The organism is Bacteroides celer (assembly GCF_002632415.2).
Lineage (GTDB): Bacteria > Bacteroidota > Bacteroidia > Bacteroidales > Bacteroidaceae > Bacteroides.
Genome location: NZ_CP178209.1, coordinates 5767151 through 5997836, shown reverse-complemented (window position 1 = coordinate 5997836; position 230686 = coordinate 5767151). Strand labels below are relative to the sequence as shown.

Sequence of the window (230686 nt, the reverse complement as noted above, 5' to 3'; positions counted from 1 at the left end):
TCTAACGTCATATTTCTTGTAGATATTGGCGAAGACCAGAGAAACCGATGCCAGCAGTATACATATAGATAAGATGGATCGTTTCATAATTTCCTTTATTTCACGTCGTCCCACGTATCCGTGCGGAACGGGAAAGCACTCAATCCGAAAGTATTCCGCAGCGTGATATTTCCCACATAATTACGGAAAGCATAGCGCACGGCAACCGGTTGGGTTACCTTTTCACTCCACACTTCTACTGTGTTGGTACGTCCTACAATCTTTGCTTTCGCCGGATAGAACTTCTTGTCCGCTCCCGCAATCTCGAATCCTTCCAGTTCGGAGAAAGTAGGAAACAACCCCGCAGGTGCATTATCAAATGTCACTATAGCCTTTTTGTCCGCATAGTCCACTTTGGTCATCATCGGACCGTTGGATGGCAATCGGCCGATGCTGTATGTTTTAGTCAACGCAAGCGTAGCCAGCCGGAGTCCTACCACATCCTTTGGCGATGGGTGGATACAAAACTCATCACCAATATCCGTAGTGGGTATCATGCCCGAATTAGGAATCGTTTTCAATGCTTCCATCTGTGCTTCACGCAATAAAGCGGCCCCCGTATTGCTGCTGTTTTCATATTTGTAAGGAGCAATCTGCACATAATAGAAAGGCATATCGGGAGCCTCCCATACGTTTCTCCATAGCTGCACCATGGCAGTCATCATCGGAGCATAGAACTGATAGTTGGATATGTTCGATTCTCCCTGATACCAGAGGAAACCCTTTGCCGTGAAGTTCTTAACAGGCCATAACATCGAGTTGTACAGACATTCCAGACGCTGATGCACCCCTCTTTTAGGATCTTTGGCAGCTTCTACGTCCATACCTTCGACGGTTTTCAATGTCGGTTCATCTATCCATGCTTCGATAGCCGAACCTCCCCAACTGTTGATAACCAGCCCTACCGGAAGATGAAGACTTTCAGTCAGTTGTTTGGCAAAGAAATAGGCGGCGGCACTGCAATCAATGGTCGTTTCAGGTGACGAAACTTCCCATTTTCTTTTTTCAAAATCCGTGCGGCGCTCTGTATCATTGGTTCTCGGTACGGTAATAAAGCGAATACGGTCGCGGTAATTTCCCGAGTTTAGAAGCGTTTCAAGTGAGTTGTCAATGGGCTGTGCGGCATTTCCCATCATGCGCATTTCCATGTTCGACTGTCCGGAGCAGATCCACACCTCCCCTATCAGTATATCCGAGAGAGTGACCGGAGTCCCATCGCTGATTGTAATAGAATAAGGTGTATAACCTCCTTTGGGAGTGTCCACTTTCACCAGCCAGGCCCCGTCTTTGTCGGTAGATGCCTGATAAGTCCGGTTGTTCCATGAAGTAGTGACGGTTACTTTTTTGCCGTCTGCCCAACCCCATAATTTAACGGAACTGTTCTGTTGAAGCACCATGTGATCTCCCATCATTGCGGGGAGTTTTACTTTGCCTTGTGCAAGCGGTAGGAATAAAAGTGATAGAATCAGAAGTAGAAAATGTTTTTTCATACTGTTTTTTATTAGATATTCGACGAATAGTTATTAGGTATCCGACAAAAATACAATCAATTTTTAAATATGGAATAAAATTATCTAGTCATTTTCTGATAAAAACTAGTCGAATTCTTAAAAGATTGTTTTTCCTTTCCATTCTCCTCCGAATTTTATTAATTAGTGGCATCAATCGCCTAAACAGTATTATTAGATTGGCTAAATATCCCATTTCTTTGCAGGGTGAGTATTTAACAACCTAATTGTTTCATTAAATCTAATAAAATGAAAAAGAAGCATTATCTATTATTTTTATTGGCTTTGCTCTTTTTACTGACAGATGTGGTGTGGGCACAAACATCTGCCACGGTAAGTGGAGTAGTGATCGATGAGAATGGAGAAACCCTGCCGGGTGTTTCCGTCGTCGAAGTAGGTACAACAAACGGTGTCCTGACAGACCTGAACGGACACTACACCTTAAAAACAACTTCTGCCAAACCTTCCGTTTCTTTCAGTTACATTGGTTATCAGACCACCACGCTTCTCCTGAACGGGCGTACGAAACTTGATGTACAGATGAAAGTGGAAACGAAAGTGCTGGATGAAGTAGTGGTAGTGGGCTACGGTGTACAGAAGAAAGTGAACCTGACCGGTTCTGTGACTTCCATCAACTTTGCCGACCAGACGGAAGGACGACCCATCATGAGTGTTTCTTCCGCCCTTTCGGGACTTGCCGCCGGTATGAACGTCACGCAGGCTTCGGGACAACCCGGTTCGGACGGTGCCACCATCCGCGTCCGCGGTAACGGTACGTTCAATACCAACTCCCCATTGGTCCTGGTGGACGGTATCGAATGGAGCATGGACAATGTGAACCCCAACGACATCGAAAGCATCTCCGTACTGAAAGACGCTGCCTCCACAGCTATTTATGGTACGCGAGCCGCCAACGGAGTCATCCTTATCACCACCAAAAACGGGAAAGGCAAACCGCAAATCTCCTATTCTTATTCGGGAGTCGTGCAGATGCCCTACAACAACCTCTCTTTCGTAAGCGACTATGCCCGTTATATGGGACTGGTGAACGAGGCTTGCGACAATGTGAATACCAAAGGCATCTTCTCGCAGGAAAGCATCGACCGCTGGAGGGCTGCTTCTGCCGATCCGAACGGGTTGAACGAGTACGGAGTACCCAATTACGTGGCTTATCCCAACACCGATTGGTTCGACGAAGTATTCGACACCGGATATTCGCAAGAGCACAACCTGTCTGTCTCCGGCAGTTCGGAGAAAGTGAAATACATGCTTTCCTTAGGCTATCTCGACAATCAGGGAGTCATGAACCGCTGGAACCTCGACTCAAGTACGCAGAAAATCAATTTCCGTACCAACCTGGAAGCCAAGATAGTGAAATGGATGACCGTCGGCACCCGTCTCTACGGACAAAAGCAAGATTACGGGATGGCTAATATCAGCAACGGATTCAAGTATCTCTATCAGACCACTCCGGGTGTATATCCCGGCGAACCGAACTACTGGGGACGTGCCGCGCTAGCCAGCGAAGAATCTTCCAATGCCAATAATATCTTCGGTCAGATGGCAGGAGCCACCGGTTTCAATACCGTATGGCGTCTCAATGCATCAGTCTACGGAATTATCACTCCCTATAAAGGGCTCAACATTGAAGGTACTTTCAACTATTCGCCGACATTCACCGACAAGTCTTCTTATAGCCGCCAAAATGGTTATTGGGACTACGTCACCGACCAGCGTGTCAGCGAAAGCGCGTTGGAGAACGCTTCCATCACCAATACGAGCGCACGCACCTGGCGTCAGAGTGCCGAAATACTGGTACGCTACAATACAACCATCAAGAAAGACCACGATCTGGGCGCACTGCTCGGATATTCTGCACAGGAATATTACAGCAAGAGCTTTGCCGTTTCCCGTAAAGGCGCTACGGACTGGACGCTGAACGAACTAAGCACTTACGAGACGCTCGTCAGCTCTTCCAGCTCGGCACCTGCCAAATGGGGATTGCTCTCTTATTTCGGCCGTGTCAACTACGGATATAAAGGGCGTTATCTCTTCGAAGCCAACCTTCGTGCCGATGCCTCCTCCCGTTTCGGTGTGAACCAGCGTTGGGGATATTTCCCCTCGTTCTCCGGTGGATGGCGTATTTCGGAAGAATCGTTCATGCAGGGAGCATCGGACTATCTCTCTAACCTGAAACTCCGTGTTTCCTGGGGAAAGACAGGTAACAACTCAACGGGCAACTACGACTGGCAGGCAAACTACGCCACAGGCAATGTTGTAATCGACGGTGAAGGAACCAAAGGATTGGTACGCAAGAAACTAAGCAACGACAAGCTGCATTGGGAAAGTACCGCCACCACCGACATCGGACTTGATTTCGGCTTCTTCAACCACCGCCTGACGGGTGAGATAGACTATTATAATAAGTATACTTCGGACATTCTCTACCATCCCGAACTCTATCTTTCGATGGGTGTTGTAGGCTCTGCTCCCGAGAATTTGGGTGAAGTGCGCAACCGTGGTGTTGAATTTACCCTCAACTGGAACGACCGTATCGGAAAAGATTTCGAATACCGAGTGGGTATGAACTTCTCTTTCAACGCCAACAAAGTGATGAAGTTCAAAGGCGAACTCCAGAAATACTGGACGTATGATGCACAGGGAAACAAAGTGAGCTATGTCAACAACTTCAGTGATGTGTCTGAATCTGGTTTCGGAGGCTACATCTGCGAAGGCCGCCAACTGGGAGAAACCTATATGTATAAGGTGTACAGAGGTTCCGGCGAAGGCTATACCGGAGGTGCGGTGGATATCCATGCGGGACCGAAGGACGGAATGATACGTACGAAAGAAGATATGGTATGGGTGCAGGCCATGATTGACTCCGGTTATTCGTTCGGAGGAATGAAGACGGTTGCCAAAGACCAGCTTTGGTATGGTGACATACTCTATGCCGACAGCAACGGTGATATGAACTACGGTGATACGAACGACCGGGATTTCTCCGGACACACCAGTGTCCCGAAATTCAATCTGGGCTTCAACTGTGCCTTCTCTTACAAGAACATTGATTTCTCCATGTTATGGTCGGGAGCTTTCGGGCATTACCTCAACTGGAATACGGATTACTACAACTCGACACTGGTCAGCCACGGATATGGCATTATCGAGCATATCGCCGATAACCATTACTTCTTCGATCCTTCCAACCCGGACGATCCGCGCACCAACCAGTGGGGCAAATATCCCCGCCTGACATACGGTACTACCTATAATAACAGAATCCAGAGCGACTGGAACGAATATAAGGGCGACTACTTCAAGTTGAAGAATATCCAAATCGGCTATACGTTGCCGCAACGGATTTCCAGCAAGTTCTTTGTTAATAAGCTCCGTGCTTTCGTGTCGATGGATAACATCCTGACGATTACCAGTTACCCGGGACTTGATCCGGAAATAGGAACTGAAATCGGCTACCCATTGATGCGTCAGATCTCTTTTGGCGGACAGATTACCTTTTAATGATGTAGAACTAAAAAACAGAATCTGATATGAAAAAGATATTAATGATTTTAACGATGGCTCTGGCTGCTACCTCCTGCATGGATATTCTCGATGTGGCCCCGGAAGACCAGATCGCAAGTGAAAACATGTGGACTACGGAGGAGCTTGCCGACAAGGGAATGGCAGGACTCTACTATCCGTTCTATGCCACACAACTCTCGTCTACCCAGCTCCGGCGTGCCGACGGTTTGAACCGCCAGGGAATCGAAGCCATGAGCTTCGCAACCGATTATTATTCCAACAACTATCCGGTGGAACTGCTTTCGCTGGCTACCAAACCTGCCAATGACTTTCAGGTGTGGTATGAATGGAAGTTCTGTTACACCATCATCCATGCGTGTAACGATGCGATTGCCAATCTGCATAAAGCGGATATGAGTACTGATAAACTGGCACGTTATCAATGCGAAGCCCGTTTCCTCCGTGCGTGGGCCTATAACCGTCTGAATATGCTTTATCAGGGTGTTCCCGTTTATCTGGAACCCATCAATAATGAAGACTGTACGCGTGGTCAATCTTCGGTAGATGAAGTCTGGCAAGTGATTCTGGACGATTTGACGTATTGCATCAATAATCCTGATTTCCCCCATAACACGCTGAACGAAAACTACGGACGCCCCTCCAAGGGAGCTGCCTATGCGCTTCGTGGCATGGTGTATATGTGGAAGAAGCAATACAAGGAAGCAGGCAACGATTTCAAAGAAGTGGAAACCTGCGGCTACGGCTTGTGGACAGGCGAATATGCCGACTTCTTCAAATATGAAAACGAGAAAGACAAAGAAATGATTTTCTCGCTCCAGTTTAGCGAAGAAACCGGTTACTGTGACAACATTCAGCAAATGACCGGTGCGCGTGATACGTATGACGGATGGACGGAAATAAAACCTTCCGCAGACTTTGTAGACTATTATAAGAATGCCGACGGATCGGACTTCAAATGGTCGGAAGTAGACGGTTTGGAAGATTGGGACTTATTGACTCCGCAACAACGTGAAATCTTCTTCTGCCGTGACGGGTTGGAATCCATGTCCTCACAAAAGAATGCCCTTATCAAACGCGTAGGTGAAGATATTTATCAGAAATACTACCTGAACAGCGGTAACGAAGCCCGCATTAAAAAGGCGTATGACAACCGCGACCCACGTTTGCAACAGACAGTCGTTACCCCTTATATCCCGGTAGATTGCTACAAGCCTAACTATGCCGGAGATGCCAACCAAATCGGTAAACAACTTCGCTGGCCCTTGAAGGAACAAGGCACGAATGGCGGAGACTTCTGGCTGGATAAACGTACTTCCGCTTTCTACTGCTATCGTAAATACAATGAGTTTGAGAAAGGCCGCTTGATTAGCCGGAGCCGTTGCCATACCGACTGGCCGTTGATTCGCTATACCGATGTATTGTTGCAGTATGCGGAAGCATTGGCACAGACCGACCAGATAGGAGAAGCCATCCGCCTGGTGAATAAAGTACGTACCCGCGCCCACATGCCTGCGTTGACAGAGGGCGGAAGCGGTCCGTGCGCAGTGAACGGAAAAGAAGACATGCTCGAAAGAGTGCGCTATGAACGTCGCGTGGAATTCTGTCTGGAGGGAATTAACTTCTTCGACGAAGTACGTTGGGGAACCTATAAAGAAACCAAGTTCCAGGGGAAAGACGTGAATGGCGGCAAGTCCTGGTGGGGCGATATGGTAGAGTATAACTGGTATTACACCGATTATATGTGGCCGTGGACTGCTCCTATCGTTGAAACGCAAAAGAACCCGAACCTGACTAAACGAAGCGGTTGGGCGTATTAATCATAAAGATTTGAATAAGGATGAAGAAAATACTTTTACTATTACTCATTTTTGTATCCGGTTGCACAGGTGTATTTGCGCAACAGTTTGACTATGGCAAGATAGCGCCTCATCCCCGACTGTTATTGCCGGAGGGCGGAGAAGAAGCTATTAAGAAAGCTATTGCGGAGTATCCCCCGTTGGCAGCAGTTCACCAACGGATCATGGAACTTTGCGACCGGACACTTACGGAACCACCTGTGGAACGTATCAAGGAGGGCAAACGCCTGTTGGCGATTTCGCGCATCGCATTGAAGCGTATCTATTACCTCTCATACGCTTACCGTATGACGGGAGATAAGAAATACGCTCACCGTGCGGAACAGGAGATGCTCGCTGTCAGCCGTTTCACCGACTGGAATCCCACTCATTTCCTGGATGTGGGTGAGATGGTAATGGCATTGGCTATCGGTTATGACTGGCTGTACGATTCTTTGCAGCCCGACACCCGCCGGGTAGTGCGCGAAGCAATCATCGAAAAAGGATTTGATGCGGCAAAGAATACCCGTCATGCCTGGTTCTACACTGCCAAGAATAACTGGAATTCCGTATGTAATAGTGGATTGGCGTATGGTGCACTGGCTCTTTTCGAAGAGATTCCGGAGATTTCGAAAGGTATTATCGAGAAATGCATGGAGACAAATCCGAAAGCGATGGTAGGCTATGGTCCTGATGGAGGTTATCCCGAAGGATTCGGATATTGGGGGTACGGGACGAGTTTTCAGGTAATGCTCATTGCTGCGCTCGAAAGTGCTTTCGGCACAGACAATGGGCTCTCCCAAGCCCCCGGATTTAAGGAGTCTGCCCGTTTCATGCAGTATATGACGGCTCCGAGTGGAGACTGCTTCTGTTTCTCGGATTCTCCGGTAGAGGCGGAATGTAACATGATGATGTTCTGGTTTGCAGGCAAGGAGAAAGACCTTTCCCTGTTGTGGATTGAACGTCAGTATCTCGACCGCCCGGATATGCAGTTTGCCGAAGACCGTTTACTGCCCAGCCTGATGGTGTTCTGTTCACAGCTCGACCTGAACCGGATCGGAAAGCCGAAGAAAAACTTCTGGTTTAACCGTGGAGATACGCCTGTGTTTATCTACCGTGGCGGATGGGACAGCAAGAAAGATACCTATCTGGGAGTGAAAGGAGGTTCGCCCTCTACCTCTCATGCACACATGGATGCCGGGTCGTTTATCTTCGAGAGAGACGGAGTGCGTTGGGCGATGGACTTGGGGATGCAGAGTTATATCACACTCGAAAGTAAGGGAGTGGACCTGTGGAATATGTCGCAGAACGGACAACGCTGGGAAGTATTCCGGCTAAGCAATATCGCTCACAATACGTTGACGATTAACGGAGAACGCCATTTGGTAGAGAGCAATGCCCCGATCACCCGTACTTTCGAGTCGAAGAAACAGAAAGGGGCGGAAGTAGACCTGTCGACTGTGTTTGCCAATAGTGTGAAGAAAGCTGTCCGCACCGTGATATTGGATCAGAAAGACCATCTGGAAGTAATAGACCGCTTGGAGACGCGCGATAAGGAAGCTACCGTATCCTGGATTATGGTCACTCCGGCAGAAGCCAAGATTACAGGCAAGAACCGCATAGAATTGACTAAAGACGGACAACGGATGCTCCTGACAGCAGATACCGGTACGGAAGTAGAAATGAAAATCTGGTCCAACGTGCCCCCGCATGAATATGATTTCCGCAATCCGGGAACCATCCGCGTTGGCTTTGAAACGGTGATTCCTGCCAATCGTGCCTCGCAACTGAAAGTACGACTTATTCCTTTGAAGTAATACAAATAAATTCATTGAACCATGAAAACGATTCTTTTTAAAACAATCATCATAGCTTTCTTCGTAGGAACAGCCGTAAGTTGTTCCGATGAGGACGAGAACAGATTCCGTCCGGGATCTACCCATGAGAAACCGAATCCTACGGAGCCGGAGGGTGGACTGGATTATTCCAAACTGACTGCGGATAACCATCCTCGTCTGTTGATGAACGCCGAGGCTTTCACTGCATTGAAAGCCAAAGTGGATGCAAATGCGAGTGCCAATCTGACCTTGCTGCATAACACCATTATGGGAGTGTGCAACAGCAAAGGGATGAACGCAACGGCACTGACTTATAAGCTGGATGCCAGCAACAAACGTATTCTCGACGTTTCCCGTGATGCTTTATTGCGTATTTTCACCTGCGCTTATGCCTACCGGATGACTGGCGATGCCAAATATCTGACTAAAGCGGAAACCGATATCAATGCCGTATGCAACTTTCCCGACTGGAACTCGAAACGTCACTTTCTCGATGTGGGCGAAATGGCTACGGCCGTTGCTTTCGGCTACGACTGGCTCTATAACGAACTAAGTGCCTCCACCCGTACGAAAGCAGCCAACGCATTGCTGAAGTTTGCTTTCCAACAGGCACAGAACAAGAACTGGAACCTAAACTTCTATGAAGCTACCAACAACTGGAACCAGGTTTGTAATGGCGGACTGGTCTGTGCGGCACTGGCCTCTTATGAAAACAATCCTTCCGAAGCAAAGGACATGATTGAAAAGGCTTTAGAATCCAATAAACCTGCATTGGAAGTGATGTACTCTCCCGATGGCAACTATCCGGAGGGCAGCGGTTACTGGTGTTACGGCACGCTTTATCAGGTGTTGATGCTTGCCGCCCTCAACAGTACGCTTGGCACGGATAACGGACTTTCCGATACACCGGGATTCTCCAAGACGGCAGAATATATGTTGTATATGACAGGGTTGAACAGCAAGTTCTTTAATTATTCGGACTGTGCTCCCTCTTCTACCGCAGCACTTGCTTCATGGTGGTTTGCCGATAAATACAGTAACCCGTCATTGCTCTATAATGAACTGAAAATGCTGAAGAACGGTGAATACGCTTCCTGTGCCGAAAACCGCTTACTGCCAATGATTATGGCTTTTGCCAATAATCTGAATCTGGATGCGATCTCCGCCCCTTCCAATAAGCTATGGAGTGGAAAAGGGGAAACGCCTGTGGTGATGGTGCATACCGACTGGACATACACGGATACGGATAAATACCTCGGTATCAAAGGGGGCAAGGCCGGTTCTAGTCATGGGCACATGGATGCCGGTTCATTTGTATACGATGCGTATGGAGTGCGTTGGTCGATGGATTTCGGTCTGCAAAGTTATACAACTCTTGAGTCGGTACTGGCCGGTTTGGGTGGTAATCTTTGGGATATGGGACAGAATTCGATGCGTTGGGATGTATTCCGCCTGAATAATCTCAATCATAGCACGATCTCAATCAATGATGCCCGTCACCGGGTGGACGGTGCGGCTACCCTGACCACTACCATCAACACTGCTACGGAATTGGGAGCCACTTTCGATCTGACAGAAGTAGTGTCCGATCAGGCTGCATCCGCTACCCGTACCGTGAAAATCGTGAACGATAAAGATTTAGTAGTCATGGATGAGATAAAGGCAAGAACGGATAAATCCGCCAAAGTACGCTGGTGCATGGTGACGCCTGCCGTCCCGACGGTGGAAAGTAACCGCATCGTACTAACTAATGGAAGCAAAGTGATGTATCTCACAGCCAGCGGAACCGTGAAGCCTACCTACAAAACATGGAGTACCACTAGTGAAAACTCTTATGACCAGGCTAATCCGGGCACTTATATGGTCGGCTTTGAAGCAACGGTCACAGCCAACCAGACTGCCACATTTACTACAACCCTGTCCCCCAAATAAAATGAATTGAACGTATGAGAATCTTATTATTATCTATACTAGGACTTCTAACATTGGCATCCTGCTCCAGGCAGGAGCCAATGGAGGCGCTGATTGACCGTGTGTTTACCGTTGCAGAGCAACAATACACGAATATGGATACCCGCCTGACGGAAAAGACACTTCCCCGCACGCTCTCTGCCGAGGGTGAGTTTGTCCCTTCGAATATCTATTGGTGGTGCAGCGGGTTCTATCCCGGCTCCCTCTGGTATATCTATGAATATACCCGGAACGATGCTGTGAAGGCGCTGGCCGAGAAGAATACGCTGAAACTCGACTCTATACAGTACGTGACCAGAGATCACGATGTAGGTTTCCAGTTGAACTGCAGTTATGGGAATGCTTTCCGGCTGACGGGCAATGAGGCTTATAAACAGGTGCTCTATCAGGGAGCTAAATCCTTGTCAACCCGCTTCAAACCTACCACCGGTGTAATCCGTAGCTGGGACTTTGTGCGCAAAGGTTGTGACTGGAAGTTTCCGGTGATTATTGACAATATGATGAATCTGGAATTACTGTTATCCATGTCGAAAGCCTATGCCGATGATTCTTTGCAGAACATAGCCTGCACACATGCCAACACCACTATCCTGAATCATTTCCGCGATGATTACTCTACGTATCATCTGGTGGATTACGATCCTGAAACCGGAGCGGTGCGCGGCAAGCAGACAGTGCAGGGCTTCTCGGACGATTCTTCCTGGAGCCGTGGACAGGCATGGGCCTTGTATAGCTATACGATGATGTTCCGCCTGACGGGTTATCAGAATTATCTGTTGCAAGCCGGACATATTGCCGATATGCTGCTCCGCCGTCTACCTGCCGACGGTATTCCTTACTGGGACTTTGACGCTCCGGTGGAAGAACACTCCTATCGGGATGCTTCTGCTGCCGCTATCATGGCCTCTGCTTTTATCGAGCTAAGCCGCTATATCCCCGGAACGGAAGCCAAGGAATCTTATCTTACCATGGCGGAAAAGCAACTTCGCACGCTTGCCTCGAAAGAGTATCTGGCCGAACCGGATACGAACGGGAACTTCCTCCTGAAGCATAGCGTAGGCGCACTTCCAGATAAAAGCGAAGTAGATGTCCCCCTGACGTATGCCGATTATTACTTTTTAGAAGCATTGCTACGGTATAAGAATCTACAAAAATAAAACTAATACAATATGATTATGAAGAACTTACATATAAGCATGGCATTTATCTTCGTATTACTGCTGATAACTGCCTCCTGTTCGGACAAGGATGATTCGGCTCCACGTGTCATCCCCACCATGAACCTGACAGTTTCGGAGATTGCAGACAATACGGCTCTGATTACTTCCGAACAGCAAACAGGTACTACATTCGGAGCGAAAGTCATTGATTTCTATCCGGTGGCCGACATCGGCTTTGACTATAACATTGAAGTGAAGCTGGTGAAATTCGTAGAAGAAAACGGAGAACCGGTATCTCTGCCCTATACCCGTAAAGTCACCGAAGGATTGCGTCCGGGAGTGAATTACATTAGTGCTATCATTGCCTATAATGCCGAGGGGCGTGCCGTGTGTTCCGCTTTTCAGACTTGGAAAGCGGCAGGAACAGAAGGCGCATGGAGTGATGGCGGTTCTGCCGGTGATCTGGAAGAGAATGAATGGTAAACGAGGATGTAACTCAAAAGAATGAATGGTATGAAAAATAAATTATATGCAATAGGTGTAACGATTCTGATGATGACAAGTTGCACACAGGACGAGCTTATTTCGTCCGATAACGGCCGGGAACCGGTAACGGCAGGTTCATGTCTGACGCTGGTAGGACTCTCGTCTCCGCAGACGCGTGTTTCTATCGGTGATAAAACAGGCGATGTTTATCCGGTGCTTTGGAGTGAGGGTGATGCCTTGGGAGTTTTCTCCCGTACGGCAGGGACTGATATTCACAATGTGCAGTCTTTATTAAGTGATGAATCGATCGGGCAGAATTCCGGTGTCTTTACTTCAGACGATGTGAAGATGGCGGAAGCAGGAGCTACGGAACTTCTTATCTATTACCCGTACCGGGCAAGTACGGAACTAGCCGAAGACGGGAACAAGATAACTTCTTCCTTGTCTGTAGAGCAGGAGCAAAGTCGTCCGGGTGATAGTCATCATATTGGAAAGTATGGGTTTGCATTTGCCAAAGCAACAGTCAGCGGTCCGGATATGCTTGCCAAATTTACGTTGAATCATGCGATGGCTTATGTGAAGTTCAGCATCTCGTCCCAGGAACTTTCTACGTACAGGCTAAAGAGTGTTTCCCTGTATGACAAGGAGACGAAAACGCCTCTTTCCGGTACGTTTACCGCGAATCTGGATACGGACGAGTTGACATACGGTACGGATGCCAAACCGTATGCCACTGTTTCACTGACTACTCCCGAGTTGCTTGCTTCCGCACAGGATATATATCTGACTACGTATCCTGCTGATTTAAGCGGCAAACAGGTGTACATTGTGGTCACTCTGGAGAATGACCGGCAGACGGTTACAATTCCTATTCTAAAGGAAGGAAAGCAGCTGAAAGCCAATGCAGTCAATGCGATTGCTATTAATAACTTGAAACTTTCGGATAATTCCTGTGAATGGTACGAGCCTGTAGAGACACGTCTGCTGGCAGGTGGATGGGCTTATGGTGAATCCAACTGTTTGATGACGAATATTTCGACCAGTGGTGTGAGCAATACGATTAGTGTGAAAGCACGTGGTAACTTCATGGAAGTGGAAGAACCTAAGTATGCAAAGACTATTCTCGGGTGCGATTTGAATGTTAATCATAAGATGATTGCTGTGAATGGTTCTACTACGGACATCATTCCTGTTGGCAGTGATTACAATATTACGATTAATACCTATAAGGTAAGTGGAGGCTACGACGGCGGTTGCGGTCAGGTGGCTATCTATGGAGAGGATCAGACTACTGTTATCTGGAGTTTTATTATCTGGATGACCCCTACTCCGGCAGAACACCCTTATGGTAATACGGGATATGTAGTGTTAGATCGTAATTTGGGTACTTACATGACATGCGAAGGAGACAACTGGAAACAAAACGGTGTTTACTTCCAGTGGGGACGTCCTACGCCGGTGGGCTGGTCGGGAACCGTGGGTACTAACATACCTACTCAAGCCACCAATGTCCGCTTCTCTATAGAAAATCCCCGTGCATTGCTTTATACCAATAATGTAGAGAATACAAAATCCGACTGGTATCTGGGCGCATGGACCGGTGCACGTACTGATCGTAAAGATGACTTCTGGGGTAACCCGAACGAATCGAGCACTTATCTCAATCCTTCTGACGGTCATAAATCTATTTATGATCCTTGTCCGAAAGGTTACCGGGTTGTATCTCCTCGCGTATTGGATGAGATAGAACAGAAAGGTGAATTTGTGAAACAGAGCGCAACTGCGGTATTTAAATATTGCTATGACGGTACGAACTATGCTTATTGGCCGTTGGCAGGTTGTAAGTGGGGTTCCAACGGCGGTAATAATGGTAATAATACAGGATTGGATACCGCTAAGGGTGCCGCTTGCTATTGGTCTAACTCATCGGCAAGCAGTTATGGAAATGACAAGGATCAGGGAGCTACTTCTCTGTATTATAAAGTTTCCGATAAGACCTGGACACATTCCTCCGGTCGTTCCCATGCATTCTCCGTGCGTTGTATGAAGGATGCCGAGAATCGTTGATTATCTTCGTTGATTCTCTTCATTGAGAATATGAAATAGAATTCCCCGCTATATGAAATTTCTGCCTGTCTCCGGATACAAGGTACTTTCATATAACGGGGAATCTGTTCTGTTTTTAAGATATTCACGAAAAAAGGAAAGAAAGAAAAGAGCCAAACAGAAAATAAACTGCATGAACAATTGCAAGAATATACATTATCTCTCTCTATTTTGTATTTATTTCCTTGAAATATGCACGATATGGTGTAATTAAACGCTCTGTTTGCCGTAATCAAACGCTCTGTTTGCCGTAATCAAACCCTCTGTTTGGTTTAAACAAACCGTCCGTTTGCTATAATCAAACCCTTCGTTTCTTTTAAAGGAAGCTAAACTTGGTTTTTGAAGAGGATGTATTGAGCTACTTTGTCTTTTTCTACTGTTGATTTATAAATAGCAATCTGATGCATCTCTTGTGAAATGATAGCTGTTTGTGTTTTTGAATGGCTACTTTTATTGCAACTTGTTTGCTTATAGTACCTATCTGGTGTTATTTGCGAAATCTGTAACTCTAAATGGAGGGCGTTTTTCATGAAGTGCAAGGAAACGGCTCGAATGATGAAGAGCAGGACAGATAAAATATACAATTCTTCATGTTGGCACTTTTTTCAGCGATCAATGTCTTTCCTCTATAAGTATGTATCTCTCTTAAATCACCATATATGGTGAAAAGCATGATAGTATGCTTTTATACTATGCTATTTATGCGTAAATTCACTGTATATGGTGAATTAGCTTGTTTTTCTACTAAAAAGATTCTATCTTTGTGAGAAAGTCACTATATATGGTGAATTATGGATTTAATAGAGATAGGAAAACATATTCGCGAAAGGCGTAAAGAGTTGGGCTTGGATCAGGCTACGTTGGCAACTCTTGCAGGAATAGGGATTAACGCTTTGGTCCGCTTGGAACGTGGAAGTGGTAATCCCCGCTTCGATGTCCTTTTTAATGTCCTGAAAACTTTAGGACTTAGTATTCATATTCAATAATAGACACGCATATGAGTCGATTTGCCAAAGTCTATATAAAAGGTATTTATGCCGGTCTGTTAACAGAAATAGATCGTGAACACTATTCATTCTGTTATGATACGGACTATTATAATAATCCACAACTCCCAGCTGTCTCACTGACCATGCCCAAGACACAGCAGGAATATACCTCTTCCTATCTTTTCCCTGTTTTTTTTAATATGACATCTGAAGGGGATAATCGTATTATTCAAGCTAGAAACCTGCATATTGATGAAGAGGATGATTTTGGTATTCTTCTGGCTACTGCCCATACAGATACAATCGGAGCAATAACAGTTAAACAAGTGTGATAATGGAAACAGATACTCATATTTGTCCCTCACTTTTACGGGAGACTGGCGGAGAAAGCGGATACTCACCCAAAGCCTTGAAACAGCTTTTTGACGGAGAAAATATATCTTGTGAATTACCTTACAGGCATTTTGACGATAATGTCGGTATTGATCTCTTCAATAACAATAGCAAACGCATATCTGTTTCTGGAGTCCAGATTAAGTATTCTTTAGTTGCCGATGACGGGATATTGCGATTAACCAAAGAGGGAGAACAAGGCGAATTCATATTAAAGCCTGTTCCCAATAATCTTCGTAACAAGGAGTTTTGTCCTGCTAACGAACATTTGACAATGCAGATAGCTGCGCAAGTATATGGGATTCCGACAGCTCCTAATGGATTATGCTTTTTTCAGGACGGAACCCCTGCTTATTTTGTACGACGTTTTGATTTGTCGGAGAAAGGAAAGTTACAAAAGGAGGATTTTGCTTCTTTAGCCGGGCTTACCAGGAAAAATGGAGGTTCCGATTATAAATATGATAATCTGGCTTATGAAGAGTTCGCAGGAATTATAGATAAATACAGTTCTGTGCCACAAGTAGATAAACTACGTTTCTTTGAGCTTGTTTTATTCAATTTTGTCTATTCTAACGGCGACGCTCATTTAAAGAACTTTTCTTTATTGGAAGAGAAAAAAGGAAGATTCCGCCTATCTCCTGCATACGATTTATTGAATACTCATCTCCATATAAACGATGGTATCTTTGCCATGAGCAAAGGTCTGTTTGTTAATCCTGAATCGGATTATTTCGGTGCTGCATCGGCGGTTACAGGAAAAACATTCTATTATTTTGGTTTGAAAATAGGCCTACCCGAACGTTTGGTAAACTCTTGTCTGGAGAAATATACTAAGGTATATGAATTAACAGATAAACTGATTGAACATTCTTTCCTTTCTAAAGAACTGAAACAGCAATATAGACTTATGTATAAGTCAAGAATCGGGAGTTATCTTAGTGTTATTGAGTAATAATGTGCACATTATTACTCATTTTTTATAGTAAGATGAGCAAGACTCCCAAAAAGATTTTTCTAACATAAGAATCTATTCTTTTTGTCATTCTTCTTTTCTGTTCCGATAATTGGCCGGTGATGTTCCCAAATGCGCTTTTACGTATTTCCCGAAAAAGGACTGATTGGGGAAGTTGAACTCTTCTGCAATTTCCTTGATAGACTTTTCCGAACGTTTTAATCGGTATTTGATATGCTCCACGGCAGTTTCATTAATCAAATCCAACGGAGTCCTGCCACACGCCTGCTTGATGACTTTCGAGAAATGCTTCGGAGTGTAGCAAAGCTCGTTGGCAAAATAGCTCACCGAACGGTGCATCCCCTTGTCCTTCGATAACAGTTCCATGAACTTCCGCAAAATGTAATTCACCTGTTTGATGCCTTCTTTCGAACCTTCCGTATTGCCGGCGGCTTCCATTTCCTTGTGAAGCTGTCCCAGCATTTCGCAAAAGATAGCGGAAAAGAGATATTGCATCACTTCTTTGTGGTAGCAATGAGGCTCATCGTTTATCTTGGCTATAATTAAATCCCGGTAGAATCCGAAGGAAGTTTTATCCTCCCCGTTGCCAACCGACTTCACCGGATTGTTATGGATATGAATGGCAGTATTCCACGTTTCCTTTTCCATTTTAATAATACGTTGCAGGAAACGGGTAGAGAATCCGGCAAGCCTGACTTTATATTTAGGACTAAGCATCGTATGACTGATAATCGTGTTGGGCAGACCGAGCAGCAGCTCGCCCGCCTGCAACTTGTAGGTCCGGTAGTTGACGTCCAGCTGGATGCACCCTTCTATGCAAACCGCGATGAGAAAACAATTCAGTTTGATTGTATCATTACTATAAGGAGTTCCCTCCAGACTGTTGACTATCGCAAAGTCATCATCTATATAATCAAGGACGTGCTGACTGTCCTTAAAATCCTCTATATCCACCGTAATAATGTTCTCTTTTTCCATGTTCTTTCCTTTTTTACTTTTTGCAAAGTTGGTGAATAATCGGGAAAACAGAATGTCCCATACTTCTTCAGATTTGTTTGATATGTCGTTTATTGACAAATAGTTAGCTATAATAAACGTAAATGGCGAGAATGGGACATTTATGGAGGGAAATTGGTCACTGTTGCTTTGTTCTTTTCTCCTACTTTTGTCCAGGATTTAACAAAAGACCAAAAGAGAAAGTATGATTACAGTAAGCAAAAAATGGATACGGCTGATAGGGATTGTCGGTTGTACAGTGTGGATGGCATCTTGCAAGCAAGCATCGGATGCGGGAGTGAAATCTTCTTCTTATGCAGTAATGCAGATAGAAGCGGTGGATAAGGAATTTTCTTCTTCCTATTCGGCGAGCATACGTGGGCGGCAGGATATTGATATCTATCCGCAGGTGTCGGGAACGATTGAGAAACTCTGTGTGACCGAAGGGCAAAAAGTACGCCGCGGGCAATCGCTTTTCATTATCGACCAAGTGCCTTACAAGGCCGCACTCAAAACTGCCATTGCCAATGTGGAAGCAGCACGTGCCGCGCTGGGTACTGCCGAACTGACCTACAAGAGCAACAAAGAACTGTATGCGCAGAAAGTAGTTTCGGAATTCAGCCTGAAAACGGCCGAAAATTCTTATCTCACCGCCAAAGCTCAACTGTCGCAGGCCGAAGCACAAGAGATCAGTGCCCGCAACAATCTCTCTTATACCGAGGTGAAAAGTCCCAGTGACGGAGTCGTAGGCGCATTGCCTTATCGTGCAGGCGCATTGGTAAGTGCCAATATGCCCTATCCGCTTACTACGGTCAGCGACAATTCGGATATGTATGTCTATTTCTCCATGACCGAGAATCAGTTGCTTGCCCTCACCCGCCAGTATGGCGACATGGACGAAGCGTTGAAGAACATGCCGGAAGTGGAATTACGCCTGAATGATAATTCGGTTTATAATAAGAAAGGTGTCATCGAATCCATCAGCGGCGTCATCGACCGGCAAACGGGTACTGTGGTGGCGCGCGTGGTGTTTCCCAACGAATCGCGGTTGCTTCATAGCGGAGCCTCGGGCACGGTGGTAGTGCCGAGCATTTATAAAGATTGTATCGCCATCCCGCAGACGGCCACCGTGAAGATGCAGGATAAGACGATTGTATATAAGGTAGTGGATGGGAAGGCTGTCTCTACCCTGATAACAGTGGCCGAAAACAATGACGGGCGCGAATATGTGGTGCTGGACGGACTGAAAGCAGGTGATGAAATCGTATCGGAAGGCGCCGGACTGGTGCGTGAAGGCACGCAAGTTAAATAAGAAGGAGATTGATTATGAAAGGAAATGTGTTTATAAAACGGCCGGTGATGGCTATCTCCATCTCTGTCCTGATTCTGGCCATAGGGCTTATTTCGCTCTTCACGCTGCCGGTGGAGCAATATCCTGACATTGCGCCTCCAACGGTATATGTAACTGCCAGTTATACGGGTGCCGATGCCGAGGCAGTGATGAACAGTGTCATCATGCCACTGGAGGAGAGTATCAACGGTGTGGAAGACATGATGTATATCAGTTCCAGTGCTTCCAATGCAGGTTTGGCTATTATACAGGTTTATTTCAAGCAGGGCACAGACCCCGATATGGCGGCAGTCAACGTGCAAAACCGTGTGGCTAAAGCACAGGGATTGCTTCCGGCTGAAGTAACGAAAGTCGGTGTCAGCACAATGAAGCGGCAGACCAGCTTCTTGCAGATTGGTGCTTTGGTCTGCACGGACGGTCGATACGACCAGACGTTCCTAGCCAATTACCTGGACATCAATGTCATTCCCCAGATTAAACGTATCGAGGGAGTGGGAGACGTGATGGAGCTGGGCGATACATACAGTATGCGTATCTGGCTGAAACCGGAACGGATGGCGCAATACGGACTGGTTCCGTCGGACATTACCGCCATATTGGGTGAGCAGAACATCGAAGCTCCTACCGGTTCACTGGGCGAGAGTTCGAAGAATGTTTTCCAGTTTACAATGAAATATCGCGGACGCCTCAAAAGCGTGGAAGAATTCCGGAACACGGTTGTCCGTTCGCGGGAAGACGGTTCCATACTTCGCCTGCAAGATGTGGCAGAGGTGGAGTTGGGTACGATGACGTATAGTTTCCGCAGTGAAATGGACAGTCAGCCGGCCGTTCTTTATATGATATTCCAGACAGCCGGTTCCAATGCTACCGCTGTCAACAAAGAAATCACTACGCAGATAGAGCGGATGGAGAAGAATCTGCCGGAAGGAACGGAGTTCGTTACGATGATGAGTTCCAATGACTTCCTTTTCGCTTCCATACACAATGTGGTGGAGACGCTGATTATTGCCATCATTCTGGTCATCCTCGTGGTCTATTTCTTCTTGCAGGATCTGAAGAGTACGCTGATTCCCTCCATCTCTATCATTGTGTCGTTGGTGGGTACGTTTGCCTGTCTGGTGGCTGCGGGTTTCAGTCTGAACATCCTGACACTGTTTGCGCTGGTGCTTGCCATCGGTACGGTGGTGGATGATGCCATTGTGGTGGTGGAAGCCGTGCAATCCAAGTTCGATGCCGGATATAAGTCTGCCTATCTTGCCACGAAAGACGCAATGGGCGACGTGACGATGGCTATTGTCTCCTGTACCTGTGTATTTATGGCTGTGTTTATTCCTGTAACCTTCATGGGAGGTACTTCGGGCGTGTTCTATACACAATTCGGTATCACGATGGCAACTGCCGTAGGTATTTCGATGATTTCGGCTTTGACGCTCTGTCCCGCTTTGTGCGCCATCATGATGCGTCCGTCGGACGGAACCAAGAGTGCCAAGAGCATCAACGGACGGGTACGTGCAGCTTACAATGCTTCGTTCAATGCCGTATTGGGTAAATATAAGAGAGGTGTGATGTTCTTCATCCGCCATCGCTGGATGGTGTGGACTTCACTGGCTGTTGCCGTTGCCTTGCTGGTTTACCTGATGAGTACCACTAAAACGGGACTTGTGCCGCAGGAAGACCAAGGTGTCATTATGGTGAATGTCAGCATTTCACCGGGAAGTACGCTCGAAGAAACCACGAAAGTGATGGACCGCTTGGAAAATATCCTGAAAGATACGCCCGAAATAGAACACTATGCCCGCGTAGCAGGATACGGACTGATATCCGGTCAGGGAACTTCGTACGGTACGATTATTATCCGTCTGAAAGACTGGAGCGAACGAAAGGGCAAGGAGCATAGCTCGGATGCTGTGGTGTCCCGCCTCAACGGACAATTCCAGGCGATAAAGGAAGCGCAGGTATTCAGCTTCCAGCCTGCCATGATTCCGGGTTACGGTATGGGTAACTCCCTCGAACTGAACCTTCAGGACATGACGGGTGGAGAACTGGCTACGTTCTATGAAGCGGCTATACAGTTCCTCGGTGCTTTGAACGAGCGTCCGGAGGTAGCAATGGCTTATACATCGTATGCTATCAACTTCCCGCAGATATCGGTGGAAGTGGACGCTGCCAAATGTAAGCGTGCAGGAATTTCGCCGAGTGCAGTGCTCGATGCGGTGGGCAGTTATTGTGGTGGCGCGTATATTTCCAACTATAACCAGTATGGTAAAGTATATCGTGTGATGATGCAGGCTTCGCCTGAATATCGCCTCGACGAGCAGGCACTGAATAATATGTTTGTACGCAATGGTACGCAGATGGCTCCGGTGAGCCAGTTCGTGACGCTGAAACAAGTGCTGGGACCGGAAACGGCCAACCGTTTCAATCTTTACAGCACCATCACCGCCAATGTGAATCCTGCCGACGGTTACTCCTCCGGCGAGGTGCAGAAAGTGATTGAAGAAGTGGCTGCGCAATCTTTGCCGGCAGGCTACGGATATGAATATGGTGGTATGGCACGTGAAGAAGCAAGTAGCGGTGGTGCGCAGACGGTTTTCATTTACGCCATCTGTATCTTCCTTGTCTATCTGATTCTGGCTTGCCTCTACGAGAGTTTCCTCATACCGTTTGCCGTTATCTTCTCCGTGCCGTTCGGGCTGATGGGGTCGTTCCTTTTCGCCAAAATACTCGGGTTGGAGAATAATATCTATCTGCAGACGGGTGTGATTATGTTGATCGGTTTGCTGGCTAAGACGGCCATTCTGATTACGGAGTACGCCATAGAACGTCGCCGCAAGGGAATGGGCATCGTGGAGTCTGCTTACTCTGCCGCACAAGTCCGCTTACGTCCTATCCTGATGACGGTGTTGACGATGATCTTCGGTATGCTTCCGCTGATGTTCTCCTCCGGTGCGGGTGCCAATGGCAACAGTTCGCTGGGTACGGGTGTTGTGGGCGGTATGGCTGTCGGGACACTGGCATTGCTCTTTGTCGTTCCGGTTTTCTACATCATCTTTGAGTTTTTGCAGGAGAAAATCCGTAAACCGATGGAAGAGGAACCAGATGTGCAGGTGCTTTTAGAGAAAGAAAAGAGTGAAGTTGAACGCGAACGTAAATAAATGAAAGAAAGAATGAAGAAGAATATCATCACATTAGTTGCCATCAGTCTGTCGTTGAGCGGTTGTGGCATCTATACCAAATATGAACCTGCCACTGTCGTTCCCGACGATCTTTACGGCGGGAAAGTGGTGACCGAAGACACTACCGGTCTGGGTAATATGGACTGGCGGGAACTCTTCACCGACCCTTATCTGCAATCCCTCATTGAAGTGGGATTGCAGACCAATACCGATTATCAGTCTGCCCAGCTCCGTGTGGAAGAAGCACAGGCCGTACTGATGTCCGCCAAACTTGCTTTTCTGCCCGCTTTTGCTCTTGCTCCGCAGGGAACAGTGAGCAGTTTCGATACGCAGAAGGCTACGCAGACTTATTCGTTGCCCGTTACTGCCAGTTGGGAGTTGGACGTTTTCGGGCGTATGCGCAACTCCAAGAAACAGGCGAAAGCGCTTTATGCTCAAAGCGAGGATTACCGTCAGGCAGTCCGTACGCAGTTGATAGCAGGTATCGCCAATACCTATTACACCCTGTTGATGCTGGACGAACAACTCGACATCTCCCGTCAGACGGAAGAGGCATGGAAAGAAACCGTTGCGTCCACCCGTGCATTAATGAATGCGGGACTGGCAAACGAATCGGCTGTGTCGCAGATGGAGGCGGCCTATTATCAGGTGCAGGGTTCGGTTCTCGATTTGCAGCAGCAGATCAATCAGGTGGAGAACAGTCTTGCCTTATTATTGGCGGAGACGCCACGCAACTATGAGCGTGGTGTATTGGCAAAGCAACAGTTTCCTGCCGACTTCTCGATAGGGATTCCTGTCCAAATGCTTTCTTCCCGTCCGGATGTCCGTTCGGCAGAGCGGACGCTGGAAGCGGCGTTCTATGGCACCAATGCGGCACGTTCGGCTTTCTATCCTTCCATCACTTTGAGCGGGAGTGCCGGATGGACAAACTCTGCCGGGGCGATGATTATCAATCCGGGCAAGTTTCTCGCGTCGGCGGTAGGTTCGCTTACGCAGCCGCTCTTTAACAGAGGACAGGTGGTGGCACAATACCGCATTGCCCGTGCGCAACAGGAAGAAGCAGCGCTCGGTTTTCAGCAAACGTTGCTCAATGCCGGTAGTGAGGTGAATGATGCTTTGATTGCCTATCAAACCAGTCAGGGAAAAAGAATCTTGCTGGATAAACAGATCACTTCCCTGCAAACGGCTCTGCGAAGCACTTCTCTGTTGATGGAGCATGGTAATACGACCTATCTGGAAGTGCTTACCTCCCGGCAGTCATTGCTTAGTGCGCAACTCTCGCAGACGGCCAATCATTTTACTGAAATACAAAGTTTAATTAACCTATACCGTGCTTTAGGGGGAGGTCAGGAATAAACTGTATCATACTCTCTGTTTTCTAATTTAATGAAAGAAGGGCTGCCGGAGAAGTGATTCTGTGGCAGCCCGTTTGTTTAATCGGTTAATATACGGTGAATTGGCTTGCAGCCGATAAGCTTTTAAAAATCACCAACAGTGCTTTCTTGCGGGTCTGGCAAGATGTCTCAAATGAAGAACCGGGGCTGGTTTACATTCAGTATATCCAACTTTCAAAAAAAACAATCCGACGGATGATGTCCGGTCTGGAGATAAATGCTACCTTTGTCTCCTGTAAAAAAACAAGTATGTATCTGACAAGTATGAGCCGGGAGGAACTATATGCCGAAGCACATAAGGACCTCATTGCAATATCGACCAAAGCGAACATGTTTATAGATAAGGTTCGTAAGAAAGCAACGATGATGAGTCCATTTCCTATGGCGCCCCAACGTATGACTATCACCACCACCCGAAGAAATGTATGGACGATAGAGGGGAGATACAATTCGTATATGCATGCTTTGGCATTTCAAGCTTATGCTCCCGTTATCGGTACTTCAAGCAATGGCTATATCCAAATAACAGGTTTCAAGTCTTCCAATATAGTAATGCATTACACGGCACACTTCATGCAACGATACAAGGAGCGCTACATTGACCATTATCAAATAGACCTCAAAGGGAAAAGTCTGTTCGATTACTTTGTGTATAATAATCCGGATGTCTTGTATACTCGCAGGGACAATGGCGGTTATTTCATTGTTTCCGACCATGGCATCGCTGTAGCCGAGTTCAGTGACGAACGACGACTCATGACCCATGTCACTTTTCTGGGAGATGATGAACTGACGTTGAGGAAACAGCTCATCTATGATGAAGAAATCAAAATCTACAAGGGAGTACTTGAATTGAAACGGTTAAAATTAAGAAAAGGACAAGATGACATCATCACCATCTGGAATATCGCAAAGAAGCACCATGCAGGTTTTGAAATGGTGAAGCGTTGGTACAAATGGAATGGGGTGGAAGTGCCCGAAGATTATCTTCATCAATGCATTGAGGTTATTGAGAAGTATCATGTGCAATCGCTTGAAAAGCTTGTGGAACTTATGTCATAGATTTAATAAAGGTAGGGAAAACTGATTCTCCTACTTCTCTTCCCTGCTCCGGTAATTAGCCGGTGATGTTTCTTTTTGATATACATGTATCTACAATAGAAGCCTTGAAAATAAAAGAGACGAACAAGCCTTTATTTAAACTCCAAATCTTATCTATCACTTCTTGCAGTACTCATTATGAATTCCTGTTGGAAGAGTATCAGGGCAGAGAACATTTTTAAAATCATTTGTTTGTGAAAGTAGCGGAAAGAGGGTATCTTTGTTTGCACTGATAAAAAGTGAACTCATAAATACACCGGATTATGGAATATTAGTTTCAAAAAGTGTTTCACTGCTTGAAACGAAATAGGGCTTCGTGTGCCCCTTAGGGCATATGGAGCCTTTGTTGTACGTTTTCTATTTTTTATGGGGGTTACTTCTGTATCTGTATTTTTTTTCAGCAGTTTCCTAATGTCCTGTGCTTGCTTTTATACTTGTTTTTTCAGCCTTTCTTGATTCCAATCTCCCTTTTTTCCTCCTTTTTCTTTCTATCCGGTGTTTTTACCGTGTTTTCCGTTATGTATATCCACAGAGCCTCTCTCCCAGGACTTCATTCTTCCTGTGAATATATTTTCTTCTTCAAAAAGTACCGTTCAGCGGTTTGGAACTTCCTCTTCCGGGTGGCGACCTGGCTGGTCTGAAAACTTCAATTGTAATCATCTGCGCCCCTCCGCAATGCTTGCATAAGTTATACTCCCTCCATTTGTCTTGGCAGAGTTCTTTCCACTTGGCTCTTTTCCTTTTAAGTGGTGCCGGTGGTACTTTCATCCTTATCTGTATGCTTGTCAACTTCCTTCTGTTGCATGCTGCCAGGAATCCGTAATGCCTGATACGTACAAATCCTGCCGGCAATATATGCCTACTGAACCTGTGTACGAACTCTTCTCCCGTGAGTGTCATCATCTTATGTTTTCCCCCATCCCTGTAATCCTTATAGTCAAACATGACGGCTGTATCTGTAATTCCCTTAATCCTGGCATTACTGATGGCTGCCCTGTGTGAGTAACGCCCTAAGTATTCTATGACCCTTTCCACGCCTTTGAACGGTGCTTTGCTATATACCACCCATTCTTTTTCAAACAGCTTCTTTCTTGTTGCCTGGGGTACTTTCACATGTTTGCTCCACTCTTGCATGAACTTGGCTCTGAACACCCTGCCCATGGCCCTGACCGGGAATAGAAAAGGACTGTCCTGATTTGCCCCTGAGATCTTCCTCCATTCCCCCTTGTCATCTATCCCTCCTTCGGGCACTACACAGTGCAGGTGGGGTGGTAGTGCAGGTTACTTCCCCATGTATGCAGGATGGCTACCATTCCCGCCTGGGCGCCTTTATTGGCAGCGAAGGCTGCGAGTGTCTTCCAGGCAGCGGCAAACAGGCATGAACAGGTGTGTCTCATATTACCCAGTGCCAGTGAATGCAAGTCGGCCGGCAAGGTAAATACCACATGGAAGTATTTCACGGGCAACATATCCTCTTTGCGTGCCTGTATCCATACCTCACGTTCGGCTCCCTGGCATTTGGGACAATGCCGGTCCCGGCAGCTGTTGTAACTAACACGTACGACTCCACACTGGGGACAGGCATCCACATGCCCTCCCAAAGCGGAGGTACGGCACTGTTCCAGGCGTGAGAGGACCTGGAGAACCCTGCCGCAGGGATGATGTTGGCTGATAAAGGATGATTTGAAGCGGGAAATAATCTGACCGACCTCAAACTCCGTCCTCATGGCTGCGTATTGTTATATCCCACTCCCTCAAGACGGTCCAGTGGACTGAAGGCGTAACCTCCGGCAGGAAGATTGACAAGGTGAAGATAAACCAGGGTTGTCTTTATATCGGCATGTCCCAGAAGGTCACGGATGCGAAGTATATTTTCGCCCATCTCCAGCAGGTGCGTGGCGTAACTGTGACGAAGGGTATGAAGCGTGCAGGGTTTAAGGATGCAGGACGAATGAACCGCTTGTTTAAAAAGATAGCGGATCTCGGAATCTTCGATTTGTCCGCCGAAACAATTGTTGAAAAGATATACCGCGGGTCTGTACTGGATGAAATACTCCCTGAGAAGAAGCAACAGGTTGCCGGAAAGGGGGACGTACCTGTCTTTTCTACCTTTGCCCTGGCGGATGAAAACCTGCATGCGCTTGCTGTCAATATCACAAATTTGCATATTGACCAGTTCACGTAAACGCAGCCCGCAAGAATAAATCAGAGACAGCAGGGATTGGCTGCGGATATTCCCGCAGTGCCGCAAAAGGCTGATCACTTCGGACTGGGAAAGAACAACCGGAAGTTTCTTCGTGCTACGGATACGGGGGAGAGAAAAATTAAGTTCGCTAAGATGCATCGTCTTGCGATAACAGCGGAGACTGTAAACCGTGTGCTTGAAATAGCTCAAACCCGGTGAAGGAGTGCGAGAGAGCAACATGCTGAAATAATCGCGGCAATCATCTTCGCTTAAGTGTTCAGGAAGTTTTTTGAAGTGAAAGCTGATAGCAGCCAACTTATGGCCATAACTTTTTATACTACCAGGAGAATACTGCTCAATAAGAAGTTGTTTGGAAAATTTTTCATAACTTTGACCAAACCCCGAGATGGAGTCACTGGCACGCTGAATAAAATTTGCCATAGTGGAGAATGTTTATTGGTTGAACATTGGAAATATCACCACTAAAATCAGCAAAAAAAAAGGAATCCCGCATACAGATAGCAAACTTTAGCTATTACGTATGCGGGATTTAGTACAACAATCCGTTTCTCGGTGTGAAACACTTTGTTTCCCGGTGTGAAACTTTTAGTTTCAAATAGGGTTTTGTTCAGCCCACGTGATAAATCTATATACCCCGCTTGTTGGGCATATAGATTCAGCGTATTGGATATATAGATCCTACACGTAGGCCATATATGCCGCACACATTGGATCTATATGTCCAATATGTACGGCATATATGGATTGCAAGTAGCTGATAAACAGTGCTATTCTACCAGGCTCTTTGCTCTTTCCAATGCTACATTGATATTCGGACAGATATTCTCTTTTCCCAGCAACTCGTAGAATCCGGCTTTTTCCAGTACATTATGCACGTTCTTGTTGACTCCCGAAAGAATAATGGTAGTCTTTTCCTTCTGCGACATTTCGCAGAGAGCAGTCAGGTTATGAATACCTGTGGAGTCGATGAACGGAACCTTGCGCATACGGATGATACGTACTTTGGGGCGGTCTCCCAGTTGTGTCATTGTCTCTTCAAACTTGGTAGCGATACCGAAGAAATAAGGGCCGTTGATTTCGTATACCTCAATGCCTTTGGGAATCATCAGGTTTTCTTCATGTACGGCAATATCCGATTCTTTGTTCGGGTCAATCTCGTCGGTAATCACCGAGATTTCGGTAGTCTCCATGACACGCTTCATAAAGAGAACGCAGGCAATGACCAATCCTACCTCAATAGCGACAGTCAGGTCGAAGATAACGGTCAGGAAGAAGGTGATAAGCAGTACGGTAACGTCCGATTTCGGATTCTTCAGTAAAGCTCTGAATACACGCCATCCGCTCATGTTGTAAGATACGATGACCAGTACGCCGGCAAGGCATGCCATCGGAATATATTGTGCGAGTGGCATCAGGAAGAGCAGAATCAACAGCAATACTACTGCATGAATGATTCCGGCTATCGGTGTCTTACCCCCGTTGTTGATATTCGTCATGGTACGGGCGATAGCACCTGTGGCGGGAATACCTCCGAACAAAGGGGCTATGATATTGGCTGCTCCCTGTGCGATCAGTTCTGTATTGGAATCGTGGCGGTCGCCTATCACACCGTCGGCTACAGTGGCCGACAGCAAAGATTCGATAGCTCCCAATACGGCAATGGTGATAGCCACCGGAAACAATTCCCTGATAGCTTCCCAATCCAGCGCAGGCACAACGGCATCGGGCAACTCTGATTTAATGGTGAAGCGGTCACCGATGGTCTGGATGCAGTCGATTCCTCCGAAGGTTTTCATCAGGTAAACGGCTACCGTGACTACGATGATGGCAATCAGCGAGCCGGGAATTTTCTTTGAGAACTTCGGAGTGATAGCGATGATAATAATGCTGACAATACTAACGATGGTATTCCACCAGTTGATTGTATCGAAGTGACGGAAATAAATCATCCACTTCCCGACGAAGTCTCCCGGCACTTTCTCGTCTCCGAAAGATAAACCGAAAATATCGGCGATTTGGGTCGTGAAAATAGTGACGGCGATACCGCTGGTAAATCCAACGATGATAGGGTAAGGAATGAATTTGATGACCGCTCCCAGCTTGAACACTCCTAATAATACAAGGAGTACGCCCGCCATCAGCGTGGCTACAATCAGTCCGGCCTCGCCGTATTGCTGTATGATGCCGTAGATAATGACGATAAATGCTCCTGTCGGACCACCGATCTGGACTTTGCTGCCGCCCAATAAAGAAATGATAAATCCGGCAATGATAGCGGTGATAATACCTTTTTCGGGTGAGACTCCCGAAGCGATACCGAAGGCGATGGCCAATGGGAGTGCCACGATACCTACGATGATACCGGCCATCAGGTCCGCCATAAACGTTTCTTTCGAATAATTCTTTAGACAAGAAACCAGTTTGGGTTTAAATTCAAATAGCTTCATTTTTATATGTTGTTATACGTGTACTTCATTCTTTTTTGCAAAGTGGAGGTTGCAAAGTTATATAAAATAATCGAAAGAAGTATGTTTTTGAACATACTATTTATCTATTGATAGATTTCATCGATGAGCCGATAGTTTTTATTCATCAAGAAAAGGTGGCTTGTTATGAACAAATCTCTTATATTTGCGTTATAAATAGTACGACAAGTTACGTTTGGTAATCAACCAATTTAAAATATAAATAGAATTATGGCTAAGAGTATTAAAGGAACTCAAACAGAGAAAAATCTGTTGACTTCATTCGCAGGAGAATCACAAGCTAGAATGCGTTACACTTATTTTGCAAGTGTCGCTAAAAAAGAAGGTTACGAACAAATTGCAGCTATCTTTACAGAAACAGCCGATCAGGAAAAAGAACATGCAAAACGTATGTTTAAGTTCCTCGAAGGTGGTATGGTAGAAATCACAGCTAGCTATCCGGCTGGCGTAATCGGTACTACACTTGAAAATCTTCGCGCTGCTGCAGCAGGTGAACATGAAGAATGGTCACTGGATTATCCTCACTTTGCTGATGTGGCAGAACAGGAAGGTTTCCCGATGATTGCTGCTATGTACCGCAATATCTCCATCGCAGAAAAAGGTCACGAAGAAAGATACCTTGCTTTCGTGAACAACATCGAAAATATGACTGTATTCGCTAAAGAAGGCGAAGTGGTGTGGCAATGTCGTAACTGCGGTTACATCACTGTAGGTAAGGAAGCTCCTGAAGTTTGCCCGGCATGTTTGCATCCGCAGGCTTATTTCGAGGTGAAGAAAGAAAACTATTAATCAATAGATTAAGTAGAATAAAGAAATGCCGCTTACAAATTACTGCAAGCGGCATTTTCTGTTTTTATAGGATATATTGCCTTTGTAAATAGCAATTGCTCTCTTTCTTGTTATTTCTTCACGTGCGGATAATCAATCGTATAATGTAACCCGCGACTCTCCTTACGTTCCATTGCCTGACGCATAATCAGATAGCCCACATTCACCATATTACGCAATTCGCAAATCTCTCTGGACGCTACACTGCGTTTGAACAGGCTTTCAGTCTCTTCGTAGATAATATCGAGTCTGTCCCAGGCACGTTTCAGACGGAGGTCGCTGCGGACAATACCTACATACGTACTCATAATCTGGTTCACTTCCTTCATACTTTGCGTAATGAGCACCATTTCTTCCGGCGAACGGGTTCCTTCATCGTTCCATTCGGGAATATCTTCATTATAAGAATATTGATCGACCACTTGTAGACTGTGCTTGGCGGCAGCGTCGGCATATACGACTGCTTCTATCAGTGAGTTGGAAGCCAGACGATTGCCTCCATGCAATCCTGTGCAGGAACATTCTCCCACGGCATAAAGACGTTCGATGGAAGATTGTCCGTCCAGGTCGACAAGGATACCTCCGCAGAGATAATGGGCGGCCGGGGCTACCGGGATATAATCTTTCGTGATGTCGATGCCCAGGCTAAGACATTTCTCGTAGATATTGGGGAAATGTTTCTTTGTTTCTTCGGGATCTTTGTGGGTAACATCCAGATATACATGGTCGTCTCCACGATTCTTCATCTCGTTGTCGATAGCGCGTGCCACGATGTCACGGGGAGCGAGTGAAAGACGGGGATCATATTTCTGCATGAACTCTTTGCCGTCCATTGTACGCAGTACACCTCCGTAACCACGCATTGCTTCCGTTATCAGGAAAGAAGGGCGGTCTCCCGGATGATACAGGGCGGTAGGGTGGAATTGTACAAACTCCATATCCTTCACCGTACCTTTGGCACGGTAAACCATGGCGATACCGTCTCCGGTAGCGACTAGTGGGTTAGTGGTCGTTTTATAAACGGCTCCTACTCCACCGGTAGCCATTAGCGTCACTTTAGCAAGATAGGTATCTACTTTTCCCGTTTTCGGATCGAGGATATAAGCACCATAACATTTGATGTCCGGTGTCTGACGGGTTACGGTTACACCCAAATGATGCTGTGTCAGGATTTCAATGGCAAACTGGTTTTCGATGACCGTGATATTCGGATGGCGTTGTACGGCTTTAATCAGGCTGTCCTGAATTTCCGCTCCCGTATTATCTTTATGGTGAAGAATACGGAACTCCGAGTGTCCGCCTTCGCGGTGCAAGTCAAATTCGCCTTTCTCGTTTTTGTCAAAGTCCACTCCCCACTTAATCAGTTCTTCAATTTGTGCGGGAGCTTCGCGCACTACCTTTTCTACTGCGGCACGGTTGCTGATCCAATCGCCTGCAATCATCGTATCTTCAATGTGCTTGTCGAAATTATCCACCAGAAGGTTGGTGACGGAGGCTACCCCTCCCTGGGCGAAGTACGTATTGGCTTCTTCCAGCCCACTTTTACAGATAAGAGCAACTTTACCTTTGTGCGCCACTTTCAGCGCAAAACTCATACCGGCAATTCCGGAACCGATAACGAGGAAATCGAATTTTCTTACCATAATCTTGTTATTTCTCACCGCAAAGCTACAAAATAAGTTACTTCGTTGTACTTTTCGTTGTCACTAATTCATAAAATTGCTACCTTGCAGGCAAAAATCTGACAAAATGAATCGAATTTTTCATGCCCGCATCGCCTGGTACCAATATTTCCTGTTGGTGGTGCTTACTGTGAATGCCGTCGGCGCATTGTGGTGTAAGTATATCTTGGTGGCAGTACTATTTATGTTGATGCTGATTGTAGTGATCGAACAAATTATACACACTACTTATACATTAACAACAAATGGTGATCTGGAAGTCTCACGTGGTCGTTTTATTCGCAAGAAGATCATCCCGCTTTCCGAAATTACTGCAGTCAGGAAATACCATTCCATGAAATTCGGCCGCTTCTCGGTGACGGATTATACCCTGATAGAATACGGAAAAGGGAAGTTTGTTTCGGTGATGCCTGTCAAGGAACAGGAATTTGCAGAACTACTCGAAAAGAGAATGTTCGCAAAGAAAATAAAGGCCACGGAGGCAATAGACCCTGTAGGTTCTCAAGCGGATGAATCGTAGCGTGTTTTGATAATAATGAAAAGATTAACTGATTATATACTATGAAATATCAAGTAATTATCATTGGTGGCGGTCCTGCGGGATATACGGCTGCCGAAACTGCCGGTAAAGGTGGTTTGAGCGTATTGCTTATCGAAAAGAATAGTCTGGGTGGCGTCTGTCTGAATGAAGGCTGTATTCCTACGAAAACATTGTTGTATTCGGCAAAGACTTATGACAGTGCAAAACATGCATCGAAGTATGCAGTCAATATCCCGGAAGTCTCTTTCGATTTGCCTAAGATAATAGCACGTAAAAGTAAGGTAGTGCGTAAACTGGTGCTGGGAGTGAAAGCGAAGCTGACTGCCAACAATGTTACAATTGTATCAGGAGAAGCGCAGATCATTGATAAAAATACGGTTCGCTGCGGGGAAGAAACTTACGAAGGAGAGAATCTGATATTATGTACGGGTTCGGAAACCTTTATTCCTCCTATTCCGGGAGTGGACGCGGTGAACTACTGGACGCATAGGGATGCTTTGGACAGTAAAGAATTGCCGGCTTCTTTGGCTATTGTTGGTGGCGGGGTAATCGGTATGGAGTTTGCGTCGTTCTTCAATAGTTTGGGAGTACAAGTGACGGTGGTTGAGATGATGGACGAAATCCTGGGTGGAATGGATAAGGAGCTTTCCGCTTTGCTCCGTGCGGAATATGCCAAACGTGGTATTAAATTCCTGCTTAGTACGAAAGTGGTCGGCTTGTCGCAAACGGAAGAAGGGGCTGTTGTTTCTTATGAGAACGCGGAGGGAAACGGCAGTGTCATTGCAGAGAAGCTGTTGATGAGTGTCGGCCGTCGCCCGGTGGCGAAAGGTTTCGGGCTCGAAAACCTGAATTTGGAGAAGACAGAGCGTGGCGCTATCAGAATTAATGAAAAGATGCAGACTTCTGTGCCGGGCGTGTATGTTTGTGGTGACCTGACAGGATTCTCTTTGCTCGCCCATACGGCTGTTCGTGAGGCAGAAGTTGCCGTACATTCCATTTTGGGGAAAGAAGACACCATGAGTTACCGGGCTATTCCGGGCGTAGTCTATACCAATCCGGAGATTGCCGGAGTGGGTGAAACGGAGGAATCGGCTTCAACGAAAGGAATCAATTATCAGGTTATCAAACTACCGATGGCTTACTCCGGCCGTTTTGTGGCGGAGAATGAAGGCGTGAACGGAGTTTGCAAAGTACTGCTGGATGAACAGCAGCGGGTGATTGGCGCTCACGTATTGGGAAATCCCGCTTCGGAGATTATCACTCTTGCGGGGACTGCCATTGAACTCGGACTGACGGCAGCGCAATGGAAAAAGATTGTTTTCCCGCATCCCACGGTAGGAGAAATCTTCCGGGAAGCTCTATAAACGGATTCCGATATCTGACATCGTTCATTGATGCGGGTATCTTACTTATAAAATCGAATATATGATGAGAAAATATATAATCACTCCGGTCTTATTGGCAATAGTTTGTATGGTGATGTGTCATTGTACATTTAATCGTAAAGCGTCAGTTGCTGCCAATGAATATTTGATTCAGGGCGAACTGGCCAATCTTCCTGACAGCATTGTGATCGGCCTGTACGAGGAAGACGGAAATATTCTCAACTGTGTCTTGAGAGATACGCTTATGAATGGGCAGTTCTCTTTCCGCGACACGGTTTCTACCACACGGAAAATGCTGATTATGTCTGATAACCGGGGCTTCCCGGGTACATGGCTGGAGGTGTGGATCGCACCGGGGGAATACATCGAAATCAAGGGGCAGGATAAACTAGTGAAAACATGGGAAGTAGTAAGCGATGTGCCGGAACAGCAGGAAGAAAATCACTTTACGGCTTGCGCGATGGCCCAACAGAAAGAATTGATGCAATACATGGCAGCGGAATATGACTGGCAACGGATGATGTTCATTGACCATCCGGGCGACCGGGAGTTTGAAAGTCAGGCGTGGGCCAAGATAGATTCTATCCGGAAACTGTCAATGCCGTTGCAGCAGGAAATCTGGAAAAAGGAAATGGAATACATGGAAGAAGCTCCCGTCTCCCCGGTGTGGATGGACAGGTTACTGTTTTTTGCTTCCATGATGAAATATAAAACCATCATGCCTTATGAAGAAGAGGTGAAAAAACTCTATGCCCGAATGTCCGAAGCTGATAAACAAACAGGTGACGGACAGGAGATTACAGCCTATGTTTATCCTCCCGCTACCGTAGGAGTTGAAGATATGATGGTGGATGGAGACCTATATGATGCGAATGATTCTCTCCGTCATATTTCCGAGTTCAAAGGAAAATTCATCTTACTCGATTTCTGGAGTAGCGGGTGTGGTCCTTGCGTGGAGTCGATACCCGAAATGGAGAAGGTGATGGATCTGTACAAGGATAAAATGACTGTGATTAGTATTAGTGAGGACCCGAAAGCACGTTGGAAAGAGTATATCAAGACGAAAGGAATGGGCGGTAACCAGTGGAACGAACTTCGTAAAGGACGTACCGGTCTTGCCCTAAATTATCAGGTACGGGGAATCCCTCATTATGTATTGATTGCCCCTGATGGAAAAATCCAGGATGTATGGTCCGGCTATGGCGCCGGTTCGCTTCTTGGACAGGTAGAGAAAAACTTGAAATAGATAGAGGTAAGATACGATCATTTGTTGATGTTATAAACAGTGTTATATGAAAAAAAGTCTTTTGTTAGTCGCCCTTTCAGTTTGTTTGTTGCCACTTTGGGGACAACAGAATTTCTCCCGGATAGATTCGCTTATCAAGAAGATGCTCCCCGAAGCATCCGAAATCGGCATATCCGTCTACGATCTGACGGCTAAGAAATCACTTTATAACTATCGTGCGGAGAAACTTTCACGTCCTGCCTCTACCATGAAGCTGTTGACGGCTATTACTGCACTTTCCCGCCCCGGAGCCAACGAGCCTTTCCGCACCGAAGTATGGCACGATGGCGTGATAGAGCATGATACCTTGCAAGGCAACCTGTATGTGGTAGGCGGATTCGATCCGGAATTTGACAGCCAGTCGATGGATTCATTGATAGAAGAGGTAATCACTTTCCCTTTTTCGGTTATTAACGGGCAGGTCTATGGTGACGTTTCAATGAAAGACTCCCTTTATTGGGGCAGCGGATGGGCCTGGGACGATACGCCTGCGGGCTATCAGCCGTATCTCTCTCCATTGATGTTCTGCAAAGGGACTGTCCAGGTTTCCGTAGTTCCCTCCACCGTGCAGGGCGATGCGGCAAGTGTTTCCTGCCAACCTGTATCTTCCTATTATACAGTAACGAATCAGACGAAAACACGTACCTCTTCTGCTGGGAAATTCTCTTTCACGAGAGACTGGCTGACGAATGGAAACAATCTCCTTGTTTCGGGCAATGTCACTTCGATCCGGAAAGATGATGTCAACATCTACGATTCCCCCCGTTTCTTTATGCACACTTTCCTGGAACGCCTTCGTGGGAAAGGAATCACGACTCCCCAGTCGTATGGCTTTGCCGAATTACCTCGCGACAGTGTGAGAGTAGAGCGTATGGCTTGCTGGAACACTTCTGTGCAGAAAGTGCTGAACCAACTGATGAAAGAGAGTGATAACCTCAATGCGGAAGCATTTCTCTGTCGCCTGGGAGCGCAGGCTACGGGAAAGAAGCAAGTAGCTGCCGAAGATGGTATTGTCGAAATAATGAAACTGATCCGCCGCCTGGGGCATGACCCGAAAGACTATAAGATTGCCGACGGTTGCGGACTGTCCAATTATAATTACCTCTCTCCTGCCCTGCTGGTGGATTTTCTAAAATATGCGTACTCGCAAACAGAAGTGTTTCAGATGTTGTATAAATCACTTCCCGTTGGTGGGGTGGACGGAACTTTGAAATTCCGGATGAAAGGTACTCCTGCTTTTCGGAATGTTCATGCCAAAACAGGCTCGTTTACGGCAATAAATGCGCTTGCAGGCTATCTGAAGATGAAGAACGGACATGAAGTGGCATTTGCCATTATGAACCAGAATGTACTTTCGGCGGCTAAAGCGAGAGCATTTCAGGATAAGGTGTGTGAGGTGATTATTGGGAAATAGGCTGATATGAATACATTAGCCCGTACAACCAAAGTGGAATTCCGTTGTTGAATCCGATTTCTATGTTGTCAAGGAGCAGGTACTATTCTCCATGGAGGGCTCTTTATTGATTCTTCTACAAAAAGACAATTGTATTCTCTAATAAGCAAAAATCGTAGGATTTTGTTTACCAGAGAATACAATTATACTTGTTTTGAATCGAATACTGTAAATTCTATACTCTATATTATATTTACTTTAAGTATTCAGCCCAATTAGTATTCTTCATATCGCCACTCTTAGCCAACTCTGCGTGCATACCCAGTGCAGCGTGTATAGCGTGCGGAGTCTGCGCTCTGTTACCTGCCAGTTTGAGGTAATCCCAAAGAAGCTCTTTGTAGTCGGGATGTGCACAGTTTTCGATGATGGCTTGTGCGCGTTCTTTCGGGCTCTTGCCACGAAGATCGGCAACACCTTGCTCGGTGATAACGATGTTTACAGAGTGCTCGCTGTGGTCGAGGTGAGAAACCATCGGTACGATTGCACTGATCTTACCTTCTTTTGCCACAGACGGACAAGTGAAGATAGAGATGTAAGCGTTGCGGGTAAAGTCGCCCGAACCACCGATACCGTTCATCATTTTAGTTCCGGAGATATGAGTTGAGTTTACGTTTCCGTACAGGTCAACTTCGATGGCTGTATTGATAGAAATGATACCGAGACGGCGAACCACTTCCGGGTTGTTGGAAATTTCCGACGGACGGAGAACCAGTTTATCGCGGAAGAAATCCATATCGTTGTAAATGCCTTCCAGACAGTCGTTTGTAACAGTCAGTGAGCAGGCGCTACCAAATTTGATACGTCCTTCGCGAATCAATCCGATCACGGAATTCTGGATAACCTCTGTATACATCTCAAATGCAGGAATCGTTTTGTCACGTCCCAATGCACCGAGTACAGCGTTGGCGATGTTTCCTACACCCGATTGCAAAGGTAAGAAACTAGACGGGATGATACCGCGTTTCATGTCGGCAGCAAGGAAGTCGGCAACATTCTGACCGATTTTGTCGGTCAACGGATCAGCAGCAGCGAAAGAACGCGCTTCATCCGGCCAGTTGGTTTCCACTACGCCTATAATCTTTTTCGGGTCTACCTGAACGTAAGGCAGTCCGATACGGTCACTCGGTTTGTAGATCGGTATTTCGCGGCGGTAAGGCGGGTCGAGCGGTTCGTATACGTCGTGCATACCCATACCGGATTTGCTGTGTGCGCTGTTCAACTCCACGATAATCTGGTCGGCAAGACGGCAGATAGTCGGTGAAATACCACCGGCGGCAGTCAGATAAATCTTTCCGTCGGGAGTCACTTCGCAGGCTTCGATGATGGCTACGTTTACTTTGCCCATGAACCCGTAGCGCACTTCCTGTGCCATTTGTGAGAGGTGTATGTCGTTGTAGGCAATCTCTCCGTTGTTCACAGCTTTGCGGAAGTCGGCGTTGGTAGTATAAGGAGCGCGGTAGCGGATGGCTTTGGCACGTGACAGTACGCCGTCACAGGATTCCCCTGTTGATGCGCCTGTGAAAATTCCTACTTGAAACGGGTTTCCTTTCGCATGTTCTGCTTCAGCAATTTTTGCGAGTTCGGCTGTTACAGCCTTGGCCGTTCCGGCGGGAGTAAATCCGCTTAGGCCGATGTTATAGCCATGTTTAATCAGGCTTGCAGCTTCCGCTACCGAAATACGATTGAATGACATAAAATAGTAAATTTCGTGTTAAAAAACAGTTGATAAATTATGGTTAGTTATTGCTCAATGCTCTTAGCTCAATGTTCTTATAACCAATGTGTAATATTTAATCTTCTCTGATATATTTAGTGCATTTGGCAATGCTTTCATTTCTCCTTTTCTAATACTTTCGTTGAAGTATTTCTCCCCAGATAATAGCGCGTCGGGCTTCTTCTGCCGAATGAATCGTGAAGTCTTGTTCGTTGGGTGATTCGTGAGGAGTGTTATAGTGAGAGCCTTGCCTGGTATTTCGCTCATCCTGTGCGGCACTGTTTGCCAAGGATGCAGCGACGGATACTTCTTCTTTTTTCTTTTTGGATTTCGACGCCGGTTGTGCAACCGGTTTCGATATTGGTTTCGCAGCCGGTTTGGCTACGGTTGGCTCGTAAGAAGATGCGGGTGGGAACAATTCGTCGAGCGATTTGCCTCTGCCCCATGCTTCGGGCATAGGAACAACATCCGGATCTATTTCTGTGGGAGATGACATTGGGGGAACAGGGCGTTTATTTTGAGCCTTTTTCGACTTGCTATTTTTATTCACCTCTTTGAATATTCCCACAAGAATGACACCTGCTATCAAGAGAAATTTCAAAAAATCTTCCATTGTGCTTCACTTCTAAATAGTTATCCGCCAAAGGTAGGCATTTTATCTGGTTTGAACTAACATTTGGGTATGAAAAAAGGGCAGCTTCACAGCTCCCCTTAATTTTTTTAACCTAAACCTTAACTATGAAAAAATCTAATGTTTCTTTCATTGCACAAATGTGAAGAATAAATTTAAATTTGCCAAGCATATCGCCTAAAAATATTTATTCTCTTAACATAAATTACAAATTTGCTTGCCAAATCATAAGTTTTTGCGTTATTTTGATATCAATTCACTACTTATTGAAAGCGAAGCCGTATCTTTGCATCCGAATTTTTAAACTAAGATTTGAGTATGAACGAATTAACGGGAGCGGACTTTAAATCCGCAACTGAAATGAAGGATGACAACAAAAAGTTGTTTATCGAAACCTATGGCTGCCAGATGAACGTAGCCGACAGTGAGGTGATTGCCTCGGTGATGCAAATGGCGGGTTATTCCGTAGCCGAAACGCTGGAGGAAGCCGATGCCGTGTTTATGAATACCTGTTCCATCCGCGACAATGCGGAGCAGAAGATTCTGAATCGCCTGGAGTTTTTCCACTCGCTGAAGAAAAAGAAAAAGCACCTGATTGTAGGTGTATTGGGTTGTATGGCCGAGCGGGTAAAGGATGATCTGATAACGAATCATCATGTCGACCTCGTTGTGGGGCCGGATGCTTACCTGACGTTGCCCGACCTGATTGCTGCCGTAGAAACCGGTGAAAAAGCAATCAATGTGGAACTTTCTACTACCGAGACTTATCGGGATGTGATTCCGTCGCGTATCTGCGGCAATCATATTTCGGGTTTTGTATCCATCATGCGTGGCTGCAATAACTTCTGCACCTATTGCATCGTGCCCTATACTCGTGGACGTGAGCGTAGCCGTGACGTAGAAAGTATCCTGAATGAAGTGGCAGACCTCGTGGCGAAAGGCTATAAGGAAGTCACCTTGTTGGGGCAGAACGTCAACTCTTACCGTTTTGAAAGACCGACAGGCGAAGTGGTTACTTTCCCGATGTTGCTCCGAACAGTGGCCGAAGCTGCTCCGGGAGTGCGTATTCGTTTCACAACTTCCCATCCGAAAGACATGAGCGATGAGACGTTGGAAGTAATTGCGCAAGTCCCCAATGTGTGTAAACATATCCATCTGCCTGTGCAGAGCGGCAGTTCGCGTATTCTGAAACTGATGAACCGTAAATATACCCGTGAGTGGTATCTGGACCGGGTGGCAGCTATCAAACGTATCATCCCCGATTGCGGATTGACTACCGATATTTTCTCCGGTTTTCATTCTGAAACGGAAGAGGATCATGCCTTGTCACTTTCGCTGATGGAAGAATGTGGATACGATGCTGCTTTCATGTTTAAATACTCCGAACGTCCGGGAACGTATGCATCGAAGCATCTCGAAGATAATGTGTCCGAAGAGGTGAAAGTACGCCGCCTGAACGAAATTATCGCTTTGCAGAACCGTCTGTCTGCCGAATCCAACCAGCGTTGCATCGGTAAAACGTATGAAGTGCTTGTAGAAGGAGTTTCCAAGCGTTCGCGCGACCAGCTGTTCGGCCGTACGGAGCAGAACCGTGTGGTGGTGTTCGACAGAGGTACGCATCGTGTCGGTGATTTCGTCAATGTGCGTGTCACGGAAGCCAGTTCGGCTACGCTGAAAGGGGAAGAGGTTGCTGCGGATTAGTTTGTTGCAGAATTTTAGGACCGAACAAGTGTTGCGTGGATTAGCATAGACTATTCCATTTTATATACTTTTCACTGTTTAAGATACCTCTCGCTGTAGAGGATACGAAGGGCGCAGAGCTTAGAGAAAAATAATAGCTCTGTGTCCTTCGTGTTTTCTGCACTCTCCATATTCTTCATATCTTGCGTGCTCTCTCTATGGTGAGACTTACATCATCATGTGCCTTCTGATGGAGAATTTCACAATTGCCATTGCGTTGATAGACGCGAATGGAATATCCATCGGCTCATGGTGTGTGTTGTAACTCACCAGTTTGAGATAACCTTCCTTGTCCGAACGGTTTACGTATTTTACTGCCAGATACTCGTCTCCGTCAATCATAAACGAAACCAGGTATATTTCCCCGTAAATGACATTGTCGAAGCTGCTGATTTCCTTGTATCCGATAATGTCTCCCGATTTCAATATAGGGTACATGCTGTCTCCGTTGACGTAGACCGCCCCGTCGCAGACGGATATATTGGGAATCAATATCTTCCCCAGTGCATACTGCTGCTTGTTGGTGAATAATGTTTTCAGATTGGCTGCCGCTGTGATATCGTACAACATGACGCTGCGGTCATCTATTGGTTCCGCTGTTTTCGGATTGTGTATAATCTCCACTTCTCCTTTTACCAGCTCGCTTTCGCACAATCTCGGCTGGTGTTTCGGGTTGCCTTTTCCTAATAATAGCCAGTTGTAGTCTACCTTGTCCCCAAACTTGTCGAGCAGCAGACGGAAATCAATACTGTTCCGCGCCCCCCAGTTGGATACTGTGGCACGTGATACGCCTAAATATTCAGCTAATTCGCTGTCGTTCTTGAAGTTTAGCACCTGTTTGGCACGCTTCACGATTCCTGTAACATCCAAAAATGTATCCATTCTATGATCGTTTATTTTTGATGTAAAAATTCATAAACTCGTTAATTGCTCATTGATAATCTGTTATCTACTTTTTGAAAGTTAATTTCCAAAATCTTTTGTTTTCTTTGTGAAAACTGTTTTATATTTGTAGCAACGAAATCACAAATATGTTTCAAAAATATAAATATTAAATAGAAAAACCATGAGAAATAGCAAAAAGTTTACGAAAGGTTGCAAAATACCTCATTCACCGCCTTTTTAAGGAAACCGTACCGGACGGGCGGAAGTAATAGTAAGCCTGCTTGCAGCGTCTATATATCTTGCATATAAGATCTATATATCCTGCGTGTAGCATCTATATACCCAATGTGCAGCCAATATATCTCCAATATACAGCAACTATATGTCCTGCGCGCCAGCGATATATCTTCAATATACAAACAAATATTTAAATATGAAAACTCTAAAAACGGAAAAGCAATATGGAAACCATTATGAACAAATCTCTATGCATCTGCGGATGTTGCAAGCGGGAGCTTCCACAGGAAGCCTTTTATATGAATCAGCGTACCCGTACTACGGATAGCTACTGCAAAGAATGTCGTAAGGCAAACGCACGCAGACATCGCAATCAGGATAAAAGTACATTATTTGAAAACAAATCTGTTTCCTATCCGGTGATAACCGAGGTGAAGGACTACGCTTTGCGAATGTTCCTTATCCGTCATGCCCGGCAAGTGGTGTCGGACAGTATCCGCCGGAAGCAGGAAAAGGAAAAACTACGCGCACTATGGGAAGAATAAAACAGGGGTTGGATTATTTCCCCATGAGCACCAGTTTCATGCACGACCGTATAGTGCGTCGTGTCATGAAACGGGAAGGTGATGCCGCTTTTGCCACATTGGTAGAAACGCTATCGTACATCTATGCCGGAAAAGGATATTATATCCCTGCCAGTGATGAGTTTTACGACGAACTGACGGACAGCCTTTACAATACGGATCTTGATGACGTGAAACGTATCATCGCCCTGGCCGTGGAGTGTGGACTGTTTGATGCCGGGCTTTTCCGGCAATACGGCATCCTGACTTCCGCCGATATCCAACGACAGTATCTCTTTATCACCAAGCGGCGCAGCAGCTCGTTGATAGACCCCGCCTACTGCCTGTTGGAAGCGGAAGAGCTTGCATCGTACCACACTTCTCCAAACAGCAAAAATAGTGCGGAGGATGCTGATAACAAAACCGCCTGTGATGTAACACCAACTGCTGATACTGTAACATCAACCACCGATTCTGCAACATCGGAAGCCGAAATGTCGACATTGGGTACACAAAACAAAGAAAAACAAATTAAAACAAATCAAAACAAATTAAACCACCTCTCTGACTCTCCTCAAGGAGAGAACGGAGGAGGAAAAATTTTGAAAAGTAGGAAGGTGATGACACAGGAGGATATCAACAATCTGCAACCACCGTCCGACGGCATGCAGCGTAACTTCGAGGGACTGCTGGAAAACCTTCACTCTTACAAGATTCCGCCTTCCGAGCAATACGCCATTATCCTGAAAAGCAACTTCGGAGCTATCGGACACCCGGTGTGGAAGGGATTCAGCAGCATCCGCGGGAGCAATGGGAAGATCAAATTGCCGGGGCATTATCTTTTGAGCGTAATTAATTAATTGATGAACGCACTTTGAAAAAATGATTGGGTCAGTCTGAATAATACCCGTATCTTTACAGTGTCATTAAGCTTAAGGACAAAACTAAACTAATTTATTAACACGTAAAAACTATTACAATTATGCCAGTATTGTACAAACCCTTCCAGTCCATTCTGGAAGACAAAAACAAAAAGAAATTATTTCATCCCCGTGTGATCTACACGGCCAATGTGTCAACCACCCAACTCGCCAAAGAGATAGCCGCTTACTCGTCTCTCTCCACGGGTGACGTGAAGAACACGCTTGATAACCTGGTGACAGTGGCTGCACAGCATCTGCAAGCATCGGAAAGTGTAACGCTCGACGGCTTCGGGACTTTCCGTATGGTGATGAAGTCCAACGGTAAAGGTGTGGAACTGCCAGAGAAAGTATCGGCTGCCCAAGCTTCCCTTACCGTCCGCTTCCTGCCCAACTACACCAAGAATCCCGACCGTACCACCGCTACCCGTTCTTTGGTGACGGGTGCCAAGTGTGTCCGTTTCGACCTTGCCGATACTTCGGCTTCCGGTGGCGGAGATAGTGGTAAACCTGATGGTGGTGGCTCCGGCAGCGGTGGTTCCGGCGATGGCGGTGGAGAAGCACCGGATCCGGCAGCATAGTCTGCACATAGGTCGCAACACAAACACGAATGGCTGACTAAACGACTAAACGGAGCTTTTTAACTAGACTAGTAAACTAAACTAATTATCCACTAACATGCGAATTATTAACTTAATCGTGGTGCACTGTAGTGCCACGCGGGGGGATTGTACGCTCTCTCCGGAAGATTTGGACAGGTTGCACCGGCGCCGTGGATTCAACGGAACAGGCTATCACTACTACATCCGCAAGGATGGAACAGTGCACCTCACCCGCCCCATCGAACGCATCGGAGCACATGCAAAAGGTTTCAACGCTCACTCGATAGGTATCTGCTATGAAGGTGGTCTGGACTGCCGGGGACGCCCGGCAGACACCCGGACTCCGGCACAGCGAGCCACGCTCCGGCAACTCGTCGGGCAACTACAAGAGAAATTTCCCGGTTGCCGGGTATGCGGACATCGGGATCTTTCGCCGGATCTCAATGGAAACGGTGAGATAGAACCGGAAGAGTGGATTAAACAGTGCCCGTGTTTTGAGGTGGCAAAGGAATTCAAACACTTCGGAGAATTCATTGCTGGAATTGAAAATACGGAAGAACACAGAGTAACACAACACATTAAAGAACAGAAAGGAGGTAAATGATGGCAATGAAGAAATCAGTATGGGATATGATCCTGAAAGTGGTTATCGCAGTGGCTTCGGCTGTGGCAGGCGTTTTGGGCGCTAATGCGATGAATTTGTAAAAACAAGAAACTCCGTAAGTTGGTAATTATTGGGATAGATAGGCGGCTTACGGAGTTTTATATAAAAAGTAATTAAAGAATAATGAATATAAATGGAAAGTAATTGTATGAAAAAAATATTTTGTTTATTGGGCGGATTGTTTATAGCCCTTATTTCTAATGCTCAGGAAGATTTATGGTCAACACCGCTGACTGCCCCTCAAGTATGTTCCCCTCAGGTGGCAGAGATGCTTCGTTTTGACAAAACTGTTTCCTGCCTTAATTCGGGGAAGGTAGATTTGAGCATTCCTGTGATTGATTTTCAAGATCCGGATTTTGATTTAGATATGTCTCTCAGTTATAATTCGGGAGGTTTCAAACCATCCGAACCGGATAACTTTGTGGGAAGAGACTGGAGTTTGGTGACAGGCGGCGTTATATATCGAGAGGTGAAAGGAATTCCAGACGATATTGCTGTTGAAAACGGAGATATGCAATCTCATCCTTTATTGAAAGGTTTTTTGTTCCATTCTGGTTTGAACACATCCAATGAAAATTTTATTTCTACATTAGAGAAACAGCCGGAAAAATTGTTATGGAGAACTATTGACGGAAAGTCGACACTTTTTGCTTCTGACTATTATTCTTTTCCTTCATTTGCAGGAACAGGCGTCGAAGCATCCTCGGACATCTATCATTATCGTTTTGGAAAATATTCGGGACAATTCATTATTAATTTCGACCGAAGTGTCAGCGTATTGGCTCATAATGGTGGGCATATAAGTGTCGATTTGAGTGATTATCATGCCGACATGGATACAGGCTACCGTTATTCGGTATTGAAGATTACCACAGATGATGGATATGTCTATTGTTTTGGTGGTACGTATGCTGCAATGGAGTATACAGCACTATCGTGGGAAAATGTTTTCGGACAGTCGAACGTACAAGCCTCCAATTCGATTTCCTCTTCGGCATTTTTGCAGGATAGAACCCCCGAAGTTTCCGCCTTTTGTCTTTCACGTATTGTTGCCCCCAATGGCAGGGAGCTGATTGTTAGATATGTAGACAGGGTTCCTTCTGAATATCACGACGATCCGAAAGCGTTGATTCTGTCTCCTTTTCGATATGAAGAACTGTTGAAATATCGCATCAACGAATGTTACCAACTTAGTGCTTCACCGATTGCGCGTGCTCCTAAGAGGGAAGCCGACAGGAGCTACACCCTGACAAAAATCGCATTAATAGAATCTATAGAAACGGATGACAAAATCGTGAAATTTTATTATTCGTATCCAGGAATGAATGAATTGTTTCCACTTGCAGAAGCCGGGAAGTTTGGGCTGTCTTGTCGCACAAGACTCGACTCGCTGTCACTCTTTGCCGCAGACAGCAGTCTTGTGGAAAGTTGTCGGCTGACCTACTTTCAGAATCATAAATATTCTTTCCTTTCCGAAGTCTTTCATTCCCGTCTCGGAAAGTATTCGTTTGAATATTCATCTGTCGAATTACCCAATCCGCTGACTATCAATGTAGATTATTGGAAGTATTGGAGAGGTAATGAGGTCAATGAATATTTGATGCCCGAGCTGGAACATATATGGCCGACCAATGATATATGTGTAATAACAAAAGATCGTGAACCAACCGGCAAGCAATATGAGGCAGGGTTATTACAGGCTGTTTATTTTCCAACTGGTGGAAAAGCGGGTTTCGAATATGAGCCACATACTTATGGCAGCTATGTAGACAGACAGAACGGTTGCAACTATCAACCGGATCTTTGCCTGATGAGTAAGGATGAGATGGCAGGAGGTGCCCGTATTAAGAAGATTTCACTTTATGACGGCAAAGCATTGGTGAAAGAAACGCGCTACTTGTATTGGCAAGACAGAAATCAAAAGAAAAGCAGTGGTATTTTGATGTATAAGCCTCATTATGGTGTTCCTCGGCATAGCAAAGTATTGGGAGAAGAAGATAGCTACATAACGACTTTTAAGTATTTTAGCGAAGGATTTAATATTGTAGACCGGACATCGGAACACATCGCTTATTCTACTGTCATTGAATGCGAATCTGGACAATACACAAAGTGGGATTCTGTTTTTTATCTATGTGTGGCTCCTCTTGATGGACTCAGAAAACGGCAATTTCAACTGAATGTAGGTTGTTTGGAAGAGAAAGAAAAAGGGGCTACTTATACTATTCGAGGATATTCGGGCACTGAAATTATTATCAGTCGGGGAGGTCGTGTTTTTAAAGAGTACTGTTTTGATGACGAGTCGTCAAATAAAGACATTACATTCGACCTGTCCGAGTTGCCTATAGGGAATTATCATGTGCAGCTTAAAGCGGAGCCGATGAAGTATGTCGGTATACGGGTGAATTATCCAGAGGTTATAGAAATCACTGGTGCCTGTAAGATTACCCATTTTACTGATTATGCCTCACATCCTGATGTGCCCAGAGAGATCACTTTCGCCAACAACAGTATGTTGGAAAGTTTTGTCATAAAAGTGTTGGACGAACAATACGTGAGGAACTATCAGACAGATCCCATACGGTATGCGTACGCCCGTGGGAAAATATTGACAGAATATGATTATAATTCATCGGGAAGGCTGGTCAAAACGGTCCGCAATAAATATGATTTCTCAAATTCGGATTTCGCGACTTACGTGATGCAGTCTGCTTCTTATGTAGGGACCCAGTTTGGCGTATATTATCAGATAGCTCGTATGCCTCTTGGTGCTTGTGTTCTGACGGAGCAAACAATCAGCGAATGGGATGGAAACACACAACTGGAAACTAGTCAAACAAATACGTACGATGCCATGGGATACTTGAAGGAAACGAAAACTACTACTTCCGAAGGTGGAATTAATATAAAGAAATATTTATATGCTTTTGAGCAGACAGATGATGAAGTCTATGAAGAGATGCGAAAAAGAAATATGTATGGATATGTTATTAGTGAATCCGTAAGTACGTTTACTCCGGAAGGTATGGAAAGAGACCGCGAAGCAGTTTTCCGTATGTTTTCTCTCTCCAGTAACAAACAAGGTGAAGCCAATATCCCTGTAGTTTCTTCCATCTATTGCTCGACTGGGAGCTTGACACCCGAGTTACGCAGAGAATACCTCCGCTACGACGGTTATGGAAATCCAGTTTATCTCTGTAATGACCGTTCACGTCATACGGTTTATATTTGGGGATATCGGGGCAAGCATTTGATAGCGCAAATAGATAATGCCACTTATGAGGAGGTTAAACAAGCATTGGGAAATATTCTGCCGGAGTCGTTCTCTCTGCAGGAAGCACCGGATATGACGTCCATAGACAACCTTAGGAGCAGCCTTTCCGAAGCGCACGTGTCTACCTATACTTATACACCACTCATTGGCATGATTTCGGCAACTACACCGGATGGTCGTACTACATACTACGAATATGATGCAGCTGGACGATTGCAGGAGCAATATTTATTGGAAGGTGGAGAGAGGAAAATTCTTGAACACACGGAATACCATTATGTACGCTTTTAAACAAGGAATGAAAAATGAAAAGAATCGTTAGCATATTATTATTTGAACTGTGCTGCTTGTTATGGGCAGGAACAGGATGGAGCCAACAGTTTGATGACAGCTTTCCAGTAGTCGGGCCTCCTAACGAGGGACGCCACAAGGCCGATGCCATTGATTTAGGCAAACCGGACTCGACGTTTTATTTCGTAGATGCACGTGACAGCCGCGAATACTCCAATGACGCGGGAGGAAGGGCGTGTGACATTTATTATAAATTAGAAGTGGAGCGTCCGATGGATATCATTATCCATAATTTCCGTTCGAAGATACAGGCGACACGAACTCATCTTTATAAAATCCGGGAGCTTGAGGACTACGAAATTCCCGAGGGTGAGTTGTGCCCTGAGATAGCTTGTTCGGATGAAGTGAACTTGGATATGGTGGATGAACTTTGTTCACGCTATATCGATGAAATGCCCGAATTTAGGTATGGTGGGAATAACAGGGGACTTTTGTGTATGAAAAGATTGGAAAAGGGTACGTATTATGTCATGTCCGAAGGTGACGAATACTATTGTATTGATTCTGATTGCAATGGAATCATTGTTACTACCATACGTGGATTTGCTGCCGAAGGAAATCATTCCGATTATCCGATTTTTGCCGGAATATATGGGCAGGATTTCAATTATGAAGACGATAGGGATCCTTGGTATTACTATTCGGAACGGGGAAATAAGACGATTGTGCATTATGCTTTTACCTTGCGGCACGCGATGGATATCACCATATCACAGAAATGGAGTGATTCGATTGGGGGAAAAGTCTTTTTGGAAAGCGACAAAATCTCGGTTGAATTTTATGAAGATACACTGTCTCTGCAACTTCTTCCCGGAAATTACCAAATCGAATTGAACAGCAACAGTTTTAGTGCTCCGTGTCTTTGTATTTCCGGTCGTATGTCCGATTATAGTGAACCTTGGGAAAATCTGCCTCCTGGTCTGACCGAAACTTGCAATTATATCTATTCGATACGACCTACTATTGAAACCTCTTCTGTTGCGGAAATGGCGTCTGGACAGGCGATTTATACTGTCCGCTATTTTGATGGTTTAGGACGTCCTTCGCAAGTGGTGGACAGGGGATCTTCTCCTTTACAGAAAGATATACTACGGTTTCAGGAGTATGATCTCCAAGGGAGGGAAGCCCGAAAATGGTTGCCGGTAGTTTCCACTGGTGATGGCGGATACGTAGCGAAGGATTACTTTACCCACTTCTCCCGTTCTTTTTATTCTGGAGATTCCTGTGCCTACAGTTATCCCGTGTATGAAGATTCTCCTTTGAATCGCGTTACGGAGCATTACGGTGAAGGTGGCGAATGGCACGAAAAAGGAAAATCCGTAAAGACAGATTATCGCCTGAATATGTTGGAAGATAGTTTGCTGAATTGTCTCCGTTTTCGGATAACCGAGGTTTCCGATACGCTGTTTGCTATTGATAATTGTGGCAACTATGAACCAGGGGCATTACATGTGGAATGCAAAAGTGATGAAGACGGAAATGTCTCCTGTTTTTTCACTGACCATGCGGGGCAGACGGTATTGCGGCGTGAGCTTCCGGGCAATAGTGTTCCGTCAACTTATTGCGACACTTATTTTATCTACGATGGCAACGGTCATCTTCAGGCGGTACTTCCTCCGGCAGCGATTGACAAAATGCAGGCTACCGGCAGTTATTCAAGTGCTTGCCTTGAGCAGTATGCCTATTTCTATCGATACGATCGTCGTAATCGTTGCATTGCCAAGAAACTTCCCGGTTCCAGATGGGAATATTTCGTCTACGATGATGCCGACCATTTGATTCTTTCACAGGATGGCAACTTGCGTCTGTGTGGCGAATGGAAGTTTTCGCTTTCTGATGCTATGGGACGTGTTGTTTTGACAGGTGTTTGTCGGAACGAAGTGGCTGATGTCTCCACTTTCCTGTGTGGAGTGGTGGCGGAGGCAGTATATTCGCCCTACAATACGGATACAACATTCGGCGGCTATTCCATTCATGGAGTGACATTATCCTCTCCTGTGTTGCATTCGGTTTACTATTATGACGGTTATGCTTTCCTTGGTCAAAACGGTTTTCCGTTTTATGCGTATGATGAAAGCTTAGAGGTGGAAGGATATGGGGCATGGTATGGTGATTCTTGTAGTGTTTACTCCCACAAAGGGTTGCAAACCGGTAGCATCAGTTTCCCGTTGGAAGCCCATGCACCGGCGTTATACTCGGTTTCTTACTATGACAAGTACCGTCGCTGCATACAGACTCATAGCTCACATTTGCTGGACGGATGCGATAGTGAATACCTTTCTTATGATTTTGCAGGCAAACTGTTGAAACGTCTTCATTTGCAGACAGCATCAGGGGCTGCTCCCCAGAGTGAATTGTACACGTATCGTTACGACCATGCGGGACGCCTGCTCGAAACAAGGCACCGCCTGAATGACGGTTTGGAAGTGTCCCTTTCGGAATGTTGCTATGATGCCATCGGCCGTTTGGTGTTCGATAAGAAACATGCGAATGATCTCTTGCAGACTGAATATTTGTATAACGTTCGTTCGTGGCCGAAGTCGGTGAGCAGTCCTTTGTTCAATCAGACACTGTACTACATGGATGGCGCTGGCACTCCTTGTTACAACGGAAACGTCAGCAGCATGACGTGGGGGACGGGCTCTTCTCCTATTCGTGGTTACAAATTTACTTATGATGGCTTATCCCGCATGACAGATGCTGTTTATGGTGAAGGAAATGCTCTGACGCAGCACCCGAACCGTTTCAATGAGCAAGTGTCTGGATATGATAAAATGGGGAATATTTTAGGTTTGTTTCGCTACGGACAAACCTCCACGGGTGGTTACGGGTTGGTTGACAACCTGAATTTTGTATACGATGGTAATCAGTTGCAATCGGTGTATGACAATGCGATTCTATCTGCTGCTGCCACCGGAATGGAGTTTGTGGACGGAATAGATTTACCTATAGAGTATACTTATGATGCAAATGGCAATTTAACTAAAGATTTGAATAAGAAAATAGTTGATATTCAATATAATTGTTTAAATTTGCCTACCTGTGTAATATTTGCGAATGGTAACAGTATTTCTTATCTTTATGATGCGAATGGTACGAAAATCCGTACTACACATGTAATAGGAAATGATACTACCATAACAGATTATTGCGGCAATGTGGTCTATGAAAATGGAGTTCCCAAGACGTTGTTGACAGAAGCTGGGTTCGTCTCCTTGAATGACAGAATATATCATTATTATCTGAAAGACCATCAAGGAAATAATCGTGTGGTCGCAGACCAAAACGGTACTATTGAGGAAGTGAATCATTATTATCCATTTGGCAGTATATTTACTTCTGCGTCATCTGTTCAGTCTTATAAGTACAATGGGAAGGAGTTGGATAGAAACGATGGGCTTGATTGGTATGATTATGGGGCGAGACAGTATGCCCCGGCGATTGGAAGGTGGAATGCGGTGGATCCATCAAGTGAGAAGCATTACAATTGGAGTCCATATAGCTACTGTAAGAATAATCCAGTGTTGAGAGTAGATATTGATGGAAAAGATGATTATACAGTAAACAGTGCAGGTAGGCTTTTCAAAACTGTTGTAGAGGGTTCTACTGATGATAGATTGATGAGCACTAGATCAGGTGTTAAACCGATAACTGTGAATGATAAAAAAATACTTTCTGGAATGTATAATATGCAAGATGGTAAATCAGGAGGCCTTGAAACTTATAATTCAACATCAAACCTTGAGGATGCAGCCACAGTTTTCAAATTTGGAGCTGACAACACTTCTGTTGAATGGAAATTGGATATATATAATGATAAGGGAGATAAAACGGCTATTATCGGAACTTCGGGTAGAGAAGATAGTGTATTCTCTGATAAACAGAGTGAATTGAATGTAAAAGGAGATAAAGTGATAGATATGCATTCACATCCATATAATGCCCATGCTTCTGGCCAGGACATGAAAAATTTGAAAATAAAGACAGGTGCTGTCTATCATAGGGATAGTAAAGTATTATTCTTCTACAATAGTGAAAATCCACGTATTGGTAATAATGAATATAAAATAGATACGAGTAAAACGTTGTTAGATAAGTTAAATGATAAATTTATGAAGTAATGAGAACTACGTTTCTAAATTTGATATTATTATTTGTTATAGTAGGCTGTAAACAGCCTACTATAAACAAAGTTCAGCAAGCGGTGGAAGCGCAAGCCAAATTACTTGTGGATAGTGGCTTGATTGCTAATGAATATGTAGTATTATATGAGTTGGCTATTAATGATTCCAATCATATATACAGTATTCAAGCAGCTGATTGTCCGGCAGATTTAAAATTTGAATATCCTTCAAAGATCATTAAGCACAAGGATAAGTATCTCTGTTTTATAGAATTGGATGAGGCACCGATGTCTGTAAAGGAAATGATAGAGGCGTCTGGTTATTCGGGCAATCTTGTGGTAGAAGGAGGCGGGGGAAAGCGTTGGCTTTTGGTTGTTTCCAAACTTGGAGAAAAGAAAATATTAATAGATACTTCGTTGCTTAGGGGATGGGACACATATTTTAATATTACGGAATTGTGGCCCTATTTTTCGGGATATGTGAAAGGATGCCCAGTACAGATGGGGATTATGTCTCATGATGTTGAGGTGAGCGATTCCTATTTAAGTTGTAATGTGGATAGTATAAAACGGAATTTACTTTGGAATGAAAACCAGAATACTACAATGATAAAGAACGTATATGGACAAATGTATCTGAAAAACAATACAGATTCCATTGTTTACTTGTCGTCAAGTACTAAAAAACATTATGCTGTTGTAGATGGTCAGGATAGCCTTTATTTGTCACTTGGTGATTCTTTGCCCATTATTTTGGGACCGAATGAAAAAAAAAAATTAGAATATAAAAGCCTGCCTCATCAAGATGAGTTCTTTAGAAATCTTACGTTGAAAGAAGATCCTTGGGAATATTTCTATAATCTATTTTGCAGATCAACATACAGCCTTATAAATGTAAATGGGAAAGATTCCCAAACAAAAGTGATGTTTCATGATATTGATAATTATGGATTTAATGTTTCTATGACGTCTCCTAGTCTTCAATTTCAGATATTAAACCATGGTATATACGATAAGAAGTATGGGGAAATGTCGAGATTCAGATTTTGGTCTGATAAATGGGGGGCTATGAATAATGCTGACAAGCAGAGGCTATCAGATGATGCAGATGAAAGATTTCAAAGAAACATGAATCTGGTAAAGGATAATAGTAAGTAAGCGAATCTACATGTCTATGTGTCTTACCCATGGTATAAGTTGACTAGAAAACAGCCAATTTGTATCAGGGTATTTTATATTTTCTGATTTGAATGATTTTTAGGGTTGTATAATATTCTTCGGAATTTAATATTCGAGAGTATGCAATTTGAAGTTTGTTAGTAAAGAAAAATAGGAACTATCTAAAATATAATCTAATATTTTTCTTAAAAAGTCTCATTTCTCTTTTAGTAGAAAGCCTTTTATAGTTGTATTTATAATATGTATAACCCGTTGGCGGAATTAAAAAGATAATATATTGATGTTTAAAAAGTTGTGCATATTATTGATTTATAGTATATTAGAGATGGTCAAACCTTTAATATATCATCAATATATGCACAACTTATATACAATATTCAGTAAAATTCTTAAGATTTGCAAGCAATTTGGCGATAACCTCATAAATGAGAAGGGAAATATTCCTCGTCCAGGTGTTGTTCCCAAGTTTTCAGATATAGAAGTTATAGCTTTGAACCTTACATCCGAAGCCATGGGTATAGATAGTGAAAGTAATCTTTTCATTAGACTTTCTGAGTATAAGGATAAAATGCCCAATCTGATTTCAAGACGCCAGTATAATGACAGGCGTAAAACTACATCAACCTTATGCGACACTATCCGTAAAAGAATAGCTGAGAAGATAGATGGTGGTGAAGAATATTTCTGTATTGATTCAAAACCTATAGAGGTATGCCGGGTAGCTAGAGGGAAACGTTGTAAAATGGGCAGAAACGATTATAGTAAAGCTCCATCATTCGGATATTGTGCCTCTCAGAAGAATTATTACTATGGATATAAATTACACGCTATTTGCGGTTTAAGTGGAGTTATCCATTCCTTTGACCTGACAAAAGCAAGTGTTCACGATATCAATTATCTTAAAAATATCAGATATGAATATCATGACTGCAGCATTTTCGGAGATAGAGGATATATTAGTAAGAATGTGCAACTGGATTTGTTTGAGACTGCAAATATAAGACTTGAAGTTCCATATAGACTGAACCAAAAGGACTGGAGTCCTACATTCATCCCATTTGCTAAAGCCAGGAAAAGAATCGAAACGGATTTCTCACAACTATGCGATCAGTTCATGATAGTGAGAAATTATGCTAAAGATACAGTAGGATTGTTTACCAGAATACTCGGGAAAATAAGTGCATTTACAATCCTTCAATATATAAACCACATTAACAACAAACCTATTGGCAGACTTAAATATGCGCTTATTTAATTCCGCCAACGGGTTCGTTAGTATATTATTATTTGAACTATGCTGCCTGTTATGGGCAGGGGCAGGATGGAGCCAACAGTTTGATGACAGCTTTCCGATAGTCGGCCCTCCTAATGAGGGACGCCACAAGGCTGATGCCATTGATTTAGGCAAACCGGACTCGACGTTTTATTTCGTAGACGCACGTGACAGCCGTGAATACTCCAATGATGCGGGAGGAAAGGCGCGTGACATTTATTATAAATTTGAAGTGGAGCGTCCGATGGATATCATTATCCATAATTTCCGTTCGAAGGTACAGGCAACAAGGACTCATCTTTATAAAATCCGGGAACTTGAGGATCACGAAGTTCCCGAAGGTGAGATGTGTCCCGAGATAGCCTGTTCGGATGAAGTGAACTGGGATATGGTGGATGAACTTTGTTCGCACTATATCGATAAAATGTCTGAATTCGGGTATGGCGGGAATAACAGAGGGCTTTTGTGTATGAAAAGATTGGAAAAGGGTACATATTATGTCATGTCCGAAGGGGACGAATACTATTGTACTGATTCTGATTACAATGGAATCATCGTTACTACCATACGTGGATTTGCTGCTGAAGGAAATCATCCCGATTATCCGATTTTTGCCGGAATATATGGGCAGGATTTCAATTATGAAGACGATAGGGATCCTTGGTATTACTATTCGGAACGAGGAAATACGACGATTGTGTATTATGTTTTTACCTTGCGGCACGCGATGGATGTCACCATATCACAGAAATGGAGTGATTCAATAGGAGGAAAAGTCTTTCTGGAAAGCGACAAGACCTCGATTGAATTTTATGAAGATATACTGTCTCTGCAACTTCTCCCCGGAAATTATCAAGTCGAATTGAACAGCAACAGTTTCAGTGCTCCGTGTCTTTGTATTTCCGGTCGTATGTCCGATTATAGTGATCCTTGGGAAAATCTACCTCCTGGTTTGACCGAAACTTGCAATTATATCTATTCAATACGGCCTACTATTGAGACCTCCTCTGTTGCGGAAATAGCGTCTGGACAGGCGATTCATACTATCCAATATTTCGATGGTTTAGGACGTCCTTCGCAAGTGGTGGACAGGGGGTCTTCTCCTTTACATAAAGATGTACTATGGTTTCAGGAATATGACCTTCAAGGGAGGGAGGGCCGAAAATGGTTGCCGGTGGTTTCCACTGGTGATGGCGGATACGTAGCGAAGGATTACTTTACTTTTTTCTCCCGTTCTTTTTATTCTGGAGATTCCTGTGCCTACAGTTATCCTGTGTATGAGGATTCTCCTTTGAATCGCGTTATGGAACATTACGGCGAAGGTAGCGAGTGGCACGAAAAAGGAAAATCAGTAAAGACAGGTTATCACCTGAATACGTTGGAAGATAGTTTGCTGAATTGTCTCCGTTTTCGGATAACCGAGGTTTCCGATACGCTGTTTACTATTGATAATTGTGGCAACTACGAATCGGGGGCATTGCATGTGGTATGTAAAAGTGATGAAGACGGAAATGTCTCCTGTTTTTTCACTGACCATGCAGGACGGACAGTGTTGCGGCGTGAGCTTCCGGGCGATAGTGTTCCGTCAGCTTATTGCGACACTTATTTTATCTACGATGGCAATGGTCATCTTCAGGCAGTACTTCCCCCGGCAGCGATTGACAAAATGCAGGTTACCGGCAGTTATTCAAGTGCGTCATCTGCTTGCCTTGAGCAGTATGCCTATTTCTATCGATACGACCGTCGTAACCGTTGCATTGCCAAGAAACTTCCCGGTTCCAGATGGGAATGTTTCGTTTATGATGATGCCGACCATTTGATTCTTTCACAGGATGGTAACTTGCGTCTGCGTGGTGAATGGAAGTTTTCGCTTTCTGATGCCATGGGACGTGTTGTTCTGACGGGTATTTGTCGGAACGAAGTGGTTGATGTCTCCACTTTCCTGTGTGGAGTGGTGGCAGAGGCAGTATACTCGCCCTACAATACCGATACGATATTCGGCGGCTATTCCATTCATGGAGTGACATTATCCTCTCCTGTGTTGCATTCGGTTTCCTATTATGATAGTTATGCTTTCCTTGGTCAAAACGGTTTTCCGTCTTATGCGTATGATGAAAGTCTAGAGATGGAAGGATATGGGGCGTGGTATGGTGATTCTTGTAGCGTTTACTCCCACAAGGGGTTACAGACCGGTAGCATCAGTTTCCCGTTGCAAGCCCATGCACCGGCGTTATACTCGGTTTCTTATTATGACAAGTACCGCCGCTGCATACAGACTCATACCTCCCATTTGCTAGACGGACGCGATAGTGAATACTTTTCTTATGATTTTGCGGGCAAACTGTTGAAACGTCTTCATGTACAGACAACATCAGGGATTGCTCCCCAAAATGAATTGTATACATATCGTTACGATCATGCGGGACGCCTGCTCGAAATAAGGCATCGCCTGAATGACAGTTTGGAAGTGTCCCTTTCGGAATGTGGCTATGATGCTATCGGTCGTTTGGTGTTCGATAAGAAACATGCGAATGATCTCTTGCAGACTGAATATTCATATAACGTTCGTTCGTGGTTGAAGTCAGTTAGTGGTCCTTTGTTCAATCAGACATTGTGCTACACGGATGGTGTTGGTACTCCTTGTTACAACGGAAATGTCAGTAGCATGACGTGGGGAGCGCACTCTTTTCCTGTTCGTGGTTACAAATTTACTTATGATGGTTTATCTCGCATGACAGATGCCGTTTATGGCGAAGGAAATGTCCTGACGCAGCACCCGAACCGTTTCAATGAGCAAGTGGCTGGATATGACAAAATGGGGAATATTCTAGGTTTGTTTCGCTACGGACAAACCTCGACGGGCGATTACGGGTTGGTTGACAATCTGAATCTTGTATACGATGGTAACCAGTTACAATCGGTGTATGACAATGCGACCCTATCTGCTATTGTCTCCGGAATGGAGTTTGTGGATGGAATTGATTTACCTATAGAGTATACTTATGATGCAAATGGCAATTTAACTAAAGATTTGAATAAGAAAATAGTTGATATTCAATATAATTGTTTAAATTTGCCTACTTGTGTAATGTTTGCGAATGGTAACAGTATTTCTTATCTTTATGATGCGAATGGTACGAAACTCCGTACTACACATGTAATAGGAAATGATACTACCATAACAGATTATTGCGGCAATGTGGTCTATGAAAATGGTGCTCCCAAGACGTTGTTGACGGAAGCTGGGTTCATTTCTTTGAATGACAGGAAATATCATTATTATCTGAAAGACCATCAAGGAAACAATCGTGTGGTCGCAGACCAAAACGGTACTATTGAGGAAATGAATCATTATTATCCTTTTGGTGGTCCATTTGCTTCGACTTCATCTGTTCAGCCTTACAAGTATAATGGGAAGGAGCTGGATAGAAAAGGTGGATTGAATCTGTATGATTATGGGGCGAGACATTATGATCCGGTGTTAGGACGGTTTATGACTGTGGATCCGATGGCGGAGAAATACTATAGTTGGTCGCCTTATGCGTATTGCTTGAATAATCCAATAAAATACATAGATCCGGATGGTCGAGATCCAAAGAAGTTGAGTCATTGGATACGATTTGGAAAAGAAGCCGCTAAGGCTGTCAGTGTTGTAGCAAGTGTAGGACTTCAGGTAGCTGGCGAGGTGGAATTGGGCAGCAAGAAGGTTGGAGGTGATATGAACCTTATTTCACAAGATGTTGCGGGTGTCAAAGATGGCGTTTTTTTCCATCCAGGTGGTAATTTTGATAAAACGGAAACAAAACAAGGAATAGAACTTGGAGTTGGTTTCATAGGTGTTTCAGCACAGAAAAAGATAAAAGAGGAGTCTGGTAAACAAATATTAGAAGAACAACAAAGTATTTCTTTGGGACTTTTAGAACATACCAATACAGAAACTACTCTTATTGATCAAAATTATCATACGGTAGGTAAAACACAAAAAATATCAGAAACAAAAACTGCAGATTTAGGCATTAAAGCAAAGGCTATAGTTGGGCTTGAATTAAGCCTCGATTTGAACAAATTATGGGATGCATTAGGTAAATTATTATTAGACAAGTAATTAAAATAAATCATTAATATGTTTAACAGATTCGTACCTCTTTTCATTGTCATTGGAATTTTTCTTATTATTTACGCATTTGCGTTAATGTTTATAGGAGATTGGGAAAATGGTATTGGATATTTTTTTTCTGGGATCGCAGGTCTGATATTATGTAGAATAGTGCTCAAGATTAGAAAATGGTGGAGAGATTGATCATGTCAAATATGTGTGTTATATAAAAAATAGATATTATGAATATAATGAATAAAAGGATTGAAGCTTTTGTTATAGATGTTATTGTTTTAATGATAGTGAGTTCTCCTTTTTTCCTAATAAGTGTTTGGCTTAATAATAGTATGCTTTGGATGAGTTTTGCCCTAGCTCTAATCTATAGTTTTCTGTTTTGTAAAGATGTGAGTGGTGGAAGAAGTTTTGGAAAGCAAAAGGCTGGATTATGTATTCTTTCGGAGAAAAGTGAGTTAATTCCTTCTACAACAAGATTGATATTACGAAATATATTCTATATTTTGTGGCCTATAGAAATAATTTTGTTTTTTTGTAACTCAGGAAAAAGGCTTGGCGATTTAATAATGCGAACTAAAGTTGTAGTATGTAATAAAGAACCAGATGTAACCTTTCGATTTACATTTAAATATATCTGTTCTATTTTTGTAATGACTATTATTTTGTTTATTTTATTTTTTTCTATTGGTAGATTAATATATGAATTTAGCCCGTTAATGCGTTTGTTGTATTCTTGACGCACATCCTTCCGCATAATATATGCGGAAGATTAGGTATGAAGATTATTAATCCTGTTAATCTGCGAATGATTAACGGGATTTTTTATGCGAGAACTATAGATGGATTTTGACTAAATCATTGGAATCAATGCATTCTATTCTTAAATCTACATTTTGAAGAACAACTAACTACTATCCTGATATGAATTGACTAAAATCGATTTATATCAGGGTAGTTCATGATTGAGGAGGGTCCGTTATAAATACTACCCCTATACAGAGAGGAAACAATGTATTGGGTGGTGAGGAGGAAGAATATGCAGCCTACAACTTTATGGAAGAACCCCTGAACCGACAACATGTTCATACAGCCATAGGAAACAGCACACAAACGGAAGTCTGTACATACAAGTAGACCACACGGGACGTCTTTCAAAGACAAAGCATAAGTTGAATACACCTATGACAAGAATGACAACATGGCCAAAGATTTAAACAAGAATATTACTGGGATTCAATATAATTATTTAAATTAGCCAAATAAAGTCACGTTCAAGGATGGCAGTACCATTACTTATACGTATGCAGTGAACGGAACGAAGCTCCGCACAGTGCACAAGATAGGAAGCACTACCACCACAACGGACTATTGCGGAAATGTGATCTATGAGAATAGAGTACAGAAATTGTTACCCACTGAGGCCGGACATGTTGCGCTGTCCGACAAGAAGTATCACTTTTACTTGCAGGATCATCAGGGAAACAATCGCGTAGTTGTGATCAGACGAGGCAAAAGGAAGAGGTAAACCATTACTATCCGTTCGGAGGCACGTTTGCTTCAGCAGAGAAAAGTATTCAGCCTTATAAGCATAATGGAAAAGAACTTGATACAAAAAATGGATTGAATTGGTATGACTATGGGGCAAGACAGTATGATGCAGCGTTGGGAAGATGGAATGCGGTGGATCCGATGGCGGAGAAATATTATTCATGGTCGCCTTATACGTATTGCCTGAATAATCCAATGAATCGTATAGATCCTACTGGAATGGATTCGTTTTACAATTGGGAGAGAGAATCTTATAAAGATGAAGGAAGAGATGAGGTATCTTGGATGATTTTGCGGCTAAGTTTTAATAGGATAGGACACAGTGAAAGTCATGATGTTCCCCCCTACTAGTAAAGATGTAGACGCAGTGACAGGAGCAACACCTAAAGTTGATCCTTCGTTGTACCTACTGAAAAGGCAAATGTAGCTCCGTCAATCCCATTAAGTGGTATAATTGGATTTACTATAAGCAAGACTGCAGCAAGTGTTTTAGGTCTTTTCGCTGCTATTCCAATCATTTTGCAGGGGGATACTAATCCTGATGATGTAAGAGAGGTGATAAAGAAAAAGAAATTCACTACTACCACTGATGAATTTGCACATGAGAAAACAAATAAAGGAGGTAAATTGAAAGGAGCAAAAGGCGATAACCATGATAAACAGTACACACATGGTGGGAAAAACAGACCAAAGAATCCCAACCAGAAGAAAGGGGCTGAAGAAAGAAGAAATAAAGGTAGAAATATAATTGATTATAAGATATGTTACAAAAATTACTTATTGATGCATATAAGCATAAAAAAATAGCGGATATTAATATGTATGGTGAAGAAGACTCAATAATTGGATATATTACACATATTGACAAAGAGTTCTTTACTATAGAAGAGATAGATAAGTTTGGAAATGCAATTGGAAGTACTACTTACGCAATAGCAAAAATTGCAAATCTCTCTCTGGATAATTGGTATTTGCGCAGTCTGCAGATTATAATATGCAATCGTGACAAATTGAATGAAGAGAAGAGGATTACTATTCACAAGGATGGAAAAGAACTTCTGCCTGAAATAGAGTATTTAAAAGTAAATGAAATAATAGTAATGCTGTTTTTCGAAGAAGACCAGTATGAACTAGGATTTATATTAGATTATGACGAGAATTTTATCCTGCTCAAAGATGTTGGACAAGATGGTTGTGTATTAGGTATTACTTGCTACCAATTAAATGAAGTTGTGGGGTTGAGATATAATGGCCTAGGTGAACAGAAAACTAGAATACTATATGATTCTAAAAATGGTTCCCCCGCTTTTTAGAGGCAATAGTAAGCACAAAAGTTGGGGCGGGGTTATACTTTAGCGGTATGATTGACGAAAATGGTTTTTGAAACATGCTCTGGTAGATGGTGGATACATCGCAGGTGGACAATACTATTTCTATATTCAGAATCATTTGGAAAATAACTCGTCTTTCCGAATTTGTAATGCGGTAGTTGTGAATATTAGCATTTGTAATGCGAACATCTGCAAATCCCGTTGTTCATTGGTAGCGAACAGCGGGATTTCTTTATATTCTATGCCTATATACAAAGCTTAGCCTCTGAACCGAGTATTTGAACAGTATGACCCAGACACAGATTGGCAAACTAACATAAAATCCGTCAAGACTACCTGCCAGACCAACACAGCCAACAACGTTAAGTTTTAGACGGATGCTATTGATGTTGCCAATAAATCAGTCAAAGGAGTATATTCCGCTACAGGTAGCTATAAAGGTTATTCTATCCAAATAGATTAAGATAATATATAAATTCGTGTTAGGTGCTAAAGATGATTTCGATGAAGTCATTAAAGATATCATATTGTCGACAAAGGGTAAATGGAAAATATCCAATGAAGCGCTTCAGTCAAAATGGTATTTTGCCATTGGACGTTTTGTTGTTAGGTCCTAAGCCCTGTCTTACCCTGATATAAGTTTGGCTAGAAAACAGCCAATTTGTATCAGGGTATTTGGTATTCTCTAATTTGAAGTTTGTTAGTAAAGAAAATAACAGCTATCTAAAATATAATCTAAGATTTTTCTTAAAAAGTTTCATTTTTCTTTTAGTAGAAAGCCTCTTATGGTTGTATTTATATTATATATAGTTTCCCTATATACTTTGATATACAAATAGTTTGTAATAACCAAAATCTAAATATTTTATGTCTATGAAAGCATTTACTCTCAAAACATTGCTTAATTGTGGTTTCTCACAATCTTTCTGCATTTCTTTGATGAAAAAAAGTGGTACCGCTTTCTTTTTGGCCTTATTGCCCATTTCTGTGACTTATGCGGATAATGGAACTGTTTTAAAGGATACGATGAAATTGCCGTGCAGTTCACAACAGATTGATGGTACCGATCTAATGAAAGTGAAAGATGCCAATTTTGTAAATTCATTGATAGGAAGATTGGCTGGAGCTACGATTAATCCCAGTGCTTCCGGTGTGGGTGGTTCGGTAAGGATGGTGCTACGTGGTTACCGTTCCATATTAAAATCCAACAATGTGCTTTTTACTTTGGATGGTGTACCTTTGCCACGACTGGAGTCAGAGCAACTTTCTAATGTATATGCCTCTAACTGGCAGACTGGTGACGGTATAGCAGCTTTCTCTCCTGACGATATAGAAAGCATTTCGGTGTTGAGTACTGCAGCAGCTTCCACTTTGTATGGTAGCCGTTCTGCTAGTGGTGTAGTAATGGTCAATACAAAGAGGGCGCGTTCAGGGAAGCTTAGAGTAGAGTTGGGGAATAGTACTACTTTCAGTTTGCCACTTGTTATGCCTGAATTCCAACAGACTTACGGGGCGCAATGGGGAGACAAGATAAATCATCCCCAGTCGTGGGATCCGACGGATTTTTTCCGTACCGGACATACTATCAATAATTCCCTTAGCCTTTCTCTTGGAAATGAGTATAATCAGACGCGGGTTTCGGCTGTCACGATGAATGGCACTGGCATCATTCCCAATAACGATGTAGATCGTTACAATTTCTCACTCCGGAATACATCTTCTTTATTACATCATAGACTAAAGCTTGACTTTACTTTGAAATATATTCATACCGCAGAACAGAATATGTTATCGCAAGGTATGTATGGCAATCCGCTGGTTCCTGTCTATTTGGTACCTGATGTGTTGCAAGAACGTATTAATGTCAATCCCGATTATAACTACAAGAATCATTTTGAAGTTTACGATCCGAGGCTTGGAGCTAATGCGCAATATTGGCCTTTAGGAGATATGGGGATGGGTATGCAAAATCCTTATTGGATAATCAACCGGAATTTGTACAATCAGAAAAAGAAACGTTTACTAGGCGGGATAGGAGCGAAATTCGACTTAACCTCCTGGCTTAATGTGTCAGGACGTATTCATTACGATCGTGATAAAGAAGCCGCAACCAAAAAACTTTATGCGTCTTCTCTTCAAGCCGGTCCTTTGGGCTCGTATTATGAGTCTGAAGATAAGAATATGCAGGTTTATTCCGATCTCCTGTTTAATGTCAATAAAAAGCTAGGGGATTTTTCAATTGATGCCACTTTAGGTTCTTCTATTTGTGATACGAAGTTTGATAGCTCTTGCGCTGGTGGTATGCTGGGAGCACTGAACCAGTTTAATTTATCAGGACTGGATAAACATGGGGGCTATCACTATATAGATCAAGACTTTAATTATCATGACCGGGTTACGTCATTGTTTATACTTGCACAATTGGGTTATAAGAACCGATTATTTCTCGATTTGGGTGGACGAATGGAATGGCTTAAATTCTGGGATGATGATTCAAGTTATTCTACTGATGTTATCTATCCTTCGATAGGAGCATCTGTAGTCCCAACTGGATGGTTGCCTGATAATCCTAACCGATTCCTTTCGTTTCTAAAACTCAATTATACCTACAGTGAAACCGGTAATAGTTTTACCGATTATATCTTTTTGAATAAAAAAAGGGTAGGTTTGAAACCTAGATTGGAGGATAATATGTTGGATCCCGAGCATACCAAGTCTCACGAAATAGGGCTCAATGCAGGTTTTCTTAATGATAAAATCAATTTGGCGTTTACGATGTATAAGACATCTACTTCCGATTTACCGTTTGGGGGATATCTTCCTATTCCTTTTCAGGGGGATATTTATTTCATGTATAATGGGTGTAGGATTGATAATAAAGGTTTCGAGCTAACCTTGAGTGCAAATATGAATATCGGGCAGGTTAAGTGGGATGGACGTTTCACTTATTCTATCAATAAGAATGAAGTAAAGCAGCTTACAGAACCTCAGAAAAATCCTATAACAGATACCGATTCTAATTTAGAAGAAATTCAGATGGCCAAAGGTAGTGGTTGGTATACTCCATTGAAGAAAGGTGGCTCGATAGGTGATATATATGTTACAGATTTGCAGAGGGATGAGCAGGGAAATGTTGTTATTGATAAAACTTCACAAAATGTCGTTCCTGTAAACGAATATATATATGCGGGTAATGCTGACCCTAAATATACGATGGGGCTGGCAAATAGCTTTTCCTGGAAAGGTTTTGAACTTGATTTTGTAATTCACGCCCGCTTTGGCGGCGTAGGCCTATCAATGACTCAAGCAGTTATGGATCATTGGTGTATCACAGGCCACAGCCATAGCCCGTGACAATGGTGGTGTTTGGGTGAGTGGTGAAAAGATTCCGGCAGAGAACTACTATAGGCTGGTAGGCTGGACACGTACAGGAACGGTGTATACATATGATGCCACTAATATTCGTCTTGCTGAAATGTCGATCGCTTATCATATTCCCGTCAACCGATGGGCGAAGTGGATACAGGATGTACGGGTGGCATTAGTGGGACGTAACTTGCTTATGTTGTACAATAAAGCTCCATTTGATCCGGAATCTACGGCAAGCACCGGAACCTGGGGGCAGGGCATAGACAACTTCCGTCAACCCAGCTACAGAAACATGGGCTTTTCCGTTAATCTGACTTTTTAATCTTTCTTCAAAAAGATATCTTGTCCCGATATGAGCTGTCAAAACTACTCTCATCTTGTATCGGGGCAACTCTTCTATTAAAAGTCCTTAACGAAAGCCTATTACATCACTTTTTATTTGTTTCTTTGCACCAAATTCGGGTATAGTGTTGTCTTGTCATTCGAGGCAGCACTTAATTTTGCTTAGAAATTAATGGAGAAACTCAGTATAAATGCTTGTCCGGTGTGTGGCGGTACGCACTTGAAACGCGTCATGACTTGTACGGATTTTTATGCTTCGGGCGAACAGTTTGAACTGCATTCGTGTGAGGACTGTGGATTTACATTCACACAAGGAGTTCCCGTGGAAGCAGAGATAGGTAAGTATTATGAGACTCCCGACTACATCTCCCACACTGATACGCGCAAGGGCGCGATGAATAATATCTACCATTACGTACGTTCTTATATGCTGGGCCGCAAAGCGCGTCTGGTAGCTAAGGAAGCGCATCGCAAGACGGGGCGTTTGCTTGATATAGGTACGGGAACCGGCTATTTTTCCGATACAATGGTTCGTCGGGGATGGAAAGTAGAGGCAGTGGAGAAAAGTCCGCAGGCACGTGAGTTTGCGAAGTTGCATTTCGATCTGGACGTAAAGCCCGAATCGGCTTTGAAAGAGTTTGCTCCCGGCAGCTTTGATGTTATCACTCTTTGGCATGTGATGGAACATTTGGAACACCTTGATGAGGTGTGGCAGCGACTTCATGAGTTGCTGACAGAAAAAGGAGTATTGATTGTAGCTGTACCCAACTGCTCTTCTTATGATGCTCAACGTTATGGCGAGTATTGGGCGGCATACGACGTTCCCCGTCATCTCTGGCATTTTACTCCGGGCACTATACAACAATTGGCTTCCCGTCATGGCTTTATTATGGCGGCGCGTCATCCGATGCCGTTCGATGCGTTCTACGTATCCATGTTGAGCGAAAAACATCGTGGCAGTTCGTGCAGTTTCCTGAAAGGGATGTTTGTCGGAACGTTAGCATGGTTTAATGCTTTAGGACGGAAAGAGCGCAGTAGTTCCATGATTTATGTATTCCGAAAAAAGAGATAACGCATGGGAGATCAAAACAAATATAAGTCAGGTTCAATCTTCGACATGCAGTTCATTACGTCGAGTATCAGTACGACATTAGTGTTGCTGTTGCTGGGACTGGTTGTCTTCTTCGTATTGACAGCACACAATCTTTCCGTATATGTCCGCGAGAATATCAGTTTCTCCGTTCTTATCAGTGACGACATGAAAGAAGCGGATATACTGAAACTTCAGAAGAAGCTGAATCAGGAACCTTTCGTGAAACAATCCGAATATATCTCTAAAAAACAAGCACTGAAAGAACAGACGGAAGCAATGGGAACCGATCCGGAAGAATTCTTGGGCTATAACCCTTTTACCGCTTCCATTGAAATCAAACTCCATTCCGACTATGCAAACTCCGACAGCATTGCGAAGATAGAGAAAATGATTAAAAAGAACACCAACATACAAGATGTGCTCTATCGAAAGGAGTTAATTGACGCCGTGAATGATAACATACGAAATATCAGTCTGGTACTGCTTGCCTTGGCGGTAGTGCTTACTTTTATCTCTTTTGCCCTGATAAACAATACCATAAGACTGGCTATTTACTCCAAACGCTTCCTCATTCACACCATGAAGTTGGTAGGAGCGAGTTGGGGATTCATCCGGGGGCCATTCCTTCGAAAGAATGTATGGAGCGGGATATTGGCAGCCATCGTTGCCGATTCCATATTGATGGGGACCGCTTATTGGGCCGTGACGTACGAACAGGAATTGCTTCAGGTCATCACGCCTGAAGTCATGTTGATAGTCTGTGCAAGCGTATTGGCGTTTGGAATTGTAATAACGTGGCTATGCGCCTATTTCTCCATGAATAAATACTTGAGAATGAAAGCAAACAGCCTGTACTATATTTAGCGGATGGCGAATGGCTGACGGCAAACCTGTGTTTGCGTGTGATTAGCATCCGTAACAACCGACTGATAGATTAAGGGAATGATTGAAATTAGTAATTTGTAATTAAATAAACTATGTCTGACAAGCAGAAATTTGCCTTTGATAAAGTGAACTTTATCTTGCTCGCAATAGGGATGGCGATTGTTATTATCGGCTTTCTATTGATGACGGGACCTACATCGTCCGAAACGCTTTTTGAACCCGATATTTTCAGTGTACGCAGAATCAAGGTAGCGCCAGTCGTTTGCCTGTTTGGCTTCTTGTCTATGATTTACGCTGTATTACGCAAACCTAAAACACAAAAAACAGAAGAATAAAGATGGGGGATTTAACGACATTTGAGACGATTATTATTGCTATTGTAGAAGGATTGACAGAGTTTCTTCCGGTTTCTTCTACGGGACACATGATTATTACGCAAAACATTTTAGGAGTAGAAAGTACTGAATTTGTAAAAGCGTTTACTGTTATTATCCAGTTTGGCGCGATTCTTTCAGTGGTTTGTCTTTATTGGAAACGTTTTTTCCGGTTGAACCATACACAGGCTCCTGTGGGTGCTTCCGCTTTGAAGTGTTTTCTGCATAAATTCGATTTTTACTGGAAACTGCTGGTAGCTTTTATTCCTGCCGCCATTTTGGGATTCCTGTTCAGCGATAAGATAGACGAGATGCTGGAGAGTGTAGCAATAGTGGCAGTGATGTTGGTGATCGGCGGTATATTCATGTTGTTCTGCGATAAGATCTTTTCGAAAGGAAGCGAAGATACAGTGCTGACAGAAAGAAAGGCATTCAATATCGGTTTGTTTCAGTGCATTGCCATGATACCGGGAGTATCCCGTTCGATGGCTACCATCGTTGGAGGTATGGCCCAGAAGCTGACTCGCAAAGATGCTGCCGAGTTTTCATTCTTCCTTGCCGTGCCAACCATGTTTGCGGCAACCGGTTACAAGGTGTTGAAACTATTCTTAGATGGTGGTACGGAGATTCTTCTCAACAATATGCCGGCACTTATTATAGGTAATGTAGTAGCTTTTATTGTCGCTTTGCTGGCTATCAAGTTCTTTATTAGCTTTGTTACGAAATATGGCTTTAAGGCGTTTGGCTGGTATAGAATTATTGTTGGCGGAACCATTCTGGTAATGCTGCTGCTTGGATACAACTTAGAAATTGGCTGATGAATTTTAAAAAGGGAGAAGTACTGTTTTTCAATAAACCTTTCGGATGGACTTCATTTAAAGTAGTAGGGCACGCCCGCTATCATATTTGCCGTCGGATCGGAGTGAAAAAACTAAAAGTCGGGCATGCCGGAACACTGGACCCTCTTGCAACAGGGGTGATGATTGTATGTACAGGCAAGGCAACCAAACGAATAGAAGAGTTTCAATATCATACGAAGGAGTACGTAGCAACGTTGCGCTTGGGCGCTACTACCCCGTCATACGATTTGGAACATGAAATAGATGCCACCTACCCTACCGAGCATATCACAAGGGAACTGGTGGAAGAAGTGCTGACGCACTTTATCGGTGCCATCGATCAGGTCCCCCCTGCCTTCTCTGCCTGTATGGTAGACGGCAAGCGTGCTTATGAACTGGCCCGGAAAGGAGAAGAAGTCGAACTAAAAGCAAAACAGCTTGTTATCGACGAGATTGAATTGCTGGAATGTCGCCTGGATGATCCGGAACCGATGATTCAAATCCGTGTTGTATGCAGCAAAGGGACTTATATCCGTGCCCTGGCCCGCGACATCGGCGAAGCACTCCATAGCGGAGCTCACCTGACAGGATTGATCCGTACCCGTGTAGGTGATGTCCGGTTGGAAGACTGTCTGAATCCCGAACACTTTAAAGAGTGGATCGACGGACAGGAGATAGAAAATGAGGAAGAAAATAATTAACGTAATAAGGAATAGATATGAAATTATCACAATTCAAATTTAAGTTACCCGAGGATAAGATCGCTCTACATCCTATGAAATATAGAGATGAGTCGCGTTTGATGGTATTGCATCGTAATACAGGTAAGATTGAGCACAAGATGTTCAAAGATGTGTTGGACTACTTTGATGATAAAGATGTGTTTATATTCAATGATACGAAGGTGTTTCCTGCCCGCTTGTACGGTAACAAGGAGAAGACAGGTGCTCGTATCGAGGTATTCTTGTTGCGTGAGTTGAATGAAGAACTTCGTTTGTGGGACGTATTGGTTGATCCGGCACGTAAGATACGTATCGGTAACAAGCTGTATTTCGGTCCGGACGATTCAATGGTGGCTGAAGTGATTGATAACACCACTTCTCGCGGACGTACGCTCCGTTTTCTTTATGACGGACCTCATGACGAGTTCAAAAAGGCACTGTATTCTCTGGGTGAAACTCCACTCCCCCACTCTATTATCAACCGTCCCGTAGAACCGGAAGATGCTGAACGCTTCCAGTCTATTTTTGCAAAGAACGAGGGTGCGGTGACTGCTCCGACTGCTAGTTTGCACTTCAGCCGTGAGTTGATGAAACGTCTGGAAATCAAAGGTGTGGACTTTGCATATATCACTTTGCACGCTGGTCTGGGTAACTTCCGCGACATCGACGTAGAGGACTTGACGAAGCATAAGATGGATTCGGAACAAATGTTTGTAAACGAAATGGCGGTGAAAACCGTGAATCGTGCCAAAGATAACGGTAGAAATGTATGTGCGGTAGGTACGACAGTGATGCGTGCTATTGAAAGCGCAGTCAGCACTGACGGACATCTCAAGGAATTTGAAGGATGGACGAACAAGTTTATCTTCCCTCCGTATGAATTTACCGTAGCCAATTCAATGATTTCCAATTTCCACATGCCGCTTTCTACCTTACTGATGATTGTAGCTGCTTTTGGTGGTTATGACCAGGTGATGGATGCTTATCATGTAGCATTGAAAGAAGGTTACCGTTTCGGCACGTATGGAGATGCAATGCTGATTTTGGACAAATAATGGCAAAAGTTTATCTGGGACTCGGCACTAACCTTGGGGATAAAGAACAAAATCTTCGGGATGCCGTGCAGAAAATAGAAGAGCAGGTAGGGAAAATCGTTTCCCTGTCTGCTTTTTACATAACTGCCCCTTGGGGATTTTCTTCCGATAACAGTTTCCTGAATGCAGCGGTTTGTGTAGATACCGAATTGGCTCCCATAGACGTTTTACAGAGAACGCAGGCGATTGAACAGGAATTGGGACGTACGAAGAAATCCGTCAACGGCATATATAGCGACCGCCTGATTGATATTGATCTGTTGCTTTATGATGATTTGATACTTTCCACCACTTCTCCTTCAGGAGCAAAGTTAATCCTCCCCCATCCGTTGATGGCAGAACGTGACTTCGTCATGAAACCACTGGCGGAAATTGCTCCCGGATTAGTGCATCCGGTACTTGGAAAAACGATAAAGGAGCTTACTTCTTCTTTTTCTCCGCAATAAAGACCGGTAAATAGGCAATGCATCCTATCAATACTGCATACAGCAAATGAATCTCCTGAAACGGCTTATCGATGAAATGGCAGACAATGGCATAGATGGCAATCGTGAAGCCTATATAAAGAGCCAGCACCAAAAGCGTTTTTAATTTCTTATTTAGAATCATTATAAATCTATTTATGTGTTAAATATAGGGCAAAGATACTCATTATCTCCGAAATCTCTTTATCTTTGTACCCGAAATGAAAGTGTGGACAGATTTGAGTAGCTTGCAACCACGGAAAAAAATGCTAAAACACGTCTGATTGACGCCTTTCGGTTTATCCTTTGCAGCACTCGCCTCTCCTACTCTCTCTCATTTTTTAATTTTCAATTTTTAATTCTTAATTTAAAAAGATGGGATACTTATTTACATCCGAATCGGTGTCAGAAGGACACCCCGACAAGGTAGCCGATCAAATATCGGATGCCGTGCTTGACAAACTGTTGGCTTACGACCCCAGTTCGAAAGTAGCTTGCGAAACACTAGTGACTACCGGACAAGTGGTGCTAGCGGGTGAAGTGAAAACTAAAGCGTACGTTGACCTCCAGCTCATCGCGCGCGAAGTGATTAAGAAAATCGGTTATACCAAAGGAGAGTACATGTTCGAAAGTAACTCTTGTGGCGTACTTTCCGCTATTCATGAGCAAAGTCCCGATATCAACCGTGGTGTAGAGCGTCAGGACCCGATGGAACAGGGTGCAGGCGACCAGGGTATGATGTTTGGCTACGCTACCAATGAAACGGAAAACTACATGCCGCTTTCTCTTGATCTGGCACACCGCATTCTGCAAGTGCTGGCCGACATTCGTCGTGAAGGAAAGGTGATGACTTACCTCCGCCCCGATGCCAAAAGCCAGGTTACTATTGAATATGATGACAACGGAACTCCTGTTCGCATCGATACAATCGTTGTTTCTACGCAGCATGATGACTTTATCCAACCGGAAGATGATTCTCAAGCTGCCCAGCTGAAAGCTGACGAAGAAATGCTGTCTATCATCCGCCGTGATGTGATCGAGATTCTGATGCCTCGTGTCATTGCTTCTATCCATCACGATAAAGTGTTGGCGCTGTTCAATGATAAAATCATTTATCATGTGAATCCTACGGGCAAGTTCGTAATTGGTGGTCCTCACGGAGATACCGGTTTGACAGGTCGTAAGATTATCGTTGATACTTATGGTGGTAAAGGTGCTCACGGTGGTGGTGCTTTTTCCGGAAAAGATCCTAGCAAGGTAGACCGTAGCGCAGCTTATGCAGCACGCCATATCGCTAAGAATATGGTAGCGGCAGGCGTAGCAGATGAAATGCTTGTGCAGGTGAGCTATGCTATCGGTGTGGCTCGTCCGATCAATATCTTTGTAGATACTTATGGCCGTTCCCACGTCAACATGACGGATGGTGAGATTGCCCGCGTTATCGATCAGTTGTTCGATCTACGCCCGAAAGCAATCGAAGAACGTCTGAAGCTTCGTAATCCTATTTATCAGGAAACAGCTGCTTACGGTCACATGGGACGTGAACCGCAAGTGATAACGAAGAAATTCTTCTCTCGCTACGAAGGGGACAAAACTGTGGAAGTGGAACTCTTTACATGGGAGAAACTCGACTACGTAGATAAAATCAAGGCTGCTTTTGGTCTGTAAAATAGCCTGAAAGCGAGCTTAGCTCATTAGGTAAGAGCCACAATCTCAACTCCTTTTAGTAGGATATGAGGTTGTGGCTCTTGATTTTAAATAAGTTATATTTAAATAAATGTCTTTTGGATATTAATCTTCTTTTGCCGGAATTTGCTACTTTTGGCCCGTAAATAAACAGACTGCCTAATGAAAACAAGATGTTGTTGTTCTAAACGCTATTTATTGGCGTTCTTTAGTTTGCTTGTCAGCGTAGGTAGCATTCTGATGCCTGTCTCTCTATCTTCTTGCTCTTCTTCGGTGAAGAGTCCATTGCTACTATCTGCTGACTCATTGATGGAAATATATCCTGATAGTGCATTATCTATTTTGGAATCAATTTCCTCCCCACAGAAATTGTCACGTGCTGACAGAGCACTTTATGCGCTATTGCTTACGCAAGCAAGGCATAAAAATTATATTGCTTTAGGAGATGATTCGCTGATAAAAACGGCTGTTGAATACTATGGCGATAAGAAGAAAAGTGTACGTGCTGCAAAAGCTCATTATTATTGGGGAGCTACCTATGGTGAGAAGGGGTATACTTCATTTGCTGTAGACGAGTATTTGACGGCAATTCGGTTGATGCCTGTTAGGGATGAGTTCTTAGCAATGATATATGATAATCTTGCGGACTGTTATGAAAAAGATGAATTGTTTGATATAGCGATTGATGCCTATCGTGAGGCTTATCAGATATTGAAAGGAGGAAGCCAACAGACATATCCATTGAGAGGTATTGCACGTATGTGTTTATTGCAAAATAAGAAGGATAGTGCATTGTTTTATTATCATCAAGCTCTTGATTGCGCATTGGCAGAGCAAGACTCTAGTTTGATAGGGGCTCTTTATCATGATCTTGCTATGGCTTATAATGAAAAGAAGGATTATATTCAAGCAGATAAATATGTATCAAAGGCAATTATGGTACAAGGGCAAGATGCTGTCAATGTCTGTTTATCAAAAGCTCAAATTATGTTGAATTTGAATAAGCTTGATTCTGCCAGCTATTTTTTTAGGAAGAATATAGATCAGCTTGATATTTATGGAAGGGCTGTTTGTTATGATGGAATGTATCAGATAGCAAAGAAAAGGGGTGAATGGAAAGCTGCAACAGAGAATATAGATGCATATAAAGTTCTTTATGATTCTATTCAGTTCATGACTGATAATGAGGAGCTTAATAGACTTATGGATAAGCACCAACTGGAGGAACATAAGAGATTGTTATCAGAACATACTAAAACTTTAATTTTTAGCTTGGTTACTGCATTCTTTTTATTGATGGTTGTGTGTGTTTTCTATTTTATGTGGAATGACAGAAAGAGAAAGAAGCATTATATTGCTTTACAGCACGAGTTGACTCAAAAGCGAGTAGATACTATGTTGCTAAAAGAAGAAGAGGTTTCTGAATCTAATAAAGAAGATTTGAATAAGAAGAGATCGGAGTTGACGGAACGGCAGATTCAATTATGTATATCTGTTCTTAAAACTACTGATTGCTACGACCAATTGGAAGCATTGGAGAGAGCAACTCATAAACAACTATTGATGATGCGTAGTTTGAGGAAAGAAATACGTTCTGAAATTTCCAATGCGTTTGTTGATGTGATGATGAATTTGAAGGAACGTTATCCGGCTTTAACTGGTGATGATATATTTTATTGTGTTCTTTCATTGCTCTGTTGTTCAAAAACTGTCATGATGGAGTTGATGGATGCTACATCAGATGCTCTTAAAACACGCAAAAATCGTATAAAGAACAAAATGGATGCTCAAATTTTCGATCGTGTATTTGGAGTTGATATTCAATGAGATATGTCGATTTTCTTAGGTTAATTTTGCTTCTAAATAAAAGCCTGTTACCATTGTTACCGCATAAAAATCGTTTCTTTTGCTTCATCTGTGTATTTTTGAGGCGAAATTTTAAACCCATTTATTATGAAGACTAAATTTTTACCTCTTTTGTTATTGACTGTCTTACTACAAGTAAGCATGTTTTCTTTTGCTAATGAAATGACAACTGCACGTATAATCAGACTAAAGAATAAAACTGAGGTACAACATCGGTCTATCCCTGTTACTCCTGCTGCTTGTATTGAAAACTCATTGTTATCTATTGACCTTCTTTCTACTGTTCCTACTGTAACTGTTACCATCAAGGATGCAGAGACAGGAGAGGTAGTTTATACATCTACTGATTTAAATGTAGATAAGGTTTATATTGATCTTGCAGGTGAAGAAAAAGGTAAATATACTTTGGAGATACAACTTCCGAAGGAAGCCTTTATCGGAGATTTTGAATTAGATTAAATCTTTGGAATATATATTATTTGCAACTAACATAAGATGATATACCTAAATCATTAACTGTTGAAGCCCCGCTGCTGAAATATATGGCACATTGCTGAAATGACGATTTAGATGACCGAAAGGGGAAAGAATCGGTTAACTTTTATTCGTGGGCTTAATAAGCCTTGTGAAAGGCCCATTAAGGTATATTGAAACGTAAAATTAAAATCACTTTTTAATTGTGTGCTGGATTACTACTGGTAGGGTATTTGAACGATTTTATGGTTCAGATAATGAAGTTTATTCAGCAACAATGTGATACACCTGTTAGTAGATGAGAAATCTGTGATAGATGTATTCTCTGTGAGAAAAGCTCTTGGACTTCTTATTTTTAGAAGTCCAAGATTTTTTTTATGAAGATAGATAAATGTGGAGATAAAAATGATCTCTGATTAAGTTGAATATGAATAACGGAATTTTTTCGTAATTTTGCCTCCTTGATATAATAATGGATAGTGATGAAGATGAATCAGATAAATTCCGTATGCGTATATAGCGCTTCCAGTACCAAGATAGATGCTGTTTACTTTCAAGCAGCCGAGACTCTCGGCCGTCTGCTTGCCGAACACCGTATCCGTTTGATAAACGGAGCCGGGAGTATTGGTCTGATGTGTTCTGTGGCAGATGCTGTGTTGAAAAACGGCGGTGAAGTGACCGGAGTGATTCCCCGCTTCATGGTGGAACAAAACTGGCATCATACTGGACTGACAGAGCTGATCGAGGTAGAATCCATGCATGAACGCAAACAGAAGATGGCCAATTTGAGTGATGGTATCATCGCTTTGCCGGGTGGATGCGGTACCCTTGAAGAATTGCTGGAAATTATCACTTGGAAACAGTTGGGGTTGTATCTCAATCCGATTATAATCCTCAATACAAACGGATTTTTCGATCCATTGCTCGAAATGCTTGAAAAGGCAATCGATGAGAACTTTATGCGACGCCAACACGGTGATATATGGAAAGTGGCACAGACGCCGGAAGAAGCGGTTCAGCTCCTTTATGAGACTCCTGTATGGGATATTTCCATTCGTAAATTTGCAGCGATATGATAGGCGACACACTAAGTTCCCAGAACGCGGATACCTTGTCTCTTCTCCAGCAGAAACAGATTAGTCCGGCAAAGGCAGACATTGATAGCCTGCAGTTGGCCGATCTTCATGCTGTACAAGAGGTTGATTCCGGCTTTGAAGGAACCCCTATCTCCTACTCTCCTCGTACGGACGATGCTATTGCACTGACATTACTGGCTTGCTTCTTTCTTTCCTCCATTGCCTTGGCACGCGGAAAGAAATTTCTCTCCCAACAGGTGAAAGACTTTGTGTTGCATCGCGAACGGACGAGCATTTTTGATAGCTCTACGGCGGCCGATGTGCGTTATCTCCTTGTGCTTGTATTGCAGATCTGTGTCTTGTCGGGCATCACATTTTTTAATTATTTTCATGATACATCTCCCGCTCTGATGGATCATGTATCCTCCCTCCTTTTGCTGGGTATTTACGTTGGTTTTTGCCTCGCTTATTTCTTACTGAAATGGTTGCTTTATATGTTTCTGGGGTGGACTTTTTTTGATAAAAATAAGACAAATATATGGCTGGAATCGTATTCTGCGCTCATATATTATGTCGGATTTGCCCTTTTTCCGTTCGTTCTTTTCTTGGTTTATTTTGATTTGAGTCTAACGAATTTGGTTATAATCGGGTCTATTATTTTAATTTTCACTAAAATATTGATGTTTTATAAGTGGATAAAGCTTTTTTTTCATCAATTTAGCGGGCTTTTCCTATTAATTTTGTACTTTTGCGCTCTTGAAATAGTACCTTGTCTTTTACTGTATCAGGGTATGATTCAAATGAACAATATTCTGCTAATAAAATTTTAGGACGTTGAAAATTAAAAAAGTACTAGTGTCGCAGCCTAAGCCTGCGTCAGAGAAATCTCCCTATTACGACATAGCTGAGAAGTATGGCGTTAAAATAGATTTCCGACCCTTCATTAAGGTTGAAAGTCTTTCGGCGAAAGAATTTCGGCAACAGAAAATTTCGATTCTCGACCACACTGCCGTAATATTCACTTCGCGCCATGCTATTGACCATTTTTTCACTTTGTGTACTGAATTGCGTGTGACAATTCCCGAGACAATGAAGTATTTCTGTGTGACGGAAGCTGTTGCATTGTATATTCAGAAATATGTGCAATATCGTAAGCGTAAGATCTTCTTTGGGGCTACCGGAAAGATTGAAGACCTGATTCCTTCCATCGTGAAGCATAAAACGGAGAAGTATCTCGTTCCGATGTCAGACGTACATAATGACGATGTGAAAAACCTGCTCGACAAGAACGGCATTCAGCATACGGAAGCTGTGATGTATCGCACGGTGAGCAACGACTTTACACCGGACGAGGAGTTTGATTACGATATGTTAGTGTTCTTCAGCCCTGCCGGAGTGACTTCTTTGAAGAAAAACTTCCCGGATTTTAATCAGAAAGAGATTAAGATCGGAACGTTCGGATCTACTACCGCACAGGCTGTACGTGACGCAGGTCTCCGTCTGGATCTTGAGGCTCCTACGGTGCAGGCTCCGTCAATGACTGCCGCACTTGACATGTTTATCAAGGAAAACAATAAATAAACAGAGTGGGTATATATACTTTGTGTAAAGCCGAAAGGCTGAATAGTAAAATTTTGATCGGAAAGATGTTTGAAGGCGGTGCTTCTAAATCGTTTTCCATCTTTCCGATACGCGTTGTATATATGCCTGTCGAGCAGGGAGAGGCTCCTGCTTCTATATTAATCAGTGTATCGAAACGCCGTTTTAAACGGGCGGTGAAACGTAACCGGGTGAAACGCCAGATACGTGAAGCCTACCGGAAGAACAAGTCTCTTCTGGTGGACGAACTGCAACGCCGGGAGCAACGGTTAGCCGTTGCCTTTATCTATCTGTCGGACGAGCTTGTTGCTACTGCCGAGCTGGAAGAGAAAATGAAAATAGCGCTTGCACGCATCTCTGAAAAACTATTCTCATGAAACCTCATAACTCCCGGATATCTACCGCATGGGTATTCGTTACGGGAATTTTGAGAAAGGTATTTTCCTTCTTCCTGCTTGTTCCCATCTATTTTTACCGGATTTGTATTTCACCCCTTACTCCTCCCTCTTGTCGGTTCACGCCTACTTGCTCAGCGTATGCGCTCGAAGCAATTAAGAAACACGGTCCTATAAAGGGGCTTTATCTTGCTGTGCGGCGTATTCTGCGATGCCATCCCTGGGGTGGTTCCGGTTATGATCCCGTGCCTTGAAACAACTGAAATGAGAAATAGGAAATGAAAAAGAATGTGACTGATATTTTAGATATCCATACTCATAAACAGGAAGTTGATTCTCTAGGGAAATCTATCATCAATTATCCGTTATTGGCGGACTCTCCATCGTATATGCCTCTGGCAGAGAATGTGGAAGTGACTGTGGGTAGAGGATCTTATTATTCTATCGGTATTCATCCTTGGGAGGTGAGAGAGAGTAATGTCAGTCAGCAATTGAGCTTTCTTCAACAGCAGTTGCAGGGAAAACAGTTTGTAGCTGTAGGAGAGGCGGGGCTGGATAAATTGGCGGAAGCTTCGATGGAGCTTCAGTTAGCGGTGTTTAAGGAACAGGTAAAGTTGTCGGAAAAGCTCGGTTTGCCGTTGATTATCCACTGCGTGAAAGCAATGGAAGAACTGCTGGCCGTGAAAAAAGAATCTCGTCCCCAACAACCTTGGATATGGCATGGCTTTCGTGGAAAACCGGAGCAGGCAGTACAGTTGTTGAAGAAAGGGTTTTATCTTTCTTTTGGAGAATATTATCCCGATGAAACGATGCAGATAGTCCCCGATGAACGCCTGTTTTTGGAAACGGATGACAGTTTGCTTGATATTGAAGATATCCTGTGTCGGGCAGCCAGGGTGCGTGGGGTAGAAGTGGAAGCGTTGCGTGAGGTGATTCGCCGGAATATCCAAAATGTCTTTTTTAAGGCGTAAGAGTTGTATCTTCCGAGAAAGAGTCGTACTTTTGTCGCACATGGAATTGAAATACAATAAAAACCAAATAATTAAAGAGTAATACGATGAATTTTGTAGAAGAATTGAGATGGCGTGGCATGTTGCAGGACATCATGCCGGGAACAGAAGAGTTGTTAAGCAAAGAGCAGGTGACTGCCTACTTGGGTATCGACCCGACTGCCGATTCGCTACACATTGGTCACCTTTGTGGAGTGATGATCCTTCGTCATTTCCAACGCTGCGGTCATAAGCCGTTGGCACTGATCGGCGGCGCTACAGGTATGATTGGTGACCCTTCCGGTAAATCGGCAGAACGTAACCTGCTGGACGAAGAGACATTGCGTCACAATCAGGCATGTATCAAGAATCAGCTTGCCAAATTCCTCGACTTCGAGTCGGATGTACCTAACCGTGCCGAGCTGGTGAACAATTACGACTGGATGAAAGACTTCACTTTCCTCGATTTTGTTCGCGAAGTAGGTAAGCACATCACTGTAAACTATATGATGGCGAAAGACTCTGTGAAACGTCGTCTGAATGGTGAAGCGCGTGATGGATTGTCATTTACCGAGTTCACTTACCAATTGCTTCAAGGATATGACTTTCTTCATTTGTATGAAACAAAGGGTTGTAAACTCCAAATGGGTGGTTCCGACCAGTGGGGAAACATCACTACCGGTGCCGAATTGATCCGCCGTACCAATGGGGGAGAGGTATTCGCGTTGACTTGCCCGCTGATTACAAAGGCTGATGGTGGTAAGTTTGGTAAAACAGAATCCGGAAATATCTGGCTGGACCCTCGCTATACTTCACCATACAAGTTCTATCAGTTCTGGTTGAATGTAAGCGACTCCGATGCCGAACGTTATATTAAAATCTTCACTTCTATCGAGAAAGAAGAAATTGAATCATTGATTGCCGAACATCAGGAAGCTCCGCACTTGCGTCTCCTCCAGAAACGTCTGGCTAAGGAAGTGACTGTGATGGTTCATTCTGAAGATGATTATAACGCAGCAGTAGACGCATCGAACATTTTATTCGGTAATGCGACTTCGGAAGCTCTGCGCAAACTGGATGAAGATACGCTGCTTGCTGTATTCGAAGGAGTGCCTCAATTTGAGATTTCCCGTGATGCATTGGCAGAAGGAGTGAAGGCTGTTGATCTATTCGTTGATAATGCGGCCGTATTTGCGTCGAAAGGTGAAATGCGTAAGTTGGTTCAGGGCGGTGGCGTTTCGTTGAATAAGGAGAAGCTGGCAGTCTTTGATCAGGTAATTACGACTGCTGACCTGCTCGATGAGAAATATCTGCTTGTTCAGCGTGGTAAAAAGAACTATTATCTGCTGATTGCAAAGTAATAATGCACGATTCACTCGATAGAATATAAAAAAGTGAACGAAATATTTGGAGGTTTGCTTGCAAACCTCTATCTTTGCACCGCTTTTTAACAGAAAGCACATAAGTTTGGACTATGGTGTAATGGTAGCACAACAGGTTTTGGTTCTGTTTGTCCAAGTTCGAATCTTGGTAGTCCAACGAAGAAAAGCCCTGAAAGAGAATATCTTTCGGGGCTTTTTCTTTTTTTTGTGGATGCAAAGTCACTTCTTGAGTCATTAGAACGTTCACATACGGAACAACAACACGATGATTTCTATATTTTGGTTGCCGAAGTCGAGAAAAATGCCTTGAAGAAGTATCTCTTTATTAGGATGTAAGAAATTTATTATAGCTTATTTGTACGTAATATTGACTGTTTCGATGTTTGCCTTACTCATATTTGAATAGACTTCTATATTGTTAGCGATAATATATTTACAGTTCTATAATAAATCCGAATATCGTTTTTAATAAATAGTGGGGGAGTTTATTAAGAACGGTATCTGGGTTTATTAAAAACTATTTTCAGGAAATTATTGGAATGTTTGGGATTTATATATACAAAATGGGAGAAAATCAGTGCTGATTTTCTCCCATTCGGTTCTTCCATATATGGAAATATATGTTTTGATAATGTGTTATTATGTCTTGATTTTTATATAACTCATATTGCTTTTTCTTTTTCTGTTCCTCAAAGATACAAAATAAAAAGAGGAAAGTCAATAGCTGATCTTATTTTAATGGAAGCTTTTGGCTGCATTAAGTAGAAATCTCTCCCAAAACGTATTATAGTTCGTTAAAAAAGTGTACATTGCACAGATTCTGGACATTTTTGGTGGATAATTGGAACAAAATTGCAAGGTAAACCCGTTTTCTTTTGCTATTTTTGCATCGTGTACGTAAACGAAGTGCACGTAGAAAGAGAACTTATTCAATAACTATAAATAAATAAGGTATGAAAACGAACTATGAAATTCGCTATGCTGCGCATCCGGAAGATGCAAAAAGTTATGATACAACAAGAATCCGCAGAGATTTCTTAATCGAAAACATATTTGTCCCCAATGAAGTAAATATGGTATATTCCATGTACGACCGTATGGTGGTAGGTGGTGCGCTTCCGGTAGGAGAGGTGCTGACGCTCGAAGCGATTGATCCGCTGAAAGCTCCGTTCTTCCTCACCCGTCGCGAAATGGGTATCTACAATGTCGGCGGTCCCGGTATTGTGAAAGCTGGTGACGCAGAGTTCGAGCTGGACTATAAAGAAGCTCTTTATCTGGGTTCGGGCGATCGCGAAGTGACTTTCGAAAGCAAAGACGCTGCCCATCCTGCTAAATTCTACTTCAACTCACTGACTGCACACCGCAACTATCCCGACCGTAAGGTGACGAAAGCCGATGCCGTGGTAGCTGAAATGGGCTCTTTGGAAGGTTCCAATCACCGCAACATCAATAAGATGTTGGTGAATCAGGTGTTGCCTACCTGCCAGTTGCAGATGGGTATGACGGAACTCGCTCCGGGAAGTGTGTGGAACACAATGCCGGCACACGTACACAGCCGTCGTATGGAAGCCTACTTCTATTTCGAGATCCCCGAAGATCATGCTATCTGCCACTTCATGGGTGAGGTAGGCGAGACGCGTCACGTATGGATGAAAGGCGATCAGGCCGTTCTTTCGCCCGAATGGTCAATCCACTCGGCTGCTGCTACCCACAACTATACCTTTATCTGGGGAATGGGTGGCGAGAACCTCGACTACGGCGATCAGGACTTCTCGTTGATTACGGATTTGAAATAACAACTACAATAATTTTCCTAATTTAATAACAAAAAGAATTATGAATCAGTTTTTGAATTTTTCTTTGGAAGGTAAAGTAGCTCTCGTTACAGGTGCTTCTTATGGTATCGGATTTGCTATTGCTTCTGCATTTGCAGAACAAGGCGCTAAAATTTGTTTTAACGACATCAATCAAGAGTTGGTAGACAAAGGTATGGCTGCTTATGCTGAAAAAGGTATCAAAGCTCACGGTTACGTATGCGACGTGACAGACGAACCGGCTGTTCAGGCGATGGTTGCTACGATTGCGAAAGAAGTAGGTACAATTGATATCCTTGTAAATAACGCAGGTATTATCCGTCGTGTTCCTATGCACGAGATGGATGCTGCTGATTTCCGTCGTGTAATCGACATCGACTTGAATGCTCCGTTCATCGTTGCTAAGGCTGTTTTGCCGGCTATGATGGAAAAACGTGCAGGTAAGATCATCAACATCTGTTCTATGATGTCCGAACTGGGTCGTGAAACTGTATCTGCTTACGCTGCTGCTAAAGGTGGTTTGAAGATGCTGACTCGCAATATCTGTTCTGAATATGGTGAATACAACATCCAGTGTAATGGTATCGGTCCGGGTTACATCGCTACTCCGCAAACTGCTCCTCTTCGTGAGCCGCAGGCAGACGGAAGCCGTCACCCATTCGATTCATTCATCTGCGCTAAGACTCCTGCCGGTCGTTGGTTGAATCCGGAAGAACTGACAGGTCCTGCCGTGTTCCTTGCTTCTGAAGCTTCTAACGCTGTTAACGGTCACATTCTCTACGTAGATGGTGGTATTCTTGCTTATATCGGAAAACAACCGAAATAATATAAGATAGAAGAGATTCCGGTAAGGTGATAGAATGGCAAAGAGCATCCTCTTTTCATCTGTCACCTTATTTTTTATTATTCCCTTTGCAGGATATAATAGCCTCTAATTTACAAAGTATATGTTATTTATTCAATGTAGACTAATTATGAGAAAGATATTAATTCTGTTTGCTGTAGCCTTGATCGGTTTTGCTTCCTGTGCCGACAGCAAGCAGTCAATGACAGTCACAGTGACCAATCCTTTGGCTCTTGAACGGGCAGGGGAGATGGTTGAAGTGCCGATGAGCGATGTGGTCGCTAAATTGAAACTGGCGGATACGGCACAAATTGTGGTGCTTGACGTCGACGGTCAGCAAGTGCCTTATCAGGTGACGTATGATGAGAAGGTGGTCTTCCCCGTTACGGTAGGGGCAAACAGTGCGGTTACTTATACCATTCAACCGGGCACACCTGCACCTTTTGATGTCATTGCTTGCGGTAAATACTACCCCGAACGTCTGGACGACGTTGCCTGGGAGAATGATCTTGGCGGATTCCGTGCTTATGGTCCTGCTTTGCAGGCTCGTGGAGAACGTGGTTTCGGCTACGATCTTTTTACGAAGTATAACACTACGGAGCCGATTTTGGAATCTCTGTATGCTGAAGAGCTCAATCCTGAAAAGCGTGCCAAGATAGCCGAACTGAAAAAGACAGACCCGAAAGCCGCTTCCGAATTGCAGAATGCCATCTCTTACCATATCGACCATGGATACGGTATGGATTGCTATGCCGTAGGACCCACATTGGGTGCCGGCGTTGCCGCTTTGATGGCAGGTGACACTATTATCTATCCTTACTGCTATCGCACACAGGAAATCCTTGATAATGGTCCGCTGCGTTTCACGGTGAAGCTGGAGTTTAATCCGCTGGTGGTCCGTGGAGATTCTAACGTGGTGGAAACACGCGTCATCTCCTTGGATGCAGGTTCTTATCTCAATAAAACAGTTGTTTCATATACCAATTTGAAAGAAGCAATGCCGGTAACTACGGGACTTGTGTTGCGTGAACCGGACGGTGCGGTGGTGGCAGACGCTGCAAATGGCTATATCACTTACGTAGATCCTACAACTGACCGTAGCGGTGCAAACGGTAAGATATTTGTCGGTGCTGCGTTCCCTGCACAGGTAAAAGAGGCGAAAGTGGTTCTTCTTTCCGAAAAGGAAAAGAAAGATCGTGGCGGAGCCGACGGTCATGTGCTGGCTATCAGCGAATATGAGCCGGGTGCTGAATATACTTATTACTGGGGATCTGCCTGGGATAAGGCGGCTATCAAGACTCCGGATGCCTGGAATAAATACATGGCTGAATATGCGCAGAAATTGCGTACTCCGCTGGCGGTGGCATATTAATGCGCTAAATTGCTTATACGATCACAAAAAGAGGATTGTCGGGGTATGTCGAAATACCTTCTTTAATTTCTTTTTAGTCACGGAGTGAGTGATTTGTTATTGAATATCATGCGTCTTTTTCAATAGATTAGGCAAAAGTTTCTTTGATAAAAAGAAACTTTTGCCTAATCTTGTCTTTCTAAAGAAGAAAGAAATTTTTGTGTTACAATGTTTTTGAGCTATCTCTTAAAAGCGTGTTGTTCGTAATATTCGTATGTCGTTCCGTCTTCTTTCTCTTTTTCACGAAGTTCATAGATTAATTCATTATCAGTCATTGTGGTCACTGTCCACACTTCTGTGTAATTATCTTCTTCAGTGTCGATGAGAGTCAGCTTATTGCCGGAGTAACTCCATGTACCATGATAATAATTAGTACTTCCGGAAGAGTTATAAACGTCTTTCTCGACATAAGTACCATCTTCCTTGAACTCTATGGAGTAACGATTGGTTCCATTTACAAAATCTTCTTTAGAGTCACTTACTTTTTCACCATCTTCCCATTCTTGTGAAAGATAGTACACTCCATTCCATGTTCCTAACAGTAAATCGCGTGAACCGACAGTGTCATCGTCGTCATCGCCACAGGAATAAATGCTGAATGACAGTAATACTGCAACTATGCAAACAGTTGCTTTCCAGATTGTTTTCATAATAAATTGTTTTAATTGTTTGATTTTGAGATGATTTGTTTTATGGGTTTATTTGATAATCGTTTCCACATGTCCATTCTTGAAGAACAGGTAGAACGAGCTGGAATACATCCATTGCACTTCTCCATTTGATTCTTGAATAGTCTGCGGTTTGCCGAAAGCCAGCAGACATTCATCTTCCGTCATGCCTTTCACCGGCTTGTTGATGCTGATTTCATTCCAGTGAGTGATTGGTGAAAGTTGCTTCATTACGATGAAGTCGAACATTTTATTTAATACTTGCGATTCCACCTGTACGAAGTCATCCATGATTTCTTTGTGAGATGCTTTCTTGTCCGGTTGCAACTTCTCCATGGGAGTGATTTTCTTCATTATCACTGCTGATGATTCTATCCGTATATTGGAAAGATAGTAGACCAACTTGCCGTCTTTTACTTGAAACAGGGCTTTGCAATAGTAAGTATTCTTCTGATTTGAATCTGCTTGCGAGGCAAGTATCAGATCGCAACTGAAGTTTTTAGCCGGTACGTTTACCTCTGTGATCCCTTCCCGTAGCTGCGGACAGACATTTTTGATGGTCCATAACAGTGCATTAGCGTAGATGTTCTCGTCTTGCATGCTGCTGAAAGGGGTAAATCCGCTGACCACATATTTATTGCCGTCTGCACTGATGGGATAGCTCTTTTTCTGTTCGGTGAAAGTCTGTGCTATCAGCGGGATAACTCCCGTCAGCAGATACATGATTGCCAGAAATTGTCGTTTGGTCATCATATTCCGTTATTTTTAAGAAAACAGCATCCACGGCCCTTTTTGCGAAGAGAAAAGATCGTGGACGCTGAATAAATAATATGGTTTATTGAGGTTTGGTTGTCCTTAGAAGGCAATACCCAGACGAATCATAAAGTTACTGGTCTTGAATCCGTCGGCATCGCTGAATGTATCTATGAATCCGCGTTGATAGGTGAGATCCAGGTTGAAACGGTCGTACCAGACTCCTACACCGATATTCATACCGGCATCGAAATGATTGTAGTCAACTTCCATGTAATCTGCGTAATCTCCCCAACTGATGCTCTCTCCGTCTGCTTTCATTTTGCTCGTGTAATCGTAGCTGGCAAAGACTCCTACATGCGGGTCGATATGAACATTGTCCGCCACTGCAAATTTCCATCCGAATGTGAACGGAGAGTATTGTATATTATGAGCCATGCACTTCGTGTCTTCCACTTTGAAACCACGGGAGCCGAGTCCAAATTCCATTCCCCAGTATCCTCCTGTGCTGCCTAAAGGCTTCTGGTAGCCAAATGTTGCGTTATATCCGATGTTTGAGTCAGCTCCTTCGGCTCCGTCACCGGAGAAGTTCATGATATTCAAACCTGCACGCAAGAACCATTGTGTGCTGCTGGCTTGCTTCTCTGTTTTGACGATTGCACTTCTGGATGATACGATTTGCGCTTGAGTTCCTACGCACAATAAGAGTGCGGCAATCATTGATAGTACTTTTTTCATTGTTATTTATGTTTTAGTGATTAATTCTTATTCTTAACGACAGGTGCTATCTGGCTTTTTCCATCCGTGGGTGATAACTTCTGCAGACGTATCCATTCATAATCGTCCTGGGTGGCAGGATGCCAGTTGACAAAGATGCCGGGATAACCTACTACTGTAACCGTGTATCCCCCTGTTTTTTCATTATCTTCCACTTGAAAGTGGCTCCCATGATGACATCGCAGTTGTATTTGATGGTGGACAGATACGTCCCCCATGCACGGATGTTGTCAAGTTCTCCTTTCATGGCGATCTCCACTTCCTCTTTGCTTAGTGTCCATTCATCCTTGATTCGTCCCTTATCTTCCAGTATTTTCACCTCGACAACTGTGGGTTTGACACAAACTTCAGTAACTGCATCGCCTGCACGTGCCTGTGCATCACGAAACTTGAAGACCGTCTTTTGCGCATGGGCTCCGACGGCACAACTGACAACCAGAGCAATAATCAGAAATAGTTTTTTCGTTTTCATGTCCTTTTGTGATTATATGTTAATATGCCTGCAAAGGTATGCGAAAGGAGTATACTACCGGGTGAAAGCATAGTTCCAAGAACGATACGGAATTGTATCCTATTTGGATACACTGGGGAAGTTTCCGGTATTGATGCTGTCGGAAAGATCGCGGAAAAAATCATGGCCGAGGATGCAGGAGATGCGCCAGAGCAGGTGGATGTCGATATTCTCTTTCCGGAATATCTTGTAAACATTGGGGCGTGTGCAGCATAATTGGGTAGCGAACCAGGTGACGGTGCGTCCCTGTTCGTGAAGCGTGCGTTCAATAAGTTGTCCCGCATGAATCATGTGCCTATTCTGCTTATGTGTGTCCCCCAGACTCCCGTTGGGCGGACAATTCAATCTATTGTTGACAGGAATATATAGAAAAGGCTCTAAGTTTGCAGTTAATAGATAAGAGGTCGGAAATTTATTTTAAAAAAGTCAAGCGAGACGAATAATTACCTCCGCATCTTATCAGGAAAATATCAGTCTTATTATCTTTGTTGTATTAAGATAAAGACTGATAGGCGGGAAGAGGACACCATAAAAGAGAAAGCACTTGAGGCTAGCCCACGTAACGGCCTCTCTCCGCCAAGCTGCAAAGCTCCGATAGAATATCAAGGTTGCGAGCCTATTTAGAGTTTAGAGTTCAAACAGCTTTTACCAGTCTTAGAAAAGTACAGCAAAAATATGAAAAAATTATTTATTGGAATTGATTTTTCAAAGGAGAAACTTGACGCGACGATAATTCTCGCATGTGGAATGAACGAAATAGGCTCCCGTGAGTATGGGTGTTTCCCAAATAACACTACGGGCTACCGCAAGTTATGTAATTGGGTTAAAACAAACGCTTGGAATACAATTGCTGAGGAATGGCTATTCTGTGGAGAAGACACAGGTTCATGTAGTATAGGACTGAGCAAATGGCTTTACGGAAAAGGCTATGACATATGGATTGAGAACGCTTACGCCATAAAACATAGCAGTGGTATCCAGCGTGTGAAAAACGATAAGGCGGACTCAGCAATCATTGCTGAATACGCATGGAGGCAACAGGACAAGGTTGTACCCTTTGAACCATTGAATGAATCCCTTGCGCAACTAAGGGAGATTTTCCTCTATAGGCATAAGCTAGTTGGGCAAAGAGTGGCAATGGAATTACGAAAAGAGGACAAATCACAATCAAACAAGTCAAAAGCAATATCCTTCATCAACCGCAAGAGCAAACACCTTATTGCGGAGATAAACAAAACAATTGCCGAATGCGATAAGGCCATTGATAGCATAATAGAGGCGGATGAGGAACTGAAAGAAAATTATGCTATTATAACCTCAATAAAAGGCGTAGCCAGGCAAAACGCAACCTGTATGTTGGTCTACACAAACAACTTCAAAAAATTCGGATATGACCCAAGAAAGATTGCATGCTATTATGGAGTTGCCCCCTTTGGTAAACAATCCGGAACGAGTGTAAATACACCTGCTCATACAAGCCATTTCGCCAATAAACTTATTAAATCATTATTAGGACAAGCAGCTCATATAGCCAAAATATATAATCCCGAAATTAGAGATTACTATCAAAGACTGATTAGTAAGGGAAAGAAGCCTCAAGTGGCTTTAAATAATGTCAAGAACAAACTCATAAGAATCATAGTGGCATTAGTCAGGAAGAAAGTACCATATGATCAAAATACATACAAATATTATGAAGAACGAGAAGTTATAGAAAGGAAAAAGAACGAGAAGTTAATTTATTGTTAAACGGAATAAGAGATTAGGATATTAGCATAGAATACGTGGGAATCTCTCACCTTCGTCCGTTCCGTGTTCAAGGCCTTCGCAATGCCAACTATCGGGAACGAACAACGCAGAAAGCCCACGCCGATATGTACAACACCCGTAGCCTCCCTTTGTTTTCCAAAGTGAGGCACGGATGTATATAAATACACATCAGGAGGACGTCTTTGTTGCTGTTAGTCATTCCGATAGGTCAAAGTTTGCGAAGTTCTGAACACAAATGACAAACGCTTGTAAACGTCTTCTCAATATAAACGTCTCTCCCTCGCCACCCGGAGGCTTTCTGCGGAAGAGACCGTTGCAAATGTATAAAAAAATACGGTTGGAAATGGTAATGTGAATCAGAAACTTTTTGAATGCAGGTTGTTTTGCCCTCTTTTTGCCCTTTACCAGGCGAAATGCGGTTGCACTGGCATCTTGTAAGAAAGAGGAGGGATCTTTCAATTTTGGGCACGAAACGGGCTTTAAACTACAAAAGCCGGGGCATAATACCTCGGCTTATATTTTTTTTCTTATCAGGGAGCTTTTTTATTCATCAGAAACCTTTTCTTTCTTATCAGGAAGCTCTGCTCTTTTCGAAGTTTCTGTTTTTTCAAAGATTATAACACCTTGAATTCATAACCTTCCTCTTTCAGGAACTCGATGGCACGGGGAAGTGCGTATTGCAGGTTACCGTTATTCCATGACTTCAGCGAATCGTGGAAAGTGATGATAGAACCGTTTCGTGCATAGCGTTTCACGTTGTTCAGCACTTGTTCCGGGCGCATCCGCTTACTGTAATCGCGGGTCACGAGATCCCACATAATGATGCGGTAATGATAGCGCAACGTATAATACTGCCTGAATCCCATGTGTCCGTGTGGTGGACGGAAGAGATCGGAATGAATAATATCATCTACCTTTCTGGCATTTGCCAGGTAATCCGGATTGGAATATTCAAATCCACGGATGTGGTTGAAAGTATGGTTACCGATGCGGTGTCCGTGCTCTACCACCATCCGGTATTCATCCGGGTGTTTGCGTATATTGTCGCCTACCATGAAAAAGGTAGCTTTAATATGATGCTTTTCCAGTATTTCCAGTACCCAGGGAGTTACTTCGGGGATGGGGCCGTCGTCGAAAGTCAGATAGACTGCCCGCTCATTCGGGTCCATCCGGAAGATAGCTTGTGGATACAACGCCCGGAAAAGCCAAGGTGGTTGTTCTATAAACATGAGAGTCTGTGTTTTGAAGTATTAGGAAATAAGTATTAAGTATTATACCTTACGGAAAACATGCCGGAAGCTACGTTAATACTTAATACTTATTACTTCATACCTAAATTATTTCCCTTTCATTCTCGTCACGTACTCGTTGTATAGCTGATCGAGTTGCGTAGAGTAATGTTTTGCGAGTTCTTCTGATTTGTATTTTTCCATTAGGCGGACTTCGGCGTCAAGCAAACTGGCGTTGTACACGAAGTTTTCGCTGGCAATGGCAAGCTGGTTATCGTTCAGGCTAAGATACCAGATCATGTATTCGAGCGACTTGTTGGCAAGCTCGTCGATAATCTTGTTGGCTTTCTCGTTCTGTCCCAGTTGATAATAAGACTCTGCCATTTGGAAGGCGCCATTTGCCCAGTCATACGGTACGTTGATTGCCGGAATCATCTTTTCGGCGTAATCGAGTGCAGCGAGTGCCTTGTCCTTCTTACCTTCTTTGATAAGCTGTCCTACGAGCTGCGTGAAGATACGGCGGTGCGTGTAGCACATACGCATCACGTTCTCGTCGATGTAGATACCCGGCTTGTCGATACCGCCGAACTTGAACTTGTTCATCAGGTTGTCGTACATCTTTTCACTGTCGATCTTGCTGTCCAGTTTGTCCGTATCGAACGGAGTGAAGCGGTAGGCGAGACCCTCCTGTGTGAAGTGGTTGCCCATGCCCAGATGGTTTTCGCTTCCTACGGTGATTGCCATATAGATAGGACGTTCCCAGTTAGCGTTGGCAAGCATTTCGAGCATCATCAGCTCACTCTTGTAGAGGGCGCGTTTCGGGTTGCCGTTGGCGTCTCTAAGGGTGATTGTCATGTATTCGGGGATAGAGTCGCCCAGAGCTTCCGGTATTTTCATGCCGGAGCGGCGTACGGCTTCCTTATCTATCTTCATGACGATGCTGTCCGTAGGGATGAGCGGAAGTTGTATCTCTTTTCCTGTCTTCTTGAGAAGTTCTTTCAATTGGTCGTTCTTGCCAAGCATCCAGCGGTTGATGATTTCCTTCAGTTCATAAGGATTCTCACCGAAGATGGAGTGAACGAGCGACAATATGGTAGTGTCTCCCTGTGCAGCCAATTCGTTTGCCTGTTTGAAATAGCTGTCGATAAGAGCCTTCATTTCCGGACGGATAGAGATATATTCGTTTTGTCCTTCCACGTATTCCACACGGTCCCAAGTGATAGGGAGTGACGGAGAATCGTAGGCCGGACGTTTCATCTGGTCGATATACCAGTCGGTTTGCAGGTAACTTAAGTTACAGGTACGGGCATCCGTGCGGAAACCTTCCGTTTCCTGATTGTACCACAATGGGAAGGTATCGTTATCACCATTGGTGTAGATAATCGGGTTGCCTTCTTCCTGCAAAGTCATCAGGTAGTTCTGTCCGAAGTCGCGGGCAACGAAGCGTCCGCTGCGGTCGTGGTCATCCCATGTCTGTCCCGCCATCTGGATGGGGACGAACAAACAGAGCACAGAAGCCAGAACGGCTGCCGGAAGTTCCTGCATCTTGGCATAATCCCGCAACATACGGATGATGCCTGCCACTCCCATACCTACCCAGATAGCAAAGGCGTAGAACGAACCGGCATACGCATAGTCTCGTTCACGGGGTTGCGCAGGAGTTTGGTTGAGGTAGAGTACGATAGCGATACCTGTCATAAAGAACAGGAAGAATACCACCCAGAATTGCTGGATGCCTCGCTGGCTATGGTAAGCCTGCCAGAAGAGTCCGATCAAACCGAGAATCAGCGGCAGACAGTAGAATACATTATGACCTTTATTGTTTTTGAGATCTTGCGGAAGCAATTCCTGGTTACCTACCAGCAGGTTGTCGATAAACGGAATACCGGTGATCCAATTGCCGTGCTCGATTTCTCCGCTACCCTGTATGTCATTCTGCCGTCCGGCAAAGTTCCACATGAAGTAACGCCAGTACATGAAGTTCAACTGGTAGGAGAAGAAGAATTTGATATTTTCCCATTGGGTAGGCATGTTTACCATCACCATTTCTCCACACTGGTCATAAGGAACGTCATATCCCTTGATGTCCACCCATTGTTTGTAGAGCGGTGCGTGTGACGAACTGTACATACGCGGGAAAAGCATATTCTGTGCATATTCGTATTCCACACGTCCGGGAAGTTCGATATAAGAGTCTTTTTCGTCGGGCGAAGTCTTTTCCTTGCGGACAAACTTGCTTCCTGCTTCCGACTGGCGCGGGATGCAATATCCGTCTTTTACATCGAGTGCCACTTTCGAAGAGAAGGCAGGACCGTAGAAAAGCGGGCGGGTTCCGTATTGTTCACGACCGAGATATTCGCCCAGTGTGAATATATCTTCCGGTGAGTTCTGGTCCATCGGAGTGTTGGCAGTAGAACGGATAACGATCAGTGCATAAGAAGAATATCCGATTACGATCATCATGGTGCACAGCAAAGCCGTGTTCATGGTGCGGGCGGTGATACGCCATCTCTCTTTGATCTTGGCCTGTACACTCGGAGCGAGGTAAAGTCCCAGTGCGGCGATCACCAAAATACCGATGATGATACTGCTGGCTCCGTGTCCGTAGAACGGGATACCCAGTAGAGCAATCGTCAGGATAAAGGAGATAGCCATGCGTGTTTTGCTCTTTTCGGTATAGCTTTCGTATACGCCCCAGATTAGAGCGGCTGCAAGCAGGATGATGTAAACCACTACACCTGAATTGAACGACATTCCGAGTCCGTTGACAAACAACAGCTCAAACCAGCCGCCTACTTTCACAATACCCGGTACGATGCCGTATAGCACAGCAGCAACGAGCACCATTGAACCGCAGAGAGCGATTAACGAACCTTTGGCAGTAGCGTTTGGAGTTTTCTTGTAGTAGTATACCAATACGATGGCGGGCAGACAAAGCAGGTTCAGCAGGTGGACACCGATACTTAATCCCGTCAGATAGGCGATGAGGATAATCCAGCGGTCGCTATGAGGCTGGTCGGCCACGTCTTCCCATTTCAAAATCAACCAGAAAACGACAGCGGTAAACAGGGAGGAGAAGGCATATACTTCACCTTCTACAGCGGAGAACCAGAATGTGTCACTGAACGTATAGACCAGTGCACCCACCAGTCCGCTACCCATAATCGTGATAAGCTGTCCTTTGGTGATATTGTTTTCGTCAGTGATAATCAATTTGCGTACCAGATGGGTGATGCTCCAGAAAAGGAACAAGATACAGGCACCGCTCATCAGGGCGCTCATGTAGTTCACCATTTTCGCAACGGTTGTTACGTCGGAAGCAAATTGAGTAAACAGGTTCGCCATCAGCATGAAGAAAGGTGCGCCGGGCGGGTGTCCGACTTCCAGTTTATAGCCGGTGGTTATGAACTCCGGGCAATCCCAGAAACTTGCGGTTGGTTCTATTGTCAGGCAGTAGACGGTTGCCGCAATGATGAATGTAAGCCAACCCATAAGGTTGTTTACGGTTCTGTACTGTTTCATTAGCACTATCGTAGTTTATTCGTTAAAAACAAATTATGAGGTCGCAAAGATAGTGATTTGTAAGGATAATGAGGAAGAAAGTAAGAAATATTAAGTAACAAAGGGGTGATTTACTATCTCTTTCACTCTTCCGGGAGGCAGCAGAGAGGGAAGATACATTTTAAAACAAGATAGCCGGATATCTATATAAAGTCTATGTTTAATGATGGTGATGATGCTCTCCTAAAACCCGGTGAGGCAATGTACCGTGTCCCAATAGCTCGATAGGGCAGTTGAAGTTCCTTTCCAGCCATTCGGTAGTGACGCCTGTATCCGGATGGTAATCCAGCGTTTCGTTGACACAAGCGATGGATTTTACTTGTTGTAGCACGGTACCGATATCATGGCTGACAAGGATGATGGCACACCCTTTATTGATTTCAGCCAATAACTCATAAAGACGCGCTTCGAAACGCTTGTCGATATACGTGCTGGGCTCATCGAGAATCAATACCGCAGGGTCGGAGATGATGGCGCGTCCCAACAGGGCACGTTGCAGTTGTCCGCCGCTTAATTGTCCGATAGAACGGTGTTCGAGGCCTTCGAGCCCCATGCGGGAAATAATCTGTCTGCCTTTCTCCTTCTGTTCGGGAGTGAATCGGGAAGTGAGTGACTTTTGTATGCTCAATCCGGATAGAATCACTTCTTCCACGGAAATAGGAAACTTCCGGTCTATGGTGCTGTATTGAGGCAGATAACCGAGGAGGGGAGAGGATTTTGCGGAAGAACTTTGCCGGGAACTTTTGGCAGATGGTTTTGCAGAAGTCTCTTCAGGGGTCTCTTCAGGTGTATGGAATATAATTTCCCCTCCCGTTGGCTTCAACAGACCGAGGATGCACTTTATAAGCGTTGTTTTGCCGCCTCCGTTCGGACCTATAATACCTAGAAAATCCCGTTCGTAGATGCTTAGATTAACATCGTGAAGAACAATGCGGCCGTCATATCCGGCAGAAAGATTCTTTATTTCGATTATTGGTTTCATCGTTGGAAATGGCTTGATGGGTTCTTTCTTTATACGTTTATTTTGTTGCCGCCTGTGGCGCAAGGGCTTTGGCTACATTCAGCATTTCTTCTTCCCAGTCGTAACTTAGCGGATTGATAGGGATCACTTTCGTTCCGGTTTGCTGCGCGATGGTTTCCGCATTGCGTTTGTCAAATTCCGGTTGCACAAAGATAACGCGTACATCTTCTGCCTGACACAGGTCTATCAAGGCTTTCAGATGGGCGGGGGAAGGCTCTTTGCCTCCTTCTTCGATGGAAATCTGATGCAATCCGTAGTCGCGGGCGAAGTAGGAGAGGGCCGGATGATAAATCATGAAGGCTTTGGCTGCTTCGGGAACGGAGAGTTGACGGCGAATCAGGCTGTCGGTGTGCTGGATGCGCTGGCAGAGCGAATCGTAACGGTTTCTGTAGTATACTTCATTTGCCTTATCCAGTTGGCTAAGGGCTTTGTAGGTGTTTCCTGCAATGATTAAAGCATTACCGGTGGAATTCCATACGTGCGGCTCTACGGCGTGGATATGTCCGTCGTGGCTGTTATGTCCGTGGGTGTGGTCGTGATCATCATTGTTGAGTATGAGGTCGATCCCTTTGGAGGTGTCGAACACTTGGATATGGGGGGTATTGTTCATTAAACGATCCATCCAGGTCTGTTCGAAGCCGATGTATCCGATGCGGAAATAAGCTTTGCTGTCTCCCAGAGAAACAAGTTGTTGGGGGACAGGATCATAGGTTTCCGGGCTGGAACCTTTGGGGACCATGCTGACTACTTTAAATTTATCTCCGGCAATAGCTTCCGTGAAATAACGTTGCGGTTCCAGGGTGACGGTAATCACCGGTTTTGCTTCGTCATCGTTGCTTGCTTGGGAAGAGCGTCCTGTGCAGGCTGCCATTAGGAGGCAGGCACTAAGGAGGAAAAGGGTTCTCATATCTTTTAGTTGTTTTTTCATGACTTCTTCTATTTCGGGGGTTCTTTTTTATCTTGTTTCTATTCTTATTTTCGGGCCCGTAATATTTCCCGTTTACCACCCGGAGGTCCGGGCAGACGTTCTACTGTGAATCCGGCTGTCTGTAACATCCGGCGGACGACACCTTTGGCGCAGTAAGTGGTCAGGATGCCGTCTCTATCTAATAAAACGTAGAGGCGGTTGAATAGTTCTTGCGACCACATTTCCGGTTGCTTTTCCGGTGCAAAGGCATCGAAGTAAATGAGGTTAAATGAAGGATTCAAGGCAGGTGATTCGGCGTTGGTTACGCTATCATTGACATTGCTCATTGTTCGTTCTCTGTTCTCAACCCATTTGTTTACGTCTGTCTCTACTTTCCGTAGGGTGAAGTGTGGAGTGAGTTGCACGTCTTTCTCCCAAGGTGATGTATGAAGTTGCTTAAACAATTCGATAGCCGGTTGCTGCCGGGCGGTCGTCGTTAATTGTTCATCATTGGAGATATATCCTAATTGCTCTATCGTCTGCCATTCCAGTGGATAGAGTTCCAATCCTGTATAGTGTATATTCCGTCTGCTTCTTTCTGCTTCTTCGAGGGTGAGCCAGGCGTTTAGCCCTGTCCCGAAGCCGATCTCAAGAATATGCGGAGTAGTGGCGGAAGAGGCTTTAAGTCCCATATCGATGAAAATATGTTGAGACTCCGTGCGTGCCCCTTTCGTTGAATGATAATGTTCATTCAATTCCGGAACAAACAGGGTAGCGCTCCCGTCGTCGGTTTTCTCAATAATCCTTTCCATCATACAATCTCTAATGCTTACTGTCTAACGTCTAATCCTTTTTACCTGATATTTAAAATCCTTACCCTGCTATAGCGTCCCAGGCACTTTCGAGTGCATACAGGAGAAGAATATAACGTATCAGTTTGCCGACAAACATGGAAACTATGGTGAGCCATGTGTTGCTTCGCATAAATCCCAGTGCAATGGCTATCACTTCCCCAATAGCGGGAAGAAAGGTGAAGAAGGCCATCAATGCTCCTTTTCCTTGCAGGAATTTCACCATTTTGTCTACTTTCTCTTTCTTTACCTTGAAATATTTCTCGATCCAACTGATTTTGCCCAAACGCCCCATGTAGTAGCAAGTCATTCCGCCTACTGTGTTGCCCAGAGTGGCGGAGATCAGACAGGCTATCGGGGGCAGACCGAGTTTCACCAGTGCCACCAGTACCAGTTCGGAACTGAAAGGCACGATGCTCCCAGCCAGTAAAGCCGAGATGAATAATCCCGGGAGTCCCCATTCTATGAGGAGTTGTATCGTTGAATCTATAAAAGCGTCCATATATTAAAAGCGAATAAGAGGATGAGACCGACCAATGAAATGATGAAAAACACATTCGAACTTTTACTATTGGTCAGTACAAAGAAATGTCCGATCAGGATGCTGTTGCTTATGATAAGCAAAGGCAATAGGGCACTGCAATATATCGGTTGCAGGGCAATCAGCAGGAACAGGAAAATCGTCAGGTCTATCAGGAATTGGAGATAGGCGCGTGTGCGTATCTTATCCTCAAATCCGGCGGCGATGCAATGGACGGTACTGACGATGAACATCACCAACAGATAGCCGAGTATTGCCAGTTCCCAAGGCTGGAGGATTTGCAGGTTGAAGAATTCCCCGATAGTTAGTAGCTGATTGAAAGGGCGATAGAACAACTCCATCTCGTTGTAGAAGAAGGCGTGTCCGAACAGCATCCAGTATGGCAGCATCCATCCGAGCAGCGCACCGCAGAAACTACGCGGAGTGAGCGACTGGAAACGGTAGGCTTCGAGCAACCAAAGCACTGAGAGGATGGTGAACTGTGGGAACAGAATACTTCCCGCTCCGATAAAGAAGAAGGAGTAGAATAAATAACCCGCAGCTTGAGTTTGCTGATAGCTTTTAAACAGAAAATAAATGGAAATGAGAAAGCCCAGGGCAACAATATCTCCTGTATATAGGAAATGCATTTTCGGGCAGACGGTGACCAGCAGGAAATAGATAGCCGTCTGCATGGAAGCCCTCATACGGATAATGCTGAACTGATTGTTCAGCTCTATCAGAAAGTAACCGATGGTTGCATAAATCAGGAAGCTGACAATCCGGTCTGCCCACCCCGGAAGCAGAAAATCGCGGGCGGGTTGCCAGGCAGAAGGGCTGCCTTCGAGTACGGTTGAGGCTATGGAACCGGGAAATAAAAAGTAAGTCAACACCCAGCACAGGGCGCAGATAAAGATAACGGCAGGCAGGGTCCACCGTCCTGCCGTCACTTGACTTTGTAGTCTTTTATTTCTCATGAGTTTATTACTTGTTATCTCTTGATACTATAGGTACATTCGGTTGATATTCTGGATATTAATATCCTGCATGCTTGATGTTAACAACCATCCTGTCAGCTGTTAATACCTGATTCCTCAAGTATTAACAATTGTCGTCTAAACTATTAATACTTGATAACTCAACTATTAATGCTTGACAAGTCATGGTGTTCAACGCTATGCGGAATAGGGCTACTTGCGTGCGAAACTTGAATTACAAATCGAATCCGATATCGCGGCGGAAATACTTCTTGTCGAAGTCGATCATGTCTGCCACTTTGTAGCTCTGTGCCAGTGCCTCTTCTTTCGTTGCACCGTAAGAGCAAACGGCAATCACACGTCCTCCGTTCGTCACTACTTGTCCGTCTTTCATGGCTGTTCCGGCATGGAAAATGATACTGTCGGTAGCGGCAGCCTGTTCCAGTCCTCTGATAGGGAATCCTTTTTCGTAGGCTTCGGGATAACCGCCGCTGACAAGGATGACACAGCCGGCTGAACGTGGGTCCATAACCAGTGTTTTTTCGTTCAGGTTGCCTGCGGCAGTGCCTTCAAGCAGTTCTACGAAGTCGCTCTGGATACGGAGCATCACGCTTTCTGTTTCCGGGTCGCCCATGCGGACGTTGTATTCGATCACCATCGGTTCACCTTTCACCTTGATAAGACCGAGGAAGATGAAGCCTTTGTAAGTGATGTTTTCTTCTTTCAGGCCGTTGATGGTCGGTTCGATGATGCGTGTGCGTACTTTCTCCATAAATACTTCATCGGCAAACGGAACGGGGGTTACGCTACCCATACCGCCTGTATTTAGTCCTTTATCGCCTTCACCGATGCGTTTGTAGTCTTTGGCTACGGGGAGGACTTTATAGTGTTCTCCGTCTGTCAGTACGAATACAGAGCACTCGATACCGCTTAGGAACTCTTCGATTACAACGGTTGCCGATGCAGAGCCGAACATGCCACCCAGCATTTCTTTCAGTTCTACTTTAGCTTCGTCCAGTGTAGGGAGGATAAGTACTCCTTTTCCGGCACAAAGACCATCAGCCTTCAATACGTATGGAGCTTCCAGCGTTTCGAGGAAAGCGAGACCTTCTTCGAGGTTTGCCGAAGTGATGCTTTTGTAGCGGGCTGTCGGGATGTTGTGGCGCATCATGAAGCCTTTGGCAAACTCCTTGCTTCCTTCCAGTTCTGCTCCTTGAGCCGAAGGACCGATAACGGCAATATGCTTTAGCTCCGGACGGTTCTGGAAGTAGTCGTAGATTCCTTCTACCAACGGATCTTCGGGGCCTACTACTACCATTTGAATGTTCTCTTTCAGAGCGAAAGCGCTGATGGCTTCAAAATCGGTTGCTTTGATGTTGACATTCTCGCCTACGGCAGTTGTTCCGGCATTTCCCGGAGCAATGTACAGTTTTTCAACTTTCGGACTTTGGGCAATTTTCCATGCCAGTGCATGTTCGCGGCCGCCCGAGCCAAGTAATAATATCTTCATCTTTGTGCTATTATAAGTTATACTGTTATATATGATTCGTATAGATGCGGTGGACTTCACAGGTTTTATAAGTTCTGCTCAAAGTACCGGGTGATTTTCTCGTGCAGATGTACACGGTCGCGGCCTGCTACGTTGTGCTTGTGGCACGGGTAGATAAACAGGTCGGGATAAGTGCGGGCATCTACACAGGCTTTCATAAACGAGAGGGTGTGCTGTGGCACGCAGGTATCGTCATGATCGTCGTGAATAATCAACAGGTGACCTTTCAGTTGACCGGCAAGATTCTTCAGGTTACATTCTTTGTAGCCTTCCGGATTGCTTTCCGGTGTGTCCATATAGCGTTCGCCGTACATTATTTCATAGTAACCCCAGTCGATTACCGGACCTCCGGCAACGCCTACTTTGAATATCTCCGGGTAACGGAGCATCAGGGCGGTAGTCATGTGACCTCCAAAACTCCATCCGTGTACGCCGATGCGCTCGCTGTCTACGTAGGGGAGGGATTTCAGGAATTCAACGCCTTTTACCTGGTCTTTGCCTTCTTCGATACCGAGACGGCGGAAGGTGGCATTTTCAAATGTTAGTCCGCGGTTGCTGCTACCGCGATTGTCGATGGTGAACATGATATAGCCTTTGCTTGCCATGTATGTGTCCCATCCGCGTGCGCCGTTCTGCCATCCTCCGGTGACGCATTGCGCGTGAGGGCCTCCGTAGACATATACGATTACGGGATATTTCTTAGCCGGATCGAAGTTTGCCGGCTTCATCAGGCGGTAATGCAGGTCGGTAGTGCCGTCTGCCGCTTTGATTGTTCCGGTTTCGATGCTTGGCATCTGGTATCCGTCGTAAGGATTTTCGGCTGTCAGCAAGTTGGCTGTTTCTTTGAAGTTTTTGGTGTCTACCAGGTTGATGACGCGGGGTTGGTCTTTGGTGGAATAACGGTCGATAAGGTATGTACCAGAGGCGCTAAGTGTTCCGCTATGTTCGCTTTCCTTGCAGTTCTCGAACGGCTGGCTTATCTTTCCATTACTTACGTTTACTGCAAAATGGCCGCTTCTCAAGCCTTCTACGGCAGTGAAGATGACCTCTTTACGCTTTGTGTTGAATCCTAGGATTTCGCTGACCAGCCAGTTGCCTTTGGTTAGCTGTTTTACTTTACCGGCCTGGAAATAACTACCGCCGTTGGCACTATTATAGGTTTCACCTTTCATGTTTGCTGCATTTGTCTCAAAGAGATAAAGGTGATTGTAGCCGTCACGCTGACTTTGATAGATGAACTTGGTAGGGTCCCACGGCAAAAATACGATGGGGTTTTGCGGTTCAACGTATTTAGGGTGCATTTCTTCATAGAGAACTCCCATGGGTTCTCCTGTCTCTGCGTTGTACTGGCAGAGTTTGGCATGATTCTGGTCGCGGTTTACTTCGATCAGGTAGAGGCTCTTTTCATCCGGTGCCCAGCTGATGTTAGTGAAATAACGGTCTGTCGGATCGCCTGCATTCAGATAAATGCTTTTACCGGTAGCAGGGTTGTAAATGCCTACTTTTACCTGATGGCTCGTCATTCCTGCCATCGGATAGCGTACGTTATTTACTTCGCCTACACGTGCAGTGATGTCTACAAGCGGGTATTGTGTCACCATGCTTTCATCCATACGGTAGAAAGCGAGCAGGTTGCCTTTCGGACTCCAGAAAGTTCCTTTGTTGATACCGAATTCATTGCGGTGCACTGTTTGTCCGCAAACGATGCCTTCGGGTTCATTGGTTACTGCTTTCTCATTCACATATAGATTGTTATCTATCGTGTAAGCCACATTTTCACTGGCTGCGCAATAGTCTTCATTATTTGCCCCGTCCTTTGGTTTGAAAGTGCTGACAACCTGATTGTTCTTGAAATCATATACAATGAACTTTCCTGCTATCGTGAATAGCATTTGTGCCTTGTCTGTCCATGGAAAACGGACGGAATACAGGTGTGATAATTTTCCTGCTTTGTTTTCTTCAAGCACTTTGTTGATTTGCTCGCGAGTGATAACCATTGTTTCTTTCCCGGTTTTGGGTTGAATTGAATAAAGGGTATCTACTCCTGGCTTGATACATTCGTCGCCCCACCATTGCAGCCCGTACAGGTTTTCTGCATAGAGGTAACTCTCGCCGCCCGGAATCAGTTCTTCCAGCGTCGGTTTTTTGGTTTCTTGTGCCATAACATTGAATCCGATTGGTAGTGCCAACAATAACAGAATGGCTCTTTTTCCAATTTTACTCATTGCTCTTTTCTTTATTATTTGTTTTTAAATCCTTCTATTTTTACTCTGTCCAAAGGAGTCTGTCTTGATTGGATAATTGCACTTATTTTAGCAAAGGCATTAAATAGGTCGTCAAATTGTTTTTCGTAACTTTCCCTATCAGAAGTAATATCTTCTTCGAGATATTCGATGCGTTGTTTTAATTCTTCCAACTCCTTTTTAGGTATATTGGATAGAAGATATTGGCGCATACGTACAAAAGCACGGATAATATTGATATTTACTTCCACAGCGGTCTTGGACTTGAGGACGCTGGATAACATAACTATACCATATTCAGTAAATGCAAACGGAAGATATTTGATGTTATATCCTTGTCCTGTTTTCAAGGTCGCAATTTGCGACCTTGAAATTGCAACTTCTTCTTTTGTTAGCTCGAACATGAATTCAGCAGGAAAGCGTTCAATATTACGACGTACTTGTTCCTTGAGTCGTTTAGTTTCAACTCCATACATTTCTGCCAAATCAAAGTCAAGCATAACTTTTTGCCCTCTGATTTCGTATATTTTGTTTTCTATAATAGCTATATCATCCATTTTTTTGTTTAGACAGGTTCCAATTTGTGACTGAACATTAGAACTATGATGTAAACTTGAAGTTCCAATTTGGAACTTCAAGTTTTTAATTAATTATTAACTAGTGAATTACAGGGTGAATAAGTTGTTGGGATTATAACCGTTTATTCCTCTTCCTTCTTCGGAATCCTCGGCTCCCGGTTTCCCCTAAATTCTCTTGGCCCTCTTGAATCTCTTCCTCCGCGGAATTCTCCCCGTGGTTTTCTATCTCTTTCATCGCCACCTTTGAAGTCGCCACCTTCTCTGCGTGGCTTGTATTCTCCCTCTCTGCGAGGTCTGGATTCGCCGTCCCGACGCGGCTTGAACTCACCTTCGCGGCGTGGCTTAAATTCTTTTCTTTCTCTGAATCTTGGAGCTTGTTCTCCTTCACCCTCTTTCTTCTCTTCGCCCTCTTCCTGGCTCTTGAACTCTTTATATTTTCCGTCAAAAATCTCATATTTGCGGAATTCACACTCCAACGGTCCATTGAACAAAGGAACCTTCTGGCTTGCCTTCAAGCCAATCTGGTCGAAACACTCTTCCCGATAAGAAAGCACCCATGCTTCGTTTCCTACAAATGCATGTTTCAGACGTTCGCCGATCATCTGGTAAAGACCGAGCAAATCATTCGTAGAGATACGTTCCCCATAAGGAGGATTGGTGATGATGATTGATTTCTCTTTCGGCTGTTCGAACTGCTGGAACGGTTGCAATTTTAGCACGATATCTTTCGATACACCGGCAGCTTTTATATTGTGAGTTGCAATCTCATTCGCTTTCGGATTGTTGTCATACCCATAAATCTTATGAGTAAACTCACGCTCCTGACTGTCGTCATTGTAAATCTCATCAAACATATCCGCATCGAAATCCACCCATTTCTCGAAAGCAAACCCTTTACGGAATACTCCCGGAGCGATATTCTTAGCAATCAGTGCGGCTTCTACAGGGATAGTACCCGAACCACACATCGGATCGATCAGATCACATTCTCCACGCCATCCGGTCATTAAAATCATGCCGGCAGCCAATACCTCATTCAACGGAGCTTCTACCGCTTCCTGGCGATAACCGCGACGGTGAAGTGATTCTCCGGACGAGTCCAACGACAAGGTACAGGTAGTCTGTGCAATATGAATGTTCAGAAGTACATCCGGGTTGTTGATGCGTACCGACGGACGTTTACCCGTTTTCTCGCGGAAGTAGTCCACAATCGCATCTTTCACCTTGTACGAAACGAATTTCGAATGGCGGAACTCCTCACTGAATACTACTGCGTCGATAGCAAATGTCTTGTTCACATCGAGATATTCTTCCCATGGAATAGCCTGTATTTGATTGTAAACCTCGTCAGCATCTTTGGCCGTAAAGTTCTTGATGGGTTTCAGGATACGGATGGCGGTACGTAGACAGAAATTAGCCTTGTACATCATACGTTTATCTCCTGTAAATGAAACCATACGACGTCCTATTTGAATGTCGTTGGCTCCTAATGCTGTCAGTTCTTCTGCAAGTATCTCTTCCAGTCCCTGGAAAGTCTTGGCTATCATCTCGAATTGTTCGCTCATATAGATTCTTTTGATTTTATTTTTTTGCTTTAGTTTGTACGATTCTTGCTCCTGCGGGCACGTTTTCCGTTACCCAGATATTACCGCCTACGGTTGCATCACGCCCGATGGTGATTCTTCCCAGAATAGTGGCGTTGGAATAAACAATTACATTGTCTTCCAGGATCGGATGGCGGGGGATTCCCTTGATAGGTTTTCCGTCGGCATCCAGCGGGAAACTCTTGGCTCCCAGCGTGACACCCTGATATAGTTTGACGTTGTTTCCGATGATACTCGTGGCGCCGATTACGACACCCGTACCATGGTCGATGGTGAAGTGAGTGCCAATCTTTGCGGCCGGATGGATATCAATTCCCGTTTCGCTATGCGCCATCTCCGTGATGATACGGGGAATCAGAGGAACACCCAGTTCCAGCAATTCATGCGCGATACGGTAATTGCTGATCGCTTTAATGGCCGGATAACAGAATATGACCTCTCCATAGCTTTCGGCAGCCGGGTCACCGTTGTAGGCGGCTTCCACATCCGTTGCCAGTATCCTCCTCATGGCGGGTAACTTACTGATGAATTTAGCAGCAAGACGTGCAGCTTCTTCTCGTTTGGAGTCGGAGCAGACGTTGCATTTCCCCTCTATGGAAGTGCTAAAACATAATCCGGCCAGGATTTGCTCACAAAGTAAATCAAACAATTTTTCAATGTTTACACCGATGTGATAATTGATGGTCCGGCTGTTAATAGTAGAATTTCCGTAATATCCGGGGAAAAGAATGGAGCGTGAAAGCTCAATAATTTCATACAAGACTTTTGCAGAGGGCAGTGGTTCGCCATCTTTGTGCTGATGAAACAGTCCTTTATAAGATTCGCTTTCCGATAGCTCATCGACTGCCTGTGTCAAAATGTGGGTGAAGTTCAGTGGACTCATTAGGTCAGTTGCTCATATTTATATGGGCACAAAGGTATTAAAAAAATAATAAAATTCGCTGGGATTCAGGATAAATAATGTATTTTTGTCACATTCAAAACATGACATGAATAAGGGGACTGATGAATCAGAAGACTGCTATGAAACTATTTGGACTGTTGGGGCTGTTGATGTTGTTGAGTTGCGGATATGCTGATAGACACCGCAATAGCTCTTCATGCGAACAGGCGTTGGTTGATTCTTTGGAAGTTCGTGTGCAGGATTCGCTGTTTTCCAATGTGCATTATTCCCGCTCACAACTGCTTGAGGCACTGATGCAGACGCAAGATTCCCTGGTTTATTATCGTCTGCTCGCCCTTTACGGGAAAACATTCTTTGTCTCTTCCGATTTTGATTCTATACTCTATTACAACCGCCGGGTAAAAGAATTTTCCTGCAATGCTTCCCAATCTTCTGAATCTCTCCAATCTCCGCAATGGAATGATGTATTGTCCGATGTCTATAATATCGAAGGCAACGTATGGATGCAACTGAACCGCCCTGATTCTGCAATTATCGACTATAAGAAAGCCTATGGATATCGCCTGAAAGGAAAAAGACTACACCTGCTTCCGGATATTTGTATCAATATCGCTGATGCCTATCTGCATCGCAGTGACTTGGCGCACACTGCTTCGTATTACCGGCGCGCCCTGTTTCTCTGCGATTCTTTGAACTTGTCCGAGCACACGAAATTTCCTGTCTACTACGGATTGGGGCAGACTTACATGGAACTGCGTGATTTCGATTTATCCAATCATTACTATGAATTGGCCGGGCAGTTCTTCGATGAAATGAACGTGAGCGAGCAATGGACCTATCTCAACAATCGCGGCAACCATTATTATTACCGGAAAAACTATCAGGAAGCTTTGAAATATATGCGTAGGGCCAATGCACTCGTATCTTCTTATCCGCAGATGGTGTTTGAACAGAACTTTATCAAAGTAAATCTGGGAGAATTGTACTTGTTGACTGACAAACTGGACTCCGCACAGATCTGCCTGGACGAAAGTTATCGTTTCTTCTCCGATATACAGCATAACTCGGCCATTCATTACATTGAAACCCAGATGATTGAACTGGCATTGAAGAAAGGAAATATAGCCCAAGCGAAAACTATGATCGCCCGGACTGCTCCTGTGGGGCATCTTGACGCCAATATGCTAACTATACGCAATCAGTATCTGCAACATTATTTTGAGCATACCGGTGATTACCGTCGTGCCTATGAATACCTGAAACGTGATTGCCATTTGGACGATTCCATTCGGAGCGAACGGATACAGATGCGTGTTGCCGAATTGGATATGCGTTACCGGCAGGATACGATAGTACTTCGTAAGGAAATGAAGATTCAGCAGCAGGCAGCAGAGATGAGAGTGCTCAAATTGAGCGTATCTATCTGGGTACTTGTCTGCGTGTTGCTTGTGGCAGGGGTAGTGGTAGTTGTCTGGTATATGCGTAAAAAGAGGGAGTTTCTTCGCCAGCGTTTCTTCCAGCAAATCAACCGTGTCCGCATGGAGAATTTGAGAAGCCGGATTTCTCCTCATTTTACTTTTAATGTACTGGGACGTGAGATCAATCAGTTTAACGGCTCGGAAGAGGTGAAACATAATCTGATGGAACTGGTGAAATATCTCCGTCGTAGCCTCGAACTTACCGAGAAATTGAGTGTATCTTTGCAAGACGAACTGGATTTCGTGCATACATACATCGAACTGGAACGTGGGCGTGTCGGAGAAGATTTTGTCGCAACAATCACATTGGAGGAGGGTTTAGATGCAACCCGCATCATGATTCCGTCTATGATTGTGCAAATTCCGGCGGAGAATGCTATTAAACATGGACTGGCGGGAAAGGACGGAAAAAAGGAGCTAATGGTATATGTTTCCCGTGAAACAAATGGGATTCGTATAACGGTTACCGACAACGGACGCGGGTATCTCCCGCAGGTAGTTTCCGCCACACGGGGTACTGGTACAGGATTGAAAGTGTTGTATCAGACCATTCAATTACTGAATACAAAGAATAAGAGTGATAAAATACGTTTTAATATAACCAACAGAAGCGATGGACAAACCGGTACGGAAGTGTCGGTATATATCCCGTTTCGTTTTTCTTATGATTTATGATGGAGACAGAAGAAAAGTATAAGGTAGTCATCGTTGACGATGAACGTACAGCGATTGATGCTTTGCGCCGAGAGTTGGAGCCCTATCGTGAATTTGAAGTAAAAGGAATCGCAGGGAATGGTGCAAAGGGTAAAAAGATGATTATGGAGTTGCATCCGGACTTATTGTTTCTTGATGTGGAACTTCCGGATACGTTGGGACTCAATCTATTAAGTGAAATCAGGGAGGATATTTTGTGGGATATGAAGGTCGTATTTTACACCTCTTATGACAAATACTTGCTTCAGGCGTTGCGTGAGTCGGCTTTCGACTTCCTGCTGAAGCCTTTTGAAGCGGAAGACCTGAAAGTAATTATAGACCGTTACCGGAAGGCTATGACCTCTACTTCGCTTCCTCTTTTGCCTTCTTTTGCTTCTTCCATTAGTGCATTGATGCCCCAGCAAGGCATGTTTATGATTAGCACAGTGACAGGCTTCAAGCTTTTGCGGCTGGAAGAAATCGGTTTTTTTGAATATCTGAAAGACAAACGTCAATGGCAGGTGGTCTTGTTTAATCAAACTTGTCTGAATTTGAAGCGAAATACCAAAGCAGAAGATATTATCAGTTATTCACAAGCTTTTGTACAGATTAGCCAATCTGCTATTGTAAATGTTAATTATCTGGCAATGATTGATGGTAAATGCTGTCAACTTTATCCGCCTTTTCACGATAAGAACGATTTGGTTATTTCCCGAAGTTATCTAAAAGAACTGCAAGAGCGTTTCTTTGTTTTGTAATGTAGACCTCATATTATGAAATACGCCACTTCTTCAGCAGAAGCGGCGTATCCTTTTGTTAGAATATTAGAATGAGAGAGTTTATGTTACATATTTGTATTATCCATCGTAACGGTCATTTCGGGTACCAGTACGTAGGCTTGTTTTTTAGCGTTCCATTTATAATAATTCGTAGTAACGGTCTTGCCTTCATAAGTATAATTGATGCGTAGGTCTTTTTCCCATGCGTCCTTGCTATTGTTCCATTTCAAGGCTTCGCTTTCAATCATACGTTTGTTGTCATCGTACTTGTAATTGTACTTCATGTAGTTGGCAAGTGTATTTCCGTCCATTTTGTAAACGGTTTGTCCCACTGTCATACCATTCTCCTCGATTGGATTATAAATCAATTGATTATCGTAGCTACGTGCAGAAGTAGCAAGCGATACAACAAGAAGAGCTGCAGATAAAACGAACATTTTTAAAGATACTTTTGCTTTCATGGCTATTTAAGTTTTTGGGTTATGCTTTCATTTGTCTACCAAATGCATTGATTTTACGCTGCAAATCTACATATTAATTTGGTATTTATGCGTTTTAGAAGATAAAAGATTGTCAAAATGTCAAGAGTGGGGGTAGGTGGTAACTAGCTTTTTGCCAATATTGGTGACAAAAAAATATCCGGCAGTCAATCTGCCGGATATAGAATGAATCACTTCGTTGAAAAAGGAATCTTTTTTCTAGCTTTCTGGATACAGAGTTAAATAATGTTATTACTCATACTTGCTTTTATTTTGTAAGCGGAGGCCCCGGATAAGGTGGAGTCTCCCAGCGCAATTAGTATCTAAAAGATAGCAATTCCTTATTGAGGTAGTCTTTATTCACTTGATGGTTTAATGTGCCTCAAGCCAGTTTTTGCCCCATCCGCAATCTGCTTTCAAGGGGACGTGCATGCGGTATGCTTTCTCCATTTCTTCGATGACGATTTCTTCTACACGCTCTTTTTCATTGACAGGAACGCTGAAATTTAATTCGTCATGTACTTGCAGGATCATTTTGGCTTGTATTCCTTCGGCCTGAAACCGTTGATAGATACGTGCCATTGCTACTTTTATAATATCTGCCGCACTTCCCTGGATAGGGGCGTTGATGGCATTTCGTTCGGCATATCCGCGTACAACGGCATTCCGGGAATTGATGTCCGGCAAGAAGCGTTTCCGGTGGAAGATTGTTTCCACATAGCCTTTTTCCTGGGCCACCTGGATACTTTTATCCATATATGCTTTTACTCCCGGATAAGTTTCAAAGTAACCGTCGATTAACTCTTTGGCTTCTTTGCGGTCTACATTCATTCGTTCGGCAAGACCAAATACGGATATGCCATAGATGATACCGAAATTGGCAGTCTTAGCTTTACGGCGCATGTCGGAACCTACGTCTTTCAGGTCGGTCTTATAAATTTTGGCAGCAGTGGCCGCATGAATATCGTGATTGCTAAGGAAAGCATCAATCATATTCTTATCCTCGCTAAGGTGTGCCATGATGCGCAACTCAATTTGCGAATAGTCGGCAGAGAAGAAGAGGCAGCCTTCATCGGGGATGAAAGCCTTGCGGATTTCTTTTCCGTTCTCGTCGCGGATAGGGATATTTTGTAAATTCGGATTGCTTGAACTAAGGCGTCCTGTAGCGGTTACAGTCTGGTTGAAAGAGGTGTGTACCCTTCCTGTACGTGGATTGATGAGCTGGGGGAGTGCGTCGATATACGTGCCCAATAGCTTTTTCAGTCCGCGATGTTCCAGAATCTTTTCTACTACCGGATGTTTGTGCCGGAGGCTTTCGAGCACTTCTTCCGAGGTGACGTACTGGCCGGTCTTAGTCTTTTTTGCCTTCTCTACGATTTTCAGTTTGTCAAATAGTACCTCACCGACTTGTTTGGGCGAAGCGATATTGAAAGTCTCACCGGCCAATTCGTAAATCTCTTTTTCGATTTGCTCCATCTGGGCGGTGAAATGGGCGGACGACTGCTTCAATGCTTCCGTATCCAGCAATACCCCGTTCCGTTCTATATTAACCAATACGGGAACTAGCGGCATTTCTATATCATAGAACAAACGTTCTGCGTCATTTTCTTTCAGTTCTTTCTCCAATACATTTTTCAGTTTCAGAGTTACGTCTGCATCTTCGCAGGCATACAGATATACATCTTTCGGATCGAGATCGCGCATGTTCTTCTGATTCTTTCCTTTGGGACCTATCAGTTCGTCAATGTGGATAGTCTGATAGTGCAGGTAAATTTCCGCAAGATAATCCATGCCATGACGAAGTTCCGGTTGAAGAACATAATGAGCGATCATCGTATCGAAAAGCGGACCTTTTACTGTTGCGCCATAATTTTGAAGAACAATCATGTCGTACTTGATATTTTGTCCGACTTTTAATGAATTCTCATTTTCGAAGACCGGACGGAACTCATTTACGATTTTTAACGCTTCGTCTTGGTCCGATGGTACGGGAACATAAAAAGCTTCATTTTCTGCAATCGAAAAGCTCATTCCGACTAATTCGGCATCCATTGGTTCAGTTCCGGTGGTTTCCGTATCTAACGAGAGAATTTTCGATGTAAGTAACTTTTGAATAATTTCCTGTCTTTTCTCCTCTGTATCAACGAGTTGGTAGTTATAAGTGAGCGATTCTAACGTCTCTAGGTTCGATTTTTTTGCTTCACCCGGTTCATCGGGCGTGAAATTCGCAAATAAATCGCCTTGCATTCCGCCTCCTTCTTCGGGAAAAAGTGGAAGAGGAGAGGGGGTGCTTTTCCCAGTGGCAACTTTGCTTCCGGTGGCAGAGGTTATTCCGTTTCCGGAAATATCTTTTTTGAGCACCCGGTCAATGAGTGTTCTAAATTCCAATTCCTCGAAAATGCTACGAAGTGAATTTTCGTCTGCTTCTTCGCGGACAAGAGCATCCATTTCAAGTTGGATGGGGACATCGATTTTAATGGTGGCGAGAAATTTCGAGAACGTAATCATTTCCCGGTTAGTTTCCACTTTTGTTTTCAATGCTCCTTTCAGTTGGTCGGTATGTTCCAATAGGTTCTCGATGCTTCCGAATTCGGAGATTAGTTTTTGAGCAGTCTTTTCTCCTACTCCGGGACATCCGGGGATGTTATCCGAAGAGTCACCCATTAGTCCGAGCATATCGATCACCTGTGCCGGAGACTGAATGTCAAACTTGGCTTTCACTTCCTCAACGCCCATCACTTCGAAACCTCCTGTGTGTTTAGGGCGATACATAAATACTTTGTCACTTACCAGCTGCCCGTAATCTTTGTCGGGAGTCATCATATAGGTAGTGATACCCTGGCGACCGGCTTCAGTAGCGAGCGTACCTATCACATCGTCGGCTTCGTAGCCTGCCACTTCCAGAATGGGGATGCGGTAGGCGCGTATAATATCCTTTATAATAGGTACGGAAAGACGGATTGCTTCCGGAGTTTCTTCGCGTTGCGCTTTATATTGTTCAAAAGCCTCGTGGCGGAAGGTGGGACCTGCGGGGTCGAAGGCTACTCCTATATGAGTGGGATTCTCTTTTTTCAGTACTTCTTCGAGGGTGTTCACAAAACCCAGTATGGCTGAAGTGTTGAATCCTTTGGAATTGATTCTTGGGTTCTTAATAAAGGCGTAATACGCCCGATATATCAATGCATAAGCGTCTAAAAGAAATAATTTATTACCTGAATCCATAGATTTAATTAATTTTTCATGGTAAAAGTACAAAAAAATACGGTATTAAGCGTTTTATTATTACTTTTGTGCTCAAATTGTGTAATAAATGGACAGTATCTCACTTATCAGAACTCCGATTGAAGCGGAACTGGGCGACTTCAAAGAACTTTTTGATAGTTCTCTCTCCAGTTCAAATGCATTGCTCGATAGCGTCGTATCTCACATACGGCAGAGGAATGGTAAGATGATGCGGCCTATTCTTGTTTTACTCGTGGCACGTCTTTATGGCGCAATATGTCCTTCCACTCTTCATGCGGCTGTTTCATTGGAACTCCTTCATACGGCCAGCCTGGTACATGATGACGTAGTGGATGAAAGCTCCGAACGTCGTGGACAGCTCTCGGTAAATGCTATCTTTAATAATAAAGTAGCGGTGCTGACGGGTGACTATTTATTAGCAACCAGCCTCGTACACGCCGAACTGACAAACAGCCATCGTATTATTCAGCTGGTGTCCACTCTTGGACAGGATCTTGCTGACGGTGAGTTGCTTCAGCTTTCAAATGTAAGTAATCACAGTTTTTCCGAGGAAGTCTATTTTGATGTAATCCGCAAGAAAACTGCTGCTCTTTTTGCTGCCTGCACAAAGGCTGCCGCTTTCTCGGTAGGTGTGGGTGAGGGGGAAGCTGAACTTGCCCGTTTGCTGGGCGAATATATTGGTATCTGTTTCCAGATAAAGGATGATATTTTCGATTACTTTGATAATAAGGAGATCGGTAAACCTACGGGTAATGATATGCTTGAAGGTAAACTGACATTACCCGCTTTGTATGTGCTGAATACGACGAAAAACGAGGAAGTGCAAGAAATTGCAATCAAAGTAAAGGAGGGTACGGCTACTCTTGATGAAATAGCTCATTTGATTTCGTTTATTAAAGAAAACGGAGGTATTGAATATGCGGTTCAGACTATGAATGTCTATAAGCAAAAAGCTTTCAATCTATTGGCTTCTTTGCCGGATTCCGATATCTGTGCAGCTCTCCGGGCTTATCTGGATTACGTAGTAGACCGCGAAAAATAGTTACTTCCGGTATTTTGCCAGAAGTGAATAGCACAATAATAACCGGTCCCAATCTTCTATCTTTTCCGATTTCATCGCTTTTCCTAAAAGGAAACTCTTGTCTATTTCTTCCGCTGTATGAAGATCTAAAGAACATAATTTGGCGGCTTGCTCTATGTAGTCCCAGGCTTTCTCTTTGGTGATGTGACCACATGCCTGGGAGGCGCGCGCCAGGCTCACAAGCAGTCCCATATCCCATCCGATAATGCCTTTTTCCAAATCATTTATCCATATAATAGGGTCCCTTCTTTCCTCTGTATATTTTACGAATTTGTATAGATTCTTTCCTTGACGAATAAAACGTTCCACTCCGAAAAAACGCTTTTGAATGACGTTTTCGAACTCGTTGATGTTCTCTGTAGAGAGTAAATAGGGGAGCATAATCTGGTAGGAGACTCTGTCGCCTTCGTTGATAAGGAACTGGAATAGTCCGGTGACGGACTCATTATTGGTGCAGTGAAACTCCTCTGTTAGCAGTTTGGATAGTTTTTGTGGATGGATTCCGGTCTCCATGGAGTTGAGATAGAAGCCTTGCAGTCCGGCTTCCATATAACCGATGCGTAGCCCCTTCTTTTTCTCTGCTCCGAGGATGAGGTTCAGAGGGTTGTGATTGAATCTTAAGGTTCTTGTATATGCGTCCATCCTAATACCTTCAAAGGTTCATGAAAAGCGTGAGAACTGTTGCCATGTATTTTCCTGAGGCTTCGGCAAGCCGTTATGAGTATACAAGCAACAGTCCCACGCTCCATTCGATATATAACAAAAGTATATACATGAAGGTGCGTGAGACCCGTTTGCTTATTACCATTCATAACTTTGAATTTTGCCGAATTCCAGGAATTGGTAATAAATGAAACGTTCTCTAATATAACTAATTAGCTATATTTTCATCGCTAAACCTTTTACAAAGATAAGTATTTTTCTGAATTCTCCTGTAACTATCTTTAGATTTTCTTAAATAAAAAATACCGCGTCGGTTCCCGGAGTACGGGAGCCGCGCGGTAAGGCGTATTTGATTGCTAATGTAGCCTTTAGCTTAGAAGAACTTGATTTCTTCCCCTTTGATGTCAGAAAGAAGGAGATTAGCTAAGCGGCTGGTTCCCAGGCGGAATAGTTGATTATCCAGCCATTCTTCACCCAATAATTCTTTTACAATCGTGTAGTAAATAATCGCATCATTAACGGTATTGATGCCACCTGCCGGTTTGAATCCAATCTTGATTCCGGTCTTCTGGTGGTATTCTTTGATGGCTTCACACATCACGTAAGCGGCTTCCGGAGTAGCGGCAGGCTGTTGCTTACCGGTGGAAGTCTTGATGAAATCTGCGCCCGAATACATGGATAGGATAGAGGCTTTCTTGATGTTGGAAGCGCTCTTTAGTGCACCTGTTTCGAGGATCACTTTGAGGTGGCGTTCCTTGCAAACTTCCTTTAATTCCTGTATTTCTTCACACATTCCTTCGTAGTCTCCGCTTAGGAATTTGCCGATGGAAATGACAATATCTATTTCATCTGCACCTTCTGCGATTGCTAATGCTGTTTCTGCCACTTTTACTTCAATGAATGTCTGCGAAGAGGGAAAACCTCCTGATACACAGGCTATATTGACTCCGTCTACCTCCAGCGTATTCTTAACGATGGCTGCAAAATTGGGGTATACACAGATTGCTGCAACATTTTTAAGATCAGGATATTCGTCGTCAAACTGATTGACTTTTTCGGTAAAGTGCATCACACTTTTGTCACTGTCTGTACTATTCAAAGTAGTCAGATCAATACAGTTGAACAGGAACTTCTTAACGTCTTCCGTGTTGTTTTCCGGCACTTTTTTCTCAATCAATTCAGCTACGCGAGCTTGAATATCTGCATCGCTCAGATTGGTATTATACTTTGCCAATGCGGCATTGTACTTGTTGGGCTGTGATTTATTCTCTTCCATGATCTTTCAGTTTTGGGTTGTTGATATGTCTTTTATTATCTCGTTTCGTTTTCTTTTCCATGCTTTTCTGGAAAGCAGTGGTTATGTCTACACCTGTCTGGTTGGCAATGCAGAGAAGCACCCATAAAATGTCTGCTATCTCTTCATCTATATTATCTTTCTCTCCCTCTTTAAAGGATTGATCTCCATATTTGCGGGCCATGACACGCGCCAGTTCTCCTACTTCTTCCGTCAGAACTGCCATATTGGTCAACTCGCTGAAGTAGCGGACGCCGTATGTTTTCACCCATTGGTCCACTTGTTTCTGTGCTTCTTCCAGAGTCATAATTGTTGATGGTTGGTTATTATTCTTTGTTTTTTGTATCCATGCATATAGTAACGGGGCCGTCGTTTAAAAGTTCAACTTTCATGTCTGCCCCAAAGATGCCTGTGCCTATTTCTTTTCCCAATGCACCGCTTAAATCTTTGCAGAATTGTTCGTAGAGTGGGATAGAGACATCCGGCTTGGCAGCTTTGATATAGGAGGGGCGATTTCCTTTCTTGGTAGAAGCGTGTAGCGTGAACTGGCTGATAACCAGAATCTCACCTCCATCTTCTAAAATAGATTTGTTCATTACGCCATTCTCATCATCGAAGATACGTAGATTTACAATCTTCTTGCAGAGCCAGTCGATATCTTCCTGCCCGTCTGCTTCTTCAATACCGACTAATATCAGCATCCCTTTCCCAATGGACGACTTGCAGTGTCCTTCAATGGTTACTGACGCATGGTTTACCCGTTGTATGACTATTCTCATTGTTATTTATTCTATTTCATGATTAGGAAAGGCAAATTTACAAAATTCAGAAGAGAAAACGGTGTGTTGATGGGAAAATATTGTGAATTCGCTCCGTAGTCAATAGGAGCATTCGTTATTGTTTGTTGTCAATTCGCTATCTTGGTAGTGATAATCAACTTATTGATTGTTATGGCTTGAAATTTAGAGCGGCACTGCTCGAAAGTTCGAACAGTGCCGCCTTGGCTGACGTATTTCCTTATTGTTGTTCGTTATCCAAACCTTCTTTTACAGTCTTGGCTTTCGCTTCTCCAATCACAGCGGAAATCTCCTCAAAAGAGGCTTCTTTGATCCGTTTTACGCTCTTAAATTCTTTCAGAAGCGCTGTTTTTGTCTTTTCTCCAATCCCTTTGATATTGTCTAATGCCGATGCTACCTGCCGTTTGCTGCGTTTATCACGATGGAAACTGATGGCAAAGCGGTGCACCTCATCCTGAATCTGTGTCAGCAAACGGAATAACGGGCTTTGCTGTTTGATACCGATAGTCTGCGGAGGAAATCCAAAAAGCAGTTCCGATGTGCGATGGCGATTGTCCTTTGCCAGTCCGGCAATCGGGATTGTTAAGTTCAGCTCATCTTCAATCACCTCTCTAACGACCTCCATTTGGCCTTTTCCACCATCGGTGATAATCAGGTCGGGCAGAGGGGCGTTTTCTTCAATAGCGCGCTGATAACGTCTTCTGACGACCTCTTTCATGGATGCATAGTCGTCAGGTCCTACAACCGTCTTTATATTGTATTTCCGATAATCCTTCTTTGAGGGTTTAGCCTTTTTAAAGACAACGCAAGCGGCCACGGCATCAGAACCCTGTATGTTTGAGTTGTCAAAGCATTCAATTTGCAAAGGCGGTCTGTCCAGATGCAACTCTTGCTGTATCTCTTTCATTAATCGCATACTTCTTTGCTCCGGATTCAGCTTTTCCGCCTGTTTTAGACGGTCGGCTTTGTATTGCTTCACGTTTAGAATCGAAAGATCCAGCAATTTCTTTTTATCTCCCCGCTGTGGAACGGTAAATACGATGTTGTTTAGCTCCAAATCAAGTTCAAAAGGCACTATAATCTCTCTGGATTGACTCTTATAGCGTTCCCGCATTTCGATAATACCCAGTGTCAAAAGCTCTTCTTTTGATTCATTCAGCTTCTTTTTATATTCGAATGTAAACGCCTGGTTAATGGCACCGTTTGTAATATGCAGATAGTTGATGAAAGCGGAATTGGACTCGTCCTCTTCAATAGAAAATACATCTATGTTGTGCAATACAGCGCTTACTACCTCCGATTTGGAACGGTAGTTTTCTATCAGAAGATATTTCTCTTTCACCTTCTGTGCTTCTTCAAACTTCATCTCACCAGCTAATGTCTGCATCCTTTCCAGTAGCATACGGCTGATTTCTTGTGTATTTCCTTTCAGGATCTCTTTGATTTCATCAATGTTTTTGAGATAATCCTCCTGTGATTGCAGCCCGATGCATGGTCCTGCGCAGTTCTTTATATGATATTCCAGGCATACGTTGAACTTACCAGCCCGTATATTCTCCGGAGTTAGGTTTAAACTGCAAGTTCGCAAAGGATATAAATGCTTTATCAGATCCAGTACCGCATACATGGATGGTATGTGACTATATGGTCCATAATACGAAGAACCGTTCCTGATAATTTTCCTTGTTCTGAAAACTCTGGGAAAATACTCGTTTTGTACGCAAATAGAAGGGTATGTCTTGTCATCCTTTAATAGAACGTTGTAGCGCGGCTTATATTTCTTTATCAGATTATTCTCCAGCAATAACGCATCTTCTTCCGTGTTGACTACAATATAACGAATATCGGCGATTTTGCTGACCAGCACTCGTGTCTTTCCCGGTTCATGCTCTTTGCTGAAGTAGGAATAGACTCTTTTCTTTAGATTTTTAGCCTTTCCAACGTATATAATTGTACCCTCCGTGTTCAGGTATTGGTAAATACCCGGCTTCTCGGGAAGGTTGGCTACAATCCCTTTCAAATATTCATTGGCTCTGCTTTCTGGTTCTGTATTCATAATTGTTAGGTACGAAAGATCGCTAGCTGCTTACTTTTGACACATTCTCTGCAAATAGAGGTAAATCCTTTATAAAGACAATACCGATTCTACTTCTACGTCATCTCCGAACAATGATTTTCCATTCAGTTCTTTCAATTCGATGATGAAGTTTACATATACCTTTTTAGGCTTTAGTCTTTTCACCAATTCGCAAGCTGCTTTCATGGTGCCTCCTGTTGCCAGCAAATCATCATGTAGTAGAATTACGTCATTTTCGTCCAGTGCATCTTTGTGAATTTGCACCGTATCTTTGCCATACTCCTTATCGTAGCTTTCTTCAATCGTTTCTGCCGGGAGTTTGCCCGGTTTGCGGACTGGAATAAAACCGGCGTTCAGACGGGTTGCCAGAATTGGTCCCATAATAAAGCCTCTTGATTCTATACCTACCACTTTGGTGATTCCTTTATCCTTATACATATCGAACATGATATTGGATAATTCCTGCAAGCACCATGGATCTTTGAATAGAGTGGTGACGTCGTAGAACAGGATTCCGGGAATCGGAAAATCGGGTACTTCCCGAATGCTTTTGATTAGTGTTTCTTTGCTCATAATCATTGAATTATATCGTTTCTTTAAATTCTTTGTTTCACGTGAAACGTTGCCGCTTATCGTCCCGAAAGCACCAGCAGCACGTTGATGTCGCTAGGAGAGACTCCCGGGATTCTGCTCGCTTGCGCGATTGTTTCCGGATCTATCTTTACCAGCTTTTGCCGAGCTTCGGTGGAAAGGGACTGAATGGTAGAATAGTCAAATCTTCCTTTAATCTTGATACTCTCCAATCGTGCTAGTTTTTCAGCTATCATTCTTTCTCTGTCAATATATCCTTGATACTTGATTAGGATTTCGGCGGCTTCGAGAATCTCTTCTTTCCGGTCTTGATCCGAACTCGTCGCTTTTTCCAGTTCGCGTTGAAACGCCGGAACATATTCTGCTATATTTTCTATTGTCACTTGCGGGCGGTTCAGAATCTCTATCAACTTACAACCTTGACGTAGGGGAGTTGTCCCTATCTTTTCGAGAGCATCGTTGATTAGTGCAGGTTTCATCGAATAGTTGCGCGCGAAAGAAATGATTTGTTCCACAGCTTCTTTCTTGCTTCTTACTAACTGATATCGATCTTCTTTTGCCAACCCAAGCTTAAATGCTTTCTCTGTTAAGCGCATATCGGCATCATCCATGCGAAGCAGAATACGGTATTCCGCACGCGAGGTAAACATACGGTAAGGTTCATCCACACCTTTGGTAACCAAATCGTCGATTAATACGCCAATATATGCTTCATCGCGAGCCAAAGTAAATGCTTCTCCGCCGTGGCAGTTGATGTGTGCATTGATACCGGCTATCAATCCTTGTCCTCCTGCTTCCTCGTATCCGGTGGTTCCGTTTACTTGTCCGGCAAAGAACAAGTTTTTTATAATCTTCGATTCCAACGTATGTTTTAATTGAGTCGGATCGAAATAGTCATATTCGATAGCGTATCCCGGGCGGTAGATAACCAGATCTTTGAAAGCCGGGATTTGTTTTAATGCTGCAATTTGTATTTCCATCGGAAGCGAAGAAGAGAATCCGTTAAGATATAACTCTTGTGTCGTTTCTCCTTCCGGTTCGAGAAATAACTGGTGCTGATCTTTATCCGGGAAAGTGACAATCTTGGTTTCGATGCTCGGACAATAGCGTGGCCCGATACTTTGAATCTGTCCGTTGAACAGGGGAGAATCCGGCAAACCTTCACGCAGAATCCGGTGTACTTCTTCATTGGTGTAGCATGTCCAGCATTGAAGTTGCTTTAAGTGGTGCGTGCTAGTATTCATGAATGAGAACTTGTGGAAGTCCGATTCACCGTCTTGTGTTTCCATCTGGTCAAAATGCACACTACGCGCGTCGATTCGTACCGGAGTACCGGTTTTCATCCTTCCGTAAGAGATACCGTGACGGGCGATGGATTCGGTCAGCTGATAAGAAGCCGGCTCGGCCATTCTTCCTCCCGGCAATTTATGACGTCCTACATGCATCAGTCCGTTGAGGAAAGTTCCTGCGGTGAGCACAATGCATTTTGCTTTAAAGGTGACACCCCATGCGGTGACCAATCCGGTGACCTCACCGTTTTCAACGAGCAGTTCACATACGGTATCTTGCCAGATATGAAGGTTGGGTGTATTTTCCAGTTTCTCTCGCCAGGACCAAATAAACTTAGCCTGGTCGCATTGGGCGCGAGGGCTCCACATGGCTGGACCTTTCGAGCGGTTTAGAATTCGGAATTGAATGGCAGTCTCATCTGTCACTAATCCCATCTGTCCACCCAGTGCATCTATTTCACGTACAATTTGTCCTTTGGCGATTCCTCCTACAGCCGGATTGCAACTCATCTGTCCAATCTTGTTCATGTCCATAGTGATGAGACAAGTTTTGGAACCTAAATTAGCAGCAGCTGCCGCTGCTTCACAACCAGCATGTCCGGCACCAATTACAATTACGTCGTACTTAAAATCCATTCCTATCTTATTTATTATCAAACGCTGCAAAGTTACAGAAAAGTTGCGAGACTTGTATCTTCAAGCTGTTTTTGCTTCTGAAAATCCGGGGAGGAATCCGGTTTAATTGAAAAAACGCTGTAATTTTGAGTTAGAAATATGCAGATTGTTCGAGATTTGACTATTCTTCGAGTTTTGTAATCCTGCGTTTTTGTGGAAAATAGTGATATTATGCTCTTTTATATCTTATTTTACTGTCTTTTTATTAGTTGCTTGTCTGCTCAATAATGGATGAAACTAGAAAGCAAAATGGAGAATTTGTTCAAAATAGAGGTTATCGTCAGAATAAATGTGAGGTTTACACTTAAAATTTGCTTCATGTCTTGACATAAGTCAAAAAAACAAGCCCAAATGTATTTTTTAGTATCATGGACTTTGTTGTTTTCGCAAACAGCTATACCTTTGCAGTGTAGTTGTGAAACTACTTATATTTTTAGGTATTAGAAAAAAGATTATAATTAAAAGGTATTAGTTTATAAAATTAAGGTATTAGATTTTAAGATTAGTTTTTAGGAAAAGGATTGTTTTGATTAGGTATTAGGAAAAAGACGTTTTTAGGTAACGAGTAAATGAAAATGAAGAAAAAAGAAGAATCCCATTTATGGGGATTCTTTAAAGGTGGGGCGGAATGATTCGCTCTTTTTTTGTGCCTCTTTTAAATATATCTCGTAAGTACTTTACTCACAGTCGTGTTGGGAAAGTTTGATTTCATGCCTTTAAAAAAAAGTTCAAGCCTTTGAAACTAAAGTTTCATTACGAGAAACTACTTGTTTCACACCGAGAAACTAACAGTTTCATTACGGGAAACAAACAGTTTCAAGCCTTGAAACAAATAGTTTTAGGTTGGGGAACAACTTGTTTGAAGGCAGAAGACAAAAGTTTAGGCCGTTTGAACTGACTAAAAAGCTTTCTTTTACCGTTTCCTTTAATAGATCATAGCCGTATTCTGCGTCTTATATTGACCGAAATAGGTGGTGATAGGTGATAGGTTAGGTGAAAGATCCTTTTCAACCTATCACCATGCTTCAATGTACGATGAATAAGCCGATTGGAGAGGTGCGGTGATAGGTGATAGAGAACTTTGTGTTTTTTGATTAGAAGAGGGAAGCCTTTTATTTTCTATTTTGTAGGTTAGTTGGGCCTGCGTTTCTGAAAAAAACAATATATTTGCATTTATAAATACCGCTATAGTAAGTGTTTATAGCGATTTCAGAGAAATCTGTTTCGTTTTTTGATAGGTAGAGTGACAATATGGACGATAAGATTGACATCATAGTAGCAGGAGTCAACCGGAAGGATGAAAAGATATGGGGCGATTTCTACGATCGTTTTTATGCTGCTCTATGCATTTATGTCGCCAAAATATTGCCCGTTCCGGATGCAGTGGAAGATCTGGTTCAGGAGGTTTTCATTTCTGTTTGGGAAGGTAAGCGTACCTTTTCTGATATCAAAGAGCTCACAAATTATCTCTATCGCGCCTGCTATAATAATACTTTATTATATATACGCAATAATCAGATTCATGATACAATTTTAAGTTCTCTCGCCGAGGAAGAAGACGTGGAGGATGAAGACGTAATCTATGCGTTAACGGTAAAAGAAGAAATTATCCGGCAGCTCTATTGCCATATCGAAGAACTCCCAGCCGAACAACGCCGGATCATTTTAATGAGAATCGAAGGACATACATGGGAAGAGATAGCCGAACGTTTAGAAATAAGTATCAATACTGTTAAAACTCAAAAGACCCGTAGCTATAAATTTCTTCGTGAGAGACTGGGCGACTCTGTACATTTTATAATTCTTTGTTTATTTCTCTAAAAAGATAAAAAAATCAAATTGATACTTCTTTATCTTTTTATTGATTGCTTAAGATTTGTTTTCTTTGTTAAAAGCGAATGTATTTCCTTTAAATTGTGACATAATGTTATATCCTTATCCCTAAAATCCTCTTCTTTACGCTCTTATCTCAAAAAAAGATCATCTTTTTGTCACCCCTTTCTATGAGTTATGTATATCTATAATAAAGCAAATTAAACAATTGTTTAATTTAAAAAGGAGAAATAAGATGAAGAAGTTCGAAAATGTATATCAAGATGCCGCTTTAATGAAGAAAGCTCTTTTAGGAGAAGCTAACGAATCGGAACAGCAAAAGCTTGAAAAGCGATTGGCAGAATGCCCGGACTTACAAAAAGTGTTTGAGCAATTACAGAATGGCGAGACATTAAGAGTTGCATTTGAAGAATATAAAAATTATTCATCAAAGAAAGGCTATGAATCTTTCCTTCAGAAAATCGGACAAACGGGACCGGTGATAAAGAAGCCTCGAGCTTTCCGGATTTGGTGGTCTGTTGCAGCAGCTGTTGTTTTTTTAGTAATCGGTTTATCTTTCTATACGTTGAATTATGTTTCGACTGAAGAGGAAAGTAGACCATTGATTCAGCCGGGAGTTCAACAGGCACAATTGACTTTACCCGATGGTAGCATTATTGATGTACATAAGAAAGAAGTTAACGTAATAGTAGACGGCGTCCAGGTAAAATATAAGGAAGGAGTGCTGTCATATGAACCAACCGTCACAACGCAACACGAAGAGAAAAACGTCGAAGAGAAGCCGGTTAAGTCAAATGAACTTATTATACCACGTGGAGGGGAAAATACTGTAATCCTCGCTGATGGAACAACAGTTCATTTGAATGCTGGTTCCAGGCTGACTTATCCGGTACGTTTTGCGGGTAAACGCAGGATTGTAGCTTTGGAGGGTGAGGCTTATTTTGAAGTTGTGCAGGATGAATCTCATCCATTTGTGGTACAAACTCATCTTGGTGAAGTGATGGTGCTTGGTACGGCATTTAATGTGAATGCTTATACTAATGCTTCCGTTTGTTACACTACATTGGTGCGCGGAAAAGTACAATTCTCTGCACCGAATGTCGGAACGGTAACTCTTCAGCCGGGCGAACAAGCAGTAGTCTCTGCCAATGGTACAGAGAAGCGCACCGTCGACCTGGATGAATATATCGGATGGGTAAACGGTGTGTACAACTTTAAAAACCGTTCTTTAGGGGAGATCATGGAGACATTTGAACGCTGGTATGATATACAGGTTTATTATGAAACACCGGATCTGCGCGACATAACTTACAGCGGCAGTTTGAAACGTTACGGAGCGATCAACTCGTTCCTGGATGCATTAGAACTGACAGGTGATCTGACTTATAAAATCAGTGGGCGGAAAGTATTGATATACGGTGGAATGAAAGAGTAAGAATAAATAGAATATTAGGTAAAGTTTAATCATTAATTTATGAGAGAAAAACGATGGCTACTATGTTTTTTAGTGGCAGTGTGTTGCACATTTAGCACATGGGCTCTACCGTCACAGGATAAGACGGTAACTTTGAATCTGCATAATGTCTCTATCGAGACAGTTTTGGATGCAGTGAAGAAACAAACAGGAGTGAATATGTTGTATAATTCACAAATGTTTAAAGGAGTTCCTCCCGTATCAATTAATGCAAAAAATGAGAAATGGGAAGTCGCTCTGAAGTTGATTTTAAATCCCCAGGGATTTGATTATGTGGTGAAAGATGGTATTGTTGTTGTTCGTAAATTGCAGACCGAGAAGCGTGATAATCGTATCCGTGGTACGGTTATTGATTCGAATAAGGAACCGATACCAGGAGCTAGCGTCATCGTAAAAGGTACTCGTACGGGTACTTCTACCAATATCGAAGGTGAGTTTACGTTGGATGTGAAAAGTGACAAAGTGACTTTGGAAGTCTCTTTTATCGGTATGAAAAAGCAGACTCTCCAAGTGGATGCTACCCGTCGGAAAAGTCTTGAAATTACTTTGGTTGATGATGTAAAAACATTGGATGATGTGGTTGTGACTGGATATAGTAATGTTCGTAAAACTAGCTTTACTGGTAGTTCTACGCAGATTACAGGCGATGATTTACGGAAGGTATCGCAAACTAATGTAATTGATGCTATGCAGTCTTTTGATCCTTCTTTCCGTCTTATGACAAATACGCAATTTGGTTCAGATCCAAATGCATTACCAGAGATGTATATTCGTGGACGTTCAGGAGTTGGAGTGAGGGATTTGGATAAAGATCAACTTTCTAAATCAAATTTAGAGAATAATCCTAACTTGCCTACTTTCATTATGGATGGCTTTGAAGTGAGCATAGAGAAGGTGTATGATCTTGATCCTACCCGAATTGAAAGTATGACAATTTTGAAGGATGCTGCTGCAACTGCAATTTATGGTTCACGTGCAGCAAATGGGGTTGTTGTCATTACTACAGTGGCTCCTAAACCGGGTGAGGTACGTGTGTCGTATAATTTTACAGGGACTTTGGAAATGCCTGACTTGAGAGATTATAATTTGGCTAACGCATCCGAGAAGTTGGAAATAGAGAGACTTGCCGGGTTGTTTGATGTATCGGCAGGAGATAATATGGGAAATATCATAAATTCATATAGTAAAAAATATGCGCAGATACGAAAAGGAGTGGATACAAATTGGTTAGTATTGCCATTAAGAAATTCTTTTGATCATAAACATAGTGTGTACGTAGAAGGAGGAACACAAAACCTAAGGTATGGTGTGGATGCTTCTTATAATGGAACAAAAGGGGTTATGAAAGGATCCTCTCGCGATCGTTATAGTGTCGGTTTCTCTTTGGATTATAGAATGAAAAGCCTTCAAGTAAAAAATACAGTGTCTTTTACTCATACGAAATCAACTGAATCACCCTATGGCTCATTCAGTGATTACACGAGCATGCAACCTTATGATACTCCTTATGAAGATGGAATATTAGTAGAACAACTAGCCTTCTCGAAAACGGATAGGAATAGTGCAGCAAATAATCCTTTATACGAGGCAACTTTGGCGAATTATGATTGGAATGCATATGATGAGATTACAAATAATTTAAGTTTAAATTGGTACTTGACTGACTATTGGACTGTAAGAGGCCAATTTAGTGTGACTAGAAAGTATGCTAATAGTGAGAAATTTATAGATCCGTTATCGTCTAAAACCAGTGTGCTGGGGGAATCTTCAAGTGGGAATGAAGATAAGGTAGGGGATCTATATACAACTAATGGGAATAATTTAGACTGGAATGCAAATGCTTTTTTGTATTATACACGTACATTTGAGAAAAAAACATAATTTAAATGTATCTATAGGATGGGAAGCTTCGGCAGGTTCGCAGGATAATACGAGTGCCCATTATCGTGGATTTTCATCAGGACAATTTCACTCTTTAAATTATGCTTCAGAAATCTATAAAAAACCAACACGTACAGAAGGAACTTCTCGCATGGTGAGTGTATTGGCTACAGCCAACTATACATGGAATGATATTTACTTAGCGGATGTTTCGGTACGTTTTGATGGTTCTTCTGCATTTGGTTCTAATCAAAGGTGGGCACCCTTTTTCTCAGGAGGTTTGGGAGTAAACTTGCATAATTATGATTTTTTAAAAGGAAATAACTGGGTGAATAAATTGAAAGTACGTGGTTCTTACGGACGTACGGGAAAAGTAAATTTCCCTTCCTATGCAGCAACTACAATGTATGAAACTCTTTTCGATGAATGGTATGCAACTGGTTACGGAGCTGTATTAAAAGCTTTGGGTAACAAGGATTTAACATGGGAAAAAACAGACAAGTTTAATATTGGTGTAGAAACGCAGTTCTTTGACAGGCGTTTAACAGTAGAAGCTGACTATTATTATGAGAAAACGATAGATTTAGTTAATGATGTCAGTCTTTCTAATACTTCAGGTTTTTCTACCTATAAAAGTAATATGGGTGAAGTTATGAATAAGGGGTTTGAGTTGACTGTACGTACTGATGTGTATCGGAATCGTGATTGGATAGTAGCTTTGTGGGGAAATATGGCACACAATACCAATAAAATATTGAAAATATCTGATTCACAGAAAGCATATAATCAACGTGTAGCTGAATTTTATAAAAAGGAGCAGGATGCACAGAATATAAATTATTCATTGAAAGATGCTAATTATTCTGTGCCTATTGCACAATATGAAGAGGGGCAATCATTGACATCCATTTGGGCAGTTAAATCATTAGGTATCGACCCAACTACTGGTAAAGAGATCTATTTGAATAGAGATGGTACAGTGTCCGATAAATGGGATGCTACGCAAGAAGTTGTTGTGGGTAATACAGAACCGAAATTTAATGGAGCATTTGGTGTAAATCTTACTTATAGAGAATGGAGTCTGTTTGCTTCTTTCTTATATGAATGGGGAGGGCAGGAGTATAATCAGACTTTGGTAGATCGAGTGGAGAATGCGGCAATAGAGAGAGGAAATGTCGATTTACGAGTGTTGACAGATCGCTGGCAAAAACCTGGTGATGTTGCCCAGTTTAAAAATATTAAGGATAGTAAATTGACTACTTTGCCTACATCACGTTTTGTACAGGATAAATCTTATATCCGTTTGAGTGCATTGACATTGAGTTATGATTTCAAACGTGAATGGATAAGGAAGTATTTAGGTATGAATATGCTTCGTCTTGAGGCCAGTTCAAGTGACTTTATAAATTGGAACTCCATCCGTCAAGAGCGTGGATTAAGTTATCCAAAATCATGGAAAGTGAATTTTTCAATTAAAGCACAATTTTAAGACTTACTATAATGAAAAAAATATATAGAACAATCATATCATTAGCCTGCTTGGCACTAACGTTTTCATCCTGCCAAGACTGGCTTGATTTATATCCTTCTGATGAAATCAAGGAAGAGTATCTTTTTTCTTCAGGTGATGGATTTCGGACAGCATTGAATGGTATTTATCGTAAATTATCAACATTTGATTTGTATGGAAGTAATTTGACGTGGGGGATTGTAGATGCTTGGGGACAAGTGTATGATAAGAATAGAGCTCCAACGAGTGGTAGTGGACAGGCAATGAGTAAAATCTGTAATTTTAATTATAAGCATTCAGAGTTGACACCAACAACAGATGCTATGTGGAATGCTGCTTGGAATATTATTGCCAACTGTAATAACTTGATACAACAGGCTGAGGTTGCTGATCCTGCATTATTTTATGATCACGATACTGAACGCCGTATGATTTTGGGAGAAGCAATAGGGGTACGTGCATATATGCATTTTGATTTACTTCGTATGTATGCTCCTGCTCCTGCTGCGAATCCTAATACACGTACTTTTATTCCGTATGTAGACAAATATCCTAGTTATGTGAATGATAAACAAACGGTTAGCTATTGTCTGGAACATGCTATTGCTGATCTAAAAGAATCACAACGTATTTTATTTGATATAGATACAGAGAGTACAAATTTTAATCCTGATAGGCGCTTTGTGCAAAAAGTGGCTGGTGAAGGTGCTTTTGCTGCGTTAAGAGGGTACCGCTTGAATTACTATGCTGTAACAGCCATATTAGCAAGAGTATATTTATATGCAGGAATGAACGACGAAGCATATGCGGAAGCGAAGAAGTTGATAGATGAAGAGGAGAAAACAAAATATTTTGCAGCCGACGAATCTTATTATGCTTCTGATAACTTTAAGAACGGTAATATGAAGATGTATGATAATATAATTTTTGCATTGTATTCTCCTACAGAATTAGTAGACTGGGATAGTGAGATTAATCATCTGACTGATGGTAAATCAGAATCTGATCAGAACTATTTGTCTTGGAGTAGTAAAATGCTTGATGCTGTATATGGTATAGAGAAAGAGAATGATTTTCGCTTTAAGTATCAGTTGGAATTAAAATACTATGGATATAATTACCGTACATTGAAATATTATAAACAAGTGGAAAGTACAGAATACGGTAAGGCAAATAATCAGATTATTCCGATGATTCGCATGTCTGAAGTATATTATATTGCGGCTGAAGCGATTTATACAGAAGGTGATTTGCTTAAAATAGCTGAAGCAAAAAGTTACTTAGAAAAGGTGAAAAAAGGACGCGGTATTAAGACTGTAGATTATTCATCTGTTTCTTCTAAGAATGATTTTGTAAATATGATTGTAAATGATGCACGTCGGGAGTTTTTTGGAGAGGGACAAACATTATACATGTTTAAACGTCTAAATAAAGTTTTGACTTGTGATAGTGGTGAAATTCCAATGACGGAAGAATATGTCGTATTACCGTTACCTGATTCGGAAAGTAATATCAAATAACTAAACTTGGAGTAAGAAAATGAATATCAAGAATTTTATAATTCCTGCTATAGCATGCTTTTGCTGCTCTAGCTTTTTTATCTCTTGTGAAGAGAAAGGTTTGATGGTCAATGATAATGACGTCTCGTATATTATCTTTGCCAAAGATATGACTAAAGACACTACAACTGTTTCATTTAAGGTTTATAATGAGGGCGAAGTTCCAGAGATTCCATTAGAGGTTTCAGTATATGGCAAAGTGCAGGATAAAGATCTGAAGTTTTCTGTAAGTGTAGATGAAGATCGTACAACTTTACCTGCCAATTTATATGAATTACCAACAGAGTGTCTGATTGAAAAAGGTCAGCTGACGGGAAGTGTTTGTATAAAATTGAAGAATTCAGAAATATTGAGTACTAATACATTGATTTTAGCATTAAAAATAGATGAGAAGGAAGAAGTAAGAGAGGGAGCAAGACAATACTCAAGAGCAATTGTTACTGTAACAGATCGTTTATTTAAACCCAGTTGGTGGTCGGTAGCTGATACAGGTGGTGCTGATACTCCTCTCAATTCGGTTGAAGAATATTATTTAGGGATATATTTAGAAGATAAATATAAGATGTTTTTGGATGAGTTGAAAAAGGATGATATGGTATTTGACGGCAAGAACAAACAAGTACTACGTAAATATGCATTGAAGTTGAAAAATACTTTGAAAGATATTAATGCGGAAAGAGCAGCACAAGGTTTGGGGCCATTGGTTGATGAGAAAACACAATTAGAGATTACAGTTCCTGTTGCAGGGTAATAGAAAGGAAGTTAGTTTATGAATAAATCGTTTGTATATATAATCATAGCAATCTTATGTGTAGCTATGTCAGCTTGTCTGGATGATGACAACAATTATAATTATGACAAGTTAAATGAGCTTCAAGGAGGATATCAATCTATTGGAGGACTTAAAGATGATTATAGCATTGCTGTAGATGAAAAGTTAACTTTAACACCGACTTTTAAGTTTACAATTGATAGTATTGCACCGGATGTGAGTTATGAGTGGTATTTGGATGGCCAATTGTTAGCGGATGAACAAGGCCCATCCTATACTTTTTCTTCTTCTAAAAGTGGTACTGCTCGAATTACTTTTGCTGTGATAGATAATAAGTCGGGGGTAAAGTTTGCGAGATCAACAACTGTTAAGATTCGGACAGAGTTTCAACGCGGATGGGCTATTCTTTCTAAAGGAAATGATAACAGGTCTATTTTGAACTTTATTATTCCTTCCACTATAACCTATTTTACAACTATAGATGGGAATGAGGAAGCACGTGATTCATTAGTGTATCATAGAGTGAAGATGGATGTAACTCCTAATCTAGGAATGAATCCTATTGGTTTAATGGAAAATCTGGGTAATATGGATTACTATAGTTCATTGGGTCTTGAAGTATATGATGAACTGCTTGTAAAGCAAGATAAATGGGCTGAATTGAATGGTAATACTTTGGAACATGAATTGTATACTTTTGAAGAATTCAATAATGATTTACCTGATAATTTTTCTCCCGTAGAAGCTGCTATGACATATTCGGCAAAATTACTTCGTAATGAGAATGGGCATGTTTTCTTAAATAATAAAATCGATGCGGGTGACTTTCATGCGGGATTTTATACATCTGTTCCGTTAAATAATGGAATGAAGTTTCGTAGACTGTTTCAGAGTCTTAAAATTAATGACCTTTATTGTTCCGTTATTCCAGCGCTGAAGGAAGATAATACATTAGTTGGAATTTATGACGGTGGTATTACTGTTAGTGATTATAGTACAACCATCAGTGAGAATTCTACTAAACTGACTGGAAATGTTTATGAAATTACAGAAATGAATGATCAGAAGCATTTTCAAAAAATGTCTCAAGAAGTTGTGGATATGATTCCTGCTGCTAGTGCAAGGAAAAATGATTATGATGTTTCGGCATCTGTTCCTGCTTGGGTCGCTCTGATGAAAGAACCCGGTGGTAGTTCGTATGGATTGAGATATTTCGCATTGGAAGGAAAAGATGGAGGAGGTGTTGCAACTATTTCAGAGACTGAATATTTTGAGAAAGAATTAGGGGTAATACCAAGTTATAAAGACATTGCAGTTTTTAATAATAAAATGTTTGTTGTAATTGCAGATGGAAATAGACTATGGTATTGTCAGTATGGTCAAGATCCGGAGACTGGTACTAACCATAATGAAGCAATGCTTTTGTTAGGAGAAATGACTAGTGATATAGTATCGTTAGCTGTTAATGACTTGTCTGCTTCTCCATCTATGCCAAGTTATAATGGGCAGTTGGGAGTTGCGTTAGCGGATGGAACATTCAGTATTTATGAAGTTAAAGAAACTAAAAATCAGGCTACTGGGGTTTGTGAAGAAGTTACTTTAGGTAAGCTGTTCCCTAATGAAGTTATAGAAGATAACCACTTTGGTAATGTTGTTGATGCACTTTATAAACTTGGTCGTGGGTTTGATTATTTCTGGTTTGAGTTTTAATTAATATATGAATGTTTTTTTGAAAGAATTATTATAATGAGTATTAAAGTTTTTTTTGTAACTGCTATACTAACATCTTGCACTATGGTGCAGATGATTGCTCAGGTATCTATTGGTAAATCAAGCAATATATTTGCCAATTATGAATTGGCAGATAAATTTCAAGATTTTACTTTAGGAGGTAAATTGTCTAATATTAGTCTATCGGTTTACCCTCGGGGAATTAACGATACAGATAATTTCTGGTTTGAGTTTCAAACAACATCAGGCAAGGAATATTATTATGTAATGCCTGCTGCAGGAAAGCGTGAACCTCTATTTGATAAAGGGAAGATGGCTATGCAGTTAAGTGAATTTACCAAAGGTGTAGTAGATAGAAATAAACTAGATATCTCATCTGTAACTTTTTCCAAAGACCAAGGCTCGTTTGAATTTGATTATAAGAGTAAACGATACAGTTATAATCGTCTGACGGGCAAGTTGACATTAGTAGAGAAGAAAGAAGAAAAGAAGGAGCTGGAAGACCCCATTTATAGCTGGATGACTTTCTCACCTGATAAAAAGTATATTCTGTATGCTAAGAATCACAACCTGTATGTAAAAGGAAATAAAGCATTGGGAGTGGATACAACCGAGGTGCAGTTGACTACGGATGGAGTGGAAAACTTTTCTTATGCTCGTGAAGAAGAAGCAGGGGAGAACGGAGAAGTGCCGACAACAGCACTTTGGTGTCCGGATAATCGTCATATTTATGTAGTACGTGATGATAACCGTTTGTTGCGGGATTTTTGGGTAATTAATTCATTGGAAGATTCTCCTTCATTGATAAAGTATAAATATGAGTTTCCAGGTGACAAGTATGTTACTCAAAATGAATTGGCGATTATTGATATTGTAGAGAAAACAGTGAAGAAAGCAAAGATAGATAAATGGAAAGATCAATATATAAGGCCTCTTCATGTTACTTCGGATAGCAAATACTTGTTTTTTGAACGTACTAAGCGTACTTGGGATGAAGTAGATGTATGCTCTGTTAATCTGTCAACTTTGGAAGTGAAAGAAATCATTCATGAAGAAGATAAGCCATACCGTGATCCACATGCTCGTAATGTTGCGATCTTAAATGATGGAAAAGATATTCTGTTCCGTTCAGAGCGTACTGGTTGGGGGCATTATTATCACTATGATGGAGACGGAAATCTCAAAAATGTGATGACTTCCGGTGAATGGGTAACAGGCTATATTAATTCTATTGATACGCTGAGACGCAAAGTTTATCTGTATGGATATGGAAAAGATAAAAAAGTGAATCCTTTCTATTACATGCTTTATGAGGTTGACATTGACAGAGAAGGAGTAACTCCTTTGAGCACGGAAGACGGACAGCATAATGTGAACTTCTTGAAATCTCATAATTACTATGTAGATACCTATTCAAGAGTGGATATGGAACCTAAAATTATGCTGAAGGATAAAAAAGGCAAGGTGATTATGGAATTGGCAAAACCTGATTTGAGCTTAGTCTATGCATCGGGTTGGAAAAAACCGGAACGTTTTGCCGTGAAAGCTGCTGATAATGTTACCGATTTGTATGGAGTGATGTGGAAACCGTCTGACTTTGATCCGGAGAAAAAATATCCGATTATTTCAGTTGTTTATCCCGGACCTTATTTCGGATTTGTACCTACTAACTTTACATTAGATGATAGTTATTGTACTCGCATGGCGCAACTCGGTTTTATTGTAATCACAGTAGGACATAGAGGTGATACGCCGATGCGTGGTAAAGCATACCACCGTTATGGTTATGGCAATATGCGTGATTATCCGTTGGCAGATGATAAATATGCGATTGAACAGTTAGCTCAACGTCATTCGTTTATTGATGGTAAGAAGGTAGGTATTTATGGACACTCTGGTGGTGGATTTATGGCTGCGGCTGCTATTTGTACTTATCCGGACTTTTATACGGCTGCTGTTTCTTGTTCCGGAAACCATGATAATAATATCTACAATCGTGGTTGGGGAGAGTGCTATAATGGTGTGAAAGAAGTGGAAAAGGTTGTGAAAGACAGTCTGGGTAATGAGACGAAAGAGTATGAATATAAGTTTAGCGTGAAGTCGAATGCAGAAATTGCTAAGAACCTGAAAGGTCATCTGATGCTTGTAACAGGAGATATGGATAAGAATGTCAATCCAGCACATACTTATCGTATGGCTAAGGCACTGATTGAAGCCGGTAAAGACTTTGATATGTTAGTGATTCCAGGGGCTGGTCATGGATATGGTTCTGCTGATAAGTATTTTGAAAGGAAAATGTATCGCTTTTTTGCCAAACATTTACTGGGTGATACTCGTGCAGACTGTTGGGAAGACATAAACCGTAGTAAATAAGATGATAAACTATATGAAGAACTCTTTCTTTAGGTATTTCTTTTTGGTAGCTGTGCTGCTGTCATACACCTCTGTCGAAGCACAACAAAAAGCGAAAGATCAGTCTGCGGAACAACAGTCTCATTTATTGAAACCGTTGGATATAGCAGCTTGTATGTCGTGGAAGCGCGTCGAATCACCAGATATTTCCCCGACAGGGCGATGGGTGACTTATCGCATTGCTCCGATGGAATATAATTCGGATGATAAGGAGTCGAAGATATTGCATCTGTTTGATTCGCGTACACGAAAAGAAATAGTATTGCCTGATGTCGAACAGATCCAATATTATGATGCAGACCGAGCTGTTTATTACGAACAGGCGGATACTGCCGGAAATATGAAGACTATATTGATGTCGTTACCTTCCGGAGTGAAGACGGAGTGGACGTATAAAGAATCTTTCCGTCCTGTGGAAGGGGTTCCTTATTCGGTGTCTGTGAGCAATGTACCGGAAGATACGGTCAACCATATTCCGTCTTTCGATTGTTTGGTGGTACGTCACCTTAAGACTGGAACTGCATTTCAGATTGATAGTATAGGCTATTATACGTTGTATAATCAGAATCGTTCGATTCTTTTTATTCGTAAACAAGCCAAAGGAAATGCTTTGTGTTATGGCCCGTTGGTAGGTCCCTACCGGACTATTTATCAAAGTTCTGTCAAGGAAGGATTTTCTTCTTTCAGTCTTGACAAAGAACGGATGACCGGAGAGTTTACTGTGAAGGATTCATTATGGTATAATTTCTCTTTGAAGAATAATACTTGCGACCTTGTATTCGACCGTAAGGAGATTGTCATTCCTGCGGGAATGGAACTTGTCCGGGCTAGTCTGTCAAGTAGCCAGAAGTTTTTGACAATGGAACTCAGACCTTATCAGGAGAAAGTAAATAAAGATAAGAAAGAAGAGGAAATAAAGCCGGATAAGAGTTTTGAACTGGAGTTGTGGACCTGGGATGAATATGAAGTACCTACTTTGCAGACTCGTAGCCGTTATTCCCATCCTCAATATTCGAAATATATCTATGACATTACTTCCCAAAAATTGACGGAAGTAGCTCCTGGACATGCTGATTTGTTGGAGCCGGACCGTGCGGAAGAGATTCATTATGTGCTTTATACGGACGAAACGCCTTATCGTTCGCAGAAAGACTGGCTTAATGAAATGCCGTTTGATATCTATTCTGTGAATGTACATACGGGAGAAAAGCAATTGGTAGGACGTAGCTACCGGACAAGACCGAGGTGGTCGGTGAACGGCAAATGGGCTGTGATGTATGATCCTGTTGCACAGGTATGGAATAAGTTTGACGGAAAAACGGGTGAGGTTACCGATATGTCAACAGCTATTGGGTATCCGATATTCGAGGAAACTTATGACAAACCAAATCCTGCACCTGCTTATGGTATTGCTGGTTGGACTGCTGATGGTAATAATGTGTTGATTTATGATGCTTATGACTGGTGGAAGATCGATTTGACCGGAGAACGTCAGCCGGAATGTATCACTAAGGGGTATGGTCGCAAAAATCAGAGATCTATCCGTAAAATGACCAGCAATATTGACAAAGAAGTATTCAATCCGGACGAGACGATTATAGTTAGTGTATGGGATGAAAACACAATGGATGAAGGTATTTATTCACTTGACATGAAAGGTCGCTTGAAGAAGCTCGCAGAAGGTCCTTACATCTATTCAATTCATCGTTTTTCTGACAATCAGAAGTATTGTATTTGGAATCGTCAGAATGTATCAGAATTCCGTGATCTGTGGTGGAGTAAATCGGATTTCTCTGATCCGATTCGTATAACGAATGCTAATCCTCAACAAAGCGAATACAAATGGGGTACTGCAAAGTTAGTGGAATGGACTAATTATGAGAATAAGCCTAACAAGGGAATACTTTACTTGCCGGAAGATTATGACGCTAATAAAGAATATCCCGTTCTGGTACAGTTCTATGAAACACATTCCGGAGGACTGAACACTTATCACGCTCCTATGTTGAGTAGCGCAATGGCGGATGTGATGTACTTTGTAAGTAATGGGTACATTGTATTTATGCCGGATGTGCATTTCACCATAGGAACACCGGGACAGAGTAGTTATGATGCAGTAGTAAGCGGAACGAAATACTTGATAGAGCAGGGGATAGCGCATCCGGGAAAAATAGGTCTTCAGGGACATAGTTGGTCAGGTTTCCAAGCTAGTTATCTGGTGACGAAGACGGATATATTCGCTTGTGCTAATATCGGGGCTCCTATTACTGATATGGTAACCGGTTATTTGGGTATTCGTGGTGGAAGCGGTTTGCCGCGTTATTTCATGTATGAAGAATGGCAAAGCCGTATGGGAAAGAGTTTATGGGAAGCCAAAGATAAGTATTTGGCAAGCTCTGCTATCGTAGAAGCGGATAAGATACATACTCCATTATTAATTTGGCATAATGATAAGGATGAGGCTGTTGCCTACGAACAAGGTCGTGCACTTTATTTAGCTATGCGTCGTTTACAACGTCCGGCATGGCATCTTAATTACAAAGGTGAAGGGCATTTTCTTGGTAATCAGGCTGCACAGAAAGACTGGACTATCCGGATGAAACAGTTCTTTGATTATTACCTGAAAGGAACAAAAGAGCCGCGTTGGATGAAAGAGGGTATTCATTTGCGAGAACGTGGAATTGATCAGAAATATGATTTACTAGAAAAATAAATTAAAATGAAGAAACTATTAATGACAGTTATGGCTCTGTCTTGCTTTGCATTCAGCAGCTACGGACAGAAAAAAGTGGAGAAACAAATTATTGGTAAATGGTGCAACCCTTATACCTATGAATCAACAGGCGAACTCAAGGGGTTTGAGTTTAAAAAAGGTGGAAAATGCTCTGCCATCAACGTACCGTCTTTAGATCTTAGAACATGGAAGATAGATGAGGACGGCTATTTGATTATAGAAGGATTCAGCAAAGAAGACGATGGAAAAATAGAAGTGTATAAGACGCGTGAACGTATTGGTTACGTAACATCAGATTCATTGGAATTGGTTGTTCAGGAAGCACAGCCGCGGTTGGCCTTTCTGTATCTGAATACGAAATCAATCAAGAAGCTGGTTACTCCGGAAGTAACTCCCGACAAAAAGTAATAAATCTCTCTCTTAATAATTTAGTGTTAATATTAGCATGTTGTTGCTAATGAAACGCCCCGTTGTAGTGATTACAATGGGGCGTCTTCGTTTTACAGAATTTATACAGTATGTTGCAGTATAGTCTGTTTTAGTAAACCGTTTATTTATTGAAATCGTTTGCAGTTGAGGCTTGCTTACGCTTGTCGCATGGTCAATGCTTGATTCTCCGCAGCTTCCATAACTTCCCGTTCCCCGGGACCTTTATCATTAATGCCGCACAAATGAAGAATTCCGTGGATAATCACACGATGTAGTTCGTCTTCGTATGAAGCACCAAACTGTTCCGCATTGGTGCGTATCGTATCCAGGCTGATGAATAAGTCACCTGATAGACGATCGCCTTCACAATAATCGAAAGTAATAATGTCCGTGTAGTAGTCATGTTGCAGATACTGACGGTTTACCTCCAGAATTTTTTCGTCCGAGCAGAAGATATAAGCGATTTCACCGAGTCTTTTCCCGTAAGAAGCAGCTACGGTCTTTATCCATTCCGTAGTCTCACGTTTCTTGATATCAGGCATTTTTACGCCTTCTGTTTGATAAGTTACAGCCATAATTGAATGTTATGATTTAAAAGAAAAATAAATAACTGATTAAGATAGCGGCTATGATACCCGAGAAGTCTGCTATCAGACCGCAAGTCACTGCATTACGAGTCTTGGTTATACCCACACTGCCGAAGTAAACGGCCAGAATGTAGAATGTGGTATCTGAAGCTCCGCGTACTACGCAACTCATACGCCCTACAAATGAATCCGGTCCCAGTTCTTTCATCGTATCGATCATCAAGCCGTTGGCACCGCTACCGCTAAGCGATTTCATCAATGCAGTAGGCAGTGCCCCTACAAAGCTCGTGTCAACTCCGCATGAGCCTACTATGTAGCCAATGCCTCCCACTAGAAAATCCATAGCTCCCGAAGTGCGGAACACGGCGATTCCTACAAGGAAAGCAACCAGATAAGGTATGATACGTACAGCTGTCGTAAATCCTTCTTTAGCTCCCTCTACAAACGAATCGTATACATTGATTTTTTTCCTGACTCCCGTCAGAATAAACAGGATAATGACACTGAATAGCAGAATATTCGCTATCAATGTAGAATAAGTACCCATATCCTCTCGTGAAACGCTTAGGAACAGATAAATCAAACCGGAAAAGAAAAGGCAGATAACGCCCATTAAAATGAGAATAGGCTTATTGATTAAGTTTATCTTTTGAGCGATGCTGACTGCTATGACTCCTACTAAAGTTGAAATGAAAGTACTTAGCAGGATAGGGATAAATACATCTGTAGGCTGTGCAGCCCCCATTTGTGCACGATATACCATGATACTGATCGGAATGATGATAAGGCCGGATGTATTAATCACCAAAAACATAATCATCGGATTGGAAGCAGTGTCCTTTTTCGGATTCAGATCCTGTAGCTCTTTCATAGCTTTCAACCCCAGCGGGGTGGCGGCATTGTCGAGACCAAGCATATTGGCGGACATATTCATGAAGATGGAGCCTAACACCGGATGCCCTTTAGGAATGTCCGGAAACAGACGGCAAAGCACCGGACTAAGAAAGCGGGCCAGTGCATTAATCAATCCGCTGTTCTCGCCGATTTTCATGATACCCAACCAAAGGGCCAGTACACCCGTAAGTCCTAGCGATATCTCGAATGCCGTTTTGGAGGAGTCGAACGTAGAGTTCATGATAGCCGTAAATATCTCCGTATCTCCCAGAAAAATCACTTTTACAAGGGCGATAATAAAGGCGACGACAAAGAATCCTATCCAAATGTAATTTAGAACCATAATCAGAGATACTTAATTATTAATATCAAACAAATAGAGCATTAATATTTGGTGGGGTAAGATTGGCGAGCCTTTACATATATCCAGGATTTTGTATTAAAGTCGGGCATGAAACTAGCTCGATTTGTGGAATAGGAAGTAAAAGCTCATATTCCTTACAACCAGTAGTTGATATGGCGGTTTTTGTCCGTTTCAATGTGCCCCAATAACCGTATTCAAGCCCTATTGTCGATAACCATTCGTTGAGTAGAGAACTTATATCAGTATCTTTTGCTTCTTTTTTTAATAGATTGATGTGTGCGTAGGAATAAATCGGATAGAAGTCTCCTTTTCTTAAGAATCGGTTGAATAATGACCCCGTATTGGAGTAAGAAAGTAATGACAGACTGAAAATAGTGGATTGACCATTTTTACTATAGATAGCTTCTGTTTGTTCTCCTGCAAATTCATCCCATTCTGCTTGATTAAGGAGGTTGATAGCTTCTGTTTTCTTACCTTGCAGAAGTTTAACTTCAGCTGCTAGTGCGAGAGCAGAGTAATATCCCATTCTACTTTTTCCTCCTTTTTCTTCATCAAAGGTAACGGATAGATTCGGTAATATTCCGTTTAATTCATTATAAACGAAATCAAGTATTTCATTCTGCTCTTTTTGTATGTATTCTACCTCTGGTGTCGAAAGGGGAATTGTTACTAAAGGAATATTTCCCCATAACAGAGTCATATTATAATAGACAAATGCACGTAAAAGCTTTACTTCTGTTATGTAGGTCGATACATCAATATTGGAATTATATTGCGACAAAGCTTCAATCATAAAGTTGGCGTTGTGGATACATTGATAACCGGACTTCCAGAGATCTGATATATAGCGGCTGTCAGTATCTAAACGTAGGTTATAGAGATTACTTGCTGTTATTTTTTTGGTTCTAATTGCCTCTACAGTTAGCTGAAGAGTGGTAAAATCTACTAGTTTTGCATATATGCCGTCGAGAGCGTTTTGGATAGTTGTTGCGTCTTGGAAAATGTTTTCTTCTGTCAATTGGTCGTCTGGAATAACTTCTGTGAATGCATCGTTTTCATCCAGTACTCCGTCACCGTTGCGATCTACATATTGGCTAAAGTCCTCTATGGAGATAGTTACGCCTTTTCTAGTATAATGTTCTTTCATCTTCTTTACGATGCTTTTGGGGTTAATATTATATTGTCCCGATTGCATTTCTTGACGGATATTGGTATCGGTGATTGTTCCGTTACGGGCAAAATCGGTACTAAACTTGGATATAAGTTCTGAAAATCTGGCTTCTGATTGGCGATATAATAGGATGGACGAGATGGCTAACAGTATTTTTGCATTATCATTACCATCCATGAGGGAGATGTTTTCAGGACTATCGATTTTATGGGTGATAGCGAAACATGCTAATAATTCTTGCTCTGCCTGCTTCTTGGCATCTTTGAAAGATTTTCCGTCTTGCACTAGTTTTTTTACACGACCGAATTCCAGGTGAGTGATTAGGTTAACATTTACCATTCCTTTTTCACTCAGATCTACTAAGGCGTTTAATGTAATGGGAGCACGAGATTCTTCTCCCTCTGTTTCATTGTAGAAATATCCATTAGTCTCCAATTCTGCATATTGACTACTCAAAGCGAGAGAGGAGTCGAATGAAAACTCTCCTAAATCGTTTGTTGTATTTGTTTTATAACTCTTTCCTGTCTGTGAAAGATTATTGTTAAGTTCGTATAAAATGACTTTAGAACCTTGAAGGAATGGTCCCTTTTCCAGCTTTCCCGTAATTTGCCCTTTTGCGGTAAAGTCGTCTTCTTTTTCATCATTGCTACTGCAAGCAGTGAGGTTAAGGCATACTGATACAATAGCCATTACGATAAGCCATGTTTTTCTTTTTAATGTTTTCATTTGTAATCTAGTTAAAAATAGAATGATACAAAGGTAGGTAAAAGATTGATTTGTCTCTGTTTTCTTTATTATTTTCTAGGGAAACCGCACTAAAATATTCATTTCTGACGGTTTTGAGCTAAACGAATGCATGCCTCGCCACCGTATCTCCGTCAGGTGTACCAATAAAACTTTTTTAATTGCCCAAACAAATTATCTTTATTGCCTAGTCAGATTATCTCAATTAGCTACTTTTACTTCGTTCCACTATAGTGGAACGCAATAGTAACTATAGTGTCCCTTACGTTCCACTATAGTTTCCCGCAAAGAACACTATAGTGGAACGAAGTAAAAATAGCAAGTGAAACGAATCCGGATAGGCAAACGGATAAATAGAAATGCCTAATAGAAATCATTTCCTATGAATAGACGATTCGACTCATTCCCGCACGGTTTAGCTTAAAACGCACAGATTTGAATAAAATTTGGTGCGGTTGCCTTAATTGATTTTCTTTATGTTATTTTGAAATTACTTCTTGTATATAGAGCTTTGGGGCATAAAATAAAATAGGTAATTTTTATAAATAGCCCTTCGGTCATCACCATTCGGATACCGATTGGAGTTTTTTCTTCGTCTTTCTTATACTGAAAATGAATGTAAATCTCTATCTTTGTCTCCTACTTTCAAGAAATAAATGGAACAGGAAGATTTTAACATACGCGAACATCAGCTTACTTCAAAAGAACGGGATTTCGAGAATGCACTCCGTCCGTTAAGCTTTGAAGACTTTAGCGGTCAGGACAAGGTGGTGGAAAACCTTCGCATTTTTGTGAAGGCGGCACGCCTGCGTGGCGAAGCACTCGACCATGTGCTGTTGCACGGCCCTCCCGGATTAGGAAAAACAACTCTTTCGAATATTATTGCTAACGAATTAGGAGTTGGCTTTAAAGTCACTTCCGGTCCGGTACTCGATAAACCGGGTGATCTGGCAGGAGTGTTAACCAGTCTCGAACCGAACGATGTACTTTTTATCGATGAAATTCATCGGTTGTCGCCTGTGGTGGAGGAATATCTTTATTCGGCCATGGAAGATTACCGCATCGATATTATGATCGATAAGGGACCTTCGGCACGCAGCATCCAGATAGATTTGAATCCTTTCACGCTGGTTGGTGCAACCACACGTAGCGGTCTGCTGACGGCTCCGCTTCGTGCACGTTTCGGTATTAATCTTCATTTGGAGTACTATGATGATGATATTTTGAGCAATATCATTCGTCGTTCTGCGTCCATACTGGATGTGCCTTGTTCGGTACGTGCAGCATCGGAGATCGCTTCCCGTAGCCGCGGAACGCCCCGTATTGCCAATGCCTTGCTCCGTCGGGTACGTGATTTTGCGCAGGTGAAAGGCTCCGGTTCTATCGATACGGAGATCGCCCAGTTTGCATTGGAAGCACTGAATATTGATAAGTACGGCCTGGATGAGATAGACAACAAGATACTTTGCACCATTATAGACAAATTTAAAGGTGGTCCGGTAGGTATCACTACCATTGCCACGGCTTTGGGAGAAGATGCGGGAACCATTGAGGAAGTTTACGAACCTTTCCTGATAAAAGAAGGATTTATGAAGCGTACTCCCCGTGGACGTGAGGTGACCGAACTTGCCTATAAACATTTGGGAAGAAGTCTTTATAACAGTCAAAAAACGCTGTTTAATGACTAACATAAAGCGTCATGTGACAAGTGGTATTAACGGTATAAAAGAACTTTATAAAGCATAGTTGGATGATGAAGCAATGGACTACTTTACTTGTTTTTCTCTTTTTGAGCTTGTCTTTATCGGCTCAACAGGAATATGGGAGGGATATTTTTGTCTCTTCTAAAGGAGACTCTTTACCTTATCGGATGATTCATCCCGAATCGGTGAAGCCAGGTGAAAAGTATCCGCTCGTACTGTTTCTGCATGGAGCCGGCGAACGGGGAAATGATAATGAGAAACAGTTGACTCATGGTGGACAGATGTTTCTTAATCCGGTCAATCAAGAGAAGTATCCCGCTTTCGTTCTAATTCCACAGTGTCCGACAGACGGTTACTGGGCTTATACAGGACGTCCGAAGTCGCTTATCCCTACAGAAATGCCAGTGGGACAAGAGATCAGTCCTATATTGCAAACGCTTAAACAGTTGCTCGACTCTTATCTGGTAATGCCCGAAGTGGACACACAACGGGTTTATATTATCGGTCTTTCAATGGGAGCGATGGGAACGTATGATTTAGTCGTGCGTTATCCGGAGATTTTTGCAGCTGCAGTTCCTATTTGCGGTACAGTCAATCCAAGTCGGCTATCGGTTGCCAAGGATGTGAAATTTCGTATCTTTCACGGAGATGCGGACGATGTAGTTCCGGTGAAAGGTTCTCGCGAAGCGTATAAAGCACTGAAAGCTGCCGGTGCAGATGTGGAATATATTGAATTCCCCGGTTGTAATCATGGGAGCTGGAATCCGGCTTTCAATTATCCCGGATTTATGGATTGGTTGTTCAAACAAAAGAAGAAACGTTGAACCAATCTGAATGATAATTACTAATAAAACATGGCTGGACTAAAATCATTAGCTAAAGATACGGCAATTTATGGGTTGAGTAGTATTGTCGGACGGTTCCTTAACTACATGCTGGTGCCTTTGTACACAGCGGTATTGCCGGCTTCCACCGGAGGTTATGGAGTTGTTTCAAACGTATATGCGTTTACAGCCCTGATGCTTGTACTGCTTACGTTCGGTATGGAAACGGGATTCTTCCGTTTTGCCAACAAATCGGGAGAAGACCCGATGAAAGTATATGCCAACTCCTTGTTATCGGTAGGAGGGGTATCTTTGATTTTTGTTTTCCTTTGCTTGTTATTCCTGCAACCCATTTCCAATTTACTGGATTATGGCGATCATCCGGAGTTTATAGCGATGATGGCTGTTGTGGTAGCTTTAGACTCTTTCCAATGCATTCCTTTTGCCTATTTACGGTATAAAAAGCGGCCTATTAAGTTTGCTGCTATCAAACTGCTCTCTATCGTTGGTGGCATCGGTTTGAATTTATTTTTCCTATTGGTGTGCCCGTGGCTGAATGTACATTGTCCGTCAACGATCTCCTGGTTTTATGATCCTGATTATTTAGTGGGATATATTTTTATTAGCAACCTGATTATCTCGGTTGTTCAGATGTTCTTTTTTATCCCGGAACTGACGGGGTTTGCTTATAAGTTGGACCGGGTATTGCTGAAACGAATGGTCGTATATTCTTTCCCGGTATTAATCTTAGGTTTGGTAGGTATTCTAAATCAGACTGTGGATAAGATGATCTATCCGTTTCTTTTTGAAGACCGGCAGGAAGGGTTGGTGCAATTGGGTATCTATGCAGCAACCAGTAAGATTGCGATGGTGATGGCAATGTTTACGCAAGCTTTCCGTTATGCTTACGAACCGTTTGTTTTTGGCAAAGACCGAGAAGGAGACAACCGGAAGATGTATGCCGCTGCGATGAAGTATTTCCTTATATTTTCCTTGCTGGCTTTCCTTGCTGTCATGTTCTACCTCGACTTGTTGCGTTATCTGGTGGCAAGGGGTTACTGGGAAGGTCTGGGGGTAGTAGCCATTGTAATGCTTGCAGAGATCTGTAAAGGGATCTATTTCAATCTTTCCTTTTGGTATAAACTGACGGATAAAACCTATTGGGGGGCCTATTTCTCGGTGATTGGTTGTGTTATTATTGTTGTATTGAACATCCTGTTTGTGCCGGTTTACGGTTATCTTGCTTCGGCATGGGCTTCTGTTGCGGGCTATGCAGTCATCTTGTTGCTATCCTACTGGATAGGACAGAAAGAATACCCGATTCATTATGACTTGAAGAGCCTCGGACTTTATGTTCTGCTGGCAGCGGTACTTTACGTTATTGGAGAGCAGGTTCCTATCCCTAATATAGTGCTCCGTCTCGCTTTCCGTACCGTACTCTTATTGCTGTTTATAGCCTATATTATCAAAAAGGATTTACCATTGAGTCAGATTCCTGTTATTAATCGATTTATAAAGAAGAAATAACTATGAAGACAGATGAACGTAATAAGTTTGCTATCAAGTCCTTTCTGGGAGAATATCTGGACTTGAGAAAAGATAAGGATAACGAACTGGCCACAGTGGATTCTATCCGTAAGGGGGTAGAGTTCAAAGGTGCCAATTTATGGATTTTGATTTTTGCCATCTTTATGGCATCACTCGGATTGAATGTAAACTCTACCGCCGTAATCATCGGTGCCATGTTGATTTCTCCGTTGATGGGACCTATTATGGGGGTGGGACTGTCTGTCGGACTGAATGACTTTGAATTAATGAAACGCTCTTTGAAGAGCTTTCTCATAACGACCGCTTTCAGTGTGACTACGGCAACAATCTTTTTCCTTCTTGCTCCTATTGCCGGTTCACAGTCAGAGTTGCTGGCACGTACATCGCCCACTATTTATGATGTATTCATCGCGCTTTTTGGTGGTTTGGCAGGTGTGGTAGCTCTCTCTACCAAGGAAAAAGGGAATGTGATTCCGGGTGTTGCCATTGCTACTGCATTGATGCCGCCGCTTTGTACGGCAGGCTACGGACTGGCTTCCGGTAATCTCATTTATTTCCTGGGTGCTTTTTATCTTTACTTTATCAACTCTGTTTTTATCAGCCTGGCTACTTTCCTCGGTGTTCGTGTGATGCATTTCCAACGGAAAGAGTTTGTGGATAAAACCCGTGAGAAGACCGTACGTAAATACATCGTTCTAATTGTAGTGCTTACCATGTGCCCTGCAGTTTATCTGACATTTGGAATTATAAAGAGCACTTTCTATGAAGCAGCAGCCAATCGTTTTATAAACGATCAGTTGAGTTTTGAGAATACGCAGGTACTTGATAAGAAAATTAGCTATGACCATAAAGAAGTACGGGTTGTTTTGATTGGCCCTGAAGTGCCTGACGCTTCGATATCTATTGCTCGTAGCAAGTTGAAAGAGTATAAGCTGGAAGATACGAAACTGATTGTATTACAGGGGATGAACAATGAAGCGGTAGATGTATCTTCTATCCGTGCCATGGTCATGGAAGACTTCTATAAAAACAGTGAGCAACGGCTTCAACAACAGGCGGTGAAAATTTCCCAACTGGAGACAACACTGGAGCAATACAGAACGTACGATGCTATGAGTCGTACATTAGTACCCGAATTGAAGGTACTTTATCCTTCCATCACAACTCTTTCCATCGCTCACTCGCTCGAAGTGCGGGTCGATTCGATGAAGACGGATACGGTAACATTGGCTGTCCTTAAATTCGCCAGACATCCGTCTGTTGCTGAAAAAGAGAAAATCAGCGAATGGCTGAAAGCCCGCGTAGGAACGAAGAAGTTGAGGCTGATTACAGAATAATGAATCTAAAAATAATAATATGAAGTTCAGACTAACCGTCTTGATAGTCTTTTCTCTCTGTCTGTCAAATGTATTTGCCGATGAGGGAATGTGGTTGTTGGGAAATCTCCGAAAGAATAAACAGACTGACCGGGTAATGAAAGAACTTGGTTTGCAGATGCCTGTGAATAAAATATATGATCCGAAGAAACCATGTCTGGCAGATGCTGTTGTCAGTTTTGGAGGCTTCTGTTCAGGAGTGGTGGTTTCTGAAGACGGTCTGGTGTTTACTAATCATCATTGTGGCTTTAGCAGTATTCAGCAACATTCTTCAGTGGAGCATGATTACCTGAAAGATGGCTTCTTTGCACGTAGTCTTGAGGAAGAACTGCCGAATCCGGAATTGTATGTTCGTTTCCTGCTTCGTACGGAAGATGTTACTAAACGCGTATTGTCTGCCGCCCGGCATGCTAAAACGGAAACAGAACGCCGTGTGGCTGTTGATTCGATTATGAATGTAATCAGTATGGAAGTCTCCGAAAAGGATTCTACATTGACTGGTATTGTAGATGCTTATTATGCAGGGAATGAATTCTGGCTTTCTGTTTATCGTGATTATAATGATGTCCGCCTGGTTTTTGCACCTCCTTCTTCTGTCGGGAAGTTCGGATGGGATACGGATAATTGGATGTGGCCGCGTCATACGGGCGATTTCAGCGTATTTCGTATCTATGCTAATGCCAAGAATGGTCCGGCGGATTATTCTCCTGAAAACGTCCCTTATCATCCCGAATATGTAGCACCCATTTCTTTGGATGGATACAAAGAAGGTTCTTTCTGCATGACGCTTGGCTATCCGGGCAGTACGGAACGTTACCTTTCGTCGTATGGTATCGAAGAGATGATGAATGGAATCAATCAGGCAATGATTGATGTACGGGGAGTGAAACAAACCATCTGGAAACGGGAGATGGACCGTCGTCCGGATATTCGCATTAAGTATGCTTCAAAATACGATGAAAGCTCCAATTATTGGAAGAATAGCATCGGAACGAATAAAGCCATCAAGCATTTGAAAGTGTTGGAAAAGAAGCGGGTGGCTGAAGCAGAGCTTCGTAACTGGATTCAGTCTCATCCGGAAGAGAGAGAGAAACTGATTCGTTTATTTTCTTCTTTAGAGTTGAGTTATAGTAATCGCCGTGAAACCAATCGTGCGTTGGCTTATTTCGGTGAATCGTTTATAAATGGTCCCGAGTTAGTGCAGCTCGCTCTTGAAATTCTCAATTTCGACTTTGAGGCGGAAGAGAAGTTGGTGATAACCCGCATGAAAAAGTTACTGGAGAAGTATGATAATCTCGATCTTTCCATTGATAAGGAGGTTTTTGCTGCCATGCTCAAAGAGTATCAGTCGAAAGTGGATAAAAAGTTTCTGCCTGCTATGTATGAGAAGATAGATACGCTCTACAACGGGAATATTCAGACCTATGTAGACTCTTTGTATGCAACTTCCAATATAACGTCTCCTAAAGGCTTAAAACGCTTTCTGGAGCGAGATACTACTTATAATCTCATAGAGGATCCGGCTGTTTCCTTAAGTCTGGATTTGATTGTGAAGTATTATGAGATGAATCAAAGCATTTCCGAGGCTTCCGAGCAGATAGAGGAGGGGGAGCGTTTGTTCAATGCAGCCATGCGCCGGATGTATGCTGATCGTAATTTTTATCCGGATGCCAACTCTACCATGCGGCTTAGTTTCGGAACGGTTGGAGGATATACTCCTTTTGATGGAGCCACTTATGATTACTACACAACCGTGAAAGGCATTTTTGAGAAAGTGAAGGAACATGCGGGTGATATTGACTTTGCCGTTCAGCCGGAGTTGTTGAGTTTGCTTTCTTCCGGTGATTTCGGAAGATATGCCAATGCGCAGGGAGATATGAATGTTTGTTTTATCTCCAACAATGACATTACAGGCGGTAATTCCGGCAGTGCCATGTTTAATGCCAAAGGAGAATTACTAGGCTTGGCTTTTGATGGCAACTGGGAAGCAATGAGCAGTGATATCGTATTCGAACCAGATTTGCAGCGTTGCATCGGGGTAGATGTGCGGTATATGCTCTTTATCATAGAGAAATACGGTAAGGCAGCCCATCTTATTCAGGAATTAAAAATGGGTCGATGAAGTAAATATTCCGATGAAACCGCATTTTTTATCGTTTTAATATAATAACGATTACGGCAGCGATAATCAGTGCAATACCTACACCAATGCTTGTGGTGAAGGCTTCCCCGAAAAGAAAGATACCTACACATACAGCAGTTACCGGCTCCATAGCTCCCAACACAGAGGTGAGTGTGGAGCCGATGCTTTTTACGGCTCTTACTAGAGCAAGATTAGAAACTACGGTAGGGATTAAAGCTAATAGAATCAAGTTGCCGGCAGTATGCCATTTGCTGATGGGTTGAAGCTGGCTGATGGTTTCCGTTCCGATAAAAAGGAGAATACCTCCGAAAAGGAATACGTAGAAAGTAAGCAGTAGCCCCTTCATCTGTCCAATTTTTAGTTGGCTCATTGTGACGAGATAAAGCGCATATCCGAGTGCCGACAGAAGAACAATGAAAAGTCCCAGGAAAGAAAAGCTTCCCGTTTTTGTATCTCCGCCGGATAAGAAATAAACTCCTGCCACTGCGGATGCAATGGCAGCGATCCGCCAGCCGGACTTCTTTTCTTTAAAGAAGAGCATCATGATTAACGTGGTAAGCACCGGATACATGAAATGAATAGTGGTGGCAACTCCGCTAGCCATAAACTTATATCCCCAGAACAGGAATACGGCAGACATTAAATAAAGAAGCGCAAGAAGAAACAGGGAAGGAATGTCCTGCCTCTTGATGCGAAATGATTGACCATTCACCAATAAGATTCCGCCTAACGCCAGACAGGCAAACAGGAAACGATAGAAAAGTATAGATTCAAATTGCATCCCTGCTTGCATGGCAGGAATGGTAAATAGAGGGATAAGTCCAAAAGAAGCCGATGAAAGTACCCCATATAGTAAACCATTAACTTTATTCATAGTCAAGTATATATTCGGGCCGCAAAGATATAGCTTTTTTGAGGCAAGTAGATAAAGCGTCCATACAATATTTTTCGTAAATTAGCACGCGATGTAAATATGGCATCCGATTGAAAGAAAATACAAACTAATTTTTGGATAAAATGAAACGATTGACACTATTACCGGGATTACTATTTTTAATGCTGCAAGCAGCATTTTCACAAGAGTCAGGCAGCTGTAAACCAGTGAATCTGGTTTGTGACTATTTGGTGAATCCCTTGGGAATAGATAATCCTGCTCCCCGGTTATCATGGATGCTGAATGATGCTCGAAAAGGAGCACGACAAACAGCCTGTCAAGTCATCGTAGACAAAGACTCTCTTGAATTGATTGCAGGGAAAGGAACTATCTGGGATTCGGGCAAAAAGGACTCCGAACAGATTCTGATTACCTATTCCGGACAGGAACTTCGTCCTTTTACCAAGTATTATTGGAGAGTGAATGTATGGGATAAGGATGGAGTGAAATCTTCTTCGGATATTAATAGTTTCGAAACGGGCATGATGGGGATGGAACACTGGCAAGGGGCTTGGATTAGCGATAACAAAGATATTAATTACCGTCCTGCTCCCTATTTCCGGAAAGTGTTTGATGCACGAAAGAAGATACGGTCGGCAAGGGCATATATTGCCGTAGCAGGTTTGTATGAACTGTATATCAATGGTGAGAAGATTGGAAACCACCGGCTGGACCCGTTATATACCCGGTTTGACAGGCGTAATTTCTACGTCACTTATGATATTACTTCCCAAATACAGAAAGGGAAAAATGCGATTGGTGTGTTGTTGGGCAATGGATGGTATAATCATCAGTCAATGGCCGTGTGGGACTTTCATCGTGCACCTTGGCGTAACCGTCCTGCTTTCTGTATGGATGTGCGGATTACTTATGAGGATGGTTCCGTTGAAGTCGTTTCTACGGAGCGGGACTGGAAAACTTCATCCGGCGCATTGATCTTTAATAGCATTTATACAGCCGAGCATTACGACGCCCGTTTGGAACAGAAAGGCTGGAATACCGTGAACTTTGACGATTCTAAATGGAATGGAGTAGGATATAGGGCTGTTCCTTCACAGAATGTGGTGTCACAACAAGTGCAGCCGATTCGTGCAGTAGAAATGATCCCCGTAAAAACCTGGAAGAAACTTAATGACACAACGTATGTATTCGACTTTGCCCGCAATATGGCAGGAGTCACCCGCATTAAAGTGTCCGGGGAAGAGGGAACTGTGGTGAGGTTGAAACATGGTGAGCGGTTGTATGACAACGGACGAGTAAATACGTCAAATATTGATGTGTATCATCGCCCGGTAGACAACTCCGATCCTTTTCAAACGGACATCCTCGTTTTGAGTGGAAAGGGAGAGGATGAATTTATGGCACGATTCAATTATAAAGGTTTCAGATACGTGGAAGTAACAAGCACTAACCCCCTTGTATTGAATGAGAATAGTCTGACTGCCTACTTTGTGCATAGTGATGTTCCGCAGAAAGGGACGATTCATACTTCGAACGCACTTATCAACCGTCTTTGGTGGACAACAAATAATGCCTATTTGTCCAACTTGATGGGGTATCCTACCGACTGTCCCCAGCGTGAGAAGAACGGATGGACAGGCGACGGTCATTTTGCTATTGAAACGGCATTATACAATTATGACGGTATCACTGTTTATGAGAAATGGCTTGCCGACCATAGAGACGAGCAACAGCCCAATGGTGTACTTCCCGATATTATCCCTACAGGAGGCTGGGGATATGGTACGGATAATGGACTGGATTGGACAAGCACTATTGCCCTTATTCCATGGAATATTTATATGTTTTATGGCGATCATAAACTGTTGGCAGACTGTTATGAAAATATAAGGCGGTATGTAGACTATGTGGATCGCACCAGTCCGACCGGATTGACCTCATGGGGAAGAGGAGACTGGGTGCCTGTTAAATCACATTCTTCCAAGGAACTGACCTCTTCTGTCTATTTCTATGTGGACACCAAAATACTTGCCAATGCCGCAAAGATGTTTAATAAAACGGAAGACTATAAATATTATTCTGCTCTTGCCAATAAGATAAAGAACGCGATTAATGACAAGTTTCTGAATAGAGAAACGGGCATTTATGGTAGCGGCGTTCAGACGGAACAGAGCGTTCCTTTGCAATGGGGCATTGTTCCCGAAGAGTTGAAGAGAAAAGTAGCCCGGAATCTGGCAAAACAGGTGGAAGCAGCCGGCTTTCATTTGGATGTAGGTGTGTTGGGGGCAAAAGCTATATTGAATGCGTTAAGTGAGAACGGTGAAGCTGAAACGGCTTATAAATTAGCTGCACAAGACACTTATCCATCATGGGGCTGCTGGATTGCCAATGGTGCTACCACATTACTGGAGAACTGGGATTTGAACGCCACACGTGACATATCGGACAATCACATGATGTTTGGTGAAATTGGAGGATGGTTTTATAAAGGATTGGGTGGAATCTTCCCTGACCCCGAAAATCCCGGATTTAAACATATTCTCCTTCGGCCTAATTTCCCCAGTGGATTAAATGAGTTCGAAGCCAGATATCAATCACCTTATGGGGAAATCTGCTCTAAATGGGAATGTAAAAAGAACCGTATTGTCTATCATGTAACTGTTCCGGCAAATAGCACTGCTACCTTTTATGCACCCGACAATGTGAAAGGAGAGCGTGCAGTAAATTTGGAAGCAGGAAAACATATCTTGGAATTACCTATAAAGAGAGCTGTTTATTGAATGTCTTTCGATTGGTAATCCCGGTTGCTGTTTACCCAGATGTAAAAAACAGCTTCTACACCATTGAAACGGATGAATATATCTCTCCCCTTCCATGAATCGGGCAGAGTGAAATCCCTCCGATAGCTACCTACCGGATTGGGCATGGAAGCGAAAGTATAATCTGCCGGACGAGGCTGGATGACATTGGGCCACTGCACTCCTTTGCTATAATCGCAGAATGGATAGATCACGTTACAATAGAGAGGTTTGTCCCAATTTCGTGCTTTTGTGTAGCTGCTTTATAACTAATAGATGGAGTGTTTTGAAATAAGAACTTGATAAACGACTTTTTATTTTGTATCTTTGTGATCAGAAAAGAAACTTATTGATTGGAAATTATGTGTATGAATAGTATAATATTAGAACAGAGTTGCCGACGATTTACCTCTCTTTAGAAGAAGAGGAAATTTATTATATACTAAAGGTTGCAGACTTTTGATGAGTTTGCAACCTTTTTTGTTGTATAAAATTGAACTGTTTGCAGTAGATATACTTCTTATCGTTTTTAATAAATAGGAATACCGTTTATTAAAAACGATAAGAAAGTTTATTAGAAACACAAAAGTAGATTCTGTATGAATAGTTGTCTTTTTTCAATAAGATAGAATAGGGATAATGTTGTTCCTTCTCATTAGAATGTCAAGATGGTAATTAGTTGTAACATAAAGACCTCTGACTAATAATGTACAAATCTACGGATTATGCTTGCTTCATATTTATTTCTTCTTAGGTTTTCTACGTGCCCATCCTTCTTCGCTGAAGTCAGGTTCTTTATCTTTAAAAAACTCTTGCCAGTCATCTTTCTTTTTCGGACCGCGAGCATCAGAGTATCCTCGCTCAGCACGACTAGGCTTATCTTTTTTTGTTGACTTTGAGTCTTTTGCAGAAGCATCTTTCGGTTTTCTATCCTTATTTTCATAGCGCGGTGCACGTTCGTCGCTTTTGCCGCCGAATCGTTTACCTCCCTTGCGCTCATTTGAACCGTTTTCACGTCCTTTTCCGTTTTCTTCACCGGCACCGGCAATCTCAACAACTACCTTGCGTCCGTTCCATTTAGCCCTATTCAGCGCCTTGATTACATTTGTCGCTTCCTTTTCCGGCACTTCAAAGAAAGAATAGTTCTGCATTAGGTCAATACGTCCCAACTCAATACGTCCTCTTGTGTTACTATTTAGTAGTCCGATAAGATCGCTAGGGAAGAAACTGTCTGTTTTACCCAAATTGATAAACAGGCGGTTAAAGCCCGGTGCAGCTTGGCGGCTTCTTTTTTCGAAACCACCTTCTTTGCGGTCACCCCGTCCGGTACGTTCTCCTCTGATGTCAGTCGGTACTTCTATTTCTGCACGGTTGCGATAATACTCGGCGAAACGGTTGAATTCGTGAGAAACCATTCGTTTAATCAGGTCCTCTTTGCTCAACCATTCCAGTTTACGGTAGATTTCCGGCATAAAGTCAGCAATCTCTTCCTCGTTTACTTTTACTTTTTCGAGATCATCAATAACCTTAATCAGTTGCTTCTGACAGATACCTGCTGCGGTTGGCATTTCTCCGACAATGAATTTTTTGCTGATAATCCGTTCAATTTCTCTCATCTTTCCTTTTTCACGGAGGTTGATGATGGCAATGGAAGTTCCTGTTTTTCCGGCACGTCCTGTACGTCCGCTGCGATGTGTATAACTCTCTGTATCGTCTGGTAATCCGTAATTGATAACATGCGTCAGATCGTCTACATCAAGTCCGCGGGCAGCCACGTCAGTTGCCACGAGTAGTTGCAAGTTGCGGATGCGGAATTTCTGCATAACAGCATCCCGTTGTGCTTGAGAAAGTTCACCATGCAAAGAATCGGCATTGTAGCCTTCTTGCATTAATTTGTCGGCAATTTCTTGAGTTTCTTTACGGGTACGGCAGAAAATAATACCGTATATTTGTGGGTAGTAATCGACGATACGCTTTAAAGCTTCGTATTTGTCTTTAGCCTGTACGGTATAAACAACGTGTTTAACGTTGTTGGTACTTTCATTCTTACGGCCAATAGTGATTTCTTTCGCATTGCGCAGGTAATTTTTGGAAATGCGTGCGATTTCCGGACTCATTGTTGCGGAAAACAATAGGGTGTTGCGCTCCTGCGGTACATCAGCCAGAATGGCGTTGATGCTTTCTGTGAATCCCATATTAAGCATTTCGTCGGCTTCATCCATTACCACATTGTGGATGGTAGATAGAGATACGGTTTTGCGCTCCATCAGGTCCAGCAGGCGTCCGGGGGTAGCTACAATGATGTGTACCCCTCGTTTGAGGCTGCGTATCTGGCTGTCAATGGAAGAACCACCATATACAGGTAATACTTTTAGTCCGTCAATGTATTTGGAATAGTCATTCAAATCTCCTGCTATCTGGAGACAAAGCTCGCGGGTAGGGCAGAGGATAAGCGATTGTGGAATTCTGTTTTTTACGTCAATCTGTTGGAGCAAGGGCAAACCGAATGCGGCTGTTTTACCTGTTCCTGTCTGTGCAAGAGCTACTACATCATTATTTTCTCCTAAAAGGTACGGAATCACTTCTTCTTGTACCGGCATGGGATTCTCGTATCCCATTTCTTCAATTGCTCTACGTATCTCCGGAGAAACGCCAAGCTCTTCAAATGTCTTCATTAAATCTCTGTATATCTTTTATTTCGGCTGCAAAGATAGTTAATTTAGTTGATAATGAATGATTGATAGTAGATAATTATTATAGACGCCACCCTATTTTATCACTTATCAACTATTAATTATCAGTTAATAAGATGCTGCGTAACTGTTCAATTTCTTCTGCAGAAAGTCCGATTCCCTTTTTCAGATAGGTCTGTACGCTCCCGTATTCAGCCTCAATCTGTTCTTTGGCAGCGTTCAGGAAATCTTCTTTTGCAGAGTAGATGGTTGTAATGGCTTCTTGCGAATTGACCGATAACTTATATGCATATTGAGAAGCTTTGGGAATATTAAAATAGTCATTACTCAAACGATAGTCTTCCATAATGACGTCTTCGTTGACTCCAAGAGCGGCAAGCAATAAGGCGGAAACGACCCCTGTACGCCCTTTCCCGGATGTACAATGAATCACAACCGGATAATGAGTACGGTCGAGAAGGACGGTGAACAGCTTTTTGAATTCCTTTTGGTAGTTTATAACTAATTCCCGATTCATTTGTTCTACCAAACGATAAATAGTGTCACTTTTTATCTTCTCTTCCTGAATTCCTTGCAGAATTTCTTCCATGTTCCCTGTGAGAATAGGGATATGTATGATATTAAATTCATCATCATGCAATTGCGGGTAGTTGTGGCGTTCATTTTCAGAACGTAAGTCTATGATTGTCCGTATCCCCATATTCTTAAGTTCCTGGCGTGAGCAGGGAGGAATGCTGTCTATTTGTGCGGAACGGTATATCATTCCCCAGCGAAGAGATTTGCCAGTACCGGCAGATTCATATCCTCCTAAATCACGGAAATTCTGTATGCCGGGGATGTTAATGTTGCGGGTGGCCACTTTAACCCGGTATTTGTTATTAAATACCATCAAGTAGTAATAACGTTGAGACGGATCGTTGGTTACGATTGTCATTTTACCACTGGAAATGTTTGCCATTGCAATGGAAGAATCTTCCGGAATAGCTTCAGGAGAAGTAGAGGTGTATACTTTTACCTGTCCTTTTAATACCGGTGCTGTTTCCCATTTGATAATACAGTTTCCTACGTTATTTTCTTCACATACCACAGATATAGCAGGTGATGTGCCAGAACATGATGGGAGCACTAATAAAACAGTAAGCCAGCTTAACAGGTTTCTATACATAGTTTCTTTGCCTTGAATCGTATACTGCAAAGATAAGAATTACCCGAAGATGTGGTAATTCCTTTGCTATAATTAGCCAAAGTTAATAGTAATTTACGTGTTAAAAAAGGGCGCTTCTTCGTTATAGAAGAGCGCCCTGAATGAGAAGTAACCTAAGTTTGCTTTATTGAATATTGTTCAATAGATCTATTTTTCCTTCGTTGACCAACTTTAAAATGAGCTCACCAAATAAGGTGTTTTGCCATGCAAACCAGGCGCGTGTGAAGTTTTTAGGGTCATCCTTATGGAAAGATTCGTGCATGAATCCTGTTCCTGCATCTGTATCCATCAGCATTTTTATGCAAGACTTAATTTCCTGGTCGTCCTGACTGGTGAATGCCTTCATCATGATACTCATAGGCCATATCATATCATAACCGATGTGAGGTCCTCCAATACCTTCTCCTGCCTTTCCTTTGAAGAAGTAGGGGTTGTCTTTGCTCCATACAAAACGACATGTGTTTTGATAAATAGGATCGTTGATGTCTACATCTCCCAGATAAGGCATTGCCAGCAGGCTTGGTACGTTGGCGTCGTCCATTAAGAGATGATTTCCGAATCCGTCTACTTCAAAAGCATAGATTGTACCATATTTAGGATGATTGTAAGTTGCATATTCTTTTAATGCGGTTTCTACTTCTTGTGCCAAATCTGTGCACTGTTTCGCCAGACTGGTGTTTTTGTTTACAACATTCAGAATTTCCGCAGCTTTCTTTAGAGAAGAAACAGCGAAGAAATTAGACGGTACGAGGAACTGTAAAGTGGTTGCATCGTCAGACGGACGGAAGGCTGAAACAATGAGTCCGACAGGATTTACAGGAGCACCTAGACCGTTATTGTTTAATGTGTCGAGTGCGCGTTCTGTCTTACGCTGGAATTTATAGGGACCCACTCCCTCTTTGCGCTGTTGTTCCTTGAAAGTTGTCAGTATGTTGGCGATGGCCTGTATCCATTCATTATCAAAGATGCTTGCATCACCGGTTTCTTTCCAATATTGATAGGCCAGACGTAATGGATAACATAAAGAATCTATTTCCCATTTACGTTCGTGCAGTTCCGGTTTCATATCGGTCAGGTCGGACATCCAATCTCCTCCCACAGCCCCATCATTGAAAGCATTGGCGTATGGATCGATATTTATACATTTAAATTGTCTGCGTATTACTCCTTCGAGCATTTTCTTCAATTCCGGGTCTTTATTCGCTAATTGTATATAAGGCCAAACCTGTGCTCCTGAGTCACGTAACCACATGGCATGGATATCTCCTGTGTAGACGAAAGTATCAGGCTTACCGTCTGTTGTACGGTAATGAACTGTTGTCTCAAGGGTATTTGGAAAACAATTCTCGAACATCCATGCCAATTTTTGATTAGTAAGTAACTTTTTCACCCTGATGATTTCTGCTTCCACGGCTTTTGATGTAAAAAGACGCTTGTTTACGGGTGGACGATTACTTTTATAAGCGGCAATTTCAGCTGCTTGATTGACCACATTGGTATGATCCTTAGCCAGGATAAGTTCTGTAGCTTTGGCAGGACCTCCTATTAATAGGGTGGTCGTGATGATACATATTCCGATGTTTCTTTTCTTCATATCTCTATTGTTTTAAGAGGGTTATTAAAAGTGATTATTGCAAATCGATTCCGCCTAGTCTTCCATACATTTCTATGAAAGCAGCTTGTGTCAAGAGCCATTTTTTCTCGTTTTTATCTGTGCCGCTCCAATCTGTATGGAACAGTCCCCGTTCATCTCTGGCATGATGCCATGCGTAATCAAGACTTTTCTGGAAATCGGTTAGATAGGTCTTGTTATGGTCTATTTGATAAAGTTCAATAAAGCCTCTAAGCATAACTGCTGTGAACCAGATATTTCCTTTTTTCAGTAATTGAAATGTTTGCCCGTTTGGAGAGGTAAAATGAGTGAAAAAGTGTTTATGACATGCTTCTGCTATATTTTGTGCATCTTCCAGATAACTTTTCTGTTTGGTAATTTGATAGAGTAGGGCAGCTGCCTGCATCATTTGTCCACTGTTATAGGCAAATTTGGCACGACCGATTTTCTTGTTGAGTGAGATGTTGTCAAAGTATAGATGATCTTTTGAGTCTTCCAGGTTCTTTTTAGTCCATTCGTATAACTCTTTTCCTTCTTTTAAATAGGCATCATCTTGAGTAGCTTGAAATAGTTTGAGAGCGAATACGGCTCCCGGTGCATTAGAACAAGTATTTTTAGATTCCTTCTTTTGTTCGCACCAGTAGACTCCTCCGCCGAGTATGTCATCTTTACCACTAAGGATAAACTTCCATATTAGTTTAGCTTTCTCCAGATAAGCTTGTTTTCCTGTCATTCGATAAGAATCGGTAAAATCGATACCTAACCAGACGTTATCATCATAAAAACGATCGGAGAGAGGTTGGCTGCTGATATAAGATGAGTAAGCGCATGGTTCCCTTCGTGTGTCGAAATACTCTTCTAATCCGGGTAGTACTTTGTTTTCCAAAAGTTTTTTATACTTCTTATTTTCAGTGCTCTCCAGTAGTGCATTTACCGCAGAGAACGTGCCCGAATACGGCCAAAGGTAGGAATATTCATTGCGTCTTTTTGCTTGTTCTTCTGATGCCAGATAAGTTGCCTTATTGTCTTGGTCAAAAGGATAATTCTCACGTAACAGACAAGTGTTGGGTGCTGCATAGTTTTGGTAAAGAGCATCCAAAGTTTGCTGTGCTTTTTCTATGTTAGGATTTGCGTTTGCAATGGTGAAAGCACAAATAACATTAAGTAATAGGCCGTTCATAATTTTTTATTTAAGTGGTGTTTATATAAATAGTAATTTGAATGAGTTCGCAGGTTTTATTGTGACTCTACAAAAATACCTTATTTCGGTTACTTTTTAAATGGGGAGTGAGCAGATTGTAAATGATTGTTTGGGGTATGTTGTTGATAATCAGAGAATTTTTGATCGGAGAGTCTCTGATAAATGTAAATGATGCTGTATGATTAATACACTGTTATTCCCGGATTTGTTGTCCGATTCGAGCTACTTTTTCTTCAAATTCATTCCGGTCTCCATTTGCTTTGATCCGCATTTTTGAGCGGTAATTATAGATGGTCGATAATGAGTACTGTAAGAAATGAGCTATTTTCACACTGTCTGTAATTCCCAGTCGGATAAGTGCGAAGATCCGTAATTCGGGTGTTAAGAGTTTGCCGGGTCCTGGAATGATTGCATTTTCCGGTAAAAGCAATGCGTTAAAATCTTCGACGAAATTCGGAAAGAGATTCAGGATTGCTTTGTCGAAGTTATTATAAAATTCAGCCAGATCTTCTTCTGTATTGAGAGAGGAGTGGAGGAAAGAGGTTACTTTCTTTATATCTTCACTTTTGGCTATTTTGAGTGCTCTTTTCTTAAAATTGGCAATTTTACTGATATAACTGGTATATTGTTCCATATACAGCCCTACATATTCTTCTTTGATTTTATTGTTATCTGCCAATATTGAGTTCATTTGTTGTATTTCGTAAAGATGATAAGACAAACTCTCATTAGCTTGTTCCACTTTACCTTTTTGTTTTTTCAGTTGTACGGACAGGATGAATAGCAGAATGCAGACAATGCATAATGCAATGAGCAATGCCGTTATGATGATAAATTTATGTTTCTCCTTTTCTTGAAATGCCTTATCTATGAAAAGATACATATCTGAGGCTTCGATGGTGTTAATTCTCGCATTGCATAGGATAGCGTCCTCCATTGCATTTTTCATATATTTAGATGCCCGGTCTATATCCCCACTCTCAAAGATCAGCTTGGCTAATATTTTTAAAGAGAGATTTTCTCTAGCTCCATTTAATACATCAGAAATGGCGGATATTGCGAAATATTTAATCGTATTTTCACGGTCATTTTTACCTTGATAGGCAGATGCCAGAGAATATGCTATGATTCCGGCATTTCTTGAATAGGGTGTATAACTTTGATAAGTGCTGTCCAGTATATGAATAGCATCATCATACTTTTTATGGAAAAGAAGAGTCGGTGCAGTTATAAAAGCTCGTACGTTTGATGGGACTTCTTTGCATTGGAGCAGCGAATCGCGATATATTTGTGCTATCAGATCATTTTCTTGTGAATCGTCCTCGTTGGAAGCAAAAGCTTTCTGGTGATTGTAGATCGTGACTTGTCCGAGAAAATATTCAGCTTTGAGTTTAGGAGATAGTTGCTTTTGTTGCATCGAATTGGTAATTGCCAAAGCTTCTTTGAAAAAGCCCATCGAAGATAATATTCTTGAATAATCCAGTTTAGCTTCAATTAAAAGTTCTTTGTCATTACTTTCTTGAGCGAACCTGTTCATGTGGATGGCATAGGCTAAAGCGGAATCTTTTTGGAAAGATGAATACTCAAAACAAAGAGACTGTGCTGTCCCAACTTTCTTTCGAATATCCCTGGATTGTCTTAATATTATTTTCAGGCTGTCTATCTGTCTTTGCTTTTGTTGGGTATAACGAGCTTTGTTTTGTAGAGATTTATCTAATACTTTTAACAATGTTTTTACTTCATCGTTTGCTTTTGCTGGTAAACTGATGAAGATAAAGATTATCAATAGAGGTAAAATAAATCTTTTCATATATTAAGTAAGATTGCTTATTGAATATGGTTGTTTGCAAAGATAAGGAAATCCATATTAAGTTAAGGTTGACAGATTAACTTAATATGGATTTTATGAAAATAGGGATTTCGCTGGATGAATTACTTATATCCAAATCCTTATTTGTAATATCACTTGTATTTTTGTGCAAACTCCACCGAAACCGAATTGCTGAAACTTCGGCAAACTTCAGCTGCGAAGTCTTTCCCGCATTGGATTATTTTATCCCAGATCTCTTCATTCAAGTTATTTAGATCGCGGTATCGGACATCGTATTTGAGTAATCCGTAGATCAGCCCTGCATTGAAGTTATCACCAGCTCCAATAGTACTGACTGCTTGTAATGGTTCTATCGGATAATCTTTATTGACCAGATTAGAGCGTAACGCTACCTTTTCCGCACCTGCAGTACAGATGAACCGGGGACAGTAGAATTTGATTTTATCCTTGTAAATTTTGTCTATATCCTGCATGCCATACATATATAGAAAATCCTCTAAAGAACCGCGTACAATATCCGCATACTCCAGATTCTCAATAATGGTCGGAGCCAGTTTCATGGCTTCATTCTTGTGTGAAGAACGAAAATTCGGGTCATAATAGATGATGGCTTTCTTTTCACGTGCCTGATCTAGTAATTCGAGAATCTTCTCCCTCAGAACCGGATTCAGTGCGTAATAAGAACCCACCATGACAATGTCGTCTTCCTCTAGTTTCGGAAACAGAACATCCAGACGTTGCTTCGGGTAGTCTTTGTAGAAGATATATTCGGCATCACTCTGCTCGTTCAGGAAGGCTAAAGATACGGGTGATTTTCCATCCGGGAATACATTTACATGATCGGTTGGGATATGATTCTCACGCATAAACTGCAGGATAATATTGCCTACACGGTCATTCCCGGTTTCACTGATGAAGCCGACGTTTATTCCCATTCGTCCCAATGAGACAATACCGTTGAATACAGAACCTCCCGGTACGGCTGCGGAAGGCTGGTCACCTCGAAAGATGATATCGAGGATGGTCTCTCCGATACCGATTACTTTTCGCATAGTGATCTTGATTTTTCTCCCAGATAACCGCCGTGGTGACGTTTTGAATATTCAGCGATAGTAAATCCTGTTTCCTTCATGGTTTGTACTACCAATATATCTCCGATCACTGTCATGGCAGTAGTGGATGTAGTAGGAGTCATCCCTAACACACAGACTTCTGCAGGCTTGCCGGTACTTAGACAGACATCCGATTCTTTTGCCAGCGGACTATCCGGATTTCCGGTGATAACGATAAACTTCAGATCCGGGTCCAGATTATGGGCTAAGCGGGTTAATTCCACAATCTCACGTGTCTTGCCAGAGTTAGAGATCAGCAGGAGTAGATCGTTTTTTTGTAAGATACCCAAATCCCCGTGTTGCGCCTCGCTGGGATGCAGAAAGACGGATGGAATACCGGTGGAACAGAAAGTCGTAGCAATGTTCATAGCAATCTGCCCGGCTTTTCCCATACCGGAAGTTACCAGTTTTCCCTTTTTCTGATGTATTTGTTCTACAATCAGTTTCACCGCTTTTTCATAAGCGTCTGTTACGGGGATGTTGAGCACAGCTTGTGCTTCCTGTTGCAAAAGTTGTTTGATGGAGTCTATCATATAGGATCAGTTTATTTTTTCTTTTAATTCATTTAATGTGTTTGCTACTTCGTAATAGGTTGAGAAAGGCTGTCGTGCAAAACCTTTGTCCTCCAGGGTGTGGAGCGCTTTTAATAGCTCGTCGTAAAAACCATGTTCATTGTAGAAAATGACCTTCTTTTGGTGATATCCGATAGAGGCAGCGGCTATTACGTGGAAAATCTCATCAAGAGTACCGACGCCTCCGGGGAGTGCAACCAATACCTCCGACTTCTCCGTTATGATATCTTTGCGGTCACTCAAGTTACGGGTATGAATTTCTTCATCTAACAGAGTGCTTACCTTGCCATTCTCTTCCAGTTTGGCAGGAACTACTCCAATAACCTTACCTCCATTTTCTTTCACGGCACGAGCTATGCATTCCATTAATCCGAGGCTGGCTCCTCCATATATCAAGGTTTTGCCTGTCTGCCCCATCCATTTGCCTATTTGGCTGGCGCTTTCGAAGTACATTTTGTCAATGTTATCGGAGGCGGAACAGAATATTCCTATCTTTTCCATATACGTTGTTGCTGTTATAGTCCACAAATATCTGCAATTTTCTATAAACAGCAATAAGTTTTATTGTATTTTTGTGGCATTAATTCAATAAGGAAGTATAAAACGATGCAAGGTAACGAATATACATTGCCAAATGGCCTGCGTATTATCCATGAACCAACCCTCTCAAAAGTAGCTTATTGTGGTTTTGCGATTGATGCCGGAACTCGTGATGAAGCGGAGAATGAGCAGGGAATGGCCCATTTTGTAGAACATCTGATTTTTAAGGGAACGGAGAAGCGGAAAGCCTGGCATATCCTCAACCGGATGGAGAATGTAGGTGGTGACCTGAATGCTTACACAAATAAGGAAGAAACTGTCGTCTATGCCGCTTTCCTGAAAGAACATCTGGAACGTGCGCTTGAGTTGTTGGGGGATATTGTATTTCATTCAACCTTTCCGCAGCATGAGATAGAAAAAGAAACAGAGGTCATTATCGATGAAATCCAGTCGTATGAAGATACTCCGTCGGAACTGATATTTGACGATTTTGAAGACATGATCTTCCGCAATCATCCATTGGGAAGAAACATTCTTGGTAAACCGGAACTTCTGCGGAGTTTTCGCACGGAAGATGTTCTATCGTTTACCCGCCGTTTTTACCAACCGGGAAATATGGTGTTTTTTGTTCAGGGGCAATACGAGTTCAAGAGAATCATCCGTCTGGTAGAAAAATACCTGTTGGATATTCCTGATGTGAAGGTAGAGAATCGCCGTACACCTCCGCCTCTGTATGTGCCGGAACATTTGACAGTGGCCAGAGATACACATCAGGCGCATGTTATGATCGGTAGCCGTGGCTATAATGCGTATGATGACAAACGTACTGCACTCTATCTGCTGAATAATGTCCTTGGAGGTCCCGGAATGAATAGTAAACTGAATGTGTCCCTTCGCGAACGCAGAGGATTGGTCTATAATGTCGAATCCAATCTGACTTCCTATACGGATACGGGAGCTTTCTGTATTTATTTCGGGACGGATGTGGATGACATGGATACTTGCCTGAAATTGACCTATAAGGAATTGAAGCGGATGCGTGATACAAAGATGACTACCTCCCAGTTGGCGGCAGCGAAAAAGCAGTTGATCGGGCAAATCGGAGTAGCGTCCGATAACTTTGAGAATAATGCGTTAGGGATGGCGAAAACATTCCTTCATTATCATAAGTATGAATCGTCCGAGCTTGTTTTTAAGCGTATAGAAGAGCTAACAGCAGAGATGTTGTTGGAAGTTGCCAATGAGATGTTTGCAGAGGAATACTTATCTACGTTGATTTACAAATAATTGATTGACAGATTTGCTTTCATTGCCAGAATTCGTATTTTTGTAGCAGATACGTATGTGATAACAATCTAATAGTAGAAATTGTATGTTGGTGACGGGCAGAAAACTCCCTATCGGGATTCAGACTTTCGAAGATATCCGCAATGACGGATACTTGTATGTGGATAAGACCGCATTGATGTGGACTATAGCAAACATCGGTAAACCTTTTTTTTTAAGCCGTCCGCGCCGATTCGGAAAGAGTTTGTTAATTTCTACGTTTGAAGCCTATTTCAAGGGACGGCGTGACCTTTTCACGGGACTTGCCGTGGAACAATTAGAAAAGAAGTGGGAAGAATATCCCGTACTGCATCTGGATTTGAATGCCGAGAAATATGATTCACCGGACAGATTGGATGCTATTTTAAGTAACCAGTTAACTCAATGGGAAGCTATATACGGCAGGGGAGAAGATGAAACCACTTTGTCTTCCCGCTTCTTGGGTGTCATTCGTCGTGCCTCCGAACAAGCAGGCAGGGGTGTTGTAGTCCTGGTAGATGAGTATGATAAGCCCTTACTACAGGCTATTCAGAATGAACCGCTTCTCGATTCTTACCGTTCTACTTTGAAAGCTTTCTACGGTGTGTTGAAGAGTGCAGACCGCTATCTTCGTTTTGCTTTTCTGACAGGTGTCACCAAATTCTCGCAAGTAAGTGTGTTTAGTGATCTGAACCAATTGAATGACATCAGTCTGAATTATGACTTCTCTACTCTTTGTGGAATCACCCGCGAAGAACTTCTTGCTAATTTTGAACCGGAGATTGCAGCTTTATCGCAAGCGAATGACATCAATACGAAAGAAGTTGTAGAAACAATGACCCGACAGTATGACGGTTATCATTTTCATCCTAATGGAGAAGGAGTGTTCAATCCATTCAGTGTTCTGAATGCATTTTTCAGTAAAGAGTTCGGTAATTACTGGTTTCAGACCGGAACTCCTACTTTCCTTGTGGAGTTATTGAAAGAGAGCGATTATGATCTTCGCTTGCTGATGGATGGTATAGAGACAGCTGCTTCCGCTTTCACTGAATATCGTGCGGATAGGAAAAATCCTATTCCGTTGATTTATCAGAGTGGTTATTTAACCATAAAAGACTATGATAGAGAATTTAGACTTTATCGCTTAGGCTTTCCTAACGACGAAGTACGTTATGGCTTTCTTAACTTCTTACTCCCATTTTATACGGCAGTCACGGATGAAGAACAAAGCTTTTATATAGGTAAGTTTGTTCAAGAACTGCGTACAGGCAATGTTGATGCTTTCATGCACCGCTTTGAAGCTTTCTTTGCAGATTTTCCTTACGAGTTGAATGACCAGACTGAGCGTCATTATCAAGTCATCATTTATTTAATATTCAAACTGATGGGACAATTCACACAGGCAGAAGTACATAGCTCACGGGGACGTGCAGATGCGGTTGTACGAACCCCGAAGTTCATCTATATTTTCGAATTCAAGCTGAATGGGACTGTTGAGCAGGCCATGGAGCAGATTGAAGAAAAAGGTTATGCTTTTCCTTATACGGCAGAGGATCAACAAGTGATAAAAGTTGGTGTAGAGTTTAGCGCAGAGAAACGAAATGTAGAGCGCTGGATGGTAGCGAAAGAAATTTAATATAAAATTGATTATGAAAAACTTAATACGAAATGTCTGGGTTTGCTTGGGGCTGATGGTGCTTCCCTTCACAGCCTCCGGACAACAAAAGGATAACATTACCTATGTACCGGCTCAAGAGCTTTTACTGGTAGGCAAAGCAACTACCGAAGGCGAATACTTCCATCGGGTAGATACAGCCAAGTATTGTACAATGCCTCCCACAGTGAAGAAACTATTCACAAACTCTGCCGGTCTGGCTATCTCTTTTACAACGAATAGCCCCGTCATAAAAGCCAAATGGACGGTTCCTGATAATTACCAGTTACCCAATCTGACGAGAGTTGCTCAGAAAGGTCTGGATTTGTATATCAAACGGGATGGAAAATGGCAATTTGCCGGAGTAGGGATACCGGGTGGTGTGACTACGGAAAAAGTGCTTGTTGATAATATGGGTACGGAAGAGAAAGAATGCTTGCTGTATCTGCCTTTATATGATGAACTGAAAAGTCTGGAAATAGGCGTTTCTTCTGATGCACACATACGTAAAGGAAAAAATCCGTTCAAAGAAAAGATAGTGGTATACGGGTCCAGCATTTTGCAGGGAGCATCTGCTAGTCGTCCCGGGATGGCTTATCCGGCTCGTTTGTCCCGTAGCAGCGGATATAATTTTATCAATTTAGGATTGAGCGGAAACGGCAAGATGGAGAAAGAAGTTGCCGAGATGTTGGCGGATATTGATGCGGATGCTTTCATTCTCGATTGTATTCCTAATCCTTCTCCCAAAGAGATAACCGACCGGACTGTTGATTTTGTAATGACGTTGCGCCAGAAGCATCCGGATACGCCTATTATTGTGATACAGACATTGATACGTGAAACAGGTAATTTCAACCAGAAAGCTCGTGAGAATGTAAAACGACAGAACGAGGCCATCGCTGAACAGCTAGAAGTATTGCGAAAGAAGAATGTCAAGAACCTGTATTTCATAAAAGAAGATCAATTCTTGGGAACAGACCATGAGGGGACTGTAGATGGGACCCATCCGAATGACTTGGGATTCGACCGAATGTTGAAGAAGTATAAACCGGCTATCAGTAAGATTCTGAAGATCAAATTCAAGACTGAATAACAGGAATGAAAGATTATAACAGAGACAGATAGAAAAAAATAAAGGTCAATTCATGGGGGTGAATTGGCCTTTTTCTTTTGCAAATGTGTTAAGTTGTTCCTGAAAATAGGATGTTTGTTACTTTCTTAATAAGATGTTTTTAATAACTTGTAAAGAGAGTTATTGCAGATTTCTCAATCCCTTTTCTTCCAGATAATGAATAAGTTCCTGTGGACGGTCTGTTTGTATCATTGTAGCTTTATGTTTTAACATCCAACCCCAATGTCTATCTTTACCTTCCAATAGTGCATTCTCATCATCATGTCCACCACATAGGCTATCCCATAAAGTATTCATCCATATCCGACTGCCTGATTTAATGATCTCATCTATTATTCTTAGGCTCGGGGTAGTATCATCTTTGAAGCATAGTTCGTAAGCGATTGGAGTGAAATCTTTGATAAAAGTTTGTATGGTAGCAACCGCTTCTTTATCCCATAAATTAACAATAGGCATATAAAGTATACTTTCATTGGAACCATATTCTTTTTTCACTTTCTCCACAGGATAGTATCCCTTGATAATGACTTGTTTTTCCATTCCACATTCCTTGATAATAGGCATAATTTCTTTAATGTAAGTCCCTCCTTTGTCTATATTGACAAGGATACGGTCTTTGCAGACATTTAATACCTCCTTTAGGGTGGGAATTGGTTGGCGGGTCTTGATTCCGTTGCCACTGCGTAGGACGAATTTTTTCAGTTCTTCAGTCGTATAATTTTTTATTGTTCCCTTTCCTGTAGAAGTACGGTCAAGAGTTTCATCGTGCATACAAATAAAGTTGCCGTCTTTAGTAGGCTGTATATCAAGTTCTACCATGTCGACTTTCATGGCAATTGCTTTTTCGATACTTTGCAGAGAGTTTTCTGGTGCATTACGCCAGTCTCCTCTATGAGCGATAACAAACATATATTTCGATTTATTATCATGTAGATTCTTCAACAATTTATCGGTCCTTGTTTGTGCACTGATGGAGAATGCGGTTAATAGGATGAGTAATAAGGAAAAAAGTTTTTTAGTCATGACTTAGTAAGATTCATTAATGATGATGAAAGTAGCCCGGGGTAATGCCCCGGGCATTTATTTATTTGACGGTAATACGTCGGATCAGATAATTAACGGCGCCTGCTACATACATTGTTTTGCAGTCTTTTGTAATTATAATCTCATACGGTTGGTTGAAGGTAGCCTTTAGTCCTTTCCCGTCAGAGAAACCAGATTTTCCAGAACCTGCAATGGTTTCTAACGTACCTTTTGAGTAGTCGCCACTTGCATCAGGAGTCAGTTTGCGGATACAGTTGTATGTATTATCCGAGAGATACAGGCATCCGTCTGAACCGGCAGCCACTCCGAAAGTAGCCCCCACTTTTGCACTAAGCGGATTGCCGGGGTCTCCATCATAATACTCTTGTCCTTTTACCCCATCTCCTGCGATCGTCTTTTGTGTGCCATCCGGGCTGATTTGAATCAACACATATCCATTGGAGGTACCGACAATCATGTTCTTGTTTTTGTCGAATACAATGTAGTTGGGTGATACGTTAAGAGTGGCAAAAGTAGTTTTCGCACCTGAAGGTGTGAATTTATAAACCGCCTTATTATCACGTGCCGATACATATATGTTGTCTTCATCATCAAATGCTACATTCATCGGACTTTTCATACCGGATGCTATGGTTGAAACGGTCATACTGTTAGTTTCTATTTTCCGTAACATACCTTTTCCCTTGTCAATGAAATAATAGTTCCCTTTCGAATCAAATCCACCTTGCCAGATAGCGCTGCTGCCGTCTACTGCTACATCGAGGAGCGAAGTGACCAGGAAGTCCGGAGAGATACGTCGTATATAGTTGTATCCACGTTCTGTAAACCATAAACTGCCATCCGGGGCAAAAGTAATGCCTGTGGGGAGTTTGGTTGTAGCTTCAGTGCCTACTCCATCAGTCATTTCAAACACCCCCTTCTGACCGACAATTGTTTGAACGATATATTCCTGATCCGGTGTTTTCAGATAATTGAGTTCAAGACCTGTCAATTCACCAGAGGGAGATTTGACACGGATGGAATACTTTCCCGGAGCCATTTCAGGCAGTATTATTTTTAATTCGTCTTTGAAGGCTTCTATAACGGTTGCCTGTTGGTCATTGATGAAAACAGCATTTTCTTCCGGTACCGTACTGAAATTACGTCCCAATATTGTAGCTATTTCACCGGAATAAACATTGGTGGGTTTCACAAGTACCAGCCTAAGTTCTGTCACTGACGCTTTGTAATCATTATCATTGCAGGCTGCAAATAATGATAAGAGTGAATACGCGAGCAGTAGTATGTATATCTTTCTCATAGTTCTTTATTTATTTACAGTTATGGAACGAATCAAATGGTTTTGTTCATCAGCGATATATACTTTGTCCGAAACCAGCACGCTGGCAGGGCAATTGAAAGTAGCAGTCAGGGCGGAACCATCTATTTTGCCTTTTGTCCCCGGAATACCAGCTATTGTTTTCAATGTTCCTTTCGTATAGTCGCCTTCTGCATCCGGAGTTAGTGTACGTATGGTATGCATTGTATAATCGGTGATGTAAAGTATCTCATCCGGTCCAAATGCGATACCGAATGTTGCCCCCATGGTTGCCTTGGATAAATCATTCTGTTCACCGTCGGAATAAGTGGCGACAGTGGGTACTACCCCGGTTCCAAATATCGTTTTTAGTGTACCGTCCGTATCAAACATATGTAACTGATAAGTACCGCCGGTACCTACAAAAATTCTTCCCTTCTTATCTACTGCCATGCAATTAGGCCCGGCTTTGAGTGAAGACATATCGTAGTTGGTCACAGCTCCACCGGACGTTATCTTCTTCACGGCCTTGTTATCCCGGTCGGCTATATACATATTCCCGTTTGCGTCAAATGTGATGCTCATTGGACTTTTAAAGGTTGTTTCAGCAGAGAATACAGAACAAGTTCCGTCTTGCGTAACCTTAATGATGTTATTCAATGCTTTATTGGCTACATAATAGATGCCCGAGGGATCAAACTCACCTTGCCAGGGAGCATTAAATGTAACGGTACCGCTTTTGGCGACAGTTGACACATTATATTCCTGATCCATTTTTCTGATGGTGTTATTTCCTCTTTCTGCAATCCAAATATCACCATTGGGCGCAAGAGCCAGTCCTTGCGGGAATTTGAAAGAAGCAGCTGTTCCTTTACCGTCAGTGGAGGTAGTTGCCGAGTTGCCCGCTACGGTTTCAACAGTGTAAGACAAATCTTCGTAAGTGAAACTTAGATTCTCTACTGTTTTATCTGCTACGGTGACTTTGACGGGATACGTACCGGAAGGATTCTCCGGGATAATAATAGAAAGTGTTGTTGCAGTTACCGCTTTTACAGTTGCCGGCTTTCCATTTATAGATACGATATTCTCTTCGATTGTCATACCGAATCCCTCTCCTGAAATCACTATTTCCTCTCCGGCTTTTCCACGTGTAGGAGCTAAAGAAGAGGTTGTCAATGTTACTGTATGGAGATAAGTAAACAGGGGACTTTCGGCTTCTTTGGTACCTACTTTCACCCGGATAGGATAGCTGCCTTCCTCGGTGTCGGGAATAATAATTTTGAGTTGACTTGAAGTTGCTTCTTTAACTTCGGCAACTGCTCCATTGATTGTCACTTGGTTTTCTGATACAACTGTACTGAAACACTGGCCGATCAGTGTTACCAAATCTCCTGCATAGGCGGAAGAAGGCATCACCTGCAATACCGTCAGCTCTGGTGGGGCTTGAGGGGTTGCATAAGTAAATTTGAGTCCTTCTACAGTTTCCCCTTTTACACTTACTTTAATTGAGTAAGTACCTTCCGGATTATCGGGAAGCGCAATTACTAAACGATTTTGGGTTGCATCAGTAATCTCCGCCCTCACTCCGTTGATAAACACCTCGTTATCAGTGATTGTTTCAGAGAAATAAACTCCTGAAATAATAGCGGTACCTCCTGTTGATCCTGCTTTCGGAATAATGGAAATGAGCTTTGGAGGAAGCTGCCGGGAATCAGAAGAGTCCGATTCCGAGCATCCACAGAACAAGTTACAACAAAATAGGATTGATAAAATAAATATTGAGTTCTTCATACTTTCAGAGTTTTAAGGTTCATTGACTGTTACCATCCATGCATTCACAACAGGTCGCTCCTGTCCGTCAGAAGGCCGGTTCCGTATTTGGAATATGTCTGCTATCGGGTGTCGTATAAGCATTTGGGTAGAACCGCCACCATCCAGGTTCACAGCCCACGAGCATCCCAATGCTTTCATTATCGAACCCATTTCCGGATAAGTAAGTCCGTAAGAGTAGAATTCCACACGTCCGTCAACCACCATGAAGTAGACATGACCGTCATCCGAATATCCAAGACAGGTACGCGGGTCGATACCCGGATAAGTTGCACCGGATATTTCCCCGTCGCGCAGCACGATAACTCCGCTTCCGGTCACTTCTTTGAGGTTGTATTGCATACCCCGATATTCCACAGAATCGGCAATAACCATCTTATTATCTTTTGTCAACGCGATAAAACTTAAAGCTTGTTGAGGAAGTGACTCCTTAAAAATGAATGAGTTTTTTAAGATCACTCCGTTGCGATGAATGGGGCCTCTGATATCCATTGTGCTGACATCCCAAAAATCTGCATTAATCATGGCGGCTACCCGGTGCCACGGACGGTCGGCATAATCTGCCATCTCCGTCAACGTCTGTCGCTGAAAGTTATTGCGTACATCGGCATCATACGGCATACCTACTTCTAATGAAACTCCCGGTTCATTCAAATCAATATCGATTATAAATATATGCGTGGAGCGACTGTCTGCTTTCTGGAAATGGACATCTGTTTCCGTAACTCCCAATGCGACAACAAAGCTGGTATCAGTATATATGCGTGCCACTGTTTCACTGCCTGCTAATAGTTTCTGACCGATTTTTGTCTGCGGGATAAAGTGTACGTCTTCAATTGTATCGTTCGAACAGCTTAAGAAAGCCAGTGGTAATACAAATGACAGAATCTGCATGTATTTTAATAAGTTCATCATTTTCATCGTTTTAGTTAGCCCAATATGAATTTTGATTTAAAAGTTTATTGAGAGACCTCTCTTTCGCAGGAATAGGTAATCTGTTGTACTTACGTTCAAAGCCGAGATCACTTTCCAACCGGTTGAGGCGGACAAGGTCGAACCAGCGGAACCCTTCTGCCAGTAATTCCGTATGTCTTTCATTTAGAATTGCATCTATGAAGTCTTCTTCCGTAGCGGGATGTACAGAAGAAAGGCCGCGGAAGTTCCGAAGTTCATTCAGACGGGACAGTCCCTTGGAAAGTCCTTGTGCTTCGGCACTAATTAGATACATCTCTCCAAGGCGGGTAATAATGATCGGATCAGTGGTAACCTCTCCGCCGGGATATTTATTTATGACTTCATTTGTTTCCTGCATATCGATGGATATGGCAGTACGTTTATCGTCCGGTTCAAACATATTCATCACTTTCATAGTCGGTGCATACGTATAACTACCTCCATTGGCGGAAGCCCGTGAATAGAGGGAAGCACTTAAATTTACGCTCGATTCATTGAGCAGATTTACAAATGAGAATATCTCTTCGCGATTTGCTTTTCCACGGAAGATCTGGTCGAAGTCGGCAAGTGAAAAATTGGCATCACCTATCACTTCCTCGGCAAGTTTGGCAGCTTCAGTCAGTTTGCCTTGTGCAAGTTTGGTTCTTGCCATTAAAGCCTTTGCAGCCTGTTTGGAGACGTAATACTTGTCGGAGAAAGTTGGAGCGTAATCTATAGCCACCTGAAAATTCTTTTCTACAAAGCTCCATCCTTCTTCTTCTGTAGATGCTGCGATATCGCCCGAAAAAGGAGCTTCGAGAATGGGTACCTCTCCATAGCGGCTAACCAGGTGATAGTAAATCAGACCACGAAAGAAGCTGGCTACTCCCAATATCTCGTTTCGTGACTGGCTGGCTGCTAATTTGTCAAGTGCGACAATCAGTGAATTCACTTGGTAGAGAGCGGTATAAAATCCATCCCACGGTCCACTGACGAAGCCGCTTTCGGGGGTGACAAGGTCTTTCACTAGCAATACGGGGTCTTTCAATCCTGTGGCCCCGCCACGAACGAGATCTCCGCCGACAATGTCTTGTGTGAGATAGCCGTTGACTGTCGGCTTGTTCTGTATATAAAAGTAAAGCCCGGTAAGCAGTAATTGAGCATCCTCTTCTGTGAGGTTATCGCTGGATACTGCATTATGCGGATATTGGTCCATTTCGTTGCAACTAGTGGCAAATACCAATAATACTGTTAATAACGATATAATAAAATTCTTCATATCTGTTAGAATTTAAGATTGACACCTATTGTAAACGTACGTGGTTGGGACGGATAGAGATAATCATATCCCATGTTGGTTGCAGAGAGGCTTACATTTACTTCCGGGTCCAGATACGGCCACTTCGTCAGGACGAAGAGGTTATCTGCCTGGAAATATATGCGGAGATTATCAATATGTAGCCGGTTAATCCAACTCTTTGGGAGAGTATATCCGATTGAAGCTGTACGGCAGCGGATATAAGATGCATCATGTAACATTCGGGTATTGACAAATTTGGTCGAGTTCCATGTATAACCGTAAATGGCCCGCGGATTCTTGTTTGTACTACCCGGGCCGGTCCAACGGGATTCTGCTGACGATTTCAGGATTGGCCATGTACCGTTGCCCATTCGTAAACCTCCGGTCCACAGTTCATAAAGTTTGTTGCCAGATGAGAATGTAAAGAACATGCTCAAATCAAAACCTTTGTACTTGAATGTATTATTGAAACCACCGGTGAATTTCGGATTAGCGGAGCCGACAAACTGCTTGTCGTTTTCGTCTATGACATCATTACCATCTACATCTTCGTAAATACAGTCGCCTGCTCTTACTCCTTGGTCGTAAATCTTGGCGGGAATCTCATCATCCGATTGATAGATACCTTTCCATTTAATCATATAAAAAGAACCTATCGGTTCGCCGACTTTGAGGGCATGCATAGAACTAGTTGTCAATATCTCGTTATTATCGAGAAGAGCGGTCAGTTTGTTTCTGATAAAGGAGATGTTGAAATCCGAATGCCATGAGAACGAGCCTTTGCCAAGGTTGGCTCCCAGTGTAAATTCAAGTCCTTTATTACGCATTGATCCGATATTGCATACCTGACTAGTATAACCTGACGTAGCGGGAGTCGGTTTCTGGTAAAGTAAATCCTTGGTATCTTTGATGAATGCATCTGCTGTGAATGTGATTGCACCTCTGAAAAAAGAAAGATCCACTCCGATGTCACCTTGTTGGGCTTTTTCCCATTTAAGGTCGCGGTTACCTGCAGTAGTCAGTCCTAAGCCATTCTCACCATTATAGTTGTACCCTCCACCGGCTAATGCTTGATAGGCATAGGAACCGATTCCTCCCTGATTTCCGGTGCAACCCCAGCTTGCGCGGAGCTTTACATCGGTTTGTGGAAATTTCCACCAAGATTCTTCTCCGAGATTCCAACCCGCACTGACAGATGGAAAATATCCGTAGCGATTGTTGGATATAAATTTGGAAGAACCATCAGTGCGCATTGTTCCTGTTAGTAAATAGCGGTTCTTGTAGTTCAGACTTAAACGGCCGAAGAATGACTGTAACAAGAATGAGGAAAGTCCTGTACTTACATCTGAAAACTCGGCGGCAACAGAGTTGACATCAAAAGAAGGAGAGGGGAATCCAATACCCGTTTGGGCAGCCGAAGAAGTTACGTCCTTTTGTATGGAGTGTCCCAGCATCACGTCCAGAGAGAAATCTTCTGCAAAAGAGTGCTTATAAGTGAGGACATTTTCCCATAACGTACTCGCATAGGATTTCCGTCCGTCAATCAGTTTTCCCACTTTATTGCCATAAGGGTGGTCAGCACTGTAATAAATATGCTCTTCCGTATAATTGAAATCTTCTCCGAGTGTAGTTTTGAAGTTTAAGTCTTTCGTAATGTTGAACAGCATATAGAGTGACCCCAAGGCACGATAGTTGTCGATATATACATCTTCTTCGTTAAGTGCCTGTATCGGGTTATGGTTGGCCAGTTCCTGTCCTCCGACAGCATATTCCCCATCGGGACGATAAGGAGAATCCCAAGGGCGTTGTTCGATGGCACGGGTGATAACACTGGTTCCTATGTTATAACCGGTAGGGACACGGTTATTGCGCGAATAACTTAAATTCAGGGAAGTTCCTACTTTGAGCCACTTTTTGATTTCTGTGTCCAGATTAACCTTCAGATTGTAACGTTTAAGCAGATTATTGATAATCACACCTTCGTTGTGTTTGTAATTGGCGGACAGATAATAGTTCGTTTTGTCCGTTCCGCCTGACACAGACGCGGTAGTCGTGTAGGTAACAGCCGTACGGAGCACCAGATCAAGCCAGTTTGTCTGCGCCTTTCCCGGTGCGGGGTTATCGATACGTGCCTGGGTACTGTTGGTTTGCAGGTTATAGTTGTCGATAGCTTCATTCAGCACTTCCAGAAACAGATCAGTGTCGGCCATGTCCAGTTTGTCTGTTCTGGTCAAATTGGAGAAACTGACATTCGTGTCAATACTCACTTTCGCCTGTCCTTTGCTTCCTTTTTTGGTTGTTATCAAGATAACGCCATTCGTCGCACGCGAGCCGTAAATAGCAGCAGAAGCCGCATCTTTTAAAATCTGTATGGATTCCACATCGGAAGGATTGAAATCATTCAGACCATTCATCGATTGTGCACCCCAAGCACCGGTATCTCCTGACGTATTGTTGATCGGTACTCCGTCGATTACATACAGCGGTTCGTTACCTGCGGTGATTGAACCGATTCCACGGATGCTCACCCGGTTTTTACTTCCCGGCACGCCGGATGCTGACGTAATATTCACTCCGGATACGCGTCCCTGTAACAATTCGTCAACACCTAGTACTTGGCGGACATTGACTTCTCCCGGTTTGTAAGTTCCAATGGAAGATGTGACATCCCGTTTGGTTTTGGAACCATATCCGATGACGATTACTTCATCCATGACGTGTGCATCCTCTTCCAACGCTATGCTGACTGTTGGTGAAGCACCGATACGGACAGATTTCTTTTTGTATCCGATATAGGATATATTCAACGGTTTGGATGGGTCTGCCATAACGGTGAAGTTTCCGTCAACATCTGTAATTGTTCCGATTCCACCTTCCTGTATGACATTGGCTCCGATAATCGGCTCGCCTCTTCCGTCTGTTACGGTACCTTTGATCGTTTTCTTTTCACTTTTTTTCTGTTGCTGTAATTCTTTTTTCACTAATACAATAGTGTTGTTATTAAGCGAATAAGAAACATTCAAAGGAGTGAACACTTGCGACAGGACCTGGTCGAGAGGCTTGTTTTTACAATTGACGCTCACTTTCGCCTGGTCGTTGAGGACATTGTTCCGATAAACGAATGTATACCGGGTTTGCTTCTCGATCTCCTTTATAAATGTTTTCACCGTACCATTATTGATGTTTACCGACACATTTCCTTTTTGTGCCGATACTCCTGCGGGTAATAAAACCAACGCAACAAGTAAAATGGTAAAGTTTCTAAAAATAAGGAGATTCTGCCTCCTCTTTCTAAAGGAAAAAATTAACTTTGTGTAATTCATAGTTGATACTATTTTTCATGTTTAATGGATTAATTTTATCGACTTACATACAACCAAAGGATTGGGCGATTCTTTGGTTGTTTCTTTATATAATTACTAACTGTTCTTCATAGGCTCCTTTCTTTCAAATGGTTAATAAATAGTGATTTTATCTTTATGTATCTCGTATTTGAACTTGTATTGCAGACTCAATGAATGAATCACATTCTGTATGTTTTCGTGGCGGAAAGAGCCGGATAATAAATCCTGTCCGATTTGGGGGCATCTTAGCTCGATCTCTACTCCATACCATCTCTCTATCTCCTCAATGACATCTATCAAAGGTTCGGAGTCGAATATCAAATAGTCGTCGCACCAGCCGGTTTCCACATGAACGTCAGCTTGGGTTATTTTGAGTGCATTGTTGATACTGGAGTAGGTCGCTTTCTCGCCGGGAGTAAGAATATACTCTTGTGGAAAGGAGCCGCCTGATATTTTAATCTGTCCGGTGAGCAGGGATGTTTCAACAACGCCTTTTTTATAAGTATTTACATTGAAACTAGTTCCTACTACCTCGATTTGCAGGCCGTTGGCTATCACTCTGAAAGGACAGTCGGGATTCTTTGCCACATCAAAAAAGGCTTCTCCCGACAGTTGTACTAATCGTTGTTTGGAGCTGTTTACATCGTACGTGATAGTGGTGGCACCATTCAGTTGCACTTTTGTTCCATCTGGTAATATGATTTCCGATTTACTGCCCGATTTTACATTGGCAGTTATCATTTGTTGTGTTTCCGGGGTATTCAATAAAGAATAAACGCCGAGAGAAGAAGTCACAAGCAGGGCGATTACAGCAGCATATTTGGTAATCTGTATCCAACGCCGTCTCCAGATAATCTGATGCATTTCTTTTCGTATCTGTTTTTTCATCATGGGAGGCATCCCGATTTCCGTCGTAGCATCCTTTTCCATATCTATCATGACATTCCAGAGTTCCTCATCCGGAATGTGATTGAGTTCTTCCTTGAACTGTCCGAAGTCTGTAGGAGAAACTCCTTTTTCAAGATACTGACGGTATAAATCTTTAAATAGTGCTTTCATATTTATGGGTGTTTCTATTGGTTATACGTGAATGAAATAGGGGAGTACTATGATTTCTTTATGTTCTATAACATAAAATTAGGAAATGTGAAATAACCTGTTAGGTGGTATCTTGACTTGATGGGATAAAGAAACTACTTCTGACAGCCGTTATAAAGAATACTATTACAGGAAGAAAATAAAGAGAATATTATATTTCATCATTTCGCTGCGAAGAATCTTCAGGGCGGAAGTCAGATAGTTTTTCACCGTTTGTTCGGAGAGATCCAGTTGTTCGGCTATTTGCTTGATGGGGATATGTTTCTCCCTGCTTAATTCATAAATCTCGTGTTCCCGTTGTGACAGAACTTTCTTCGATTGTTGGAGTTGTTGCAGGAATTCGTCGTACAATAAGATATCTTCCGGTGATACGTCAGTTGCCTGGTTCTCGCAGTATTCCATAAAATCCTCGAATTGCAGTTCGTTGACCTGTTTGCGGAAATAATCGATTACCTGATGTTTGGCAATAGTGAAAATAAAGGCTTGCAGATTGCCGAAGCTATTCAACTGGTTACGGTTGTCCCATAGGCGTAAAAATGTATCCTGAACAATATCCTGTGTCAGGGAACGATTTTTTAGTTGTTTAAGAACAAAGCTGTAAAGTCGGTCGGCATAGGCTTCATAAATCTGTGTAAAAGCCTGGTAGGAGCCGTTGCGTAGTTCTTTTATGCACTGTATTTCGTCTATTTTCATCCTTTCTGCAATAGAAGTAGGTCGGGCAAATGTACTGAAATAATTTAGAAATCAACAAATCTATGTGAATAAATAAAGAGAAACCGATGTCCGGTAGTTGGCAGATGAATTTTATTTTGCAATCATATTACAATCATATATTGAGCTTTATTGTGCCGTCTCTTGCTTTCCGCTAATTAATTTTGTATCTTTACTGTTTTTTACCCTTGTAAAGACAGGTGGTCACCTTATGCAGTGATAAATATCACCTTATAAGGTGACATTAGGCTGTTTACAAAGTGACTATTGTCCCGTTACAACCGGACAACTACCCGAGTGCATAAACAATGATAAATCTCTGCACTGAAAATCTTTATTCTCTGCACTGAAAAGTCTTAAATATAACAATAAGATTATGGCCTTTTACAATTTAAAGAAGAAGCCTGCCTTGACTACTAAGGAAGGAGAAACGGAAACAATGTATGCCGACATTGTCTACAGTGGAACGATTCCGGCAGAACGATTGATCCGTGGCGTTGCTAAGAGAACCGGATTTAAGGAAGGAGTGATAGAAGGTATCCTGATGGAACTGAAAGACGATGTATTGCAATATCTGGGTGAAGGATACCGCGTCGAATTGGGAGAGTTCGGTTTCTTTTCAGCCAAAGTGAAAGCTTCCCGATTGGTAGCAAATAAGAATGATATTCGTTCTGAATCCGTAGCTTTCAACGGGGTGAATTTCCGTGCTTCCAAGAGTATGCGTGTAGGTATTCGCGGAGATTTGGAGCGTAGAAAGTGTGTCGATTTCAACACTTCGCGTAAGTGGGGCAGAGACAATCTGAAGAAACTCGTCCTGCAATATATCGGAGAGCATGGCTTCATCACAAGAGCCACTTATACGCAACTTACAGGACGCCTGAAGAATACTGCATTGGACGATCTTAAATCTTTTGCAGCCGAAGGCATTATCAAACGAGAGGGACGGGGTAATCAGATGCATTTCATTGCACCGCCACGAAAGGAACCGGATGGCGAGTAGTGAAATCTAACGGAATATCGATGGAAACCTTTGCCGTACAAGATTGGAGATTGGGAACAGAACAGAGAAATGAAGAGGTAGTATCTGCCCGAATGGATTGAATCAGTGCAAAATGTGGTATAAGTATGATGTATGGCTAAAAAAATACAGTACCTTTGGCTGTGAATACAGGTAAAACGGTGATGAGGTGTCTATGAAACAGCCTTACAGTGGATTTCTCGTCCGAATGTTGTTTGACCGATAACACAACTATAATATGTTGGATATCATATACTACTTCAATATCTTCGGTTGTCTGACGATGGGGATGGCTCTACTGTTGATTCAAACAGCCCCACAGCTAATAAACCCGCACTACCGCAATGCCAAACGATTCCTGGGTATTGCATCGATTATCGTGGCTCTGTGCAATGCGCTTATCCTTTACAACAGGGTGCAGGAGAGCGTTGCCGAGATATTTGCAATGCCTGTGCTCGTTGCGGCACAGTTGCAGGCGGCGCTTTTTACTTTTATTGTGCTGATACTTTTTCATTCACCATACGTTTGCCGGCGAAATATTTTGCGACACCTCTGCCCGACATTGTTTTTTGTGGGACTCTATCTATTAACGATACTTCTATTTCCTGATGTGAGGATCTATTCGGTGGATGAGTATATAGCGAATATCACGAATCCGGTTCTTTTGTTAAGAACTGTATTTGCGGCTACTTATCTGACGCAGATCGTGATTTACGTCCGTTTATTCCGGCGTGAGCAACGGAATTATATGGCCAAGATTGAGAACTATTTCTCCGACACCGACAAATATGAATTCCGGTGGGCTTCGAGACTGTTCTACGAGGCTGCCTGTATCGGCATTGCCGTTCTGGTGTTCAGTATATTCCCTGCCCCATTATTCGACGGAATAATTACGGTGGTGGTTACAGTGTACTACTTTAACTTTGGAGTGAGGTATATCAACTACCAATACAAACTTTACTATGAGGCTTTGCCCGCGATAGAGGAGAAGGAAGAATCGCAGCCGACAAAGGAGAGTGAAGGAGACAGGGAACTGGAAGATGAAATGGCAAAACTATTATTGTATCTCCAGCAGGGTGTTGTGCTGGGCGACTATGCCGAGGCTCTGCATATCCCGGAACGGAAACTATCTGTATTCATCAATTCGACTTACGGGGTGAGTTTCAAACGTTGGGTGAACAATAAACGGGTAGAATACGCCACAGAGCAAATGGCGAAACATCCGGATTATACAATGGAGAGGATTGCCGAGCTTTCGGGTTTTGCCCACAAAAGCCATTTCTGTAAAATCTTCCGGGAGATAACAGGGGATCCTTTACCGAGTACAAAAATAGATAACACCTCCAAACTGTTGTATATTTGGCGATACAGCTTGTTCCAACATACAATAAATCCACAAAAACACTTGTGTTGCACGTTTCGACGTCAGATATGCGTAAACGTGCACCAATCATCCAAAATTTTCATTATATTTTTGCTGCGTAGGGCATAAACCGCTCTGCGCTTTTTTGTTTTCCCATGAATATTAATCAAATATAAAACAACATGAAAAAGATTTGTTCTTTGTTAGTGCTATGTGCAACAGTAGTCTTTGCTTCGTGCAGCAAGGACGATCCGGTAACGGAGCCCGTGCCGGAAGGTATCACCGTCACCACCTACGACGCCCTGCTCGACGCCCTGCAGACGGGCGGCACCTCGGCCGACGCTCCGACACTCGTCACGCTGGGCGCCGACATCACGATACCCGCGGGAGGTGACTACAACACCCCTCCCATAAACGGCAGCGGCCACTTCAAGATAGACGGCGGCCACACCCTCACCTGGGAAGGGGAAGGCAACAACTTCCACTTCCTCGGCAATTCCAGCCCCGACGCCGATGCCGTTTATATCGAACTCACCAATATCAATCTGGTCCGACAAGGTATGAACTCCGCGGTAGGTGTTTACAACGGCAGGATTACGCTGGGCAAAGACGTGGCATTGAACGGGCAATATGAAACCATGATTGTGGCTGTCGGCGAGAAAGCGGCATTGGAACTGGGTGACGGCTGCGAATTGTCTTGCACGGCAGTCAGCGGTTCGTGCTGTGTAAGCGTCTGGTATGGCGCCACCCTCGTGCTGAACGGGGGAAAGACCGCTGCCGGGGCTTACATAGACCTATACAGCATTTATAACCCGACCGTTTCCCATCCCCTTATCTCCGTTCCGAAAGCCCTCACGGGTGATGTGCATCTCCTTTTCACCACGACCGGTGTAACCTCCATCGCCCAAGGTGCCGGCGGTTACCAACTGACGCAGGCGGACTGCGACCGTCTGAAAGTGGATCCGGAGTCAATGGTCAGCCTCTATGGAGAGCCGCATCAGAAGTACGACGACAACTTCGAGCTTTACCTCGACCCGGCGGCGGAACATCAAATCAAGCTGCGCCTGAAGAATTTCACACCCCCCACTTCCGGCAACATCGACATGACCTCCATGACTGCCGACGAAGCGCAGCTAACCATCCTTGCCGCCCTCGCCGCAGGCTTCACCGAAATCAAGCTGACGGGCGAACTTTCCAAAACAGGAATTGGCGGTAACTGGGGTACGTTTATCAATAATAAAAAAATCACGAAATGCGACCTCACCGGAGTGACGGACTGGGGTAGAAAGCCAACTCTACCCGATGTCGCCTTTGCGAATTGCACCGCCTTGCAGGAGGTGACGCTGCCCGATGATATGAAGGTAATCGGAGGTAGTGCTTTTTCAGGTTGCACTGCGCTGACTACGGTGAATCTTTCGCAGGTTACTTGGATTAATCTAAACGCATTCTGGGGATGCACTTCATTGGAGACGCTCGCTTTGGATAATGTGACTGCGATAGGCCAGGAGGCTTTCTACGGATGCACGGGCCTCGAAACGCTCAAAATACCGAAGTGTACCGAGTTCGGCACTTATATCGTAACGGGCTGCCGCAGCCTCACCCGGATAGAAGCCACCGCAGCCGGAAATTTCGTTGACATAAGTGATGGTCGCAGCAGTATAGAGCGCACCGCCGTTTTTCACAACAGAGACAGTCATTACGGAGATAGCGCATTCAATCCCGCCAAGTGCGACCTCGTGCTGAACGCCGATAAGAAGCAGGGTGGCAATGCCGCCCCCAAAGTCTCCAGCGACAACGAATGGCTTATGATGCCCAACGGCCAACTCATGAGATGGAATAGCATCACCTTCGGGCAGCAGTAATCCGCGCCTTTCCCGAAGTTGAACTTCGAGGCGGTCTGATTTATTTTTTGAAATCCAATTTTATGCCTGATGCGGTAGACGACATATGTTGTCGTAAAAAGATTATATCTTAATTAGTAGTCGATTAAAAACGCTCTGCCATCGGCAGATTACAAAATATATCTCCGCCCAACTTACAAAAAGGGTCTCTACTGTCAAATTGCAGGGATCCTTTTGCTTTATACAATTTACTCCGCATGACTTAGGAAAGCTGTCCTCTGTCAAAAGGAAGATTATCGAATAACGGAGTTTTTTTTACTGTCGAATTGTATAAAAACCGGTCGTGAGTTTGTTTCCTGAGAGAATTTTGTTACTTTTGTATTCGAAAGAGTTACTTGAAGATACAACTCTGCAAATCGCTAAAATGCGCACAGTTACCAAATTGTTATCTCTCAATTCCCCAAATTATGCAAAGTGTTTATTCTTCAATTGGTTATCTTAACCGCGAATAATCTAAAATAAAAAAACGATGTTTCAGAAACTTGTAGCTATAGAGCCGGTCAGTCTGGTTCCGTCGGCCGAAAAAGCGTTGTATTCATTTGCCGGTCAGGTGGTGATGTATCCTGACATACCCGTGAATGATGATGAAATCATTGCCCGTATCGGAGATGCTGATGCGGTGCTTTTGAGTTATACCTCCCGTATCAACCGGTATGTACTCGAGTGTTGTCCGAATGTGAAATACATTGGAATGTGTTGTTCACTCTATTCTCCCGAAAGTGCCAATGTCGATATTCGCTATGCTAATGAACGGGGTATCACGGTGACAGGTATTCGGGATTATGGTGACGAGGGAGTAGTGGAATATGTAGTCAGTGAGTTGGTGCGCTGTTTGCACGGCTTTGGGCAGGAATCGTGGGAGGAGTTGCCTCGTGAGGTCACCGGATTGAAAGTCGGAATAGTCGGACTGGGTAAGTCTGGCGGCATGATAGCGGATGCCTTGAAATTTTTTGGTGCTGATATTTCATATTATGCCCGCAGTGAGAAAGAAGTGGCTACTGCCAAAGGATATCGCTTTTTGCCATTGAGGGAACTCCTGGCAGAGAGTGAAGTCATTTGTTGTTGCCTTAATAAAAATACGATTCTGTTGCACGAAGAGGAATTTAAGCAGATGGGTAACCGGAAGATCTTATTCAATACCGGTTTGTCGCCGGCATGGGATGAGGCTGCTTTTACTGAATGGCTGGAAGGTGATAACCTTTGTTTTTGTGACACGATAGGCGCGTTGGGGGGTGAGCAACTGCTCAATCATCCGCATGTACGTTGTATGCAGGTGTCTACTGGCCGCACGCGTCAGGCGTTTGACCGCCTGAGCGCAAAAGTGTTGGCCAATCTGTCAGAATACAATGGGTGATGCGATATTAATCAGGGTGCTCACTACTGACCACCCTGCAATATCCGATGTGGCACTATAAATGTCTACTACGGCATGCACCTGGTCATTTTTGATTTCTACTCTTTGCGTATCTCCCACAAATCCGGGAGTAGACTGTATGGATACCTGCATGTTCTCCGGACCGACAGAAGCTCGTGAGGCGGCAACTGTAACATTCACTTTGGTTGGAAAGAGGCGAATAGCTTCCGCAGCACTACCGGAGAAAACAGTACGTTGCTCCGTTTGCAAAGAATCATCATAAACGGGAGTTCCTTTGAGTCCATTAGGACCTTTTTCATTGAAGAAGCGGGCCGTTGTATTTCCCATCAGAGAGGCAGTTCTTAAAACATCGAATCCACCGGTAGCTCCGGATGCAATATAGACCCGTGTACCATTTGCTCTGGCGGTTTCTGTCACTTCCTGATAGAATGTCTCGTCTGCCAAAGCACCGATAGACAAGGTAATGACAGAGGTTCCGTTTCTCAATGCCGGCAAAGCCAATTCCCGCATAGCGGCAGGAGAGGCCGATTCCACCAGATAATCTGGTTTTAATGCCAATAACTCTTCCAATGTGGCGCAAGCAATGCAAGGCTTGCCATATTGCTGCATTTTATGAACGATGTGCGCTGCTTTTGAAGCTGTACGTGAATAGACACCTACCAAGTCATAATCTGGTAATAAGCCTTTGACAACTGCATCCGCAACGATTTCTGCAAGTCGTCCACATCCTACAATGACTAACTTTTTCATGCAACAAAGATAATACTTTTATTGGTAAGAGCTTCGGCTGGTAATATGGTATTTATTTTTATCAGGTATGTATCCGGGGGTTGTTCCTTTAATTTATGAACTATTTGTAATAAGATTACGAAGATTTTCTCTACATTTGTCTTTATTAATCTTGTAATCTTCTATTAAAGTTTAATACTCCGATGAAAAAAAAGTACCTGATATTTCTTTTACTTCTCTCTTTTCCATTATATACCCGGGCCGATAAGACCCTGGACTCACTGTTGAATGTGCTTGATTTGACGATTCAAGAACATGAGACGTATGTGGTTCAACGTGAATCACGTATCAAGCATCTTAAAGAACTGACACACGGAATAGAACCTAATTCTGCGGAACAGTACAATCTGAACAGTCAGATATACAAAGAATATAAAGCTTTTATTTGCGACTCTGCCATCCATTATTTGAATGAAAATATCCGGATTGCAGAGCGCTTGCATGATGCAGACCGGAAGATAGAAAGTCAGTTGCAGCTTTCGCTATTATTATCATCAACTGGAATGTATAAAGAGTCTCTTGATGTGTTGGAATCGGTAGACCGTCGGAAAATCATTCCTCGTTTAATAGCCGATTATTACACCTGCTTTGACCATGTGTATGGCGAGTTGGGCGTTTATACACAGGATAAAACCCTTTCGGGACGTTATTGGAGTATCTCGCAGGCATATAGAGATTCATTATATGCTATATTGCCTCCGGAATCGGAAGAATACCTGCTGATGCGTGAAGCCTCATTTCGCGATCAACGCCAGTATGAGGAAGCCCTGAAAGTGAATGATCTCCGGTTGACGAAAATAGAACCATATACTCCCCAATATGCGATGGCTACTTATCATCGTTCTTTGATTTACAAGTACAGTAATGATAGTCTGGGAGAGAAACGGAATCTTTGTCTTTCTGCTATATCGGATATTCGTTCTGCCATTAAGGACCATGCTTCGTTGTGGATGCTTGCCCAGCTACTTTACGAAGATGGTGATATGGAACGTGCGTACCAATATATGCGCTTTTCGTGGAATGCGACCAAGTTCTACAATGCCCGTTTGCGTAGTTGGCAGAGTGCTGACGTGCTTTCATTGATTGATAAAACCTATCAGGCAATGATTGAAAAGCAGAACGACCGTCTTCAACAGAACCTGCTGCTTATCACTGCACTGTTGGTGTTGTTGATTGTAGCTTTGGGATATATCTACTGTCAGATGAAAAAGCTGGCAGATGCAAGAAATCATCTTCAGGTAGCTAATAAGCAGTTAAACGGATTGAATGAGGAGTTGAGGCAAATGAATAGTTGCCTGTCCTCTACCAATGTCGAACTCTCAGAGTCCAATCAGATTAAGGAAGAATATATTGCCCGTTTCATCAAGTTGTGTTCTACTTATATCAACCGTTTAGACGCTTACCGGCGGATGGTGAATAAGAAAGTGTCCGCCGGACAAATTGCGGAATTATTAAAGATAACGCGTTCCCAGGATGCTCTTGATGAAGAACTGGAAGAATTGTATGCTAACTTTGATACAGCCTTTTTGCATCTCTTCCCTAACTTTGTGGGAAAATTCAATGACTTATTACAGGAAAATGAACAGATTTTACCGAAGAAAGGCGAGTTATTGAATACTGAACTGCGCATCTTTGCTTTGATACGTCTGGGTATTGAAGACAGTTCACAAATTGCGGAGTTTCTTCGTTATTCGGTGAATACAATTTATAATTATCGGGCGAAAGTAAGGAATAAAGCCCGTGGATCGAGAGAGGATTTTGACGATTTAGTGCGAAAAATTCGCTAATTCGGACTGTAAATCAACCACTTTTTTAGGTATACGTTTTGAATGTAAATGGGTGAAAATAAGTGGATTATCGTTTTGTATGATCCACTTATTGCCCCCTCCTTGTTAGCTCACTTTAATTTCTTTATACTTTTGACCTGTGCTTCGAAAGTAATGAGAGTAGCCCATTGCTGACGAGCGTCTTATTATTAACTTTAAAACTTAGTACGCATGAAAAAAAACAGGCGAAAAATCCTTTCGGGGAGTCGCAAGATTTTCTTTGCTATCTTGGCAATGTTTTTATCTTTGAGTGCATCCGCACAGCAAATTACTGCATCCGGTCAGGTCCTGGATGCTCAAAAAGAACCGCTAATCGGTGTTAGTGTACAAGAGAAAGGTACGTCTAACGGAGCAATAACCGATTTAGATGGCAACTTCACATTAAACGTTAAGCAAAACGCCATTTTGATATTCTCTTATGTGGGTTATAAGTCGCAGGAGGTAAAGGCAGCCCAACAGATGAAGATCACACTTCAGGAAGATAATGAAGTGCTTGATGAAGTGGTGGTCATCGGTTATGGTTCGGTGAAACGGAAAGATGTGACTACCGCTATCTCTTCCGTATCTACCAAGGATTTGGATATGCGGCCTATCGTTTCGGCAGGACAGGCCATTCAAGGTAAGGCAGCCGGTGTCTCGGTGATTCAGCCTAACGGTACGCCGGGCGGTGAAATGTCTATCCGTGTTCGTGGTACTACTTCAATGAATGGTAGTAATGATCCGCTGTATGTAGTAGATGGAGTGCCCGTAGACAATATCAAGTTCCTTTCTCCGAATGATATTGAGAGTATGCAGATATTGAAAGATGCTTCATCGGCATCTATCTACGGTTCGCGTGCTGCTAACGGAGTCATTCTAATTACTACGAAGGCCGGTGCAGCCGGTAATGCCAAAGTTTCTTTGACAGCCCAGTTCGGTCTGAACAAAGTAGCCGATAAAGTAGAATCCCTGAATGCAGCACAATATAAAGAATTGCAGGATGAAATCGGACTAGTGTCTTTGCCGGACGGATTACCCGATCGCACCGACTGGTTTGATGAAACGTATACGACCGGAAAGACTCAAAATTATCAGGTAGCTGTATCCAATGGTAATGAGAAAATGAAATATTACCTTTCTGCGGGTTATCTCAAAGAACAGGGAGTGTTGGACATCTCTTATTACAAGCGTTACAATTTCCGGGTAAATCTGGAAAATCAGGTTCGTAAATGGCTGACAGTAAGTGCTAATATCTCTTATTCAGATTATACAAGCAATGGAGGCGGAGCAATGGGAACAGGCTCGAATCGGGGTGGTGTTATTCTGGCTGTTATCAATACACCGACTTATGCGCCGGTGTGGGATGCTTTGAACCCTAATCAGTATTACAATAACTTCTATGGAGTGGGTAATATCACAAATCCATTAGAAAATATGGCCCGCGCGAAAAATAACAAAGACAAAGAAAACCGCTTGTTGGCATCGGGTAATATATTGCTGACTCCATTTCCGGAACTGAAGTTTAAGTCTACTCTTACTCTTGACCGTCGCAACGCCGTTAATACCACTTTTCTTGATCCGATTTCTACTGCTTGGGGCCGCAATCAGTATGGTGAGGCTTCGGACAATCGGAATATGAACACAGTGCTGACATTTGATAATGTATTGACTTATAATAAAAACTTCAAGAAACATGGCTTGGAAGTAATGGCCGGTTCGTCATGGACGGATTCAGACTATTCAAATAGCTGGATCAACGGTTCACACTATCGTAGCGATCAGATTCAAACATTGAATGCTGCCAATAAAATATCTTGGGATAATACAGGTACAGGTGCATCTCAATGGGGAATTATGTCATTCTTCGGACGTGTAGCTTATAACTTCGACAGTAAATACCTGGTAACGGCTAATCTTCGTGCCGATGGTTCTTCTAAATTGCATCCCGATCATCGTTGGGGCGTATTTCCTTCATTCTCTGCAGCCTGGCGTATTTCTTCGGAAAAGTTCATGGAGAACCTGACATGGATTGACGATTTAAAATTGCGCGGTGGCTGGGGACAAACCGGTAACCAGTCGGGTATTGGTGACTATGCATATTTGCAGCGTTACAATATCGGTCGTATCGAATGGTTTAAGAAAGGCGGCGAAGGTGATTCTACTGATTATGCAAATGCTGTTCCTACCATTAGCCAGGCCAACTTGCGTACATCTGATTTAACATGGGAAACCACGACACAGACCAATATAGGTCTGGATCTGACCATATTGAATGGACGGTTGACGTTTAATGCCGACTATTATTATAAGAAGACCAAAAACATGTTGATGAATGTATCATTACCTGCCGGTGCCGCAGCCGCTACGTCTATTGCCCGTAACGAGGGTGAAATGGTAAATAAGGGTTTTGAGCTTTCTATTAGTTCGAAAAATCTTCGTGGAGGAGCATTTACATGGGATACAGACTTCAATATCTCTTTTAACCGGAATAAATTGACAAAACTGGAATTACAGAAAGTTTATTACGATGCTAAAACTGCGGATGTGGTGAATGACTATGTGGTACGTAATGAGCCGGGCCGTGCTTTGGGAGGTTTCTACGGTTATATAAGTGATGGGGTAGATCCTGAAACCGGTGAATTGATGTATCGTGATTTGAACAATGACGGTAAAATATCATCTTCCGACCGTACCTATATCGGTGATCCGAATCCGGATTTCACCTATGGTATGACTAATACCTTTTCATGGAAAGGCTTTAACTTGAGTATCTTTATCCAAGGTTCTTATGGAAACGATATTTATAATGCTTCACGTATTGAAACGGAAGGTATGTATGATGGTAAGAATCAGTCGGCCCGTGTATTGAATCGTTGGAAAATACCCGGACAGATAACAGACGTGCCTAAGGCTAATTTCAAATTACTCAATTCTACCTATTTTGTAGAAGATGGCAGTTATCTAAGATTGAAGGATGTTTCCTTGTCCTACAACGTTAAAGGTAAACTATTGAAGAAATGGGGAATTACCCGTTTGCAGCCTTACTTCACGGCTACTAACCTGCTGACATGGACCAGCTATTCGGGAATGGACCCGGAAGTAAACCAATGGGGTAACAGCGGTACGGTACAAGGTATCGATTGGGGTACTTACCCGCATTGCAGATCATACGTGTTTGGTATTAATGTTGAATTCTAATGAAAGGAAAGATTATGAAACTAAGAACTATATTTTACGGATTAACCTCCGGCTTGCTATTGGGACTTTCTTCCTGCTCGCTGAATTATGAGCCATTAGACACCTATTCGGATGTGACGGAGGGAGTGACAAGTGATGGTACAAAAATCGTATTCAAGGATAAAGCTGCAGTTGAAAGTCATCTGACAACACTTTATAATCAAATGCGTGACCGTCAGGAACATTGGTATGTGGATTTACTTTTGATTTCAGACTCCCATTCGGATAATGCTTATGCCGGTACTACCGGAGCGGAAGTTGTTCCGTTTGAGAATAACTCTATTGAAGGTTCCAATTCTGTGTTGGAACGTGACTGGAACCGTTATTTGGAGGATGTGGCCCGTGCCAATAAACTCATTTGTAACATTGACCTGGTGACAGATAATTCGTTGACTACTGCCGAACGGGCGCAATACAAAGCAGAAGCGAAGATATTCCGTGCCATGGTAATGTTCGACATGGTACGTCTGTGGGGTGATTTCCCTGTGATTACAACGGTGGCTGATGATATTACTTCTGAAAACATTGATGAGGTATATCCACAATATTTCCCCAAACAAAATACGGAACTTGAAGCTTATCAGCAGATTGAAAAGGATTTGTTGGATGCAGTATTGTATGCTCCGGACAATACGCCGGGGAATAAGACGTTGTTTTCTAAATCTGTAGCTCGTACCTTATTGGCTAAAATATATGCCGAGAAACCTTTGCGTGATTATACGAAAGTTATCCAATATTGTGATGAGGTGAAAGCAGACGGTTTTGATCTGGTAGATGATTTCAGTGATTTGTTTGGAATGAATGCTGCGGGAACAGATGCAAAGATGCGTAATACAAAAGAATCGATTCTTGAAGCACAATTTACATCCGGAGCAGGTAACTGGTGTACATGGATGTTCGGGCGTGATCTCGTGAACTGGAATAACAATTTCACGTGGGCGAAATGGGTGACTCCGTCACGTGACCTGATTAGTGCTTTCAAACAGGAAGGGGATGAAGTCCGTTTCAAAGAATCAATAGTCTATTACGATTGTAATTGGAGCAACTATTATCCGTCTGATAATTATCCGTTCATGTATAAATGCCGCTCTGCCAACAGCAGTATCATCAAGTACCGTTATGCCGATGTCCTGTTGCTGAAAGCAGAAGCGCTGATTATGCAGGATACGCCGGATTTGGAAGGAGCCGCCGATATAATAGATGAAGTGCGCGATCGTGCCAAATTGGGAGCACTTCCCACCTCTGTCCGTTCAAACAAAAACGTCCTGCTGAATGCTTTGCTTAAAGAACGTCGGTTAGAACTGGCTTTTGAGGGACAACGATGGTTTGATCTGGTCCGTCTGGACAAGGTAGAAGAGGTGATGAATGCAGTGTATGCTAAGGATTCAGGACGCAAAGCGCAGATTTACACTTTTGATAAGAACTCTTATCGTTTGCCAATTCCGCAGTCGGTAATCGACGCGAATGATAAGATTCACCAGAATCCGGGTTATTAATTCAACTAAAAACATAGAAAACTTAAGATTATGATAGACATGAGAAATATAGCATTGACCTTTTTAGGATGCTTCACCATATTAGCTGCATGCAGCAACAGTGACGATGCGGAGAAACCGGTTACACCTGTTCCGACCGGAGATGTGACTATTTATGCGACCACTAGCAGCCTGACTCGCGATTTGACCCGTGATGCCGTTAATTTCAGCTCGAAAGATAATTTGGCACCTACTTCAATCACATTGAACCCAACTGAACAATATCAGACAATGGACGGCTTCGGAGCTGCTATCACAGGCGCCACTTGTTTTAATCTTCTGCAAATGAAACCGGAAGATCGTCACGCCTTCCTTACGGAAACATTCTCTGACGACAAAGGCTTCGGATTTAGCTATATCCGTATCTCTATCGGCTGCTCCGACTTTTCATTGAGCGAATATACCTGCTGTGATACGAAAGGTATTGAACATTTTGCTTTGCAAAGTGAAGAGAAAGACTATATCCTTCCGATTCTGAAAGAGATTTTGAGCATCAATCCTTCTATTAAAGTCATTGCCGCCCCTTGGACTTGTCCAAAATGGATGAAAGTAAAGAGTCTCACAGATCTTACTCCGCTGGATTCATGGACAAACGGTCAACTGAATCCAGCCTATTATCAGGACTATGCCACTTATTTTGTGAAATGGGTACAAGCATTCAACGCCGAAGGCATTGATATTTATGCTGTAACTCCCCAGAACGAACCGTTGAACCGTGGTAATTCCGCTTCACTTTATATGAGTTGGGAAGAACAGAGGGACTTTGTGAAAACAGCACTCGGACCTAAATTCAAGGCAGCCGGACTGGCTACGAAAATTTATGCATACGATCATAACTATGATTATAGTGATATTGCAACAGAAAAGAACTACCCCGGTAAGATGTATGAGGACGCAGCTGCTTCCCAATACCTGGCCGGAGCTGCTTATCACAACTATGGCGGGAATCGCGAAGAGCTTTTAAATATACATAAAGCCTATCCTGAAAAGGAACTTCTTTTCACGGAGACTTCTATCGGAACATGGAATAGCGGACGTGATTTGTCGAAACGATTGCTGGAAGATATGAAAGAAGTAGCATTGGGTACGATCAACAACTGGTGTAGGGGAGTTATAGTGTGGAACCTGATGCTTGATAATGACCGTGCTCCTAACCGTGAAGGCGGTTGCCAGACTTGCTACGGAGCGGTGGATATCAGTAATAGCGACTATAAGACAATTATCCGCAACTCACATTATTATATCATCGCCCATCTCTCAAGTGTGGTGAAACCGGGAGCGGTACGTATCGGTGCATCCGGCTATGCTGATAGCAATATCATGTATTCTGCTTTCGAGAATCCGGATGGAACATACGCTTTTGTACTGATGAATAATAATGAAAAGACTAAAAAGATAACCTTAAGTGATGGTAAGCGTCATTTTGCTTATGATGTTCCGGGCAAATCTGTGACTTCCTATCGTTGGGCAAAGTCGGAATAAGAACTTTAAAACGATCAAGACAATGAAAAAAAACAGTTATATTATATTGGCTTTGGCAGGAATGTTATCCATGAATTCCTGTAATGATGACGAATTCTTGCCCGGTAATCCGAGTATGGAAATCAAAGCAGAGAATGCAGATGCTCTTTTTGGTGACAGTCTTCCGTTTACGATTAAAGCCTCGGATGTGGATGTGCCTCTTTCTACGTTGAAAGCACAGCTTTTTTATGGAGAAGAACAAGTGTCTGAAACGGTCATCCGTACAAAGACAAGCGGAAATGACTATACTGGTAAAATCTTTGTTCCTTATTATGCTAATATTCCTAATGGAAAGGCAACTTTGAAATATATTCTTCAGAACATTCATTTTACTACCACAGAAATGACGAAAGAACTCGCTCTGGCACGACCGGACTTCCCCTATCTGACATTAGTGGATGAGGAAGGAAAAGAGTACCGGATGGAACGTCAATCCATGTACAAGTATAGTGTGACAGGAGACTTCTCGCAAAAGATGAAAGCGTATATCAAGACTCCGAAAGTGGGAGAGAATGGGAACGAACTGACCTTCGGCTGGGAGAATGGAACGATTGAAGCCGGTTCTACTAATGCTATCTCATTTTCTAATACGGAACCGGGAAATTATGCTATCAAGTTTAATACGTTGACTTACGAGGCAGAACCATTTGCCAAGTTAAAGGTGAACGGTGAAGATATGGAATTGGTAGAGAATGATATCTATGCAATCAAGTTGACTTTGAAGAAGAATGACATTCTAGCGTTTGAAGGGGTGCCTGATTATGATAATTGGTGGATAGACCAGGATTATTTTGAAAAGCAGGAAGATGGAACATTGAAATTCCTGCCGATTGACGGAAGTTACCAAATAACAGCCAATGGTAAAATGAAGTATTTCTCTGTCATTGCTTTGAAGAATGGTGAGGCTGCCAAGTTGCAGGATGATGGAACAGGTGCTATTTGGGCTATTGGAACAGGAATCGGTAAACCGTCGGTGGCACTTTCTGAAGTAGGGTGGACTCCGGAAAACGGTCTGTGTATGCCACAGCTTACTGCGAAGAAGTATCAACTGACATTTATAGCTGGCGTTACCATGAAAGTGGATGATATTAACTTTAAGTTCTTCCATATCAATAAATGGGACAACGGCGAGTTTAAGGGTGATGCTATTTCTACAACGAGTGAATTGGTTAAAATCTCATCGGACGGAAACTTGGGACTGGAAGAAGGTCAGAAGTTCGAAAGAGGAGGTATTTACAGGTTTACAGTTGATGTGACGAAAGGCAATACCAAGGCTGTGTTGACAGTGGAGAAAGTAGGGAAGGTAGATTTACCTGCATCGGATATTTTCTTTGGTAATGATAAGATGGAGGTGACAGATACTGATATATATAAGTCGGAACAGGTGTTTACACAAGGACAAATGATAACTGTCACGGGCATTGATAATTTGAATGAATGGTGGATCGATCCTGATTTCTTTGAGAAACAAAGTGATGGTGCATTGAAGTTCCTGCCGATTAACGGAGATTATCGGGTGACAGCTAATGCTGTTTTGAAGTATTTTTCTGTAATGGCTTTGAAAGATGGTAAACCGGCCAAATTGCAAGATGACGGAACGGGTGCAATCTGGGCTATCGGGAAAGGAATCGGTAAGCCTTCTGTTGCGTCTTCCGAAGTAGGTTGGGAGCCAGGTAAAGCGCTCTGTCTGGCGCAAGTTGCTCCTAAAAAGTATCAGCTAACCTTGAAAGCTGGGGAAACGTTGAAGACTAGTGGTGACCCGGAAGTGATTAGTTTTAAGTTCTTCCATCAAAATGATTGGGGAGGAGAATTCGGCAATTATGCAAACTCTATTTTAGTGGAACAGCTTAAACTTGCAGATTCTGGAAATTTGGAAATGCAGGATAATAAAGCATTTGAAGAAGGAGCTGTCTATCGATTTACCATTGATGTAACGAATGGTAATGCAAATGCTGATCTGAAGGTTGAGAAAATAAATTGATCTGAAGATTGATGCCGGATTTTTATTGAACCTATCCTGAAAGGGTATGATGAATTGTACCCTTTCAGGATTCATCTTTGGTCGGAATAATGTAAAAAACATTAATAAACCCGTCCGCAACTAGGAAATATCCCCTGTTTGGGAGTCTATATAAATAAAGTATTAATTCATTTCTTATATCATCAATAAACATGAAACTCAAAACAATGTTACTTGGCTTGTCTGTGATGACTGCGTTGCCTGCCTTTGCGCAGAAGCCCGTGTATCTGGATACCGGTAAGCCTATTGAAGAGCGAGTGAAAGATACATTGAACCGGATGACCCTTGAAGAAAAGGTGAAGATGATTCATGCACAGTCTAAATTTAGTTCGGCAGGCGTTCCCCGCCTCGGAATCCCCGAAGTATGGGCTACCGACGGTCCTCACGGTATCCGTCCGGAAGTGTTGTGGGATGAATGGGATCAGGCGGGATGGACAAACGACTCTTGTATTGCCTATCCGGCACTGACGTGTCTTGCTGCTACATGGAATCCCGAAATGTCGCATCTTTATGGGAAAAGTATCGGTGAAGAGGCGCGTTATCGCAAGAAAGACATCTTGTTGGGTCCCGGTGTGAATATCTACCGTACTCCCTTGAACGGACGTAACTTCGAGTATATGGGAGAAGACCCGTATCTATCCGCCACTATGGTGGTTCCTTACATCAAAGGTGTACAAGAGAACGGGGTAGCTGCCTGTGTGAAGCATTATGCATTGAACAATCAGGAGTTCAACCGTCATACCACTAATGTGCAATTGAGTGATCGTGCTCTTTATGAAATATACCTGCCTGCTTTTAAAGCGGCTGTTCAGGAAGGTGGAACATGGTCGATTATGGGCTCTTATAATCTTTATCAGGGACAGCACGCTTGTCACAACAAACGTCTGCTTAAAGATATTCTTCGTGATGAATGGGGTTTTGATGGCGTTGTAGTGTCCGACTGGGGAGGTGTGCACAACACCGAACAGGCTATTCACAATGGTATGGACTTGGAATTTGGTTCCTGGACGAACGGACTGTCTGCCGGAACGAGAAATGCGTATGATAATTATTACCTTGCTTTCCCTTACCTGAAACTGATAAAAGAGGGTAAAGTAGGAACAAAGGAACTGGACGAAAAGGTTAGCAATGTCCTTCGTCTGATATTCCGTACTTCAATGGATCCGCACAAACCGTTCGGCTCTTTAGGTTCTCCCGAGCACGGACAAGCCGGACGTCAGATTGGAGAAGAAGGTATTGTATTGTTGCAGAACAACGGTAACGTATTGCCTATCGATTTGAATAAAACGAAGAAAATCGCAGTGATCGGTGAAAATGCGATAAAGATGATGACTGTGGGCGGTGGTAGTTCTTCTTTGAAAGTGAAATATGAGATTTCTCCGTTGGATGGACTGAAAAGCCGTGTGGGCTCAAAAGCGGAAGTGGTATATGCCCGTGGGTATGTAGGCGATCCGACAGGAGAGTATAACGGTGTGAAAACCGGTCAGGATTTGAAGGACAACCGTTCGGAAGATGAACTGCTCGCAGAGGCTTTGCAAGTGGCTAAAGATGCCGACTATGTTATCTTCTTCGGTGGCTTGAACAAGAGCAATCATCAGGATTGTGAAGATTCGGACCGTGCTTCTTTAGGTTTGCCTTACGCGCAGGATAGAGTGATAAGCGAACTGGCAAAGGTGAATAAAAACCTGATTGTTGTCAATATCTCCGGCAATGCAGTGGCTATGCCTTGGGTGAATGAAGTGCCTGCTATTGTTCAGGGTTGGTTTCTAGGTTCGGAAGCCGGAACAGCTCTTGCTTCCGTATTGGTGGGAGACGCTAATCCTTCAGGAAAACTTCCTTTCACTTTCCCCGCAAAACTGGAAGATGTAGGTGCTCATAAACTGGGCGAATATCCGGGTAATAAAGAAGAACTGGCACAGTCTAAACATAGAGGGGACACCATTAATGAAATCTATCGGGAAGATATTTTCGTAGGTTATCGCTGGGCGGATAAAGAGAAAATCAAACCGTTGTTCCCGTTTGGACACGGATTGAGCTACACTACTTTCGCCTATGGAAAACCCTCGGCTGACAAGAAAACAATGACAGCAGATGATACCATTTCTTTCACAGTCAATGTGAAGAATACAGGCACTCGTGAAGGTCAGGAGGTTGTTCAGCTTTATATCAGTGATAAGAAATCCTCTCTCCCTCGTCCGGTAAAAGAGTTGAAAGGTTTCCAAAAAGTGAAACTGGCTCCGGGAGAAGAGAAAACGGTAACGCTGACGATTGATAAGAAAGCATTGAGCTTCTTCGATGATGCCAAACACGAATGGGTGGCCGAACCGGGCAAGTTTGAGGCAATGATCGGTAGTTCATCCAGGGATATTAAAGGTACTGTACCGTTTGAGTTGAAATAGGTAGATGTTTGGTTAGAGATCTTTTTTTAGGAGATGAAGGCGGTTCCGGGTACAGGAGCCGCCTTCTTTGTTTATAGTCAGGATAGAACTTACTACCATTCATCCTTAATTTGTATTATCTTCCCATATAGGAAAAAGTAGCTTTAAGTTCGATGAGAAAAGGATAAAATCGAATTTGTCCACAAACTGTGGACGATTTGCATGTTCCGTATCGGGTGCTTACCTGATTTGAAGCGATTATATCCATTCTTCCTCCTCTTCTTCCTCTTCCTCAAATACTACTTCTTCTCCAGAATATTCTTTAAATAATTGTATGATAGCATCTTGTATGTGTTCATGGATATTTCCAACGATCATGATAAACTCTTGTTGTTCATCCTCTGTATGCAAACTCTTGAATTCTTTATCTCTCATCAAATCACTACATAAATCGCCTACCATATCGTCACGATCTTTATTGTTAGCAATAAATTTTTTTAAGTTAGTTATATAAATTCCTTTTTCTGCATTTTCCTTTATAACCGTCATTGCATACCGAAATGCTTTGGTAAAATGTTCTATATCATAATCATATTTTTCGCTAATATGATTATACCAATAGGATAAACTTTGTTCTTCATCATATCCGTATGGAGTAAGCGTATAGTTGTAAAGTGGATAATACATCTTATAGTTGATAATATCACCACACTCATTCACTGCCCAATCACCAAATACTTTGACATTCTGATTTTCTGCATCATAATATGTAAATGCAGCTTTAGCAACTTTCTGTTGTCTAATGTTCTCCAAAATATCACATTCTTCTTCGGTAACTAAATCTATTTCACACCCCAATGCTTTAGCTATTTTAGATAAAATGTCGAAACTTGCATTATAACGTCCATTCTCTATTTTAGCAACATTGGTACGATCAATCCCGGATGCTTCAGCTAATTCATTCTGTTTCAAACCTTTCATTGTACGAAGTTTTTCAATTCGTTCTCCCAATCGTCTACGGTTACTATGGAGTTGTAATCTTCTTAATTGATCAAATATCCGTAACTCACAATCAGAATTCCTAATATCAGTGCTCTGCATGATTTCTTCAAGGATTTTTTCTATGAGATCGTTCTCAAGAAGACTGCATATTTCTACACCTTTTTCACTTCTTATTAACAAATAATCTCCATCTGTACAGATATATTCAGGATGTTTGTTGTATCCATTAAAATCTACCCATTTGTATTTTTGAATAATGTCTTGAATATCTGTAGGATACTCTTCACTTTGATTCATGTATTCACGTAGATCTTTAATGCTCTTAATGTCATAACTATTCATTTGTATTTTTGCAGAATTTATAGATGTTGCCCCCCATCTTTTAATAAATTAATTTTTAATGCATTGCAAAGATATATATAATTAAATAAATGTGGCATATATGCCACATTTATTTAATGCTGATTATCATATAGCTTATTGGGGTATAGTACTGAATCATTACAGAATCGAATAATTTTTCCCACTGGATATCTATTTCCCACCTTTTCAACTCCCCTTTCATCTTTTCTCTGTTTCCTCGATGAATAAGGAGTTTACGGGTGAAGGGCAACAACTTCACCATCTCTTCACCAGTAGCGATTAGTTTCAAGAATTGTTTCAAGGCTTGAAACACTTTGTTTCAAGGTTTGAAACTAATTGCGAAATAGCTTTATTAATCTTGCTCAATGGTGTACGAGTTTGAGGCAATCATCGGTAATGCATCCAGAGATGTGAAAGGTGTGCTGTTTGAATTGAAATAGGTTGATGCTTGGTTAGAGATTCTTTTAAGGAGATGGCGGCAAGTTTGGGTATTCGCAAAATGCTAAGTGGTTGTAACAAATCGACTTAGTGTTTTTTTATTACCTACATTTTCTCTGTGTTTGCAAAAAATAGTAAGAAAATAGTCGTTTCGCTTGGTAAAGTGTTGTATCATAAGTAATTTTGGGAAAAATAACAATCAAGGTAACCTATGATGGAAAAGGGTATTTGGCAGGAAATAGAGGAACTGTATATGGAGTTTCAGCAACTCGGTATCAGTCAGTCGGTGAACTATGAGAAGTACTACCTCTATTCTCTTATTACCCATTCTACAGCCATTGAAGGTTCTACACTAACCGAAATGGATGCACAGCTTCTTTTTGATGAAGGTGTAACAGCTAAAGGAAAGCCGTTGGTATATCATCTGATGAATGAGGACCTGAAGAAAGCATACGAGTTTGCCAAAGAGGAAGCGCAATGTAATACTGCAATAATTCCTGCTTTCTTGCAGAAGTTAAATGCTACTTTGATGCGGACAACAGGGGGGATACATAATACAATAGGCGGCTCTTTCGATTCTTCCAGAGGAGAGTTTCGTTTGTGTGGTGTTACGGCTGGTGTAGGTGGGCGTTCTTATATGGGTTATCAAAAAGTATCTGCTAAAGTAGAGGAGCTTTGCTTCCTGCTGCAGGAGCGGCAAAAGAGTGTGGAAACATTTCGTGAACAATACGAACTAAGTTTTAATGCTCACCTCAATTTAGTGACTATTCATCCTTGGGTGGATGGCAACGGGAGAGCAGCTCGTTTATTGATGAACTACATTCAATTCTGCTATCATCTTTTTCCCGTTAAGATTTTTAAGGAGGATAGGGCAGATTATATCCTTTCTTTACAACAAGCACAAGATGATGAAACCAGCCAGCCTTTTTTGGATTTCATGGCAGTGCAATTGAAAAAATCACTGTCTCTGGAGATTCAAAAATATAAAGACTTTCACGATAAAGGATTTAGCTTTATGTTTTAATCTTGTAGGGTTTCTTTTGATAAGACTTCCACCCATTTGTATATCGTGTTGTTTTAAGTATTAATACTTGAGTCATAGGCTATTAATACTTTGTATCTAGGTTATTAATACTTGAGTTGTTGGATATATATACCCAAGACGCAGGATCTATATATCCAACGCGTTAGATCTATATGGCCAATACATTGGATCTATATACCCAACAAATTGGATGTATACACCCATTAATCTATATGATGTAAGCATCTCTACAGTGCTATCTTGTCATTTATCCTTCGGCTTTTTATCTTTGTGAAGGAGGTGAAGGATGGCTCTTTCTGTATTTTGCATCCTCTTTCACCATAAGGTTTTGATTTATAGTCATTCAGCTAAAGGTGAAACCGGTGAACCTTCAAAATGAATCTTATAGTTACAAGTAGGCTTTAGAAGGTTCTGTCTTAAGCTTATTGCTGTAAACTTCACGGCTCTTTCTTTTAAATGAAAGAGCCGTGTTAGTTGTAGAGAATTTGACATTTAATGCATGTACCTATTTCCGTAGAACATATACATTCCTTGTATCAGAAAGTTGATGTATAGATAATGATAGATTGAAGCGGTAAATATCTTTCTCCGTCTTTTGGAGCGCGATGCTATATAGTCTTTTTACATTCTAATAGAAAAGTGAGGTTATCGTTTACCTAATGTCAACAGACTTTCCGGTCCCATATTGAACAACAAGTCTATGATACTCAAATTAGGTAGAAAACCCAGTTTGGGCTCGAAAACCTGATAGTAAGGTTGCGGAATAAACTCTGTATCCACTTCTCGGAAATCTTTTTTGGGATGAATAACTTCCCGAAAATCGAATTCTCCGGGAGCAAACTCCATCTTATATTCGCTAGTACGCTCCATAGTGGGGTGAATATCTATCAATTCACAGACCATCCGGCATAGTTCTTCGTTGAAATCGATTAAAAACTCGTATTTCTTTTCGTAGAAGGGACGGAAGTCGTCCTTGTAATATTCAAAGAAAGGAGTACTGTTGTAGGCTGATTCGATGGCGTTCCAGTGCAGATGTCTCCAGTTGCCGTGGTCGGAAATGCGGATATCCTTCATCGGACACTTCAATGTGTCGGGTTTTACGGTTGGGATAGAAAGGGCTAATTCGCCGGACGGGCCGGCAATGGTGCACCGGTTACGATAGGTTTGTTTGATATAATGGTCGTGTTGTTCTACAAACACTTTGTCATAAGCCAGAAGTTTGGTGTAATATTCGACGGGAGCGAGATAAGCTGAAGATAAATAAGCTATTTTCATTTCTTTCATTTTAATACGTTTAGGGGGCTCTATAATAAGGATATTAATTAAGGATATTATTAAGGAGTTATTTCTTTTATGTTCCGGAAGATTATTTCACCGTTCTGAAGAAACGGTTCCATCGGTATCCGTCAAACAAGCCTGTCTCTTTTTCTTTGGAGAAACAAATGATGGAGGCTTTCCCGATGATATGGTCTTGCGGGACAAACCCGAAGAGCCGTGAGTCGGAAAAGTTGACGGTATTGTTAGACCCCATCCAATAGTAATCTTTAGTGAAATAACAGTGTTGTGTAGGTTTGCCGTCTACGTAGAGAGTGTCGTTCTTTATTTCTGCCTGTTTGCCTTCGTGCATCACGAGGGTATTCCGCAGTAAGGTTATGTTCCAGGGATAGACCCGGATAAATTTCCCTTTTCCGGGAACAATCAGCGGATTCGGTTCGGCATCTTCCCTGTTTGACAAAGGTTGGACAAAACTCTCTTTCCCATTCATTGCCTGTTCCAACAAATAATATTCGTAACGGCTGAAACTACGCACATGAGTACTGTCATTACTTCCCATCAATCCGTCGTTGGTGATGGAAAGAGTATGCATGAGTGAGGTAATCAGATTTTCTTTTGACGCGGGGTACGAATAAAGCCTTTTCTTATCCGGATTGAATTGTGCCTCTGGAGAAATAACGGAGAAAAGAGAATCGACCAATAATGTATCTCCCGGAACTCCGAGGCAACGGCTGATATAGATTTCCCGGCGGTCGATGATAGGTTCCCGGATTCCAGCCGGATTATTGAACACTACAATATCTTGTTGCCGTACAGGACTTTCGCACCAACGATGATAAGAAAAGAGCGACATGAAAGGAACTCGCAATCCGTAACTCCATTTGTTCACTAAGATACGTTCACCCTGGAAAATGGAGTTTTCCATACCGGTGGAAGGGATAAGGCAGGACGTAAAAGCAAATCCCCGGAGCAGAAGCACTACGACTACTGCTCCGGCAAATGCTAGTATCCATTTGAATTTACGAATGTTCATCAATATTTATCACCTTATCACTCTATTCTATCCGTACACTTATCAGTCTACCCACTTGAAGAGGCGGTTCCAGCGAATCTTACCGTCAAACCATCCACGGTCTTTGTCAAGCGACAGCCATACGACAATCGGCTTGCCCACTACGTGATCTTCGGGTACAAAACCCCAATAACGGGAGTCGGCAGAGTTGTGACGGTTGTCACCCATCATCCAGTAATAATCCATTTTGAAGGTATATTCATTGGTCTTTTCACCGTTGATGTAGATACCGTCCGGTTTCACTTCCAGCTTGTTGCCTTCGTAGGCTACGATGCAACGCTCATAGATAGGCAGGTTGTCTTCTGTGAGGGTAATGGTAGCTCCTTTGGCAGGAATCCAGATCGGACCGTAATTGTTGCGGTTCCATTTGGTATAAAGGTTCAGCGGATACATCTGTCCGGCGTATTCTTCCGGTTCCATTACTATTTTGCTGATTAGCTTTTTATTGCCAAGGAGAGTGTCATACATCTTTTTAGTCAATGGAAGATGATATACCGGATTCAGTTTGCCTTGCGCATTCCGGTTGTCCAGTCCCATATCCAATAATCCGCCTTCCCAGCCAGAGTCTTCTATCAGCATGGTGTCATCCTTGCTGATGCCTAATTCGCGGAGCATATCTTCCGGAATGTACGGGCCGGTAGTCTGTACGAAGTAGTTGAATTGCAGGTTTTCGGGGTTCTCAATCGCCTTACCGTCAATCATCACCTGTCCGTCTACAATTTGCAATGTATCACCGGGCAAGCCGACACAACGTTTCACATAATTCTCGCGACGGTCTACCGGACGCCACAGTACTTCACCGTAAGTACGCGGATTGTTTAGAATCTGTTTACGTCCGGCGTCATAGTAGAGGTCATAGATTGCACGTTGCTGTGAACGTGTCAGGCTATCCATTTCAATCTGTTTGGAGTAGATGCGTTGTCCTTCACCATAAGCCAGCGTATAGAAGTCCGTTGTCTGTTGGTAGTTCACTGCCACCGTATCTCCTGCCGGGAAGTTGAAAACCACAATGTCATTCAGCTTCACTTTGCCGAAGCCCGGTACCCGTTTGTATTTCCATTGTGGCCACTCAATATACGATTTAGTATTGAATACAGGCAGCGTATGTTGTGCCAACGGCATAGAAAGGGGAGTGTTCGGTACGCGGGGACCGTAGCTCATCTTGCTTACATACAGGAAATCGCCTACCAGCAATGATTTTTCCAGCGAAGAGGAAGGAATCTGGTAATTCTGGAAGATGTAGATATTGACGAAGTAGACGGCAACCAACGCAAATACGATGGCATCCACCCAACTCATCACACTGCGGACAGCCGGATTCTTCGACTTCTTCCAAAAAGACCAAGGTATTTTCTTTGTGATATAAATATCGAAAATGAAAGGAACAACAATCAATCCCCACCAACTCCGTACCCAGAGGAGGAAGACGAGGTAAAGTAGAATAGCAATGGCACATTTGATCCATTGTGCGCGTGTGGCTTGTCTCATAATGTTATATTTGTTTAGAACTAGCTTCTGAAATCTTAGTCGTTCAAGAATGGGAATAAATCACTCATGCCCAAAAAACCTTCGTGTGTGGCAGTATATTCGGCTGCCAGTACGGCTCCCAATACAAATCCACCACGACTTTTGGCATCATGCGTGATAGTTATGCTGTCTACATCAGATTCATAGCGAATGGTATGAAGGCCGAACACTTCTCCTTCGCGGATAGAGGCGATAGGAAGTTCATTAGGGGCGCAATCGTTGGTTCCGCTAATGGTTCCGTCCGGTGCAAGGAAAGTGCCTTTCACCCATTTGTCCTTACGGTCCAGCTTTTCCAGAATACCTTCCGCCAATGTAATGGCTGTTCCGCTGGGAGCATCCAGTTTGTGGATATGATGTGTCTCGCTCATGGTGACATCATAAGCAGGGAACTGATTCATGATTTTAGCCAGATACTTGTTGACAGCAGAGAAAATGCTGACTCCCAGACTGAAGTTGGACGACCAGAACAGTGTTTTGCCTCCTTCAGTGCAGAGCTTTTTGATTTCTTCGCCATGCTCGGCCATCCATCCGGTACTGCCCGATACCAGTTTCACATCGGCTTTGAATGCTTTCATATAATTGCTGTAAGCTACCATCGGATTGGTAAACTCAATGGCCACATCGGCCGATTTGAATGCTTCCGATTCGAAGTCATCCTGATTATTGATGTCAATGATGCAGACGATTTCATGTCCGCGACTACGGGCAACCTTTTCTATCTCTTTGCCCATCTTTCCGTAACCGATCAGTGCTATTTTCATTGTTTTCTGACTTATATTCAAAATAATAGTCGCAAAGATAAGATTTTTATTACATTTGCAGCGCACATTAACGTCTTGTTAACATGGAACATCTTCTCCACTACGTGTGGAAGCATAAATTATTTCCCCTGAAAGTACTGCAAACCACCAACGGCTTACCGGTAGAAGTGATTGACTCCGGTCTGCAAAATCCCAACGCCGGTCCCGACTTTTTTAACGCGAAACTAAAGATTGATGGTGCCTTATGGGTAGGGAATATAGAAATACATACACATTCTTCCGACTGGTTTCGCCACGGACATCATTCTGACAAAGCATACGACTCTGTGATTCTCCATGTAGTGAGTGAAGCAGATACGGAAATAACCCGTACCAACGGTGAACAGATACCGCAACTATTACTTACCTGTCCGGACAATGTGCAATTACATTACCACGAACTTTGTGTAGCCGATCAGTATCCGGCTTGCCATCCCATCCTTGCCTCTCTTCCCAAACTTACCATTCATTCTTGGCTGACCGCTTTGCAAACGGAACGTTTGGAGCAGAAAGCGCAATTAATCACACAGCGTCTCAAACATTGTAACAGTAATTGGGAAGATGCATTCTTTATCACCCTTGCCCGTAATTTCGGTTTTGGCTTGAACGGAGATGCTTTTGAAACGTGGGCGGGACTGTTGCCGTTTCGTGCGATGGATAAGCACCGGAATGATTTGTTTCAGATAGAGGCTTTTTTCTATGGTTTGGCGGGATTGTTGGAAGAAACGTTTCTGAAAAAGGAACAGGAAGACGAGTATAGTCTCCGTCTTTGTAAGGAGTTCCGTTATTTGCAGCGGAAGTTTGAAATCAGGCAGGGGATGGACGCTACGTTATGGCGTTTTCTACGGCTTCGTCCGGAAAACTTTCCGCATATTCGCTTGGCGCAATTAGCTTATCTCTATCAGAAAGGGGATAAGTTGTTTTCACGTTTGTTGGAAGCGGAAACTCTGGTGGATGTGAGAAACTTACTGGATGCCCGTACGTCTCCCTATTGGGAAAATCATTATTTATTCGGGCGACCGTCTTCACAAAAGGAGAAGACGATGGGAGAGCGTTCCAAGGATTTGATTATCATTAATACAGTGGTTCCTTTTCTTTATACATACGGTCTGCATAAGGCAGATGAACGAATGTGTGAACGTGCCGGACGTTTTCTGGAAGAATTGAAGGCGGAGAGTAATCATATTATCCGCTCGTGGAGCGATGCCGGGCTTCCGGTTGTCAGTGCGGCGGATAGTCAGGCATTGATACAGTTGCAAAAAGAGTACTGTGATAAGCGAAAGTGTCTGTACTGTCGCTTCGGTTATGAATATTTGAGGAAAAAGTAGCTTCGAAAAAAAGGCTTTGGTCGATGAAATATGTATAATTTTACCACGTTAGTGTATTTTTCTATGTATACGTTTTTTTATTTTATCACTATCTTTACATTGTGCAATAAACAAAACATCTTATAGAAAGAACAATATTATGAATAAAATTATTAGCCTTTTCATTGCTGTATTTTTTAATGTATATACTTCTGCTCAGATAAATGCAGGAAGTACCAAAGAATCTTTAATGACTCTTGACGAGATGCCATCATGGATTTTAAGTAATATTCAATTTCCTCAAGAAGCGTACAAATATGGAATAGCTGGCATTGAACAAGTTTGTATTAGTGCATCTTGGGATGGAAAAGTTTTCATAACAAGCATACTGAATACATTAAATCCTGCTTTTGAGAAAGAAATTATGGATGTCATAAGTAAAGCTCCTCGATGTCGATATAATGGAAGTCAACCTAAAGATATATATAAATATATGCTAATTGATTTTCATCAATATATTCCTGAAGATAAACGGGAACAAATACAACAAGTAACTATGCATATTCCACCGCGTTTATCGAATATTCCTACGAGTCCTTTTAATAGCAGGGACAAGTTTGTTCAATGGATACACAACAATATTCAAATACCATCAACACTGAAATGTTATTCAGATACATTACTTTTTCAGTATACAATAACTAAAAAAGGAAAGGTAAATAATATATCTATATTACAGTGTAAGAATGATATTGTAAAATGTGCGATAGAGGATTTATTAAAAAAATCTCCTAAATGGGAACCGGCCATTGCTGATAGAACAACTCCAATTGATGTTACTATATGTGATAAGATTATTATAAAAACCGATAATGATGGAATGCTTTTGCCATTAATAGTGTATCGTGATGATGTTTTTTGTAATACAAGAAGCAAACCAACTGATCCGGATATGATCGTTTTTAATCCAGAAATAAAGGCAAAATACAATGAAGAGGGTAATTTCTTGAAAAATATTATGTGTGATGTTATAGTTGATAAAAAAATGGTTCTGAATGGCTCGTTTGTTATAGAAAAGGATGGTACGACTAGTCATATAGAAATTTCAAACAGTCCGGACGCGGAAACTGATAGTATTGTAACAGAAGCTATCGCTCGAACAAAATGGATCGCTGCGATGCAAGGAGAAAGCGCAGTACGAACGATTTATTCATTTGGGGTAAATAAGCAACCGCGAAAACAAAATCAATCCAGTAAGTATTCTTATTATGATATTTTCGGTAAATATTTTATAGCCCTCCAAGCTAATCCGATGCGTACGTCATATAGATTCATTCAGGGGGATGGAACGATACAGAACTATCCATTTAATAATCAAGGACTGTTTGACTATAAGGCTTATTACCAAGGAATGTTATATTACTACAAAAATATGGCCGGAAAGAATAGTAATATTTCAAGAGATTATTTTGATAAACTCTATAAAATGTATGCGGGATATTAAAAGAAAAGATTTGTGCAAAAAGACAATTTCAAGGAAAAAAATTTAGTTCCCAATATTAGATATTGCGGTCTCTATCAAGGAAGCCAAAGTCTGCTTATAGACTTTCTTCAGTAATCTAATGGGTTACAGATGGCAGATGTGTGATAGCTGACTTGTACTGTGGTAGATACTTATTGTGTTTTCTTTATATTCTTTTCTTTATGAAGAAACTCTAAAATTTCAGCTTCCATTCGTAAAGCTTTTGTTCCTTTTTTCTTTATCGGTTGTTTTAAAAGATAATTTCCCATGTCGATGGCTGCATTTATATTTCCTTTGTCTATATAAAGCTGGAATAATTTGTACGAAGGAGTGATATGATGTGGAATCATGGCAGCAGCCGTTTGATAGCATGCTTCAGCTTGAGCGTAATCTCTTTTTTGTTTCCAAAAATCTCCCATCTTGATATATAGTTCACTATTAGGAGCAATTCGGGCAGCTGTTTGTAATATTTGTGGTTTTGTATTTAAAGGATAATCTTCCAAACTACTTTTTGAGTAGATGTACATTAACTGTGGATTATAACAAAATAATGGGTATAATGTGGATAGTTGAGAATGGGCTTCTTCGGATATTTTATTTTTATCCACTATCCTGATAATTGTGGTAAAAGTTTTATGGTAAATATGATAGGACCAGATTGATATACATATAATAGAGATGGAGGCTATACTTCTAACGATGTATTTTGCTAAAATAGATATTGTAAACACTTTTATGGTTTTGCTTTTCATCATTCCTATTATGCTGATGAATAATATTTCTAATGGAAAAACCTGGCCAGGATAAGAAAAAAAAGAGAAGACTAGGAAAGTGGTTAAGGCGGATTTCAGACAATGGTCAGTATTATTCTTTTCTTTATAACTAAATAATGCATAAAACAACCATGAAACAACAACTAATCCAACTATTCCCTGTTCTGCTGTTATATATAAAAATTCGTTGTATGTATAAAAAATGTTGTCAGCTAATAATGTGTATGGAGAATTTGTAGCTTGTAAGAAATATTCAGCTTGGTAAAGCATGTAATTAGCTTGCCATCCTCCGGTCCCAATACCGAATAGAGGATAATCTTCTATCATCTTTATTGTGTTATACCATATTAGCAATCGGCCATCTGCCGAATCTCTTCTTATAAAGTAGATTGATATGATAAAAACGGTGATGATAAGCAGAAAACCTGATTTCAAAAGAGTTGGTTTGACTTTGATTGTATGTTTTCTTTTTAACCATTGCCATAGGAATATCATGCTTCCTACCAATGCAGCTGTCCACCCGGCGCGTGAACCAGATAATAGTAAACCATATAAAATAAAACAGGCTATCATGCAAAATGATAATGTTAATATACGATGCTTGTTTTGTATGTTTTCATAAATGAAAAAAATAGATACTATCCAGCATACTGCTAATAATCCGCCTAATGGTCCTGGATTTCCAAACGTTCCTGTGATTCCGAAATCATGATGATTGCTCTCTAAATAATTCACTTTTTGAAGTGTTGAAATGATTACTTCGGTAATTCCCCAAATACAGACTATGTATAATAGGCAATAGCACTGTCGTTTTGGCATAATGCGTATACACGTATATATAAGGCATAATACAGTCACTCGCCAAATTGATGAGTAGTCAATAGGTACAGCTCTATTTAAGAACAGTAATATGCAAATTGATATAAGTAATATATCTTGTATTCTGATGTTTTCAATAGAATAGCTTTTCATACTGTTTATAAGGTACATTTAATTTAAGTGGAAATATATTTATATATGATTTATCCTAAAGATGAGCAATGTGTAATCTAAATTTTCCAGCACTCTTGGTTTTGTTTTACACAAAGAATGCTGGAAAATAATAATTTTCATAATCGATCGGCACTAATTTTTACAGAACTGTACCGTATAATAATAAAACTTCTTAATCTATATATAAATTCTTCTCATATCTTTTAGAAGTTAGTTTTCCTGTTTTTTCATCATTAGAATATGTTGAAAGAAACAAATGTGCCCTTACTACATTATTGGCTGGGATAGAATCCAAAGGATAGGAGAGTTCTATTCTTCCTTTTGGAGATAAACTCTTGTGTAATATCCATTTCCCGCTTTCAAGAGTAAATAGACAAATCGTCAAATCCGCGCTTTTCCCATTAGAAGATTCTGTTAAAACAATATAGCTTCCACTAAATTCACTTAACCGCCCTTGATTCATAACTAAAATTTCTTTGTCTGTATTATTAGTAAGTATAAGGGTTAAAGAATTATTCGGTTTATCATAAGAAAATTCAATTTTTACTTCTTGGGCGGTACAAAAAATAGAAATGCCCAAAAGTACAATACCTATAAATAAATGTTTACTTGTTATCATTTAATTTGTTTTATGGGTAAATCATTTTTATATCTTTTGCTAACTAATTTTCCTGTCTTCCTATCTCTAAAATATGTGGAGAGGAATAATCTAGCTCTTGTAACATTATTTGCAGGGATAGCTTCAAATGAATAAAAAAGTTCTAGTCTTTCGTTAGGGTTTATTGTTTTAGAACGGATCCACTGTCCATCTTCATAGTCATATAACGAGATGATTAGATCACTCTGTCCATTATCATGTTTTTCAGTTAAAATAATGCAGCTTCCAGATGATTCATTCAATAGGCTTTGATTCAATACTATTATTTCTTTATCCGTATTATTGAAAAGTTTTAGAATCAAAGCATTGTCTTGTCTATTATAAGCAAAAGTAATTTCTAAATCCTGTGTTTGTCCCTTGCTAGGAATTGACATACACAATAATATACTTATAAAAAAAGATTTAATTGTATTCATAATTTTATTTATTTGATGATTGTTCTGTAGCAATTATTAGAAGTTGTTCATAAGTCCATTCTAACCAAGTTCTTTCATTCTCATAATAATGTGATACCTCTGGAAAGTTTTCGCGTTCTGCTTTATGCGTCTCTAATTCATTTTTATAATATTCTATTGTTCCATAGCGATCAATGATTAATTCTTGCTTAAAATCAGCTTCTCTTGTTTCGGGAGTCATTATATATTTGCCATACATTATATCTAATCTTTCATTCAATATCTTTTCAATATATGGTGGAGGATTTAGGACAATTGTTTTTTCGAGAATAGTCATTTCAAGTTTTCCATAATGCTTATGGTCAATATGGTACATCTCATGCCATATTGTGGCTATTCTATCTATTTCTGTTAAATTATCTGAGCTAAAAAATAATTGACATAGTTGAAGAACTCCATCCTTGCTTGTACGTGCAGTTGAACGACAATAGTTTTGTTTTTCAATTGTGTATTTCGTTCGATCAATATTCTTAAGCTTTTCTAGTTGGATTAAAAGGCTATTTACTGCTTTTTTTTCAGCTGTAGATAAAGGAATAGATTTTTCATCAGAATTCTGGTCACCATTATTATTTTCTGTCACAGTATCATCTTCCGTACTCGTCGATTCCGGTTCTGTCGGTTCGGGGTCTATTGTTCCACTATCGGGAGGTGCTATGATTTCCCATTCATCGTTTCCGCCACTTGTTTCATTATTATTTGATTCTGGAGTAATTATGACTTCTTCAAGTGTCTCACCAATATAAGTGTAATCATCTTCATTACCATAATCATAATCGTAGTTATAGTCATCTTCTCCACGCGTTAAGACCATCTTTTTCTTTTGAATATATACAGTAGATGCTAATGCGCGAGCCTGCTCATACTTATCTGATAAATTAGTTTTCCCTGAAGCATTTAATAGAAATACCCCTCTCGTTTTTACTCCGTTCTTAAAAGTACTTATACGAGCTGTAACTTGTGAATATACACAGGAATATAATGCTACTCCTGTAAAACCACCCTTGTCTGCACAATTTATAAAGTTGTTACAAGTTTGTGCACCATTTCTACTATCATATAATTTGGAGGGTATCAAAGTTAAGATGTATTGATCCATTCTATTGCTCTTTACATCTTTTACTATCACTAGTTTCTGATATACATTGACTTTTCCTGCAGAAGGCTTGCCATTTCTTTCATCTACATAAATTGCTTTAAAGTGATAAGTCGGAGTTATAGGAATATCATAGCAAGCGAGTCCGTTGTTGGTAGAACTGACTGCTGCATCCCAGTTAGGTACGAAATCACCGGGGGAAACTGTTTTATTCCTTTTGTTATCCAATGAACGACTTAATGTTAAATTAGCATGAGCTTGAGTTTGAAAAAAGTTTTTAGCTTCTTGCAAACTAAAATCTTTCATGTCAGTCTGTAAACCTGATTCTAGCAAATCTTCATCTTTGCAATTTACTATACTAATGACAATTGCAATTACACATAAAACAGTATAAATATAAGTTGATTTTTTCATAAAATAATCATTTTAATCCTTTTCTTTTCATTTTTCTTTCAAAATCGTATTTCCACCAACCATACCATTTTTTATAATTATCAACCTTGAATAAAGGATTTACTGTCTTACAGAAGGTTTCACCTAATTGGGAGAGTTGGTCGTATTTATCGCTATCAGACAGTTTTTTCTGATTGAGAATCTTATATTCTTCAATTGCATACTTATTATAAGCTGTCTTGAATTTGTTTATTTGCTCCTGATTTAGCCCATATCTTGATTTCAAAGTATGATCTAATGCTGCATTATTTACTTTTTTCCACTTTACAGAAACAGACGGAACAGTCTTTGCTATTTTTTTTGCCATCTCATCATCAATAGCCATCAGTTCCACTTCCCTTTCGGCATTTTTTTTATTGCTATTGAGTATGTTTGCACGTTTTTGTTTATACGTATCTTCTATTTTTGCTATGGTAAAGGCATCTTTGTATGTAACTCCATATTTGTCCATATTGTCAAGTGCTCTGAAGAACAGTCTCTTATATTCGATATACCAAGTCCCATTTTCAGTTCCTAATATTTGTTTTATTTTAATATTTAGCTCGGATACCATAGTATCACTATTTTCATATTTTTCCCATGCTTCTCCAGTATCTTTATGCATTTTATCTCGTTCTTTGACCCATTCCGATTCGGCCTTATACAAAGCACGCATTTTTTCATATGGAATAAATTTGTTTTCACTTAGTATTTGGTAACGTTCCATTTCTTGGGTACAAGAGCTCCATTTTTTATGTTTTCCTCCAGAAAATGCTTGGCTGATTATTGTACCATATTTTTTATAAAGCTTTTTTTGTTCCGCTTTAAATTGAGTAGAGCTAATTTTCCGATTCTTTAGCTGGTCATTCTCTTTCTGTAAGGAGAATAGAATTTGTTCGTATTCATCTGCCTTTTGACTATTGATTTTATACGTTCTCATCATATATTCCTTGCGTTTACCGATGTTTACGCCCGGAATAATTTGTGAAAAGCCCACACTTCCTATTAAAAGTAAGGACAAAAACAAAGTAATTTTTTTCATAATTTTATTATTTAATAGTTAGAAATGATTTTACCACCATATCTGTTTCCCATTTTCATAAGTGAATGGACGTTCTTCACGGCCTTTAGTCAAATTGCGCAACCATAACAGAGCTTTTTGAGGTACGTTATCATAAACGACACTATCACCTATTGGTCGTTTCCGGCCTAAACTTATCCATTGATCCTGCCAATAAAACAGTTCATAAGTGTCTGTTGAAACTATTGCATTATCGTCATTACGTGGAGCAAATCCAATTTTTGAAATCTTCACAGGTTTATATAAATCCACACCAACCCATAAGTCTATGCCACCACTCACTTGATAATAGGTAAGTGGTTGTCCATCGAAAATATTAAGCATAGTACTGTCTTCGTATATAGCATCACAAGCTATAGGGTGGAATGGTAGAAGCTTTTCATCAGATTGATATAAACAAAATTCTGCGATACTAAAGGTCCCTTTTGGTTTTCTATAACGTATGTAACGATAGGCTTTCTCTGCAGATATTTCTATCTTTTGCATTTTGCTTTCCGGAGTTTTTGTTATTTTATAAAGTTCCGTTGCATCAGAAAAGTCTGCTTTATTTGCCCCTTCAAAAACTCCCATAATCATCAATTTTGAGAAATCAACAATTCGCATATTCAAAGGGAATTTGCGTTTACATACTACTCTTTCAAGATGTTTAGTGTCTGGTTTTATTTCCCTTACTGAATCCTCCGATACTATTATTGGGCTGCCTATTGGAATGGCCTCTTCATTTACCCAGTGAGTTGGGAGATAAACTATGCCATCACCTAAATCAATAGCTTCCTTATTACGATCAACATTGTATATATTTCCAGTCCCAATGTGATGGAATGTTTGAGAAGAGGAAAAAGCAACAGGTACCCATCTTTTTGGGGAAAATACAGATAAAAAATTTTCTTTTTCTTTATTTATATTAGTCGAGACTGTAACATCACAAGAGCCGATGTTGTGCAATTTTGTAACATCCAGTAGGTCATTGTGACGAAATAATTCGGGAATATTGTCGATGTGTTTGGCTAAATCTTGTATTGAATACATCTTACGATATATTTTAGGAGTTTTACGTGATAGGTAATAATCTCCGTTTGCTTGTTTGTCTGTGTTTTGTAATGGATATATTTTATTGTCTGGTAATATAATTGAAACAAAAGAATGTCCATTGTTATTGCTTCCCCAATAAGGTACAAATTCAAATGCGGCAGGAATTCCTACTGACCGTAAGGCCATAGTAACTAATGCTGTTCTATCATCACATTTACCATATCCTGTCTTTATTATTGATGAATATGATTTTAATGTATCTTTGTAAAATTCGGGAGATAGCTCTATTTTAATTTGAGCATTTATATTCTGTGCTGTTTGAATAATATCGTTGGTACATTGTTTCTCAAATTTTCTACTACAGTCCCATTTCCAATAATATTGTAATGATTCATCAGCGACTCTGTATGGTAAGATGTATTCGCAGAACTGTTCGAATGTATAATTTTTCAAATAAGGACTCTTTTCTTTTAAAAAGAATGAATGCTCTAGTGATTTTATGAGAGAGTCAGCTTTTACTATATCAATATCATATATTTTCTGTTCTTTGCCATTGATGGAATATTTGTTAGGCATATTTTCTATCAGAAAGCAAGCAGCTTTATATTTATCTTTGTCCTTATTTGTTTTATAATGTTCTAAAAAGCGAGTAAGTTCCTTTTTATTTGTTTGAGAATTGTTTGCTATTTCCCATGCTAGTTTTTCACTGGATGAAGTACAACTGAGTAACAAGAGAAGTAAAAATACGGTGTAAATTGTTTTCATAGTATTATAATGTTAAAGTGTATTCTTTGTTTGTATGTTGTTACAAAGGTGAGGAGAAATAAGTATTTAGGTATGAGTAAATGGTACATTAGTAGGATGAAAACGTACATTATTTGACCGTAGACGAATGGAATCGGATATTTCTTTAAAATCTTTTATTTAGAACGTAATAACGAAGTTTCTTTTGTGCCTTGATTTGAACCAATTTTAATGTATAAAAGTATTGCAAAACCAAACTTGTTACTATCTTTGCGCCGTCAATTAAACTATTAATTTATATAGTGTTATGAGAGCTAAAAAGTTTGTATGCTGCTTGCTGGCTATGATGCTGCTCGCAGGTGTTTCGTTTATCTCCTGCGGTAATAGTTCCAAGGCAAAAGCCGATAGTGAACTGACTACACAAGACGGTGAAGATTTCAAATCCTTTCTGGATAAATTTACTTCCAGTGCAGCCTTCCAGTATACTCGTATCAAGTTCCCATTAAAGACTCCGATCACTTTGTTGGCAGATGACGGAGAAACCGAGAAAACATTCCCTTTCACTCGGGAAAAGTGGCCGTTGCTGGATAGCGAAACCATGAAGGAAGAACGTATCACCCAGGAAGAGGGAGGTATTTATGTTTCCAAGTTTACGTTGAATGAACCGAAGCATAAAATCTTTGAGGCAGGCTATGAAGAATCCGAGGTTGATTTGCGTGTCGAGTTCGAGTTGCAGTCGGACGGGAAATGGTATGTGGTAGATTGCTATACAGGTTGGTATGGATATGACTTGCCGATTGGAGAGTTAAAGCAGACTATTCAGAATGTGAAAGAAGAAAATGCCGCATTCAAAGAAATACATCCTTAGAAAGGAGAAATAAGTATTAAGTATCAAGTGTTGAGTATTAGCCAGTCATTTGATGTTAATACTTAATATTTGATACTTGATACATGATATCGATTACGGTTCTCCGACATAATATCCCAGTTCAGATTCTTTTCCATCCACCATCTCTCTGACAATACCATTTTTGGTGTTGAACTCTTGATAGAGTTCTTCATAATCACGTGTATAGTCTGCATCGGGGACTACGTTAACATCAAATTTAAGTTCGGCTCTCCCGTCGGGGAGCATATTGCCGAAAATCCGGATGCGGTGAACCACTTCGCCTACATTCTTGATGCTGTTGTAGGTTGCTTTGAATTGCCTGATACCGTCTTCGGGAATGATGATATGCGAACTTTTATCCAGAATGATACAGCCACAGGAAGGTTGCATTTCTGAAATGATTAACGGAGCGTCTCCCGTGTTGGTGATGGTAAACATGATATCGAGTTGCTGACCTTGCTTGATAGGGTAATAGTGCCTGACGGAATCTTTTATCGTCATGCTGGTGGGACGTACTTCCTTCCTGCACCCTGTAAAGCAGAGCGGAAGTGCCGTCAGTAGTAAAATATAGAATATAGATTTATTCATTGTTGCCATTTATTTTTGTTATATCACTTTTTCAGCATTTAAGGGATGAATGCAATTTCATCGATACCCATTTGCGTTCCCAGCTTCTTTAAACAACTGATTTTTATGCTTAATTGTTCTGTTCCGTTCAAGTCTGCCGGAACGGTGGCTTTCATCATTTCTCCTTTTTCTGGGGAGTCTTCCGGTTTTAAGTCTATTGTTTTATAGGCTACTCCGTCTTTCAACAGTTGAACTTGCTGTGGAGCATAGATGCGGTGGCGGGGAAGATTCAGAAAACTGATATAGAATGTTCCTGATGCATTGAGTCCTTTAACCGGCAGGTTGATGGTACATTCTTCTCCCGGAATGATAACCCAACCGCAATGATAGTCTCCGGGTAAACCGTGAGTGCCGTCGGTCAGTTTCTTTGAATCATTTTTATTTAGTTTAGGGGCTGTGGAAGGATTCATTCCCAGAAACAAACTTTTCTTTATGTCGGAAGCAAGTATATATTGTTCCCATTCCTTTATATAATAGTCAATCTCATAAGCTGACTCATTATAATATTCCATTCCGGCAAATGCTTGATGCTCTTTGAGCTGGGTGACCCATTTACGAGCTTGGGGAAGCGGTTGAATATCCTTTCCATTCCGCTTGGCATATCCGTAAGCGTCGAAACCGTGGTCACGTGCTAATTCCATGCGCGTGAAAGACAAGGCGGTCTGGAGCTCGTGCAGCTTTTTGCGCTCTTTCCCTTTTGCTTCGGATACAAAATCTCCCATTTCATCATAGAATTTGATAAACTTCTCCGGATAGAGGAATCCTTTTTCCGATTCTCTGATACCGGCGTAAAGTCCGAGCCGCTTTCCGGATTGGGCGTTGTTTTCTAGCTCTGTGTAGTAATCGTACAGCCATTTTTTGGATACCGGGTATTCCTGATTGAAATAGCTTTTAATTAACTCATCAACCGGAAGTTCCGGGTTGATAAGAAGGGCTGATAATACAAAAGTCCTCATTTCATCGAAAGAAGAATAGCTGTAGCCGCTTCCGTTGAAAAATATGCCGCTGGCTCCGTGTTGTTTGAAAAGTTGGAGTCTTTGCTGGGCTATCTTTAATATGGGGAAAGGAGTGAGGTAGTCGTCGAAGTTGTTGATATAGTCCCATATATAGATGTTGTTCGTTACTTTCTTCCAGTTGTCGAGTTGTTCCGCAAATTTCTTGTCTTGCTCGTCCTTGCCGTCTGTCCGGCGGAGCGGGTAGTCGATAGCGCTGACAATTACCCCGACGTTAGGCGGGAGCTGCTTGTCTGTGACTTGTTGCGTAGTCAGGTAGGAAGTCGTAAAGAACGTGTGTTTGGGAAAACGCTGCGACAGGCGGAGGATCAGTTCCGTAACGGCGGGGGTTGCGTTCTTCTCTGTATTTCCCAATGCGGTACAGGTGGCACACGTACAGGCGTACGGAGTATCATCCGGTGCGATTACAAAACGGAAATTCCCCTTTTCACCGAAGTTATCTACGATGTAACTTTCTATCTGGCGATACATATCCTCGGAAGAGAAACACAGTTGTGAGTCATCTGTCTTCCCGTGAATGGTGGCATATACTTTCTCTGCATCTTTTCCCAAGACTTTTCGCAGGTTGTGTCCCCATATTCCCCAGCTGTCATCAAAGTTGTTCAGGCCGATAACGCCTGTATGATCGGCGTTCAGGCCGTATGGAGAATAAATACTTTGATAGTCAAATGCAAAAGCTCCGCAAGTATCGTTGAGATTGATAAGGGTGGGAGGAAGATCCGAACCGTCTATACGCGGGTCTTCTTTGCTGATCTTCTTTATCAGTTGGTATTGCAGCCATAACATTTGTTTGTCGTCACTTGCGGTCAGTCTGATATCAGAGCCTTTGCAGGCTACTTTGAATCCTCTCTGCAATGTTGGGTCTATCTGTATGATGATGCGCCACATGTCCATTTCGGAAACGCCAAAAGCTACTATTTCATCGTCGTTTGCACGCTTCTTGAGATGCTCGTACAGGTATTTCGCCCACCGGGTGTCTCTGTCGGTCGGATCCTCACCAATGGTGACGAGATACCCTTCTTTAGATGGGAACATCTCCGTGCGTGCCTGCATACGGCAGCCGGATAAAAGGCAGCAAATACATATCATTCCTGCCAATACAGGGCCAAGCGTATCAGAATGAAATATAAACTTGTGCATAGATGTTATATAAGTTTTTATAGCGTGTCGATATGGATTCTATCTGGTTGGACGGACTTATCCCTCGCACCGTATTGGTTTGGTTATAATAGGTGTTCCAAGTGCCCATCAAGCCTATGGTAATGTTGGGACTGACCATATACTGACCTCCCAATCCCACCATGGTATTGGTGTGAGAGAAAGAGCCGGGCAGCGCATAGTCCAGTACGGCCGTTTCCGGTGCCGATCCGATGCTTGCCATGGCGTTGATATTTGTCTTTGTATCGCTCGCCGGGAAGTATTTGGCGCCAATCTGCGCATTGTAATAGAAGTTAGAGTTGAAGAAGTGCATATCGATCTTCGTGTTGAGACGAACGACTTCAATGGTCTTGGCTAATTCTCCGCCTACAGTGAGTAGGTTAGTCTTTGACTCATTCCAACCCGTAAACAGATAGCCATTGTCTCCGGTGCCGCCTGCAAAGAATTCATCGTTCCATTCATAACGCTTTGTGTAGGCGGCTACCCGTCTATAACCCACATGTGCGCCTATTTCCCAATCATTCTTGAGATAATGCCGTAAAGCGACATCAGCCGTTATGTCCGGGAAGTATTTGGTCGCAAAGGCTGCATTGGCCGTGAGGCTCCACTTCGGTGAGAAGTGATGCGTCCACTCACCTTGTACCTGAATGCCAACCCCTCCTGGTGTCTGTTCTTCAGCCTCCATGCTGTCGCTTGCCGAGCCACTTCGCCCTGCATAGTTGAGGCGTCCTGTGTAGCTGTTCTTCTGGCCTTTTCGGGTATATTCGGCTGTTGCAACAGAGGTAATGATATCTTCTTCTCCGTAGCGTGCACGGAGATAGGTCAAAGCAATCTCATTCTTGAGCATCATGCTTCTAAGGCCCGATAAATGTCGTTGGAAAGAGCGATATTCCATGATGGATGGCTCGTAGTACTTTTGGTAATAATAGGCTGAATCCGCTTGACGGTTGGCTTCATATACCACTCCCTTGGTGTACTTCAATGATTTGTTCTGACTGTCATAAAGCAAAGCTGTATCAAGAACAGCGAGAGCCTTTTCCGGTTCTTTGGCCTTTGTCAGTTGCAGGGCACGGTATTCACTGCTCTGTGAGAATGCGCCTATAATCTCTTTGTTGCTCGGGTATTTATTGAGTATCGGCTTCAGGAATTCCAAAGAAGCTTCGTATCTCTTGTCACGTTCAAGCACGGTAGCTCTTTTAGCCTGATAGAATGGTTCTTCAGGATAATAATTGATTCCTTGTGCTGTATATTTCTCGAATTCATCGTATTTTCCGAGTAAACCGGACGAATTGATGGCATACCGTAATCCGAGATCGCTCGATGGATTCAGGCTAATTAGCTTAACAGATTCCTCGTATGCTTTCTTCGTAGCTCCGGCTTCCATACATTTCTTGATGTACGGCACTGCTAGTTCCTCGTATCCGATAACATAGAAAATGCGCATATCCTCATCACTCTGCTCGATGACAGATAGATACAGTTGCAAAGCCTCTTCGGTTTTATCCATTTTATCGAGAATAAATGCCCTTTTCAACGTGCCGTTTTCGTAATCAGGGAAGTGAAGAGTGATGGTGTCCAATGTTGCAAGTGCTTCATTGTAACGTTTCATATTGATATAGCAACTCAAGGCTTTTTCCCATGCGGCACCGTTCACTTCATTGTCGTCTACATGTTTTTGAGAAACGAACAATACGTGCGGCAATGCTTCTGCGTACAGACCAAGTTCCATCAGTTTTTCAGCTTTCTTCATGTGTTGTGCGCTCATGGCAAGCGTAATATCATAATCATCAGGATACATCTCATACATCTTTTTCAGCGTTGAATAGGCAAGATCATCCTCATTCATCTGGCGATAAAGCATATATTCTTTATAAAGAATTCCTTTATCATTGTTGCCATATTGTTTTTTAGCTTCTCTGATATAGAAGAGTGCGTCATCGGTATATCCCCGGGTGACGGAAGTGTTCAGCAGGTAGTCTAATGCTTCCTTGTTCTTATTACCTCCTTCGTAGGCCATGCCATATAATACATAAGGATCCCGCTGTTTCTCTGCTCGGGCAGCCTCCATTAACAGGTCGTTATACATACGCCGTATGGCAGGGCTGTTGTTTCTTCGCATTTGCTCGCGTATAAACACCAGAGCTTCCGGATAACGTGCCAATTCACTAAGGATACTCGCCCTTTTGACAATAAGCGCACCGCTTCCCGGTATGGCAGCCAAACCGTTGGATGACCAGCCTAGAGCAGCTTCCCGGTTTCCTTCCTGTAAATGCAGGTTAATGATGTCCAGATAATATTCTTCGTTTTGAGGAGATACTTTGATAAGCTCCGTCAGCTTTTCGATAGCCTCTTTTCGGTTACCACCTTTTTTCATTTGCTGGTAGCCTACCTCCATGCTGTAGATATAATCCTTCCTTAGAATCGTATCGTTCGGGTAAATCTGATTGATTCGTTTCAACAGGCGGTCTGCTTCCACATCGTTGTTCTGCTTGCGGTACAGTTCAATCTTTCTTCGCCATAAACCTCTCCAATACGGATTTACTTCCAGCAACTCATTAACGTAACAAATAGCACTGGAATAATTCTCGGTGATATCTTCTACGTCTACCAGCAGATGTTTGGCATTGACGTTGTTGTAATTGTCATCTATCGCTTTGACAAGATGATAACGCGACTGGTCATAGTTCTTTTCGTGGAACCAGTATTTTCCCATGAGCCATTCAAGGTCAGAAACATTCGGGTATTTCTGAAGGCCCTCCTCCAACAGCTCTTTCCCTGCTTCCCATTCCTCGTTCGCAAAATGCTCCTGTACAATCTGGGCATATTGCTCCGGTGTCTGGAATCCGTTGTCGGTCCCGGAGGAAGAGGTTATCAGTAAAAACAGACAACCTAATATGGTGATCTTATGGAGAAATTCTCTGTTCATTCTATCTTGTCTTTAATCTTTCTTTCTTGTTTAAATCGTAGCAGGTTCGGGCTTCATTGCCGTTATATCAGTACCGTCTGCACTTTCTTCTTTCTGCTTGAATCCTTTCCGTTCCATGTTCCTCCACTTGAAGTCTCTATTGGTCAGATAACTGAGGTATCCTATCAATGAACAGAAAGTGATGATGGGATGATAGAAGATGGGCTCCAATATGGACGCAATGATAATCCACAGGTATTCATGGGGCACTTGCAAAAACCTGTGTTTAGCCAAATATCTTTGAGAGTCTGAATAAGAAGAACTTTACATCTATAACCCCATGTAGTTGTGCTCGAAACTGCTTGATCTTTGAATTAAGAGATTCAGCAGACGCATTGGTAGACCGATTGATGAAGTAGTTGAGAATCTCTCCCTGCCGTTCATAGATGGTTGCTGCAACAGTGTTGAAGTTTTCGTCTCCGAACTCTCCGACTTTTGCATACCATTGGGCGAGGCTTTTCTTCCCGCTTTCCCTTGTGGCGTTTTTGTTATTGAAAATCATGCGCAAAGAGTGCGAGATTGAATATGCGGTCTTCATATCAGGATAGAGTTCAAACAGCAGCCTTGCACGGATTTTCTGAGTCGCTGTCCATTTATCTGCCGATGTCATCAGCAAATAGCGTGAGCGCGTCAGGAGTTCACAGACGGTATCTCCGTTTGACAGCCTCACAGGCTCGTACTTCTCATTCTTGCGGTTAGGCTTCCGTCCTTGTTTTCCTTTCCGTTTGCCTCCATTCTTCTCAAGACGTCTCTTTCGTGCCTCGGCATTCTTCTTGTTACGGAGCTTGTGCTGCTCGCGCGCTTCCACTTCGGTACGTTGGGCCTCGCGCCTGTGCCTGATACGCACTTGCTGCATGGCATCGTAGCAGTCCTTCTGGACATGGAAGCGGTCGATGGTTATCGTGGCATACGGGAAGCACTGCTTTACTATGGAATGCATGCTCTCGGAGAAGTCCATCGTTACCTCCAGCACCTTAGCCCTCTCGTACCAAAGGATGCGCATCAACGCCTTTACGACATCCTCGACCTTTGTCCCCTTGATAATGGCCACGATAGCTCCCTTGCCGCCATGGGCAGCCTTGTTGGAGATTATTGTATAAAGTTCACCGTCAGAGAGCGCTGTCTCGTCAATGCTCAGTTGTGGCCCTATGTTCTTATAGAAGACAAGCCAGTCCTCCGCATGTGACAATTCTTTCCACGTGCGGTAACCGCTGAGGAAATCCTTGTAGGCACGTTCGAACTCGTCAGCCTTGATGTGATACGGTTTCTGGAGTGATCTGGCTGTAATCGGGGATGTATCCAAGGAATTCTTTTAAAAAAGCGGCAAACTCCTTAGTGTGCCGTGTTCCTTTTGCTGTCAACTCCCAATCTCTGCTATACGTCCTGCCCAAACCGTCCTTCCAACGGCGACGGCATACGTGCAGAACGGTACGGTGCTCGTTGAGAGGAAAGTGGTTGATGCATGATTCCGGGTAGAAACCGTTGGGAGACAGCTCTGTGTGACCATCCGGCTGAAGGTTCTTCTCGTGAAGATACAGATGGAGAATCTTCTCCACGCCACGTTCTTCTTCCTTAACATCGGTAAGGTCAAAATATTCGTTGAACTCCGAAGGGAGTATGTAGCTTAATAGCTTTACTAATGGATTCTCTGACATTGCTATATGATTGCAAAACAAAGGTACTACAAAGATTTTTTATAGCAAAAAATAACAAACGAAAACACAGGTTTTTACACGTGCCCCGTATTCATATCCTCTTTTATATAGCATCCCGACATTGTAGTCGTAGGTAATAACAACGATGGAAAGGAACTGGCAGAACGTATAGATCGTCAGGTAAATCATCCATGCCGTGTTCCAGTTGACTGCTCCTGTAAAGGCCAGATAGATAAATACTATCAAACCGACGAGCTCGATGATTGGTGCCAGAAACTCAAAAACGAACATATAAGGCAGAGTTAACATTCCCATCTGCTTATACGTCTTTTTGAAAATCATCTTACGATGGATATTAAGTGTCTGGAACAATCCTCGTGCCCAACGGGTACGTTGACGGTAAAGCATTGCCAGGTTGGGAGGTCCTTCCGTCCAACAACAAGTATCAGGAATCTGTATAATCTTATAAGGACGGGAGAAGTCGCACATATATCCTACCATGCGGGTAATGAGGTCCATGTCTTCGGCAAAAGAGGGAGCATCGTAGCCTCCGGCTGCAATCGCTACCGAACGGTCGAAAAGACCGAATCCACCGGAAACATTCGGCATTCCATTGATTGCGGACCACCCCATCTTGCCAATCAGATAGGAACGCATATACTCCAGATTCTGGAAAAGTGGAATCGGTGTACGGGGAGTTCTAACGTCTATGATTTGCCCGTCTTTCACGACGCATCCGTTAGCCATCAACATCGTTCCGCTGACTGCAATTACTTGCTTTTCTGAAGATATAATGGGCGAGATACAGCGATAAAGAGCATACTTTTCCAAAATGCAATCCACATCCGTGCAGATAAAATAAGGATGAGAAGCAACGTTGATACCCGCATTGGATGCATCCGCTTTGGTTCCTCCATTTTCTTTGTCTACAACGATAAGTCGGCTGTATTTCGGGTTGGAGGATTTGAGGAGTCTTCGGAACGGTCTGGTTTTGATTCGCTCAATATAAGCATAGGGCACTTCTACCAGTTCATAATATTCGGTCATCTTTTCCAATGTGCTGTCCGTACTTCCATCATTTACAATAACCACCTCGAAAAGCGGATATTCCAATGCAAGCATGGAGTTCACATTATCAATGATTGTCTTTTCTTCATTGAAGGCAGGAGCAATTACCGAAATGCCCGGTGTATAGGGGGATTCCTTGATTGTTTTCCGCATATAGCTTTCCACATAGTAATCCTTTCTCCGTTTTAGAGAAATGAAAGAGAGGAAGGCGAATGTGACGAAGAATATCGCCAGCATGCTCGTATAAAAGAATACGAAATAATTGAAGAATGTAAATATTATATCTCTCATGTTCTCTAGTTTAACTGGTTGATTAACGGATGCTTGGTGTGGGCAAACAATATAGCTGTGTGGGAATCTGCTTTTCTTTCCAATTGATCGAATGTTTTCCTTCCCATTGCACTATACTCATAGAGGGCTTTGAGTATGACTCTCTTGGTTCCCCAGTTATCTGCTTCATCATAAGCATTGTAAAGAAATCCTAAAGCCTTATCGGTCTTTAGATCCGCAATAGCCGAAATGATTTGTCGTTTGACTTCTTCCGGTTGTACATTATACATTTCAATCAGCTTAGGTTCAACCTCTTTGTATTTTAGTTTACCTAAAGTCTTGATTGCTTCACCCCGTATTTCCACAGAACGGGCATTGAGTTGCTTCACGAGAATTGGGGCACTTTCGGTTTCATTATATAACCGGATTTCGTTGATAAAGAATATCTTAACGTTTTCTTCAGCTGAAGTATTCACCCATTTAATAAAGGTGGGTGTGTTATATCCCACTTTCTTACGGTGTTCCAAGATAGCGTGTAACTCCATCATGTCCCATTGCCTTAACTTCATACCAATATCTTCGTCGAAGAAGCGGAACGGATCACCCTGGCTTAACCACATATAAGTATAGCGTGCCGAGTTTCTTAGTTCTAGTTCACGATGATAGAGGAAACGCACCAATACTGCTTCAGAGGCATAGCCATTGATGGACTGAATAAGTTTCAGAGCTTGTATCTTTGATCTTTTGGAACCGAATTGAAGTTCGCGTTCAAGGAAACGTGTGATTTGGAATACGGTTTGAATCGTTTGATAGTTTAGTTCATTGATCTCATCTTCATGCACACTCTTGATTTCTGTTAATAGTTGAGTGATAATACGTAACTCATTAGGCTTGGGACGTTTTTTCGTATCATATTGTAATCTATCCGCGATCTCTTCTTCACTCAATGTGTTGGAATCTAGTGAGATAGATTTCATTTCCTCGTAATATTTATCGAAAGCTTTATTGTATCTTTGCTTCTCTTTCCGCCTTTTGAATATGCCATATATAATATGGAATAGGAGAAATAAATACGCAATAATACAAAACATTACAGCAATTGAGCATATTCTTATGATTAAAGGATAGCCAATAAACTTGTAATATATCCAATAGAAATAATATTCTATGTAATCTATACCATACAGTACTTGATCCATTTCCCTTGATATATTTAGATATAACACTTGTATATTCAGAATAAAAGTTTTATATTTGTTGTATTGAATGTTCTGTCTAATGCAAATATACGAAATAACTTGTATATATTATCCATTGTTCATGAACAGGCCTTTTGAGCCATATTTTAGCTCTTGTGATTATTTTCGATGGAAAGGATTGAAATTACAAATAAAGGCAGGTAAAAAGCTGTTAAGCGTTAAATATATTTTTGATAAGTTAACAAATGGAGTCTAGAAATAAGTGTGATAAGCCGGGCTCTCATGCGAAACAGAAACAAACAATAAATTTAAAAATTAGATTAAGATGAAAATTAAAAGTTTGATGTATGTCCTTATGGGGACAATGTTAGTTGTTGCTTGTACAGACAGCAGCAATGAAGAACGAATAGTGAATAATGGAGGGGGAGATGATTCTCCACAGTATGTTATTCCGGCAGGGTTTGATTTTGCAACTAGCCGTGCTGTTTCTGCTAAGGTCTATTCAAGTAAGCCTGTGGTGGTTGATTTGTATTGGGACTCAGAAAATCAAGAAAGAAGTTTGTTGGTGAGTGGTTTGCTTGTTGATGGAGAGAAAAATCTGGAGTTGAATGTGCCTATTCACTGTGCTAACATTTATTTGAAGTATTCTAATGGAACGGATAAAGCTGCATCATTTCCGATAAGTAATATGACTCGGAGTGGTGAAGCTGTAGCAATAACTGTACCTGAAGATGCAGTGGCGGTAACTAGTGAGGAAGATGATGGATGGTTTTTCTATCATAATACAGGCGTTGCTATGTTTGAAGACAATTGGCCGATTGAACCAGGTAAAGACAATGATTTGAACGATGTTGTTTTTGAGTACGATTTGAAAGTTACCGAATGTCAGGATGGAAAATGGCTTGAAGCTGGTCAGGGATACAAAGAAGGGTTGAAGTTGACTTTAGACATTCGTGCCAAAGGAGGTAGATTCCCGACTAAAATAGGTGTAGTATTAGGCGGCTTGGATAAAAAATATATAGAGACTGTTGCAACCCGTATTGTTTTGAAAGAAGGACAAGGAATGGAAACAGAACTTGCTTCTGGAGAAATGAAAGCAGAAATGCCTAAACGAGAACTCTTTGGTAAGTCGCAATTTTGTAAAGTGACGATAGATACGGAACACGGTAGCCCGGTTATCTTAATGGATGGTTTGAGTGATTTGGGTGATAATACTAATTTCTTTCAGACTACTAAAGGCTTTATAAATCCGGGACAAGGTATGTTACGTGCGGAAATTGTTTTGGGAGCTAAGGTCCGTACCGGTCTTGATACAGGTTTGGATCAGTTGCAGGCTTATCGTGCTCTTATTAATGATACTCACAATCAGAACTTCTTTATTGTGACAAATTCGGGTAAGGAAATTCACATGAAAGGCTATAAACCTTCTTATCTTTATACTAATTACGAAGCTGATTCAGCCGGTGAGATGATGGACGGTGTTCCATATTGTAATAAGAATGGTTTTGTTTGGGGAATTAAAGTCCCAGTCGGAGTAAAACATGCTTATGAAAAGGTGCTTTTTGATGACGCTTATCCTGAATTTCGTGCTTGGGTGACTAGCAATGGTGCTGAGAATAAGGATTGGTATTTGCATCCGGTGGGTGAAAAAGTTGTAGAAGCTTGGTAATACAATTTCCCAGTCAATACATTATTTGAGATATTTTGTACAATTTGAGCCCCTCTTTTTTCGAAAAGAGGGGTTTCTTTGTATTCGGAAGAATAATCTTTAAACTAATACCGTAATGACGAAGCGATTTTTTATAGGCTACAGTTTGATTACTTTTTTTTTCTTAAATAGTGTGGTGCTTTTGGCACAACACAAAGGTTCTTTTGTGCAGCAATGGAAAATAGAAGATGCATCCCATGCTTTGCAAATAATAGAACGTGCAGATACATTAGAATTGATAGTTCCAGACGGACTGACTATGTGGTATCGGCAACGATTGGCAGGCGATTATGAAATAAATTATCGTATTTGTATGGTGATGCAAGGTGGAAAGTATGACCGCTTGAGTGATCTGAACTGCTTCTGGGCTGCCAATGATCCTAAATACCCTGATGATCTTTTTGCCCGTAGTCAGTGGCGTGACGGCATCTTTAAAAACTACAATACATTAAACCTTTTCTACGTTGGATACGGAGGAAATGATAATTCAACGACCCGTTTCCGTCGATACAAAGGAGAATATTATGGAGTGGCAGATGACAAGGTGAAACCTTTATTGAAAGAATATACCGATGCCTCTCATTTACTCGTCCCCAATCAATGGTATGAGATTCGGATTCGAGTGGAAAAGGGAATCACAACTTATTCTGTGAATGATGAAGAGTTGTTCCGCTATACCCTTGCGGGTAGTGAAGGTGACGGACACTTCGGTTTACGTCTTTTGCAGAATCACGTACTCTTTACAGATTTTAGAGCGACTATACTTTGACTTATATACTGAAAACCTAATAAGACTATATTTCCATGATGAAACAACCTTTTACTAAATTTGGAGTGACAACTCTGTTTTCTCTTTTGTGTTCAGCATTCCTTCATGCGCAAGTTGTAACAGATGAACGGATGTTTTCTTTTGAAGAACCGCAAATACCGGATTGTATCACCGCTACCCATTCCCGCCTGTCGGTATCTGATCTGCATTATAAAGATGGAAAACATTCGTTGGAATGGACATTTGAACCGGGTGGTATATTGGAACTCAAGAAAGACCTGAAGTTTGAGAAGAAAGATCCGACCGGCAAGGATTTATATCTTTCGGCTTTTATTGTGTGGGTTTATAATGAAGTTCCCCAAGATGCGACCATTGAGTTTCAGTTTCTGAAAGACGGCAAACGATGCACATCTTTCCCTTTTGGTATTAATTTCAGTGGTTGGCGTGCCGCATGGGTTTGCTATGAACGTGATATGCAAGGCACACCGGAAGAAGGCATGAATGAACTCCGGATTATTGCTCCAAATTCAAAAGGAAGCCTTTTCATCGATCATTTGATTACGGCTACTAAAGTTGATGCACGTCAACAGACGGCCGATCTGCAAGTTCCTTTTGTCAATGCCGGGACCACCAACCATTGGCTGGTTGTCTATCAACACTCGCTTTTGAAACCGGATATTGAATTGACTCCTGTAGACGATAAGCAAAGAGCAGAAATGCAACTGTTGGAAAAGCGTTTTCGTGATATGATCTACACGAAAGGAAAAACGACTGATAAAGAAGTAGAAACCATCCGCAAGAAATATGATTTCTATCAGATAACTTACAAGAACGGCCAAGTATCGGGAGTACCTATTTACATGGTACGTGCTTCAGAAGCTTATGAACGGATCATACCAAACTGGGATAAAGGTATGCTGACTAAAATGGGAGTGGAAATGCGTGCTTATTTCGACCTGATGAAAAGAATTGCCGTTGCATATAATAATGCGGCAAATCCGGTGATTCGGGAAGAAATGAAGAAGAAGTTCTTAGCAATGTACGATCATATAACCGATCAGGGAGTAGCTTATGGTAGTTGTTGGGGAAACATCCATCATTATGGCTATAGTGTTCGCGGTCTGTACCTGGCATATTTTCTGATGAAAGATGTGCTTAGGGAAACCGGGCAACTTCAGGAAGCCGAACGGACATTACGCTGGTATGCGATTACTAACGAAGTATACCCTAAACCGGAAGTCAATGGAATTGATATGGACTCTTTCAATACACAGACCACAGGACGCATTGCCAGCATTTTAATGATGGAAGATACACCGGAAAAACTACAATATCTCCGGTCTTTCTCCCGTTGGATTGATTTTGGTTGCCGTCCTGCATTGGGATTATCCGGTTCGTTTAAAGTAGACGGAGGTGCTTTCCATCATCGAAATAACTATCCGGCTTATGCTGTGGGCGGACTCGATGGGGCAACCAATATGATTTATCTTTTCAGCCGGACGGAATTTGCTGTTTCCGAGTTAGCTCATGAAACAGTGAAAAATGTACTGTTGACCATGCGTTTCTATTGCAATAAGCTGAACTTCCCTCTTTCCATGTCCGGTCGTCATCCGGATGGAAAAGGTAAACTGGTTCCTATGCATTTTGCTATGATGGCTCTAGCCGGTTCTCCCGATGGAAAGGAGGAATATGATAGTGAAATGGCTTCTTCTTACCTCCGTCTGATTTCAGACCCAAGTATTGCAAATGACTCTCCCGAATATATGCCTAAGGTTTCAAATGCTGAAGAACGTAAGGTGGCAAAACTTCTTATAGAGAAAGGTTTCCGTCCGGAGCCGGACCCGCAGGGAAATATAGCGATGGGATATGGTTGCGTCTCTGTCCAACGTCGTAGTAACTGGTCGGCTGTGGCACGCGGACATTCCCGTTATCTATGGGCAGCAGAGCATTATCTGGGAGCAAATCTATACGGTCGTTACCTGGCACACGGCAGTTTGCAAATATTGACTGCTGCACCGGGACAGACAGTAACTCCCGCCACTAGCGGCTGGCAGCAGGAAGGTTTTGACTGGAACCGTATTCCGGGAGTGACATCTATTCATTTGCCATTGGAGCAATTGCAGGCTAAGGTGCTCAATGTGGATAGTTACTCTGGAATAGAAGAGATGCTTTACTCCGACGAGGCTTTTGCCGGTGGTTTGTCTCAACAGAAGATGAATGGTAATTTTGGAATGAAGTTACATGAGCATGATAAGTACAACGGATCACATCGGGCACGTAAATCTTACCATTTCATCGATGGAATGATTGTTTGTCTTGGTTCGGATATTGAAAATACAAATACGGAGTTCCCGACAGAAACGACTATCTTCCAATTGGCAGTTACTGATAAAGCAGGGCATGATTATTGGAAAAATTATCAAGGAGATAAGAAAGTATGGGTGGACCATTTGGGAACGGGTTATTATGTTCCAACTCCCATCCGGTTTGAGAAGAACTTTCCTCAATACTCGCGAATGCAAAATACAGGAAAGGAAACAAAGGGTGATTGGGTTTCTTTGGTTGTAGATCATGGAAAGGCACCGAAAAACGGAAGTTATGAATACGCTGTTCTGCCTCAGACGAATGAAACTCTGATGAAGAAATTTGCAAAGAAGCCCACTTATAAGGTATTACAGCAAGACCGGAATGCACATATTGTAGAGTCCGTTTCCGAACAGATCATTTCTTATGTGTTGTTTGAAACTCCTGAAACGACATTGCCGGGTGGTTTATTACAACGTGTGGATACTTCCTGTCTGGTTATGATTCATAAAGGATCTGCTGATAAGATTAAGTTGACGGTGGCACAACCGGATTTAG

General features: G+C 42.4%; 170 protein-coding genes, 1 tRNA gene and 5 pseudogenes (2 of these 176 cut by a window edge). 96 read left to right on the top strand and 80 right to left on the bottom strand.

Annotated elements, in window-relative coordinates; all coding sequences use genetic code 11:
• Together CJF29_RS23820 and CJF29_RS23815 are read right to left on the bottom strand one after the other, a co-directional pair.
• Positions 1–87, bottom strand: the 5' end (the start) of a protein-coding gene (locus CJF29_RS23820; protein ID WP_099146456.1) for a hybrid sensor histidine kinase/response regulator transcription factor. 3885 nt of this gene lie to the left of the window's left edge; the window shows 87 of its 3972 coding nt (coding positions 1–87); the start codon lies at positions 85–87; the stop codon falls past the left edge of the window.
• Positions 88–95: 8 nt separating this feature from the next.
• A complete protein-coding gene (locus CJF29_RS23815) occupies positions 96–1529 on the bottom strand; it encodes a sialate O-acetylesterase (protein WP_074558922.1) in 1434 nt (477 codons plus the stop codon).
• Positions 1530–1796: 267 nt separating this feature from the next.
• Between CJF29_RS23815 and CJF29_RS23810 the strand changes: the two genes are divergently transcribed.
• The 10 genes from CJF29_RS23810 (at position 1797) to CJF29_RS23765 (ending at position 16823) form a co-directional block, all read left to right on the top strand.
• Positions 1797–5069, top strand: a complete 3273-nt coding sequence (locus tag CJF29_RS23810; protein ID WP_099146455.1) for a SusC/RagA family TonB-linked outer membrane protein — start codon at positions 1797–1799, stop codon at positions 5067–5069.
• Positions 5070–5098: 29 nt separating this feature from the next.
• A complete protein-coding gene (locus CJF29_RS23805) occupies positions 5099–6910 on the top strand; it encodes a RagB/SusD family nutrient uptake outer membrane protein (RefSeq protein ID WP_074559266.1) in 1812 nt (603 codons plus the stop codon).
• A gap of 20 nt (positions 6911–6930) precedes the next feature.
• On the top strand, positions 6931–8745 hold the full coding sequence (locus CJF29_RS23800) for a heparinase II/III family protein (protein WP_099146454.1): 1815 nt from the start codon (positions 6931–6933) through the stop codon (positions 8743–8745).
• Positions 8746–8766: 21 nt separating this feature from the next.
• Complete coding sequence (locus CJF29_RS23795; protein WP_004324159.1) at positions 8767–10698, top strand: heparinase II/III family protein; 1932 nt, start codon at positions 8767–8769, stop codon at positions 10696–10698.
• Between the two features lie 14 nt (positions 10699–10712).
• On the top strand, positions 10713–11894 hold the full coding sequence (locus CJF29_RS23790; protein ID WP_074559265.1) for a glycoside hydrolase family 88 protein: 1182 nt from the start codon (positions 10713–10715) through the stop codon (positions 11892–11894).
• Between the two features lie 12 nt (positions 11895–11906).
• Entirely contained in the window at positions 11907–12380 is a 474-nt protein-coding gene (locus tag CJF29_RS23785; protein ID WP_004324161.1) for a hypothetical protein, read from the top strand.
• A gap of 30 nt (positions 12381–12410) precedes the next feature.
• A complete protein-coding gene (locus CJF29_RS23780) occupies positions 12411–14450 on the top strand; it encodes a hypothetical protein (RefSeq protein WP_074559271.1) in 2040 nt (679 codons plus the stop codon).
• An 830-nt stretch (positions 14451–15280) separates the two neighbouring features.
• A complete protein-coding gene (locus tag CJF29_RS23775; RefSeq protein WP_004298788.1) occupies positions 15281–15475 on the top strand; it encodes a helix-turn-helix domain-containing protein in 195 nt (64 codons plus the stop codon).
• 11 nt (positions 15476–15486) lie between these two features.
• Positions 15487–15810 (top strand): HipA N-terminal domain-containing protein, encoded by a 324-nt coding sequence (locus CJF29_RS23770; RefSeq protein ID WP_074559264.1) that lies wholly within the window; start codon positions 15487–15489, stop codon positions 15808–15810.
• Between the two features lie 2 nt (positions 15811–15812).
• Positions 15813–16823, top strand: coding sequence for a type II toxin-antitoxin system HipA family toxin (locus CJF29_RS23765; protein WP_099146453.1), 1011 nt, complete (start codon positions 15813–15815; stop codon positions 16821–16823).
• 87 nt (positions 16824–16910) lie between these two features.
• Here the strand turns inward: CJF29_RS23765 and CJF29_RS23760 are convergent, their stop codons facing one another.
• Entirely contained in the window at positions 16911–17822 is a 912-nt protein-coding gene (locus tag CJF29_RS23760; RefSeq protein ID WP_074559263.1) for a helix-turn-helix domain-containing protein, read from the bottom strand.
• Positions 17823–18045: 223 nt separating this feature from the next.
• On the opposite strand from CJF29_RS23760, the gene CJF29_RS23755 reads away from it, so the two are divergent.
• The 4 genes from CJF29_RS23755 to CJF29_RS23740 all read left to right on the top strand — a co-directional run bounded on the left by CJF29_RS23755 (position 18046) and on the right by CJF29_RS23740 (position 24823).
• Positions 18046–19152, top strand: coding sequence for an efflux RND transporter periplasmic adaptor subunit (locus tag CJF29_RS23755; protein ID WP_074559262.1), 1107 nt, complete (start codon positions 18046–18048; stop codon positions 19150–19152).
• A gap of 14 nt (positions 19153–19166) precedes the next feature.
• Positions 19167–22346 carry an efflux RND transporter permease subunit gene (locus CJF29_RS23750; protein WP_074637969.1) on the top strand — a complete coding sequence of 1060 codons (3180 nt, stop codon included), beginning with the start codon at positions 19167–19169 and terminating at the stop codon, positions 22344–22346.
• A gap of 12 nt (positions 22347–22358) precedes the next feature.
• On the top strand, positions 22359–23723 hold the full coding sequence (locus CJF29_RS23745; protein ID WP_074559270.1) for an efflux transporter outer membrane subunit: 1365 nt from the start codon (positions 22359–22361) through the stop codon (positions 23721–23723).
• Positions 23724–23818: 95 nt separating this feature from the next.
• A complete protein-coding gene (locus CJF29_RS23740; RefSeq protein WP_254780857.1) occupies positions 23819–24823 on the top strand; it encodes a hypothetical protein in 1005 nt (334 codons plus the stop codon).
• A 618-nt stretch (positions 24824–25441) separates the two neighbouring features.
• On the opposite strand, the gene CJF29_RS23735 is transcribed toward CJF29_RS23740, so the two are convergent.
• The 4 genes from CJF29_RS23735 to CJF29_RS23720 form a co-directional block, all read right to left on the bottom strand.
• Positions 25442–26113, bottom strand: coding sequence for a transposase (locus CJF29_RS23735; protein ID WP_413544516.1), 672 nt, complete (start codon positions 26111–26113; stop codon positions 25442–25444).
• The gene (locus tag CJF29_RS23730) at positions 26113–26589 is read right to left on the bottom strand and encodes a transposase zinc-binding domain-containing protein (RefSeq protein ID WP_413544515.1); all 477 of its coding nucleotides are present in this window, start codon (positions 26587–26589) and stop codon (positions 26113–26115) included. The genes CJF29_RS23735 and CJF29_RS23730 overlap by 1 nt, the downstream gene beginning before the upstream one ends.
• Entirely contained in the window at positions 26586–27488 is a 903-nt protein-coding gene (locus CJF29_RS23725) for a tyrosine-type recombinase/integrase (protein ID WP_413544495.1), read from the bottom strand. Before CJF29_RS23725 ends, CJF29_RS23730 begins: the two co-directional genes overlap by 4 nt.
• Before the next feature lie 347 nt (positions 27489–27835).
• Positions 27836–29515 carry a SulP family inorganic anion transporter gene (locus tag CJF29_RS23720; protein ID WP_074559260.1) on the bottom strand — a complete coding sequence of 560 codons (1680 nt, stop codon included), beginning with the start codon at positions 29513–29515 and terminating at the stop codon, positions 27836–27838.
• 249 nt (positions 29516–29764) lie between these two features.
• On the opposite strand from CJF29_RS23720, the gene rbr reads away from it, so the two are divergent.
• Positions 29765–30343 carry a rubrerythrin gene (gene rbr / locus CJF29_RS23715; RefSeq protein WP_004302842.1) on the top strand — a complete coding sequence of 193 codons (579 nt, stop codon included), beginning with the start codon at positions 29765–29767 and terminating at the stop codon, positions 30341–30343.
• A gap of 110 nt (positions 30344–30453) precedes the next feature.
• Here the strand turns inward: rbr and nadB are convergent, their stop codons facing one another.
• The gene (nadB, locus tag CJF29_RS23710; protein WP_004298834.1) at positions 30454–32025 is read right to left on the bottom strand and encodes an L-aspartate oxidase; all 1572 of its coding nucleotides are present in this window, start codon (positions 32023–32025) and stop codon (positions 30454–30456) included.
• A gap of 106 nt (positions 32026–32131) precedes the next feature.
• Here nadB and CJF29_RS23705 point away from each other — a divergent pair, with 106 nt between their 5' ends.
• The 4 genes from CJF29_RS23705 (at position 32132) to dacB (ending at position 36689) form a co-directional block, all read left to right on the top strand.
• Positions 32132–32584 carry a PH domain-containing protein gene (locus CJF29_RS23705; protein WP_074559259.1) on the top strand — a complete coding sequence of 151 codons (453 nt, stop codon included), beginning with the start codon at positions 32132–32134 and terminating at the stop codon, positions 32582–32584.
• A 41-nt stretch (positions 32585–32625) separates the two neighbouring features.
• Positions 32626–33969, top strand: coding sequence for a dihydrolipoyl dehydrogenase (lpdA, locus tag CJF29_RS23700; protein ID WP_074559258.1), 1344 nt, complete (start codon positions 32626–32628; stop codon positions 33967–33969).
• A gap of 64 nt (positions 33970–34033) precedes the next feature.
• Positions 34034–35236, top strand: a complete 1203-nt coding sequence (locus CJF29_RS23695) for a TlpA disulfide reductase family protein (protein ID WP_074559257.1) — start codon at positions 34034–34036, stop codon at positions 35234–35236.
• A 46-nt stretch (positions 35237–35282) separates the two neighbouring features.
• On the top strand, positions 35283–36689 hold the full coding sequence (dacB, locus tag CJF29_RS23690; RefSeq protein WP_099147488.1) for a D-alanyl-D-alanine carboxypeptidase/D-alanyl-D-alanine-endopeptidase: 1407 nt from the start codon (positions 35283–35285) through the stop codon (positions 36687–36689).
• A 232-nt stretch (positions 36690–36921) separates the two neighbouring features.
• On the opposite strand, the gene CJF29_RS23685 is transcribed toward dacB, so the two are convergent.
• Together CJF29_RS23685 and CJF29_RS23680 are read right to left on the bottom strand one after the other, a co-directional pair.
• A complete protein-coding gene (locus CJF29_RS23685; protein ID WP_099147487.1) occupies positions 36922–38421 on the bottom strand; it encodes an acetyl-CoA hydrolase/transferase family protein in 1500 nt (499 codons plus the stop codon).
• A 151-nt stretch (positions 38422–38572) separates the two neighbouring features.
• Positions 38573–39055, bottom strand: a complete 483-nt coding sequence (locus CJF29_RS23680) for a hypothetical protein (protein ID WP_009001353.1) — start codon at positions 39053–39055, stop codon at positions 38573–38575.
• A gap of 336 nt (positions 39056–39391) precedes the next feature.
• On the opposite strand from CJF29_RS23680, the gene miaB reads away from it, so the two are divergent.
• Positions 39392–40774: a tRNA (N6-isopentenyl adenosine(37)-C2)-methylthiotransferase MiaB gene (gene miaB / locus CJF29_RS23675; protein WP_099147486.1), complete on the top strand. Its 1383-nt coding sequence runs from the start codon at positions 39392–39394 to the stop codon at positions 40772–40774.
• A 207-nt stretch (positions 40775–40981) separates the two neighbouring features.
• Here the strand turns inward: miaB and CJF29_RS23670 are convergent, their stop codons facing one another.
• Positions 40982–41695 carry a S24 family peptidase gene (locus CJF29_RS23670; protein WP_074559252.1) on the bottom strand — a complete coding sequence of 238 codons (714 nt, stop codon included), beginning with the start codon at positions 41693–41695 and terminating at the stop codon, positions 40982–40984.
• 464 nt (positions 41696–42159) lie between these two features.
• Here CJF29_RS23670 and CJF29_RS23665 point away from each other — a divergent pair, with 464 nt between their 5' ends.
• The 23 genes and pseudogenes from CJF29_RS23665 to folK all read left to right on the top strand — a co-directional run bounded on the left by CJF29_RS23665 (position 42160) and on the right by folK (position 71038).
• Positions 42160–42480 carry a hypothetical protein gene (locus tag CJF29_RS23665; protein WP_004298851.1) on the top strand — a complete coding sequence of 107 codons (321 nt, stop codon included), beginning with the start codon at positions 42160–42162 and terminating at the stop codon, positions 42478–42480.
• On the top strand, positions 42468–43358 hold the full coding sequence (locus CJF29_RS23660; RefSeq protein ID WP_074559251.1) for a DUF4373 domain-containing protein: 891 nt from the start codon (positions 42468–42470) through the stop codon (positions 43356–43358). The genes CJF29_RS23665 and CJF29_RS23660 overlap by 13 nt, the downstream gene beginning before the upstream one ends.
• A gap of 122 nt (positions 43359–43480) precedes the next feature.
• Entirely contained in the window at positions 43481–43999 is a 519-nt protein-coding gene (locus CJF29_RS23655; RefSeq protein ID WP_004298855.1) for an HU family DNA-binding protein, read from the top strand.
• A gap of 97 nt (positions 44000–44096) precedes the next feature.
• Positions 44097–44624 carry an N-acetylmuramoyl-L-alanine amidase gene (locus tag CJF29_RS23650; protein WP_074559250.1) on the top strand — a complete coding sequence of 176 codons (528 nt, stop codon included), beginning with the start codon at positions 44097–44099 and terminating at the stop codon, positions 44622–44624.
• 5 nt (positions 44625–44629) lie between these two features.
• Positions 44630–44725 carry a smalltalk protein gene (locus CJF29_RS23645; protein ID WP_149932071.1) on the top strand — a complete coding sequence of 32 codons (96 nt, stop codon included), beginning with the start codon at positions 44630–44632 and terminating at the stop codon, positions 44723–44725.
• Between the two features lie 107 nt (positions 44726–44832).
• Complete coding sequence (locus tag CJF29_RS23640) at positions 44833–48249, top strand: RHS repeat domain-containing protein (protein WP_176553185.1); 3417 nt, start codon at positions 44833–44835, stop codon at positions 48247–48249.
• Positions 48250–48263: 14 nt separating this feature from the next.
• On the top strand, positions 48264–52430 hold the full coding sequence (locus CJF29_RS23635; RefSeq protein ID WP_229091960.1) for a DUF6443 domain-containing protein: 4167 nt from the start codon (positions 48264–48266) through the stop codon (positions 52428–52430).
• Positions 52430–53590: an Imm65 family immunity protein gene (locus CJF29_RS23630; protein WP_074559248.1), complete on the top strand. Its 1161-nt coding sequence runs from the start codon at positions 52430–52432 to the stop codon at positions 53588–53590. The genes CJF29_RS23635 and CJF29_RS23630 overlap by 1 nt, the downstream gene beginning before the upstream one ends.
• Before the next feature lie 301 nt (positions 53591–53891).
• Positions 53892–54866 (top strand): IS982 family transposase, encoded by a 975-nt coding sequence (locus CJF29_RS23625; RefSeq protein WP_004310694.1) that lies wholly within the window; start codon positions 53892–53894, stop codon positions 54864–54866.
• Positions 54838–58989, top strand: coding sequence for an RHS repeat-associated core domain-containing protein (locus tag CJF29_RS23620; protein WP_255299430.1), 4152 nt, complete (start codon positions 54838–54840; stop codon positions 58987–58989). The genes CJF29_RS23625 and CJF29_RS23620 overlap by 29 nt, the downstream gene beginning before the upstream one ends.
• 233 nt (positions 58990–59222) lie before the next feature.
• Positions 59223–59732 (top strand): RDD family protein, encoded by a 510-nt coding sequence (locus CJF29_RS23615; protein WP_074559767.1) that lies wholly within the window; start codon positions 59223–59225, stop codon positions 59730–59732.
• A 434-nt stretch (positions 59733–60166) separates the two neighbouring features.
• Positions 60167–60762, top strand: a pseudogene (locus CJF29_RS23610) (RHS repeat-associated core domain-containing protein); the annotation flags it as partial.
• Between the two features lie 336 nt (positions 60763–61098).
• Positions 61099–61350, top strand: coding sequence for a hypothetical protein (locus tag CJF29_RS23605; protein ID WP_143024904.1), 252 nt, complete (start codon positions 61099–61101; stop codon positions 61348–61350).
• The gene (locus CJF29_RS23600; RefSeq protein WP_074559763.1) at positions 61305–61856 is read left to right on the top strand and encodes a hypothetical protein; all 552 of its coding nucleotides are present in this window, start codon (positions 61305–61307) and stop codon (positions 61854–61856) included. Before CJF29_RS23605 ends, CJF29_RS23600 begins: the two co-directional genes overlap by 46 nt.
• Before the next feature lie 891 nt (positions 61857–62747).
• Positions 62748–65228, top strand: a complete 2481-nt coding sequence (locus CJF29_RS23595) for a TonB-dependent receptor domain-containing protein (protein ID WP_175486924.1) — start codon at positions 62748–62750, stop codon at positions 65226–65228.
• A gap of 16 nt (positions 65229–65244) precedes the next feature.
• On the top strand, positions 65245–65565 hold the full coding sequence (locus CJF29_RS23590; protein WP_074559756.1) for a hypothetical protein: 321 nt from the start codon (positions 65245–65247) through the stop codon (positions 65563–65565).
• 192 nt (positions 65566–65757) lie between these two features.
• The gene (locus CJF29_RS23585; RefSeq protein ID WP_074559754.1) at positions 65758–66657 is read left to right on the top strand and encodes a methyltransferase domain-containing protein; all 900 of its coding nucleotides are present in this window, start codon (positions 65758–65760) and stop codon (positions 66655–66657) included.
• A 3-nt stretch (positions 66658–66660) separates the two neighbouring features.
• Positions 66661–67542, top strand: coding sequence for a cell division protein FtsX (locus tag CJF29_RS23580; protein ID WP_004302888.1), 882 nt, complete (start codon positions 66661–66663; stop codon positions 67540–67542).
• 113 nt (positions 67543–67655) lie between these two features.
• Positions 67656–67898, top strand: a complete 243-nt coding sequence (locus tag CJF29_RS23575) for a DUF3098 domain-containing protein (protein ID WP_074638849.1) — start codon at positions 67656–67658, stop codon at positions 67896–67898.
• Between the two features lie 2 nt (positions 67899–67900).
• Positions 67901–68755 (top strand): undecaprenyl-diphosphate phosphatase, encoded by an 855-nt coding sequence (locus CJF29_RS23570; RefSeq protein WP_099147398.1) that lies wholly within the window; start codon positions 67901–67903, stop codon positions 68753–68755.
• Entirely contained in the window at positions 68755–69477 is a 723-nt protein-coding gene (gene truB, locus CJF29_RS23565) for a tRNA pseudouridine(55) synthase TruB (protein ID WP_004298886.1), read from the top strand. Before CJF29_RS23570 ends, truB begins: the two co-directional genes overlap by 1 nt.
• A gap of 17 nt (positions 69478–69494) precedes the next feature.
• Positions 69495–70553, top strand: a complete 1059-nt coding sequence (queA, locus tag CJF29_RS23560) for a tRNA preQ1(34) S-adenosylmethionine ribosyltransferase-isomerase QueA (protein ID WP_004298889.1) — start codon at positions 69495–69497, stop codon at positions 70551–70553.
• Complete coding sequence (gene folK / locus CJF29_RS23555) at positions 70553–71038, top strand: 2-amino-4-hydroxy-6-hydroxymethyldihydropteridine diphosphokinase (protein WP_099147397.1); 486 nt, start codon at positions 70553–70555, stop codon at positions 71036–71038. Before queA ends, folK begins: the two co-directional genes overlap by 1 nt.
• Here the strand turns inward: folK and CJF29_RS23550 are convergent.
• A complete protein-coding gene (locus tag CJF29_RS23550) occupies positions 71013–71201 on the bottom strand; it encodes a hypothetical protein (RefSeq protein WP_004302899.1) in 189 nt (62 codons plus the stop codon). The two genes, folK and CJF29_RS23550, sit on opposite strands and share 26 nt — an antisense overlap.
• A 230-nt stretch (positions 71202–71431) precedes the next feature.
• Between CJF29_RS23550 and metK the strand changes: the two genes are divergently transcribed.
• The 14 genes from metK (at position 71432) to CJF29_RS23480 (ending at position 84553) form a co-directional block, all read left to right on the top strand.
• Positions 71432–72724: a methionine adenosyltransferase gene (gene metK, locus CJF29_RS23545; RefSeq protein ID WP_008023738.1), complete on the top strand. Its 1293-nt coding sequence runs from the start codon at positions 71432–71434 to the stop codon at positions 72722–72724.
• A 180-nt stretch (positions 72725–72904) separates the two neighbouring features.
• Positions 72905–74569 (top strand): tetratricopeptide repeat protein, encoded by a 1665-nt coding sequence (locus CJF29_RS23540; protein WP_074559750.1) that lies wholly within the window; start codon positions 72905–72907, stop codon positions 74567–74569.
• Between the two features lie 126 nt (positions 74570–74695).
• A complete protein-coding gene (locus CJF29_RS23535) occupies positions 74696–75067 on the top strand; it encodes a DUF3244 domain-containing protein (protein ID WP_074559747.1) in 372 nt (123 codons plus the stop codon).
• A 503-nt stretch (positions 75068–75570) separates the two neighbouring features.
• Positions 75571–76158 (top strand): TIGR00730 family Rossman fold protein, encoded by a 588-nt coding sequence (locus tag CJF29_RS23530; protein ID WP_074559771.1) that lies wholly within the window; start codon positions 75571–75573, stop codon positions 76156–76158.
• The gene (locus CJF29_RS23525) at positions 76155–76988 is read left to right on the top strand and encodes a DUF4271 domain-containing protein (protein WP_176553183.1); all 834 of its coding nucleotides are present in this window, start codon (positions 76155–76157) and stop codon (positions 76986–76988) included. The genes CJF29_RS23530 and CJF29_RS23525 overlap by 4 nt, the downstream gene beginning before the upstream one ends.
• A 4-nt stretch (positions 76989–76992) precedes the next feature.
• Positions 76993–77739, top strand: coding sequence for a uroporphyrinogen-III synthase (locus tag CJF29_RS23520; RefSeq protein WP_074559743.1), 747 nt, complete (start codon positions 76993–76995; stop codon positions 77737–77739).
• A 65-nt stretch (positions 77740–77804) separates the two neighbouring features.
• A complete protein-coding gene (locus tag CJF29_RS23515) occupies positions 77805–78134 on the top strand; it encodes a ribonuclease P protein component (protein ID WP_229128635.1) in 330 nt (109 codons plus the stop codon).
• On the top strand, positions 78131–78406 hold the full coding sequence (gene yidD / locus CJF29_RS23510) for a membrane protein insertion efficiency factor YidD (RefSeq protein ID WP_004298909.1): 276 nt from the start codon (positions 78131–78133) through the stop codon (positions 78404–78406). The genes CJF29_RS23515 and yidD overlap by 4 nt, the downstream gene beginning before the upstream one ends.
• A 24-nt stretch (positions 78407–78430) precedes the next feature.
• Entirely contained in the window at positions 78431–79123 is a 693-nt protein-coding gene (locus CJF29_RS23505; RefSeq protein ID WP_074559741.1) for a TatD family hydrolase, read from the top strand.
• Positions 79124–79209: 86 nt separating this feature from the next.
• Positions 79210–80502 carry a tyrosine--tRNA ligase gene (gene tyrS / locus CJF29_RS23500; protein WP_074559739.1) on the top strand — a complete coding sequence of 431 codons (1293 nt, stop codon included), beginning with the start codon at positions 79210–79212 and terminating at the stop codon, positions 80500–80502.
• A gap of 107 nt (positions 80503–80609) precedes the next feature.
• Positions 80610–80680 (top strand) — tRNA-Gln (locus CJF29_RS23495).
• A gap of 796 nt (positions 80681–81476) precedes the next feature.
• A complete protein-coding gene (kduI, locus tag CJF29_RS23490) occupies positions 81477–82319 on the top strand; it encodes a 5-dehydro-4-deoxy-D-glucuronate isomerase (RefSeq protein WP_074559737.1) in 843 nt (280 codons plus the stop codon).
• A gap of 40 nt (positions 82320–82359) precedes the next feature.
• A complete protein-coding gene (locus tag CJF29_RS23485) occupies positions 82360–83163 on the top strand; it encodes a gluconate 5-dehydrogenase (RefSeq protein WP_099147396.1) in 804 nt (267 codons plus the stop codon).
• A gap of 148 nt (positions 83164–83311) precedes the next feature.
• Complete coding sequence (locus CJF29_RS23480; protein ID WP_074559733.1) at positions 83312–84553, top strand: DUF4861 domain-containing protein; 1242 nt, start codon at positions 83312–83314, stop codon at positions 84551–84553.
• 218 nt (positions 84554–84771) lie between these two features.
• On the opposite strand, the gene CJF29_RS23475 is transcribed toward CJF29_RS23480, so the two are convergent.
• The 5 genes and pseudogenes from CJF29_RS23475 to CJF29_RS23455 form a co-directional block, all read right to left on the bottom strand.
• Positions 84772–85242, bottom strand: coding sequence for a lipocalin family protein (locus CJF29_RS23475; RefSeq protein ID WP_074559731.1), 471 nt, complete (start codon positions 85240–85242; stop codon positions 84772–84774).
• A 48-nt stretch (positions 85243–85290) separates the two neighbouring features.
• Complete coding sequence (locus CJF29_RS23470; RefSeq protein ID WP_009001383.1) at positions 85291–86010, bottom strand: hypothetical protein; 720 nt, start codon at positions 86008–86010, stop codon at positions 85291–85293.
• A gap of 105 nt (positions 86011–86115) precedes the next feature.
• Complete coding sequence (locus CJF29_RS23465) at positions 86116–86751, bottom strand: outer membrane beta-barrel protein (protein ID WP_004296878.1); 636 nt, start codon at positions 86749–86751, stop codon at positions 86116–86118.
• Between the two features lie 20 nt (positions 86752–86771).
• A pseudogene (locus CJF29_RS23460) lies at positions 86772–87262 on the bottom strand (hypothetical protein).
• A 99-nt stretch (positions 87263–87361) separates the two neighbouring features.
• The gene (locus tag CJF29_RS23455; RefSeq protein ID WP_004296881.1) at positions 87362–87592 is read right to left on the bottom strand and encodes a hypothetical protein; all 231 of its coding nucleotides are present in this window, start codon (positions 87590–87592) and stop codon (positions 87362–87364) included.
• A 384-nt stretch (positions 87593–87976) separates the two neighbouring features.
• Between CJF29_RS23455 and CJF29_RS23450 the strand changes: the two genes are divergently transcribed.
• Complete coding sequence (locus CJF29_RS23450) at positions 87977–89050, top strand: IS110 family transposase (RefSeq protein WP_008645115.1); 1074 nt, start codon at positions 87977–87979, stop codon at positions 89048–89050.
• 635 nt (positions 89051–89685) lie between these two features.
• Here CJF29_RS23450 and CJF29_RS23445 read toward each other — a convergent pair.
• The 12 genes from CJF29_RS23445 to CJF29_RS23390 form a co-directional block, all read right to left on the bottom strand.
• Positions 89686–90300 carry a polysaccharide deacetylase family protein gene (locus tag CJF29_RS23445; protein ID WP_004296883.1) on the bottom strand — a complete coding sequence of 205 codons (615 nt, stop codon included), beginning with the start codon at positions 90298–90300 and terminating at the stop codon, positions 89686–89688.
• Positions 90301–90408: 108 nt separating this feature from the next.
• The gene (locus tag CJF29_RS23440; RefSeq protein ID WP_074559803.1) at positions 90409–93822 is read right to left on the bottom strand and encodes a DUF2723 domain-containing protein; all 3414 of its coding nucleotides are present in this window, start codon (positions 93820–93822) and stop codon (positions 90409–90411) included.
• Positions 93823–94021: 199 nt separating this feature from the next.
• The gene (locus CJF29_RS23435) at positions 94022–94843 is read right to left on the bottom strand and encodes a metal ABC transporter ATP-binding protein (RefSeq protein ID WP_099146104.1); all 822 of its coding nucleotides are present in this window, start codon (positions 94841–94843) and stop codon (positions 94022–94024) included.
• A 37-nt stretch (positions 94844–94880) separates the two neighbouring features.
• Positions 94881–95810: a metal ABC transporter solute-binding protein, Zn/Mn family gene (locus CJF29_RS23430; protein ID WP_099146103.1), complete on the bottom strand. Its 930-nt coding sequence runs from the start codon at positions 95808–95810 to the stop codon at positions 94881–94883.
• 44 nt (positions 95811–95854) lie between these two features.
• Positions 95855–96601: a tRNA (5-methylaminomethyl-2-thiouridine)(34)-methyltransferase MnmD gene (gene mnmD / locus CJF29_RS23425; RefSeq protein WP_099146111.1), complete on the bottom strand. Its 747-nt coding sequence runs from the start codon at positions 96599–96601 to the stop codon at positions 95855–95857.
• A 61-nt stretch (positions 96602–96662) separates the two neighbouring features.
• On the bottom strand, positions 96663–97142 hold the full coding sequence (locus CJF29_RS23420; RefSeq protein ID WP_004296698.1) for a YqaA family protein: 480 nt from the start codon (positions 97140–97142) through the stop codon (positions 96663–96665).
• Positions 97127–98137, bottom strand: coding sequence for a hypothetical protein (locus CJF29_RS23415; RefSeq protein WP_099146102.1), 1011 nt, complete (start codon positions 98135–98137; stop codon positions 97127–97129). The genes CJF29_RS23420 and CJF29_RS23415 overlap by 16 nt, the downstream gene beginning before the upstream one ends.
• 235 nt (positions 98138–98372) lie before the next feature.
• Entirely contained in the window at positions 98373–99647 is a 1275-nt protein-coding gene (purD, locus tag CJF29_RS23410) for a phosphoribosylamine--glycine ligase (protein ID WP_099146101.1), read from the bottom strand.
• A gap of 65 nt (positions 99648–99712) precedes the next feature.
• Positions 99713–101911 (bottom strand): S9 family peptidase, encoded by a 2199-nt coding sequence (locus tag CJF29_RS23405; protein ID WP_074559795.1) that lies wholly within the window; start codon positions 101909–101911, stop codon positions 99713–99715.
• Positions 101912–101925: 14 nt separating this feature from the next.
• The gene (locus CJF29_RS23400) at positions 101926–102486 is read right to left on the bottom strand and encodes an ORF6N domain-containing protein (protein WP_004296702.1); all 561 of its coding nucleotides are present in this window, start codon (positions 102484–102486) and stop codon (positions 101926–101928) included.
• Positions 102487–102629: 143 nt separating this feature from the next.
• Positions 102630–104072: a THUMP domain-containing class I SAM-dependent RNA methyltransferase gene (locus tag CJF29_RS23395; RefSeq protein WP_004324207.1), complete on the bottom strand. Its 1443-nt coding sequence runs from the start codon at positions 104070–104072 to the stop codon at positions 102630–102632.
• 16 nt (positions 104073–104088) lie between these two features.
• Positions 104089–104994: a serine O-acetyltransferase gene (locus CJF29_RS23390; RefSeq protein ID WP_004296704.1), complete on the bottom strand. Its 906-nt coding sequence runs from the start codon at positions 104992–104994 to the stop codon at positions 104089–104091.
• Positions 104995–105116: 122 nt separating this feature from the next.
• Here CJF29_RS23390 and CJF29_RS23385 point away from each other — a divergent pair, with 122 nt between their 5' ends.
• Complete coding sequence (locus CJF29_RS23385; RefSeq protein ID WP_099146100.1) at positions 105117–107168, top strand: tetratricopeptide repeat protein; 2052 nt, start codon at positions 105117–105119, stop codon at positions 107166–107168.
• Entirely contained in the window at positions 107165–107944 is a 780-nt protein-coding gene (locus tag CJF29_RS23380) for a LytR/AlgR family response regulator transcription factor (RefSeq protein WP_099146099.1), read from the top strand. The genes CJF29_RS23385 and CJF29_RS23380 overlap by 4 nt, the downstream gene beginning before the upstream one ends.
• An 86-nt stretch (positions 107945–108030) precedes the next feature.
• Here the strand turns inward: CJF29_RS23380 and CJF29_RS23375 are convergent, their stop codons facing one another.
• Positions 108031–108426: a DUF3836 domain-containing protein gene (locus CJF29_RS23375; RefSeq protein WP_004296707.1), complete on the bottom strand. Its 396-nt coding sequence runs from the start codon at positions 108424–108426 to the stop codon at positions 108031–108033.
• 390 nt (positions 108427–108816) lie between these two features.
• Complete coding sequence (gene polA, locus CJF29_RS23370) at positions 108817–111666, bottom strand: DNA polymerase I (RefSeq protein ID WP_074559789.1); 2850 nt, start codon at positions 111664–111666, stop codon at positions 108817–108819.
• Positions 111667–111754: 88 nt separating this feature from the next.
• Between polA and CJF29_RS23365 the strand changes: the two genes are divergently transcribed.
• Positions 111755–112729 (top strand): polyprenyl synthetase family protein, encoded by a 975-nt coding sequence (locus CJF29_RS23365; RefSeq protein WP_074559786.1) that lies wholly within the window; start codon positions 111755–111757, stop codon positions 112727–112729.
• On the opposite strand, the gene CJF29_RS23360 is transcribed toward CJF29_RS23365, so the two are convergent.
• From CJF29_RS23360 to mnmG, 7 genes are all read right to left on the bottom strand, one after another.
• Positions 112730–113410 carry a DUF1266 domain-containing protein gene (locus tag CJF29_RS23360; protein ID WP_074559784.1) on the bottom strand — a complete coding sequence of 227 codons (681 nt, stop codon included), beginning with the start codon at positions 113408–113410 and terminating at the stop codon, positions 112730–112732.
• Positions 113411–113804: 394 nt separating this feature from the next.
• A complete protein-coding gene (deoC, locus tag CJF29_RS23355) occupies positions 113805–114707 on the bottom strand; it encodes a deoxyribose-phosphate aldolase (protein ID WP_074559782.1) in 903 nt (300 codons plus the stop codon).
• Positions 114694–115032: a nucleotide pyrophosphohydrolase gene (locus tag CJF29_RS23350; protein ID WP_074559779.1), complete on the bottom strand. Its 339-nt coding sequence runs from the start codon at positions 115030–115032 to the stop codon at positions 114694–114696. The genes deoC and CJF29_RS23350 overlap by 14 nt, the downstream gene beginning before the upstream one ends.
• 19 nt (positions 115033–115051) lie before the next feature.
• Positions 115052–115504: a D-aminoacyl-tRNA deacylase gene (gene dtd, locus CJF29_RS23345; protein WP_022199983.1), complete on the bottom strand. Its 453-nt coding sequence runs from the start codon at positions 115502–115504 to the stop codon at positions 115052–115054.
• 238 nt (positions 115505–115742) lie between these two features.
• Entirely contained in the window at positions 115743–117578 is a 1836-nt protein-coding gene (gene uvrC / locus CJF29_RS23340) for an excinuclease ABC subunit UvrC (protein ID WP_074559777.1), read from the bottom strand.
• A gap of 69 nt (positions 117579–117647) precedes the next feature.
• The gene (locus CJF29_RS23335; protein WP_099146098.1) at positions 117648–118178 is read right to left on the bottom strand and encodes an adenine phosphoribosyltransferase; all 531 of its coding nucleotides are present in this window, start codon (positions 118176–118178) and stop codon (positions 117648–117650) included.
• Between the two features lie 50 nt (positions 118179–118228).
• On the bottom strand, positions 118229–120115 hold the full coding sequence (gene mnmG, locus CJF29_RS23330; RefSeq protein WP_074559775.1) for a tRNA uridine-5-carboxymethylaminomethyl(34) synthesis enzyme MnmG: 1887 nt from the start codon (positions 120113–120115) through the stop codon (positions 118229–118231).
• Between the two features lie 1290 nt (positions 120116–121405).
• On the opposite strand from mnmG, the gene CJF29_RS23325 reads away from it, so the two are divergent.
• The 9 genes and pseudogenes from CJF29_RS23325 (at position 121406) to CJF29_RS23285 (ending at position 136468) form a co-directional block, all read left to right on the top strand.
• Entirely contained in the window at positions 121406–121975 is a 570-nt protein-coding gene (locus tag CJF29_RS23325) for an RNA polymerase sigma-70 factor (protein WP_074559773.1), read from the top strand.
• Between the two features lie 247 nt (positions 121976–122222).
• Positions 122223–123422 (top strand): FecR domain-containing protein, encoded by a 1200-nt coding sequence (locus CJF29_RS23320; RefSeq protein WP_074638556.1) that lies wholly within the window; start codon positions 122223–122225, stop codon positions 123420–123422.
• 39 nt (positions 123423–123461) lie between these two features.
• A pseudogene (locus CJF29_RS23315) lies at positions 123462–126831 on the top strand (SusC/RagA family TonB-linked outer membrane protein).
• An 11-nt stretch (positions 126832–126842) separates the two neighbouring features.
• Positions 126843–128372 (top strand): RagB/SusD family nutrient uptake outer membrane protein, encoded by a 1530-nt coding sequence (locus CJF29_RS23310; RefSeq protein ID WP_074560379.1) that lies wholly within the window; start codon positions 126843–126845, stop codon positions 128370–128372.
• A gap of 19 nt (positions 128373–128391) precedes the next feature.
• Positions 128392–129162: a DUF4843 domain-containing protein gene (locus tag CJF29_RS23305; RefSeq protein ID WP_008647164.1), complete on the top strand. Its 771-nt coding sequence runs from the start codon at positions 128392–128394 to the stop codon at positions 129160–129162.
• Between the two features lie 18 nt (positions 129163–129180).
• Positions 129181–130893 (top strand): PKD-like family lipoprotein, encoded by a 1713-nt coding sequence (locus tag CJF29_RS23300; RefSeq protein ID WP_074560377.1) that lies wholly within the window; start codon positions 129181–129183, stop codon positions 130891–130893.
• An 84-nt stretch (positions 130894–130977) separates the two neighbouring features.
• The gene (locus tag CJF29_RS23295; RefSeq protein WP_229092004.1) at positions 130978–133287 is read left to right on the top strand and encodes a S9 family peptidase; all 2310 of its coding nucleotides are present in this window, start codon (positions 130978–130980) and stop codon (positions 133285–133287) included.
• Positions 133288–133300: 13 nt separating this feature from the next.
• On the top strand, positions 133301–136039 hold the full coding sequence (locus CJF29_RS23290) for a prolyl oligopeptidase family serine peptidase (protein ID WP_099146110.1): 2739 nt from the start codon (positions 133301–133303) through the stop codon (positions 136037–136039).
• A 6-nt stretch (positions 136040–136045) separates the two neighbouring features.
• Positions 136046–136468 (top strand): lipocalin family protein, encoded by a 423-nt coding sequence (locus tag CJF29_RS23285; protein WP_008647168.1) that lies wholly within the window; start codon positions 136046–136048, stop codon positions 136466–136468.
• A gap of 176 nt (positions 136469–136644) precedes the next feature.
• Here the strand turns inward: CJF29_RS23285 and ybeY are convergent, their stop codons facing one another.
• The 3 genes from ybeY to CJF29_RS23270 all read right to left on the bottom strand — a co-directional run bounded on the left by ybeY (position 136645) and on the right by CJF29_RS23270 (position 140231).
• The gene (gene ybeY / locus CJF29_RS23280) at positions 136645–137064 is read right to left on the bottom strand and encodes an rRNA maturation RNase YbeY (protein WP_074560454.1); all 420 of its coding nucleotides are present in this window, start codon (positions 137062–137064) and stop codon (positions 136645–136647) included.
• A gap of 16 nt (positions 137065–137080) precedes the next feature.
• Positions 137081–138313, bottom strand: coding sequence for a nucleoside recognition domain-containing protein (locus CJF29_RS23275; RefSeq protein WP_074560456.1), 1233 nt, complete (start codon positions 138311–138313; stop codon positions 137081–137083).
• A gap of 73 nt (positions 138314–138386) precedes the next feature.
• On the bottom strand, positions 138387–140231 hold the full coding sequence (locus CJF29_RS23270) for a RagB/SusD family nutrient uptake outer membrane protein (RefSeq protein WP_081352738.1): 1845 nt from the start codon (positions 140229–140231) through the stop codon (positions 138387–138389).
• Positions 140232–140905: 674 nt separating this feature from the next.
• Between CJF29_RS23270 and ruvB the strand changes: the two genes are divergently transcribed.
• The 5 genes from ruvB to CJF29_RS23245 all read left to right on the top strand — a co-directional run bounded on the left by ruvB (position 140906) and on the right by CJF29_RS23245 (position 147822).
• The gene (gene ruvB / locus CJF29_RS23265) at positions 140906–141937 is read left to right on the top strand and encodes a Holliday junction branch migration DNA helicase RuvB (protein ID WP_004298040.1); all 1032 of its coding nucleotides are present in this window, start codon (positions 140906–140908) and stop codon (positions 141935–141937) included.
• A gap of 62 nt (positions 141938–141999) precedes the next feature.
• Positions 142000–142776 carry a dienelactone hydrolase family protein gene (locus CJF29_RS23260; RefSeq protein ID WP_004298042.1) on the top strand — a complete coding sequence of 259 codons (777 nt, stop codon included), beginning with the start codon at positions 142000–142002 and terminating at the stop codon, positions 142774–142776.
• A gap of 30 nt (positions 142777–142806) precedes the next feature.
• Entirely contained in the window at positions 142807–144303 is a 1497-nt protein-coding gene (locus CJF29_RS23255) for a polysaccharide biosynthesis C-terminal domain-containing protein (RefSeq protein WP_004298043.1), read from the top strand.
• Positions 144304–144305: 2 nt separating this feature from the next.
• A complete protein-coding gene (locus CJF29_RS23250) occupies positions 144306–145661 on the top strand; it encodes a TIGR00341 family protein (protein ID WP_004298044.1) in 1356 nt (451 codons plus the stop codon).
• A 19-nt stretch (positions 145662–145680) separates the two neighbouring features.
• Complete coding sequence (locus tag CJF29_RS23245; protein ID WP_004311915.1) at positions 145681–147822, top strand: S46 family peptidase; 2142 nt, start codon at positions 145681–145683, stop codon at positions 147820–147822.
• A gap of 28 nt (positions 147823–147850) precedes the next feature.
• Here the strand turns inward: CJF29_RS23245 and CJF29_RS23240 are convergent, their stop codons facing one another.
• Entirely contained in the window at positions 147851–148717 is an 867-nt protein-coding gene (locus tag CJF29_RS23240; protein WP_074560328.1) for a DMT family transporter, read from the bottom strand.
• 143 nt (positions 148718–148860) lie between these two features.
• Here CJF29_RS23240 and CJF29_RS23235 point away from each other — a divergent pair, with 143 nt between their 5' ends.
• Positions 148861–151518: a glycoside hydrolase family 78 protein gene (locus CJF29_RS23235; RefSeq protein WP_099146096.1), complete on the top strand. Its 2658-nt coding sequence runs from the start codon at positions 148861–148863 to the stop codon at positions 151516–151518.
• Here the strand turns inward: CJF29_RS23235 and CJF29_RS23230 are convergent.
• The 9 genes from CJF29_RS23230 to CJF29_RS23190 all read right to left on the bottom strand — a co-directional run bounded on the left by CJF29_RS23230 (position 151512) and on the right by CJF29_RS23190 (position 162262).
• Entirely contained in the window at positions 151512–151751 is a 240-nt protein-coding gene (locus tag CJF29_RS23230) for a sugar-binding domain-containing protein (RefSeq protein ID WP_249364165.1), read from the bottom strand. The genes CJF29_RS23235 and CJF29_RS23230 overlap by 7 nt on opposite strands.
• A 525-nt stretch (positions 151752–152276) precedes the next feature.
• Positions 152277–154211 (bottom strand): DEAD/DEAH box helicase, encoded by a 1935-nt coding sequence (locus CJF29_RS23225; protein ID WP_004324227.1) that lies wholly within the window; start codon positions 154209–154211, stop codon positions 152277–152279.
• A 115-nt stretch (positions 154212–154326) separates the two neighbouring features.
• Complete coding sequence (locus CJF29_RS23220) at positions 154327–155394, bottom strand: tyrosine-protein phosphatase (protein WP_099146109.1); 1068 nt, start codon at positions 155392–155394, stop codon at positions 154327–154329.
• 163 nt (positions 155395–155557) lie between these two features.
• Complete coding sequence (locus CJF29_RS23215) at positions 155558–157027, bottom strand: glycoside hydrolase family 125 protein (protein ID WP_099146095.1); 1470 nt, start codon at positions 157025–157027, stop codon at positions 155558–155560.
• 34 nt (positions 157028–157061) lie between these two features.
• Positions 157062–158225 carry a glycoside hydrolase family 76 protein gene (locus tag CJF29_RS23210; protein WP_099146094.1) on the bottom strand — a complete coding sequence of 388 codons (1164 nt, stop codon included), beginning with the start codon at positions 158223–158225 and terminating at the stop codon, positions 157062–157064.
• 214 nt (positions 158226–158439) lie between these two features.
• Entirely contained in the window at positions 158440–160056 is a 1617-nt protein-coding gene (locus CJF29_RS23205) for a DUF6377 domain-containing protein (protein WP_074558862.1), read from the bottom strand.
• 152 nt (positions 160057–160208) lie between these two features.
• On the bottom strand, positions 160209–161129 hold the full coding sequence (locus CJF29_RS23200; RefSeq protein WP_074558860.1) for a carbohydrate kinase family protein: 921 nt from the start codon (positions 161127–161129) through the stop codon (positions 160209–160211).
• Positions 161117–161722, bottom strand: a complete 606-nt coding sequence (locus CJF29_RS23195) for an SIS domain-containing protein (RefSeq protein WP_004298060.1) — start codon at positions 161720–161722, stop codon at positions 161117–161119. Before CJF29_RS23195 ends, CJF29_RS23200 begins: the two co-directional genes overlap by 13 nt.
• Before the next feature lie 6 nt (positions 161723–161728).
• Positions 161729–162262, bottom strand: coding sequence for a TIGR00730 family Rossman fold protein (locus CJF29_RS23190; protein WP_004302991.1), 534 nt, complete (start codon positions 162260–162262; stop codon positions 161729–161731).
• 105 nt (positions 162263–162367) lie between these two features.
• Here CJF29_RS23190 and CJF29_RS23185 point away from each other — a divergent pair, with 105 nt between their 5' ends.
• The 3 genes from CJF29_RS23185 (at position 162368) to CJF29_RS23175 (ending at position 166353) form a co-directional block, all read left to right on the top strand.
• Positions 162368–163588 carry a M16 family metallopeptidase gene (locus CJF29_RS23185; RefSeq protein ID WP_004302992.1) on the top strand — a complete coding sequence of 407 codons (1221 nt, stop codon included), beginning with the start codon at positions 162368–162370 and terminating at the stop codon, positions 163586–163588.
• A gap of 85 nt (positions 163589–163673) precedes the next feature.
• On the top strand, positions 163674–165242 hold the full coding sequence (locus tag CJF29_RS23180; protein WP_099146093.1) for an ATP-binding protein: 1569 nt from the start codon (positions 163674–163676) through the stop codon (positions 165240–165242).
• A gap of 13 nt (positions 165243–165255) precedes the next feature.
• Positions 165256–166353 (top strand): SGNH/GDSL hydrolase family protein, encoded by a 1098-nt coding sequence (locus CJF29_RS23175; RefSeq protein ID WP_099146092.1) that lies wholly within the window; start codon positions 165256–165258, stop codon positions 166351–166353.
• Positions 166354–166512: 159 nt separating this feature from the next.
• Here the strand turns inward: CJF29_RS23175 and CJF29_RS23170 are convergent, their stop codons facing one another.
• The 8 genes from CJF29_RS23170 to CJF29_RS23135 all read right to left on the bottom strand — a co-directional run bounded on the left by CJF29_RS23170 (position 166513) and on the right by CJF29_RS23135 (position 177931).
• Positions 166513–167415 carry a glycerophosphodiester phosphodiesterase family protein gene (locus tag CJF29_RS23170; RefSeq protein ID WP_099146091.1) on the bottom strand — a complete coding sequence of 301 codons (903 nt, stop codon included), beginning with the start codon at positions 167413–167415 and terminating at the stop codon, positions 166513–166515.
• Positions 167416–167476: 61 nt separating this feature from the next.
• Positions 167477–168736 carry an IPT/TIG domain-containing protein gene (locus CJF29_RS23165; RefSeq protein WP_008998249.1) on the bottom strand — a complete coding sequence of 420 codons (1260 nt, stop codon included), beginning with the start codon at positions 168734–168736 and terminating at the stop codon, positions 167477–167479.
• Positions 168737–168742: 6 nt separating this feature from the next.
• Positions 168743–170524 (bottom strand): IPT/TIG domain-containing protein, encoded by a 1782-nt coding sequence (locus CJF29_RS23160; protein ID WP_074638697.1) that lies wholly within the window; start codon positions 170522–170524, stop codon positions 168743–168745.
• A 12-nt stretch (positions 170525–170536) separates the two neighbouring features.
• Positions 170537–171478 carry a phosphodiester glycosidase family protein gene (locus CJF29_RS23155; protein WP_229119762.1) on the bottom strand — a complete coding sequence of 314 codons (942 nt, stop codon included), beginning with the start codon at positions 171476–171478 and terminating at the stop codon, positions 170537–170539.
• A 10-nt stretch (positions 171479–171488) separates the two neighbouring features.
• Positions 171489–172775, bottom strand: a complete 1287-nt coding sequence (locus CJF29_RS23150; RefSeq protein WP_074558845.1) for a RagB/SusD family nutrient uptake outer membrane protein — start codon at positions 172773–172775, stop codon at positions 171489–171491.
• A gap of 5 nt (positions 172776–172780) precedes the next feature.
• Positions 172781–176119 (bottom strand): TonB-dependent receptor, encoded by a 3339-nt coding sequence (locus tag CJF29_RS23145; RefSeq protein ID WP_099146089.1) that lies wholly within the window; start codon positions 176117–176119, stop codon positions 172781–172783.
• A gap of 132 nt (positions 176120–176251) precedes the next feature.
• Positions 176252–177199: a FecR family protein gene (locus CJF29_RS23140; RefSeq protein ID WP_074558842.1), complete on the bottom strand. Its 948-nt coding sequence runs from the start codon at positions 177197–177199 to the stop codon at positions 176252–176254.
• Positions 177200–177364: 165 nt separating this feature from the next.
• A complete protein-coding gene (locus tag CJF29_RS23135; RefSeq protein ID WP_004298079.1) occupies positions 177365–177931 on the bottom strand; it encodes an RNA polymerase sigma factor in 567 nt (188 codons plus the stop codon).
• 394 nt (positions 177932–178325) lie between these two features.
• On the opposite strand from CJF29_RS23135, the gene CJF29_RS23130 reads away from it, so the two are divergent.
• From CJF29_RS23130 to CJF29_RS23115, 4 genes are all read left to right on the top strand, one after another.
• On the top strand, positions 178326–178949 hold the full coding sequence (locus tag CJF29_RS23130) for an HU family DNA-binding protein (protein ID WP_004322532.1): 624 nt from the start codon (positions 178326–178328) through the stop codon (positions 178947–178949).
• A 256-nt stretch (positions 178950–179205) separates the two neighbouring features.
• Entirely contained in the window at positions 179206–180459 is a 1254-nt protein-coding gene (locus tag CJF29_RS23125; RefSeq protein WP_255299320.1) for an AraC family transcriptional regulator, read from the top strand.
• Positions 180460–180512: 53 nt separating this feature from the next.
• Positions 180513–182192, top strand: coding sequence for a leucine-rich repeat domain-containing protein (locus CJF29_RS23120; RefSeq protein ID WP_099146088.1), 1680 nt, complete (start codon positions 180513–180515; stop codon positions 182190–182192).
• Between the two features lie 508 nt (positions 182193–182700).
• Entirely contained in the window at positions 182701–183585 is an 885-nt protein-coding gene (locus CJF29_RS23115) for a D-isomer specific 2-hydroxyacid dehydrogenase family protein (RefSeq protein WP_099146087.1), read from the top strand.
• Here CJF29_RS23115 and CJF29_RS23110 read toward each other — a convergent pair.
• Positions 183568–184356 carry an aspartate dehydrogenase domain-containing protein gene (locus CJF29_RS23110; protein ID WP_099146086.1) on the bottom strand — a complete coding sequence of 263 codons (789 nt, stop codon included), beginning with the start codon at positions 184354–184356 and terminating at the stop codon, positions 183568–183570. The two genes, CJF29_RS23115 and CJF29_RS23110, sit on opposite strands and share 18 nt — an antisense overlap.
• Positions 184357–184538: 182 nt before the next feature.
• Here CJF29_RS23110 and CJF29_RS23105 point away from each other — a divergent pair, with 182 nt between their 5' ends.
• From CJF29_RS23105 to CJF29_RS23080, 6 genes are all read left to right on the top strand, one after another.
• Positions 184539–186182: a DUF6377 domain-containing protein gene (locus tag CJF29_RS23105; RefSeq protein WP_099146085.1), complete on the top strand. Its 1644-nt coding sequence runs from the start codon at positions 184539–184541 to the stop codon at positions 186180–186182.
• Positions 186183–186392: 210 nt separating this feature from the next.
• Positions 186393–189398 (top strand): SusC/RagA family TonB-linked outer membrane protein, encoded by a 3006-nt coding sequence (locus tag CJF29_RS23100; RefSeq protein WP_099146084.1) that lies wholly within the window; start codon positions 186393–186395, stop codon positions 189396–189398.
• The gene (locus CJF29_RS23095) at positions 189398–190933 is read left to right on the top strand and encodes a RagB/SusD family nutrient uptake outer membrane protein (protein ID WP_008023874.1); all 1536 of its coding nucleotides are present in this window, start codon (positions 189398–189400) and stop codon (positions 190931–190933) included. Before CJF29_RS23100 ends, CJF29_RS23095 begins: the two co-directional genes overlap by 1 nt.
• Positions 190934–190963: 30 nt before the next feature.
• Complete coding sequence (locus CJF29_RS23090) at positions 190964–192454, top strand: glycoside hydrolase family 30 protein (protein WP_009040968.1); 1491 nt, start codon at positions 190964–190966, stop codon at positions 192452–192454.
• A gap of 22 nt (positions 192455–192476) precedes the next feature.
• The gene (locus CJF29_RS23085) at positions 192477–194474 is read left to right on the top strand and encodes a DUF5125 domain-containing protein (RefSeq protein ID WP_099146083.1); all 1998 of its coding nucleotides are present in this window, start codon (positions 192477–192479) and stop codon (positions 194472–194474) included.
• A gap of 191 nt (positions 194475–194665) precedes the next feature.
• Complete coding sequence (locus tag CJF29_RS23080; RefSeq protein ID WP_176553105.1) at positions 194666–196912, top strand: glycoside hydrolase family 3 C-terminal domain-containing protein; 2247 nt, start codon at positions 194666–194668, stop codon at positions 196910–196912.
• A 237-nt stretch (positions 196913–197149) separates the two neighbouring features.
• On the opposite strand, the gene CJF29_RS23075 is transcribed toward CJF29_RS23080, so the two are convergent.
• Complete coding sequence (locus CJF29_RS23075; RefSeq protein WP_176553104.1) at positions 197150–198235, bottom strand: helix-turn-helix domain-containing protein; 1086 nt, start codon at positions 198233–198235, stop codon at positions 197150–197152.
• A 109-nt stretch (positions 198236–198344) separates the two neighbouring features.
• Positions 198345–198557 carry a hypothetical protein gene (locus tag CJF29_RS23070; protein ID WP_234131693.1) on the bottom strand — a complete coding sequence of 71 codons (213 nt, stop codon included), beginning with the start codon at positions 198555–198557 and terminating at the stop codon, positions 198345–198347.
• Between the two features lie 351 nt (positions 198558–198908).
• Between CJF29_RS23070 and CJF29_RS23065 the strand changes: the two genes are divergently transcribed.
• Positions 198909–199718, top strand: a complete 810-nt coding sequence (locus tag CJF29_RS23065) for a Fic family protein (RefSeq protein ID WP_099146106.1) — start codon at positions 198909–198911, stop codon at positions 199716–199718.
• 666 nt (positions 199719–200384) lie between these two features.
• Here CJF29_RS23065 and CJF29_RS23060 read toward each other — a convergent pair.
• The 4 genes from CJF29_RS23060 to dapB form a co-directional block, all read right to left on the bottom strand.
• Positions 200385–201023 carry a WbqC family protein gene (locus CJF29_RS23060; protein ID WP_099146081.1) on the bottom strand — a complete coding sequence of 213 codons (639 nt, stop codon included), beginning with the start codon at positions 201021–201023 and terminating at the stop codon, positions 200385–200387.
• Between the two features lie 82 nt (positions 201024–201105).
• On the bottom strand, positions 201106–202047 hold the full coding sequence (lepB, locus tag CJF29_RS23055; protein ID WP_099146080.1) for a signal peptidase I: 942 nt from the start codon (positions 202045–202047) through the stop codon (positions 201106–201108).
• Between the two features lie 42 nt (positions 202048–202089).
• Complete coding sequence (lepB, locus tag CJF29_RS23050) at positions 202090–203574, bottom strand: signal peptidase I (RefSeq protein ID WP_004307501.1); 1485 nt, start codon at positions 203572–203574, stop codon at positions 202090–202092.
• A gap of 35 nt (positions 203575–203609) precedes the next feature.
• Entirely contained in the window at positions 203610–204374 is a 765-nt protein-coding gene (gene dapB, locus CJF29_RS23045) for a 4-hydroxy-tetrahydrodipicolinate reductase (RefSeq protein ID WP_004313836.1), read from the bottom strand.
• An 83-nt stretch (positions 204375–204457) separates the two neighbouring features.
• Here dapB and CJF29_RS23040 point away from each other — a divergent pair, with 83 nt between their 5' ends.
• Positions 204458–205741 carry a DUF2851 family protein gene (locus CJF29_RS23040; RefSeq protein WP_004310333.1) on the top strand — a complete coding sequence of 428 codons (1284 nt, stop codon included), beginning with the start codon at positions 204458–204460 and terminating at the stop codon, positions 205739–205741.
• Between the two features lie 139 nt (positions 205742–205880).
• A complete protein-coding gene (locus tag CJF29_RS23035) occupies positions 205881–207224 on the top strand; it encodes an energy transducer TonB (RefSeq protein ID WP_004310334.1) in 1344 nt (447 codons plus the stop codon).
• A gap of 170 nt (positions 207225–207394) precedes the next feature.
• On the opposite strand, the gene CJF29_RS23030 is transcribed toward CJF29_RS23035, so the two are convergent.
• The 6 genes from CJF29_RS23030 to CJF29_RS23005 all read right to left on the bottom strand — a co-directional run bounded on the left by CJF29_RS23030 (position 207395) and on the right by CJF29_RS23005 (position 214524).
• Positions 207395–208750: an O-antigen ligase family protein gene (locus tag CJF29_RS23030; RefSeq protein WP_225483861.1), complete on the bottom strand. Its 1356-nt coding sequence runs from the start codon at positions 208748–208750 to the stop codon at positions 207395–207397.
• 430 nt (positions 208751–209180) lie between these two features.
• Positions 209181–209627 (bottom strand): hypothetical protein, encoded by a 447-nt coding sequence (locus CJF29_RS23025; protein ID WP_008641713.1) that lies wholly within the window; start codon positions 209625–209627, stop codon positions 209181–209183.
• Positions 209624–210082 (bottom strand): hypothetical protein, encoded by a 459-nt coding sequence (locus tag CJF29_RS23020; protein ID WP_008776122.1) that lies wholly within the window; start codon positions 210080–210082, stop codon positions 209624–209626. The genes CJF29_RS23025 and CJF29_RS23020 overlap by 4 nt, the downstream gene beginning before the upstream one ends.
• Before the next feature lie 4 nt (positions 210083–210086).
• Positions 210087–211628 (bottom strand): hypothetical protein, encoded by a 1542-nt coding sequence (locus tag CJF29_RS23015; protein WP_008641715.1) that lies wholly within the window; start codon positions 211626–211628, stop codon positions 210087–210089.
• 7 nt (positions 211629–211635) lie between these two features.
• On the bottom strand, positions 211636–212688 hold the full coding sequence (locus CJF29_RS23010) for a hypothetical protein (RefSeq protein ID WP_004313841.1): 1053 nt from the start codon (positions 212686–212688) through the stop codon (positions 211636–211638).
• 30 nt (positions 212689–212718) lie between these two features.
• Positions 212719–214524, bottom strand: a complete 1806-nt coding sequence (locus CJF29_RS23005; protein ID WP_004313842.1) for a transglutaminase domain-containing protein — start codon at positions 214522–214524, stop codon at positions 212719–212721.
• 286 nt (positions 214525–214810) lie between these two features.
• Here CJF29_RS23005 and CJF29_RS23000 point away from each other — a divergent pair, with 286 nt between their 5' ends.
• Complete coding sequence (locus tag CJF29_RS23000; protein WP_004313843.1) at positions 214811–215371, top strand: hypothetical protein; 561 nt, start codon at positions 214811–214813, stop codon at positions 215369–215371.
• 93 nt (positions 215372–215464) lie between these two features.
• Here the strand turns inward: CJF29_RS23000 and CJF29_RS22995 are convergent, their stop codons facing one another.
• The 8 genes and pseudogenes from CJF29_RS22995 to CJF29_RS22960 all read right to left on the bottom strand — a co-directional run bounded on the left by CJF29_RS22995 (position 215465) and on the right by CJF29_RS22960 (position 225347).
• Positions 215465–215980: a DUF1573 domain-containing protein gene (locus tag CJF29_RS22995; RefSeq protein ID WP_099146105.1), complete on the bottom strand. Its 516-nt coding sequence runs from the start codon at positions 215978–215980 to the stop codon at positions 215465–215467.
• Between the two features lie 38 nt (positions 215981–216018).
• The gene (locus tag CJF29_RS22990) at positions 216019–218172 is read right to left on the bottom strand and encodes a DUF4838 domain-containing protein (RefSeq protein WP_099146079.1); all 2154 of its coding nucleotides are present in this window, start codon (positions 218170–218172) and stop codon (positions 216019–216021) included.
• The gene (locus tag CJF29_RS22985) at positions 218147–221116 is read right to left on the bottom strand and encodes a hypothetical protein (RefSeq protein ID WP_099146078.1); all 2970 of its coding nucleotides are present in this window, start codon (positions 221114–221116) and stop codon (positions 218147–218149) included. The genes CJF29_RS22990 and CJF29_RS22985 overlap by 26 nt, the downstream gene beginning before the upstream one ends.
• 30 nt (positions 221117–221146) lie before the next feature.
• Positions 221147–221359: pseudogene (locus CJF29_RS22980) on the bottom strand (glycosyltransferase family 2 protein); the annotation flags it as partial.
• Between the two features lie 22 nt (positions 221360–221381).
• Positions 221382–222458 (bottom strand): transposase, encoded by a 1077-nt coding sequence (locus CJF29_RS22975; protein WP_002558306.1) that lies wholly within the window; start codon positions 222456–222458, stop codon positions 221382–221384.
• A complete protein-coding gene (locus CJF29_RS22970) occupies positions 222400–222810 on the bottom strand; it encodes a hypothetical protein (protein ID WP_002558307.1) in 411 nt (136 codons plus the stop codon). Before CJF29_RS22970 ends, CJF29_RS22975 begins: the two co-directional genes overlap by 59 nt.
• Positions 222811–222897: 87 nt before the next feature.
• Positions 222898–224169, bottom strand: a pseudogene (locus tag CJF29_RS22965) (glycosyltransferase family 2 protein); the annotation flags it as partial.
• A gap of 5 nt (positions 224170–224174) precedes the next feature.
• Positions 224175–225347 carry a HEAT repeat domain-containing protein gene (locus tag CJF29_RS22960; RefSeq protein WP_099147524.1) on the bottom strand — a complete coding sequence of 391 codons (1173 nt, stop codon included), beginning with the start codon at positions 225345–225347 and terminating at the stop codon, positions 224175–224177.
• Between the two features lie 325 nt (positions 225348–225672).
• Here CJF29_RS22960 and CJF29_RS22955 point away from each other — a divergent pair, with 325 nt between their 5' ends.
• From CJF29_RS22955 to CJF29_RS22945, 3 genes are all read left to right on the top strand, one after another.
• Positions 225673–227016: an LruC domain-containing protein gene (locus CJF29_RS22955; protein ID WP_099147525.1), complete on the top strand. Its 1344-nt coding sequence runs from the start codon at positions 225673–225675 to the stop codon at positions 227014–227016.
• Between the two features lie 115 nt (positions 227017–227131).
• Positions 227132–227824, top strand: coding sequence for a DUF6250 domain-containing protein (locus CJF29_RS22950; RefSeq protein WP_099147526.1), 693 nt, complete (start codon positions 227132–227134; stop codon positions 227822–227824).
• Positions 227825–227859: 35 nt separating this feature from the next.
• On the top strand, positions 227860–230686 hold the 5' portion of the coding sequence (locus tag CJF29_RS22945) for a chondroitinase family polysaccharide lyase (protein WP_099147527.1). It continues 245 nt past the right edge of the window; the window shows 2827 of its 3072 coding nt (coding positions 1–2827); the start codon lies at positions 227860–227862; its stop codon lies beyond the right edge, outside the window.

Coding starts and splice junctions, on each gene's coding strand:
- CJF29_RS23535 (WP_074559747.1), top strand. CDS start 74,696: ATGAAGACTAAATTTTTACCTCTTTTGTTATTGACTGTCTTACTACAA.
- CJF29_RS22990 (WP_099146079.1), bottom strand. CDS start 218,172: ATGCACAAGTTTATATTTCATTCTGATACGCTTGGCCCTGTATTGGCA.
- CJF29_RS23035 (WP_004310334.1), top strand. CDS start 205,881: ATGAATAAAATTATTAGCCTTTTCATTGCTGTATTTTTTAATGTATAT.
- lpdA (WP_074559258.1), top strand. CDS start 32,626: ATGAAATATCAAGTAATTATCATTGGTGGCGGTCCTGCGGGATATACG.
- CJF29_RS23180 (WP_099146093.1), top strand. CDS start 163,674: ATGTTGGTGACGGGCAGAAAACTCCCTATCGGGATTCAGACTTTCGAA.
- CJF29_RS23105 (WP_099146085.1), top strand. CDS start 184,539: ATGAAAAAAAAGTACCTGATATTTCTTTTACTTCTCTCTTTTCCATTA.
- CJF29_RS23095 (WP_008023874.1), top strand. CDS start 189,398: ATGAAAGGAAAGATTATGAAACTAAGAACTATATTTTACGGATTAACC.
- CJF29_RS23480 (WP_074559733.1), top strand. CDS start 83,312: ATGAGAAAGATATTAATTCTGTTTGCTGTAGCCTTGATCGGTTTTGCT.
- CJF29_RS23645 (WP_149932071.1), top strand. CDS start 44,630: ATGAAGAAATCAGTATGGGATATGATCCTGAAAGTGGTTATCGCAGTG.
- dapB (WP_004313836.1), bottom strand. CDS start 204,374: ATGAAAATAGCACTGATCGGTTACGGAAAGATGGGCAAAGAGATAGAA.
- CJF29_RS23635 (WP_229091960.1), top strand. CDS start 48,264: ATGAAAAGAATCGTTAGCATATTATTATTTGAACTGTGCTGCTTGTTA.
- CJF29_RS23570 (WP_099147398.1), top strand. CDS start 67,901: ATGGGGGATTTAACGACATTTGAGACGATTATTATTGCTATTGTAGAA.
- ybeY (WP_074560454.1), bottom strand. CDS start 137,064: ATGGCTGTAACTTATCAAACAGAAGGCGTAAAAATGCCTGATATCAAG.
- CJF29_RS23010 (WP_004313841.1), bottom strand. CDS start 212,688: ATGAAAAAAATTACTTTGTTTTTGTCCTTACTTTTAATAGGAAGTGTG.
- CJF29_RS23420 (WP_004296698.1), bottom strand. CDS start 97,142: ATGGACGCTTTTATAGATTCAACGATACAACTCCTCATAGAATGGGGA.
- CJF29_RS23615 (WP_074559767.1), top strand. CDS start 59,223: ATGAATATAATGAATAAAAGGATTGAAGCTTTTGTTATAGATGTTATT.
- CJF29_RS22960 (WP_099147524.1), bottom strand. CDS start 225,347: ATGGATCAAGTACTGTATGGTATAGATTACATAGAATATTATTTCTAT.
- CJF29_RS23060 (WP_099146081.1), bottom strand. CDS start 201,023: ATGAAAGAAATGAAAATAGCTTATTTATCTTCAGCTTATCTCGCTCCC.
- CJF29_RS23090 (WP_009040968.1), top strand. CDS start 190,964: ATGATAGACATGAGAAATATAGCATTGACCTTTTTAGGATGCTTCACC.
- CJF29_RS23350 (WP_074559779.1), bottom strand. CDS start 115,032: ATGACTCTGGAAGAAGCACAGAAACAAGTGGACCAATGGGTGAAAACA.
- CJF29_RS23130 (WP_004322532.1), top strand. CDS start 178,326: ATGGCCTTTTACAATTTAAAGAAGAAGCCTGCCTTGACTACTAAGGAA.
- CJF29_RS23295 (WP_229092004.1), top strand. CDS start 130,978: ATGGTGCAGATGATTGCTCAGGTATCTATTGGTAAATCAAGCAATATA.
- CJF29_RS23505 (WP_074559741.1), top strand. CDS start 78,431: ATGAAAAAGAATGTGACTGATATTTTAGATATCCATACTCATAAACAG.
- CJF29_RS23445 (WP_004296883.1), bottom strand. CDS start 90,300: ATGTTTATAGAACAACCACCTTGGCTTTTCCGGGCGTTGTATCCACAA.
- CJF29_RS23550 (WP_004302899.1), bottom strand. CDS start 71,201: ATGATTCTAAATAAGAAATTAAAAACGCTTTTGGTGCTGGCTCTTTAT.
- ruvB (WP_004298040.1), top strand. CDS start 140,906: ATGGAACAGGAAGATTTTAACATACGCGAACATCAGCTTACTTCAAAA.
- CJF29_RS23085 (WP_099146083.1), top strand. CDS start 192,477: ATGAAAAAAAACAGTTATATTATATTGGCTTTGGCAGGAATGTTATCC.
- CJF29_RS23640 (WP_176553185.1), top strand. CDS start 44,833: ATGAAAAAAATATTTTGTTTATTGGGCGGATTGTTTATAGCCCTTATT.
- CJF29_RS23200 (WP_074558860.1), bottom strand. CDS start 161,129: ATGCGAAAAGTAATCGGTATCGGAGAGACCATCCTCGATATCATCTTT.
- CJF29_RS23235 (WP_099146096.1), top strand. CDS start 148,861: ATGAAACGATTGACACTATTACCGGGATTACTATTTTTAATGCTGCAA.
- CJF29_RS23015 (WP_008641715.1), bottom strand. CDS start 211,628: ATGAAAAAATCAACTTATATTTATACTGTTTTATGTGTAATTGCAATT.
- CJF29_RS23080 (WP_176553105.1), top strand. CDS start 194,666: ATGAAACTCAAAACAATGTTACTTGGCTTGTCTGTGATGACTGCGTTG.
- CJF29_RS23275 (WP_074560456.1), bottom strand. CDS start 138,313: ATGGTTCTAAATTACATTTGGATAGGATTCTTTGTCGTCGCCTTTATT.
- CJF29_RS23440 (WP_074559803.1), bottom strand. CDS start 93,822: ATGAAACAGTACAGAACCGTAAACAACCTTATGGGTTGGCTTACATTC.
- CJF29_RS23400 (WP_004296702.1), bottom strand. CDS start 102,486: ATGGATGATATAGCTATTATAGAAAACAAAATATACGAAATCAGAGGG.
- folK (WP_099147397.1), top strand. CDS start 70,553: ATGGCAAAAGTTTATCTGGGACTCGGCACTAACCTTGGGGATAAAGAA.
- CJF29_RS23760 (WP_074559263.1), bottom strand. CDS start 17,822: ATGGAAAAAGAGAACATTATTACGGTGGATATAGAGGATTTTAAGGAC.
- CJF29_RS23025 (WP_008641713.1), bottom strand. CDS start 209,627: ATGATAACAAGTAAACATTTATTTATAGGTATTGTACTTTTGGGCATT.
- CJF29_RS23305 (WP_008647164.1), top strand. CDS start 128,392: ATGAATATCAAGAATTTTATAATTCCTGCTATAGCATGCTTTTGCTGC.
- CJF29_RS23780 (WP_074559271.1), top strand. CDS start 12,411: ATGAAAAATAAATTATATGCAATAGGTGTAACGATTCTGATGATGACA.
- CJF29_RS23040 (WP_004310333.1), top strand. CDS start 204,458: ATGGAACATCTTCTCCACTACGTGTGGAAGCATAAATTATTTCCCCTG.
- CJF29_RS22950 (WP_099147526.1), top strand. CDS start 227,132: ATGACGAAGCGATTTTTTATAGGCTACAGTTTGATTACTTTTTTTTTC.
- CJF29_RS23585 (WP_074559754.1), top strand. CDS start 65,758: ATGGAGAAACTCAGTATAAATGCTTGTCCGGTGTGTGGCGGTACGCAC.
- tyrS (WP_074559739.1), top strand. CDS start 79,210: ATGAATTTTGTAGAAGAATTGAGATGGCGTGGCATGTTGCAGGACATC.
- CJF29_RS23485 (WP_099147396.1), top strand. CDS start 82,360: ATGAATCAGTTTTTGAATTTTTCTTTGGAAGGTAAAGTAGCTCTCGTT.
- CJF29_RS23140 (WP_074558842.1), bottom strand. CDS start 177,199: ATGAAAGCACTATTTAAAGATTTATACCGTCAGTATCTTGAAAAAGGA.
- CJF29_RS23150 (WP_074558845.1), bottom strand. CDS start 172,775: ATGAAGAATTTTATTATATCGTTATTAACAGTATTATTGGTATTTGCC.
- CJF29_RS23365 (WP_074559786.1), top strand. CDS start 111,755: ATGGACAGTATCTCACTTATCAGAACTCCGATTGAAGCGGAACTGGGC.
- CJF29_RS23375 (WP_004296707.1), bottom strand. CDS start 108,426: ATGAAAGCAAAAGTATCTTTAAAAATGTTCGTTTTATCTGCAGCTCTT.
- CJF29_RS23160 (WP_074638697.1), bottom strand. CDS start 170,524: ATGAAGAACTCAATATTTATTTTATCAATCCTATTTTGTTGTAACTTG.
- CJF29_RS23215 (WP_099146095.1), bottom strand. CDS start 157,027: ATGAAGAAAAGAAACATCGGAATATGTATCATCACGACCACCCTATTA.
- CJF29_RS23260 (WP_004298042.1), top strand. CDS start 142,000: ATGATGAAGCAATGGACTACTTTACTTGTTTTTCTCTTTTTGAGCTTG.
- CJF29_RS23290 (WP_099146110.1), top strand. CDS start 133,301: ATGAAGAACTCTTTCTTTAGGTATTTCTTTTTGGTAGCTGTGCTGCTG.
- CJF29_RS23575 (WP_074638849.1), top strand. CDS start 67,656: ATGTCTGACAAGCAGAAATTTGCCTTTGATAAAGTGAACTTTATCTTG.
- mnmD (WP_099146111.1), bottom strand. CDS start 96,601: ATGGAAAGGATTATTGAGAAAACCGACGACGGGAGCGCTACCCTGTTT.
- CJF29_RS23450 (WP_008645115.1), top strand. CDS start 87,977: ATGAAAAAATTATTTATTGGAATTGATTTTTCAAAGGAGAAACTTGAC.
- CJF29_RS23745 (WP_074559270.1), top strand. CDS start 22,359: ATGAAGAAGAATATCATCACATTAGTTGCCATCAGTCTGTCGTTGAGC.
- CJF29_RS23155 (WP_229119762.1), bottom strand. CDS start 171,478: ATGATGAACTTATTAAAATACATGCAGATTCTGTCATTTGTATTACCA.
- CJF29_RS23005 (WP_004313842.1), bottom strand. CDS start 214,524: ATGAAAACAATTTACACCGTATTTTTACTTCTCTTGTTACTCAGTTGT.
- CJF29_RS23655 (WP_004298855.1), top strand. CDS start 43,481: ATGCCAGTATTGTACAAACCCTTCCAGTCCATTCTGGAAGACAAAAAC.
- CJF29_RS23785 (WP_004324161.1), top strand. CDS start 11,907: ATGATTATGAAGAACTTACATATAAGCATGGCATTTATCTTCGTATTA.
- CJF29_RS23415 (WP_099146102.1), bottom strand. CDS start 98,137: ATGAGAAATAAAAGACTACAAAGTCAAGTGACGGCAGGACGGTGGACC.
- CJF29_RS23730 (WP_413544515.1), bottom strand. CDS start 26,589: ATGAGGACGGAGTTTGAGGTCGGTCAGATTATTTCCCGCTTCAAATCA.
- CJF29_RS23360 (WP_074559784.1), bottom strand. CDS start 113,410: ATGGACGCATATACAAGAACCTTAAGATTCAATCACAACCCTCTGAAC.
- polA (WP_074559789.1), bottom strand. CDS start 111,666: ATGGATTCAGGTAATAAATTATTTCTTTTAGACGCTTATGCATTGATA.
- CJF29_RS23250 (WP_004298044.1), top strand. CDS start 144,306: ATGAAGACAGATGAACGTAATAAGTTTGCTATCAAGTCCTTTCTGGGA.
- CJF29_RS23665 (WP_004298851.1), top strand. CDS start 42,160: ATGGAAACCATTATGAACAAATCTCTATGCATCTGCGGATGTTGCAAG.
- CJF29_RS23190 (WP_004302991.1), bottom strand. CDS start 162,262: ATGGAAAAGATAGGAATATTCTGTTCCGCCTCCGATAACATTGACAAA.
- CJF29_RS23395 (WP_004324207.1), bottom strand. CDS start 104,072: ATGAGCGAACAATTCGAGATGATAGCCAAGACTTTCCAGGGACTGGAA.
- CJF29_RS23185 (WP_004302992.1), top strand. CDS start 162,368: ATGCAAGGTAACGAATATACATTGCCAAATGGCCTGCGTATTATCCAT.
- CJF29_RS23755 (WP_074559262.1), top strand. CDS start 18,046: ATGATTACAGTAAGCAAAAAATGGATACGGCTGATAGGGATTGTCGGT.
- CJF29_RS23385 (WP_099146100.1), top strand. CDS start 105,117: ATGAATCAGAAGACTGCTATGAAACTATTTGGACTGTTGGGGCTGTTG.
- CJF29_RS23405 (WP_074559795.1), bottom strand. CDS start 101,911: ATGAGTAAAATTGGAAAAAGAGCCATTCTGTTATTGTTGGCACTACCA.
- CJF29_RS23325 (WP_074559773.1), top strand. CDS start 121,406: ATGGACGATAAGATTGACATCATAGTAGCAGGAGTCAACCGGAAGGAT.
- CJF29_RS23525 (WP_176553183.1), top strand. CDS start 76,155: ATGATAGGCGACACACTAAGTTCCCAGAACGCGGATACCTTGTCTCTT.
- purD (WP_099146101.1), bottom strand. CDS start 99,647: ATGAAGATATTATTACTTGGCTCGGGCGGCCGCGAACATGCACTGGCA.
- CJF29_RS23220 (WP_099146109.1), bottom strand. CDS start 155,394: ATGTATAGAAACCTGTTAAGCTGGCTTACTGTTTTATTAGTGCTCCCA.
- CJF29_RS23720 (WP_074559260.1), bottom strand. CDS start 29,515: ATGAAGCTATTTGAATTTAAACCCAAACTGGTTTCTTGTCTAAAGAAT.
- nadB (WP_004298834.1), bottom strand. CDS start 32,025: ATGGTAAGAAAATTCGATTTCCTCGTTATCGGTTCCGGAATTGCCGGT.
- CJF29_RS23775 (WP_004298788.1), top strand. CDS start 15,281: ATGGATTTAATAGAGATAGGAAAACATATTCGCGAAAGGCGTAAAGAG.
- CJF29_RS23430 (WP_099146103.1), bottom strand. CDS start 95,810: ATGAAAAAACAACTAAAAGATATGAGAACCCTTTTCCTCCTTAGTGCC.
- CJF29_RS23455 (WP_004296881.1), bottom strand. CDS start 87,592: ATGATTCATGCGGGACAACTTATTGAACGCACGCTTCACGAACAGGGA.
- dacB (WP_099147488.1), top strand. CDS start 35,283: ATGAAAAAAAGTCTTTTGTTAGTCGCCCTTTCAGTTTGTTTGTTGCCA.
- CJF29_RS22995 (WP_099146105.1), bottom strand. CDS start 215,980: ATGAATAAATCTATATTCTATATTTTACTACTGACGGCACTTCCGCTC.
- CJF29_RS23240 (WP_074560328.1), bottom strand. CDS start 148,717: ATGAATAAAGTTAATGGTTTACTATATGGGGTACTTTCATCGGCTTCT.
- CJF29_RS23380 (WP_099146099.1), top strand. CDS start 107,165: ATGATGGAGACAGAAGAAAAGTATAAGGTAGTCATCGTTGACGATGAA.
- mnmG (WP_074559775.1), bottom strand. CDS start 120,115: ATGGATTTTAAGTACGACGTAATTGTAATTGGTGCCGGACATGCTGGT.
- CJF29_RS23300 (WP_074560377.1), top strand. CDS start 129,181: ATGAATAAATCGTTTGTATATATAATCATAGCAATCTTATGTGTAGCT.
- CJF29_RS23120 (WP_099146088.1), top strand. CDS start 180,513: ATGAAAAAGATTTGTTCTTTGTTAGTGCTATGTGCAACAGTAGTCTTT.
- CJF29_RS23805 (WP_074559266.1), top strand. CDS start 5,099: ATGAAAAAGATATTAATGATTTTAACGATGGCTCTGGCTGCTACCTCC.
- kduI (WP_074559737.1), top strand. CDS start 81,477: ATGAAAACGAACTATGAAATTCGCTATGCTGCGCATCCGGAAGATGCA.
- CJF29_RS23310 (WP_074560379.1), top strand. CDS start 126,843: ATGAAAAAAATATATAGAACAATCATATCATTAGCCTGCTTGGCACTA.
- CJF29_RS23725 (WP_413544495.1), bottom strand. CDS start 27,488: ATGGCAAATTTTATTCAGCGTGCCAGTGACTCCATCTCGGGGTTTGGT.
- CJF29_RS23075 (WP_176553104.1), bottom strand. CDS start 198,235: ATGAATAGTTATGACATTAAGAGCATTAAAGATCTACGTGAATACATG.
- CJF29_RS23670 (WP_074559252.1), bottom strand. CDS start 41,695: ATGGATACATTTTTGGATGTTACAGGAATCGTGAAGCGTGCCAAACAG.
- CJF29_RS23145 (WP_099146089.1), bottom strand. CDS start 176,119: ATGAATTACACAAAGTTAATTTTTTCCTTTAGAAAGAGGAGGCAGAAT.
- CJF29_RS23795 (WP_004324159.1), top strand. CDS start 8,767: ATGAAAACGATTCTTTTTAAAACAATCATCATAGCTTTCTTCGTAGGA.
- CJF29_RS23175 (WP_099146092.1), top strand. CDS start 165,256: ATGAAAAACTTAATACGAAATGTCTGGGTTTGCTTGGGGCTGATGGTG.
- CJF29_RS23170 (WP_099146091.1), bottom strand. CDS start 167,415: ATGACTAAAAAACTTTTTTCCTTATTACTCATCCTATTAACCGCATTC.
- CJF29_RS23245 (WP_004311915.1), top strand. CDS start 145,681: ATGAAGTTCAGACTAACCGTCTTGATAGTCTTTTCTCTCTGTCTGTCA.
- lepB (WP_004307501.1), bottom strand. CDS start 203,574: ATGAGACAAGCCACACGCGCACAATGGATCAAATGTGCCATTGCTATT.
- CJF29_RS22985 (WP_099146078.1), bottom strand. CDS start 221,116: ATGAACAGAGAATTTCTCCATAAGATCACCATATTAGGTTGTCTGTTT.
- CJF29_RS23465 (WP_004296878.1), bottom strand. CDS start 86,751: ATGAAAAAAGTACTATCAATGATTGCCGCACTCTTATTGTGCGTAGGA.
- CJF29_RS23470 (WP_009001383.1), bottom strand. CDS start 86,010: ATGACCAAACGACAATTTCTGGCAATCATGTATCTGCTGACGGGAGTT.
- CJF29_RS23205 (WP_074558862.1), bottom strand. CDS start 160,056: ATGAAAAGATTTATTTTACCTCTATTGATAATCTTTATCTTCATCAGT.
- CJF29_RS23630 (WP_074559248.1), top strand. CDS start 52,430: ATGAGAACTACGTTTCTAAATTTGATATTATTATTTGTTATAGTAGGC.
- CJF29_RS23065 (WP_099146106.1), top strand. CDS start 198,909: ATGGAAAAGGGTATTTGGCAGGAAATAGAGGAACTGTATATGGAGTTT.
- CJF29_RS23815 (WP_074558922.1), bottom strand. CDS start 1,529: ATGAAAAAACATTTTCTACTTCTGATTCTATCACTTTTATTCCTACCG.
- CJF29_RS23225 (WP_004324227.1), bottom strand. CDS start 154,211: ATGAAGACATTTGAAGAGCTTGGCGTTTCTCCGGAGATACGTAGAGCA.
- CJF29_RS23580 (WP_004302888.1), top strand. CDS start 66,661: ATGGGAGATCAAAACAAATATAAGTCAGGTTCAATCTTCGACATGCAG.
- CJF29_RS23705 (WP_074559259.1), top strand. CDS start 32,132: ATGAATCGAATTTTTCATGCCCGCATCGCCTGGTACCAATATTTCCTG.
- CJF29_RS23625 (WP_004310694.1), top strand. CDS start 53,892: ATGTTTAAAAAGTTGTGCATATTATTGATTTATAGTATATTAGAGATG.
- CJF29_RS23195 (WP_004298060.1), bottom strand. CDS start 161,722: ATGATAGACTCCATCAAACAACTTTTGCAACAGGAAGCACAAGCTGTG.
- CJF29_RS23020 (WP_008776122.1), bottom strand. CDS start 210,082: ATGAATACAATTAAATCTTTTTTTATAAGTATATTATTGTGTATGTCA.
- CJF29_RS23765 (WP_099146453.1), top strand. CDS start 15,813: ATGGAAACAGATACTCATATTTGTCCCTCACTTTTACGGGAGACTGGC.
- CJF29_RS23270 (WP_081352738.1), bottom strand. CDS start 140,231: ATGAAAACATTAAAAAGAAAAACATGGCTTATCGTAATGGCTATTGTA.
- deoC (WP_074559782.1), bottom strand. CDS start 114,707: ATGGAAGAGAATAAATCACAGCCCAACAAGTACAATGCCGCATTGGCA.
- CJF29_RS23750 (WP_074637969.1), top strand. CDS start 19,167: ATGAAAGGAAATGTGTTTATAAAACGGCCGGTGATGGCTATCTCCATC.
- CJF29_RS23790 (WP_074559265.1), top strand. CDS start 10,713: ATGAGAATCTTATTATTATCTATACTAGGACTTCTAACATTGGCATCC.
- CJF29_RS23255 (WP_004298043.1), top strand. CDS start 142,807: ATGGCTGGACTAAAATCATTAGCTAAAGATACGGCAATTTATGGGTTG.
- lepB (WP_099146080.1), bottom strand. CDS start 202,047: ATGAACATTCGTAAATTCAAATGGATACTAGCATTTGCCGGAGCAGTA.
- CJF29_RS23115 (WP_099146087.1), top strand. CDS start 182,701: ATGTTTCAGAAACTTGTAGCTATAGAGCCGGTCAGTCTGGTTCCGTCG.
- CJF29_RS23335 (WP_099146098.1), bottom strand. CDS start 118,178: ATGATTATGAGCAAAGAAACACTAATCAAAAGCATTCGGGAAGTACCC.
- miaB (WP_099147486.1), top strand. CDS start 39,392: ATGAACGAATTAACGGGAGCGGACTTTAAATCCGCAACTGAAATGAAG.
- truB (WP_004298886.1), top strand. CDS start 68,755: ATGAATTTTAAAAAGGGAGAAGTACTGTTTTTCAATAAACCTTTCGGA.
- CJF29_RS23165 (WP_008998249.1), bottom strand. CDS start 168,736: ATGAGAAAGATATACATACTACTGCTCGCGTATTCACTCTTATCATTA.
- CJF29_RS23125 (WP_255299320.1), top strand. CDS start 179,206: ATGTTGGATATCATATACTACTTCAATATCTTCGGTTGTCTGACGATG.
- CJF29_RS23770 (WP_074559264.1), top strand. CDS start 15,487: ATGAGTCGATTTGCCAAAGTCTATATAAAAGGTATTTATGCCGGTCTG.
- CJF29_RS22970 (WP_002558307.1), bottom strand. CDS start 222,810: ATGTCAGAGAATCCATTAGTAAAGCTATTAAGCTACATACTCCCTTCG.
- CJF29_RS23320 (WP_074638556.1), top strand. CDS start 122,223: ATGAAGAAGTTCGAAAATGTATATCAAGATGCCGCTTTAATGAAGAAA.
- queA (WP_004298889.1), top strand. CDS start 69,495: ATGAAATTATCACAATTCAAATTTAAGTTACCCGAGGATAAGATCGCT.
- rbr (WP_004302842.1), top strand. CDS start 29,765: ATGGCTAAGAGTATTAAAGGAACTCAAACAGAGAAAAATCTGTTGACT.
- CJF29_RS23390 (WP_004296704.1), bottom strand. CDS start 104,994: ATGAGTCCACTGAACTTCACCCACATTTTGACACAGGCAGTCGATGAG.
- CJF29_RS23600 (WP_074559763.1), top strand. CDS start 61,305: ATGTTACAAAAATTACTTATTGATGCATATAAGCATAAAAAAATAGCG.
- CJF29_RS23530 (WP_074559771.1), top strand. CDS start 75,571: ATGAATCAGATAAATTCCGTATGCGTATATAGCGCTTCCAGTACCAAG.
- CJF29_RS23800 (WP_099146454.1), top strand. CDS start 6,931: ATGAAGAAAATACTTTTACTATTACTCATTTTTGTATCCGGTTGCACA.
- CJF29_RS23435 (WP_099146104.1), bottom strand. CDS start 94,843: ATGAAACCAATAATCGAAATAAAGAATCTTTCTGCCGGATATGACGGC.
- yidD (WP_004298909.1), top strand. CDS start 78,131: ATGAAACCTCATAACTCCCGGATATCTACCGCATGGGTATTCGTTACG.
- CJF29_RS23685 (WP_099147487.1), bottom strand. CDS start 38,421: ATGTCATTCAATCGTATTTCGGTAGCGGAAGCTGCAAGCCTGATTAAA.
- CJF29_RS23695 (WP_074559257.1), top strand. CDS start 34,034: ATGAGAAAATATATAATCACTCCGGTCTTATTGGCAATAGTTTGTATG.
- CJF29_RS22955 (WP_099147525.1), top strand. CDS start 225,673: ATGAAAATTAAAAGTTTGATGTATGTCCTTATGGGGACAATGTTAGTT.
- CJF29_RS23650 (WP_074559250.1), top strand. CDS start 44,097: ATGCGAATTATTAACTTAATCGTGGTGCACTGTAGTGCCACGCGGGGG.
- CJF29_RS23475 (WP_074559731.1), bottom strand. CDS start 85,242: ATGAAAACAATCTGGAAAGCAACTGTTTGCATAGTTGCAGTATTACTG.
- CJF29_RS23100 (WP_099146084.1), top strand. CDS start 186,393: ATGAAAAAAAACAGGCGAAAAATCCTTTCGGGGAGTCGCAAGATTTTC.
- CJF29_RS23810 (WP_099146455.1), top strand. CDS start 1,797: ATGAAAAAGAAGCATTATCTATTATTTTTATTGGCTTTGCTCTTTTTA.
- CJF29_RS23680 (WP_009001353.1), bottom strand. CDS start 39,055: ATGGAAGATTTTTTGAAATTTCTCTTGATAGCAGGTGTCATTCTTGTG.
- CJF29_RS23540 (WP_074559750.1), top strand. CDS start 72,905: ATGAAAACAAGATGTTGTTGTTCTAAACGCTATTTATTGGCGTTCTTT.
- CJF29_RS23210 (WP_099146094.1), bottom strand. CDS start 158,225: ATGAACGGCCTATTACTTAATGTTATTTGTGCTTTCACCATTGCAAAC.
- CJF29_RS23515 (WP_229128635.1), top strand. CDS start 77,805: ATGTTTGAAGGCGGTGCTTCTAAATCGTTTTCCATCTTTCCGATACGC.
- CJF29_RS23135 (WP_004298079.1), bottom strand. CDS start 177,931: ATGAAAATAGACGAAATACAGTGCATAAAAGAACTACGCAACGGCTCC.
- CJF29_RS23000 (WP_004313843.1), top strand. CDS start 214,811: ATGAGAGCTAAAAAGTTTGTATGCTGCTTGCTGGCTATGATGCTGCTC.
- CJF29_RS23660 (WP_074559251.1), top strand. CDS start 42,468: ATGGGAAGAATAAAACAGGGGTTGGATTATTTCCCCATGAGCACCAGT.
- CJF29_RS23110 (WP_099146086.1), bottom strand. CDS start 184,356: ATGAAAAAGTTAGTCATTGTAGGATGTGGACGACTTGCAGAAATCGTT.
- CJF29_RS23595 (WP_175486924.1), top strand. CDS start 62,748: ATGAAAGCATTTACTCTCAAAACATTGCTTAATTGTGGTTTCTCACAA.
- metK (WP_008023738.1), top strand. CDS start 71,432: ATGGGATACTTATTTACATCCGAATCGGTGTCAGAAGGACACCCCGAC.
- dtd (WP_022199983.1), bottom strand. CDS start 115,504: ATGAGAATAGTCATACAACGGGTAAACCATGCGTCAGTAACCATTGAA.
- CJF29_RS23285 (WP_008647168.1), top strand. CDS start 136,046: ATGAAGAAACTATTAATGACAGTTATGGCTCTGTCTTGCTTTGCATTC.
- uvrC (WP_074559777.1), bottom strand. CDS start 117,578: ATGAATACAGAACCAGAAAGCAGAGCCAATGAATATTTGAAAGGGATT.